The sequence below is a fragment of the Micromonospora humi genome (genome assembly GCF_900090105.1).
GTDB lineage: Bacteria > Actinomycetota > Actinomycetes > Mycobacteriales > Micromonosporaceae > Micromonospora > Micromonospora humi.
In genome coordinates this window covers 53561-280748 of the sequence record NZ_FMDM01000003.1, presented here as the reverse complement: position 1 = coordinate 280748, position 227188 = coordinate 53561, and the positions used below count along the sequence as shown (strand labels likewise).

The following is a 227188-nucleotide window of genomic DNA, read 5'->3' as shown; positions in this document are numbered from 1 at the left end:
CAGGTCACCGGCGCCGGTGGCGAGCCGCTCGGCGAATTCCGGACTCGGGTCACGCAACGCCGCGATACCGCGGCAGAGCGGACAGACGCAGCATTCCGGCGAGCCGGTGGCGAAACCGGTACGGGCGTCGCCCGGGCTGTGACCGAGGACACCCGAGAGGATCCCGTCGAGCGGACCGCGGCCCGCTCCGGACGAGGCGGCGGCGAGCCGCGCGGTGGCCAGCAACGTGACGACGAGGCGCTCGGCCTCTTCCCGGGCCGAACCCGGATCGGTGGTGCCCATGGTTCGGCTCCTCAAGCGTGACGACCGGGACGGCGATCGGGATCAGTCTGCCGCACCGGGTGTCTCTACCCGGCGCTTGAGCTGCTTCAACGCCGCATCCATGATCATTTTCTCGGCCTTGCGACGGAACATGCCGAGCATCGCCACCGACAGCTCCACCTCCAGCGTGTAGGTCACCGTGGTGGTCCCGTCCGGGTTCTCGACCAGGTCGTACGACCCGCGCTGGGACCGCTGCATCCGTGACGGCGCGGTCAGGTGCCACTCGATCCGGGAGATGTCCTCGGCGTACTCGTAGGCCAGCACGTACTCGTCGGCCAGCACGCCCGCGTCCAGCGTGAACCGGACCTGGCTGGCGTAGCCGTCCTCGTACTCCTCGACCACCTCGGCGTGCCGTACCGCCTCGGTCCACTCCGGGTAGCGGGGGAAGTCGCAGATGACCGCCGCCACCCGGTCCGGTGACGCGCCGATGATGATCGACTGGGTGGAGGAGTCCGCCATGGGGGGAGGCTACCCGGCCGCCCGGCCAGGCGGGCGGGTAGGTTTCGACTGAGCCGACCAGGCCGGCCCCCGCCGGTGCGAGCACGAGGGAGTGCAGGTGCGCGAGTTCTCCGTTCCGCCGATCGTCACCGTCGGCGACGCGGCAAACCTGACCGACCCGGTCTGGGACAACGCCGAGGTCGCCCCGGACGCCGTGCAGTTCGTCCGGATCCCCGGCGACGCCGGCCCGGCGGCCCGGGTCGAGGTGACCTGCCGGCAGTTCCGCGACGAGGTGGTCGCGGTGGCCCGGGGCCTGGTCGCGGCCGGCGTCTCCCCCGGTGACCGGGTCGCGCTGATGAGCCGCACCCGCTACGAGTGGACCCTGTTCGACTACGCGATCTGGGCCGCCGGCGCGGTGACCGTGCCGATCTACGAGACCTCCAGCGCCGAGCAGGCCGCCTGGATCCTCGGCGACTCCGGCGCGGTGGCCGTGGTGGTGGAGAGCACCGCCCACGCGACACTGGTCGCCGGCGTCCGGGACCGGCTGCCCGAGCTGCGCGAGGTCTGGCAGATCGAGCTGGACGCGGTGGACGAGCTGGTCGCCGCCGGCACCTCGGTGGACCCGGCCGAGGTCGAGGCGCGCCGCTCGATGCGCACGGCCGACGACGTCGCCACGATCATCTACACCAGCGGCACCACCGGCCGGCCGAAGGGCTGCGTGCTGACCCACCGCAACATCTACGCCGACATCGCCAACGCGGTGCCGGTGCTGCCGAACCTGTTCCGCGAGGGCGCCTCGACCCTGCTGTTCCTGCCGCTGGCGCACGCGTTCGCCCGGCTCATCCAGGTCGGCGTGGTGCAGGCCCGGGCCACCATGGCGCACTGCGCGGACACCAGCAACCTGGTCGGTGAGCTGCAGGACTTCAAGCCGACGTTCGTGCTCTCCGTACCCCGGGTGTTCGAGAAGGTCTACAACGGCGCGCGGCAGAAGGCCGAGGCCGACGGCAAGGGCAAGATCTTCGACCGGGCGGAGAAGGTCGCCATCGCCTGGAGCGAGGCCCAGGAGACCCCCGGCGGTCCGGGCCTGGCGCTGCGCGCCCAGCACGCCCTCTTCGACCGGCTGGTCTACGGCAAGCTGCGCGCGGCGATGGGTGGCCGGTGCCGCGACGCCATCTCCGGCGGTGCGCCGCTCGGCGCCCGGCTCGGGCACTTCTTCCGCGGTGTCGGGGTGACCATCTGCGAGGGGTACGGCCTCACCGAGACCTCGCCGGCCGCCGCCGCGAACCTGCCCACCGGCACCCGGATCGGCACTGTCGGCCGCCCGCTTCCCGGCGTCACCGTCCGGATCGACGACGACGGCGAGGTCCTGATCTCCGGCGACATCGTCTTCCAGGGCTACTGGCACAACGAGGCGGCCACCGCCGAGGCGCTCACCACCGACGGCTGGTTCCGCACCGGCGACCTGGGCCAGCTCGACGAGGACGGCTACCTCAGCATCACCGGCCGGAAGAAGGAGATCATCGTGACCGCCGGCGGCAAGAACGTCGCCCCGGCGGTGCTGGAGGACCAGGTCCGGGCGCACCCCCTGATCAGCCAGTGTGTGGTCGTCGGCGACCGCCAGCCGTTCATCGCGGCGCTGGTCACCGTGGACGAGGAGGCGCTGCCGAAGTGGCTGGCCGGGCACGGGCGCCCGGAGACCACCAGCGTGGCCGAGCTGCGCGACGACGAGGCGCTGCGGGCCGAGGTACAGGCCGCGGTCGACCAGGCCAACCTGTCCGTCTCCAAGGCCGAGGCGATCAAGGTGTTCCGGATCCTGCCGCAGGACTTCACCGAGGCGACCGGCGAGTTGACCCCGTCGCTGAAGGTCAAGCGACAGGTCGTGCACAAGACGTACGCCACGGAGATCGCGGAGATCTACCAGCGCTGACTACCATCCGTCAGGTGCCCGCCTCCACATCCGGACAGCCGCAGACGCAGCTTCTCGCGGTCGGCGCCCGCGCGGTCCTCCTCGCGCTGGTCGCCGCTCTGACCCTGTTCGCCACCCGCGACCCCGCCCAGCTCTGGTGGATCGTCCTGCTCGGCCTCGCCGGGCTGCCCGCCGTGCTCGCCCCGCAACACCGGCTGCTCGCCCCGATCAGCCGCTTCGCCGAGGTGGTGGTGCTCGGGCTGGCGGCCAGCCAGGTCGCCGCCGACACCCAGCTCACCGGCGTCACCGACGGGCTGGGCGCCTCCGCGGTGCTGCCGTACCTCGCGGTGCCGGTCACCGTGACCGCGCTGCGCCGCCGGTTCCGCGAGGGTGCCGCGCTGCTCGCGGTGGCGGCGGCGACGCTGCTGGCCAGCGCCGCGTTCACCGAGATCGGCGGCGAGCCGCAGCTCGGCCAGGTCGGCTACCTGGCGGTCTGTGCCCAGTGGCTGATCCTGGCCGGCCTCGGCCTCTACACCGCCGGCACGCTCCAGCGGGTGATGCGGGTCCGCGGCGAGGGCAAACCCCAGCCGTACGCGGAGGCCACCCGTCTGCTGACCCAGCTGCGGACGGTCGCCCGCCAACTGCCCGGCGCCACCCTGGACCCCGGCGGCATCTCCGAGCACCTGCTGGAGGAGCTTCGGGTGGTCGCGAAGACCGACCGCGGCGCGGTGCTCTCCGCCAGCGGCGGCGGCCGGCTGGTGGTGCTCGCCCAGATCGGCGCGGACCGGGTCGACTGGGAGACCACGCTCGACGCCGACTCGGCCATCGCCGACGCCTGGGCCAGCCAGCAGCCGACCGTCTCGGCCCGCTCGCAGGCCCGGTCCCGGCACTCCGGCGAGGTGTCGGCGCTGATCGTGCCACTGGTCGCGGGCGTGCGCACGGTCGGCCTGGTGGTGATCGAGGCGGACACCGGCGCCGCGTACCCGCCGCCGGTGGTGTCCCGGGTGACCGCGCTCACCGGCCCGGCGGCGCTGCGGCTGGAGGCCGCGCTGCTCTTCGACGAGGTGCGTTCGCTGGCCACCAACGAGGAGCGGCAGCGCCTGGCCCGGGAGATCCACGACGGGGTGGCCCAGGAGCTGGTCATGGTCGGCTACGGCATCGACAACGCGCTGGCCACCGTGCACGACGACACGGAGGAGACCGCCGACTCGCTGCGCACGCTGCGCCAGGAGGTCACCCGGGTGATCCAGGAGCTGCGGCTCAGCCTGTTCGAGCTGCGCAGCGAGGTGGACCGGCACGGCGGCCTAGCCGCCGCCATCGCCGAGTACGCCCGCACCGTCGGCGCCTCCGGCGGCCTGCGGGTGAACCTGTCGCTGGACGAGTCCACCGCCCGGCTCCCCGCCGCCACCGAGGCCGAGTTGCTGCGCATCGCCCAGGAGGCGGTGACCAACGCGCGCAAGCACGCCGGCGCCTCGAACCTCTGGGTCACGTGTGAGGTGGATCCCCCGTACGCCCGGATCGAAGTGTCGGATGACGGTCACGGCATCGGTGACCAGCGCCCCGAGGGGCACTATGGTCTTGCGATCATGGCGGAGAGGGCGGAACGTATCCGAGGCCGGTTGGAGATCAGGCCGCGGCAACCCAGCGGCACAACCGTGGCGGTGGTACTCGGCTCGTCGCCCCGGCGCGATAAGGTGCGCGGCAGCGCCGCAGCAGCAGAAGGGGAGTAACCCGAGGATGACCACCAGCCCGACACCGGCCACCCGGACCAAGGTTCTCCTTGTCGACGACCACGACCTGATCCGCAAGGGTCTGCGACACGCCTTCGAGCGGGACCGGCAGTTCGAGGTCGTGGGTGAGGCCGCCACCGCCGCGGAGGGTGTGCGCCAGGCCGGCGCGCTCCAGCCCGACGTGGTGATCATGGACCTGCGACTGCCCGACGGCAGCGGCCTCGAGGCCACCCGCGCGTTGCGCAAGTCCAGCGCCTCGATGGGCATCGTCGTGCTCACCATGTATGCCGGCGACGACCAGCTCTTCGGCGCCCTGGAGGCGGGGGCGAGCGCGTTCGTGCCGAAGACCGCCCCGGCCGACGAGGTGGTGGCCGCCGCCCGGCACGCCGCCTCCTCCCCCAGCGCGTTCACCGCGGCCGACCTGGCCGAGGCGATGAAGCGCCGGCTGGCCCCGTCCGGCCCGCAGCTCTCCCCGCGTGAGGGCCAGGTGCTGCGGCTGCTCGCCGACGGCATGAGCGTGGCCGGCATCGCCAAGCAGCTCTTCGTCAGCGAGTCGACCGCCAAGACCCACATCTCCAAGCTCTACGAGAAGCTGGGCGCGGCCAACCGGGCCCAGGCGCTGATGACCGCGCTGCGGTTGGGGCTGCTGGAGGCCCCGGACGCGCCGAAGTTCTGACGTCCGCCGCCGGAGAGGCCCGAGTCCGTACGCCGGACGCGGGCCTCTCCGGCATTCCGGGCGGACGTGACCGCGCACGGTGAGCGGCCGGACGCGCAGCGACGGTGGTCTTTGCACCACGGCGGCGGGCGGGCAGAATACCCGGGTGATCCGCGCGGCGGTGGGGCCGCGAGTCGCCGACACCCAAGGGGCAGGGACATGCAGCGGCCGGACTGGGCACCCGAGACGATCGACATCGAGCGCCCGAGCGTCGCCCGCATGTACGACTACTACCTGGGCGGGTCGCACAACTTCGCGGCCGACCGGGCCGCCGCCCGGGCGATGGTGGAGGCGGTGCCGGAGGCCCCGCTGATGGCGCAGGCCAACCGGGCCTTCCTCCGTCGGGCGGTGCACTACCTGGCCGAGGCCGGCGTGCGTCAGTTCCTGGACATCGGCTCCGGCATCCCCACCGTGGGCAACGTGCACGAGATCGCCCAGCGGATCGACCCGGAGTCGCGGGTGGTCTACGTCGACGTGGACCCGGTGGCCGTGGCGCACAGCCAGGAGATCCTGGCCGGCAACGAGCGGGCCGTGGTGGTCCAGGAGGACCTGCGCCGCCCGGAGGCGATCCTGCGCCATCCGGACGTCACCCGGCTGCTCGACTTCTCCGAACCGGTCGCGGTGATGATCGTGGCGGTGCTGCACTTCGTCCCGGACTCCGACCGGCCGGAGGAGATCCTGCGGACGCTGCGCGCGGCGCTGACGCCGGGCAGCCACCTGGTGCTCTCCCAGGCCAGCGACGACGGCCGCGACGACACCGGGGAACGGGCCGAGGCGGAACGCGTCTACCGGCGCACCGACAGCCAGTTGTTCATCCGCGGCCGGGCCGAGCTGACCGCGCTCTTCGACGGCTTCGAGCTGGTCGACCCGGGCGTGGTGTGGGTGCCGCAGTGGCGGCCGGACGCGCCGGACCAGGCGGAGAACGCCGAACGGGCGGTCTTCATGGGTGGGGTCGGGCGGCTCGGTGCCTGACGACGTGGCCACACCGGCGGGGCGCCGTCCCGGCGTCTTCGCCCGGGCCTGGGCCAAGGCGGTCTCCGGGACCAGCTACCTGCCGATGACCCAGGCCCAGCTGGAAGAGGTGCTGCAACGGCTCACCGACCGGTTGGCGCAGGCGCTGCGCGCCGACCCGTTCGACCTGCGCATCGGCCAGCAGGTGGGCGCCGAGCTGGTGCAGTCGCACATCGCCTCGGCCGAGGGGCTGGGCCGCACCGTCGAGGTGATCCAGCTCCGGCTGGTACGCGACCTCGACCTGGTGGTCGACGACGTCGAGGACCGGATGGCCCGGCTGCTCGCCACGGTCGCCACCGGGTACGCGCGGGCGCTGCGCGACCGCACGCTCGACGAGCAGGAGTCCATCCGCCGCGCCGCGATGATGGCCCGGGCACACGCCGAACGGGCGCTGCGCGACAGCGAGGCCCGATTCCGGCACCAGGCGACCCACGACCCGCTGACCGACCTGCCGAACCGCACGCTGTTCACCGAGCGGCTGACCGCCGCGATCACCACGCCGGGCCGGGGTGCCGACCGGGTCGGGGTCTGCTTCCTCGACCTGGACCGGTTCAAGGTGGTCAACGACTCCCTCGGCCACCAGGTCGGCGACTCGCTGCTGGTCGCGGTGGCGCAGCGGCTGCGCCGGGCGCTCGGCGAGCACCTGGTGGCCCGCCTCGGCGGCGACGAGTTCGTGATCCTGGTCGAGCGCACCGCCGGCACCGACGACGCGGTCAAGGTCGCCGAGGCGGCACTGGACGCGGTACGCGAGCCGGCACTGGTCGACGGGCACGAGCTGACGGTGTCGGCCAGCATCGGCATCGTCGAGCGGCCGGTCTCCGGCACCTCGCCGATGGAGCTGATGCGCGCGGCGGACAGCACGCTGCACTGGGCGAAGGCCGCCGGCGGGGCCCGCTGGTCGCTGTTCGACCCCGACCGCAACCGCCGGGAGCTGGCCCGCTACGCGCTCTCCGCGGCCATCCCGGCCGCGCTGGACCGGGGCGAGTTCTACCTCGACTACCAGCCGCTGACGTCGCTGCGCGACGGCCGGGTGCTCGGCATGGAGGCGCTGGTGCGCTGGCGGCACCCGGAGCTGGGCGTGCTCCGGCCGGACAGCTTCATCCCGCTGGCCGAGGAGACCGGCCTGATCGTCCGGCTCGGCAGCTGGGTGCTTGCCGAGGCGTGCCGGGAGGCGGGCACCTGGTCGACGACGGACGCGGACGCCCCGTTCGTCAGCGTCAACCTGGCCGTACGCCAACTGCACCGCCCCGACCTCGTGCCCGAGGTGCGGGGCGTGCTCGGGCGCACCGGGTTGGCCCCGGACCGGCTGCAACTGGAGATCACCGAGAGCACCATGATGAGCACCGTGGTCGAGCCGGTCCGGGCCCTGCGGGTGCTGGGCGACCTCGGCGTCCGGGTGGCCATCGACGACTTCGGCACCGGCTACTGCAACCTGGCCTACCTGCGGGACCTGCCGGTCAACGAGATGAAGGTGGCCGGCGAGTTCGTCACCGGGTTGCGCGCGCCGGCCGGTGACCCGGGCGGCCGCACCGACGAGCGGATCCTCGCCTCGCTGGTCTCGCTGGCGCACGCGCTCGACCTCACCGTCACCGCCGAGGGGGTGGAGACGGCCCACCAGGCGGAGCGGCTGCGCGCCATCGGCTGCGACGCCGGGCAGGGCTGGCACTTCGGCCGCCCCGGCCCGGCCCGGCAGCACCTCACCCACGCGCCTGCGGCGTAAGGCGGGGCCCTTCTCAACGCCTTCGATAGAGGAGGGGCCCCTTGTCAACGCCCGGGGCCGGGCGGGCGAGGGCACGGCGCCGCCGCGCGGAGCACGGGTGGGGTCAGCTCGGGAAGCGGCGGGTGTCCGCCCCGTCCAGATAGGCCAGCACGGCCAGCACCCGCCGGTTGTCGTCGCCGGACGGCGGCATCCGCAGCTTGCTGAAGATGCTGTTGATGTGCTTGTCGACGGCCTTCTCGGTGACGAACAGCCGGGCGGCCACCGCCGCGTTCGACCGGCCCTCGGCCATCAGGCCGAGCACCTCGCGCTCCCGCGCGGTCAGCTCGGCCAGCGGCCCGGCGCCGTCGCGGCGGGCCAGCAACTGGGCCACCACCTCCGGGTCCATCACGGTGCCGCCGGCGGCGACCCGGCGCACCGCGTCGACGAACTGGTCCACGTGGGACACCCGGTCCTTGAGCAGGTAGCCCACCCCGCCCCGCCGGTCGGCCAGGAGCTCACGAGCGTAGAGCTGCTCGACGTGCTGGGACAGCACCAGCACCGGAAGCCCGGGCAGCTCGACGCGGGCCCGCACGGCCGCCTGCAACCCCTCGTCGGTGAACGTCGGCGGCAGCCGTACGTCGATCACCGCGACGTCCGGCCGGTGCGCGGTCAGCGCGGGCAGGACGGACGGTCCGTTGTCGACGGCCGCCACCACCTGGCAGTCGAACGCCTCGAGGATCCGGGTCAGCCCGTCCCGGAGGAGGGCGAGATCCTCGGCGATGACAACGCGCACGGCAGCTCCATGCTGATGACGGTGGGCCCACCGGCCGGACTGGTCACCGCCATCGTCCCATCGAACGCGGCCAGCCGGCGTCCCGTCCCGGCCAACCCGCCGCCCGCCGACGGCGCCGCCCCGCCCCGGCCGTCGTCGCCGACCACGGCGGTCAGCCGCCCGGCGGCGTGCCGCAGCTCCACCCAGGCCCGGGTCGCCCCACTGTGCTTGCCGACGTTGGCCAGCGCCTCGGCGACCGCGAAGTAGACGGCCGACTCGACCGGGGCCGCCGGCCGGCCCGGCAGGTCGACGGTGACCTCCACCGGCAGCGGCACGGCCAGCGCCAGCGCCCGTACCGCGCCGGGCAGGCCGCGCTCGGCGAGCACCGGCGGATGGATGCCGCGGACCAGCCCCCGCAGCTCGGCCAGGGCCTGACCGCTGGTCTCCCGGGCCTCGGCGAGCAGCCGGCGGACCGCCTCCGGGTCGTCGCGGACCAGTTGCTCGGCCAGCCCGATGCTCATGCTCAGCGCGACCAGCCGGGCCTGCGCCCCGTCGTGCAGGTCCCGTTCGATCCGGCGCAGCTCGGCGGCCTGCGCGTCCACCGCCTCGGCGCGGGTGACGGTGAGCTGGCGCACCCGCAACGCCAGCTCGGCGCCGCGGGTCGGGGGCAGGAGGAGACCGGCGAACGTCTCGTGCAGCCGGACCGGCCAGCGTCCGGCGATCAGGCCGCCGGCCGCCAGCAGCGCACCGATCGGGAAGCAGAGCAGGGCCTCGAAGGTGGTGTCGAGCGGCCAGAACGGACCGTAGCCGTAGTCGACGCCGGCGGTGTGCAGTATCAGCGGCAGCCCGATCAGCCCCTCCAGCCCGTACATCGGGAGGGCGAGCGGGGCCAGGCAGAGCGCGCCGGTGATCGCGCCCGGCAGCAACCAGGCCAGGTCCCGCCAGGTCGCCGGGTCGCCCACCACCCAGCGGAACCGCCGCCAGGTGCCGAACCGGGCGCCGGCCGGGGCCGGAAGGTAGGGCGTGGCCATCGCGACGCCGCCCCACCGGGCCAGCCGGCGGTGCAGCCCGACGCAGAACCGGACCGCGACGGTGACCACCGGGAAGAGGGCGAACCCGACGCCGAACGCCGGGATCAGCGCCAGCGCGACCAGCGACAGCACGAACAGGGCCACGTGCGTGGCCAGCGACAGCAGCGCGATCAGCAGCCCCCGGGCGGCGGTCACCGCGGCGGGCCGCAGCAGTACGCCCACCGATGCGTCCACGAGCCCCATTCTCCGGCATCACCGCCGGAGTTCCGGTGGTGCTGGCACCACTCGTGGCGGCATGGTCAGAGGCGCCGGTCAGCCGGCGAGCAGGGTGGCCATCCGCTGGGCCTGGGTCTCCCAGCGCCACTCCCGCTCGACCCAGGCGCGGCCGGCGGCACCGAACTGCCGGGCCAGGTCCCGGTCGGCGAGCAGGGTGGCCACCCGGTCGGCGAGCTGGGCGACGTCCCGGCCACCGACCACGTACCCGGTCTCGCCCTCGCGGACCGCGTCCGGCGCGCCGCCGGAGTCGCCGGCCACCACCGGCAGGCCGGTCGCGCTCGCCTCCAGGTAGACGATGCCGAGACCCTCGACGTCCAGGCCACGGTTGCGGGTGCGACAGGGCATCGCGTAGACGTCGCCGGCCGCGTAGTGCGCCGGCAGCTCGGAAGCGGGCACCGAGCCGGTGAAGACCACCTCCCGCTCCACCCCGGCCTGCCGGGCCACCTTCTCCAGCGTCGCCCGGTAGGGCCCGCCACCGACCACCAGCAGCGCCGCGTCCGGCACCCGGCGGCGGATCTCGGGCAGCGCCCGGATCAGCGTGTCCTGGCCCTTGCGCGGCACCAGCCGCGACACGCACACCACCACCGGCCGGTCGGCGAGCCCGAGACGCTGCCGGACCCGCTCGCCGTCGACGTCCGGGTGGTAGGTGTCCACGTCCACCCCGGGGGCCAGCCGGCGCAACTCGGTCAGCCCGTCCAGCGCCCGGGCCAGCCGGACCCGGGTGTACTCGCCGAGGTAGGTGGTGACGTCCAGGCCCCGGCCGATCCGGCGCAGCGCCGACCGGGCGCCGGGCAGCGCCGCCCAGCCGACCTCGTGTCCGTGGGTCAACGCCACCGCCCGGCGGATCCCGGCCCGCCGACGCAGCCCCGGCGCGAGCAACCCCAGCGGGGCCGCCGCGCCGAACCACACCGTGTCGCAGTCGTACGCCCGGGCCAGCCGGGCCGCCCGGCGGGCCACCAGCGGGGTGGGCAGCAGCACCTTGGTGCGTTCCCGCACCACCTCGTACGGCTGGTCGGCGTCGAACTTCTCCGCCCCCCGCCAGCTCGACGCGTAGACCACCACCGAGCCGGGCGGCTGGCGGACCGCGAGGTTGTGCACGAAGGACTGGATGCCACCGGGACGCGGCGGGAAGTCGTTCGTGATCAGCAAGGTGCGGCTCATCGGCCGGACTCCCTGGCGTAGGCGCGGGCGGCGGCCATCCGCTCCACGGTGGACGGGTGGGACGCCGACCACAGGTATTCCCAGCGCGGCGGATCGGGATCGGCCAGGTTCACCCCGGCCAGCCGGCGCTGCATCGCCTCGAAGGTCGCCGGGTCGCGGGTGAGCGCCAGCGCGTGCGCGTCGGCCCGGGCCTCCACCCGGCGGGAGACCAGCGCCTGCACCGGCGTGGCGACCAGACCGGCCACCGTCACCAGCGCGATCAGCAGCGGGAACGCCCTCGGTTGGGCGATCGAGTCGACGCCGGCCAACCGCAGCAGCGGCGCCCAGGAGCCGACCAGGTAGAGGGCCACCACCGCGGCGGCCGCGCCGAGCGCGCCGATCAGCGTGCCGGTCCACACGTCGCGGTCCTTGGCGTGGCCCAGCTCGTGCGCGACCACGCTTGTCACCTCCGCCGGTTCGGCCTCGCGCAGCAGGGTGTCGTAGACGACCACCCGCCGGGTGGGCCCGAGCCCGGAGACGTAGGCGTTGACCGCGCGGGTGCGCCGGGACGCGTCGGCGACCAGCACGTCGCGGACCGGGACGCCGTCCCGGGCGGCCATGGTGGTCAGCTCGGTGCGCAGCGGACCGGGCTCCATCGGGGTGAACCTGTTGAACACCGGCTCGACCAGCACCGGCAGCACGAACGACAGCACCACCACGAGCACGGCGGCGCCGGCCGCGCCGAACGCCCACCACCAGCGCGGGGCGAGCCGGACCACGGCGTAGAAACCGAGCAGGACCAACGCGCCGATGACCGCGCTGACCGCGTACGACTTGAGCAGGTCGACCGCCCAGCCACCCCAACCCTGGGTGCTCAGCCCGTAGCGCACCAGCACGGTGCGCCGCCAGGCCGAGAAGGGCAGCGTGAGCAGGTCGGCGAGGAACATGACGCCCAGCCCGCCGAGCACGGCCTGGGCGATCCAGTGCCCGCCGAACGGCCGGCCGGCCAGCTCGACCAGGCGCCCGCCCAGCGGGGTGAGGCCGAGCAGCAGCGCCACCACCAGCCCGAGCGCGAGCGCCGACCAGCCGGCCGGGCGCAGCGCGCCGTGGAAGGCCCGCCCGCGGGCCACCTGCTCGGCCGGGAGCGCGCGCAGCGCGGCGAGCTGGTCGACGCGGGGTGCCGGCGGACGGCTCCACGGCACCAGCAGCGCCACGGCCACGACCAGCGCCACCGCCAGCGCGGCCAGGGTCAGCAGCGCCCAGGCGCGCGGGCTCACCGCCCCACCCCGCCCGCGCGACCCGTCCGCGTCATGCCGCTCCCTCCCGCCATGACCGCCCATCCTATTGCCCGTCGGCGGCGGATCCGCTCCGGTGCCCGAGCGGACCCGGACGGACCCGGTGGCGCGGGTGGAATCAGGCGACCCGGCGGCGCGGGTGGAATCAGGCGACCCGGCGGCGGGTGGCTCGGCGGGGTGCGGGGGCGGGGACGGGCGCGGTGGCCGGCGCCAGCACCTCCACGTCGAAGCCGGCCCGGGCGAACACCTCGATCGCCCGGTGCTCGGCCGGGCCCAGGTCGGCCGCCGGCGAGTCGGGGTCGAGCAGCGCGGTCACCAGGCACCCGGAGCAGCCGGCGCCGCGGATGCCGCAGCCGTCGCAGTCGATGAGCATGAACGCCTCCTGACGCGGTCGCCGGTGGCGGTCGGGGAAGGGACCACCACCGTCGGTCACCGGAAGGCTATGCGGCGGGTACGACAGAACCGGACAACGAGGCAGCACCCACCCCGAAAACGATCATCACGGCACAGGCGGGTCAGGAGCGGGCGAGCCGGCGCAGCAGCGAGTCGGCACCCAGCGGGTACGCGCCGTGCCGGCGCACCCCGTCGGCGACCTCGCGGTCGGACGAGACCACCACCACCGGCCGCCCGGCCGGTTCGGCCCGGACCAGCCGCCGGATCAGCTCGTCCGCGGTCTCCCCCTTGCGGGAGAAGAGCACCCGCACCCCGCGCGGCGCGGGCGGCAGGCCGTGGATCCGCTCGGCGCCGTCGAAGACCACGGTGACCTCGTCGCCGGTCTGCGCGGCGATCCCGCCCAACCCGGTGATCAGCCGTTTGCGCTGCTGCTCCAGCGACATCTCGCCGAAGCCGCGCTTGGTGACGTTGTAGCCGTCCACCACCAGGTGCGCCCGCGGCAGGGCGAGGAGCTGGTCGAGCCGGGCCGGGTCGTCGGTGTCGCGGGCGCGCGTCGCCGCGCCGGCCGGCGCGGTGCCCGGCTGGTCGGCGAACGCCTCGGCGACGAAGTCGGCCGGCAGCACGTCCACCGGGTCGAGGGCCAACTCCCGGCGCAGGCCGACGGCGGCCTGGCCGATCGTCTCCAGCAGCAGCCACAGCCGGGCGTCGTCGACCGAACGGGCCTCCTTGGCGCTGGCCCGGGCCACCCCGGCGGCGGCCTCCGCCTCGGCCAGCCGGGCCCGGGCGCGGCGCAGCTCGGCGTCCGCGTCGGCCGCCGCGCGGGCCGCCCGGCCCCGCTCGGTCGCCAGCAGTTCGGTGGCCTTGCGCTCGCGGGCCTGGGTCTCCCGCAGGGTACGGGCCAGCTGGCGGGCCTCCTCGCGGAGCTGCCCCAGCTCCTCCCGGACCCGGGCCAGCTCGTCGCGGAGCTTCTCCGCCTCGACCCGGGCCACCGCCCGGTCGTGCTCGGCGCGGGTGGCCCGCTGTTCGGCCTCGCGGACCAGCTCGGCCACGACCGCGCTGTCCGCCTCGGCGCGGACCGCCTCGCCGCTGGCCTCGATCAGCTCCCGCCAGCCCCGGGGCCGGGCCAGGTAGGCCAGGGCGGCCACCTCGACCGGGTCGGCAGCGGCCGGCGCGGTGCCCTCCACCACCGCCGCGCCGAGGTCGCCGGCGTCGGCCAGCACCCGGGCGGTGACCCGCTGTCGGAACAGCGGGTCGGCGGTGAGCTGCGCGGCGATCACCGGCGCGCCGAGCCGGGCCCGGCGGTTGGGGGCGAACTTGGCGACCCGACGCAGCGGCACCGGCACCTCGTCGCCGGGCAGTCCCGGCAGCACCGCCGCGGTCAGCGCGACGATCCGCTGACGCACCGGCTCGGGGAGCGTGGGCTCGGGCTCGACGACCGCGGGGTCCTCGCCGGCCTCGGGCGCACCGACCACCGGCTCCTCCGCGGAGGGGCGGTCGTCGTGCGGCTCGGCGAGGGGCATGTGCCAAGTCTCCCACCCCGAACGGGCCCACCACCCGGTGAGTGAGCCGATCTCTCATCGTACCCCCGTGGTAACGGCGGGACCGGAGTGACGGGAGTGTCGGACCGTGCCGTTACCGTCCCGCGGGTGACGGGAACGGAGTACGTCCAGGAGGCCCTGGCCGGTCTGGACGGGGCGGCCGGTGGCGGCGTCGACCTCGCCCTGCCGCTCTACGCGACCACCTTCGTCGTGGTCGACCTGGAGACCACCGGCGGCGCGCCGGACGGCGGCGGGATCACCGAGATCGGCGCGGTCAAGGTCCGGGGCGGCGAGGAGCTGGGCGTGCTCGCCACACTGGTCAACCCGGGCGTGCCGATCCCGCCGTTCATCACCGTGCTGACCGGCATCACCCAGGCCATGCTGCTGCCCGCCCCACCGATCGAGCAGGTGCTGCCGAGCTTCCTGGAGTTCCTCACCGACGCCGTGCTGGTCGCCCACAACGCCCCCTACGACGTGGGCTTCCTCAAGGCCGCCTGCGCCCGGCACGGCTACCCCTGGCCCAACCCGCGGGTGCTGGACACCGCCGCGCTGGCCCGGCGGGTGCTCACCCGCGACGAGGTGCCCAACCGGAAGCTGGGCACGCTCGCCGCCTACTTCCGCACCGCCACCCAACCCAACCACCGGGCGCTGGACGACGCCAAGGCCACTGTCGACGTGCTGCACGGGCTGATCGGCCGCCTGGGCGGGCACCGCGTCGACACCGTCGGCGAGGCGATCGAGTTCGCCCGCGCGGTCACCCCGACCCAGCGCCGCAAGCGGCACCTCGCCGACGGGCTGCCGAAGGTCCCGGGCGTCTACATCTTCCGGGCCGCCGACGACCGGCCGCTCTACGTCGGCACCTCCGGCGACATCGCCACCCGGGTGCGCAGCTACTTCACCGCCGCCGAGAAGCGGGCCCGGATCTCCGAGATGCTGGCCGCCGCCGAGCGGGTGGAGGCGGTCGAGTGCGCCCACTCGCTGGAGGCCGAGGTCCGCGAGCTGCGGCTGATCGCCGCGCACGCCCCGCCGTACAATCGCCGGTCGAAATATCCGGAGCGCCAGGTCTGGCTCAAGCTCACCGACGAGGCCTACCCCCGGCTGTCGGTCGTGCGCGGCCTCGGGCCCGCCGACACCGCCTACCTCGGCCCGTTCCGGTCCAAGCAGGCCGCCGAGCTGGCCGCCGCCGGCTTCCACGACGCGGTGCCGTTGCGCCAGTGCACCCACCGGCTCTCCCGGCGCACCACCATGCCGGCGTGCGCGCTGGCCGAGCTGGGTCGCTGCCCGGCGCCCTGCGAACACCGGATCACCCCCGAGGAGTACGAGCTGCACGCCGCCACCCCGTTCCGTACCGCCACCCGCGACGACCCCGCGGTGGTGGTCGACGCCCTGCTCGCCCGGATCGAGGTGCTCTCCGCGGCCCACCGCTACGAGGAGGCCGCGGTGGTCCGGGGGCGGCTGGCCGCGGTGCTGCGCGCGGCGGTCCGGATGCAGCGCCTGACCGCGCTGACCGGCATCGCCGAGCTGGCCGCCGCCCGCCCGGCCGCGCGGGGCGGGTGGGAGCTGGCCCTGGTCCGGCACGGCCGGCTGGCCGGGGCGGGGGTGTCCCCGCCGGGCGTCCACCCTCGACCGACCATCGCGGCGATCCGGGCCACGGCCGAGACGGTGCTGCCCGGGCACGGTCCGGTGCCGGCCGCCACCGCCGAGGAGACCGAGCGGATCCTGTCCTGGTTGGAGCGGGACGAGACCCGGTTGGTCGAGACGACCGCCGGATGGGCGTCCCCGGTGGCCGGCGCGGGGCGCTTCCGTGACCTGCTGGCCAAGGCCGAGAACGGCGGATCCCACCGATTCTCGACCGAACGCTCATGACCAAGTGTCCGATCGGACTACGTCGGCTCCCTTAGGCTGTTGAAGGAGTGCAGTCCTGCCCGATTCGCGGGCCTGCTCCCGGTCGCCGGTCCCCGGCGGCCGAGAGCCGGGGTGAGGAGGTGTCCCAGGTGGACGTCGACGCCGGACACGGCGCCGCCCTGGGCGGCTCCCTTCCGACCCAGGGCGAGTTGCCGCTCACCCGCCGACTGCGCTCCCTGCTCACCTGGCCCGCCGCCGACGGCGACCCGGTCACCGCCCTGGTCCGCGCGCACCGGGGCATCCATCCCAGCGCCGACGCGTCGGTGCTGCGCCGGGCCTACACGATCGCGGAGAACATGCACCGCGGCCAGTTCCGCAAGAGCGGTGAGCCCTACATCACCCACCCGTTCGCGGTCGCACAGATCTGCGCCGACCTCGGCATGGACACCATCACGCTGGTCGCCGCGCTGCTGCACGACACCGTGGAGGACACCCGCTACACGCTCCAGGCCCTCCAGGAGGATTTCGGCCGCGAGGTGGCCCACCTGGTCGACGGCGTGACCAAGTTCGACAAGGCGTTCTACGGCAAGGCCGCCGAGGCGGAGACCGTCCGAAAGATGATCGTGGCGGCCGGCAAGGACGTCCGGGTGCTGGTCATCAAGCTGGCCGACCGGCTGCACAACATGCGCACGCTCGGGGTCCGCTCGGCCGCCTCGCGGGAACGGATCGCCCGCAAGACGCTGGAGGTGCTGGTCCCGCTCTGCGACCGGCTGGGCATCCAGACCCTCAAACGCGAGCTGGACGATGTGGTGCTGCTGCACCTGCAACCCGAGGAGCACGCGCGCATCGCCCGGTTCGTGCACGACCGGCCGGGCTGGGACGCCTACCTGGCCGACGTGGTGGCCCGCACCCGGGCGGCGCTGCGCCGCAGCCGGGTGGACGCCGAGGTCTCCCCCCGGCCGCGGCACCTCTACTCGATCTGGAAGGACACCGTCGCCGGCGACCACGCCGCCCCGTTCGACCTGCCCCGCATCGCCATCGTGGTGGACGGCCCGCCGACCGACTGCTATGCCGCGCTGGGCGCGGTGCACGGGCTCTGGCGGCCGGTGCCGGGCCGTTTCAAGGACTTCATCGCCTCACCGAAGAACAACCTCTACCGGTCGCTGCACACCAGCGTCTGCGGCCCGCAGGACCGCACCGTGGAGGTGCTGATCCGCACCACCGAGATGCACCGCGACGCGGAATACGGCGTGGCCGCCCACTACCGCTTCCCCCGGGCCGCCGGCCGCGCGGAGGAGCTGGCCTGGCTGCGCCGGGTGCTCGACTGGGAGCAGGAGACGGTCGACCCGACCCAGTTCATGGCGTCGCTGCGCTGCGACCTGGCGGAGGCGCAGATCCAGGTGGTCGCCGACGGCCGGCAGGTGGTGCTGCCGGCCGGAGCCACCCCGGTCGACCTCGCCTACGAGCTGGGCACCGAACGCGGCGACCACTGTCTCGCCACCCGGATCAACGGCCGGTTGGCCCCGCTCTCCTCCGAGCTGGAGGAGGGCGACGTGGTGGAGATCTTCACCGAGAGCGACGCGGAGAGCGGCTTCGAGGTCGACGTGGCCCCGCGCGGGCCGCGCCGGGAGTGGCTGGGGTTCGTCAAGTCCCCGCACGCCCAGATGCAGATCAACCGGTGGTTCGCCGAGCACACCGAGCCGGGCATCTCGATCGCCGACAAGGTGCGGCTGGGCCGGGCCTCGATCGGCCTGGCGCTGCGCAAGCACGACCGGGGGCTGGCCAGCGACCTGCCGCTGCTGCGGCTCTCCGAGGAGCTGGGCTATCCCGACCTGGAGACACTGCTGGTGGCGGTCTTCGACCGCTCGGTCGAGCCCGACACGGTGGTGCAGCAGTTGATCGACCTGGTCGACCACCGGCAGTAGGCGAAGGGCGTCCGCCCGCGGCCCCCGGGCGGCCACTAGCCTGGACGCATGATCCCCCGCGCGCGTGCCACCGGACGGGCCCTCGGCTACCGGCTGTTCTACCGGCTCCCGGTCCCGATGCGACGGCGACTGGTCCGGCTCGCCGTGCCGAAGTACATCGTGGGCGCGGTGACGCTGGTGCGGGACGCGGAGGCCGGCGGCGCGGGCCGGATCCTGCTGCTGCGCCAGCCCCCCGGCCACAGCTGGAGCCTCCCGGCCGGCCTGCTGCAACGCGGCGAGGCGCCGGTGGTCGGCGCGGCCCGGGAGCTGTACGAGGAGTCCGGCGTCCGGCTCTCCCCCGACCGGCTCCGCCCGGCCGTGCCGAACGCGGTCGTGCACGCCAAGGGCTGGGTGGACGTGGTCTTCGAGGCGGACGTGCCGGCGTCGCGCACCGAGCTGAAGGTGGACGGGGCCGAGGTGTTCGAGGCCGCCTGGCACCCGCTCGACGACCTGCCCCGACTCAGTCGCGCCACCGCCAACCTGCTGGCCCATTACGGCATCGGCCCCCGCGCCGGCGAGGTCCCGCCGGCGGCGCCGCCGGCCTCGTGACCACCCTCGGTTCGCGCACCCCGCCCGCGGGCGGCCCGACGGCCGGCGGCAGCGCGGTGAACCGCTCCCCCGTCGGCGACCCGGTGGCGGACGGCCCGGTGGCGGGTGACCGGCCCGGGGACGGCCACGCGACGGTTGACCGGCCCGGGGACGGCCACGCGACGGGCGGCGGGTCGCCGACGGGCGTCGAGGTGTGCGCGGTGGTGCTGGCGGCGGGCGAGGGCACCCGGCTGCGGCCGTTGACCGAGCGGGTGCCGAAGGCGCTCTGCCCGGTCGGCAACGTGCCGCTGCTGGACCGGGCGCTGGCCCGGCTGGCCGGGCTCGGGCTGACCGGCCCGGGCCGGGTCGCGGTGAACGCCTGTTACCTGGGCGAGCAGGTGGTGGCCCACGTGGGCGGTCGGGCGCACCTGTCGGTCGAGCCGGGCGATCCGCTGGGCACCGCGGGCGGCGTGGGACGGCTGCGGGACTGGATCGGCGGGCGGGGCGTGCTGGTGGGCAACGCCGACGCGTACCTCGCCGACCCGGCGGCGCCGCCGGGCGCGGACGTGGCCGCGCTCCTCGACGGCTGGGACGGGCGGAGCGTACGCCTGCTCGGCCAGCCGGCGGACGACCTGGCCGCCCCCGGCACCTTCGCCGGCCACCACTTCGTCGGGTTCTCGCTGCTGCCCTGGCGGCTGGTCCGCGACCTGCCGGCCACCTTCGGCGACCTGGTCCGGGCGGTGTGGCGGCCGGCGGAGGCGGCCGGCGCGCTCACCGTGGTCCCCTACCGGGGCACCTTCTTCGACACCGGCACGCCGGCCGACTACCTGGCCGCGAACCTGCACGCCGCCGGCCCGGACGGGCTGGTCGACCCGTCCGCCGAGGTGGCCGGGTCGGTCACCCGCTCGGTGGTCGGCGCGGGCGCCCGGGTGCACGGCACGGTCGACAGGTCGGTGGTCTGGCCGGGGGCGAGCGTCGCCGCCGGGGAGCGCCTCGCCGGCGTGATCCGCGCCGGCGCCGACCTGACCGTCCCGGCGGCGCGGTGACCGCGCCGGGCAATAGCATGGGCCTCGTCGCCGACGAACGGAGAAACGTCCCGTGATCACCGCGATCGTGCTGATCGACTGCGCCACCGACTCCATCCCCGAGGTGGCCGAGACCCTGGCCAACCTGCCCGGCGTCAGCGAGGTCTACTCGGTGGCCGGGCACGTCGACCTGATCGCCATGGTCCGGGTCCGCGAGTTCGAGCAGATCGCCCAGGTCATCGCCGGCAGCATCTCCAAGGTGCCGGGCGTGCTCAACACCGAGTCGCACATCGCGTTCCGCGCCTACTCCCAGCACGACCTGGAGGAGGCGTTCGCGATCGGGCTGGCCAACGCCGACTGAGCAGGCGGGTGGCCGGCCCACCCCGGTCGGGGGCGGGCCGGCCACCGTCGGCCGTACGGGTGCGTCAGCTCTGCGCGGGCGCCGGGGTCTCCGTGGTGCCCGGAGCGGGCTCCTCGGTCCCGTTGCCGCCCGGAGCCGGCGACTCGGTGCCACCCGTCCCCGGCGACGTGGTGCCGCCCGGGCTGGGCGTGCCGCTGGCGCTGGTCTGCGGCACCGGGACGCCCAGGGTCTGCGCCAGGGCCACCAGCGCGTCATAGTGCGCCTGCAGCACCGGCAACGCGTCCTGGGCGAGCTGGACCACCGACTGCTCGGAGCCCTGCGAGATCTCCGTCTGGGTGGCCTGGATGGCCTGGACGTGGCCGGCGAGCTGCGCGGTCACCCACGCCTTGTCGAACTGGGCCCCGTTGAGGCCGTTCAACTTGTCGAGGACCTTCTGCTGGTCGGCGGTCGGGTCGGCCGGCAGCTGCACGTTGAGCTGCTGGGCGGTCGACTGCACCGTCTGGTCCAGCTGGGTGTGGTCCGTCACGAACATCTTGCCCAGGTCCTTGACCTGCTGGTTCTGGCCCTTCTGCTGGGCCAGGTTACCCGCGGTGATCTCGAACAGGTTGACCTGGTGCACCGCCTGCAGATACTGGGTGTCCTGCGTCGACGGCTGCGCCGCGGCCTGCGCCGCGGCGGCGGGCGCCAGCCCCACGACCACCAGCGCGGCCAGCAGGCCCAGGCGTTTGATTCCCCACATGCGTTCCTCCCCCATGAGACGTCGGACCGCACGGATACCCGGCTGACCGGGGTTATTCCTGCGATTCCACCCGTCCGGGGCGCCGGCGGCGGGAGCGGGAGGTGTCGAGCGGGGGCCCCGCCACCTCCGCAAGCGTCAAGCGGGGGCCGCCTTACCGGACGGGCGGGCCGGAAACGCCCGTGGCGCCCGCCGGAGGAGTCCGGCGGGCGCCACGGTCAGTCGTACCGGAGAGGTCAGCGACGGCTCTCGCCGCTGCTGATCTCCTCCCGTTCGGGTCGGGGCTCGACCGGCGGGTGCCCCGGCGAGACCGGCGCCTCGGCCGGCTTCTCGATCGGGTAGAAGAAGCCCCGGATCGCCGGGCCGAGGGCACCGAGCCGGTTCATCTTCTTCGGCACCACCCAGCCGACGTAGTCGAGCGCCGGCGCGTGGCCGTCGTGTCCGTCGGCCGACGTGAGCGGCTGGTGGACCTCGACGAACCGGCCGTCGGGCAGCCGCTTGATGATGCCGGTCTCCACACCGTGGGCCAGCACCTCCCGGTCGTGCTGCTGGAGACCCAGGCAGAGCCGGTAGGTGACGTAGTAGGCCAACGGCGGGATCACCAGCAGGCCGACCCGGCCGGCCCAGGTCATCGCGTTCAGACTGATGTGGAACTTGTCGGCGATCACGTCGTTGCCGCCGGAGAGCGTCAGCACGACGTAGAAGGCGACCGCCATGGCGCCCACCGCGGTCCGGGCCGGAACGTCCCGGGGCCGCTGGAGCAGGTTGTGGTGCTTGTAGTCCTTGAGGCGGCGCGCCTCCAGGAACGGGTACATCGTCGACAGGCCCACCAGGATGCCGGGGAGCACGACAGTCGGCCAGAACAGCGGCGGGATGACGTATCCGTTGCCGATCGGGATGTGGATCTCCCAGGCCGGCATGAGTCGGGTCGAGCCGTCCAGGAACATGACGTACCAGTCGGGCTGGCTGGCCGCCGACACCACCCACGCCTCGTAGGGGCCGAAGTACCAGATCGGGTTGATCTGGAAGAGGCCACCCATCAGCGCGACCACGCCGAAGACGACCATGAAGAAGCCGCCCTGCTTGAGCGCGTAGCGCGGGAACATCCGCTCGCCGACCACGTTGGAGTTGGTCCGGCCGGGGCCGGGCCACTGGGTGTGCTTCTGCTTGAACACCAGGCCCAGGTGCACGCTGATCAGCGCCACCAGCAGACCCGGGATGAGCAGCACGTGGGCGATGAAGAAGCGGCTGATGATGATGGTGCCGGGGAACTCCCCGGCGAAGATCGACGAGCTGACCCAGGAACCGATCACCGGAATCGACAGGATGATGCCGGAGGCGATCCGCAGACCGGTGCCGGACAGGCCGTCGTCCGGCAGCGAGTAGCCGGTGAAGCCGGCCAGGAAGCCGACCCAGAACAGCAGCGAGCCGATGATCCAGTTGGTCTCACGCGGCTTGCGGAACGCGCCGGTGAAGAAGACCCGGAGCATGTGCACCACGATCGCGGCCATGAACAGCAGGGCGGACCAGTGGTGCATCTGCCGCATGATCAGGCCGCCGCGGACGTCGAACGAGATGTCCAGGCTGGAGGCGTACGCGGCCGACATCGGGGTGCCCCGCAGCGGCGCGTAGCTGCCGTCGTAGGTCACCTCGGTCATGGCCGGCTCGTAGAAGAAGGTCAGGAACACACCGGTCAGCAGCAAGATCACGAACGAGAACAGCGCGATCTCGCCGAGCAGGAAGGACCAGTGGTCGGGGAAGACCTTGTTCAGCAGCTTGCGCAGCGGCGTGGCGACCTGGAACCGGTCGTCCACCGCCCCGGCGGTCTTGGCCGGCAGCGCGGCCGCATCGAACTTTCGGCGCTTCATGGCCGCTCCCAGAAGTCGGGACCGATGGTCTCGGTGTAGTCGGACCTCGCCACGAAGAAGCCCTCCTCGTCCACCTCGATCGGCAGCTGCGGCAGCGGCCGGTTCGCCGGGCCGAAGATCGGCTTGGCGTTGTCGGTGATGAGGAACTGGGACTGGTGGCAGGGGCAGAGCAGGCGGTTGGTCTGCTGCTCGTAGAGGCTGGCCGGGCAACCGGCGTGCGTGCAGATCTTGGAGAACGCGACGTAGTTGCCCCACATGTAGTCGCCGTGGCCCTTGCGCTCGTTGGCGGCGCGCGACTTCTGCGCGTCGTCCTCACGCAGGTGGATCAGCAGGGTCGGCGAGTCGGCGTGCTTGTTGCTGACCCCGCCCTCGATGCCCGGGAACACGGTGAGCTGGCCGCCGACGCTGACGTCGGCCGGGCGGATCGGCCGGCCGTCCTCACGGATCAGCCGGATCTTCTCACCGCCCTCGGCCGGCGCGAAGCCGGTGGTGAACATCTGGTTGTTCTTGTGCGGCTGCTCGATCAGGCCACCGATCAGCGGCGCGGCGGCGACCGCGCCGACCGGCGCCAGGCCGGCGAGCAGCGAGATGCCGAGCAGCGGCCGGCGCTTCACACCCAGCTCGTCGGCCAGGTAGAGCATGGTCTCGCCGGTGATCTTGCGATCCTCCGGGTTGTCGACCTGGTCGTGCCGGTCCTGGATCGAGACCTCCTTGGGCAGCAGCTTCTTGCCCCAGGTGAGGATGCCGAAGCCGATGCCGAGGAGAGCCAGCCCGAGGGTCACGCCGAGCAGCGGGGTGTAGAGCTTGTCGCCACCGCGACCGGGCTCCCACTGCCACGGCCACCAGATGTAGATCACCAGGAAGGCGGTGGCGAAAAGGCCGGTCAGCAGGAACATCAGGGCGACCGTACGGGTCAGCCGGCGCTCGGCCTTGCTGCCCGGGACCACCTGCTCCTCGTAGTGGACGATCTCGATGTCGTCCCGCCGGGCGCCCTCCTGGACGACGTCGAACCGGGAGAGCCGGGGGTCGTTCACGTCGACCGGCTCCCGACCCTGCTGGGCCTGGTGCTCGGTGTGGGTGCTCATGCCGTCACCTCGCTACGCGTGGCGCCGGTGGCCGGCACCAGGGCAATGATACAGACGTTCGGCCGGGTCACGACTTGCCCGCGATCCACAGGCTCGCGAAGACCAGCGCGACGATGCCGACCAGGAAGATCGCCAGACCCTCGGTCGACGGGCCGTACCGGCCCAGGTTGAAACCGCCCTGGTCCTGGTCGCTCTTCAGGGTCTCCTGGATGTAGGCGATGATGTCCGCCTTCTCCTGAGGAGTGATCTGGTTGTCGCCGAACACCGGCATGTTCTGCGGGCCGCTCAGCATGGCGGCGTAGATCTGCCGGTCGCTGGCCGGCTTCAGGCTCGGCGCGTACTTGCCGGAGGAGAGCGCACCGCCGCCGCCGCCGAAGGCGTGGCACTGCGAGCAGTTGATCCGGAACAGCTCGCCGCCGGTGGACATGTTGGCGCCGTCGCGCAGGTTGCCCGACGGCACCTGCGGGCCGCCACCGAGCTCCTGGATGTACTGCCCGAGCTGGCGCACCTGCTCGTCGGTGAACTGCGGAGGCTTGCGCATGGCCTGGGCCTCCTGCCGGGCCATCGGCATGCGACCGCTGCTGACCTGGAACTCGACCGACGCCGACCCGACGCCGATCAGGCTCGGGCCCCGACCCTCGACGCCCTGCGCGTTGCGACCGTGACAGGTCACGCAGCTCACGTCGAACAGCGCCTTGCCCTCGTTGGCGGCGGCGGTGAGGGGCGGGTTGTCCTGCGCCTGCACGCCCGGGGCGAAGACGGTGTAGGCGCCGCCGGCCAGCATCAGCGCGGCGGCCAGCCGGACCGCGGCACCCAGCCGGCGGCGGCCCCTGCTGCGCGCTACGGGCCGCCCGCGCAACCGCGCGAGCAGACCGCGTCGGCGGTCGTTGTCAGAAGTCATGACCTGTGTCCTTAACCGGTTGGACCTTGTCTCAGGGGACGGAGCAGCGGCGCGGTTCGTGACGCGCCAAGATCACTGAAGCCAGTAGATCATGGCGTACAGCCCGATCCACACGACGTCGACGAAGTGCCAGTAGTAGGACACGACGATCGCCGAGGTCGCCTGGGCCGGGGTGAACCGGCCCATGGTGGTACGGACCATGAAGATGATGAAGGCGATCAGCCCGCCGGTCACGTGCAGACCGTGGAAGCCGGTGGTCAGGTAGAACATCGACCCGTACCCGTCTTCGTTGATCTTGACGCCCTCGTGCACCAGGGTCCGGTACTCGTTCGCCTGCCCGAGCACGAAGATCAGACCCATCACGAAGGTGATCGTGAACCACCGGCGCAGGGCGTGGACGTCGCCCTTCTCGGCCGCGAAGACACCGAGCTGGCAGGTCACCGAGGAGAGTACGAGGATCACCGTGAAGGTGGTCGCGTACGGGATGTTCAGGACCTCGGTGTGCTTCTCCCACTGCTCCGGCGCCGCCGCGCGGATCGAGAAGTACATCGCGAACAGCGCCGCGAAGAACATGAGTTCGCTGGAGAGCCAGACGATCGTCCCGACGCTGACCATGTTGGGACGCGTCAGAGAGTGGATCCGGCTCTTGTCAATGGCTGGGGCCGCAGTCACGCGGTCATTATTGCCCTTGACCGGGACCGACGATCAGCGGGGTGGCAAACCCGGGCCCGCAGTGGCCCGATCGTGGTCGTCCGCTTCGCCTGACCTACCCTGAAAAGCGTGCTGCACGTCGATCAGATCCGCGCCGTCACCTCGGTCGTCGCCCCGACGACCCTGGCGGCGGGGGGCGAGGCCGCCCCGCCGCCGTTCACCGTGGCCCGGGTGCTCACCGAGACCCGGCTGGACAGCTGGCTCACGCTGGGCCTGCTGCTGGCCGCCGGCCTCTACCTCTACGGGGTGCACCGGCTGCGGCTGCGCGGCGACCGGTGGCCGGTGCTGCGCACGGTGGCGTTCCTCGGCCCCGGCCTCGGCGGCATCGCCCTGGTCACGGTCAGCGGGCTCGGCGCGTACGACACCGCGCTGCTCTCGGTGCACATGGTGCAGCACATGCTGCTGTCGATGGTCGCGCCGATCTTCCTGGCCCTCGGCGCGCCGGTGACGCTGGCGCTGCGCACCCTGCCGGTGCGGCCCCGCAAGCGGCTGCTCGCGGTCGTGCACAGCCGGCTGGCCCGGGTCTACAGCTTCCCGCTGGTGGCGTTCGCCATCTTCGTGGCGAACCCGTTCGTGCTCTACTTCACCAACCTCTACGAGTTCACCCTGCGCCACGAGTGGGCGCACGAGCTGGTGCACGCGCACTTCATCATGACCGGCTGCGTCTTCTTCTGGCCGCTGCTCGGCCTGGACCCGCTGCCCGGCCGCTGGCCCTACCCGGCCCGCGCGCTGCTGATGCTGCTGTCGGTGCCGTTCCACACGGTGCTCGGGCTCACCATCATGCAGAGCACCACGCTGCTCGGCGGCGACTGGTACCCGTCGCTGAACCTGGCCTGGTCCGACCCGCGCAACGACCAGGTGGTCGCCGGCGGCATCCTCTGGGCCGGCGGCGAGTTCGTCAGCGTCACCATGCTCGCGGTGCTCGTCGTGCAGTGGATCAAGCAGTCGGAGCGCGAGGCCCGGCGGCTGGACCGCGAGCTGGACCGCCAGGAGGCCCGCGAGCGGGCCGCCGAGGCGGGCGCCGGGGCCGGGACCGGTCCGACCGGGTGAATGTGACGCCCGCTACGATCAGCGGGCAGCTACGAGGTGGGAGCCACGTCACGATGAGCGATCGTCTTTGCACCGTCCTGCTCTACAGCGACGACCCGAAGGTCCGGGACCGGATGCGGCTCGCCGTGGGCACCCGGCCGGCGCCCGGCATCGAGATCGAGTTCGTCGAGGCCGCCGACTACGCCGGTTGTGTCCGGCTGGTCGACGACTACGAGATCGACCTGCTCCTGCTCGACGGCGAGGCGAGCCCGGGTGGCGGCATCGGCATCGCCCGGCAGATCAAGGACGACCGGGACGACGCACCGCCGACCTGCGTGGTGCTGGCCCGCGCCGCCGACCGCTGGCTCGCCGCGTACGCCGAGGTCGACGCCACGCTCACCCACCCGCTGGACCCGGTGACCGCCGGCAGCACCGTCGCCGAACTGCTGCGCCGCACGCACGCCGCGGCCTGATCCACCCCGCGGCGCCACGGCGACGCGGCCGTGGCGCGCCCCCAACCGCCTGACTCACGCCGCTCGGGAGGCCCGCCATGGGCGAACGGACCTGGCCGCTTCTGCTCAACGCGCTGCTGCGCGGCGAGGAACTCTCCACCGCCGACACCGCCTGGGCGATGGGCGAGATCATGGCCGGCTCGGCCACGCCGGCGCAGATCGCCGGCTTCGCCGTGGCGCTGCGCACCAAGGGCGAGACGCCGGCCGAGCTGGGCGGCCTGGTCGAGGCGATGCTGACCCGCGCCGTGCCGGTGCGACTGCCGGAGGACGTACGCGCCACCGCGCTCGACGTGGTGGGCACCGGCGGTGACCTCGCCCACACGGTCAACATCTCCACCATGGCGGCGCTGGTGGTCGCCGGCGCGGGCGTCCGGGTGGTCAAGCACGGCAACCGGGCCGCGTCCTCCTCCTGCGGCACCGCGGACGTGCTGGAGCAGCTCGGCGTGCCGCTCGACCTGGCGCCGGAGCAGGTGGCCCGCTGCGTCACGGAGGCCGGCATCGGCTTCTGCTTCGCCGCCCGGTTCCACCCCGGCATGCGGCACACCGGCCCGGTCCGCCGCGAGATCGGCGTGCCCACGGCGTTCAACTTCCTCGGCCCGTTGACCAACCCGGCGCGACCCCGCGCGGGTGCGGTCGGCTGCTTCGACAAGCGGATGGCGCCCGTGATGGCGGCCGTGTTCGCCGCCCGCGGCGACTCGGCGATCGTGGTGCGCGGCGAGGACGGGCTGGACGAGTTCAGCACCGGCGCGCCGACCCGGGTCTGGGTGGCCCAGCAGGGCACCGTCAGGGAGGCGCTGCTGGACGCGGCGGAACTCGGGGTACCCCGGGCCACCCTCGCCGACCTGCGGGGCGGAGACGCCGTCTACAACGCCGACGTGGTCCGGCGGCTGCTGGCCGGCGAGACCGGCCCGGTGCGCGACGCCGTGCTGGTGAACGCCGCGGTCGCGCTGGCCACCCAGGGCCCGCTCGACGGCGACCTGCACGAGGCGTTGCGGGCCAACCTGGGCCGGGCCGCCGAGTCGGTCGACTCGGGCTCGGCGGCGGCCACGCTGGACCGCTGGCTGGCGGTCGCCCGCGCCGCCTGACCGGGTGCCTGTCGTACCCGCGTGCCAAACTACAGGGGAGTAATTTTCCGCTTTAGGGCGATGGTTCGGTTGGGGCCGACGGCTCCCCGCCACCGCCGGCACCCGGAGCGAGAGGAGACGCCCGTGTCGGATCGCGACCTCTACTGCGACACCTGCGAGGGCGTCGTGCTGTTCGAGGCGCCGTTCTGCGGCGACGGGCACGGCGTCGACTGCCCCGAGCTGGTCTGCACCGGCTGCGGCGCGGCCGTGCTGGTCGCCGCGATCACCTTCCCCACGTCGGCGCGGTCCCGCCGGCGCGCCACGCGCCCCACCCACCGCCACGCCGCCTGACCCCACCCGCACCGCCGACGGCGAGCCCCCGGGCTCGCGGCCCGGGTCTCCGTCGACGCCGCTCCGGCATCCACTCCGGCCCACCGGGCGTTCGCCGAGCGGGACAGGCTGACCCGGCCCGGCAACGGGGGCGGCACCCCGGGGCGAGCCGGACCAGGCACCGCAGCAGCGTCAGTGCCGCTCGTGCGGCCTCCACCCGCAGGCCACGGTCCACCCACCGACCCCGCACACCAGGCGAGCCCCACGCCCCGCCGACGGCCCACCACGGCAATTCGGACGGTCGACGCCGTCGACTCCATGATCGACGGGGTGGGGTGGGCGGGGAAAGCGGCAGGCCCGCGTCCCCGGAGGGGGCGCGGGCCTGCCGTGAGACGTGCGGGTCAGTGCTCGGCGGTGCGGCGGGTGCCCGAGTAGTACTCGAAGAGCAGCCCGCAGGCGGCGAAGACCACCGCCACCAGGCCCAGGCCCAGGAGCCAGAACTGCCAGAACACGAGCCCCAGGCCGGCGATCGCGGCGGCCAGGGCCAGGCCGAACGGCCAGTAGCTGCCCGGGCTGAAGAAGCCGATCTCACCGGCGCCGTCGGCGATCTCGCCGTCCGCCCGGTCCTCCGGACGCAGGTCGATCCGGCGGGAGACGAACCAGAAGAAGCCGCCGCACATCGTGCAGAGCAGGAACGAGAGCAGCAGTGCCACGGTGCCGATCCACTCGACGTGGCCGCCACTGTCGCCGTACGTCCAGGCGCCGTAGAGGATCGTCGCGCCGAGCAGGAACGCGGCGATGGTCAGGAAGATCTTCCACTCGGTCTTCATGCCGGACCCCTCAGCTTCCCGCGCCGGCCGACGCGTCGGACGGGTTGAAGTTGGCGGTGTTACGCCGCGTGTCGAAGGGCTTGGTGGTGGTGGCGTACTCGTCCACGCCGATCGCCTTGAGCGCGTCCTGGGTCGAGCTGCCGCCCTTCTTGGCGGCCAGGAACTGCTCGTACTTCTCCGGCGAGACGACCCGCAGCTCGAAGTTCATGAAGGCGTGGTAGCTGCCGCACAGCTCGGCGCAGCGGCCGACGAACGCGCCCTCGGTGTCGATGCTGGAGACCTCGAACGTGTTGCGGATGCTGCCCGGCATGACGTCGCGCTTGAACAGCAGCTCGGGCACCCAGAACGAGTGGATGACGTCGCGGCTCTGCTCCTCGAACCGGATCGAGCGGCCGCTCGGCAGCACCAGCACCGGGATGACCTCGCTGGTGCCCAGCACCGAGGCGACGGTGTTGGCGTCGCGGCCCTGCCCGTCGCGGTAGTTGAACTGCCAGTTCCACTTGAACGCGACGACCTCGACGGTGACGTCCGGGTTCTTCGACTCCTTCACCACGTCGGTCTGCACGACCGCGGTGTAGTAGAAGAGCACGGAGACCACGAGGATCGGCGCGATGGTGTAGAGGAACTCCATCGGCAGGTTGTAGCGGGTCTGCACCGGCAGCTCGTTGCCGCGCTTGCGGTAGCGGATCACGCACCAGAAGATCAGGCCCCAGACGAACACGCCGACGGCGAGCGCCGCGATGCAGGAGGCGATCCACAGGTCGTACATCCGGTGCGACTCGGGCGTGATGCCACCCTGCGGCCAGCCGAACCCGCCGAACGTCTTGCCGACGTCACAACCGGTGAGCAGAACCAGCAGCGCCGCTCCGCCGAGACCGAGCCCGGCGAGTCGACCAGCACCACGCCGCCGGCGCCCACCGGCCCCCGGGGAAGCGCTGTGCCGTACGGCCGACGGCCGTACCTCCGAACTCCTTGCGACCACCTGGTCCTGCCTCCCTAGCGCGCCGCGGCGATTGTTTCCCTGACACCGACGGCAAAGGCGTCACCGACGGTCGCAGATTACTCGACCATGGCAGGCCTGACCGTCTTGGGGTCACTGTCCGCCCCCATCGGGGGGATCTTGGGCGTACCCGAGCGATAGCGTGGAACGTCATGAGCGCCTCCCCGGTCTACCTGGACGCGGCCAGCGCCGCGCCACCGCATCCGGTCGCGCGGCAGGCGATGCTGGCCGCCCTGGACGACGGCTGGGCCGACCCGGCCCGGCTCTACGCGCCGGCCCGCCGGGCCCGCCAACTCCTCGACGCCGCCCGGGAGGCCGCCGCGCAGACGCTGGGCGTCCGCGCCGACGAGCTGTCCTTCACCCCCAGCGGTACGGCCGCAGCGCACGCCGCCGTGCTGGGTGGCCTGGTCGGGCGGCGGCGGGCCGGCACGACGCTCGTGCACTCCGCGATCGAGCACTCGGCGGTGCTGCACGCCGCGCAGCGGCACACCGCCGCCGGGGGCGACGCGGTGTCCGTACCCGTGGACCGGCTCGGCCGGCTGGACCTGGACGCCTGGGCGGCGGCGGTGGCCGCCCCCGGCGTGGCGCTGGCCGCGCTGATCGGGGCCAGTCACGAGGTGGGCACGGTGCAGCCGGTGCCGGCCGCGGCGGAGTTGAGCGCCGAGGCGGGCGTGCCGCTGTACGTGGACGCGGCGCAGCTGGTCGGCCGGGCGCCGCTGCCGGCGGGCTGGTCGGTGCTGACCGCCAGCGCGCACAAGTGGGGCGGACCGCCCGGCGTCGGCCTGCTGGTGGTGCGCAAGGGCACCCGGTGGGAGTCGCCCTACCCGGCCGACGAGCGGGAGTCCGGGCGTACCCCGGGGGTGGTGAACCTGCCGGCGGTGGTGGCCGCGGCGGCGAGCCTGCGCGCGGCGGCGGCCGACGCGGCGGCCGAGGCGGCCCGGCTGGCGCCGCTGGTGGACCGGATCCGGGCCCGGGTGGCGGCCGAGGTGCCGGACGTGGAGGTGGTCGGCGACCCGGTGGACCGGCTCCCCCACCTGGTGACGTTCTCCTGCCTGTACGTCGACGGCGAGGCGCTGCTGCACGCGCTGGACCGGCGCGGCTTCGCGGTCTCCTCCGGCTCCTCGTGCACCTCGTCGACGCTGCGCCCGTCGCACGTGCTGGAGGCGATGGGGGTGCTGTCGCACGGCAACGTGCGGGTGTCGCTGCACCGGGAGACCACCGAGGCGGACGTGGAGCGGTTCCTGGCCGAACTGCCCGGGATCGTCGCGGCGCTGCGCGCCGAGGCGGGGGTGACCGACCTGTGAGCGAGCCGGACGAGACGCTCGACTGCCGGGGGCAGCGCTGCCCGCTGCCGGTGATCAATCTCGCGCGCCGGGTGCCCGGGCTGCCGGCCGGCGCGGTGGTGCGGGTGCTCGCCGACGACCCGGCGGCGGCGGTGGACATCCCGGCCTGGTGCCGGATGCGCGGCCACGAGTTCCTCGCGGCCCACCCCGACGCCGGCCCCGCCTACGACGTCCGGGTGTAAGGAGGGGGCCCCTCTTAACGCTTCCGGTAGAGGAGGGGGCCCCTCTTAACACCGGCGCTCACCGGCGCCCACCGGCGGTGGCGCTCAGCTCAGGTAGGCGAGGATGCCGGGGAGCGGGTCGGTCGCCACGGCGGTGTCCACCACCAGGCGCGGGCCGATCAGCGGCTCGTACTCGGCGCGGCGCACCAACGTCTGCTCCCAGGTCACGTGCTCGGCGGGCGGTCGGGCCTCGACCCGGCGCCGGTGTTCCGCCTCGTCGCCGCAGTGCACCTCGATCACCCGCAACGGCACGCCGGCCCGCTCGGCCAGCTCGTGCCAGAGGCCACGGGCGCTGGCGACCGGGTTCACCGCGTCGACCACCACGCTCAGGCCCAGGCCGAGCTGCACCTCGGCGAGCCCGGCGACCGCGCCGTAGGCGGCCATCCCCGGCACGTCGCCGGTCAGGCCGTAGCGGCCCAGGGCCCGCTCGACCGGGTCGACCGGGAGGACCGGGGCGCGCAGCGCGGCGCCGACCCGGACGGCCAGCGTGCTCTTGCCGACCCCGGGCAGCCCGGCGAAGGCGACCAGCACCTGACCGCCGGAGTCGGAGCGGTCCACCCCGCCGGCCGCGCCGCTCACAGCAGGTGCGGCCGGACGTCCTCGGCGGCCGCGTCCCCGTACGACTCGGCGAGCCGCTTCACGAACAGGTCCCGGCGGACCTCGTACTCCTGGCCGCCGAAGTTCTCCAGCACCAGCGTGGCCAGCAGGCAGCCGACCTGGGCCGCGCGTTCCACGCCGACACCCCAGTCGAGCGCGGCGAAGAAGCCGGCCCGGAAGCCGTCGCCCACGCCGGTCGGGTCGACCGCCTGGATCTCCCGCGCGATCGGCACCCGGATGGTGCCGATCTCCCGGCCGGCGATCTCCACGCCCTGCTTGCCCAGCGTGGTTACCCGCACCGTGACCCGGTCCAGCAGCTGCTCGTCGGTGAGGCCGGCCTTGCTCTGCAGCAGCGACTTCTCGTACTCGTTGGTCATCAGGTAGTCGGCGCCGTCGACCAGGCCGAGCACGTCCGCGCCGTCCATCCGGGCGAGCTGCTGCGACGGGTCGGCGACGAAGGAGTAGCCCCGCTCCCGGCACTCGGCGGAGTGCCGGATCATCGCGGCCGGGTCGTTGGCGCTGACCAGCACCAGGTCGAGCCCGCCGAGGCGCTGCGCCACCGGGGCCAGCTCGATGTTGCGGGCCTCGCTCATCGCCCCGGCGTAGAACGAGGCGATCTGGCACATGTCGGTGTCGGTGGTGCAGACGAAGCGCGCCGTGTGCGCGACGTCGCTGACGTGCACCGAGTCGCAGTCGACGCCGTGGCGCTCCAGCCAGGAGCGGTAGTCGGCGAAGTCGGCGCCCACCGCGCCGAGCAGCACCGGCCGCAGCCCGAGCTGGGCCATGCCGAAGGCGATGTTGGCGGCCGTGCCGCCGCGCCGGAGCACCAGCTCGTCGACGAGGAAGGACAGCGAGACCTTGTCGAGCTGGTCGGCGATGAGCTGGTCGGCGAAGCGACCGGGGAAGCTCATCAGGTGGTCGGTCGCGATCGAGCCGGTCACGGCGATCTTCATGTCAACCCTCGTGGTCGGGAGCACGGCGCGGTCAGCCTACCGGTCGGGTCGACCGCTCGGACGGCGGTCGGTCGCCGCGTGCACAACCGGGCGTCACCGGACGGACGCCGGCCGGACACGACAAAAACGGCGGGGCCGCCCCGGATGGGGACGGCCCCGCCGTTCTCCGGCGTCGGAACGCCGACTCAGCTGAACGAGTCGCCGCAGGCGCAGGAGCTGCCGGCGTTCGGGTTGTCGATGGTGAAGCCCTGGGCGTCGATCCGGTCGGCGAAGTCGATCGTCGCGCCGGTCAGGTAGGGGGCGCTCATCCGGTCGACGACGACCTCGACGCCACCGAAGTCGGTGACGACGTCACCGTCGAGCGACCGCTCGTCGAAGAAGAGCTGGTATCGCAGGCCGGAGCAGCCACCCGGCTGCACGGCGACGCGGAGCCGCAGGTCGTCGCGGCCTTCCTGCTCGATCAGGGCCTTGACCTTCTGCGCCGCGACGTCGGTGAGGACGACGGTGCTGGGGGCCTGCGTGGCCTCGGTCGACTCGGTCTGCGCTGGCGTGGTCACGTGGAAGTCTCCCTGCGCGGTATGAGGTCCGGACGTCCTGGCCAACGCCGCACGTCCGCCAGTATTCCCGGTGGTCCGTCTCCGATCGTACGCCGCTGCCGGCGCGCCCACCCGGCGGCGTGACCAGCGGAACGCGGTCAGCGGCTCCACTGGCCGGCCAGGCGGGCGCCGAGCGCCCGCAGCCCGTCGGCGGGTCGCTCCATCGCCGCCGCCACTCCCCCGCGCTCCTCGCCGCCGAAGTGCTCGACCAGGCTGTACGCCTCGGTGACGCCGGCCGCCGCGGCCTCCCGTCGCCCGGTGCTCACCCGTCCGGCCAGCACCACGCAGGGCACACCCCGGTCCCGGGCCGCCCCGGCCACCCCGGCGACCACCTTGCCGCGCAGCGACTGGTGGTCGAAGGAGCCCTCGCCGGTGATCACCAGGTCGGTGGCGTCCAGCGCGGCGTCCAGGCCGACCGCGCGGGTGACCAGCCCGATGCCCGACTCGCACCGCCCGCCCAGGGCCAGCACCGCCGCGCCGAGGCCGCCGGCCGCGCCGCCGCCGGGCAGCGCGCCCAGGCCGGGCGGGCAGCCCGGCAGCCGCTCGACCAGCACGTCCGCCCAGCGCTCCAGCGCGGCGTCCAGCAGCAGCACGTCCGCCCGGTCGGCGCCCTTCTGCGGGCCGAAGACGCTGCTGGCGCCGTGCAGGCCGAGCAGCGGGTTGTCCACGTCGGTGGCGGCGACCAGCGTCACACCGCGCAGCCGGGGGACGCCGTCGAGCGTCGCCACCCCGGCCAGCGCCGCCCCGCCGTACGGCAGGGCCCGGTCGCCGGCGTCGAGCGCGGTGACGCCGAGCGGGACGAGCATGCCGGCGCCGCCGTCGTTGGTGGCCGAGCCGCCCAGCCCGATCACCACGGTCCGGGCGCCCGCCTCGACCGCGGCGGCGACGAGCAGCCCCAGCCCGTACGACGTGGTGGCCTTCGGGTCGCGCTCGGCGGCGGAGAGCAGGTGCAGGCCGCACGCCTGGGCGCTCTCCAGGTAGGCCACGCCGTCGTCGGTGAGCAGGATCTCACCGGCGGCCGGACGGCCGAGCGGGTCGACGGTGGGCACCGGCAGCCGCCGCCCGCCGAGCGCCTCGGCGAGCACCGCGACGAAGCCCGGCCCGCCGTCGGCCAGCGGCCGTAGCAGCAGGTCGTCACCGGGGGTCACGGTCCGCCAGCCCTCGGCCACCGCGGCGGCCACCTCGGGAGCCGACAGCGTGCCGGCGAACTTGTCCGGGCAGATCAGCACGCGCATGCGCAGCAGTGTGGCAGGCCACATCGTGGGCGGCTGCGCGGCGGCCGGGCTGTGGGACCATGGGGGCGTGACTTCGACCTGGGTTGAGCCCTCCAACACCGCCACGGCGCTGCTGCTCCTCGGCCGCGGCAGCGACCCCGCCACCGAGCGTGGCGTGGAGTGTCCGGGTGACCTCCCCGCGCCGAGCGACCCCGATCTGGTGGCCCGCGCGGCCGCGGCGAAGGCCGCGCTCGGCACGAAGGTGTTCGTGCTGGGTCACCACTACCAGCGCGACGAGGTGATCCAGTTCGCCGACGTGACCGGCGACTCGTTCAAGCTGGCCCGGGAGGCGGCGGCCCGCCCGGACGCGGAGTACATCGTCTTCTGCGGCGTGCACTTCATGGCCGAGAGCGCGGACATCCTCACCACGGACGCGCAGAAGGTGATCCTGCCCGACCTGGCGGCCGGCTGCTCGATGGCCGACATGGCGGTGCTGACGCAGGTCGAGGCCGCCTGGGACGCGTTGACCGACCTGGGTGTGGCGGCGGACACCGTGCCGGTGACCTACATGAACTCGTCCGCCGACATCAAGGGTTTCGTCGGCCGGCACGGCGGGGTGGTCTGCACCTCGTCCAACGCCAAGCGCGCCCTGGACTGGGCGTTCGAGCAGGGCCGCAAGGTGTTGTTCCTGCCCGACCAGCACCTGGGCCGTAACACCGCCGTGCTGGAGATGGGCTTCTCGCTGGACGACTGCGTGCTGTGGGACCCGCACAAGCCGAACGGCGGGCTCACCGCCGAGCAGCTCCGCGACGCGAAGATGATCCTGTGGCGCGGGCACTGCTCGGTGCACGGCCGCTTCACGCTGGAGAGCGTGAACGACGTCCGCGCCCGGGTGCCCGGCGTCAACGTGCTGGTGCACCCGGAGTGCCGCCACGAGGTGGTCACCGCGGCCGACCTGGTGGGCTCGACCGAGTTCATCATCAAGGCGATCGAGGCGGCGCCGGCCGGCTCGGCCTGGGCCGTGGGCACCGAGCTGAACCTGGTCCGCCGGCTCGCGCTGGCCCACCCGGACAAGCAGATCATGTTCCTGGACCGGGCGGTCTGCTATTGCTCGACGATGAACCGGATCGACCTGCCGCACCTGGTCTGGGCGCTGGAGGAGCTGGTGGCGGGCCGCGTGGTCAACCAGATCACGGTGGATCCGGAGACCGCCGGACACGCCCGGGCGGCGCTGGACCAGATGCTCGCCCTACCGGGCGCTTGATCACCGTCGGTCACCTGCCTGGCACGGAAACGCACCGGAATCCCCGGTTCGTGCCCTGCCTGGCGATGTGACCGATTCCATTTTCGTCACGGAGGGCTATGCTGCCGGGGCGACGACACACGCGGGCCGGTTTTCCCATGGCCGCGATCCGGGTAGCGATGACACATCGCGAGCCCTCACCTACACGGCAGCACCCAACGCGCTGGAGGTTGCGTTGACCGACGACGTCCTGGTCGTACACGGAGGCACTCCGCTCGAAGGGCGGATCCGCGTGCGCGGCGCGAAGAACCTCGTGTCCAAGGCGATGGTCGCCGCCCTGCTCGGCGACACACCCAGCCGACTGTTCGACGTGCCACGCATCCGTGACGTCGAGGTGGTCCGCGGGCTGCTCGGCCTGCACGGGGTGAAGGTGACCGACGGCACGGAGGACGGCGAACTGGTGTTCGACCCGTCCAACGTCGAGAGCGCCAGCACCGACCAGATCAATGTGCACGCCGGGTCCAGCCGGATCCCGATCCTGTTCTGCGGCCCGCTGCTGCACCGGCTCGGCCACGCGTTCATCCCCGACCTGGGTGGCTGCCACATCGGCCCCCGCCCGATCGACTTCCACCTGCAGGCGCTGCGCGAGTTCGGCGCGACGGTCGACAAGACCCCCGAGGGGCTGCACCTGTCCGCCCCGAACGGGCTGCACGGCACCAAGTTCGCGCTGCCCTACCCGAGCGTCGGCGCCACCGAGCAGGTGCTGCTCACCGCGGTGATGGCCGAGGGCGTCACCGAGCTGCGCAACGCGGCCGTCGAGCCCGAGATCATCGACCTGATCTGCATCCTGCAGAAGATGGGCGCGATCATCAAGGTCCACACCGACCGGGTGATCGAGATCCAGGGCGTCAAGAAGCTGCACGGCTACACGCACCGGCCGATCCCGGACCGGATCGAGGCGGCGAGCTGGGCGGCGGCGGCGCTGGCCACCCGTGGTCACGTCGAGGTGCTCGGCGCGCAGCAGGCCGACATGATGACCTTCCTGAACATCTTCCGGTCCGTCGGCGGCGAGTACGAGGTCACCGACGCCCGCCCGCCGAAGCTCGGCGACCCGGGCCAGGAGGGCGGCATCCGGTTCTGGCACCCGGGCGGCGAGCTGAACGCCGTGGCGCTGGAGACCGACGTGCACCCCGGTTTCATGACCGACTGGCAGCAGCCGTTGGTCGTCGCGCTCACCCAGGCCCGGGGCCTGTCGATCGTCCACGAGACGGTCTACGAGCAGCGGCTCGGCTACACCGAGGCGCTGAACACGATGGGTGCCAACATCCAGGTCTACCGGGACTGCCTCGGCGGCACCCCGTGCCGCTTCGGCCGGCGCAACTTCAAGCACTCCGCGGTGATCGCCGGCCCGAGCAAGCTGCACGCCGCCGACCTGGTCATCCCGGACCTCCGCGCCGGGTTCAGCCACCTCATCGCGGCGCTCGCCGCCGAGGGCACCTCCCGGGTGTACGGCGTGGACCTGATCAACCGCGGCTACGAGGACTTCGAGGCCAAGCTGTCGGACCTCGGCGCGCACGTCGAGCGCCCCTGACCCTGGCGTACCCCGAGCCCGGCGCACCGCGATGTGCGCCGGGCTCGCGCGTTTGGCTACCCTTGCCGACGTGCCGTCGCTGTTTCGCCGCAAGCCCGCCGACCTCGTCGAGGATTCCGTCACCACGGTGACGACCGACGAGGAGTCCGCCGCCGCCCGCCCTCGGGGCTACACGCCGAGCAAGAAGGAGCTCGGGGTGACCACCCCGAAGCGCCCGACCGCCGGTCGCCGCCCGACCGCGCCGGCCCGCGCGCTGACCAAGGAGGAGGCCCGCGAGCAGCGCCGCGCGGCGCGCGCCGAGTCCGCCGCCGAGTTCCGCCGCGAGGGCGGCCCGCGTGACCGGGGCCCGGAGCGGCTGCTGGCCCGCAACGTGGTCGACTCCCGGCGGACCATCGGCACCTGGTTCTTCGGCGGCGCGCTGATCGTGCTGGTCGGGTCCAACCAGGCCATGCCGCCGATCGTGCGGCTGCTGTCGAACGTGCTCTGGGGCGCGCTGGCCCTCGGCGTGCTGGTCGACTCGGTGCTGATCAGCCGGAAGATCAAGAAGCTGGTCCGCGAGCGGTTCCCGAAGAGCACCGAGAAGCTCGGCTCGCTCTACTTCTACGCGATCATGCGATCGATCACGTTCCGCAGGATGCGCGCCCCGGCCCCCCGGGTCGCCATCGGCGAAAAGATCTGAGCGGAGTGTTAAGCGGGACCCCCTCCTATCCGCCAGGCGTTAACAGGGGGCCCCTCCTTTCGCTCAGGTAGAGGCGGGCGACGACCTCCTCGATGTCCGGCTCCACGATCGAGACGTCGCGCAGCGTGGCCAGCCCGGCCAGCCCGGCCACCACCTCGGCGACGCTCGCCGACTCCAGCGCGAAGACCAGCCGCCGCCCGTCCGCCTCCGCCCGGTGCAGCGGCGCGCCGGGCAGCGCCGGCGGTTCGGGCAGCGCCGCGTCCAGTTCGGCGACCACCATCCGACGCGAGCCGTACCGGTGGTGCAGCTCGGCGATCGAGCCGTCGTGCACCACCCGGCCGTGGTCGATGACCACCAGCCGCCGGCAGAGCCGTTCGATGTCGGCCAGGTCGTGCGTGGTGAGCACCAGCGTGGTGTCACCGGAGCGGCCCAGCTCGGCCAGGAAACCGCGGACCGCCTGCTTGCTGACCACGTCCAGCCCGATGGTCGGCTCGTCCAGGAAGAGCACCTCCGGGCCGTGCAGCAGCGCGGCGGTCAGCTCGCCGCGCATCCGCTGGCCGAGGGAGAGCTGCCGGACCGGGGTGTCCAGGAACTCGTCCAGGTCGAGCAGGCCGCGGCAGCGGGTCAGCCGGGCGGCGTGCGCGCCGGCCGGCACCCGGTAGACGTGCCGCAGCAGGTCGAACGAGTCCCGCAGCGGCAGGTCCCACCAGAGCTGGGAGCGCTGCCCGAAGACCACCCCGATGCGCAGCGCCAGCCGGGTCCGGTCGGCCACCGGCCGCAGCCCGCAGACCTCGGCCCGGCCGGCCGACGGCGTCAGCACGCCGGTCAGCATCTTCAGCGTGGTCGACTTCCCGGCACCGTTCGGGCCGATGTAGCCGAGCATCTCGCCGCGCTCCACCCGCAGGTCGACGCCGTCGACAGCGGTCACCGTGCGCTTCTCCCGGCGCAGCCGCCCGGCCTTCACCCGGACCGTGAACTCCTTGCGCAACCCGTCCATCTCGATGACGCTCATGACCCCGTACTCCGGTAGTGACGGATGCCGACCCGCCAGGCCAGCGCGGCGACCGTCGCCGCGACCAGCGCGACGCCCGGCGCGGCCCACCCCACCCAGGGCGGCAGGCCGAGCGGGTCGGCGCGGCCCAGCAGCGCCAGCGCCGGGTGGTAACTGACGAACGCGAAACCCATGCCGTACGCGAACAACGCGCGGAACCAGCCGCCGTAGACGGTGATCGGGTACGCGGTGAAGTCCCGCCCGCCGTAGGTGACCGAGTTGGCCAGCTCCCCCGAGTCGACCCAGTAGAACGACACCGTGGCGGTGGTGACGAAGACCGAGGCGAAGAAGACCACCGCGGCCGGCGGGGCGACGACGGCCAGCGCGACCCGGCCCGGGGTCCAGTCGATCCCGGCCGAGGCGAGCGCGAACCCGAGCACGGCCAGCCCGAACACCGCCCGGGACACCTTGCGCAGCGGCAGGTCCATCAGCAGCAGTTGGGGCAGCGCCGCGAGCGGGCGGACCAGCACGGCGTCGAAGAGGCCGGTGCGGACGTACTGCGGCAGCCGTTCGATGTTGCCGACGAGCAGGTCGGCGGCGGCGAACCCGCCTGTCGACAACCCCACCACGACGAGCGTCTCGCGCAGCGTGAAGCCACCCAGCTGACGGGTCACGCCGAAGATCACCAGGACGGTGACCACGTCGAACACGGTCGCGCCCAGGTTGCCGACCAGGTCCACCACGAACGACGTGCGGTAGGCCGTCTGCGAGCGCGCCTGCGCGCCGAGCAACGACCGGTACGCCCGCAGCGTCCCACCGTGCTCAGCCACCCTGGGCGCACTGCCGTGCTCAGCCACCCTGGACGCACTGCCGTGCTCAGCCACCCTGCACCACCAGCCGGCGCTCGGCGCGGCGCTGGACCAGCCGGCACAGCGCCAGCAGCAGCACCGCCCAGACGAGCTGCAGCCCGACCAGGCCGACGCCGGTCGCCGTCGACTCCCGCTCGACCAGCACGTCCAGCGGGACCTGCAGGATGCTGGGGAACGGGGTGGCGTACCGCAGGGTCGCCTCCAGCGGGCCGGGCAGGAAGCCGAGCGGGAAGTAGAGCCCGGCCAGCACGCCCGAGCCCAGCGTCCAGAGGATCATCGGACCCCGGACGTCCTGCAACCAGTAGGCGGTCGCGTTGACCAGGTAGCGACAGCCGAAGCAGACCACCACCGCGAGCACCACGGAGAGCAGGAACAGGGGAACGGTGGCCGCGTGCCGCGGCACGTGGACCGCGAAGAAGAGCGGACCGACCACCAGCGGGGGCACCAGCCGGGCGAGCGCGGCGAACCCGGCCCGGCCCAGGTCGGCGGCGAGATAGCTGGTCACCGGATGCACCGGCCGCAGCAGGTCGGTGGCCACGTCGCCGGTCCGGATCCGATGGGCCAGCTCCGTCCAACCCCAGATGGCGATGACCGCCAGCAGCCCCTGCCCGGCCCAGACGAACGTGGCGAGCTGGGCCCGGTCGTAGCCGGCGACCCTGCCGGCCGCGTCGGTGGCGGCGAGGAAGATGTAACAGCGCAGGAAGCCGAAGACGGTGTTGGTCACCAGACCGGCGACGGCCACCTGGCGGTAGGTCGCGTGCCGGCGGAAGCCGGCCGCCACTATCGCGCCGAATGTCCGAAACCATGGGGTAACGTGTGCGTCCGTGGGTGGTGCCACAGTGGCGGTGACCGAGCCCACGCCGTTACCCTCCTTCCGCAGGCAAGACGTGCCGGACCGGGCGACTCTACCGGCACGTCCGGCGCTCCGGCGCGACAATTTTCAACGAGGTGACACCGCCGTGAGCGAGCGACGCGAGCCGGTTCCGGGGCCGCGCCGCGCGACCGGCGGGAAGGGCTGTCGATGAGTGGCTGGGGCAGCTGGCGCGAGCCGGCGGAACCGGCCTGGGCCCTCGCGCCCACCCACGAGTGGGAACCGCAGTTTCCGGGCCAGCGCTACCCGGGCGACATCGGCCTGGAACACCTGACACCCCCGCCGCGCCGGCGGCCCGTGGTCGGCCGAGCCGAGGTGCGCCCGGTCAGCCCGGCGCCCGACGACGCCTACCCGGTGAGCCCGGCATACCCGGTCAGCCCGGCGAGCCCGCGCGGGACGTACCCGGTCAGCCCGGCCGGCCCGGAGACGTACCCGATCAGCCCGGCCGCGGAGACGTACCCGATCAGCCCCGCCGGCCCGGACGGCCGGCGGTCCCGCGGCCACCAGGCTCCGCCGGAACGTCTCGACCAGCGTTGGACCCGCCCCGGGGCCGCCTCGTACCGCTCCGCGCCGGTCGAGCCGGGCTGGGCGCCGGAGCCGAACGAGACCCCGCGTCCCGCCCCGGGCTGGTCCGAGCGCCGCCGCTCGGCCGGCGACCGCCCCGCCGCGGCGAACGGGCGCGAGGCCGCCTCCCGCGTCCGGTGGAGCCCGCCGCCGGACGGGCGGAGCGAGCCCACGCCGCCCGACGATCGTCACGGGCTCACCCCCGACGAGCCGCACGGGCCGTACGTCGACAGCTGGCACGATCCCGAGCCCGACGGCTATCCGGAGCGGCGGGACTCCGGTCGACCGATCGACCGGCGCGACCAGGGCAGGGCCCCGACGGAACACGGGCGGCCCACCCACGGTGAGCCGCGCCGCGAGGGCTGGCGTGATCCCGGTCCGCGTCCGCACGCCGACCGCCGCGAGCCGGCCACCGGTCGGTGGGACGACGGCGCGCCGCGCCGGGAGGCGTCCACGCCCACCGACGTCCAGCGTCCGGCTGCCGGGCACGGCCGCGCACCGCAGCACGCCGAAACCGATCGGTACGGCGCCCCGCGCCCTGCCGACCAGCGGTGGGACGGTCAGCGCGACCGGGCCTACCCGCCGCAGGGCGAGTGGCCGGTGATCGAACGGCGGCCCCGCACCGAGCCGGCCGCGTACCGGCCCGACGAGCGCCGCCGTCCGGTCGTGGACGGCCGCCCGGTCCAGTCGACCGACGCCTCGCGCCCCGGCCACCGTCCCGACCAGGAGGGTGCCGGCCAGGGCCGCCCGGACCTGCGGATCGTCCGATCGACCGGTGCCCGTCCCGACCAGGCCGCCGTACGTCCCGACCAGGCCGGCACCCGCCCCGACCAGCCCGTTCCCCGCCCCGAACAGGCCGGCACCCGCCCCGACCACGCCGCCGCACGCCCCGAGTCGCAGGACGGCCGGCCGGCCTCGACCGGCGCTCGCCCGGTACCGGGCCGGCGCCAGCCCGAGTGGGACGGGCGCCGGGCGGACTCCGCCGCGCCCCCCGAGTACCGGCCCCGGCCGGAGCAGTGGTCGGCCCGACCTGACGAGCCACGGCGGGCCACTCCACCAAGGCCGGACCGGTACGACGAGGTCCGCCGCCCGGCGCCGCCCGCCTACCCCGGCCCTGCCCCGGCCCGGGCACCCGAGCGCGACCCGGTCCAGCCCACCCGAACCGGCCCCCCGGAGGCCCGACCGCCGCAGGTCGCACCGCCACCGGCCGCCACCTCGCCGGCCGCCACCCTCCCGCAGGCGTCTCCGGCCCCGTCGACGCCGCCGCCGGTCGGGACCGGCACGCGGTCCGACGAGGACCCCCGTCCGGTGGAGCAGCACCGCCCGACGCCCCGGGCGGCGGATTCCGACACGGAGGCCTGGTTCCGGCCGAACCAACCGGAGACGACCGCCGCACCGGACATCGCTGGTGCGACGCCGGGCGAGGGAGTCCCGACCGGAGCGTCCCCGCCGTCCTCGGGCGGCCCGGACCGCACCGACACGAGCGACCGGCGCGCCGAAGCCGGCCAGCCGGTCGACCGGCCCGCCGGCCACGATGCCCGGTCGGGCGGCGCGGTCGAGCCGTTCACGCCGGCCGGTCAGGTGGCGTCGGCCGACCGCACCCACGAGCCGACGGCCGCTCCGGGCGCACCCGTCGGTTCGGACGTGCCCGTGGGCCCCGCGCGGTCCGTCGACGGCCGCTACGAACGTGATGACGCGAATGAATCGGCCACCGTCCCGGGTGGCCTGAGCGTCGCGCCGGATCCGGTCGACCCCGCCCGGCGCCCCGCGCCCGTGGAGACCCCCGAACCGGCGGCCCGGCGACCGGAGGCGGACGCCGAGGCCGGGCGCGTCGACGGCCAAGGCGCCGCGGTGACCGTCGCCGCCACGCCCGCGGCCACCGGCCGGCACGGGAGCCGCGCGGACATGCCGGCACCCGCCACCGACGCCGCGTCACCGGCACCCGTCACCGGAGCGGCGCCGGCCGGAGCGGGAGCACCGGGGGCACGACCGCCGGCCGGAGCGGGAGCACCGGAGGCACGACCGCCGGCCGAGCCCGTGCCGGCCGTTCCGGCCACCCTTTCGGACGGCCCGCCGCCGCAGGCACCGCTCACCACCGCGACGACTTCCCAGGCGCCCTCCGCCACCGCGCAGGCACCGTCGGCCACCAGCGCGCGGGCGCCGTCTCCCCCCACCGTCCCGACACCGTCGGCCGCTGCGCCACCGGCACCACGGCCGTCGTCCTCGTCCAGCCCGGTGACGGCACCGGTCGACCCGGCAGCCACGGGAGCGCCCACCAAGGATCAGCGGCCGGACGCGGCCGGACGCGACACCGGTCGGGACGTGCCCGTCGCGGTCGACGCCCCGGGCGTGAGCGAGCCCGCCGGCGACGACGCGACGGGCCGCACGGCCCGTCGCGACGCCGTCGGCGCCACGGACCGGACAACGGGCACGGCCGTCGGCGAGGCCCGCACGCTCGCCGACGACACGGTGGCCTCGGTTACGGCGCCGACGACCACGGGACACGTGTCGCCGACCACGGGCGACCCGGCGCCGGCACCTCCGCGCCCGGGTGGGGCCCCCGCACCCACCTCGTTCCCGGCGGCGGCGACGGCCGCCCCCGCCCGGCCCGATCCCGGCGTCCCGAGCGGCACCACGAGCGACCACGTCCCGAGCGGCACGCCCCCGACCGACACCGCACCGCACCGGACCACGACGATCACCACGCCGGGCGAGGCCGGTCCGGAGCCGGCCCGGTCCGGGTCGGACGGCACGGCAGGTACGGCGACCGGACCGGTCGACGCCACGGGGACCGGAGCGGACCCGGGCGGTGTGACAGTCGTCGGCGCGGACGCCGGCGGCACAGCGATCGAAACGACGTCGGTCGAGGCGGTCGGCGTCGAAGATCATTCGATTGATGAACAGCGTGCCGAATCCGGTTCGACCGCCCCGGCGCCCTTCGACCGGAGCAGGACCGGGACGCCCGGTCCGGCGCCGACCGCTCCGACCAGGGTCACGCCGGCAAGCGAGGTAGCGAGCCACGACCCCGGAGGGGCACCGACAGGCGAAGCCGCGAGCCACGACCCCGGAGGCACGCCGACGGGTGAGGCGCCGAGCCACGACCCCGGAGGCACGCCGACGGGTGAGGCGCCGAGCCACGACCCCGGAGAAACGGCGACGGGTGAGGCGCTGAGCTACGACGCCGAAGGGGCACCGACAGGCGGAGCAGCCGACCACGACGCCGGAGAAACGGCGACAGGCGGGGTGCCGAGTCGCGCTGCCGGGGGTGACGGGCCGCCGCGTCCGCGTACCCCGGGACCGGGGCCGACGGCGGACGCCCGGACGGACGTGCCGGACGACGAACCGACCCCGGCGCGCCCGATCGACCCGGAGCAGGCCCTGGCCGCGATCGACTGGCGGCTGCACCCGGAGACGCTGCGCGAGGAGGCGCCCGATCCGGCGCGGCTGCGCGAGATCCGGGACGGTCTCACCGGCAAGCTCGGCAGCGCGCTGGACAATCGCAGCCGGGCCCGGTTGCTGAGCCTGCGCTCGGTGGCGTCGCGGATCCTCGGCGCGCTGGACGACGCGGTCGCCGACGCGCGGCTGGCCCTCACGTACGCGGAGGCCACCGGCGAGTTGCGGCGGACCTCGCTGGCCCGCGCGCGCCTCGCCGAGGTGCTGCGCTGGCGGGGTGAGCACGCGGAGGCCGACCGGCTCTTCGCCGAGGCGAACTCGCCGGAGCTGCCCGACCGGCTGCGCGCGGTGCTGCACGAGCACGCCGGTCGCTCCTGCTACGACCAGGGCCGGCTGACCGAGGCGTGCGCGCACTTCGAGCGGGCGCTGGACCTGCGCCAGGGTGCGGACGCGGCGTTGCACACGCGGACCGAGGTGGCGCTGGACGCGGTCGCGGCGCGGGCGGCGAGCGACGGCTTCGGTCCGCCGCCCCGCGGCCGGGAGGAGGTGCTCGGCACACCGCGGTACCCGGCGGCGACGTTCGACGACACCGAGCAGCTCTGGGGGTACGCGGACGCCGACGGCGAGATGGTCATCGCGCACCGGTACGCCGAGGCGCAGCCGTTCCACGAGGGACTGGCCTGGGTGCGCCGCCCCGAGGCGTCCCGCTGGGCGCTGATCGACACCACCGGGGCGGCGCTGATCGAGGCGAACAACGGCTACCGCGCGGTGGGTGCCTTCGCCGAGGGGCTGTCCTGGGTGTCCATGGACGGCAAGGGCCGGTGGATGGCCGTCGACAAGATGAACATCGTGAAGATCCCGCCCGGGTACGAGGAGGTCCGGCCGTTCCGCAACGGCCTGGCCCCGGTGCGGCAGAACGGCGGCTGGGGCGCGGTGGACCGCACCGGCGCGGTGGTGGTGCCCACCCGCTACCACCGCCTCGGCGCGCCGCTGGCCGACGGCCGGCACCTGGACGGGTTCACCGCCGACGGGCTGGCCGTGGTGGAGCTGGCCGGCCGCCGGGGCGTGGTGGACCGGGGCGGGCGGGCGGTGGTGGCGCCGGCGTACCCGACGCTGGTGATCCACCCGGTGGCGTTCCTGGTCACCACCGAGACGGGCCGCTGGGGCGCGCTGGACCGGCGCGGCGAGCCGCTGATCGACCCGGTGCACCCGAGCCGCGCCGCGGTGGCCGCGGAGATCGACCGGCTGCTCGCCGACACCAGCCCGGTGCTCTGAGGGCGGGGAGTCACGACGGGTGCTCCGCGCCGTGCGGGGCTAGGGTCGAGGGATGGAATTCCGACACCTGGGCCGCTCCGGCCTGATGGTCAGCGAGATCTCGTACGGCAACTGGATCACCCACGGCTCGCAGGTCGAGGAGGAGGCCGCGGTCGCCTGCGTGCGGGCCGCCCTCGACAGCGGCATCACCACCTTCGACACCGCCGACGTCTACGCCGGCACCCGGGCCGAGTCGGTGCTCGGCCGGGCGCTGAAGGGCGAACGCCGCGAAGGGCTGGAGATCTTCACCAAGGTGTACTGGCCGACCGGGCCGGGCCGCAACGACCGTGGCCTGTCCCGCAAGCACATCATGGAGTCGATCGACGGTTCGCTGCGCCGCCTGCAGACCGACCACGTCGACCTCTACCAGGCCCACCGCTACGACGTCAGCACGCCCCTGGAGGAGACGATGGAGGCGTTCGCCGACGTCGTCCACTCCGGCAAGGCGCACTACATCGGCGTGTCCGAGTGGACGGCGGCGCAGCTGCGCGAGGCGCACGCGCTCGCCCGCGAGCTGCGCATCCCGCTGATCTCCAACCAGCCACAATATTCGATGCTGTGGCGGGTCATCGAGACCGAGGTGATCCCGGCCAGCGAGGAGCTGGGCGTCGGCCAGATCGTCTGGTCGCCGATGGCCCAGGGTGTGCTCTCCGGGAAGTACCTGCCCGGCCAGCCGCCGCCGGCCGGCTCCCGGGCCACCGACGAGAAGTCCGGCGCGGACTTCATCGCCCGGTGGCTCACCGACGACGTGCTCACCCGGGTGCAGCAGCTCAAGCCGATCGCCGAGCAGGCCGGGCTGACCATGCCGCAGCTCGCCGTCGCCTGGGTGCTGCAGAACCCCAACGTCGCCTCGGCGATCGTCGGCGCGTCCCGACCGGAGCAGGTGCACGACAACGTGAAGGCGGCCGGCGTGAAGCTCGACGCCGGCCTGCTCAAGGCGATCGACGAGATCGTCGAGCCGGTGACCGAGCGGGACCCGGCGAAGACCGAGAGCCCGGCGCAGCGCCCGTGACGACCGTCGTCCCCGGGCCGGCGTCGCCGGCCCGGGGACGACCGGGTCAGCCCTGCCAGAAGCGGATCAGGTAGAGCCCGAGGCGGTAGAGGTCGGGCGGGAGGCCCAGCGCGTCGCCGACCGCGAAGACCCCGCCGAAGAACACGCCGCCGATCTGCGGGCTCCACAGCAACGCGAACAGCAGGATGAATCCGTACGGGGCGAACAGGTCGTACATCCGCCGGTAGGCGGGGCTGAGCCACGGCTGGATCATGTTGCCGCCGTCCAGCCCGGGCACCGGCAGCAGGTTGAGCACGCTCGCCATGAGCTGGAGGAACGCGAGCAGGCCGACCCCGGCCCAGAACTCCAGCGGGCCGCCCAGCGCCGGCCCCCAGGTCACGGCCGCCACCAGCGCCAGCGTGAACAGCACGTTGGTGGCCGGGCCGGCCAGGCTGACCAGGGTGTGCCGCAGCCGGCCGGGAATGGCGTGCCGGTCCACCCAGACCGCGCCGCCGGGCAGGCCGATGCCGCCGAGCAGCACCACGACCACCGGCAGCACGATCGACAGCAGCGGGCTGGTGTACTTCAGCGGGTTGAGCGTCAGGTAGCCGCGGTGCGCGATGTCCCGGTCGCCGGCCCGGTAGGCGACCACGGCGTGCGCGTACTCGTGCAGGCAGAGCGAGACCAGCCAGCCGGAGACCACGAAGAGGAACACGTCGAACCGGACGTTGCCGAACCCGTTCCAGGTCATCGCGCCGCCGGCCACGAAGAGCGCGACCAGGGCGAGAAAGATCGGGCTCGGCCGGAACGCCGCCCGGGGCACGCCGAGGACCAGCGGGTCGCCCGGGCGGTCGTAGCCGGTCATTCGGCCGGGGGCTGCAGGCTCATCCGGTATTCCACCCGGTCGTCCTCGACCAGCGCGACGGAGGTGACGCCGGACGTCGCGAGCTCGCGCCAGGTCTGGCCGATCCACGACTCGGCGTCCGCCTGACTCGGGAACGACTCGCCCGGCCCGTCGACCGCGTCGCCGTTCGTGCCCTCGTACCGCCAGCTCCACGCCATGCCGCGTCTCCCCTCGCCGCCGTCGCCCCGTGGGGCGCCAAACCTCCGCAAGCCTAGTCGGCCCGCCGCGCGACGGCCCGCCGCCATATCGACGCGGCCGGTACGGTGGCGCGGTGCTGACTTCAGGAGTGGTGCTCAGCGACCGCTACCGGCTGGACGAGCGCATCGCGACCGGCGGCATGGGCGCGGTGTGGAGATCCACGGACACGCTGCTGGGCCGCGAGGTCGCGGTGAAGGTGCTGCTGCCGTCGTTGCTGGCCGACCCGGAGTTCACCACCCGCTTCCACGCCGAGGCCCGGATGCTGGCCGCGCTGCGCCACCCCGGCATCGTGCAGGTGCACGACTTCGGCTCCGCGACGCTCGCCGACGACAGCCGGATCAGCTACCTGGTGATGGAGTACGTGGACGGCAAGCCGCTGACGGGCTGGGTGCGGCACGCCGGTCGGCTCGACCCGGCGTCCACCATGTCGGTGGTGGGGCAGGCCGCGCGGGCGTTGCACGCCGCTCATCTCGCCGGCATCGTGCACCGCGACGTGAAACCGGGAAACCTGCTGGTCAAGCGGGACGGCACGGTGGTGCTCGTCGACTTCGGCCTGGCTCGGGCCCGCACCATGGCCGGCCTCACCGCCGCCCACATGGTGCTCGGCACCGCCTCGTACATGTCCCCGGAGCAGGCCGCCGGCCAGCCGGTCTCGCCGGTCACCGACGTCTACGCGCTCGGCGCGGTGGCGTACTTCTGCCTGACCGGCCGGCCGCCCTTCGACGGCGACAGTCCGGTGCAGGTGGCGATGCGGCACGTGGAGGACGAGCCGCCGCCGCTGCCGCCGGCCACGCCCCCGGCGGTGGTCGAGGTGGTCCGGCGCGCGCTGGCGAAGAGCCCGCGCGACCGCTTCCCCACCGCGGCGGCGCTGGCCGAGGCCGCACAGGACGCCCGGGACGCCACGCTCGCCGGCGTGCCGGTCCCGCCGCGCCCGCCGTGGGCGGTGAGCGGCCCGGCCACGCCCGAGGCGGCCGGCGGCCCGGCGGAGGGTACGGATCCGACGGCACGCCCGCCGGCCCCGCCCGTACCCGTCTCGCCCGCGTTCCGAGGTGCGCAGCCCGTCGGTGCGCCGCCGCCCGCACCGGACGGCGGACCGCCGACGCGGGAGGGGCCGGCGCGACGCGGGCGGCGGACGACGGCGCTGGCCGGGGCGGCCGGTGTGGTGCTGGTGGCGGTGTCGGCCGCGGTGGCGGTGGCGGTGCTCCGCTCCCCCGACGAGCGGCGGCCGGGTGCGGCGCCGACCGCGCTGGCCGGTGAGTCCACGGCCGCCGGTCCGGTGGCGCCGGCGACACCGAGCGGCGCCGGAGCGGCGACACCGAGCGCGAGCCGCACCGGGCGGTCCGGCCGTCCCCCGGCGGCCACGCCGAGCAGTCCCGCGCCGTCCGCCGGTGACCCGACGGCCGGCGGCCCGCCGACGCCGAGCGCCGGCGCGTCCACGCCGACCGGGAGCCCGTCGGTGGCGCCGGCGGCGAACCCGTACGCCCCCGGACAGGTGTGCGGCGACGGCTACCAGGTGATCGACTCGGCCACGCTGACCGCGGGCGGGGCCCGGCAGGGGCGGGTCTACCTGCTCTACAGCACCGCTTCCGGGGCCAACTGCGTGGTGACGCTCAAGGACGCCGACGTCGGGCAGGTCACCACCGTCGCCACCTACCTGCAGGTCAAGGGCAAGGGCCGGCAGACCGAGAGCGGCGGCTACCGCTACTACGCCGGCCCGGTTCGGGCCGCCGCGGCCGGCGTCTGCGTGAGGTGGGGCGGCTCGGCCGGCGGCGCCACCTACGACAGCGCCTTCGAGCACTGCGCCTGATCCCCCACCCCTCCCCCCGGCGAACCGGGCGTGTCCGGCATTGCGGGGGCGACGAGTGCACGATCGGCGCTGGGAGGGGGTGGGGCGGAGCGGTGACGGGAGAACTAAGGTACGGGCATGTCCGTTGACGGGTGGCACACCCTCCTGGTGCTCGGCGGTATCCGCTCCGGCAAGTCCGGGTTCGCCGAGTCACTGGTCGCCGACGCGCCCATGGTCCGCTACGTGGCCACCGCCGCAGCCGGGGACCCGGAGGACACCGAGTGGGCGGCTCGCCTCGCCGCGCACCGGGCCCGGCGGCCGGGGAGCTGGACCACCGAGGAGACCGCGGCGGACCCGGGCCGGCTGGCCGAGGTGATCGTCGCCGCCGGCCCGCACGACACGCTGCTCGTGGACGACCTGGGCGGCTGGGTGACAGTGCTGCTCGACCCCGCCCACCAACCGGCCGACGACACCGCCACCATCGCCGAGCTGGCCGCGGCGGTGCGGGCCAGCGAGGCGCGGCTGGTGCTGGTCAGCCCCGAGGTCGGCCTGTCGCTGGTGCCCACCACGCCGCTGGGCCGGGCGTTCACCGACGCGCTGGGCGCGACCAACCGGGCGGTGGCCGACGCCTGCGACGCGGTCGTGCTGGTGGTCGCCGGCCAGACCGCCTGGCTCAAGCCCGCCTCGACCCCGCACACCCACGCCGCACCGCCTCGGCACGCGCAGGCGGGGAACGCCACGCCGGCGCAGTCCGCGCTCGGCGTGCCGGCACAGCCGGTCGAGGCCGCCGCGCCGGCCGGGGCGGGCACCTCCGCCTGGGCCGGGCTGGACCAACCGACCGCGTCCGCCGGGCGTCGGCCGGGAAGCGTCGCGCCGGACGCGCCGCTGCCGGAGGTGCTCACCCCTACCGCGAGCCCGGCCCCGGCCTCGGCATCCGCCGGCCCGGCCGGCGCCGGGGACTGGGCGGCGCCCACCATGGCGCTGCCCATGATCGCCACCGGTCTGGTCATCCAGCCCGGCATGGAACTGCCGATGCCGGACGACTACACCGGCCCGCAGGCGGTCGACCGGCTCGCCACCCTGGACCTTCCCGGCGCCGGCCTCGGCGTGCTGGAGCAGGTGGTCGGCTTCGCCGCCGCCACCCAGGGCACCTCGACCCCACGCCCGTGGGACACGGTCCGGGTCCTGCTGCTGCAGGGCGACCACGAGGGCGGGGCGTCCGCCGGCGCGACGCCCGGCGAGTCGGCCCGCCGCGCCCGGCAGGCCCGCGCCGGCCGGGGCGCGCTGGCCCGGCTGGCCGCCGAGAACGGCGCCAGCCTCCAGGTCGTCGAGGCGCCCGTCTCGGCGCCGTTCGAGGACGGGCCAGCACTCCCCGGCGACCAGGTCGAGGCGGCGCTGCGCTACGGCTGGCGACTCGCCGAGCAGGCCGCCGACGCCGGCGTACAGCTGCTGGTGCTGGCGGCCTGTGGGGCCGGCGCCGAGGCGGCCGCCGCGGCGGTCCTGGCGGCCACCGCCGGCGCGGAGCCGCCGGCGGTGCTCGGGCGGGTGGTGACCGAGCAGGGCGAGATCGACGACAACGCCTGGATGGCCCGCTGTGCGGCCGTCCGGGACGCGCTGCACCGCACCCGGCGCTCCCCCCGGGAGGCCAAGGACGTCCTGGCCGAGCTGGGCGGTGGTGACATCGCGATGGCCACCGGCGTGCTGCTCGGCGCGACCGCCCGACGGGTCCCGGTGCTGCTCGACGGCCCGGTCGGCACCGCCGCCGGCATGGTCAGCCGCGACCTGGCCGGGCAGGCCCGGCACTGGTGCCTGCTGCCCGACCACGGCGGCCGCCCCGGCGTGCGGCTCGCCGCCGACGTGCTCGGCCTGACCCCGCTGCTGGATCTCCGCCTCGACCTGGGCGAGGGGGCGACCGCGCTGGCCGCCCTGCCGCTGCTGCGCTCGGCGCTCACGCTCGCCGCCACCCTGCCGACGCACCCGTCGCTGGGCGGCGGCGAGGACGAGAGCCACCCCGACGCCGCGCCGGCCTGGCCGGCGGAGGAGCCGGACTTCGCCGAGCCGGAGCCGGCCGGGCCGGGTCCGGCCACCACCGGCTCCGACGAGCCGGTGTCGCCCGGCCGTCGTGCCGACTGAGCCCCGGCTCGCCGACGGCGTCCGGCTGGCGCTGACCACGTTCACCACCGCGCCGGTACGCGCCGGGCGGGTCGACCGGGCCACGGCCGGCACCGCGATGGCGCTGGCCCCGGCGGTCGGCGCGCTGCTCGGGGTGGTGCTCGGCGGGGCGCTGCTGCTGGCCGGGGCACTCGCCCCGCCGCTGGTCGCCGCCGGGGTCACGGTCGGGCTCGGCGCGCTGCTCACCCGGGGCCTGCACCTGGACGGGCTGGCCGACACCGTGGACGCGCTCGGCTCGTACCGGCGTGGGCCGGCCGCGCTGGAGATCATGAAGCAGCCGGACGTCGGCCCGTTCGGGGTGGTCGCGCTCGTGGTCGTACTCCTGCTCCAGACCGCCGTGCTGGCGGAGCTGGCCGGGCGGGACGCGCCGGCCGCGCTCGCCGCGGTGGTCGCGGCCACCGCCGCCGGGCGGCTGGCCGCCGGCCTGGCCTGCCGCCGCGGCGTGCCGGCGGCCCGGCCGGAGGGGCTGGGCGCGCTGGTGGCCGGCACGGTGGGGTGGGGCGCGCCGGCGCTCGGCGCGCTCGCCGTGGCGCTGCTGGCCGCGCCCGCGGTGCCGGGCCGCCCGTGGCAGGGGCCGCTCGCCGTGCTCGCCGCGCTCGCCGTCGCGGCCGGGCTCCTGCGGCACCTGGTACGCCGCTTCGGCGGCATCACCGGTGACGTCCTCGGAGCGCTGGTGGAGGTCGTCACCACGCTGTCCTACCTGGGACTGGTGCTGACCGGCTGATCGTCGCCCGGTCGGGCGGGTAGCGTTCGGGTGAGTGCACGGCGCGGTCGAGGGGGACGGATGCTGATCACGGACGACTTCCTGCCCGTACCGGTGCCGGAGTCGCTCGACGCGACCTACCTGGTGCCGATCGAGGGGCTGCCCCGGGTCAGCCCGAAGACGGCCGTGGAGGGGCTGGCGGGCCGGCTGGCCCCGCCGGTGCACGGGCTGGCCAAGCAGATGCTGGACAGCCCGCTGATGAGCGTGGACACCCGCACCGTCGACGAGTTCCCCGAGCTGCCGCCGGACCTGCTCGCCGCGTTCGGCGCGACCGAGGAGCAACTGGCCCGGCTCGCCGCCGCCACCCACCTGGTGGTGGTGCAGGCCGAATACCGGCCGGGCTGGCCGCCCGCGCACGAGTGGGCGGCCCGGGCGGTCGCCGCGGCGGTCGCCGAGACGGTCGGCGGGGACGTGGTGGACGTGTTCGGGCTCCAGTTCCTCGACCCGGCCGCCGCGCTGCGCTCGCTGCCGGACGAGCACGGCCGGATCCGGCTCGTCGACTGGGTGCTGGTGCCCTACTCCTCGGACGCCGACGGGCTCTGGTTCACCACCAAGGGGCTGCGCCGGTTCGGGCTGCTGGAGTTGCAGGCGCAGGGCGTGCCGGACCATCTCACCCGGGCCTGGGGCGCGGTGATGACCGGGGCGGCCCGACGGCTGCTGCGGGACTGGACCGACGGGCTGTCCGGCGAGGAGGTGCCCGCGTTCGTGCAGCTTCCGGTGCTGGCCACGGTGACCGGGCACGACATCGCGGTCGCGTACGGCAATCCGGAGCAGCACGGCGCGACGGCGCCGGTGCTGCTGCGCCTGGAGCTGGACCCGGCCACCGACCCGGACGCCGACTCGTTCCTCAGCCTGAACCCGCCGACCGGGCATCCCGGTCCGCCCGGCCGCTACTTCGCCGCCGCCTGCGCGACGCTGTTCAACGGCATCCAGCCCGACGTCCGCTACGCCCGCACGGGCGACGCGATGAGCCGGGCGGTGGCGACCGCCCGGGCGGCGCTCGGCGACATCCGGGCCCGGTTCCTGGCCGGCGGGCTGCCGGACGAGAGCCAGCTCGTGGTCAAGTACGGCCTGCCCGGCGATGAGGGCCCGGAGTACGTCTGGGCCGGCGTGACGTCGTGGGACGCCCCGGAACGGATCGTCGGCGCGAGCGCCACCGACGCCAACAGCGACCCGAGCGTGCGGATCGGCTCACCGGTGGTGGTGGAGGCGTCCGACGTGGTCGACTGGGCCGTCCTGGACGGCACCGGCGTGCTGGAGGGCGGCTGGACCCAGGCCGTCCTCGACGCGGGCGAGCGCCTGCGCGAGGACTGACCCGGCGGCTCAGCCCGAGCGCCTGCGCGAGGACTGACCCGGCGGCTCAGCCCGAGCGCCTGCGCGAGGACTGACCGGGCGGCTCAGCGCACCGAGGGCTGGACGAACGGCGGCTTCGTCAGGCGCATCCGGGCGCGGCGCCCGCGGATGTCCACCTCCAGCTCCTCGCCGTCGGGCAGCTTCGGGTCGGTGTCGACCAGCGCGAGCGCGATGCCGTGCTTGAGCGTCGGGCTGAACGTGCCGCTGGTCACCACGCCGACCTGCCGGTCACCGGCGTGCACGGTCATGCCGGGGCGTGGGATGGCCCGGTCGACCGCGGTGAGGCCGCGCAGCGTACGGGCCGGGCCGGCGGCCTTCTCGGCGCGCAGCGCGTCCCGGCCCCAGAAGGCCGGCTTGTCCCAGCCCACCGCCCAGCCGGAGCGGCCCTGCACCGGGGTGATGTCGAGGGAGAGGTCCTGCCCGTGCAGCGGGTACCCCATCTCGGTGCGCAGCGTGTCCCGGGCGGCCAGGCCGCAGGCGCGCGCCTCCGGCCCGCCGGCGACGATCGCGTCCCAGACGGCGACCGCGTGCTCGGCCGGCACGACCAGCTCGTAGCCCAGCTCACCGGTGTAGCCGGTCCGGCAGACGCTCAGCTCGACCCCGCCGAGGTGGGCGGTGGAGAAGCTCATGTAGTCGTGCCCGGTGGGCAGCCCGAGCCCGGCGAGCAGCTCCGCCGAGCCCGGCCCCTGGACCGCGAGCACCGCGTACGCCTCGTGCTCGTCGGCGACGTCCACGCCGTCGGGCGCGGCGGCGCGCAACCGGCGCGCCACCTCGGCGGTGTTCGCCGCGTTGGGCACCAGGAAGACGTGGTCGTCGGCGTGCAGGTAGGCGATGATGTCGTCCACCACGCCGCCGGTCGCGTCGTCGCAGCAGAGCGTGTACTGGGCCTGGCCGGGCGCGATCCGGCCGAGGTCGTTGCTGAGGCAGGCGTTGACGAAGCCCGCCGCGCCGGCGCCGGTGACCCGGATCTTGCCCAGGTGCGAGACGTCGAAGACGCCCACCCCGGTCCGCACGGCAGTGTGCTCCTTCAGCACGCCGCCGCCGGCGTACTCGAGCGGCATCTGCCAGCCGCCGAAGGGGGCGAACTTCGCGCCGAGCGCGGTGTGTCGCTCGTGCAGCGGGGAACGGCGCAGCCGGGTCTCGGCGGCGTCGGAGGTCACCTCGGTCATGGGTGGCAACTTACCGGCCGGGACCACGGTGGTTAGCATCGGCGGGATCCCGTCGACTCGCATCGGCGGGACAGCCACGCTTCCGGCGGGTAGGTTGCCGCCGGAGAGACCTTCATCGCCGGCACGCGACGACGCGGCCGGCCCGGCCCGCCCGGAGTAGCTTTCGTGACATCGCCCCGCACCACCCTCAGCCTGGTCGACACCGACCCCGCCGAACTCGCCGTCGACGCGATCGTGATCGGCGTGCACAGCCAGACCACCGAACCGGGCCACGGCGCACCCGCCGGCGCCCTGCTCCTGGCCAGCGGCGCGGAGAGCATCGCCGCCGCGTTCGACGGAAAGCTGACCGAGACGCTGGCCCTGCTCGGCGCGACAGGTGGCCCCGGCGAGGTGATCAAGCTGGCCACGCTGGGCACGGTGACCGCCCCGCTGGTCGTCGCCGTCGGGCTCGGCGCGGAGCCCTCGGGCGCCGCTCCCGCTCCCGAGTCCCTGCGCCGGGCCGCGGGCGCGGCGGTGCGGGCGTTGGCCGGCGCGCCGCGGGTCGCTCTCGCCCTGCCGCTGCCGGACGACGCCGACGCCCCGGCCGCGCTGCGCGCGGTCGCCGAGGGCGCGCTGCTCGGCGGCTACCGGTTCGCCGGCTACAAGACCAAGCCACAGCCGGCCCGGCGCGAGCCGGTGGCCGAGGTGCTGGTCTCGGTGCCGGACGCGGCCGACGCGACCGCCCAGGCCGAGGTGGCCCGGGCGCAGGCGGTGGCCGGCGCGGTGCGGACCAGCCGGGACTGGGTGAACACCGCCCCGAACGAGCTGCGCCCGCCGGCGTTCGCCGACGCCGTGGCGTCCGCCGCCCGGGAGGCCGGCCTGACGGTCGAGGTGCTCGACGAGGCGGCGCTGGCCGCCGGCGGCTACGGCGGCATCCTCGCCGTCGGCCAGGGTTCGGAGGCCCCGCCGCGGCTGGTGAAGCTCACCTGGACGCCGGCCGGCGGCGGCAACGGCAAGAAGGTGGCGCTGGTCGGCAAGGGCATCACGTTCGACACCGGCGGCATCTCGATCAAGCCGGCGCAGGGCATGTGGGAGATGAAGTCGGACATGGCCGGCGCGGCGGCGGTCGGCGCGGCCATGCTCGCGGTCGCGGCGCTCAAGCCGTCGGTGACCGTGACCGGTTACCTGCCGATGGCGGAGAACATGCCGTCGGGCACCAGCTACCGGCCGGGCGACGTGATCAGCATGTACAACGGCAAGAAGGTCGAGGTGCTCAACACCGACGCCGAGGGCCGGATGATCCTGGCCGACGCCATGGCGCGGGCCTGCGAGGACGGTGCCGACTACCTGTTCGAGACCTCGACGCTGACCGGCGGTCAGGTGATCGCGCTGGGTAAGCGGATCGCCGGCGTGATGGGCACCCCGGAGCTGTGCGAGCGGGTCCGGGTTGCCGGCGACGCGACCGGCGAGCCGGCCTGGCCGATGCCGCTGCCGGACGACGTGCGCAAGGGCATGGAGTCGGACGTCGCCGACATCTCCCAGGTCAACGCCGGCATGGACCGGGCCGGGCACATGCTCCAGGGCGGCGTCTTCCTGCGTGAGTTCGTCACCGAGGACGTGGCGTGGGCGCACATCGACATCGCCGGCCCCGGCTACCACTCGGGCGAGCCGACCGGCTACTGGACCAAGGGCGGCACCGGCGTGCCCGTCCGCACCCTGCTCCAGCTCGTCGACGACGTCGCCGCCAACGGCTGAGGTGCAAGGAGGGGCCCCCGCTTAACGCATTCTGCATAGGCGGGGGCCCCTTTTAACACCTGGCGGCCGGCGGCGCTCAGAACAGCTCGGGGCGGCGCTTGCGGCGCTCGTTGTAGTCGCGCATCCGTTGCGGGTAGCCCATCAGGCGCACGTCGTAGATCGGGATGGCGGTCTTGTGGGCCCAGCGCCGGGCGTCCTCCGGGCTGCCGACCCGTCGCCGGGTCCACTCGCCGTCGTCGGCGATCAGGATGACGGTGGTCTCGGTGACGGTCGTCCGCGGTTCCAGGTAGGCCTCGACGCCCTTGCGGGTGCGGACGAAGTTCTCAAGATGGTCCAGATCGGCGCGGTCGGCGGTGCGGTCGCGGCTCACCGCGGCCACCCGCTTGCGTCGTCGGAACAGCGCCACCGGATCCACTCCTCCCCCGGACGTCATCGAAGACGATGCCAAGGGTACGTGTCGCCGACGTGTCGTTGGGCACCTCGGTACGCGCTCGGCCGCCGGTGGTGACAAGATGACCGAGGTGGGGTGTACCTGTTACCCCGCCGTAACCCCCGATGCAGTGACGCGACCTGGGAGTTGGATGTGAGCGAGCCGAACGACACGACCTTCGACATCGTCATCCTCGGAGGTGGTAGCGGCGGCTACGCGGCGGCGCTGCGTGCCGCCCAGCTGGATCTCTCCGTCGCGCTCATCGAGAAGGGCAAGCTCGGCGGCACCTGCCTGCACAACGGGTGCATCCCCACCAAGGCGCTGCTGCACGCCGCCGAGATCGCCGACCAGACCCGCGAGTCCGAGCAGTTCGGCGTGAAGGCCGAGCTGGTGGGCATCGACATGGCGGCGGTCAACTCGTACAAGGACGGCGTGATCTCCCGCCTCTACAAGGGCCTGCAGGGCCTGGTGGGCAGCTCGAAGAAGATCACCTTCGTGGCCGGCGCCGGCAAGCTGGTCGGCAAGAACGTGGTCGAGGTCGACGGCAAGCGCTACACCGGCCGCAACGTCGTGCTGGCCTCCGGCTCGTACGCGAAGAGCCTGCCCGGCCTGGAGGTCGACGGCGAGCGGATCATCACCAGCGACCACGCGCTCACCATGGACCGGATCCCGGCCTCGGCGATCGTGCTCGGCGGCGGCGTCATCGGCGTCGAGTTCGCCAGCGTCTGGAAGTCCTTCGGCGTCGACGTGACCATCGTCGAGGCGCTGCCCCGCCTGGTCGCCGCCGAGGACGAGGAGTCGTCGAAGGCGCTGGAGCGGGCGTTCCGCAAGCGGAAGATCAACTTCAAGGTCGGCAAGCCGTTCGAGAAGGTCGAGAAGACCGACAAGGGCGTCAAGCTGACCATCCAGGGCGGCGACACGGTCGAGGCCGAGCTGCTGCTGGTCGCCGTCGGTCGCGGCCCCAACACCGCCGGCCTCGGCTACGAGGAGCAGGGCGTCAAGATGGACCGCGGCTACGTGCTGACCGACGAGCGGCTGCGCACCAGCGTGCCGAACGTCTACGCGGTCGGCGACATCGTGCCCGGCCTGCAGCTCGCGCACCGCGGCTTCCAGCAGGGCATCTTCGTCGCCGAGGACATCGCCGGGAAGACCCCGGCCGTGATCGACGAGGTGGGCATCCCGCGCGTCACCTACTGCGACCCCGAGCTGGCGTCGGTCGGCCTGACCGAGGCGAAGGCCAAGGAGCAGTACGGCGCCGACAAGGTCAAGACCTACAACTACCCGCTGGGCGGCAACGGCAAGAGCCAGATCCTCAAGACCACCGGCCACGTGAAGCTGGTCCGGGTGGACGACGGCCCGGTGGTCGGCGTGCACATGGTCGGCGCGCGGGTCGGCGAGCTGATCGGCGAGGCCCAGCTCATCTACAACTGGGAGGCCTACCCGGCCGAGGTGGCGCAGCTCGTGCACGCCCACCCGACCCAGAACGAGGCCCTGGGCGAGGCGCACCTGGCCCTGGCCGGCAAGCCGCTGCACGCGCACAACTGACCACGACAACCGCGGCGTCCGGCGACGGGCGATGATCCCACCAGGGGAACAAAGGAGTCTGGAGAACATGCCGGTATCGGTCACCATGCCCCGGCTCGGCGAGAGCGTCACCGAGGGCACCGTCACGCGCTGGCTCAAGCAGGAGGGTGACACCGTCGAGGTCGACGAGCCCCTGCTGGAGGTGTCGACCGACAAGGTCGACACCGAGATCCCGTCGCCCGCTGCGGGCGTGCTGAGCCGGATCGTGGTCGGCGAGGACGAGACCGCCGAGGTCGGCAGCGAGCTGGCGGTCATCGCCGGTGAGGGCGAGGACGCCGGCAGCGCCCCCAAGGAGGAGGTGGAGCCGGCCACCGAGCCGACCGCCGCCGCCGAGGGCACCGGCCCCGAGCCGGAGCAGGCCGAGCAGGCCGCCGCGGAGCCCGGCGCCGAGGCCGAGCAGTCGGCCGTCGAGGAGCCGGCCCAGCCCGCCGCGTCGTCGGGTGAGGGCACCCCGGTGACCATGCCGGCCCTGGGCGAGAGCGTCACCGAGGGTACGGTCACCCGCTGGCTCAAGCAGGTCGGCGAGACCGTCGAGGTGGACGAGCCGCTGCTGGAGGTCTCCACCGACAAGGTGGACACCGAGATCCCGTCACCGGTCGCCGGCACGGTTCAGGAGATCAAGGTCGCCGAGGACGAGACCGCCGACGTCGGCGCCGTGCTGGCGATCGTCGGTGCGGCCGGCGCCGCACCGGCCGAGACGAAGCCCGAACCGAAGCCCGAGCCGAAGGCGGAGGCGAAGCCCGAGCCGAAGCCCGAGCCCAAGGCGGAGCCGAAGCCGGAGCCCAAGGTCGAGGAGCCGACCCCGGGCATGTCCTACAACGAGCCGTCCGCCGAGGCGGAGCAGGCCGCCGAGCCGGCCAAGGCGGAGCAGGCGGCCCAGCCGTCCGCGCCGACCCCCACGCCGCAGCGCCCGACGGCCCCGGCCCAGGGTGGCGGCGAGGAGGCCGCCGGTTACGTGACGCCGCTGGTCCGCAAGCTCGCCGCCGAGCACGGTGTCGAGCTGGGCTCGGTCAACGGCACCGGTGTGGGTGGCCGGATCCGCAAGCAGGACGTGCTGGAGGCGGCCGAGAAGGCGAAGGCGGCCAAGGCCGCGCCGGCTCAGCCGGCCGCCGCCGAGCCCGCCGCCGCCAAGGCGCCGGCCCAGCCGGCCGCCAAGCCGGAGCCGAGCGCCAAGCGGGGCACCACGGAGAAGCTGCCGCGGATCCGGGCGACCATCGCCAAGCGGATGCAGCAGTCGCTGCACGAGACGGCGCAGCTGACCACTGTCGTCGAGGTCGACGTCACCAAGGTCGCCAAGCTGCGGGCCCGGGCCAAGGACTCGTTCCAGGCCAAGCACGGCGTGAAGCTGTCCTTCCTGCCGTTCTTCGCCCTGGCCGCGATCGAGGCGCTGCAGACCCACCCGATCATCCAGGCGAGCATGGACCTCGACGGCGGGACGATCACCTATCCGGCCGCCGAGCACCTCGGCATCGCCGTGGACACCGAGCGCGGGCTGCTCGTGCCGGTCATCCACAACGCCGGTGACCTCAACATGGGCGGCATCGCCAAGCGGATCGCCGACCTGGCCGAGCGCACCCGGGCCAACAAGATCACGCCGGACGAGATGGCCGGGGCGACGTTCACGCTGACCAACACCGGCAGCCGGGGCGCGCTCTTCGACACCCCGATCGTGCCGTCGCCGCAGTCGGCGATGCTCGGCACGGGCGCCGTGGTGAAGCGCCCGGTCGTGGTCAACGACCCGGAGCTGGGCGAGGTCATCGCGGTCCGGTCGATGGTCTACCTGGCCATGTCGTACGACCACCGCCTCATCGACGGCGCCGACGCCGCCCGCTTCCTGACCTCGGTCAAGGAGCGGCTGGAGGCCGGCAACTTCGAGGCCGAGCTCGGTCTCTGACGTTCGACACGCCAGGGGCGCACGGCGACTGCCGTGCGCCCCTGGCGTCGTTTCCGGGTCAGCCGCGCAGGTGCTCTTCGGAGACCGTCCACAGCCGCTCGGCCGCCTCCGGGTCCCGGGCGTACGGGGCGTAGCCGGTGCGGGTGCCCGGCTGGTTCACGCCGGCCTCCTGGCAGTCCTCGAAGTACCGGCCGCCGGCGCCGGCCACCAGCGGCGAGGCCGCGACCAGCACCGAGGTGGACGCCCCCTGCTCGGGGGTCTTCCAGTAGGCCGCGCCGCCGCCGCTCTGCGCGCGCATCCGGTCCAGCTCCTCGTCGCTGATGTAGCGCTGGAGGTTGGTGCGGATCGCGCCCGGCATCAGCGCGTCGACGGTGATGCCGTCGTCGGCCCAGCGCCGGGTGGCCTCGACCGCGAAGAGCACGTTCGCGGTCTTGGACTGCCCGTACGCCTGCCACGGGTCGTACGGCCGCTGCCGGAAGTGGATGTCGTCGAAGACCACCGGCGAGCGCAGGTGGGCGGCCGAACTGACCGAGACGATCCGCGCGGTCCCGGCCGCGGCGAGCGCCGGGCGCAGCCCGGTGGCCAGCGCGAAGTGGCCGAGGTGGTTGGTCGCGAACTGCATCTCCCAGCCCTGCTCGGTGCGCATCTCCGGCGACGCCATGATGCCGGCGTTGTTCACCAGCATGTGCAGCGGCCCGTCCCAGGTGCGGACGAAGGCCGCGACCGAGCCGAGGTCGGCGAGGTCGAGCGGGGCGACCAGGATGCGGTCGTTGCCGGTGGTGCCGGTGATGTCCTCGGCGGCGCGCTGCCCGGCGTCGGGGTTGCGGACGGCGAGGGTGACGTCCGCCCCGACGGCCGCGAGCGCGCGGGCGGTCTCCACGCCGATGCCGGAGGCGCCGCCGGTGACGACGGCCCGCCGCCCGGTCAGGTCGAGACCGCGGACCACCTCCAGGGCTGTGGTGTCGCGGGAGAACGGCGTGGTGACGGGGTTGCTGGTGGTCATGATCCATCCTTGTCGGCGGCGGGGCGGACCGGTGTCCGCCCGCTACGATGAAAAGCGGAGGATCCTCCGTTACGTCGAGCTTAACCGGAGGACCCTCCGGTTGCTAGTCCGCCGGGCCCGGTGCCCGGTCGAACCGAGGAGGAGCCGTGCCCGACCGGCCACTGCGCGCCGACGCCCAGCGCAACCGGCAACGCCTGGTGGACGCCGCGGTCCAGGCGTTTTCCCAGGCGGGCGCCGAGGTAACGCTGGACCGCGTGGCCCGGGACGCGGGGGTCGGCATCGGCACTCTCTATCGCCACTTCCCGACCCGGGAGGCGTTGGTCGAGGCGGCGTACCGCAACGAGTTGGCCAAGCTCTGCGACGCCGTGCCGGACCTGCTCGCCACCCGACCCGCCGAGGTCGCGGTGCGGGACTGGATGGATCGGTTCGTCGACTACCTCGCCACCAAACGTGGCATGGCCGACGCGCTGCGGCTGGTCATCGCCTCCGGCGCCAACCCGTACGCGCACAGCCGCGACCGGCTGCTCGCCGCGCTGAACGACCTGCTCGCCGCCGGCGTCGCCGCGGGCACCGTACGCTCCGACGTGGCCGCCGCCGACGTGCTCGCCGGGCTGAGCGGCGTGGCGCTGGTGGCCGGCGAGCCCGAGCAGCGGGAACAGGCCGGTCGCCTGCTCGACCTGCTGATGGACGGACTGCGTCACCGACCGGGCTGACCCTCGACGCCGGCCCGGCCCGTTCCGGCCCGCGACCGCCGGCACGCTGACAGACTCGGCCGGTGGGCGGGTACGGGTGGCGAGGGCGCCTCGGGCCGGCGGTGCCGGTGGCCCCGGGAGCCCGGGTGGACCGGTTCGAGATCTTCTTCGACCTGGTCTTCGTCTTCTCGTTCTTCATCATCACCCGGGCCACCGCGCTCCAGGTGACCGGCGGCGCCCTGCTGCACGCCCTGCTGGTCCTCGCCGTGCTCTGGTGGTCGTGGGTGGTGCACAGCGTGGTGGCCACCCGGGTCCGGCTCGGCGAGGGCTTCGTCCCGGTGCTCATGACCGTCGGCATGGCCGCGCTGTTCACGTTCGCGCTGTCCCTGCCGAACGCGTTCCGCGATCCGCGCGGCAACGCCGCCGGCCCGATCGTCGCGGCGCTCAGCTACACCGTGCTGCGCCTGGTGCACCTGCTGCTCTACCGGCACGTGGTGCGGGACAGCCCGAACGAGCGCCGGCAGCTCATCCGGTTCACCCCGGAGGTGATCGGCAGCACCGCGCTGCTGCTGGTCGCCGCGCTGGTGCCGCCGAAGATCGACGGCCTGTTCACGGCGTCGGTGGTCCGGGACGGCCTGTGGGCCACCGTCGTGCTGCTCCAGTACGGCACCGGCATCATCGCCGGGACCTGGGGCTGGGGCGTCGCCTCGGCCGAACACTGGACCGAGCGGTACGACCTCATCCTGATCATCGCGCTGGGCGAGTCGGTGATCTCCGTCGGTGTCGGCAGCAACCTGCTCGGGCAGCCGCCCACCTGGCCGGCCGTGACCGCCGCGGCGCTCGGGATCTTCTTCACCGCCGCGCTCTGGTGGGCGCACTACGACCTGGTCGGTCCGGCCGCCCGGATCGCCCTGCACGCCGCCCGGGACGGGCCGCGGGTGGCGATGGCCCGGGACGCGTACGCGTACCTGTTCCTGCCGATGATCGCGGGGATCATCCTGTTCGCGCTCGGCGCCGAGATGATCGTGCACGACATCGCCAATCCGGACGTGTCCCCGGCCGAGTCGGCGCACGGGCCGGCCGTACCGCTGCTCTTCGGCGGTGTGGCCTGCTATCTCTGCGGCAACATGCTGTTCCAGGCGCGGACGCTGCGCACGGTGAGCTGGACCCGGGTTGTCGCGGTGCTGCTGCTGGGCGCCGCGATCCCGCTCGCCGAGCGGGTGCCGGGCCTGGTCGCGATGGCCATCCTGACCGTGATCGCGGTCGGTATGGTGACGGCCGAGGTGATCGTCTTCGACGAGGGCCGGCGGGCGTTGCGGAAGCTGGTCTTCGAGGAACGGGCCAGTCACGAGGCGCACGAGGCGGCCTGGCGGGCCCGGTGGCACGAGCGGCCCGACGAGGGCGAGTGACGCGGGGTTGAACCGGTCGGCGGTCGGCCCCGTGGAACTGCTCGGCCCCATCACGGGGCTCCGAGAGGAACGGGGACACCATGACCATCGACACCGTCCACGCCGGCGCGGCCGGCACCTGGCAGCTCGGCGACCGGACCGTCAACCGGATCGGCCTCGGCGCGATGCGGTTGACCGCGAACGCCGACGGCGGACCGAGCGACCGGGACCGGGCCGTCGCCGTGCTGCGCCGCGCGGTCGAGCTGGGCGTCAACCACATCGACACGGCGGCGTTCTACTTCTCGCCGCTGCGCTCGGCCAACGAGCTGATCAACCGGGCGCTCTCGCCGTACCCGGATGAGCTGGTGATCGTCACCAAGGTCGGGCCCGGCAAGGACCCGTCCGGCGGGTGGCTGCCGATGGCCCGGCCGGAGCAGTTGCGCGGCCAGGTCGAGGAGAACCTGCGCCAGCTCGGCCGGGACCACCTCGACGTGGTCAACCTCCGGGTGTACGGGCCGGAGCCGCTGGGCGAGCACTTCGGCGCGCTCGCCGAACTGGTCGACGCCGGGCTGATCCGGCACCTCGGCGTCTCCGCGGTCCGCCCGCACCAGGTCGCCGAGGCGCGGGCGATCGCCCCGGTGGTCTGCGTGCAGAACTCGTACGGCCTCGGCTACCGCCGTAGCAACGACGAGCTGATCCGGGACTGCGCCGCGCACGGCACCGCGTTCGTGCCGTTCTTCTCGATCGTGACCAGCGGCCGGGAGGCCGGGGCGACCGGCGAGGAGCACCCGGAGGTGCTCGCGGTGGCACGCGAGCACGGCGTCACCCCGGCGCAGGTCCGGCTGGCCTGGACGCTGAGCCGGGGCCCGAACGTGCTCGCCATCCCCGGCACCGGCGACCCGGCGCACCTGGAGCAGAACGTCGCGGCCGGCGCGCTGCGCCTCTCCCCCGCCGCCCTGGCGCGCCTCGACGTGGTCTGAGGGGTGGTTAGGAGGGGCCCCTTGTTATGCACCAGGCGTTGAGCGGGGGCCCCGCCTTACCCTTCGGCCCACGGCAGAAGGGGTGGGTGGAGAGGGCGTCGGGGCCGGAGACTGGGCCGATGGCGATCTTCTCCGTACAGGCCCGGGCGACCGACGCGGCGGGCTGGGCCGAGCTGGCCCGCACCGTCGAGGCAGCCGGCTTCGACGCGCTCTCCGCGGCCGACCACCCGGGCTTCGGCCCGTCCCCGTTCGTGGCGCTCGCCGCGGCGGCGGCGGTGACCGGCACGCTGGGCCTCGGCTCGTACGTGTCCAACGCCGGGGTCCGTGAGCCGCTCCTGCTCGCCGCCGACGTGGCCACGCTGGACGTGGTCTCCGGCGGGCGGGCGCGGCTCGGCCTGGGCGCCGGCCACACGCCGGGCGAGTGGCGGGCCGTCGGGCGTGAGCGCCCGGACGTCGCCGGCCGGGTCCGCCGCTGCGTCGCGGTCGCCGAGGCGGTATGCGCGCTGCTGGCCGGCGACGAGGTCACCGTGGACACGCCGGACCTGGCCGCGTTCGCCGCCCGCCTCGACGGGCCGCGACCGGTCCAGGAGCGGATCCCGCTGACCGTGGGCACCGCCAACTCGACGCTGCTGCGCTGGGCCGGCGCGCACGCCGACGTGGTCGGGCTGACCGGCTTCGGGCGCACCCTCGCCGACGGTCACCGGCACGAGGTCCGGTGGCGGTCCGACCAGCTCGACGCGCAGCTCGCCCACGTGGCCGCCGGCGCGGCCGGCCGCGCCGAGCCGCCCGTCCTGGAGGCACTGGTCCAGCGGGTCGCCGTGACCGACGACGCCGAGGCGGTCGCCGCCGAGACGGCCGCGGAGACCGGTCTCACCCCGGCCGAGGTGCTGGCCACCCCGTTCGTGCTGATCGGCACGGCGGACGAGATCGCGTCGGCAGTCGCCACGCATGAGCGCCGCTGGGGCGTCACCCGCTTCGTGGTACGCGCCGACGCGGTCGCCGCGCTCGCACCGCTCCTGCCCGGGCTGGCGTGAAACGGGTCGACTTCGAGCGCACTCGAGATAGGACACTGGGGTCATGACGACGACACGACGGTTGGGCCGCAGCGGCATCGAGGTCAGCGCCATCGGCATGGGGTGCTGGGCGATCGGTGGTCCGCTCTGGGACGGGGCGCAGCCGCTCGGTTGGGGCGAGGTGGACGACGACGAGTCGGTCCGCACCGTGCACCGGGCGCTGGATCTGGGCGCGACCCTCTTCGACACCTCCAGCAACTACGGCGCGGGGCACAGCGAGCGGGTGCTGGGCCGCGCGCTCGCCGGCCGGCGGGACCGGGCGGTGATCGCCACCAAGTTCGGCTATCCCACCGACGAGGCGACCCGGCAGGCCGCCGGCGAGGACGCCAGCCCGGAGTACGCGCGGCGCAGCCTGGAGGGCTCGCTGCGCCGGCTCGGCACCGACCACGTCGACCTCTACCAGCTGCACCTGGGCGGGTTGCCGGTGCCGCGGGCGCTGGACCTGGTCGAGACGCTGGAGGACCTGGTCGGCGCGGGCACGATCCGGGCGTACGGCTGGAGCACCGACGACCCGGCCTCGGCGCGCGCGTTCGCCGAGGCGGGCCCGCACTGCACGGCGATCCAGCACGACCAGTCGGTGCTGCGGGACAACGCCGCGATGCTCGCGGTCTGCGACGAGTTCGACCTGGCCAGCCTCAACCGGGGGCCGCTGGCGATGGGCCTGCTCACCGCGAAGTACCAGGGCGCGCCGGCGGCCCGGGGCGGCGACGACGTGCGCGGGTCGGCCCCGGAGTGGCTGGACTGGTTCAGCGACGGCGTCCCGCGTGCCGAGTGGGCCGACCGGGTGGCCCGGGTCCGCGAGGCGCTCACCGCCGACGGCCGCACGCTCGCCCAGGGCGCGTTGGGCTGGCTGCTCGCCCGCAGCCCGCACACGCTGCCGATCCCCGGCTGCCGGACGGTCGGCCAGGCCGAGGAGAACGTGGGCGCGTTGGCGTACGGGCCGTTGCCGGAGGCCGCGTTCGCCGAGGTGGAGCGCCTCCTCGCCGACCTGCGCTCCACCCCGGCGACCGCGTGAGCGCCGCCGAGCCCGGTGACTCCGACGTCGACCGACGCTTCGCGCTGCCGGCCACCGCCGACGAACGCACGCTCCTCGACACCTTCCTCGACTTCCAGCGGGACGCCCTGGTCCGCAAGTGCGCGGGCCTGTCCGACGAGCAGCTGCGGTCGAGACCGGTGCCGTCGTCCAGCCTGTCGCTGCTCGGCCTGGTCCGGCACCTCGCGACGGTCGAACGCTGGTACTTCCAGGGCGTGATCGCGGAGGCGTTCCCTGGTGACCTGTTCGACCTGACCGACGACTTCGACGCGCCGTTCCACGATGTCGCCGACGCCGGCGGGCCGGAAACCTTCGCGCTCTGGCGGGCGGAGGTGGCGGCGTCCCGCCGGATCGCCGCCGCGCGCTCCCTCGACGCGATCGGACGCACCCCGGGCACCGGGGCCGAGCGGTCGCTGCGGTGGGTGCTCACCCACATGACCGACGAGTACGCCCGGCATCTGGGTCAGGCCGACATCCTGCGCGAGGCGATCGACGGTCGCACCGGGGAATGACCGCACCGTCGATTTCTCAGGCGTGTCGCGGACGGCGCGCACCTGTGCTCAAGAGCGGTATGCCTCTCGGTCATAATTATGACCGAGAGGCATACCGCTGCGAAGACATACCTGCTGCGACCCGCGACGCGCCCACGCGCCGCCGGGCGCGGCGCGCCGCGCCCGGCTACTGGCCGAAGGTGAAGCGCAGGTCGGCGTTGATCAGACGGTTGAGCCGTTTGCGCAGGTGACCCACGAGGGACGCGTCGGGCAACGGCTCGGTGACCAGCAGTCGCCAGCGCAGGAGGCAGCCGCACCCGCCGTCGGAGGCAAGCTCGAACCGCACGCGGGCGTCCGTTCTGCGGGGCCAGAGCGACGACCAGACGACCAGGTCCGGGTGCTCGGCCTCCAGCACCCGGGGCGGCTGCTCGTCGTCGAGCAGCCGCAGCCACGGACGCGCCGGGTCCCGGTCGGGCCGGGTGAGCGCCTCGAAGACGACCGAGGGCGGCGGCGGTTGGGTACGCGCCCGGCTGCCGACCTCGTGCAGTGTCGAAGCGTCCACGCGCCCCAGTCTGCACCTCCACGCATCCGAATCCCGCTGCGTGCTCGAAGATGGGAACATGCGGATCCTCACGGCCGGCGCCTCCGGCTTCCTCGGCACCCGACTGGTCGACCGGCTCACCGCCGACGGGCACCAGGTCACCCGCCTGGTCCGCCGCCCACCGCGTACCCCGGACGAGCGGCAGTGGAATCCGGCCGCCGCACAGCTCGATCCGCAGGCGGTCGCGGACGCCGACGCGGTGGTGAACCTGGCCGGCGCCGGGGTGGGCGACAAGCGCTGGGACGACGACTACCGGAAGCTGATCCGGACCAGCCGGGTGGACAGCACGACCACGCTCGCCATCACGATCGCCGGTCTGCCCGCCGCGGACCGGCCGGCGGTGCTGCTGAACTCGTCAGCGGTCGGCTGGTACGGCAACACCGGGGACCGGACCGTGGAGGAGGACGCGCCGGCCGGTGAGGGGTTCCTCGCCGACGTCTGCCGGGTCTGGGAGGCGGCGACCCGACCGGCCGAGGACGCCGGCGTCCGCGTGGCGCGGCTGCGCACCGGGTTGCCGCTGCACCGCGACGGCGGCCTGCTCAAGCCGCAGTTGCTGCCGTTCCGGCTGGGGGTCGGCGGCAAGCTGGGCAACGGCCGGCAGTGGCTGCCGTGGATCTCGATGCGGGACTGGCTGGACGCGGTGGCGTTCCTGCTGGCCCGCGAGGACGTGGCCGGCCCGGTCAACGTGGTCGGCCCGGCGCCGGTCACGAACGCCGAGTTCACCCGCGAGCTGGCCCGCCAACTGCACCGGCCGGCGATCATGCCGATCCCGGCGCTGGCGTTGAAGGTGGCCCTCGGCGGGTTCGCCCAGGAGGCGCTCACCAGCACCCGGGTGCTGCCCGGGGTGCTCGGCAAGGCCGGTTTCACCTGGACCCACCCGGACCTGCCGGGCGCGCTGCACGCCGCCCTCACCGGCTGAGGGCGACGCGAGCGCTGGTAGGTGTTGAGCCGGGCCCCTCCTTACCTCGGGTCAGCAGCCGATGACCCAGTAAGCGGGGCCGGTCTGCTTCAGCGCTGTGGTGTAGAAGGTGTTGTAGAGGCCCATCCGCTGGCCGCTGCCGAGCGCGTAGGCGTACCCGCCGGACTGGTAGGCCCGGCCGGCCGCGACGTGCGCGTAGTTGCTGGCGGTGACGCAGACCGGCGCGGCGGTGGGCGACGCGGTCGGGGTGGGCGAGGCGGTCGGGGACGCGGTCGCCGTCGGGGTCGGGCTGGGCGTGGCGCCGCCGCTCAGACCGAAGAAGAGCGCGTCGCGGTACGTCGAGCAGATGGTGTCCAGGAAGTACGCCCCGGCGGTGCCGCACTGGTCGGCGGCCGAGCCCGGGTCGACCGGGGTGCCGTGGCCCATCCCGGAGACCCGGTAGACGCGGACCTGGTCGTTGCCGTAGATCTCCAGGCTGGTGCCGCCCGGCAGCGACGAGGTGCTGGTCGGGCTCTGCGACACGCCGAGCACGTTGGTCCACTGGTCCCGCGACTCGGTCGCGTTCGCCACGTTCACCGTGTAGTCGCTGGTGCCGTGCCAGACGGCCACCCGGGGACGCGGGCCGGAATAGCCGGCGTACGCGTTGCGGACCAGGTCGCCCCACTGCGCCGGGGTCTTGTCCACGCCCGGGTTCATGCAGCTGTACGCCGTGGTGGTGCTGGTGGCGCAGCGGTACGGGATGCCGGCGATGATCGAGCCGGCGGCGAACACGTCGGGGTAGGTGGCGAGCATGACGGAGCTCATCGCGCCGCCGGCGGAGAGGCCGCTGACGTAGACGCGGCCGGCGGCGGTGCCGTAGGTGGTCTTCGCGTAGTCGACCATCTGCTTGATCGACAACGCCTCGCCCTGGCCGCGTGCGGTGTCGCCGGTCTCGAACCAGTTGAAGCAGGAGTTGGCGTTGTTGCCGGACGGCTGCTGCGGCACGATCAGCGCGAACTTCCACTGGTCGGCGTACTTCTGCCAGCCGGAGTTGGTGAAGTAGGTGGAGGCGTTCTGGGTGCAGCCGTGCAGCAGCACCACGGCGGGCGCGTTGCCGGGCAGGCCGTCCGGGCGGTAGGCGTACATGGTCAGGTTGCCGGGGTTGGAGCCGAATCCGGTGACCTGGGTCAGCGAGGCGGCCTGCGCGGGCAGGGCGGCGACCAGGACGCCGGCCGCGGCCAGCACGACCCCGGCCGCCGCCCCGGCGAGGCGGGTGATGAGGGATGAGGAGCGGGACACGGGGACCTCCCGATCATGGAATGTGAACTGGGTCACTCTCCGAGTTGCCGGAACGTTACGTCCGTGTTTCATCGACAGGAATAGCTGTCGGTCACACATTCACCGTCCGGGCGGTGTGCCCAGGTCCGGTTGGTAACGTCCGCTGCGTGCCGTCCTCCCCGTCCCCGGTCACCCGCGACCGGCGCGCCGACCTGCTGGTGACACTCGCGGCGGTGGCGCTGGCGCTCTGGGTCACCAGCGGCATGTGGCGGGACCCGAACACCCGGACGATCACCGTCAACTCCAGCGACCAGGCGCTCTTCGAGTGGCTGCTGGCCTTCGGCGGGCACGCGCTCAGCCACGGCGAGAACCCGCTCTTCACCCACCTGATCAACGTCCCGGACGGGGTGAACCTCGCGGTCAACACCTCGATCACCGTGTACGCGGCGGTCTTCGCACCGCTGACGTACCTGATCGGGCCGCCCGCGACCTTCCTGGTGATCCTCACGCTCAACCTGGCCGCCACCGCGGTGGCCTGGTACTGGCTGCTCAGCCGGCACCTGGTCGCCAGCCGGCTGGCCGCCGGGGTGGGCGCGCTGTTCATCGCCTTCTGCCCGGCCATGGTGTCGCACGCCAACGCGCACCTGAACTGGACCGCGGGCTGGCTGGTGCCGCTGCTGGTCTGGGGCGTGTTCCGGCTGCGCCGGCCCGGCCGCGCGGTCACCGGCGGGATCGTGCTCGGCCTGCTGGTGGCGGTGGCGTTCTCGATCGCCGCCGAGGGTCTCTTCTTCACCGCCCTGGCACTCGCGGCGTTCCTGCTGGTCTGGGCGCTGCACCCGGCCCGGCGAGCGGAGGTGCGGGCGGCGCTGCCGCGCGTGCTGGCCGGGCTCGGGGTGACCGCGCTGGTGGCCGGCGTGCTGCTGGCGTACCCGCTGTGGCTGCACTTCGCCGGCCCGCAACGGTTCCACGGCACCGGCTTCGACCCGCTGATCCACTCCGAGGACATCGCCGCGTACGGGTCGTACCCGCGCCGGTCGCTCGCCGGCTGGGCCGGTTTCGGCACCTCGCTGGCGCCCAACCCGACCGAGGAGAACTCGTTCTTCGGCGTCCCGCTGCTGCTGCTCGCGGTCGCCTGCTTCGCCCTGCTCTGGCGACGCGCCGACCGGGCGTTCCGGGCCACCCTGCTCGCGCTCGGCGTGACCGCGGTGGTCTTCGCGGTGCTCTCCTGGGGGCCGACGGCCAAGTGGAACGGCCGGCGCACCGACCAACTGCTGCCGTTCGGGGTGCTGGACAACCTGCCGGTGGTCAACGCGGCGCTGCCGTCCCGGCTGGCCCTGGTCGTCGCGCCGGTCGTCGGGCTGCTGCTGGCGTACGCGATCGACGCGCTGCGCGCCCGGCCGCCCCGGCGGGCGGTCGGCGCGGTCTGGCTGGTCGGCTTCGTCGTCGCGCTGCTGCCGCTGTTGCCGACCCCGCTGCTCACCAGCGTCCGCGAGCCGATCCCGGTGTTCATCACCGGCGGGGCCTGGAAGCGCTACGTCCCGCCCGACGGGGTGCTCACCCCGCTGCCGCTGACCGTCGACGTCTACCCGGACGGGCAGCGCTGGCAGGCGTACGCCCTCGCCCACCGGCAGGGTGAGTTCCGCATCCCGGCCGGCTTCTTCCTCGGCCCGGGCGGGCCGGACGGCCGGGGCCGGATCGGCCCGGTGCCGCGCACCTTCGACACGTTGATGGACCAGGCCGGCAGCACCGGGCTGGTGCCGATCGTCACCGAGGGCAGCATCCAGGAGTCGCGGGCCGACCTGCGCTACTGGGGGGTGCGGGCGGTGGTGCTGGCCGACCGGGTGCACGGCGCCAAGTACGACGTCGACGAGGAGGCGCTGCGGCGCACCGCCACCGCCCTGCTCGGCCCGCCGGAGCGGGTCGAGGACGTCTGGCTGTGGCGGGTGCCCGCGGCGTGACGCGACGAGCGTCACGAGCCGGCGGCCCGGCCGGCGGGACTACGCTGGCCGGGTGAGCGTGACGACTTCCGGACCGACCGCCGTCCGCGCCGGCCGGCTCGACTACCAGGCCGCCTGGGCCGAGCAGCGCCGGCTGCACGAGGCCGTGGTGGCCGGCGAGCGGGGCGACACGGTGCTGCTGCTGGAGCACCCGAGCGTCTACACCGCCGGCAAGCGCACCGAGCCGTGGGACCGGCCGACCGACGGCACGCCGGTGGTGGACGTGGACCGCGGCGGCAAGATCACCTGGCACGGCCCGGGGCAGCTGGTCGGCTACCCCATCGTCCGCCTGCCCGACCCGGTCGACGTGGTGGCGTACGTCCGGCGCACCGAGCAGTTGCTGATCGACGTCTGCGCCGAGTTCGGACTGACCGCCGGCCGGGTCGAGGGCCGCAGCGGCGTCTGGGTGCCGGAGGACGACCGGGGGCCGGCGCGCAAGGTGGCCGCCATCGGCATCCGGGTGGCCCGCGGCGTCACGCTGCACGGCTTCTCCGTCAACTGCGACTGCGACCTGGGCTTCTTCGACCGGATCGTGCCCTGCGGCATCCGCGACGCCGGGGTCACCTCGCTCACCGCCGAGCTGGGCCGGCCGGTCACGGTCGCCGACGTGCTGCCGGTGGTCGAGCGGCACCTGCCCACCCTGACCCGGATCTGACGCCCTCCACCTGCGCGGATCCACTCGGTCCAGGCAGAGATATAGACGATCATTGATATTTACTGTATTAAATGCGACGCTGGGGGTGGAAGCGCTCCCACTCCCATCCTCAGCGCCGAAGGAGGACGTAACCGTGCGTTCCCACCACCAATCCGACCGACCGGGATCAGCCGTCCGCCAACCCGTCCGAGCGCTCGTCCTGGCTCTCGCCCTGCTCGCCGGCATCCTGGCCGTGCCCGGCGCGGCCCAGGCCCACGGCACGATCGTCAGCCCGGGCACCCGTGCCTACAAGTGCTGGCAGACCTGGGGCAGCCAGCACACCAACCCGGCCATGCAGCAGCAGGACCCGATGTGTTGGCAGGCGTTCCAGGCCAACGCCGACACCATGTGGAACTGGATGAGCGCGCTGCGCGACGGCCTCGGCGGGCAGTTCCAGGCCCGCACCCCGGACGGGCAGCTCTGCAGCAACGCCCTGTCCCGCAACGACAGCCTGAACCGGCCCGGAGCGTGGAAGACCACGAACATCGGTCGCAACTTCACGGTCCAGCTCTACGACCAGGCCAGCCACGGCGCCGACTACTTCAAGGTCTACGTGAGCAAGCAGGGGTTCAACCCGACCACCCAGAAGCTCGGCTGGGGAAACCTCGACTACATCACCCAGACCGGCCGGTACGCGCCGGCGCAGAACATCAGCTTCAACGTCTCGACCTCCGGCTACACCGGACACCACATCCTGTTCGTCATCTGGCAGGCCTCCCACCTCGACCAGGCGTACATGTGGTGCAGTGACGTGAACTTCACCTGATCCGACGCACCGCTCCGGCCCGGGACACCCGCGTCCCGGGCCGGAGTCGTGCCACCGTCAGGGCGTGAGGCGGTGCAGGTCGCGCGGGAAGGCGGTCACCTCCCGGACGTTCGCCGCGCCGGTCAACCGGGCGACGAACCGCTCCAGGCCGATCGCGAAGCCGCCGTGCGGCGGCATGCCGTGCCGGAACGCGTCCACGTACCCGGCGTACGGCTCCACCGGTTCGCCCCGCGCCGCGAGCGCGGCCAGGTAGTCGGCGTGCCGGTGCAGCCGCTGCCCGCCGGTGACCAGCTCCATCCCTCGGAACAGCAGGTCGAAGCCGTTCGAGTGGGTCGGCCGGGTCGGGTCCGGGTGGGTGTAGAAGGGCCGCTTCGCCATCGGGTACCCGGTGACGAACAGGAAGTCGCTGCCGTGCTCGGCCCGGGCCCACTCCCCCAGCGCCCGCTCGTGCGCGGGCGCCAGGTCGGGCTCGTCGGCCGGCGCCCCGGCGATCTTCAGCGCGTCGGTGAAGTGCACCGCCGGGATCTCCGCGGGCACCTCCGGCACCGTCACCCCGAGCGTGTCGAGCGCGCCACCCGCCCGCTCGACGACGCCGGCGAGCATCCCGGCCAGGGTGTCCCGCAGCACGGCCATCACGTCCCGGTGGTCGGTCACGAAGCCCAACTCCACGTCGAGCGAGGTGTACTGGGCCAGGTGGCGCACCGTGTCGTGCGGCTCGGCGCGGAACACCGGGCCCACCTCGTACACCCGCTCGAAGACGCCCACCATGAGCTGCTTGTAGAACTGCGGCGACTGGGCCAGGTAGGCGGGCCGCCCGAACCAGTCGAGCGCGAACACGTTCGCGCCGCTCTCGGTGGACGAGCCGACCACCTTCGGCGTGTGCACCTCGACGAAGCGCTGCCGGTCGAGCGTGGCCCGGAAGCCGGCCACCGCCGCCGCCGAGATCCGCAGCGCGGCCGAGCGGGTCGGGTGCCGCAGCGCGGTCGACGCGTGGTCGAGCTGGGTGGGCAGGCTCGCGGTGAGCGCCGGCCGGTACAGGTCGAACGGGGGCGGCACGGCGAGCGGGCCGAGCGGTCGTACCGTCGGCTCGACGACCTCGACCCCGGCGGGCGCGGTGGGGTTCGCGACCACGGTGCCGACCACCTCGACGACGGTCTCCTCGGTGAGCGCCTCGACCTGCGCGCGCACGTCGGGCGCGGCGACCACCACCTGGGCGAGCCCGGCGGCGTCCCGGACGATCAGGAACGCCACCGACTTGAGCAGCCGGCGGCGGTGGACCCAGCCGGCGAGCCGGACGGTCGCGCCGACGTGGGTGGGGAGTTGGGTGGACAGGATGCGTTGCACGGTGGCTACCTCCTTGATCAATCGCAACGCGATCCCCAGGGAGGTGTGGGCGAGCGGGATCCTCGCGGTGCCACCACACCTTCGCCCTCCGCCTCGGCGGAGAGCCTCGTTCGTCGCCTTTTCACCGAGGCCAGCCGGGCGGGTTCTACTGGGCGCGGGTGTTAATAGGGGCCCCCGCCTCTACCGGAGGCGTTAACAGGGGGCCCTTCCTTACAACGCGGCCGTTCTTCCCGCAGCTCGGGAGGGTCTTCACGGGGCCGGCGCCAGACCGCCTCACAGCACGTCGGCGGCTCTCTGGGCTGGCGGTCGGTCCGCTACTCGGCTCCGTCGCAGCTCTGCCGGCACGCTAGCACCCCCACCACCGGAATGTGACGAGGTTTTTTGACCGCTCGTGTCCGGTGTCACAACGTTTCAGGGGTGACGGCCGTCGCCCGACGTTCATCGACCGCCGCCGACCGGCGTAGGCTCGATTTCGTGACGATCGAGCAAACCGCGCCGACGACTGAGCAGCCCGCGCGCACCGCGACCGTCGCCCCGGAGGGGCGGCGGATGCTGCGGATCGAAGCGCGCAACGCCGAGACGCCGATCGAGCGCAAACCCCCGTGGATCAAGGTCAAGGCCAAGATGGGCCCGGAGTACACCCAGCTGCGCGGGCTCGTCTCGCGCGAGGGTCTGCACACCGTGTGCCAGGAGGCCGGCTGCCCCAACATCTACGAATGCTGGGAGGACCGCGAGGCCACCTTCCTCATCGGCGGTGACCAGTGCACCCGCCGCTGCGACTTCTGCCAGATCGACACCGGTAAGCCGGCCGAGTTCGACGCCGACGAGCCGCGCCGGGTCGCCGAGTCGGTGGCCGCGATGGGCCTGCGCTACGCCACCATCACCGGCGTGGCCCGCGACGACCTGCCCGACGGCGGCGCCTGGCTCTACGCCGAGACGGTCCGGCAGATCCACGCCCTGCGGTCCGGCTGCGGAGTCGAGCTGCTGATCCCCGACTTCAACGCGGTGCCCGAGCAGCTCGCCGAGGTCTTCGGCTCCCGCCCCGAGGTGCTGGCGCACAACGTGGAGACCGTGCCGCGCATCTTCAAGCGCATCCGCCCGGCGTTCCGCTACGAGCGCTCACTCGACGTGATCCGCCAGGCCCGCGCCGACGGCCTGGTCACCAAGAGCAACCTGATCCTCGGCATGGGCGAGGAGCGCGCCGAGGTCTCGCAGGCGCTGCGCGACCTGCACGAGGCCGGTTGCGAGCTGATCACCATCACGCAGTACCTGCGCCCCTCCCCCCGGCACCACCCGGTCACCCGCTGGGTCAAGCCGGAGGAGTTCGTCGAGCTGCGCGAGGAAGCCGAGGAGATCGGCTTCGCCGGCGTGATGAGCGGCCCACTGGTCCGCTCGTCCTACCGCGCCGGCCGCCTCTACCAGCAGGCACTCGCCGCCCGCGAACAGGTCACCGTCGCCGGCTGAGGCCGGCGTCGCACCGCGTCGCCCGCCGCCGGCCCCCGGCCGGATGCCATGATCCAGGCATGACCGCCGGGGTACGCCAGGAGCTACGCGAGGCCGACCGCCCGCGTACGCCCCGGCGTCCCCGGCTGCCGGCGCTGCTCACCCTGGTGGTCGGGTTCGCCGGCATCGGCTACCGGTTGGCGCTGCTGCTCGCCGACGCCCCGCCCGGCAACAGCGACGAGGCGACCATGGGGCTGGCCGCCCTGCACATCGCCCGGGGCGACGACTTCCCGGTCTGGTTCTACGGCCAGGCGTACATGGGCACGCTGGAGGCGTATCTGGCCGCGCCCCTGGTCGCGGTCGCCGGGCCGTCCGTGCTCGTACTGCGGCTGCCCACCCTGGCCCTGTACGCGCTGTTCCTGCTGCTGTCCTGGCGGTTCACCCGCCGGCTCGGCGGCGACCCCTGGTACGCCCTGCTGGTCGTCGCCGTGCTGGCGCTCGGCGCGGACCGGGTGGTGAAGGACCAGCTCATCGCCGGCGGCGGCTATCCCGAGCTGAATCCGGCCGGCGCGGCACTGGCGCTGCTCACCGTCGCGCTGTGCGACAACGGGCCGGGCGCGCGGCTGCCCCGCTGGGCGGCCTGGGGGCTGGTCGCCGGCGTGCTGCTCTGGGTCGACCCGCTGATCCTGCCGTACGTGCTGGCCCTCGGCGCGCTGCTGGTGGCGTGGCGGCGGCGGGAGCTGGCCGGCCGCGCCGGGGCGGTGCTCGGCGGCGCGCTGCTGCTGGGTGCCGCCCCGATGGTGCTGGACAACCTCCGGCACGGGCGTAACCCGCTCACCGCGGTGCTGGCCGCCAGTGGCTCCGGCACGGCGGCGGGCTGGGCCGAGCGGTGGCACGGCGGACTGGTCGTCGGTCCGCCGCTGGCCATGGGCTTCTGCTCGCCCGGCCGCTGCGCCCCCTGGCAGCTCTGGTGGGCCCCGGTCTTCCTCGTCCTGCTGCTGCTCGCGGCGTACACCGCGTGGCGTACCCTGCGCCGACCCGTCCCGCCGTCGTCGGCGGAGCGGCGGGTGTCGGCGGGGGTGCGGCTGGCGCTGCTCGCCGGCGCGGCGGCGGTGCTGGCCGCGTACGCGTCGAGCAGCGCGGCCGGGCGGACGCCGCTGGAGAGCAGCCGCTACCTGTCCTGCCTGGCGGTCGCCGTCCCGGCCCTGCTCTGGCCGCTGTGGCAGGTCGCCCGCCGGGTGGCCGACGTGCGGTCGCGCAGGAGCCGGGTGGCCGGCGTCGGGGCGGTGGTGGTGCTCGCCGGGATCCTCGGCACGGGGGTGAGCGCCACAGTGGACGCGATCCGGGCGGTGCCGGCCGTGCACGCCGAGGCCGACCGGCACCGGCTGCTCGTCGACGCCCTCGGCGACCTGGGCGTCCAGCACGCCCGCGGCGGCTACTGGACGTGCAACCGGATCTCGTTCGCCAGCGGCGAGGACACCGTGTGCGCGGTGGTCGACGACGAGCTGCGCCCCGGCTTCGACCGGCTGCCGGGATATCGGCGGGCGGTGGCCGCGGACCCGGACGCGGCGTGGGTGGCGCCGGACGGCTCACCGCTGGCCGCCCGGCTGGACCGGCAGCTCGGCGCGGAACCGGGCGCCCTGCGGGTGATCACGCTCCCCGGTTGGCGGATCTACCTGCCCCGCCGCTGAGCCGGGGCGGGCGGCGGGTCGAGCAGGCCCAGGCGGTGCGCCAGCGCGGCGGCCTCGACCCGGTTGGTCACGTCCAGCTTGGCGATGATCCGGGACACGTGCACGCTCGCCGTCTTCGGGGAGATGAAGAGCCGCTCGGCGATCCGGCTGTTGCTGTGCCCCTCGGCGACCAGCCGCAGCACCTCCTGCTCCCGGCTGGTCAGCAGGTCCGGCCCGGGTCGCCCGGTGCCGCGCAGACCGACCCGGCGGGCCAGCGTGGTGGCCTGCTCGCCCAGCGGGGTGGCGCCCAGCCGGGCGGCCAGCTCGACCGTCTCCCGGACGGCGGCGGCCACCTCGTCCCGCTCGCCGGCGGCCGCGGCCGCCTCGGCCAGCCCGAGCAGCGCCCGCCCCAGAGGATGCGGCGGCCCGGCCGCCCGCCACGCCGCCACCGCGGCCCGCCACGCCTGCACCGCCTCGCCGGTCGACAGCCGCGCCGCGCCCGCCGACGGCCACGTCTCGCCGGTCGACGGCCGCGTCTCGCCCGTGGGGTCGGTGCCGCCCGCACCCGGCTCGGCGGGGGCGGCAGCGCCCGCCCCGGAGACGGCCGACACCGGCGGGAACTCGTCGCGGTCGCGGCCGGCCGGGTCGAGGCCGAACAGGAGCGCGGCGACCTGGGCGGCGTGCGCCCGCTCGGCCGGATGGCGGGTCGGCAGCACGGCCGCCACCGCGGACACCTCGGCGGCCAGCGCCGGGTCACCGGCGAGCACCGCTGCCCGGGCCGACGCGCTGAGCACCGGCCAGCCCTCGCGGGGCAGGTCGGCCAGGTGCGGATCGCCCAGGGCGGCGCGGGCCGCGCGGGCCGCCTCCAGTTTGTCGTCGGCGGACAGGGCGGCCTCGACGCGCAGCTCGTGCAGCGGCAGCCGGTGGTTCGGCCAGAGGTAGGGCCGGGCCAGGAACGCCAGCGCCCGCCCGACGAGTTCGCCGGAGCCGGGATGCGCCCGGGCCAGTCGCAGCCCGGCGCGCAGTTGCAGCCAGTGCAGCCCGGAGACGCCCGGCGGGTCGATCCGGGCCGCCTCGGCGCATGTCGCGTCCGCCTCGTCCCACCGGCCCAGCGCGATCAGCGCCTCGGCCCGGTTGGAGAGCAGGTAGGCGCCGATCGAACGGCTGATCCCGGCCCGGCGCGCCTCGCTCACGCCGGCCGCGGCGGCCTGCTCCGACTCGGCGTACCGGCCCAGCTCGTAGAGCACGTCGGAGAGGAACACCAACGCGCTGACCAGGGCCCACGAGTCGCCGGCGGCCCGGGCCCGCTCCTGCACCCGGCGCAGCTCGGCCAGCCCCAGATCCGGGGTGTCGTCGATGCGGTGCAGCAGGGCGATCCGGGTGGGCAGCAGCACCAGGTCGGTGCCGGTCTCGGACGCGCCGGCCATCGCCTCGGCGGCGACCGAGGCGGCCTCCCGGGGGTCGACCTTCATCAGGTGCGCCGCGATGTCGGCGAGCACCCCGAACCGCTCCGCGCCGCCCGGCGCGCCGGCCGCCAGCCGGTACGCCTCGCGCAGCTCCACCGCGCCGTCGCTCTTGCCGAGCAGGGCGAGCAGCCGGCCCCGGTGGTCGAGCAGGGCGGCGGCGCGCAGCGGCTCGGCCCCCGGGTCGACCTCGGCCAGCGCGGCCCGGGTGAGGGTGAGCGCCCGGCCCAGGTCGCCGGCGGTGACCGCCGCGGTCAGCGTCTCCTCCAGCACCCGCAGGTGGTCCATGCCGAGGCGGTCGGCGGCGTCGGGCACCAGCTCCCACAGCTCCAGGACGCGCTCCAGCAGCCGGCTCTGCTCGGCGTACGCGGATCGCTCCGCCGCCGCCGCGGCGGCGGCCCGGGCGGTGGTGAGGGCGCGGGGATGGTCGTGCGCCGCGTACCAGTGGTGGGCGACCTCGGCCGGGGCGCGGCCGGCGGCCACCAGATGCGGCTGCGCCTCGATCGCCGCGGCGTAGCGGGCGTGCAGCCGGGCGTGCTCGCCGGGGAGCAGGTCGTCGTGCACCGCCTCGCGCACCAGCGCGTGCCGGAACTCGTAGTCGCCGTCGGGATCGGCGACCACGAGCTGCCCGGCGACGGCGGCGCGCAGCGCGTCCTCCAGCTCGGCCTCGGGCAGCCCGGCCACCTCGGCGACGAGCTGGTGGGAGAAGCGGGTGCCGCCGGCCGCGGCGATCCGCAGCACCCGCTGGGCCGGCTCGGGCAGCCGGTCCACCCGGGCGAGCAGCAGGTCGCGCAGCGTCTCCGGGAGCACCGCGCAGCCGACCGGGTCGCCGGCCGCGGCGAGCTCCTCGATGAAGAACGGGTTGCCCTGGGTGCGGTCGTGCACGTCGTCGACGGCGCGGGCGGACGGCTCGACGCCGAGCAGGTCGGCGAGGACGGCGGCGGTGCCGTCGCGGTCGAGCCGGGCCAGCTCGATGCGGTCGACGCCGCGGACCCGGTCCAGCTCGGCGAGGAAGGGCCGCAGTGGATGGCCGCGGTGCAGCTCGTCGGTGCGGTAGGTGCAGACGACGAGCAGGCGGGTGGCGCGGGCGGCCCGCACCAGGAAGCCGATCAGATCCCGGGTGGACCGGTCGGCCCAGTGCAGGTCCTCGATCACCAGCACCAACGGGCGCTCCTCGGCGATCCGCCGGAACAGCTCGGCGACCAGGTCGAACAGGTAGCCACGTGGGCTGTCGGGGAGGGCCGGGCCGGCGGGGGCGGCGGCGGGCATCCGGGCCAGCTCGGGCAGCAGCCGGGCGAACTCGGCCTCGTAGCCGGCGAAGGCCGCCGGGCCGTCGTGCCGCAGCACGTCGCGCAGCGCGGCCGCGAACGGGGCGAACGGCAGGCCGGCCTCGCCCAGCTCGAGGCACTGGCCGACCAGCACCCGCGCCCCGGTGGTGGCGACGTGACCGCCGAACTCCTCCAGCAGGCGGGTCTTGCCGACCCCGGCCTCGCCGCCGACCAGCACGGTGGTCGGGTCGCCGCCCCGGGCCCGGGCCAGCGCCCCGCCCAGCGCGGCCAGCTCGGGCTGCCGGCCGACGAGAACGGTGCTGGCGGCGCGTGCGGTCACGCCGTCGAGCATGCCACGGCGGTCCGACGACCCGACCGGCCCGGACGGCCCGTCGGCGACCGCCCGTCCGGCCGGTCCGGCCCGGTCGCCGGTGACCACCGGCCCGACCGGACTGCCGGTGACCGCCGGCCCGACCGGACTGCCGGTGACCGCCGGCCCGACCGGACTGCCGGTGACCACCGGCCCGGCCGCCCCCGTGACGGCCGGGCCGGTGTCGAGCGCACCGGCGGGGTCCGGGCCGGTGATCGCCGGGCCGGTGAGCGGTGGGGCGGTCACCGGCGGGCGTCGGTGGTACGGGCGGTGTGCTTGCGGCGGCTCAGCCAGCCGTGCGGGTGCCGGCGGGACAGCGACCGGGCGAGCCGGTCGTTGGCCGCGTCGGCCTGCAGCTCGGAGGCGTGGCTGCGGTGGATGCTGAGCAGGAACTCTGCGTCGTTGCCGAACATGTCGGATCTCCCTGTGGTGCGGTGTCGTGTCTCGCTGTCGAGGTCGACTTTCCGCGCGCAGGTGCCCCCGGCGCATGGGCACGCCGCCTGATCTTCTGCCCGCGCCGCCTCCTTACCCGGCGGCCGGGTGGGCCGGCGCGGCCGTAAGGTACTCAGCCCGCGGCGGAACGGGTGGCCACGGATCAACGGGCCGAGCGCCGACCACTAGACTCTGCGGCATGGCAAAGCCCCAGGAGAAGGTCTCGTTCGGCCAGCGGCTGAAGCAGATCGGGATGGTGTTCAAGTTCACCGCCAAGCAGGACAAGTGGTTCGCGCCGCTGGCCGCGGCGGCGGTGCTGATCCCGCTCGCGCTCACCGTGGTCGCGGTGCTCGCCTGGGGCTGGATCTGGCTGCCGATCGGCATCCTGCTCGCGCTGCTCGCCCTGCTGATCGTGCTCAACCTGCGGTCCAACAAGGCGATGATGAACGCCGCCGAGGGGCAGCCCGGCGCGGCGGCGCAGATCATGGAGAGCATGCGCGGCGACTGGCGGGTCACCCCGGCGGTCAGCTCGACCACCCAGATGGACATGGTCCACCTGGTGCTGGGTCGCGCCGGCGTGATCCTGCTGGCCGAGGGGAACCCGCAGCGCGTGCGCGGCCTGCTTGGCCAGGAGAAGCGCCGGCTGGCCAAGGTGATCGGCTCGGCCCCGCTGCACGACTACGTGATCGGTCAGGGCGAGGGCGAGCTGCCGGTCCGCAAGCTGCGGATGACCGTGATGCGGCTGCCGCGCACCCTCTCCCCGAAGGACGTCAACGCCCTCGACAAGCGGCTCAAGGCGCTGACCGCGCGGCCGCAGATGCCCAAGGGCGCGGTGCCGAAGAACATGCGGCCGCCGCGGGGCGCGTTCCGGCAGACCCGGGGTCGCTGACTCCCGACGTACCCGAGAAAGGAGCCGGTCCCCCGCGGGGCCGGCTCCTTTCTCATCGGGTGGGTCAGCGGCGCGGCGCGTCGGCGACGACCGCGCCGGTGAGCCGGTCGTGCAGGCCGCGACGGTGCTGATCCATGATCAGGGCCGGGACGACGAGGGCCAGCAGGAGCCCTCGCAGCAGCCCTCGGGCCAGCCCGATCCGGCCGCCGTCGGCCCAGGCGACGCAGCGCAGCCGGGTCAGGTACATGCCGGGGGTCTGGGCGAAGAGGCCGAGGAAGAACCCGTACTCGAGGATCAGCACCAGGACCGGCGGCCAGCCGTCGCGGACCGGGTCGGCGAACGACCGGGCGACCATCAGACAGAGCACCCAGTCGATGACCAGCGCGCCGAAGCGGCGGCCGAGGCCGGGGGGCGTGAAGGCGGGGTCGGTGGCGGGTGGCACCGGCGCGGCGGCGGTATCGGTCACAGCGGCCAGGGTAGCGCCGCCTCGACGCCCACCGAAAAATCCGACAACAATCGCAATACCGAACACTTGGTACGGGTGATGACGCTCCGCGAGCGACGTAACACGGCGGAAACAGAGGAGACACGGCCGGGCAACCGCCCGGCCATAGCGTCGCCACCAGCCAGCGACCGGAGTGGACCTGCCAGGAGGACGTGTGTTCGCCAATCCCGAGGAACTCCTGCGATACCTCAAGAACGAGGACGTGAAGTTCGTCGACGTACGTTTCTGTGACCTGCCCGGCGTGATGCAGCACTTCAACCTGCCGGTCGAGTCCTTCGACGACAGCGTCTTCACCGACGGCCTCGCGTTCGACGGCTCGTCGATCCGCGGCTTCCAGGCCATCCACGAGTCGGACATGCTCCTGCTCCCGGACGTGGCCACCGCGTTCGTCGACCCGTTCCGGGCGCAGAAGACCGTCGCGATCAACTTCTTCATCCACGACCCGTTCACCCGCGAGGCCTACTCCCGCGACCCGCGCAACGTGGCCAAGAAGGCCGAGGCGTACCTCGCCGCCAGCGGCATCGCCGACACCGCCTACTTCGGCGCCGAGGCCGAGTTCTACATCTTCGACTCGATCCGCCACGAGACCTCGGCGCACCAGTCGTTCTACTACATCGACTCGATCGAGGGCGCCTGGAACACCGGCCGGGTCGAGGAGGGCGGCAACCGCGGCTACAAGACCGCCTACAAGGGCGGCTACTTCCCGGTGCCGCCCGTGGACCACTACGCCGACCTGCGGGACTGGATGGTGCGTCGGCTGGTCGACGCCGGGTTCACGGTGGAGCGTTCGCACCACGAGGTGGGCACCGGCGGGCAGTCGGAGATCAACTACAAGTTCTCCACCCTGCTGCACGCCGGTGACCAGCTCCAGCTCTTCAAGTACCTGGTGAAGAACGAGGCGTGGGCGCACGGGAAGACGGCGACGTTCATGCCCAAGCCGCTGTTCGGTGACAACGGCTCCGGGATGCACACCCACCAGAGCCTGTGGCTGGGTGGGGAGCCGCTGTTCTACGACGAGACCGGCTACGCCGGCCTGTCCGACACCGCCCGCTGGTACATCGGCGGCCTGCTGCACCACGCGCCGTCGCTGCTCGCCTTCACCAACCCGACCGTCAACTCCTACCGGCGCCTGGTGCCCGGTTTCGAGGCCCCGGTCAACCTGGTCTACTCGCAGCGCAACCGCTCCGCGTGCACCCGCATCCCGGTCACCGGCAGCAACCCCAAGGCCAAGCGCGTCGAGTTCCGCGTCCCCGACCCGTCGGCCAACGTCTACCTCGCCTTCTCCGCGATGATGATGGCCGGCCTGGACGGCATCAAGAGCAAGATCGAGCCGCCGGCCCCGATCGACAAGGACCTCTACGACCTCCCGCCGGAGGAGTGGGGCGACGTCAAGCAGGTCCCCGGCTCGCTGCCGGCCGTGCTCGACTCGCTCGAGGCCGACCACGACTACCTGCTCGACGGCGGCGTGTTCACGCCGGACCTCATCTCCACCTGGGTCGACTGGAAGCGGTCCAACGAGGTCGACCCGGTGCGCCTGCGCCCGACCCCGCACGAGTTCGCCATGTACTTCGACTGCTGAGCACGCTCGTCAGCACCGGCCGGGCCGGCTCCGCCACCGCGGGGCCGGCCCGGCCGTTTCGCTGCCGGGCAGATCAGCGCGGCGCGCGTCGATAGCGCCGCCCGGCCCGGACGCCGGCCGCCACGACGACCACCACCAGCACCGTCATCAGCACGGCGCCGGGCGCCTTGGTGAACCGGGCCAGGTTCGTGCCGTCCGGCAGCGTGAGCACCGAGGCCACCGCGCTGGGCGCCACGAACCAGACCGTCCGGGCCGGCGAGACCACCACCACCGCCAGCAGGGCCAGTGGCCAGATCGCGTACCAGGGATGGAAGACCGGGGCGAGCAGCACGGTGGCGGCCAGCGCCAGGCCGGCACCGAGCAGCGCCACCCGGGGCCGGGCCACGGTGAGCCGGGCCACCCGCTGCCGGGCGTCGTTCAGCGCGCGCAACGCCGTCCACGCCCACCACCAGAGCGCCACCAGCAGCCCGGCCAGCAGCACCAGCCCGATCGCCCGGGTCACCGGCACGGCGTGCGGGTGCCGGCCGGCCAGCTCACCGGCGTAGTCGACGACGAACCCGACAGCGGTCGGCGGCGAGGTCCACTGCTGCGAGTCGCCGCTGCGACCCAGCCCGTCCACCCAGCCCCACCCGAGGCCGGTGGCGAGCGAGAGCACCAGCAGCGTGCCGAGCACCACGGCGGCCAGCCGACCCCCGTCGCGCAGCAGCGTCCGCCAGGTGTAGCGACCGAGCACGGCGGCGAGCGCCGCGAACGGCAGCACCACCACGGCGGTCGCCTTCACCGCGACCGCCAGGCCCAGCAGCACCCCGGCCACCACCAGCGCGCGTGCCTTGCCCGGGCGGCGGATCAGCACCAGCAGCCCGAACAGGACCAGCCCGAGCGCGAGCGCGTCGTTGTGCGCGCCGGCGACCAGGTGCACCCCGACCAGCGGGCACGCCAGCACCAGCCAGGCCGCCCGGCGGGTGGGCACCCCGGCGGCGCGGGCCAGGCCCGGCAGGCAGAGCGCGGCCAGCAGCACCCCGGCCAGCGCGACCAGCCGGAGCAGCACGATCGCCCCGACCAGGCCGCCGCCGGCGAGCACCGCCAGCCCGGCCAGCAGCACGAAGAACGGCCCGTACGGCGCCGGGGTGTCCCGCCAGATCGGGGACACCGACCCGGTCCACGGGCAGCCGGCCGCCTCGACCCCCACCCGGTACGGACTGACCCCCCGCGTCCAGGTCCAGCCCTGACAGACGTACGAGTAGACGTCCCGGCTGCCCAGCGGCGGCGCGGCCAGCAGCGGCAGCGACCAGAGCCCGGCGGTCAGGTAGGCCCACCGGCCCGACGGGGCACCCCAGCGCAGCGACCACCAGGCGCCCACCAGCAGCACGGTCCCCACCGACCAGCAGCCGAGCGTCACCGGCCCGTGCGGGGCGTGCCAGAGAGCGGCGAGCGTGGCGCGCGGCGGCGCGTCGGGCAGGGCCCCGCCCAGCCAGCCGGCGACGGTGAGCAGGACCGCCCCGGCGAGACCGGCGTACCGGGCGAGCGCGGCGGCGACCGGCCGGACCGGCGCGTCGGGCTCGCTCACCGGCACCCTCCTCACTCCACCAGGACCGGCTGCCGCCCCTTCCGAGCCGACCGTACCAACCGGACGACCAGCACGATCACGAACAACGTCATCAACGGCGCGCCGGGCATCTTGGTGTAGCGGGGCAGACCGGTCCCGTCGGCCAGCACCAGGAACGACGACACCAGGGTGACGATCGCGAACCAGCCGGTCCGCCGCGCGGTGGCGGCCAGCACGGCCAGCGGCCAGAGCCAGTACCAGGGGTGGAACAGCGGCGCGAGCGCGACGGTGGCGACCAACGCCAGCGCCGCGTGCCAGAACGGCTCGCCCCGACGCCACGCCCGGAACCAGAGCCACACCAGCAGCGCGACCAGCACGACCATGCCGATCGCCCGGGTCGCCGGCAACGCGTCGACGTGCACCCCGAACGGCGCCAGCAGGTAGCCGACGGTCTGCCCGACCGCGGTCGGCGGCGACGTCCAGGCCACCACCAGCCCGCCCTGTTCCAGCCCGCTGATGAAACCGAGGCCGAGGCCGGCGACCATCGTCGCGGCGGCGAGCGCGGCCAACGCGCCGCCGACCACCCACCCGCCGTCGCGGACCAGCGTCCGGATCCGGTACGGCCCGACGACCGCGGCGAGCGCCGCGAACGGCACCACCACCAGCGCGGTGACCTTGATGCCGGCGGCCAGGCCGAGCAGCAACCCGCCGGCGAGCAGCGGTCCCGGCCGGCCCGGCCGGGACGCCACCACGGCCAGCCCGGCGACGAGCAGGCCGACCATCATTGCGTCGTTGTGCGCCCCGGAGGCCAGGTGCACCGGCACCAGCGGACTGGCCAGCGCCAGCCAGAGCGCCCGCTTCGGGGGCACCCCGCAGCGGCGGGCCAGCACCGGCAACGCCCAGGCGGTCAGCGCCACCCCGACCAGGGCGAGCACCCGGAACAGCACGACGGCGCCGAGCAGCGAGCCGGTGGCCTTCACCACCGCGCCGGCGAGCAGCACGAACAACGGCCCGTACGGGGCCGGGGTGTCCCGCCAGATGTACGAGATCGTGTCCAGCCACGGACACGGCAGCGCCGACACGCCCTGTTCGTACGGGTTGATCCCGGCCGAGAAGCTGGCACCCTGACACGCGTAGGCGTACACGTCCCGGCTGCCCAGCGGCGGAGCGACGAGCATCGGCAACAGCCAGAGCCCGACCGTGACGAGCACCCACCGGCTCGACGGCACCCGGTCGCGCAGCGACCACCACGCCCAGGCCAGCAACGCCGTGCCGGCGAGCCACAATCCGATGATCAGCGGTCCGTTCCGGCCCTGCCAGATACTGACCGGGGTGGGGCGCAGTTCACCGTCGGGCAGCGCACCGCCGAGGTACGCGGCCACGGCGAGCAGCGCCGAGCCGGCCAGACCGGTCCAGCGCGAGAGGTGGTGAGACACGTTCACCATGCTGCCAGTACGGTGGTTCGCGATCAGGAGGTGGGCATGCGCGGTGCTCGGGTGGTCGCGGTGTCCGCCGCGTCGGCGCTCGTCCTCGCCGTGCTCTACCTGACCCTGCCGGCCACCGGCTCGGACCTGTCCGCCCAGGTCGCCCGCGCCGGCTTCTTCGCCGCGCACGGGCCCGCCCTGGTCGACCTGCGCTGGTACGGCGGGGTGCACCCGTGGGGCTACAGCCTCGTCTCGCCGCCGCTGATGGCGCTGCTCGGGGTGCGCCCCACCGGCGCGCTCGCGCTGCTCGCGTCCGCGACCGCGTTCGCGGCGCTGTTGGTCCGGGTCCGGGTGCCCCGCCCGCTGCTCGGCAGCCTGGTCGGGGTGGTGACGATCGCCGGCAATCTGGTCTCCGGCCGGGTCACCTACGCCCTCGGCGTCGCGTTCGGCCTGGCCGCGCTGCTCGCCCTCACCCTGCCCACCGCGGCGACGCGGGCGCGGGACGCCCGCCCGACCGGTCCGTCGCCCGGCTCGCTGCCCGCCGAAGCGTCCGACTCGACCGGTCCGACATCCGCCGGAGCGGCCGGATGGGTCGGCCTGCCGCGCGCCGGGGCGGTCGTCGTGGCCGCGCTGCTCGCCTCGGCGGCCAGTCCGGTGGCCGGGCTGTTCGTCGGGCTGGCCGGCGTCGCGCTGCTGCTCGGCCGGCGGTGGGCCGACGGACTGCTGCTCGCCGTGCCGGCCGCCGCTCCGCTCGCGGTGACCGGGCTGCTCTTCGGCGAGGGCGGCTGGATGAACATCAGCCGGGCCGACACGGTGCACGCCGTGGTGACCAGCCTGCTGGTGGCGGCGCTGGTGGCGTACCGGCCGGTGCGGGTGGGCGCGCTGCTCTCCGCGGCCGGGGTGCTGGCGGCGGCGCTGCTCCCCACCCCGGTCGGGTTGAACGCCACCCGGCTGGTGGTGATGTTCGCGCTGCCGGTGCTGGCCGCCGCCGCGACGGTCCCGCGCGCGCTCACCGGGCGTCTGCTTCCCGCTCGCGCGACACGACGCGACGGCGCCGGGCGCGGCGTACCCCGGGCCGCCGGTGCGGTCGGGCTGGCCGCGTTGCTGGCGGTGGTGTGCTGGTGGCAGCCGCCGGTGGTCAGCGCCGACCTGGGCAGCGCCGACGACCCGACGGCCGACCCGGCGTACTTCGCGCCGCTGCGGGCGGAGCTGGCCCGACGCGGGCTCACCGGGCGGGTGGAGGTGCCGCCGACCCGCAACTACTGGGAGGCCGCCCGCCTCGGCGAGGTGCCGCTGGCCCGGGGCTGGCTGCGGCAGGCCGACATCGACCGCAATCCGCTGTTCTTCACCACCGTGCCCGGCGCGGCCGGCACCGGCGTCCCGCTGACCGCCGACAGCTACCGGGCCTGGTTGGCCGACAACGCGGTGCAGTACGTCGCCGTGCCCGACGCCGAGCTGTCCTGGGTGGGCCGGCCGGAGGCGGAGCTGGTGACCGCCGGCCAGCCCTACCTGACCGAGGTCTGGTCCGACCGGCACTGGCGGCTGTACGCGGTCGCCGACCCCACCCCGCTGGTCGGGGCGCCCGGCGAGTTGGTCCGGCAGGACGGCGCCACGGTCACGTTCCGCGCCTCGGCGGCCGGCCCGGTCCCGGTCCGGGTCCGCCACGACCGCTGGCTCACCGTCACCGGCGGCGCCACGCTCTCCCCCGCCGGCGACTGGCTCACCGTCACGGTCCCCCGCCCCGGCACCTACACCCTCACCAGCTGACCGGTCGTTCGCCACAGCGGTGTTAAAAAGGGGCCCCGCCTATGCAGAATGCGTTAAGCGGGGGCCCCTCCTTACAGGGGGGCTTCGAGGATGCGCTGGACGACGGTGCGGGAGTGCCGGCCCACGCGCAGGTACTCGTCGAGGAACTCGCCCGGGTCGTCGCGGCCGAGCAGGCGCACCACCCCGGCCAGCTCCACCCCGTGCCGGGGCAGCTGGTCGCCGGCCCGACCCCGGACCAGCATCAACGCGTCGCGGACCTGGGCGGCGAGCGTCCAGCCGGCGGCCAGCTCGGCCGCCTCCTCGCCGTCGAGCAGGCCGGCGTCGCGGGCCGCCGCCAGGGCGTCGAGGGTACGGGTGCCGCGCAGCGCGGGCAGCGCGCCGGCGTGCCGGAGCTGCAGCAGCTGCACCGCCCACTCGACGTCGGCCAGACCGCCCCGGCCCAGCTTGGTGTGGGTGGCCGGGTCGGCGCCGCGGGGCAGCCGCTCGGTCTCCACCCGCGCCTTGATCCGGCGGATCTCCACCACCTGCTCGCGGGTCAGCCCGTCGGCCGGGTAGCGCACCGGCTCGATCATCGCCTCGAACTCGGCGCCCAGCTCGGCGTCGCCGCAGACGAACCGGGCCCGCAGCAGCGCCTGCGCCTCCCACACCTTCGACCAGCGCGCGTAGTACTGGGCGTACGCGGCCAGGCTGCGGACCAGCGGGCCCTGCCGGCCCTCGGGGCGCAGGTCGGCGTCGACGCCGAGCGGTGGGTCGGGGGCGGGCGCGGAGAGCAGCCGGCGCAACTCCTCGGCGATCGCGTGCGCGGCGGCGCTGGCGGTGCTCTCCTCCACCCCGGGCGGCGGGTCGTAGACGAAGAGCACGTCGGCGTCGGACAGGTAGTTCGACTCGTACCCGCCGAGCCGGCCCATGCCGATCACCGCGAAGCGCAGGCCCGGCGGCCCGGGCTGGGCGGCCCGGGCGGCGCGCAGCGCGGCGGCCAGGGTGGCGTCGGTGACGTGGGACAGCGCGGTGCCGACGGCGGTCACGTCGACCACAGTGGGCCGCCGTTCCCCGCCGCCGACCGGGCGCGGGGTGAGCGGGGCGAGCGACCCGGCCCGGCTGAGCACGTCGGCGGCGGCGATCCGGACCAGCTCGCGGCGGCGCAGCGCGCGGACCGCCCGGGTGGCCTCGACCGGGTCGTCGTGCCGGGCGGCGGCGGCGACGAAGCCCTCGACGAGCGTCTCCCGGGGGCGCGGGGTCAGTTCGCTGTCCTCGGCCAGCAGCCGCAGCGCCTCGGGCTCGCGGGCCAGCAGGTCGGCGGCGTACCGGGAGGAGGAGAGCACCCGGGCCAGCCGGCGGGCCACCGGGCCGGAGTCGCGCAGCAGGCGCAGATACCACGGGGTGCTGCCGAGCTTGTCGGACACCTGCCGGTAGTTGAGCAGCCCCCGGTCCGGCTCCGGGGCGTCGGCGAACTCGTCGAGCAGGACCGGCAGCAGCGTGCGCTGGATCGCGGCGGTGCGGCTGACGCCGCCGGTGAGTGCCTGCAGGTGTCGCAGCGCGCCGGCCGGGTCGGCGAAGCCGAGCACCTCCAGCCGGTGCCGGGCGGCCTGTGGGGTCAGCCGCAGCCCCTCGGCCGGCACCCGGGCCACCGACTCCAGCAGCGGCCGGTAGAGCAGTTTGGCGTGCAGCCGGCGTACCTCGCTGGCGTGGGTGACCCACTCGGCGCGGAACTCCTCGACGGCGCTGCGGCCCGGGGTGGCCGTGTAGCCGAGCGCGGCGGCGAGCCAGCGCAGCGCGGCCGGCTCGGTCGGCACGGTGTGGGTGCGGCGCAGGCCCTGGAGCTGGAGCCGGTGCTCGACGGCGCGCAGGAAGCGGTAGCCGCGCAGCAGCGCCTCGCCGTCGGCGCGGCCGACGTAGCCGCCGGCGACCAGGGCGCGCAGCGCCGGCACGGTGCCCGGCACGCGCAGCGACTCGTCCCCGCGGCCGTGCACGAGCTGGAGCAGTTGCACGGCGAACTCGATGTCGCGCAGCCCGCCCGGGCCGCGCTTGATCTCGCGTTCCAGCTCCTTCGGCGGGACGTTGTCGAGGATCTTGCGGCGCATGGACCGGACGTCGGAGACCGCCTCCGGGCGCTCGGCGGCGGTCCAGACCAGCGGGGCGAGCGCCGCGATCCACTCCCGGGCCAGCTCCAGGTCGCCGGCCGCCGGGCGGGCCTTGAGCAGCGCCTGGAACTCCCAGGTGCGGGCCCAGCGGCGGTAGTAGGCCAGGTGGCTGGCGAGCGTGCGGACCAGCGGGCCCCGGTTGCCCTCCGGGCGCAGCGCGGCGTCCACCGGCCAGGCGACCAGCCCACAGACGTGGATCAGGCGGGTGGCGACCTGGGTGGCGGCGGTCAGGTCGTCGTCCCCGGCGGCGACGAAGATGACGTCGACGTCGGAGACGTAGTTCAGCTCGTCGCCGCCGCACTTGCCCATCGCCACGACCGCGAGCCGGGGCGGTGCGGTGCCCTCGGGCAGCTCGTCGACGGCGATGTCGTAGGCGGCGGCGAGCGTCGCGTCGGCCAGCCCGGAGAGCGCCGCCATGGTCTGCTCCAGGCCGCGCCCGCCGGTCAGGTCCGCCGCCGCGATCCGCAGCAGCGCCAACCGGTACGCCTGCCGCAGCAGCGGCACCGCGCCGGTGAGCGTGGTCAGCTTGGCGGCGGCGGTCAGGTCGAGCCGGCCGTCGGCGGTCGGGGCGAGCCCGTCCGGCTCGGTGGCCAGCACCGCCCACTGCCCGGGGTTGGCGACCAGGTGGTCGCCGAGCGCCGAGGAGGCGCCGAGCACCGCGACCAGCCGGCGGCGCAGCCCGGGGTCGGCGGCGAGCGCGTCGCGGATCGCCACGTCGTCCCCGGTGCGCCGCTCCGACTCGACCAGCCGGTGCAGTTGGCGCAGCGCCAGGTCCGGGTCGGCGGCCCGGGACAGCGCGGTGAGCAGTTCGGCGGCCCGGTCGTCGGCCGGTTCCTGGGTGTCCGGGCGCCACAGGCCGAGCCCGTCCGGGCCGAGCAGGTCGGCGGCGCGGGTGGCGCCGTCGCCCTCGGCGAAGCCGTAGCGGGCCAGGCGCCCGCGGGCCGGCCGGGTCACCTCACGCCCCGAGCAGCGGGAGGCTGCGACGCGGGCTGTCGTCGCCCAGCTCGCCGAGCGCGAGCGCGGCGAACCGGATCGCGAACGGCTGCCAGGCCTCCTCGACGTCGGCCATCGCCCGGTCGCAGGCGGCCACCACCAGCTCCGGGTCGTAGCCCAGCTCGGCCAGCGTGGCCGAGTCGTGGGACCACTCGGCGATCATCGCGGTGTCGCACTCGATGTGGAACTGCAGCCCCCAGGCCCGGTCGCCGAGGCGGAACGCCTGGTGCGGGTAGCGGGTGGACGCGGCGAGCAGCGTCGCGCCGTGCGGCAGCTCGGTGATCTCGTCGGCGTGCCACTGGAGCACGTCGGGCATCAGCGGCACGTAGCGGAACAGCGGGTCGGTCTCGGCGGCGTCGCGCCGGCCGACCACGGTGGGGCCGATCTCCGGCCCGGACGGGCTGCGCTCGACCCGGCCGGCGTGCGCGGTGGCGAGCAACTGCGCGCCCAGGCAGATCGCCAGCGTGGGCACCCGGTGCCGGACCGCCTTGCGCAGCAGCCCCTCCAGCGCCGGGAACCAGGGCGCGCCCGGGCTGTCGTCGGCCAGCGGATAGGCCTGCTGGTCGCCGCCGAGCACCACCAGCGCGGCGTACCCGTCGAGGTCGGCGGGGAGCGCGTCGCCCGCGTGCGGGCGCAGGACGCGCAGCTCCAGCCCCCCTTCGGTGAGCCACTCCCCCAGGCGGCGGAGGTCGTCGGTCGGGTCGTTCTCGATCACCAGCGCGGTCGCCACGACGTCGAGGCTAGCCGGTACGCCCGAGCGCGGTCGGTCCGGCTCGGCGGCACTAGGCTCGCGATCGTGCCCACCGACGACTGCCTGCGCCCACCGGCCCTGCGTCCCGGCGACGCGGTGATGCTGGTGTCGCCGTCCGGCCCGACCCGTCCGGAACGGGTGGCCCGCGGCATCGAGCTGCTCACCGGCTGGGGCCTGCGGCCGGTGCCCGCGCCGAACGCGTACGCCCGGCGGGGTTACCTGGCCGGCGACGACGCGCTGCGGGCCGACGACCTGAACGCCGCGTTCGCCGACCCGGAGATCCGGGGCGTGATCTGCACCCGGGGCGGCTACGGCGCGCAGCGGGTGGTCGACCTGATCGACATGGCGGCGGTGCGCCGGGACCCGAAGGTGGTGGCCGGCTTCTCCGACATCACCGCGTTGCAGTTCGCGCTCTGGCGCGGCGCCCGGCTGGCCGGGGTGCACGGTCCGGGTGCCGCCTGGCGGGACGAGCGCACGCCGCTGCGCTCGGCGGAGTCGCTGCACGCCGCGCTGATGACCACCGAACCGGTGACCGTGGCGGCGGTGGAGGCGGAGGAGACGTATCCGGTGCGGGTGCCCGGGCGGGCCGAGGGCCGGCTGATCGGCGGCAACCTCTGCCTGATCACCGCGTCGGTCGGCACCCCGGACATGCCGGACCTGACCGGCGCGATCCTGCTGGTGGAGGAGGTGCAGGAGCCGCCGTACAAGATCGACCGAATGCTGACCCACCTGCGCCGGTGCGGCGCCCTGGACGGGCTCGCCGGGGTGGCGGTGGGTCAGTTCACCGAGTGCGCCGACGGCTGGGACACCACTGTCGTCGACGTGCTCACCGACCGCCTGGGCGACCTGGGCGTCCCGGTCCTCGGCGGCCTGCCGATCGGCCACGGCCCCGACCAGCTCACCGTCCCGGTGAACACCCCAGCGGTCCTGGACACCACCACCGCCACCCTCACGGTCACCCCCGCCGTCCGCTGACCCCTCCCCCTTCCCCACCCCCTCCCGGCCCGCTCACTCGGTCGATCATGAAGTTAGCGGCAGTTGTGGATCTTTGCACTGCCGCCAACTTCATGGTCAACGGGGTTGATCAACGCGGGGTGGGGGGTAGAGGGCGGGGAGGTGGGCTACGGCGCCGGTTTCCAGGGCGGCCCAGACCGCTCCGTCGGGGGTGACCGTGAGGCCGTGCGGCTCGGCGGACGGGGTCGGGATGTCGTGGGCGGTGACATGGCCGTCGGGGGCGACGTGGCCGATGCGGTTGGCGGCCCACTCGGTGAACCAGCAACCGCCGGCCGGGTCGGCGACGATCGCGTGCGGGCGGGCCGCCCGGTCGGGCAGCGGGAACTCGTCGATCCGCCCGTCCGGGGTGATCCGGCCGAGCTGCCCGGCGGCGATCTCGACGAACCACAGCGCCCCGTCGCCGCCGTCGGTGATACCGACCGGTCCGGCGGCCTCGGTGGGCAGCGGGTGCAGCGTCGTCGACCCGTCCAGGTCGACCCGGGCGATCGCGTCGGCCTGGTTGAGCGTCAGCCAGAGCGCGCCGTCCGGGCCGGCGGCCAGCATCGACGGGAAACCCTTGGCGACCGGCAGCGGGAACGTGCTGACCTCCCCGTCCACGCTCACCCGGCCGACCGTGTCGTCGCCCATGCCGGCGTACCAGAGCGCGCCGTCCGGGCCGGTCGCCAGACCGCACGGGGCGCAGCCGGGCGGCAGCGCGACCGAGCTGCTCTCGCCGTCGACGGTGATCCGGCCGAGCCGGTGGTCGCCGGAGCGGGTGTACCAGAGCGCGCCGTCCGGCCCGGTGGTGATGATCAGGGGGCGGCTCTCCGGCGGGTCGGCGCGGTAGGTCCGCACGTCACCGTCGGCTCCCAGCCGGGCGACGCCGCCGGAACCGGCGAGCGTCAGCCAGAGCGCGCCGTCGGGCCCGACCGTGATCGCGTACGGGCCCGAGCCCGCGCCGGTGAGCGCGACCTCGCGGATGACGGGCTGTGTCATGAGGGGTGGCCTTTCGTCGGGTTCTCGCCCAGCCTTCCCACCGTCGCGGCGACGTCGCAACCGCATTTGTCCGGATCCTCGGGCCGGATTGCCAGCTCGCTGACAGGTTCGCCATGGGTTGCCCCCAGCTCCAGCGGTCACTGTCGGTGACGTCATCGCACCACCACCGAAAAGGAGATCCGCATGATCCGCACGACGAGGAAGCGCCTGCTGGTCGGCCTGGCCGCCGCCGGGGTACTCGGCGTCGGGATCGCCGCCCCGACGGTGGCGCTCGCGGACGACAAGGGCCCGGGCGCCAGCGCGAGCACCGACCAGGGCGGCGACCGCCAGCAGCGGCACGCCGACCGGCAGGCCGAGTTCGCCGACGCGCTCGCCAAGGAGCTGGGCGTGCCGGCCGACAAGGTCACCGCCGCGCTGGAGAAGCTGCGTGAGCAGCGCCAGGGCGACCGGCCGGAGCGACCCACCCCGCCGTCGGCGCAGGACCGGCAGGCCGCCTTGAAGGAGCGGCTCGACCAGGCCGTCAAGGACGGCAAGCTGACCCAGGAGCAGGCCGACGCGGTGCTCAAGGCCGCCGAGTCCGGCGTGTTCCCCGGCCCCGGCGGCATGGGCCACCGCAGCTGGCACAAGTGAAAGGCGGGGCCCCCTCTTAACGCTTTCGGCATAGGAGGGGGCCCCGCTTAACACCCGCCGGCGGTCAGCGCAGGTACGGGCCGTCCGCGCCGATCTTCCCCGGCGCGGGGTTGCCGGGCAGGTCGAACACGTAGACGCGCAGGTTGCCCTTGCCGCTGACCGAGGCGGTCAACGTGCCGTCGGTGACCGCGCGCACGTCGCCGGTGACGGCGTCGACGTACCGGCCGTTCGGCACGCCCCGGAACGTGGCCCCGCCGGAGACGGTGACCAGCGCGAAGCTGTCCACCTCGCCCTCGGTGAAGCGCCGCTTGTACGCCATCGCGCCGCTCACGCCGTCGGTCGAGTACTGCCCCTTCTGCAGCGCCGGCACGGCCCGGCGGATCAGGTTGAGCCGCTGCACGTGCTTGACCAGCGGCTGGGCCAGCGTGGTGGCCACCGCCCCGCCGGCGGAGCCGACCACCCCGAAGTCGGCGGCGGTGACGGTGCCGGCCAGGTGGTCGCCGTAGTAGGCGCGGCCGGTGGTGGCGAGCGGGCAGGTGGGCCCGCAGTCGATCCGGGCACCTTTCTGGAACTCGATCTCGGAGCCGTAGTAGAGCGTCGGGATGCCGCGGAACGTCCACATCAGGCTCATGTTCTCCGCCCACGCGTCGGTGCCACCGGTGTAGCGGGTCGAGGACTTGTTCGGCCCGTAGTCGTGGCTGTCGACGTAGACCACGTTGTAGGTGGCGTCGTTGTAGCTGTCGTCGGAGTCCTTCCCGTTGCCGAAGGCGTTGCCGGCGTCGGAGAAGTTCATGTGCATCCGCATGTCGATCACGTTCATGCCGGAGGACATCGAGTGGTCCGGCGCGTGGTACGCGTTGCCGCGCAGAAACGCGTTGTCGGTGGTGGGCTGACCGGCGGGGCCGAGCAGTTGCTCGTAGTCGTACTGCTCGATCGCGGCCCGCACGTCGTCGGGGCTGTACTCCTTGCGTTCCTTCCAGGTGAAGAACTGGGCGGAGTGGTTGACCGAGCCGCGGTTCCACTTGTCGTTGACGAACGCGGCGACCTCGCCGAAGACGTAGAAGTCCTTGCCCTTCGCGCCGAACCGGGACACGGCGTGCTGCTGGATGGCGGGCAGGAAGCGCCGGTTCCAGGTGACCCGGGGGATGTGCACGGCGGTGTCGATCCGGAAGCCGTCCACCCCCATGTCGATGAACCGGTTGTACGCGTTGATCAGGTACTCCTGCACGGCAGCGTTCTCGGTGTTGAAGTCCGCCAGGTCCTCGTGCAGCCAGCAACTGCGCGCGTCCTCGCCCTCCCAGTTGCCGATCCAGCACTGGTGGTACCTGTCGGCGGGGAAGAGTTTGCTGGTCGGGGTGGGCCACTGACAGTTGTAGAGCGAATATCCCTCGGCGCTGCGCCCGCCGGTCGGCGTACCCCAGTTCAGGCACGTGTTGCCGGTGGGCGCGGCGGACGACCACACGTCGCCGTTGTACGGCCGGCCCTTGGCCTTGGCGTTCTGCGCCGGGGTGAGCGCCGGGTCGGTGCCGGTGGCCTCGACCATCGGGTCGTACTCCCGGCCGGCCTGCGGCTGGTCGTAGTACCACTTCCACTGCTCGTCGCGGGTCCCGTAGACGGTGGGGGTGAAGAGGCCCTTGGCGCCCCAGCGGGAGCTGTGGTTGTAGACCACGTCCTGGAAGATCTTGATGCCCTTGGCGTGCGCCGCGTTGATCAGGTCCTGGTAGGACGCACCGGCGCTCTCCAGCCGCGGATCGACGCGGTAGAAGTCCCACCCGTGGTAACCGTGGTAGTCGTAGTCGGAGCGGTTCAGCACCACCGGCGTGATCCAGATGGCCGAGAACCCGAGCGCCTTGACGTAGTCGAGCTTGTCGACGAGCCCCTTGAAGTCGCCCCGGAACATCGGGTCGCCGTTGGCGGCGTTGCCGGAGCTCACATGCTGGCTGCCGCCCCGGTCGTTGGCCGGGTCACCGTCGGCGAACCGGGCGGTCATCACGAAGTAGATGCTGTCCTCGCGCGGGTCACCGCCGAGTGGAGCGCCGCCGGCCGGCGCGGCGCCGGTGGTCGCGGACGCCGGCGCGCTCGCCGCCGACCGGTTGCCGGCCGCGTCGAGCGCCCGCACGCTCCAGGTGTACGCCGTGGCGGGCCGCAGGTCGTACGCCACGTACCGGGTGGTGGTGCTGGTGACCGTGGTGCTCCCGGCACCGCCGGTGCGGGTCAGCTCGTACCCGGTCACGCCCCGGTCGTCGGTGGCGGCGGTCCAGCTCAGGGTGACCGCCAGCCCGTCGGCGACGGCGGTGAGACCGCCCGGCGTGGAGGGCGGCGTGGTGTCCGGGACGGTCGGCGCGCACGGGTCGGCGGCGGCGGCGGTGACCCGGCCGTTGTCGACGACGCTGCGCCCGACGCCCAGGGTGTAGTCGGCGCCGCCGTTGTTGTCCCAGGTGCCGGCGGTGTTGTTGAACGCCGCGGTGAGCCCGGTGGCCGCGCCGAGGTCGACGATCCGGCGGGCCCAGCCGGCGCAGCGCGTCTCCATGGCGACGCCCGGCGCGGTGGTCCAGGCGCCACCGGTGGGCCGGTAGTGCAGGTTCGCGGCGCTCCAACCGCGCGGCGTGAGGTGGTACCAGACCTCGGCGGTGTTCCCGGCGGTGCCGGACGGCGACGGCGAGGGGCTGGTGGTGGCGGACGGGGTCGGCGACGGGGTGGCGGTCGCGCACGGGTCGCCGGTGCCGATCCGGCCGGCGGCGACGGTGACCGTGCCGGCGCCGAGGCGGTAGTTGGCGCCGTTGTTGTTGTCCCAGACGCCGCTGCCGTTGGTGAAGACGACCTGGAGGCCGGTGGCGGCGCCGAGGTCGATGGTCCGGCGGCGCCAGCCGGCGCAGGCGGTGTCCATCGGCACGCCGGGCACGGCGGTCCAGGCCTGCCCGTCCACGCCGTAGTGGATGTTCACCGAGGCACCCCAGGCGGCCGGGGGCTGGTAGAAGACGGTGACGGTGTTGGCCGCCGCGGCGGCGGTGAACGGCAGCAGCGCGGCGAGCACGCCGGTGGCGAGCGCGAGCGCGCCCCACCGGCGACGGGTGGTGGTGGTCCTGCCCCTCATGGCGGCTCTCCTGACACCCTGGCCCGCTCCGGCGGACGCAAGGGGATGAAGGCGTTGCAAGAACTTGCGACGCATGGTGCCAGGAAGTTACCAGCTTCAATCCCCGGAAACCAGAGGTTCACAATCGACGATATGCGCAACCCCTTGCATCCCCCGCAACACCTTGCTCCCGGCTCCGCCACCGAGCCGGGAGCAAGGAGCGCTCAGCCGCCGGCCGGCGGGGTGAAGACGCCGAGCAGGTTGCCGGACGGGTCGCGCAGCCGCGCGTGCACCAGGCCGCTCGGCGCGGTCACCGGCTTCGCCACCACCGTGCCGCCGACCGCCTCGGCCCGCCGGCAGGTCTCCGCCACGTCCGGCACCTGCGCGTAGAAGATCGCGTAGTTGTCGGCGGCCGAGTCGGTGCCCCGGATCGCGCCGCCGATCCCCGACTCGCCACCGGCCGCGGTCTGCCGGTACGAGTTACCGGGGCCGCCCTGCTCCTCGAAGCTCCAGCCGAACAGCTCGGCGTAGAACCGCTGCGCCTCGTCGGGACGGTCGGAGCCGATCTCGAACCAGGTCACGGGCGTGCTGGACATGCTGCCTCCTCGCCGCGCCGGCCGGTCGGCCGACGTCGTCAGGATCCAGCCTCGGGGGTGCCGCCGACAGCGTCCTGTCGGTGTTTCCACCCGGATCAGACCAGGCTGAGCGGGCGCAGCCGGTGCTGCGGGATGTCGAAGTCCTCCGGACGCAGCTCCCGGGTCACCGGCTCGGCCAGCGAACGCACCGATCGGATCCGGTCGGTGCGGAAGCAGCGCACCCCGTCGCGCAGCCGGCACCAGGCGACCAGGTACCAGTGCGTCGCATTGCCCAGGTAGGCCAGCGGCTCCACGTCGCGTGCCGAATCGGCGCCGCCGCGGTCGGCGTACCGCAGGCGCAGCACCCGCCCGGCGGCGACCGCGTCGGCGACGGCGGCCGGGACGGGCGTGCCCGGCCCGTCGCCCACCAGGTGCACCCGGCCGGCGAGCCGGTGCGCCTCGGCCACCGCGGGCGGCGGCATCACCGCGACCAGCTTGCGCAGCGCGGCGCCGGCCGCCGGGGCGAACGGTGAGCCACCGAGGCGGTGCAGCGCCACCGCCATCGCCACCGCCTCGGCGGGGGGTGAGGTTGACCGGCGGCAGCGTGCGGGCCCGGTCGACGACGTAGCCGCCGGTGCGGCCCGGCTCGGCCCAGATCGGCACGCCGGCGCCCTGGAGCGCGGTGATGTCGCGCTCGACGGTGCGGGTGCTGACCTCGAAGCGCCGGGCCAGCCAGCTCGCGCTGCGCGGGCGCGGCGACACCGCCCGCAGCTCCTCGACCAGGGCGTAGAGACGATCGGTGCGGTTCACCCCACGCACCCTAGGCCGGGGGTACGACGCCTCAGGCGATGCAGGCGCAGACGATCAGCGCGGCGCCGAAGTGGGTGGCGGCGCTGACCCGGGCCGCCGGGTGCGGCTCGTCGGCGGCGATGACGTCGCCCAGCCGGCCCGGGGTGAGCAGGTCCAGCACGAAGAAGGCCAGCGCCATCACCAGCAGGCCGACCAGCCCGAAGATCACCGTGGAGGCCAGCCCCTTGGTGAACGAGCTGTAGCTGGTCAGCACCGCGGTGAAGACGATGCCGGCGATGCCGAGCTGGTTGGCGGCGAGCAGCAGCGCGGCGTTGCCGTTGCGGCGCGTCCAGATCAGCTCCCGCAGCTTGCCGGGGGTGAGCAGGTCGACGAGCAGGAAGCCGGCGGCCATCAGCGCCACCCCGACCACCCCGAACACGATGCTCTGCCACGCCCCGTTGAGCAGGTCTCCCAGCACGAACGCCCTCCCGGCTCCGCTCGCCCGGGCGCGGGTGCGCGGGCGGTGCCGCAGACGATAGCGGCACCGCGCCAGCGTGATCTAGAGCGAGAGGTAGTGCTGCCGCTCGTAGGGGGTGACCTCGCGGCGGTACTGCTCCCACTCGGCCCGCTTGTTGCGCAGGAAGAAGTCGAAGACGTGCTCGCCGAGCACGTCGGCGACCAGCTCCGAGCCGGCCATCACGTCGATCGCCTCGGAGAGGTTCTCCGGCAGCGCCTCGTAGCCCATGGCGCGGCGCTCGGCGCTGCTCAGCGACCAGACGTCGTCCTCGGCGCCCGGGGGCAGCTCGTAGCCCTCCTCGATGCCCTTCAGGCCGGCGCCGAGCATGACCGCGAACGCCAGGTAGGGGTTGGTCGCCGAGTCCAGCGACCGGACCTCGACCCGGGCCGAGTTCGGCTTGCCGTAGGCGGGCACGCGGACCAGCGCGGACCGGTTCAGGTGACCCCAGCAGACGTACGCCGGGCTCTCGGTGATCCGGTCCGGCAGCGCCTGCGGGAAGAGCCGCTTGTAGGAGTTGACCCACTGGTTGGTCACCGCGGTGTATTCCCGGGCGTGGGTGAGCAGCCCGGCGATGAACGACTTGGCGACCTTGGACAGCTTCATCGGGTCGCCGGCGTCGTGGAACGCGTTGCGCTCCCCCTCGAACAGCGACAGGTGGGTGTGCATGCCGCTGCCCGGCTGGTCGGTGAACGGCTTCGGCATGAAGCTGGCCTGCACCCCGGTGGAGAGCGCCACCTCCTTCACCACGTGCCGGAACGTCATGATGTTGTCGGCGGTGGTGAGCGCGTCGGCGTAGCGCAGGTCGATCTCCTGCTGACCGGGGGCGACCTCGTGGTGGCTGAACTCCACCGAGATGCCGATCCGCTCCAGCGCCAGCACCGCCTGGCGGCGGAAGTCGCGCGCCACCGCGTGCGTGGTGTGCTCGAAGTAGCCGCCGGTGTCCACCGGCACCGGCACCGAGCCGTCCTGCGGACCGTTCTCAAGCAGGAAGAACTCGATCTCCGGGTGGGTGTAGAAGGTGAAGCCCTTGTCGGCGGCGCGGGACAGCATCCGGCGCAGCACGTGCCGCGGGTCGGCCCAGGAGGGGCTGCCGTCGGGCAGCAGGATGTCGCAGAACATCCGGGCGCTCTCGCCGCTCACCCCTCCCTCGAACGGGAACACCTGGAACGTGGTCGGGTCGGGCATGGCCACCATGTCCGACTCGAAGACCCGGGCGAAGCCCTCGATCGCCGAGCCGTCGAAGCCGATGCCCTCCTCGAAGGCCGCCTCCAGTTCCGCCGGGGCCACCGAGACGCTCTTCAGCGTGCCGAGCACGTCGGTGAACCACAGCCGGACGAAACGGATGTCCCGCTCCTCCAGCGTACGGAGGACGAACTCCTGCTGACGGTCCACATCCACCCCTCGTGACACGTACGTCCTGCACCGGTCGGGCCGGACCGGCTGACCGCTCAGTCTCCACCGGCCTCGTTACGCCGACGTTACGCCCTTCCCCGGCGGGTCGTCCTGCCGTGTCCCGCCCCGGGGGACGCCGCCGGCGGGTGGCGGGCGTCTCCCGCGACCGGCCGGATTCGGGCGCGACGGCTGGGGGAAGATGGGGACATGCCCACCCTGCGTCTCGCCCTGTGCCAGGTCAACCCGACGGTCGGCGACCTCACCGGCAACGCCGAGCGGGTCCGCGCGTGGACCCGCAAGGCCGCCGACTCCGGCGCCCAGCTCGCCCTCTTCCCCGAGCTGATGGTGACCGGCTACCCGGTCGAGGACCTGGTCTTCCGCCGGTCGTTCGTCGCCGCGTCCCGGGCCGCGCTGCACCGGCTCGCCGCCGACCTGGCCGGCGACGGCCTCGGCGACCTGCCGGTCCTGGTGGGCTACCTGGACGCGGACGGGCCGCCGCAGGTCAGCGCCGACGCCGAACCGGGCCGGGGGGCCCGCAACGCGGCCGCGCTGCTGCACCGCGGCGAGGTGGTGGCCACCTACTTCAAGCACCACCTGCCCAACTACGGGGTGTTCGACGAGGACCGCTACTTCGTCCCGGGGGACACGCTGACCGTGGTGCGCGTCGGCGGGGTCGACGTGGCGCTGACCATCTGCGAGGACCTGTGGCAGGCCGGCGGCCCGTTCGCGGTGGCCCGGCAGGCCGGCGTGGGGCTGGTGCTCAGCATCAACGGCTCGCCGTACGAGCTGAACAAGGACGACGCCCGGCTGCCGCTGGTGCGCCGGCGCGCCGCCGAGGCGGGCGCCGCGATCGCGTACGTGAACATGGTCGGCGGCCAGGACGAGCTGGTCTACGACGGCGACTCGCTGATCGTCGCCGCCGACGGCACGTTGCTGGCCCGGGCCCCGCAGTTCGTCGAGCACCTGCTGGTGCACGACGTGGAGCTGCCGGCGGCGCCGGAGACGACCGGCGGCGCCACCGACCTGGCCGACGGGATGCGGCTGGTCCGCCACGAGGTGCCGGCGGTCCCGCCGGCGCCCACCGGCCCGGCCGCGACCGGCGGGATCATCGAGCCGGTCGCCGACGAGGCCGAGGTGTGGCAGGCGCTGGTGCTGGGCCTGCGCGACTACGCCGACAAGAACCGCTTCCCGTCGGTGGTGCTCGGGCTCTCCGGCGGCATCGACTCGGCGGTGGCGGCGGCCCTCGCGGTGGACGCGCTCGGCCCGCAGCGGGTGGTCGGCGTCTCGATGCCCAGCCAGCACTCCTCCGAGCACTCCCGCACCGACGCCGAGGACCTGGCCAAGCGCACCGGGCTGGACTACCGGATCGAGCCGATCCAGCCGATGGTCGACACGTTCCTGGCCAACATGTCGCTCTCCGGCGTGGCGGTGGAGAACCTCCAGGCCCGGGTCCGCGGCGTGATCCTGATGGCGCTGTCGAACCAGGAGGGCCACCTGGTGCTGACCACCGGCAACAAGAGCGAGCTGGCGGTGGGCTACTCGACGCTCTACGGCGACTCGGTGGGCGGCTACAACCCGGTCAAGGACGTCTGGAAGACGCTGGTGTGGCGGCTGGCGAAGTGGCGCAACGCGGACGCGGCCCGGCGCGGCGAGACGCCGCCGATCCCGGAGAACTCGATCGGCAAGCCGCCGTCGGCCGAGCTGAGCCCCGGCCAGCTCGACAGCGACACCCTCCCCGACTACGACGTGCTCGACCCGATCCTGATCGGCTACGTCGACGGCGACCTGGGCCGCGACGGCCTGGTCGAGTCCGGCCACGACCCGGCGGTCGTCGACAAGGTGCTGCGGATGGTGGATACCGCCGAGTACAAGCGGCGGCAGTCCGCACCCGGCACCAAGATCTCCATGAAGGCGTTCGGCCGGGACCGGCGGCTGCCGATCACCAACCGCTGGCGCGAGGACGGCTGAGCGAGCCTCGACCGGGAGTGAATTCCTCCACTCCGACCTGCCGGCGGCCGGCCCCCCGGTGCGACGATCGCGGGGAACCCGGGGACCGCGTGCGCGGCCTCGAGGAAGGGAGATTGTCATGGTGGAGTCCACCCCGACCGAGGTGACCGCCCTGTACGGCGGGCCGGCCACCCGGCGGATCCGCACCCGCGACCTGATCGCCGCCAAGGAGCGCGGCGAGCGGTGGGCCATGCTCACCTCGTACGACCAGTACACCGCCTCGATCTTCGACCAGGCGGGCATCCCGGTGCTGCTGGTCGGCGACTCGGCCGCGAACAACGTCTTCGGCTACGAGACCACGCTGCCGGTGACCGCCGAGGAGCTGCTGCCGCTGGTCCGCGCCGTAGTGCGGGCCACGAAGCACGCACTCGTCGTCGGCGACCTGCCGTTCGGCTCGTACGAGGAGGGGCCGGCGCAGGCGCTGCGAACCGCGGTGCGGTTCATGAAGGAGGGCGGCTGCCACGCCGTCAAGCTGGAGGGCGGCCGGCGCTGCGCCGCCCAGATCGAGGCGATCGTCGGCGCCGGCATCCCGGTGATGGCGCACATCGGCTTCACCCCGCAGAGCGAGCACACGCTCGGCGGCTACCGGGTGCAGGGCCGCGGCGACACCGCCGAGGAGGTGCTCGCCGACGCCCGGGCGGTGGCCGAGGCGGGCGCGTTCGCGGTGGTGCTGGAGATGGTGCCCGGCGAGGTGGCCAAGCGGGTCACCGGCGAGCTGGCCATCCCCACCGTCGGCATCGGCGCCGGGCCGGACACCGACGGGCAGGTGCTGGTCTGGCAGGACATGGCCGGGCTGCGCACCGGCCGGGCGCCGCGTTTCGTCAAGCGCTACGCCGACCTGGCCGGCGCGCTGACCGACGCCACCCGCCGGTTCGCCGACGAGGTGCGCGGTGGCGAGTTCCCCGCCGCCGAGCACACCTTCTGAGAGGTAAGGCGGGGGCCCCGCTTAACGCATTCGGTAGAGGCGGGGCCCCCGCTTAACACCCGACTGTTAAGCGGGGCCCCCGCCTAACCGCGGGGCGGGGCGCTCAGAGATCGGTGACCCGGATGCCGGCGTGCGCCTTGTAGCGCTTGTTGATCGCGATCAGGTTCGCGGTGAACGCCTCGATCTGGTGGGCGTTACGCAGCCGGCCGGCGTAGATGCCGCGCATTCCGGGGATCCGGGCGGCCAGCGCGGCGACGACGCCGACGAGTTCCCGGTCCTCGGTGCAGATCAGCACGTCGAGGTCGATCCGGTCGACCTCCGGGTCGGCCAGCAGTGGCGCGCTGACGTGGTTGAAGGCGGCGCAGACCCGGGAGTCGGGCAGCAGCGCGGCAGCCTGCTGCACGGCGCTGCCCTCGGCCACCGTCAACGCGTACGGGCCCTGCTTGTCGAAGCCCAGCGGGTTCACGCAGTCCACGACGATCTTGCCGGCCAGCGGCCCGGCGAGCGCGGCGACCGTGGCCTCGTGCCCGTCCCACGGCACCGCGACGATCACCACGTCGCTGCGGCGGGCGACCTCGTCGTTGCCGGCGCCGGAGACCGGGGCGTCGGCCGGTACGCCCGGCAGCGCGGCGATCTCGGCGGCGGCCTCGGCGGCCCGGTCGGCGGCGCGGGAGCCGATCAGCACGGTCTGCCCGGCCCGGGCGAACCGGTAGGCGAGACCCCGCCCCTGGTCGCCCGTGCCACCGATGATGCCGACGGTCAGCCCGGAGATGTCGGGCAGCGTGGTCGCGTCGTAAGCCATGCCGTCATCCTCGCAAAACCCGCCCTGGCACGGCGCGTCGAGGCGCTGTGACAATCCCCGCGCCCGGTCAGGCGCGCTCGAAAGCGACCTTGCGTTCGGACGGGTCGGCGACCGTCAGCCGGACCCGGACGCGCTCGCCGAGCGGCAGCTCACCGGTGCAGCGGGCCCGTACCGGCGGCTCGTCGAGCGCGACCGTGCCGCCGGGTGGCCGACCGGCCCGGCCGTTGCCGGCCGGTCGGGGCTCGTCCACGTCCAGCACCGCCGCCTCGAAGGTCTCCCCCACCCGGTGCGCCAGCAGCACCGCCTCGGCCAGCTCGATCGCGCCTCGGGTGGCCGCCCCCGCGGTCCGGTCGGTCGTCGCCATCACCTCCGGCAGCTTCGGCAACGCCTCCCGGACGTGCGCGGGCACCTCCCGCCCCTCGTGCAGGGCCAGGCAGGCCTCGGTGGCGTAGCGGTCGGCGAGCCGGCGCAGCGGCGCGGTGACGTGCGCGTACGCGGCGGCCACCCCGCCGTGCTCGGGCTGCTCGGGCACCGCGCCGTCGAAGGCGGTGTACGCGGCCCCGCGCATCAGCTCGGCGGCCTGGTCGACGAAGGCGGCGGCGCGGGGCTGCGACGCGTCCAGCCCGGCGAGCACCTGACCGACCGAGGTGCCCTCCGGCCACGGCACGCCGAGCGGGCCGGCGGCCAGCCGCAGCTTCTCGACCGCCTCCGGGCGGGGGCGGGGCATGGTGCGCAGCAGGCCGATCCGGCCGGCGAGCATGATGTCGGCGGCGGCCATGCCGGTGAGCAGCGAGATCTGGGCGTTGTGCTCCTCCATCGGGCCGGGACCACGCAGCACCAGCCGCCACCCGTCGCCGTCGGGCTCGACGTCCTGCTCGGGCAGCGGCAGGTTGATCGCGCCCCGGCTCAGCCCACGGGTGGTGAGCAGCGCGCCGATCTCGGGCAGCAGGGCGATCGGCTCGGGCAGGCGGCCGGCGTCGGCGTCGCGTTGCACCCCGCCGTAGTCGAGCTTGGCGCGGCTGCGTACCCGGGCCCGTTCCAGGGCGACCGCGACGGTGCCGCCGTCGGCGTCCAGGTCGATGGTCCAGAGCACGGCGGCCCGGTCGACGTCGGGCAACAGGCTGGCCGCGCCCTCGCTGAGCGTGTGCGGGTGCAGCGGCACGTTGCCGTCGGGCAGGTAGACCGTCTGGCCGCGCCGCCACGTCTCGGCCTCCAGCTCACCCCCCGGGGGTACGTGGGTGAGCACGTCCGCGATCGCGTACCGGACGCGGTAGCCGCCGCCGGGCCGGCGGGTGAGGTGCATCGCCTGGTCGAGGTCGCGGGAGGTCGCCGGGTCGACGGTGACGAACGGGATGTCGGTCCGGTCGGGGACGGCCGGCAGCGGCGCGGCGGCCGCGGTGTCGGCCTCGCGCTGCGCCGCGGCCGGGAAGCTCTCGGGCAGTCCCAGCTCGCGGCGCAGCGCGCCGAAGTCGATGCGGGGCGCCAGTACGCGTCGGATCACCACGCGGTCAATCCTGACAGTGCTCCGCACGTTCCGCTCACCGGCGCGGCGGTGTCAGAAAGGGGCCCCTGCTCGACCGGATGCGTCGAGCGGGGCCCCTCCTTACCGCTCAGGCGCGGCGGGCCGCCGCCTTGCGCGCGGTGGTCTTGCGGGCGGTGGTGGTCTTGCGGGCCGGTGCCTTCTTGGCCGCCGTGGTCTTCTTCGCGGCGGTGGTCTTACGCGCGGTGGTGGCCTTGCGCGCGGGCGCCTTCTTGGCCGCCGCCTTCCGGGCCGCGGGACGCGTCGAGCCGGTCGCCTTCTTCGCCGGCGCCTTCTTCGCGGCCGTGGTCTTCCTGGCGGTGGTCTTCTTCGCCGCCGAGGTGACCTTGCGGGCCCCGGTGGTCTTCTTCGCCGGTGCCTTCTTGGCCGCCGTCGTCTTCTTCGCCGCCGTGGTCTTCTTCGCCGCCGTGGTCTTCTTCGCCGCCGCGGTGGTCGCGCGGGCGGTCGTGGTCTTACGGGCGGCCGTGGTCTTCCTCGCGGCGGTGGTCTTCTTGGCCGCGGTGGTCCTCTTCGCCGCCGCCGCCGTCTTCTTCGCCGCAGTGGTCTTCTTCGCCGCCGTCGCCTTCTTGGCCGGGGCCTTCTTCGCCGCCGTCTTCTTCGCGGTGGCCTTCTTGGCGGGCGCGCTCTTGGCGGTGGTCCTGGAGGCCGGCGCCTTGCGCGCCGCCGACACGACCTTCTTGGCGGCCGCCTTCTTCGCGACCGCCTTCCTGGCCGGCGTCCGTCCGGCGCCGGCGCCCGAGGCGTTCGGCGACGCCTTGGTGACCGTCGTCGTCCTGCCCGCGGTGGTCCTCTTCGCGGTCGTCCGTTTCGCGGCCGGGCGGGTGGCCTGCTGTGCTACGGCCATCTCGGTTCCCTTTCTGGGGACGTGCTGCCGCCCTCGCGGAGCACGGATCACCTCGACGCGGTCCGTCCCGCGTCGTTCTATCGGCCCTCCCCGGCCCAACGGGCGTCCTCGGCATCCCACGCTTCGTTCCGCTCCTGCACCTTCTGCAGGGCGTTCTCCGCGTCGGCGGCCGAGGAATACGGTCCGAGAACGTGCTTCGCGGGACACACGTCGGCATCGGTCTCGACCCGGTGGTGTCGCGTGCACCAGTAGTAGTGCCCACCACTTCCGTCGTCGCTCATGCGATCACTGTGCACCGGGAATCGCCCGGCCGCCACCGGAACGCCACAAATAGTCGCCGCCCTCTCCACATTAGACCTGTTCGGGGCGGTTCCGACGGGGAATGGAGGAAGAGCCGCGAGGGGGCCGGGCGGCCGTCCAGCCGGTCGGTCGGGCCGACGACGGGTGCCTCAGGCGGACACCGGCGCGGGATCCGCAGCCGGCGCGGCGGCCCGCGCCGGACGGGCCACCGCGATGGCGTACGCCACCGCGTAGGGCGTGCAGGCCACGTAGAACATCGGCTCGACCAGCACCTGGTCGGTGATCAGGAACCGTTCCCACTCCGTCGGGCGGGGCAGCCCGAACGACCAGTCGGTCAGGCAGGTGAACAGCCACAGCGGCGCGGAGATCCGGTCCACCGAGTCCGGCGGCAGCTCGGTGGACGACGCGGTCGCCGGGATGGTGGAGACCACCGTGAGCACCACCGCCGCATCGGCGGCGACCAGCGCGCCCAGCAGCCCGACCAGCCAGGCCGCCCGCGTCCGCCCTCGGCGGGCCAGCGCCCCGGCCCCCCAGAGGGCCGGCACCAGCAACGCCAGCCAGAGCAGGAGCCCGGGCACCATCTCCGCCACACCGCTCTCCGCTCGGCCGGCGAACCAGCCGAGCACCACGGCGAGCGTCGCGGCGATCGGCAGGACCACGCCGAGCGCGGTGGGCAACGCCCCGACGCGTACGGTCCGGCGTGCGGCCCGGGTGACGACGAGCGCGAGCAGCACCCCGAGCCCGGCCGCGACCAGGGACCAGATCGGCAGTTGCGCCGCCGTGGCCCACAGCACGCCGAAGGACAGCCACCCGTAGGCCAGGTTCATCACCACGGCGGCGACCACGATGACCGCGACGCAGGCCGGCGGCGCGAGCAGCAACACCCCGGCGGTACGCCACAGCCGGCCGGGCACCGGAGCGCGGTCCGCCGCCGTGGCCGCCCGGCTGGTCGCCAGGCTGGCGGCGAAGCGGAGCATCGTCCACCGCCGCCCGGTCCGGGTCAGCTCGTGCAGCTCGGCGGCCCACTCCCGGGCCAGTTCGGCCCGCAGCTCGGCCGGCCAGCGGCGCACCGCCACGCGCAGCAGGAACGCGGCCACTCGTCCGGTCACCACGCCGCCGCCCCGGTCGCGCCGGCGCCACCCTGGTGGGGCCGTTCCGCGGGTGCGAGGGCGCGCAGTTCGGCCAGGGCCAGCCGGCCGGCGCGGATCCCCTCGCCGGTGAGGCGGTAGTAGCGACGGGCCGGCCGGCCGGCGGCGACCGGGTCGACGTCCTCCCAGTCGGCGGCGAGCCAGGCCGCGGCCTGGAGGCGGTGCAGCACCGGATAGAGCGTCCCGCTGGGCAGGCCGGTGAGTCGCATCAGGTCGAGGCCGTAGCGCGGCGCGTCGGGCTCGGCGAGCAACGCCGAGAGCACCTTCACCACCGGAATGGTCAGTCGCACCGCCTCACTATATCGTATCTCTACATAGGGTGGCGGCTAACCTTCCCCACATGACCCCGCACCGCCTCGACCGTGTCGTCGCCCGCCGCGTCGCCGTACGCGCCCAGTTGCTGGACGCGCACCGGCCGACCGACCTTCGGGCGGTGGTGGACCGGCTGACCTTCCTCCAGATCGATCCGACCGCGGCGGTCGCACCCAACGCCGACCTGGTCGCCTGGACCCGCCTCGGCGCCGGCTACCGGCCCGACGACCTGGTCCGGGCCCTGGAACGGGAGCGCAGCCTCTTCGAGCACCGGGCCATGATCCGGCCCATGGCGGACCTGGGCCTGCACCGCCCGGAGATGTCCGCCTGGCCGACGGATGCCCGGCGACGCGACTGGCTGGCCGCCAACGCCGGCTTCCACCGTTACGTGCTGGACGCGCTGCGCGATGCCGGGCCCCGGCTCAGCCGGGACATCGAGGACCGCAGCGTGGTGCCGTGGCCGTCCACCGGCTGGACGAACAACCGCAACGTCACCCAGATGCTGGAGTTCCTCGCCGCCCGCGGCGAGATCGCGGTCGCCGGGCGAGTGGGCCGCCAACGGGTCTGGGACCTCGCCGAACGGGTCTACCCGGCCACCGCGGCGGTCCCGGCGGACGAGGCACGCCGGCTGCGGGCCGAGCGGCTGCTGCGCTCGCTCGGCGTCGCCCGACCGACAGTGGTGGGCGACGCCGGCGAGCCGGCGGAGATCGAGGGTACGACCGGACGCTGGCGCGTCGATCCCGCCGCGCTCGACGGCACGCCGTTCGCCGGCCGCACCGCGTTGCTCTCCCCGTTCGACCGGCTGGTGCACGACCGCGTCCGAGCCCGGGAGCTGTTCGACTTCGACTACCGGCTGGAGATGTACGTGCCGAAGGCACGGCGGCGGTGGGGTTACTTCGCCCTGCCCGTGCTGCACCACGACCGGCTGGTCGGCAAGGTCGACGCGACCGTCGACCGCAGGGCGTCGGTGCTGCGGGTCGACGCCATCCACCCGGACGTGCCGCTCACCCCGGAGCTGACCGCCGCCGTGCACGGGGAACTGGCCGCGCTCGCGTCGTGGTCGGGCCTGCGCGACATCCGCCTCCCGGCCGGACCCGCCTAGCAGGCTGCTCCACGATCGACCATCGACCGACGAGTCCCACTTACGGGACCGACGGACGGGCGGGCGAGCCACCCAGGTGGATCACCGGCCGCCAACGTGCAGGCTGCACATTGCTGTGCAAGCCTCGACGGAGCATATTCGCGGGAGGCGCCGGCTGTCAGCCCGCACGACACCCCGAGCGGCGACCGGCCCACCCGGACGACCCCTGGGGAGAACACCGTGGGCAACCTCGACGTCGCGTTGAAGAGCGCGATGAGCATCGACGGCGCGATCGGCGCCGCGCTCGTCGACTACACCAGTGGCATGACGCTCGGTGTGGCCGGCGGCACCGGCGAGATCGACCTGACCGTCGCCGCCGCCGGCAACACCGACGTGGTCCGGGCCAAGCTGCGCACCATCGAGATGCTGAAGCTCGACGACGAGATCGAGGACATCCTCATCACGCTGGGCAGCCAGTACCACCTGATCCGGCCGCTGAGCAACCGCACCGGCAAGGGCCTGTTCCTCTACCTGATGGTGAGCAAGAGCCGGGCCAACCTGGCGATGGCCCGGCACCAACTGCGCGCGATCGAGGAGAGCCTGGAGCTGTGAGCCGGGTGGACAAGCTCCCCCGCCGTACGCCGGCCGGGGCCGGCACCCTGCCCCCGCCGCGCAAGCTGCCGCCCTCGTTGGCCGGCAACCCGGCGCTGCCCTACCCGGCCATCGGGCAGGAACTGTCCGCGTTGCGGCTGCAGATCCCCGGGGTGCACGGCTGCGTGCTCGGCGGCGTCGACGGCCTGCTCATCACACACAACCTGCAGAACGACGCCAGCCCGGACGACCTGGCGGCACTGGCGGCGACCATGTTCGGGCTGGGCCGCCAGGTCGGGTTCCGGCTGGGCCAGGGCGACTTCCAGCAGTCCACGGTCCGCAACGCGAACGGCTACCTCAGCGTCTACGCGGTGAGCCGGCAGGCGCTGCTCGCCGTGGTCGGCACGGACAGCATCAACGTGGCTCGCCTGCACCTGCACGCCCCGGACACCGCCGCCCGCCTCGCCGACCTGCTCGACGGCGTCACCCCGACCACGTCTTGACCCGGGCCGGTCGCGGTGGCCTGGAGAGGCCGCCGCGACCGGTCGTGGATCAGGAACCGACCTGGCTCAGTGGGCCGGCCAGGCTCGGATAGTTGCGGGTGCTCATCGCCTGGATGCCCGCGGTGTGGTCACCGTTGAACGGGGTGGGGTTCGCCGGGCAGCCGGCCGCCACCGCCTCCTGCGGCGAGTTGAACCAGAAGCCCAGGTGGTAGGTGTGGATCGGGGCGAACGCCGGGTTGACCGTCGCGTCGACGCCACTGTGGGTGTTCGGCGCGGGCTGGCTGCCCGGCGCGACGGCGAACGTCTCGACGTTGAAGCGTCCGACCACCGTCGCCCGGGCGAGGCCGTGCTGGTTGGACCGCATGTCGCTCTGGTACCACGACACCCCGAACGGCGCGTCGGGCACCTGCAGGACGAACAGGTCGAAGTTGGTCCGCGGCGGCAGGCCGACGGCCCGGATGGTCAGGATCTCGTTGGGCCCCTGCGGGTGGACCCGCACCACGGCGCGGGCGTTCGGCAGACAGTCGGCCGCCTCGGCGCCCTGCGAACGGACCATCGTGAACGAGAAGCTGCGGCCATCCGCGCCGGCGGGATTCCTCACCACACCCGAAGCGACGAGCGTGCTGGCCGCGACCACGGCGAGCCCCGCCCCGACAGTCCTGATCCGGAATCTCATGATGCCCTCCCTTCGCCGGGTCGATCACCTCCGACCGCCAGCGCTCGCCGGCTCGGGCCGGCGTGGCGGGGCGGATGCCCGGCCACGGACACGTTATGACCACCAATCGCCATCGGTATCCATAAAGACCGAGATCCGTCAATATGATCGGTTTTCGGGATCCGGGTCCCGCAGACCGACGCAGTCGTGCCGCCAGAACGTGTCCGAGTAGACGAACGTCCCGGTCATCCACGGCTCGTACGCCGACAGCCTGACCACCTGGAAGGCGACGTCGGGGATGCGCAGGGACGGCTTGCGGAAGCCCTGAGCGACCGCCGGGACGAAGCCGAGCCGGGAGTAGTACCGGGGATCGCCCTCGAGGAAGACCAGCGGCACCCCTCGTACGTCAAGCTCCTGGAGGCCACGCCGGACGAGCGCCGAACCGACGCCGCGGCGTTGCCAACGCGGGGCGACGCCGAGCGGGCTCAGCGACACCACGTCGACGAGCCGCCGGGGCGCGTCCAGCCGGCACCGGCTCACCATGACATGCCCGACGATCTGGTCCGGCTCCTCGGCCACCAGCGACAGGACACCGGGATCGTCGCGACGCAGGTCGTCCACCAGGCGTGCCACGACCTCGCCGTGCTCGCGCCCGAACGCCTCACGGTGCAGCGCGCCGACACGGTCCCGGTCGCGGGTCTGTTCCTCCCGAAGAATCATGGCGGGACGGTAGGAGGCACGTCGCCGGGCCGACAAGTGAAATAACCCGCACCGGTTCGCCAGGAGCAGGGCGGAACCCTCCACCGCACGGCTCCGCCTCGCTGCCGGCGAGGTCACCGTCCGAGCGCGCGCGTGACGGCCGACTTGATCTCCTCGTCGTCCGCGCCGAGCAGACGTGCGTCCCGGACGAAGATGGCAGCACGTTCGTGGAGAACCTCCTCGGACGCGCGGCGGGGGTTGACAGCGACACGGGTTCCCCCGCCGCGTCGGGAGATGATCAGCCCGGCGACCTCCAGTTCCCGGTATGCCCGGGCCACCGTTCCGACCGCCAATCCCAGATCGGAGGCGAGTTGGCGCAGCGGCGGCAGTCGCTCCCCGGGCCCGAGCACCCCGTACTCGATCAGATCCGAGAGCTGCCGGCGCAGTTGTTCGTACGGGGGCGTCGGGTCGTCGGTCGAAACGGTCAGGGTCGGCCGCCCGGTCATGCCGCGGCCTCGTGCGCGGCGGGCTTCTCGGGGACGAGGACGGCGGTGGTGCACCAGGCGGTGAAGGCGATCACCGCGGGCAGCACGGCGAGCAGGAACCAGCCCACCGGCTTGCCCCAGGCCGGGCCGCACGCCGTCGCCAGCAGTGTCCACGCGGCAGTCGCGCAGACCCCGGCGAGCGGGAGGCCCACCAGGATTCCGCCGGCGCCGGCGACTGCCCGCGCGGCGCGACGGCGCAACAGGTCGTCCACCCGGATCAGATCGGCGGTACTGCCCAGCCGCGGCCGGCGAACGATGCTGCGAAGCACGACATACGCGGTGACCAGGCCGAGTAGCACGAGGACGGCAAGCGGAATCGAGTAGAACGACCCCGGCCACGGGCCGTGCCCCTCGGAGGTCGTGGGAGGACAGTGCAGCTTCAACGCCCGTCCAGGATTCCCGAAGTCGTCCGGGCCGCCGCTGGCGGTCGTGACGGCCAGCAGCGCCGCCAGCCCAGCAGCCGCGACGGCTACCGCCCCGCTGAGGCGGCGCGGAAGGTAGTCCCCGACGGTGCGGACCTCCACGGCCGCGCTTCGCGTCGCACCCCTCGGCGGAGCCACCCTAGACTCGCTGACCAGCACACTCACCAGGACGGACAGCCCGAAAACCGGCGCAGCCAGCAGCGCTCCCAGCTCGAGCGGGTCCGATGCCGCCGTTCCGGCACCCAACGCCATGCCGACGATCACTCCCGTCCACCGCCACCTCGTGGTGCGACGGACCGCCTCCTGGTGCACCCCGTCCAGCGCGTGGCGGGCCGACCGGGCCCGCCACCACGACACGGTCACGGCGACCGCACTGACCACGAGATACAACACGGTCACGATGATCGGGAAGCCGCCCATGAGACCCCTCCGCTTGTGTCAGTCGCTCGACACAACAATGGTCGCGGGAGGTCGGCCTTTGTGTCAATTACTTGAGACAACTTGCGGTGGAGCCCGCGCCGTCACGACGCACGATCTAGGCGGTCGCACCGCACGAGATCGCACGTCATCGGGTTGTCACACGGAAGGGTCCCAGGCTGCGAGCCGATCGAAGATGCGACGGTCGCCCTCGAACTCCAGCGCATCCAGCGGTATGCGGCCGTAGAAGAACAGGACCAGGTCACTGGCCGTACCCCGGGCGGAGACGTCGGCCGCGTCGAGGTCCGCGCCGGCAGCGGACGTGAGGTGGGCGACCTGTGCGCCGTCGCCGGAAAGCCGGAGGCGCCAGGAGCGACCCTCGACGGCGTGGTAGTCGACGACGGCGGGGGCGTGTGGCCAGGCGACCGTCGTCGCGCAGAGGGTGAACTGGCAGTCGTCGAAACCGTCGAGGGCGACCTCCTCCGACAGCGGCTGCGGGGCACCCACCGTGAGCTGGACGTCGTAGGTGTGCACCGCGATCTCGGGAACCTGGCGTCGCGCCCAGGCGCCCGACGTCTGCGGTGACGGCGAGTCGTCCCACCACGTACAACAGCCGCGATCCGGGCCGGCCGCACGCAGCGCGCTCGTCAACTGCTCGACGGACTCGGCCCACCAGGCCAGCAGAGCGTCGCGATCCCGAGGCGCACCCGCACCGTCCTCCCACGCCGACGTCTCCGGGGGCGCGTCCGCGGGCCCGGCGGCGACGATGGCGGCCGTCTTACGACGGCCCAGGCCCACGTGTCGTACGAGATCGAACAGCGTCCGCTCGGGATGGGTCGGCACCTGAAGGTCGAGGCTGGGCGCCGCGGCGACCGCAGCACGGAAGGCGGTCGACCGTTCCTCGATCAACCGCAGATGATCCAGGAACGTGAGAGTCTTGGGCACCCGGCTTTCTAGCACGGGGCTCCGACGACCGGACAACGGATTTCGCAGCCGAGGTGGCGTCCCCGCTCACGCTGCCGCCTCCCCATTGAAGTGGTCACCGGACCGGGACGATGGTGGCGGCCAACACCTGCCATCTGCCGTCCTCACGCACCCACAGCCGGGTGTAGCGCAACCGCGCGGACACCACAGTGCCGCCCTGAACCGCGTCCACCGCGGCGACCATCCGCGTCATCCCGGTCTCACCGTCTTCCTGGACGTCGAGCGACTCCTCCACCAGGTTCGTGATCCGCAGGGCCCCCGAGCGATGGCTCTCCAGGTCGTCTTCCTTCGAGAAGATCGCGCCATCGGGTCCGGCGCCCACGACCCGGGGGTGGAGAAGCGCGTCGAGGGCCTCGACATCGCCGCCGCGCTGAGCGGCCTGGAGTTGCCGTTCCGCAGTATGGAGATCCATCCACCGATCCTCGCCAGCGCCCCCGCCACCGGACAAGCGGCTTCGCTCGCGGCAGAACGGCAACGGCACTCGGCGCGGCGGACGACCGGCCGGCTCTGCGCTGGTGGGCGACGGACGAGTCGACCTGTATGCCGGATTGTGAAGGGTGCACGTGCTCTGAGCAGGCGTTTCACCCTCCTAACAGCCTCTCAGGGCGTCGTCAGGGCGTCTGACTTTCCGACTGAACACTGGCACCTCTCGACGGGAGGGCAGGCCAGGACGGATCGCCAATCAGGTGCCGGACTCGCATCACAGCACTCTCATCGCCGTTGGTGGCAGCCCCGACCAGCCTTTCAACCTCGACGAACCGAACGTAGGCGTCACGTAACAGCTTCGCCTTGAAGGGCGGGTTGGGAAAGCCTGCGCTTGCTCCGAACGTTCCATCTGTGTACAGCTGCCACCAGCAGTTCTTACGAACACCCTCGGCGACGTAGGAGATCGCAGCCTGCCTGCAAGAGAACTCGGGCATGATGTCGTGGCATTGCCGGCAGAGGGGAACCAGGTTCTCAGGTTCGTTCGAGCCGCCGAGCGCCCAGTCATGCAGATGCGCTCTCTCCAACCACCCACCTGCCGATCTCCACACCGCAGCAAGACTTCCCTGCGTGTCGTCAACTGGTGCCAGCCAACTGCACCTGAAGCAGAACGGCTCGCCCCAGCCGATGTAATGGGCATAGAGATTGGGGAAAATTGCCTCATAACGAGGCATCCAATACTCCGCTACCCGGTACAGGCTGGGCATCGCTCCGCGACTTTGAGCCATCCGATCCTCCCGTGTGAATTCATCACCTTGCGGGACGTTAACTCGGACGTACGACAGAGGTAGCAGTGGAGAACCATATGAGGCCATCAGAAACCCAATGCTTACGTCGCTGCCCGGTACAGGTTGTCGATGGCCTGCCTGGTGTGTTCCTCGCTGGCCGGCATCAGGTGCGTGTAGACCCGGAGCGTGAAGCAGGGTCGGCGTGGCCGAGGTACGACGCCAGGGCCTTGATGTTCTTCCCCGCATCCAGCAGCGACGAGGCGTAGAAGTGGCGCAGCGCGTGCATGCCGGTGGCCCGGGTCGGCGTGATGCCGGCCGCCCGTACGGCAGGGCGCCAACTCTTGTCGTCGAAGGTGTGCCGGTTGATCGCACCCCGCCGGGTGGTGGTGAACAGCAGCGGCACCGTCACCCGCTCCTCGTCGGCCGGGTTCTCCCACGGCAGGGTGAGCGACACCGGCGGGAAGTCGTCGATGTGCTGACGCAGCACCAGAGCGACGGAGTCGGGCAGCGGTATCCGGCGGTCCCGGTCGTTCTTGGGCAGGCCGAAGACGAGCCGGGAGCGGACGAGCTTGACCTGACGCGAGACGTGCACCCACCCGGCGTCAAGGTCGATGTCGTCGACGCCGAGCCCCAGGATTTCGCCCTGCCGCAGACCGCAGCCGGCGCCCAGATCGACCATCGCCCGGTACCGCTGGGCGAGGCCACCGCGGATTGCCGAAACCTGGTCGTAGCGCAGCGGCACCACCCGACGCTGCACCGGTCGCGGCGCGGTGACCGACTTCGCCGAACACGGGTTCTTCGCGATCCGTTCGTCGTCGACGGCCGCGCCGCTTAACGGCCTAGACAACCTCCGCGGCTGCCGATGCCATCCGACTCCGCCTAGCATCGCCTGATGAGTGGAGTGCCACCGGTCCCCGTCACGATCCAGCAGGACTGCACCGGGCCTGGCGATGCCTGGCTACTTCCCCGGTTGCAGATGCGGCTGCTACCAGCAGAGGCGCCCATTCACGTGCCGCGAGCGAAGCTAGGCGGCCAACCCGTTTGGCTCGGACCGCCCACCTGGCCGCTGTCTCGTAGCCTGGGGACACCCATGATGTTCGTCGGCCAGATCCCCATTCCCGGTGAACCCATGAGTCTCGCCTACCTGTTCGTCACCGACGATCCTCAAGGCACGGCCGAGACCTTCGACGGTTAGGCCGGCGAGAACGCACTCCTGGTTCAACCCTGTGGCCGCATCCCACCCTTCATCGCTACGACCGACACGGCCACCGGTCCGTCCCTGTGGCGACGGGGCACGACATGGGACGAGCATGTAGGCGTCGAACTCGCCGTGGACCTGGTTCCACCGGACCCAGCCGCCGAGGCAACCCTGGACGCGGAGATCGCACGCCAAGAGGCCGAACGGGCAGGCGTACTGCTGGACCTCACCGACGCTGTCGATGCGCACGGCAGCGAGCTTCCGCCCTACAGCTACGTCGGGGGCAAGGCCCACCTATGGCAGACCGATCTTCAGGGAATACCGGCCGACTGGCGGTTCCACTTCCAACTTGACGGCGGCGAGGGCCACGGACCCGATGACGCCTACGCCCTCAACTTCGGCGGAGGGACCGGATACGCCTTCCTCTCTCCGGACCTCCGCGAAGGCCGCTTCTTCTGGGATTGCGTCTGACGCGTACGTCAATCCGACAACCGGTGCCCTGGCGCGATCTTGTCAAGTATCTGCTGGGACGCAACTGTCAAGCATGTCCCGGGGCACGACACTGTGGGCCGATCGCTGTCCTCCGTCGACGGATGTGCGACATGCGTCGGCCAGGTGATCTGCGACGCCTCGGCGGGGCATCCGCGGGCGGTCGCCCCGGGTAGGCTCTCGACACTTCGGCCCCATGATCCGTTCGGAGGTTTCAGTTGTGGCCGACGACCACCTGCCAGCAGATATGACCGGCAATGGGATCGTCGTTTTCTCAGGCCCTCCGTGCTCGGGTAAAAGCACGGTCGTCAAGGCGATGGCGTCTCAGCCCGGACGGAGGCACCTGGAGGTCGACGCTCTGTTCGACCTCCTCTTTCCTGCGTCCGACAGGAACCGCGACGACCGCATGGGGGCCTACGACGGCGCGCATCTCCTGGCTCGGATGCTCGTCGATCGGGGACAGACTGTGTTCCTTGAATGCACCTATGCGCGTCGTGATCAGCGTGGCAGCCTGCTGAAAGCGTTAGCCGGCTCCCCTGCGCCGCTATGGATCGTTGAGTTCTTCGTGGCTTCTGACGAGGCAGTGACCAGGTTCCGGGCGCGGCGTCAAGCCACGGATCTCGACGAGGATCTCGTCCGCGAACGCGCCGACGCCTTCCCCTACTCCGACCAAGCTCTCCGCGTGGAGTCGTCCTTCGGGACACCGCAGGAACAGGCCGGGCGCATCCTCACTTGGCTGCAGCAGGGCCCTCAGCCAGTAGACCGGAACGCGTGGGCGCAAGCCGGGCGAGATTGGACCTAACAGAACCCCGGCGTCTACGGGGCTGCGTGCCTCCAAGTGCACTCATGTACCTCTAGGTTCAACGCGCCGTCGCGGATCACCTGGCGGATCTGTGTCGCACATCAGTTGTCGGACCACACTGTGAGCCGATCGCTGTGAGCCGATCGCACCTTGCCGAATTGCTCTGTTTTGGATCAAGGCACCGCCCCACGGTCGCGATCTCAGCTCAGCGCGAGTTCATTCGGAAAGCGCTCATGAAGCGTGGCGACCAGACGGCGTAGGCAGTCCTCAAGGCTATGGCCATCGACCCTGATCGCCTGACCAGGGAGCCGCTGACCCGAGACCACCACCGTCCAGGGCTTGCGCTCCCGCTCCCCGTCGATCTTGACCATCGCGACCAGGCCCATCTCCCCCAGGTGCTCCAGCAGCTCCGGCACGCACTCGTCCCACGTCATCCACGAATGGGATCACCGAGGCCGCTACGGAAGCCAGCGGGCCGGCCTGGTCGTGCGTCAGGGCTTCCGTCTGCCGCGCCAGTCCAACCCCGGGACTGGCTTGCCACCGGATCACCGGGTCGCGGCACCAGCTCCACCACCAGGACGTGTCCGACCCTCCCCCGCAGCCGCCGGCCCCGCTCCGGAACCATCGAGCGGCGGCCCCTCAGACGGCCCACAGCGGCGCAGCCAACCCGACCCGAGGAGAGGTCAGTCTGAGCCGGCGCTCAGGGCGTCTCCAGGGCGTCTAGGGCGTCGTCAGGGCGTCAAACGCCGGGCCAAAGTTGACCATGAACGACCATCGACGCCCGGACATAGAACCAGCTCAGAGCCATGATCGAGGCTCTGAGCTGGTGGGCGACGGACGAGTCGACCTGTACGCCGGATTCTGTGCCCGGCACGCCCGAAGGCGCACCGGCGGCGGCCATCCATCTAGGCCTGCCGTCGCCGGCAGGCTCCAGCGGCCTACCCGCAGACATCGGGCGGGCAGCCCTCAAGCGTCTGCGCGGGTCGTCATCTTGCGGTGACGGCCCTTTCTTGGCCTTGCTCCGGGTGGGGTTTACCGAGCCACCCCGGTCACCCGGGGTGCTGGTGGGCTCTTACCCCACCGTTTCACCCTTACCGTCCCGTGACGGGCCGGCGGTCTGTTTTCTGTGGCACTGTCCCGCGGGTCACCCCGGGTTGCCGTTAGCAACCACCCTGCCCTGTGGAGTCCGGACGTTCCTCGGCGGCGGGCCGGAGCCCGCCGACGCGACCGCCCGGTCGACTCGTCCGTCGCGCCCCCATCCTAACGACGCTCCCCCGGACATCGTCTTGCGGATCATGCGCCGCCTAGCGGCGGACGTTCCGACCGTTGGTAGGCCGGCGGCCCGTTGGCTGATGTGCGCTACCGGGGTAGGCCAACTCCGCGTGGCGGGAGAAGCCCCTCGCGGACCTGAAAGGCCGCGCGGGAGGGCATCCAGCGTGGCTGACGAGAACGGCAGGCTCGGTCTGCCACTCACCAATCCGCACCCGGCGCCCTCGGATGGGGGGACCTCAGGGTGCAGTGCTGCGCGGCCGAAGCTGGTGAGAAGCTCTCTGCCCATGGCCGGGGGAAGCAAAACAGGTTATCCACGCTCGAACGAGTGTGCGCAATATCCTTAAAAGGAACTAAGTCTGACACTATGTGCCGTGATCGACTCAAAACATAAACATCGTAGCCGAGCCTGCACAGATCGTCAATAAGATGAGTGTCGCGTTCGGAAAAATCATATTCAAGGATCAAATCGGGGCGATGACGAGCAATCGTTTCATTCGCTCCCGCAAGAACATCACGCTCATGTCCTTCAACATCAATCTTTATTAGATCCACTCGGGATAGTTCGGTTCTTGCGATGATCTCGTCGAGCGTCACCATCGGCACAAGCGCACTGGAGGTCGGGCCCTCAACCACTCTCGTAGCTCCACTATTATTTGGGTCGCGCAGCAAGGAAGTCACCCCTCGCTTTGAACCCACGGCCACCTGGAAGCAGTGGCTGGTGGCGAACTCGACATCATGTCGCTTCATATTAGAAGCGAGGACTTCATACATTTCTTCGGCCGGCTCCATCGCAACAACAGTCCGTGCGCCGGCCCGATGGGCCGCGAACAGTGACATCAATCCGCAATGAGCTCCCACGTCTACGAAGCAACTCCCTCCCGAGCGCCGCGAAAGCATCTGCCCAATTTCGTGCAACGTGCCAGCTTCATAGGTACCCAAGTAATAGATGTTCCGTTCCACCGAGCCCTGGAGCGGCCCTCCCAGCGGATCTACTCTGAGCAGAATGTCGAATCCGTATTGCGTGGGAACGTCAATACAACCTCGAATTGACGGGAGGAGCCGCCGAGCCAGGGCATACTGGAGGCCAATCGAATTTCCGGGCCAACCTCTACACAGAAGTTTATTCAGCTGTCGCATTCGACGAAATCGCCACAAGCTGACTGAGTTTAACGAAAAATCTACCTGCATTTCAATTACGCTTCAGCAATGCAAGGAGGCCCGCGCGTTGGGCCGTGTGGTCCGGAATCATGTCGCGACTGCCATCGGCCAATCGATAGCGGGTACTGTAGTGCCGCGATTCGTGCGCTTGGATGAGCAATGTCAGCGTGTTCTTCTCTACCGCATCAACTCTATGAACGTCATCTGAGCTCAAGCTCATTGTCGACCCAACACCTAAGACCGACGTTTCCGCAGGTACCGCAACATCATCGTCTTTTATCGTAAACCTCGTGACAGTTAATGCACCCGACAGCACTAGCGAACAAAAAGCATATCGGTGATTGTGTACGCTAGCCGCAAATCTGCCGGCCTGCGCAAAAATGGCCGGCGACTGATATTGGTGGAGCCATACGTAATAGGATCGCCGACGGTGGCCCAAGTACCACTTATTGTGGGTGGTCTTTTCAACCGATCGATGATCGACCTCATAGAACTCGTCGCTCGAGAGCTGGGCGAACCATGCCGAAAAAGCTCCAAACGGCCCCGTTTCAGCTTGGAGCAAGGCAACAGCCTGCTCGCGAGCCGCATATGGATTTTGCTGCCAGGGCAGGGGATCAAGCACGGGAAAGCCGTGTAGCGGTGACGCGTGGCCAAAAAAGGAGGACATCTATTCTTCCGTTGCTGCGAGCGAGGATCTGAGGCAAGTCATCCTACACCCCAGCGACGATCACCAACTCCGCATTCACCGCGTGCGCCTAGATGCGTCGAAGGTGCTCTGCGAAAGAACCCATGTAGATGGCGTATTTTTCTCGCCAGCCCGCTACGTCTTCGGTAGACACTTCACGGCGCGCCACCGAACCGAGGGTGCTGAGTAACTCTCCCTCCGGCGTGCCTGAATCGAAACTGATTTTTTCTTCAGCTATCTCCAATCTCCGGAATAACTCCAGACGCTGGTACTCGTAGAAAAAGGAACCTGCCCTGAAGCAGAAGGTCTCCGGAAAGTTGAACTCTTCGGCCTCTGGATGCCGATACCACGAGCCATACACGAAGTCATCGAATATCTCTATCCTTGTTGTGCCGGTCGCCGCACTCAGGGCGATATCGATTGGACAGATGTGACGACAATCGAAGAGTGCGACGATTGACATTAGGACCTCGTCCTCAATCCGGTGAAACAACTCCTCATCCACTGGGTTCGGCGCTTCGCGTCTTTGTCTATCGGATGCCGCTCGCCAGACGGCCTTCGTCGCCCGCGGGTCGAGCATTGCAATTTTCACCTGTTGCGGAGTGTGAGGAGAACGGCGAAGACGAGCCGCGACGTACTTCGCGCTCACTCCTCGAAAAGCATATAGATTGGTTGACGCGAGACTGTTGCTTATAGCCTCGTTGAATCTTGGATTGAATTCGTCACTCGGAGGATAGACCGCCACGGGAAGAAACCTGTCGTAGTGGCCGCCCATGGTCCTGACCAATTCGCCACGCAACTCGCTATTGTGCTCACGGACTACATCGAGAAGTATCTGCTCCTGAACTCTCGTACTGAGCAGGAAGAACGTCACGGCAAATATCACCGAAGCGATCAAGTTGAGACCGATCGCGGAGAGTAGTTCGTCGAGGGTTAACGTGCCGTCGCGACCAGCCAGCACCGCCCCGCCGACTATCGTCACCAAGCCCGCTAGCCCGACAGCATACCGGCTTAGCGTTTGCCTAAGTTTATTCTGCTGATCCGTCACCTCAACCTGCCCTCGTTCGCAAAATTTTCGACAATTCGAGGGAAAGGCTGAATCGCCTAAACTGCGACTGTTCGCCAAGACGAAACAGTGACCAGATTGAGGACCTTTGGGAGGCAATGAAAGAACGTGACAAAAACCCATGAATCGCTAATTCATTAACGGAACTGATCAAGTGCGTAGGAATTCCCGATCGCAAGGCGCAATCTTGGACCCTGGACGTGTGACTTCGTGGCAATCCACCCTCCCCAGGATAGGCCTGTTCATCGAGTTGCGGACCCGCCCCGCCACGTGCCACGGGCACTGCCACCATCGCTGCCCTCGCACGACTCGTCTCCAAGTAGTCGGATAACCGACAGCTATTTTCCCGGAGCTTGAGTACGCGCGGCTGGTGGCGTAGCAGCGGTCACCAGGAGGCCGTTCCGTCTCCTTCGGCCGGAGGGCACTACATTGCGATGACCAGAGGCCCGGCCCTAGCAGCCGGGCGGGGCTCGGACGGGCAACGCCACAAAGCCGATCTGCGGAGGGCTTCTCCCCGGGGACGCCGTCACCACGCAGAGATGAGCTGCTCGTCGAAGATCTACTCGCCGGAGCCGGGCTCGTTCACCTTCTGCACGGCAGCGCCGACCGTCATGGGTGAAGACCACGATGCCACTCGTCACAGGCGCTGTCACCGGACGGCTCTCGAACCCGAACGTCGCCCTCACCCGCACCGCATCGTCGGAGGCCGGCACGACTAGGAGGGGTGTCGCTGAGGATCGCGTATCCGCCGAATCAGGTCGGCGCCCGCGTATCTGTCAGGAAGGGGGACTGCTAACGCCGCAGGGTAGCGAAAGGTTGAGTTCCGGCCGGGCGTACTAGCCTCGGGAATCATGAATCTCTCCGACGTCGCGCTGCTGGTCGTCGCCGGTCTGGCCGCGGGCACGGTGAACGCGGTCGCCGGCGGCGGCTCGCTGATCACGTTCCCGGCGCTGATCGCGACCGGGCTGCCGCCGGTGGCGGCCAACGTGTCGAACTCGGTGGCGGTCTTCCCCGGCTACGTGGCGAGCGTGGCGGGCAGCCGGGCGGACCTGCCGCGCGGTCGGGCGCTGTGGTCGCTGCTGCCCACCGCCGCGGTGGGCACGGTGGTTGGTTGCGTGCTGCTGCTGGCCACCCCGGCCCGGGCGTTCGAGGTGGTGGTGCCGTTCCTGGTGCTCGGCGCGACCGCGATCCTCGCGTTCCAGGATCCGCTGCGCCGGCTGGTCGGCCATCCGGCGCGGCTGAGCCCGCGCCGCCGTACCGTCACCGTGCAGACCATGGTCCTGGTCGGCACGGTGTACGGCGGCTATTTCGGCGCGGCGCTCGGGGTGATGCTGGTGGCCGGGCTGGCGCTGGTGCTGGATGCGACGCTGGCCCGGGTCACGGCGGTGAAGAACCTGCTCTCGGCCATGGTGGGGCTGACCACGCTGGTGGTGTTCGCGTTGTTCGGCCCGGTGCAGTGGGTGGCCGTCGCGGTGGTCGCGCCGGCCACCCTGGTCGGGGGGTACGCGGGCGCCCGGCTGGCCCGCCGGCTCCCGGCGGTGGTGTTGAAGACGGTCATCGTGCTGTTCGGCACGGTGATCGGCCTCTACCTGCTGTGGCGGGCGCTGACCTGACCGGCCGTCAGTAGGCCTCCCCCACCGGCTCCTCCGGGGCGTGCTCGGCGGTGCGGGCGGCCCGGTTCCACACCACCCGTTCGCCGTAGCCGGCGGCCATCAGGTGGCCGAAGGCGAGGTAGACCAGCACGCCGACGGCGAGGACCCCGAAGCCGACCCAGAACGGCAGCGCCAGGCCGTGTTCGGCGAGCTTGCCGGAGATGATCGGGGCGGGTGCGGCGGCGCCCCAGCGGACCAGGTTGAACGCGCCGGTGGCGACGCGCCGGTCGGCGGAGCCGAGGCCGAGTGCCAGGTCGGTCAGGTTGGCGTTGGCCAGGCCCATGAACAGGCCGGCGATCACGAGCACGACCAGCGACATGGCGGTGCCGGTGGAGGTGGCGAAGAGGACCATGCAGAGCAGCAGGCCTCCGACGGCCACGCCGACGGTCTGCACCGCGCCGATCCGGTGGGCGAGCCGGTGCCCGATCAGCAGGATGCCGGCGGCCAGGCCGAGGCCCCAGCCGGTGAACGCCAGGCCCAGCGGGATGACGTCGAGGCGCAGGAACAGCGGCGTGTAGCCGAGCACCACGAAGAAGACGAAGTTGTAGGCGGCGGTGACCACGCAGAGGGTGATGAACGCCGGCTTGCGGTAGGTGGCGAAGATCTGGCCGACGCGTACCGGTGCCTGCTTGTTCGTGGGTTCGCGGAGCTTGCGGGCGGCGACGCCGAGCGCGAGCACCATGAAGATGCCGCAGACGAAGAACGGCAGCCGCCAGCTCACCTCGCCGAGCAGGCCGCCGATCAGCGGGCCGACGGCGAAGCCGAGGCCGAGCGCGGTCTCGAAGAGGCCGACCACCCATTCCCGGTCGTTGGCGAGGTTGACCAGCACCACCATGGCGGTGGCGAAGAACATCGCGTTGCCCAGCCCCCAGACGCCGCGCAGCACGGAGAGCTGGACGATGTCGTTGCTGAACGAGGCGAGGATGGCGGCCAGGCCGACCACCGAGACGCCGGTGACGAGCACCGGTTTGAAGCCGAACCGCCCGCTGGCCAGGGTGGCCGGGATCATGCCGACGGCCATCACCGCGATGTACGCGGTGAAGAGCAGTTCGACCTGCCAGGCGGTCACGCCGATGGCCTCGCCGATGGCGGGCAGGATGGGGTCGACCACCGCGATGCCGGCGATGGCGAGGAACGCCACGAGCGTGGTGGCGTAGATGGCACTGCGGTTGGGCTCGGATCGCCGATCCACTCCGCAACCTCCCAGATAGCTGTATCGTACAGGTAATTTCCTTGTATCATACAGCTATGAGCGACGACGACCACGCGAAGGAAGTCACACTCGGTCGGATCGAGACCGAGGTCGCCCTGCTGATGCGGCTGGGCGAGGCCACCCGGCGCGGCACCGGCACCATGGAGCACCGGCTGCTCGACCGCGCCGCATACGTGATCCTGCGGCACCTCGACGTGGCCGGGCCGCAGAACGTCTCGGCGCTCGCCGCCCGGCTCAACCTGGACGGGTCCACGGTCACCCGGCAGGTCTCCGCGCTGCAGCGCGACGGGCTGATCGCGCGTACCCCCGACCCGGCCGACGGACGCGGCACGGTGATCTCCGCGACGCCGGCCGGGCTCCAGCGGATGGCGGCCGTGCAGGCCGCCCGCACCCGGCTCTACGGCGAGATGCTGGCCGGCTGGTCCGAGACGGACCGCGACACCCTCGCCGAACTGCTGCACCGCCTCAACGAGGCGCTCGACGCGCGCAACCGCCGCCGCTGAGGTGTTAAAAGGGGCCCCCGCCTATGCAGAATGCGTTAAGCGGGGGCCCCTCCTTCTACGCCACCGGTTCGGGGGCGGAGGCGGCGCGGTCGGCGCTGGTCGCGCGCGGCGTCCCCTCGTCGGCGAAGTAGTCGTCGGGCGTGGTGCCGTCCGGCCCGTCGGCCACCTTCGCCGCCCGCAGCACCAGCGTGCCCAGCGCGGCCACCACCAGGTTCACCAGCACCGCCACGATCCCCACGTAGATCGTCTTCTTGGTGTCGAAGCCGAACTCGGAGAGCGGGAACGCCGAGCCGGCGAAGTGCTTCTTGCCGGTCGCCGGGTTGCCGATCTGGTAGAGCATCCACATGCCCAGGCCCATGCCGGCCACCCAGCCGGCGATCAGCGCGCCCCGGTGGAACCAGCGGGTGTAGAGGCCCAACGCCACCGCCGGCAGCGTCTGCAGGATGATCACGCCGCCGATGAGCTGGAGGTCGATGGAGAACTGCGGGTCCAGGAAGACGATGCAGGCCACCGCCCCGACCTTCACCACCAGCGAGGTGATCTTCGAGACGTTCGCCTCCTGCGCCGGGGTGGCGTCCCGCTTCAGGTACTCCTTGTAGATGTTGCGGGTGAACAGGTTCGCCGCCGCGATCGACATGATCGCCGCCGGCACCAGCGCGCCGATGCCGATCGCCGCGTACGCGACGCCGGCGAACCAGTCCGGGAACTGCTGGTCGAAGAGCAGCGGCACCACCGTGTTGCCGTCCACGCTGCCGGCCTTCGCGCCGGGCAGCGGCTTCACGTTCGCCGCGATCGCCATGTAGCCGAGCAACGCGATCAGCCCGAGCAGCAGGCTGTACGCCGGCAGCGCGGACATGTTCCGCTTGATCACGTCCCGGTTCCGGCTGGCCAGCACGCCGGTGATGCTGTGCGGGTAGAGGAACAGCGCCAGCGCCGAGCCGAACGCCAGCGTCACGTACTGCAGCTGGTTGTTGGCGTTGAGCAGGATGCCGTCGCCGGGTGCCGGGGTCGCCTGGAACTTCGCGTCGGCGGCGTCGAAGATGCTGCCCCAACCGCCCAGCTTGTAGGGCAGGTAGATCACCGCCACCAGGATCACCACGTAGATCAGCGAGTCCTTGACGAACGCGATCAGCGCCGGCGCGCGCAGCCCCGACTGGTAGGTGTAGGCGGCCAGGATCGCGAACGCGATGATGATCGGCAGGTGCCGGGCCAGCGCGCTGTCCCCGGTCACCCCCATCGTCTTCAGCACCGCCTCGATGCCGACCAGCTGCAACGCGATGTACGGCATGGTGGCGACGATGCCGGTGATCGCCACCAGCAGCGCCAGGACCGGCGAGCCGAACCGGTTGCGGACGAAGTCGGCCGGGGTGACGAAGCCGTGCCGGTGCGACACCGACCAGAGCCGGCACAGCACCAGGAACACCAGCGGGTAGATGACGATCGTGTACGGCACGGCGAAGAAGCCCGCCGCGCCGGCCCCGAAGATCAGCGCCGGCACCGCCACGAACGTGTACGCGGTGTAGAGGTCACCGCCGACCAGGAACCAGGTGATCCAGCCGCCGAAGCTGCGCCCGCCCAGCCCCCACTCGTCGAGGTGGGCCATGTCCTGCGGCCGGCGCCACCGGGCCGCCACGAAACCCATGGCGCTGACCAGCAGGAACAGCACGGAGAAGACGATGATCTCGGTGAGGTGGTCGCGCCACATCAGTGCTCACCCCGCTTCCTGGTCATCCGGTAGACCAGCGTGGTGGTGCCGACGCCCAGCAGGATCCAGGCCAGTTGCAGCCAGTAGAAGCGCGGGAAACCGAACAGCCGCGGCGAGTCGGCGTTGAAGAACGCCGGGATCAGCGGCACCACGATCGGGATGAGGAGCAGCCAGTTCCAGGGACTCTTGTCCTTCGCCCGGGATCGCGCCGTGTCCGGCGCCTCCGGTTCCGGTGCGTCCATGTGACACCCTCCGGGAGGTCGTAGCGGGCCATGTGACGGCCGGAGGCTACGACCATGTGAGCGCGGTCACGTTCGACTGGCGGACGTCGATGCGCCGAGCGGCCGCCCGGCTGCGCCGAACGGCCGCCCCGGGTCAGAGGTTCCGGAGGTGCGCGGTGTCGTTGACGAGGCGGACCGCGACGCCGCCGTCCGGGTACAGGTCGAGCACCGAGACGCCCGCGGTGTCCAGGTAGAGCCGGTGCAGGAACGCGTCGCCGGCGGCGAGCGCGTCGCGCAGCACCAGCTTGATCGGCGAGACGTGCGAGACGACCACCACGGTCTCCCCCGGGTACGCCGACCGCAGCCGGTCCACCGCCCGGCCGGTGCGCGCGGCGACCGCCGTGAACGACTCCCCCTCCGGCGGGGCGACCCGGGTGGAGGCGAGCCAGGCGTCCAGCTCACCCGGCCAGCCCTCGCGCACCTCGGCGAAGGTGCGCCCCTCCCAGATGCCGAAGTCGCACTCGATCAGGTCGTCGTCGGGGCGTACCGGCGGGTTGCCGACCAGCGCGGAGACCGCCTCGGCGGTGGCCGTACACCTCGACAGCGGCGAGCTGACCACGGCCGCGACGGACGGCGCCAGCTCGGCCACCCGGGCGGCGGTGGCCCGGGCCTGGGCCCGGCCCCGCGCGGTCAGCGGCACGTCGCCGCGACCGGAGTAGCGCTTCTGAACGGTGCGCTCGGTCTCCCCGTGGCGCACCAGGATCAGCCGGGTGCCCTCCTCGGTCGGGCGGGGCTCCCAGGACGCCGGGGTGGTGGCCGGGTCGGTGCCGGTGGCCTTCGCGGTGGCGGCGCGGGCCGCGACCTCGCGAGCCGCGGCACGGGCGGGCGAGTCCGGGCCGGCGACCTCGCGCGGCGGCTCCGCGACCCGCGCCGCCGTCGGGGGCTTGCCGGCGGCGGCGTCCATGGCGGCGTTGGCCAGGGCGTCGGCGTGCCTGTTGCGCTCGCGGGGGATCCAGGTGAACCGGACCGCGTCGAACCGGCCGACCAGCGCGGCGGCCTGGGCGGCGAGCGGGCGCAGCCCCGGGTGCTTGATCTGCCAGCGGCCGCACATCTGCTCGACCACCAGCTTGGAGTCCATCCGCGCCTCGACCTCGGCGGCGCCCAGCTCGGCGGCGGCCTCCAGCCCGGCGATCAGGCCCCGGTACTCCGCCACGTTGTTGGTCGCCGTGCCGATCGACTCCGACCGCTCGGCCAGCACCTCACCGGTCTCCGGGTCCCGGACCACCGCGCCGTAGCCGGCCGGCCCCGGATTGCCCCGCGAGCCGCCGTCGGCCTCGATCACCACCGCGCGCACCGCCACGACGGCTACAGCCCCGACTCGTTGGTGCGGACCATGATCCGGCGGCAGTCCTCGCAGCGGACCACGTCGTCCGGGTCCGCCTTGCGGATCCGGGCCACGTCGGCGCCGGAGAGCTCCAGCCGGCAGCCCCCGCAGCGACCGCCGGTGAGCAGCGCGGCGCCCAGGCCGGTGTCCTCGCGGATCTTGTCGTAGAGGGTGACCAGGTCGGTCGGCAGGTCGTCGGCGAGTGGCCGGCGGGAGGTGCGCTTGAACTCCTCCTCCTTGGCGATCTCGGCGAGCGCGTCGTCGCGGCGCTGCTCGGCCGCGCCCCGGCGCTCCCGGGCCTCGGCGAGGCGGCTCTCGATGCCGTCCAGCACGCCCTGCGCGGTCTCCCGCTGCTCCATCAGCTCCAGCTCGGCGTCCTCCAGGTCGCTCTGCCGGCGGTTCAGCGAGACCAGTTCGTGCTGGAGCGCCTCCAGCTCCCGGGCCGGGCCGCTGCCCGAGGCCAGCCGCGCCTCGTCCTTGCTCTTGCGCGCCCGCACCTGGTCGACGTCCTTCTCCAGCCGGGCGATGTCCCGGTCCAGGTCGTCGACGGCCACCTGGGCACGGACCCGCTCGTCCTCCAGCGCCGACAGCTCGCGCGCGAGCGCCTCCAGCTCGGCCCGTTCCGGCAGGCTCCGGCGGCGGTGCGCCAGCTGCGCGAGCGTGGTGTCGATCGCCTGCAGGTCGAGCAGGCGACGCTGCACCTTCGGGTCAGCCTTCACGGTCGGGGCTCCTTGTCGTCGTCCGGTCGGGGCGCGGCGGCGTGCACGGTCCAGGGGTCGGTGTCCAGGTCGGACACCACGGTCTCGACGCCCAGCTCGGCGGCCAGGTGGGCGGCCAGGTCGTCCAGCCACGGTCGTTCGGTCGCCCAGTGGGCGGCGTCCAGCAGGGCCGGGCCGCCGGCGGCGAGGTGCTCCCCGGCCGGGTGGTGGCGCAGGTCCGCGGTGAGGAACGCGTCCACCCCGGCCGCGGCCGCGTCGGCGAGGAAGCCGTCCCCCGAGCCGCCGCTGACGGCGAGGGTACGAACCATACGCCCGGGATCCCCGGCGGCGCGAACGCCCCAGGCGGTGACGGGGAGCACGGCGGCGGCCAGCCGGGTCAGCTCGGCCAGCGTCATCGGGGTGGGCAGCTCGCCCACCCGGCCGATGCCCCGGCCCGGCCCGTCGGCCGGCGACCCGGGGCGGGGCGGGTGCAGCGGGCGCAGCCCGGTCAGCCCGAACCGGGCGGCGAGCGCGTCGGACACCCCGGGGGCGGCCACGTCGGCGTTGGTGTGGGCCACGTACAGGGCCACGTCGGCCTTGATCAGCCGGTGCACGATCCGGCCCTTGTACGTGGTGGCGGCCACCGAGTAGACGCCGCGCAGCAGCAGCGGGTGGTGGGCGACGATCATGTCGGCGCCGGCGGCGAGCGCCTCCTGGACCGTCTCCGGGACCACGTCGACCACGCAGGCGACCCGGCGCACCGGGTGGTCGGGCTCGCCCAGCACCAGACCGACCCGGTCCCACTCCTCGGCCCAGGCGGGCGGGTAGCGGCGGTCCAGGGCGGCCACCACGTCGGCGACCGTGGGCGGGGATCCGGTTGTGCTCACGGCCGGCCAGCTTACCGGCGTCCGGCGGGCGACACGTCCACGGCGGGCGGGCAGGGCCCCCGGACCTCGCCGGGAGGCCCCGTGCTCACACCGCGCGGGCGACCGGCACGACGGGTCGCGCCGCGCCGCGCAGGGCGGCCAGGCCGGCGTCCCAGGGGAAGGCGTCCAGGTGCCGCTCGCCGGTGCCGGGGGCGTGCAGGCGGACCACGTGGTCGCCGAAGACCACCCGGACGCCCCACTCGGCGAGCCGGGCCAGGCTGGACCGGAACGCCGGGTGCCCGGCCATCGCCACGTTGGTGTACGGGACGGCGGCGATCGGCACCCCGAGCCCCTGCGCCTCGACCAGCAGGCCGAGCGCGAGCGTGTCGGTGATGCCCACCGCCCACTTGTTGACCGTGTTCACCGTGGCCGGGCAGACCAGCATGGCGTCCGCCGCGGGCAGCACGTCCGGGTCGCCCGGGTTCTTGTAGTGCGTCCGGACCGGGTGGCCGGTCTGGCGGGCCAGCGCCGCCCGGTCGACGAACTTCGCGCCGTCCGGCGTGGTGACCACGCAGACCGCCCAGCCGTCGGACTGGGCGAGGTCGACCAGCCGGCCGACGTGACGGGCCAGCGGCGAACCGCAGGCGATGACGTAGAGCACCCCGCGGTGCCCGGTGCTGGTGTGCGGACCGCTCATCCGGTCGGGCCCGCGCTCATACTCCGACTCCCATGTGCTCAGCCAACTCCGCAATCGGCGGCGGCGGCGCACCCCGTGTGCGACGGAGGACCTCGGACATGAGTTCGTGGGCGATCGGCCGGCACCGGATCTCCGACGGCGCGAGCCGGTCGCCCTGCAGGAGCATGTCGCCGGCGTTGCCGACGTCGCCGATCTGGGAGTAGGCCCGGGCCAGGTCGAGCAGGTGATGCGCGCGCCGTTCGGGCAGCAGCGCGTTGAACGCGTGCCCGTTCATCCGCTGGTGGGTCTCCACCGCCCGACCGCCGTCACCCAGCTCGACCGCTGCCGCGGCGCGGTGCAGCTCCAGGTTGGTCGGGCCGAACGAGGTCCAGTAGTGGTTGTGGTCGCCGCCGAGCAGGACGGCCGCCTCCCCGGCCCCGCTGAGAAGGTCGTCCACGGTCGCCGAGTCACCGATGCGGGCGGCGGCCATCGCGCCCTGGAGCAGCAGCATGCCGTAGACGGAGAGCCGCCTCGGGTCGGCGTCGTTGTCGCCGCCGGGGGCGAGCCGGTCGGCGATCCGGACGTTGAGTTCGAGCGCGGGGCGGGGCCGACCCATCGCGACGAGGGCGTTGCAGACCCGGGTGGTGGCGATGCCGGCGAGCAGCGGGTCGTCGGCGCGCTGGGCCACCGCCATCGAGCGGTCGGCGGCCAGCCAGGCCAGGTTGCACTCGCCCAGCTTGCGCAGCACCGAGGAGGCGATCTGGTAGACCTGCCCGAGCAGGTGGGCGGCCTCGCGGCGCTGGTCGTCGCCGCCGTAGACGGCGTCCGCCGCCTGGGCGTCGCGCAGCAGCTTGGGCAGCGCGCGGGTGAGCATGCCGTAGCGGCCGTACTGGTAGGTGAGCCAGGCGTGGTTGACGGCCTTGCGCATGTCGTCCAGCGGCGGCGGGTAGGGCGCGGCGTCGAAGTAGGCGCTCATCGAGTCGTAGCGCTCCAGGGCGGTGCGGATCTCCTCCACCTCGACCTGGTCGATGCAGTTGAGCGCGTCGGTGCGCCGTTCCGGGTCCTTGCCGTGCAGCAGTTGCACGTCGATCTGGAGGATGTCGGCGATCTCGTAGAGCACGGAGAACTTGTCCAGCCGGCGGACGCCGCGTTCCACCTTGTCCACCCAGCTCTTCGACTTGCCGAGCCGGTCGGCGAAGACCTGCTGGGACATCTTGCGGCGGCTCCGCCAGTAGGCCACCCGCCGACCTATGGGTAGTTCGTCCATCCCTGCCCCCTCCCCCGGTCAGCGCCGGCGACCACCCCCACGTGCACCAGGTTTGCCCTGGTCGCACAGGTTGTGCGTCAGCCGTCCAGCCAGTTCTCGTAGTTTTCGTGCAAGTTGCACCGGCCGTTCGTCAACTCAACGATCGCGGGTTACGGCAGTGACGGTTCTCGACGTGTGGCGGTGGACGGATTCGGTGGGGCGAGAGGGGATGGCACACATGTGGGGGAACGTCCGACCGCGCGTCGCTCACCTGTCGCCGCTGGAGCGGGTGCGGCTGCGCCGGGTCGCCGTCCGGTACGCGCTGCACGGCTGGCCGGTCACGCCCGGCGCCTGCCTGGCCAACCGGCGCTTCGTCTGCGGCCGGGCCGGCTGCCCCACCGTGGGCTGTCACCCGGCGCTGGAGAACTGGGAGCACGCGGCCAGCGCCGACCCGGCCCGGGTGGCCACCTGGTGGCGCAGCCGGCCGCACGGCGTGCTGCTGCCCACCGGGCACGCGTTCGACGTGCTGGAGGTCGCCGCGCACCTGGGCCGACGGGTGCTGGACGCGGTCGCCACCCACCCGGCCGGCTTCGGCGTACGCGGGCCGGTGCTGGTCACCCCGACCGGCCGCTGGATGTTCCTGGTCCGCCCCGGCGACCCGCTGCGGCCGGAACTGGAGCACTGCTTCCACGTGGTGCGGCACGGACCCGGCTCGTGGATCCCCGCCCCGCCGACCCGGCTCCCCGAGGGGACGGTGCGCTGGGCGGTCGCCCCGGAACAGGCCCGGTGGCGGATGCCCGACTCCTACCTGGTGCAGAACGCGCTGATCGCGGCGTTACGGGCGGCCGGGATCACGCTCACCCCGGACCTGTTCCCCGGTCACCTCCCGCTGCCCCGGCGCGGGCGCTGACCGACGGCTGCCCGACAGCGACCTCCCCGCCACCGCACTCGTTGTGTCTGGCGAGGGCGCATCCGCGCCAGAGCGGGGGTTGAGGATGTCCCAGGACGACGCGGCCCGCCACACCGGCGGCACCGAACCACCGCGGCACCACCGCCGCCGCCCACACCCGTGGACCTTCACCCGCCCCCGGGGCGCCCGCCCCGGCCGCCCCCGCCCCCCGGGCTCCCGCCCGGCCATCCTCCACCGCCCCCTCCGCTGACCGTCCCCCGTCCCACCCGGGGCGGGGACGGGGCCGTCCGGTGATCAGGGGGTTGGTGTCCGAACGGGCTGTCGGGGGTGACACGAACTTCTGGGTCGACGCGGGCGGGGGGCGGGGTCAGGGGGTTGTCGGGAGGGTGCGGGAGTGCAGGAGGCGGGCGTCGTCGGTGACCACGGCGTGCTGCCAGGGGGCCGGGAGGCGGTCCAGCCAGGTGATGCCGGGCTCGCCCATGGCGACGGCGGCCGTGGCGTAGGCGTCCGCCTCGCCCAGATCCGGGCCGACCACGGTGACCGAGCGCAGGCCGGTCGCCGGCGCGCCCCGACGCGGGTCGACGACGTGATGCCCGCGCTCGTAGACCCCCGAGGTGGCGACCGCCAGGTCGGTGCCGGTCAGCACCAGGCAGGTGGCCGACGGGTCCCACGGATGCCGCACGCCGATCCGCCACGGCTCACCGGCGGCGGTGCGACCGCGTACCCGCACGTCGCCGCCGGCGTTCACGCAGTGGTTCGGCGCGCCGGCCGCCGCCAGCCGGTCCGAGGCGACCTGCGCCGCCCAGCCCTTCACGTAGCCGGACGGGTCCAGCCGGCCGGTCGCGTACGCGTCGAAGAAGCCGTCCGTGGACGTCCACAGATCCGCGCAACGCTCCAGCACCGCCCGCAGGTCGCCGGAGGCCTCGGCCAACGGCAGCTCACCCCGGCCCAGCCGGCACACCTCGCTGTCGTCCCGGTAGGTGCTGAACCGCGCGTCCACCTCGCGCATCCAGTCGAACGTCCGCTCCGCCAACTCGTGCAGCGTGGCGGCGGGCAGGTCGTCGGCCAGGTCGAGGCTGATCGCCGTACCCATGATCTGCTCGACCCGGCGCAGCCCGGGCCGACCGGCGGCGGCCAAGCGGTCAGGCCTTGTCGAGCGCGCTCTGCAGCGACTGCTTGTAGGCGGTGCTGGTGTAGGTGGCGCCGGAGACCGTGCTCAGGTTGGCGCTCTGCTTGGCCACCACCTCGCCCGAGCTGCCGCTGTAGCGGGCCTGCACGTCGTCGCTGCGCTGCCCGGACTGGCCGCCCAGCGGCATGCCGGTCGCGGTGGCGTCGACGATCCGGCTGCCGCTGAGCGTGATCCGGACCTGGAGCGAGCCGTACTTGTAGCTGACCGACGAGCCGGTGACCGTGCGGGTCGTCGGCTTCGGCGCCTTCGTGGTGGTCCGCGGCGCGGCCGGTGTGCTGGTGCTGGTGCGGGTGCTGCTCCGGCTGGCCGGCTTCCGGTCGGCGGACGGCTTGGCGCTCGGCTTCGCCGACGCGCCGGGCGTCGCCGAGACGCTCGGCGCGGCGGCCGAGGGAGTGGCGGCGGCGCCGCCGGGCGCGGGTGAGCCGCCCGGTACGACCGGGGCCTGCGCGGCCGGCAGCTCCTGGGCGGTGGCCGGCCCGGCGCCCGGGCCGCCCTTGAGCACCACCAGGGCGGTGGTGCCGGCGGCCAGTCCGGTGATCGCCAGGAACGCGCGACGCATGATGGGTGCCTCTCTACAACTCGAACGCGGTGAGGTGGATCTGGCGGCGGGGCACGCCGGCCGCCCGCAACACCTTGACGGACTCGTCGACCAGGCCGCCCGGCCCGCACAGGTAGACGTCGCGGCGGGTCAGGTCCGGCACCAGCCGGCGCAGCCCCTCCGGGTTCATCACCTGGCGCGGCCCCGGGTCGTCGCGGCGGCCGATGACGTACCAGACCGAGGTCTGCCGGGCCTGGGCGAGCCAGTCCAGCTCCCGGTGCAGCAGCACGTCGGCGGGCTGCCGCGCCCGGTAGATCAGCGCCGCACCCGGCGGCAGTTCCTCCAGCATCGCCCGCAGCGGCGCGATGCCGCTGCCGCCGGCGATGAGCAGGGCGCGCTCCCGGGTGCGGTGCGCCGCGGTGAACGTGCCGAACGGGCCCTCGGCCCAGGCCCGGGTGCCCGGCGTGAGGTCCCGCAGCTCGGCGGTGTGCTTGCCGACCACCTTCACGGTGAGCCGCAACCAGCGGTCGTTGGCCGCCGCGGAGACCGAGAACGGGTGCGACTCCCACCAGCAGCCGGGGTTGAGGAAACGCCAGCGGAAGTACTGCCCGCCGAGCATGTCGATCTGGTTGAGCCGGTGTCCGGTCAGGTAGATCGAGATGGTGTCCGGGCTCTCCGCCACCACGTCGGCCACCCGCAGCCGGTGCCGCAGGTTGAACGCCAGCGGCGCGATCACCCGGCCCCACAGCAGCGCGGCCACCACCAGCAGGTACGCGGCGATCCAGCCGGTGCGCACCGGCCCCGGCTCGTAGAGCTGGGCGCCGTTGCTGAACTGGTGCGCGTAACCGAGCAGCAGGGTGAGGTAGCTGGTCAGGTGCAGGACGTACCAGAGTTCGTAGGGCAACCGGCGGCGCACGCCGCGCACCGCGGTGACCCCGACCAGCACCATGACGCCGGCGGCCACGAACGCGGAGACCATGTCCTCGTAGTCGGACAGCAGCGTGCCGACCTCGCCGAACACCGAGTTGCGCTCCTGCCGGGCGTAGCCGACCACCAGCAGCGACATGTGGGTCAGCACCGCGACCAGCAGCGTCGCGCCGAGGTCCCGGTGCAGCCGGGAGATCCGTTCGCCGCCCAGCGAGCGTTCCAGCACGCCGAGCCGGCTCATCGCCAGCACCTGCACCAGCAGCAGGTAGCCGGCGATCAGGCCGGTGATCCGGCCGCCGGCGGTGAGCAGGTCGGCGGTGTCGGTCAGCGAACCGGCCGGGGTGGCCAACCACCACGGCAGCACGGCGGCGACCAGGCCGAGCCAGAAGAGCGCCGTCAACGCCCGCCGGCCGCCGGGTCCGCGACGCGGCCGGCCGGGTGGTACGGGAGCAGCCGGACGGCCGCCGTACGGGGCGGAGTGCCCGGTACGACGGCCGGCGGCGTGGGTGTCCTGATACGTCACGCGTACATCTTGATCGGGGTGAACTTCTGCCGGGGGAAGACCTTGTCCACCTGGGCGGCGGTCAGGCCGAAGCGACCCTGGGCCACCGACCCGTAGACGTTGAACATGTTGTTGTACTCCGGCACGTCACCGCTGTCCAGCTTGCTCAGCCCGTTCCAGGTGCCGAGCAGCGAGCCGGCGAGCTTGCGTCCGGACAGCACGGTGACCACGCCGCCGTGCCCGTGGTCGGTGCCGCCGCTGTTCGAGGCGACCCGCCGGCCGAACTCGCTGGACACCATGACGGTCACGTCCGACGCCTTGTCGCCCAGGTCGGTGAAGAACGCCGCCATGGCGTTGGCCAGCTCGTTGAGCCGACGCCAGAGCTGCCCGCCCTCGCTGGTGCCCTGGTTCTCGTGGGTGTCGTAGCCGCCCATGCCGACGGTCGCCACCCGCACGTTCGCCCCGCCCTTGATGAGCTGGGCGAGCTGCTGGAACGCGTAGCCGACGCCCTCGTACTTGACGCCGGCCGCGGCCGCGTACGGCTTGGCGGCGAGCTTCTGCGCGGTGGCCAGCGCGCCCATGCCCTCGATGACCGCGTCCTCCACCGGGTGGTTGATCCCGGTGAACAGGCCGCGGATCGCCTTCTCGGTGGCCGCGCGGTACTTGTCGTCGCCGTTGAGCCGCAGCTCGCCGACGCTGTTGAGGGCGAGCGCGCCGTTCACGCCGACCAGCGAGCGGGGCAGCGTGCTGCCGATGCCGACGCTGCGGAACGCGGTGCCCTTGCCGAGCGCGTCGACCAGGCTGTCCAGCCAGCCCCGGCCGCCGGTCTCACCGGGCAGGCCGCCCAGGTTGCAGGCGTCCGCGGCCTGGAAGTGGCTGCGGGACAGCCGCGGGTCGGACACCGCCGGCACGAAGCCGAGCTGCCCGGCCTTCAGCCACTTCTCCAGCGGAGAGAACGCGCTGGTCAGCTTGAAGCCACGGTCCAGGGCCAGCGAGTCGTTGCCGAGCAGCAGGTCCGGGCGGGCCTTGCTGAGCACCGCGTCGTTGGACGGCGCGACCAGGCTCAGCCCGTCCAGCCCGCCGTAGAGGAAGACGTGGATCAGGGTGCCGGTCTTGGTCGCGGCGAACGACGCCGAGGTGGTGACGAACTGCGCGGTGGCCAGGGCGGTCGCGGTGGCGGCGGCGCCGGCCACGAAGGTACGCCGGGTGACGCCCCGGCCGTCCTGCTGGGCCTCCTCGACCTCCTCCAGCCGGCGGTACCGGTCCGCCTCGGCCGCGCTCTCGGCCGCGACGATGTCGGCCTCCGCGCGCAGCAGCGCCTCGGCCGGGTTGTCGGCCAGCCGCCGCACGTCGGGGCATTCGGGGTGCAGGGGGTACGGGTTCACGGTCATCTCCATCGAATGCCTCACCGGAGGTGGTGCTGGGGGGACGCGAGGATCGTCCGCGCGACCGCGGCGATGGCCCCGTTGAAGGTGGCGTCGACCTTGGCGCCCTCGGACACCCCGGCCACGGCGAGCACGAGCTTCTTCTCCTTGGCGCTGAGCTTCTGGTGCACCAGCTTCACCGCCAGCGCGTCCACGTACGCCCCGGCGGTCGCCGGCGGCTTCGCCACCAGCTTCTCCGGCTTGACGTAGGTGAACTGCTTGCGCCAGCCACCGAGCAGCTCGCCGGCCTCGTTCCAGCCGTCGACCATGGTGCCGGCCGAGGTCCACGCCAGGTAGACGTCGGCGTAGCCGTCCGGGGTCGGCTTGCCCATCGGGTACTGGCCCAGCTCGCGCATCTTGTCCTGGACCTGCCGCAGGCCCTGGGCGAACGGCGTGCGCCGCTTGTCGCCGTCGAACCCGGGCATCGCGTCCGGCCCGACACCGAGCGACCGGTACGTGGCCACCAGGTACTCCATCGGGCGGCGTACCTTCTGGCCGACCGACGCCCAGAACTCCGAGGAGCTGAACAGCGTGGCGAGCACCGGGCGGATGTTGCCCTTGTTGGTGGTGTACGCCTTCGCCAGCCGGTCCACGATTGACTTCGGCGGGGTGTCGGAGACGAACCGGGTGGCCAGGTTCTGGGCCACGTACTTCGCGGTGGACGGGTGCAGCGCGATGTACCGGATGTAGGAGTCGATCACCTTGTCGGCGACCTTCGGGTCGTTCGAGTTGTTGGCGTGGCTGAACCCGAGGATCTTCACCTTGCCGACGTAGTGCCGGTCGGCGAAGAACATGTACTTGCCGTCCGCGACGCCCCGACCGGTCTGCAGCATGGCGGCCTGCCGCACGTCCTTCTCGGTGTAGCCGCCGTCGACGCCGACCGAGTAGAGCTCCAGGTTCTCCCGGGCCAGGTTCTCGTTGATCGCGTCCTTGCGCGAGTCGACCTGGTTCAGGTAGAGCAGCAGCGCCGGGTGCTTGTTCGCGGCGACCAGCATGTCCGGGTAGCTACCGAGCGCGTGCTTGCGGATGACGTCCTTGTCGAACGCGTTGCGGTAGGTCTCGCCGCCGTCGAAGTCGGCCGCCACGTGCAGGAAGTCGTTCCAGAAGTCGACCATCACCTCGAAGAGCTGGCGGTCGGACCAGATCTGCCGGGCGATGGTGGCGTCCACCGTTTCCCGGGCCGGGTCGACACCGCGCTCGTTGAGCTGCTCCCGCTGGTCGCGGAGCTGGGTCGGGCTGAGCTTGAGCGAGGGCAGGTCGGCCAGCTTCAGCTCGCCCTTGGTCGGGGCGATCTTCTCCGGCTCGAGCTGCTGGCGCAGCCAGTTGTCGATGCCGAGCCGCTTGATGTCGGCGATCACCTTGGGCGTCGGGCCGAACGTGGCGCGGCGGGCCAGGTGGGTGATCGGGTCCTTGGAGAGCACCGTCTTCACGGTCACCTGGGTCGCCTCGGCGGCGGCCGCCGGGCTGCCGAAGATGCGGCCGCCGGCCGGGGCGTTGCGCTTGAGCGCCGCACCGGCCCGCGAGCCCATGTAGCTCTCGTTCTGCTCGGTGTAGGTCCGCACCGTGCTGGGCTGCTGGCCGCTCGGCCGGGCCTGGGTGCCGTCGGTGGTCACCGTGCCGGTGGCGTCACCGGCCGTCGGGCCGTCGGAGAACAGGCCGCGGAGCTGCGGGGAGAGCGCGAACGCGGCACCACCCGCGACCACCGCCGCACCGCCGAGGGTGGCGAGGGCCCGGCGCCGGCCGCGGCTCGGAGCGTCGTCGGAGTCGTCGTCCAGAGTGGGCAGGCCCGGTCCGGCCGGCGGCGGGTACCCGCCGGCGGGCTGGCCGTAGCCGCCGGTCTGCTGACCGTAGGCCGGCTGACCGTAGCCCTGCTGGGCGTAGCCACCCTGGGGCGCGGGGCCGGCCGGGGCGAAGCCGTTCGGGCCGACCCACTGCGGGCCCGGGGCGGGCGGGGGCACCGGGGCGGGGTAGCCGCCGGCGTACGGTGCGGCGGAGTCCAGGTCGCGGTGCCCGTCCGGGTGGGGGTGCTGGTATCCGTCCCAACCGCGGTCGTCCCTGGGTCGACGCGGTGGCACGTTCAGGTCGGCCATGTACCTATCCCGTTTTCTTCGAGCGCCGGCACGCCTGCCACCCGGGGGTTGGGTGGGAGGGGCGGCGACGGTTGCCGGAGAGTTGCTACGGGAAAGTAGCCAGGCCTCCGCCGCAGCTCAAGGCGGGCCGGAAGCGCGCCCACGCGCACTTAAGACGGTGCTCATGCCCACGGCAAGGCGCCGACCGGCGCCGGCCGGGCCCACCCCCGTCCGGAGCAGGGCCGACCCGGGCGCGAACCGACCGGACGCGAGGTTTCGACCCGCCGAGCCGTCGCCGGGCCCGTTCACGACAACAGGGAAACTTAAGGTACGGATAAGCCTGCGCTGAGGTGTCCGCGCGGTGCGTGCACGACTGCCCGAGCCGGCGAAACAAGCAGCAGCGGCGGCGCGTGACCCACCGGAGATCCGGGTATGCCGCCGAACCGCTGAAGCCGTGAGGGGAAGGCACACCGCCATGCTCAGCCAAGAGGATCAGCGCAGGTTCGAACAGATCACCCGCCAGCTGCGGGAGAGCGATCCGCGGTTCTTCGCCCGGTTGGACAGCCGGCTCAAGGGCCGCCGGGGCCGGTACATGATGCTGATGACGATCGTGCTGTGGGCGTCGCTGCCGGCGATGACCGTGCTGGCCGGGCGGTTGGCCGGGGCGATCTGCGCCATGGTGCTGGTCGCCAACGCCGCAGTGATGTGGCGCTTCCGCCGCCGCCTCCTGTGAGGCGTAAGGAAGGGCCCCTTCTTAACGCCTCCGGTAGAGGCGGGGCCCCCTCTTAACCGTTCGGCGTCTCGCCGAAGGCCCGGTACGCGCGGCGGAGCCGCTCGGCCAGGCCCGGACCGCCGAGCTCCGGGTCGGGCGGACCGAGCTGCCGCAGCAGCAGCTCCGGGCCGGTGTCCAGGGTGGGCGGTCGGTCCGGCAGCGCCACCGGCGAGAGCCAGAACCGGTCCAGTTCCTCGGCCGGATCGACCGCGGGCATCCCGGCCAGCGCCCGCGCGGCGCCGAGCACCGGCACCGGCGTGCCGACCGGCGGGCCCGCCGGCCCCGCCGCGTCCGTCTGCCCCGCCGACGTGGTCCCGTGGGCCCCGGCGGCGCTCGGCGCCGCCGCGCCGCCGGATCGGGTGCCGCGCAGCGCACGAAGCCGGGCGAGCAGGTCGCCCCGGGCCCGGCCACGCCAGTGCAACAACTGGAACGGGTCGGCGTCGAACGCCTCGGCGAGCAGGTAGAACGTGGCCGCCAGATGCTTGCACGGCACCGCGAAGTCGGGGCAGCCGCACCGCTGCGCCAACTCCCCGACCTCGGTCGGGAACAGCGGCGCGCCCGCCGCGGCGAACAACTCCTCCAGCTCCGCCGGCAGGTCACCGGCGAGCAGCCGGGCGCTGAAGAACGCCTGCCCGGCCAGCTCCGCCTCGATCCGCCGCCACACCCCTTCCGGGTACGCGGCCAGCCCGATCCGCACCGGGTACGGCTGGGGCCGGGAGCCCTGCACCTCGGCGGTGACCAGACCGGGTGAGACGTCCAGCCGGAGCACCTGCCCCCGCCGCGCGTACGCCCGGCCGCGGGTGAGCCGGGAGCCGAGCGCGAACGACTCCAGCACCTCCAGGAAGCGTCGGGACCACCAGGACCGCCCGATCGCGCCCCGGGTGCTGCGGGCCCGCAGCCCGCCCTCGACCCGACGCGGCGGCCCGTAGTCGTCGAAGCTCGGGCTCACTCGACCACCGCCCCGGCCTCCAGCGTGAACAGTTCGCGCAGCGTGTCGGTGGACAGCTCGGTCACCCACTGCTCCCCGCTGCCCACCACCGACCGGGCCAGGCTCCGCTTGTCGGCGATCATCGCGGCCACCTTCTCCTCCACGGTGCCGGCGCAGACGAACTTGCGTACCTGCACCCGCCGGCGCTGCCCGATGCGGAACGCCCGGTCGGTGGCCTGGTCCTCGACGGCCGGGTTCCACCAGCGGTCCACGTGCACCACGTGGTTGGCCGCGGTGAGGGTGAGCCCGGTACCACCGGCCTTGAGCGAGAGCACGAACAGCGGCGGCCCGTCCGGGGTCTGGAACCGGGCCACCATGGCGTCCCGGTCGGCCTTGCCGACGCCGCCGTGCAACAGCAGCACCTCCCGGCCGGTACGCGCCGACAGGTGCCCGCGCAGCATCCCGCCGAACTCGGCGTACTGGGTGAACAGCAGCGCCTTCTCCCCCGCCGCGAGCACCTCGTCGACGATCTCGTCGAGGCGTTCCAGCTTGCCCGAGCGGCCGGCCAGCGCGGAGCCGTCGTGCAGCAGCTGGGCCGGGTGGTTGCAGACCTGCTTGAGCCGGGTCATGGTGGCCAGCACCAGCCCCCGGCGTTCGATCCCGTCGCTGGACTCGATCTTCGCCATCATGTCGTCGACCACGGCCCGGTAGAGGGCGGCCTGCTCGGCGGTGAGGTTGCAGAGCACCTCCATCTCCAGCTTCTCCGGCAGGTCGGTGATGATCGACGGGTCGGTCTTGAGCCGGCGCAGCACGAACGGGCCGGTGATCCGGCGCAACCGCTCGGCCACCTCGGCGTCGCCGTGCCGCTCGATCGGCTCGGCGAACCGCTTGCGGAACACCGCGGCCGGTCCGAGCAGCCCCGGATTGGCGAACTGCATGATCGACCAGAGGTCGGCGAGGCGGTTCTCCACCGGCGTACCGGTGACCGCGACCCGGTGCCGCGCGGGCAGCGACCGGACCGCCTCGGCCTGCCTGGTCGCGGCGTTCTTGATCGCCTGCGCCTCGTCCACCACCACCCGGTGCCAGTCGACGCCGGCCAGCTCGAACGCGTCGCGCGCGGCCACCGAGTAGGTGGTCACCACCAGGTCCGCCGCGCGCACGGCCGCGGCGAACCCCTCGCCCCGCGCGCGCTCGGCGCCGTGGTGCACGTGTACGCGCAGGTCGGGCGCGAACGTGGCGGCCTCCCGCTGCCAGTTGCCGACCAGCGACATCGGACAGACCAGCAGGGTGGGCCCGGCCTCCGGCGGGTCGCCGGCGAGCAGCGCGAGCAGCTGCACGGTCTTGCCCAGCCCCATGTCGTCGGCGAGGATCCCGCCCAGCCCGAGCGACTGGAGGAAGGCCAGCCAGGCCAGCCCGCGCCGCTGGTACGGCCGCAGCGTCCCGACGAAGCCCGGCGGCGGGTCGGCCGGGGTGAGCCGCCGCTCCGCCTCGCCGGCCAGCAGCTCACCCAACGCGCCGTCGGCGACCACGTCCAGCACCGGCAGCTCGCCGCCGCGTTCCTCCCCGGAGAGCCCCATCCGCAGCAGGTCGGCCACGGTCAGCTCGCCCGAGGACCGGAGCAGCCGCAGCCCGGCCTCCAGGCGTTGCGGGTCCAGCTCGACCCACCGCCCGCGCAGTCGCACCAGCGGCGACTTCAGGTCGGCGAGCGAGGCCAACTCCTCGGCGGTCAGCGGCTGGTCGCCGAGGGCCACCTCCCAGCGGTAGTCGACGAGCGCGTCCAGCCCCAACCCGCCCGCCGCGGTGGCGACCGCCCCCGGCGCGGTGCGGCTGCGGGCCCGCAACCTGGCGCCCAGGCGCGACGAGGAACGCCGCCACCAGGACGGCAGCAGCACGCCGAAGCCGGCCGCGTGCAGCACCGGCGCCCCCTCGCGCAGGAACCGGTGCGCGCCCTCGGCGTCCAGCTCCATCCCCTCGGGCGCGGCGGTACGCAGGGCCGCCTCCACCTCGGGCCAGAGCCGGCTGGCCCGGCCCAGCTCGGCCAGCAGCGTCTCCTGCGGGTCGACGCCGCGCGCGGCGAGCGCCGGCGCGGGCCGCTGCCAGATGTGCCCGGCGTCGACCACCAGCCCCGGCTCGTCGGCCGGGTGCAGCCCGAACTCCACCTGCCAGGTGCCGCCGTCGACCAGCTCGGCGACCGGGTCGGTGGGCGGTTCGACCAGGCGGAACGTGGCCCGTACCGCCCCGCCGGCGGCGTCGCGCTGCCAGGCGTCCAGCGCGGCGCGCAGCGTCGCCAGCGCGGCCGGCTCGGCGGGGAACTCGCGCTCCGGGCCGGTGAGCGCGGCCAGCCAGCGCGGCACCGGGCCGCCGGGGCGCATCCCCCGGTGCAGCCGGGTGTCCGCCAGCGCCACCCGGGCGGCGGCGTCGACCAGCGCGTCGAGCGCGTCCGCCAGGAGATCCCCCGGCCCGACGTCCCCGGCCCGCCCGCTGCGTCCGAACGCCCCGGCGGGCCGGCCGCTCGGGTCGGTCCCGCCGGTCACCGGGAGCCCTCCGGCCGTCCCGGCCGGCGGCGCGGTAGCCGCCGATCGGCCGTCCACCGCAACAGGTGCGTCTGTGGTCGTCCGGGCGTCCACAGACGCACCCGAAGGCGCCGGTTGCCACGCCCGCGCGGCGCGGGCCGCCGGGGGCAGCGCCGACGCCAGGTCCCGGGCCCAGGCCGCGTCGGTGCCGGTGAGCAGCGGCAGCCAGAGCGCCCGCGCGGTCGTCACGTCGGAGTCGTCCACCGCCCGCACCCCGCGCCCCGTTCGGGCGACGCGGTGAGAAGGGGCCCCTTCTCTACCGGAGGCGTTAACCGGGGGCCCCTCCTCAACACTCGGGAGGAGGCGGCCACGCGCGACCAGGTCGGCGGCGAAGCCGGCGAGCTCGGCCAGGTGCCGCAGGCTCGCCCCGACCGGGTCCGGCAGGGCGGCGCGCAGCAGCGCGCACGCGTCGTCCGGGGCGTACGCCAGGGCGGGGACCCGCCAGCCGGCGCGGGTGACCGGACCACGGACCGGCTCCTCGACGGTGGCCCGGACCAGTTCCGGGGACTCCACCGGCGAGCCGGCCCGGGTGGGCAGGCCGAGCAGGACGGAGATCGGCTCGCCCGGTGTCCCGTCGAGCGCGGCGGCCAGCGTGGCGTGGTCGGCGGCGAACGGGTGCGGCCGTTCCCGCGGGGCGCGGCCGGGCCGGCGCGGGGCGCGGGCCGGTAGCGTGCCGTCCTCGGCCCACAGCGCGAGCCCGGCGCCGGGCAGCCACAGCCCGTGGATGACCAGCACGCAGTTCCCCCTCGACGACGCCCGGGGCCAGGATAGGCGGCCGGGCGCGGTTATCGTCGGCGCCATGGTCGACCTTCTCGTGATCGGCGGGCTGGGCGTGGACGTCCGCGCCCGGGTGCCCGCGCTGCCGTTGCCCGCCGCCGACTCGCTGACCGTGCCCCCGGTCGAGCTGCGGATCGGCAACACCGGCGCCGGGGTGGCGCTGGCCGCGCACGCGCTCGGCCTGCGGGTGACGCTCGTCGACGTGCTCGGCGCCGACCCGGCCGGCGACGTGGTGCGGGCGGCGCTGGCGCGTACCTCGGTGCGGACCGTGCTGGTCGACGCGCCGGCCGGCACCCGGCGCTCGGTGAACCTGGTCGACCCGGCCGGTCGCCGGATGTCGCTCTACGATCCCCGGCCCTGGTCCGGCCCGGCGCCGTTCGCCGACGCCGAGCTGGCCGCGCTGGTCGCCGAGGCCTCCCACGTGCACGTCTCGATCATGGACTGGGCCCGGGACGCGCTGTCGGTGCTGCGGGGCGCGGCGTCGCTCTCCACGGACCTGCACGACTGGGACGGCGAGAACGACTACCACCGCCCGTTCGCCGAGGCCGCCGACCTGGTGTTCGTCAGCGATGTGCTGCTGGGCGAGCGGGCCGGCGAGGCGGCTGCCGCGCTGGCGCCGCGCACGGTGCTGGTCACCGGCGGGGCGGCCGGCGCGACGCTGCACACCCCGGACGCGCCGCCGGCGCACGTGCCCGCGGCCACCCCGCCGGCACCGGTGGTGGACACCAACGGCGCCGGGGACGCGTTCGCCGCCGGCCTGGTCGCCGCCCGGCTGCGCGGCGCCGCCCCGCCGGACGCGGCCCGGTACGCCGCCCGGGTGGCCGCCACCGCGTGCACCCACGACGGGATGGAGTATCCGGACGGGCTGCTCCCCCGGGTCTGACCACCGGCGGGCCCGCCGCCCCGCTATCCGCTGCGCGCGCCGGCCGGCCGGTGCAGGATGGGCGCATGGCTTCCACGGTGCAGATCCCCCTGGTCGGGGGCGCGGCCGACGGTGACAGCGTCACGGTCGAGCTGGACAGCAACGGCCGCCCGCCGCTGACCCACCACCACCTCGGGCCGGGCGGTCTGGCGGAGGCGGAGATCTACGAGCTGGAGTCGGGTGACCGGCCGGACCACGAGTGGGTCTACACCTGGCGCGGGCCGGCGGTCTGACCGCGCCGGCTCACGCCGCCGGGGTCAACGCCCGGGCCCGGATGCTGTCCAACACGCTGCGGGTCACCTGCGAGGTGCCGCGCGCCTGGTCGCAGACCTCGGCCACCCGGCGGGCGGTCTCGTCGGCCCGGGCCGCCCGTTCGTCCCACAGCCGGTCCACCTCGGCCAGCAGCGGGCCCTCCACCTCCCGCTCCATGCCGCGCAGCGCCGGCACGCCGAGCCGCTGGGCCAGGTCGAAGACCTTGCCGGCGTACGGCAGCGGCAGGAACGGCGTGTTCATCATGGCGGCGAAGATCAGGAAGTGCAGTCGCATGCCGACCGCGAGGTCGAAGTGGCGCATCAGGCCGAGGATCTGCGCCGGGCGGTAGTCGCCGTGCAGGATCCGGCCCCGGTCGGCGGCGATCATGTGGGACAGCACGCCGTGCGAGTGCCGGATGTCGTCGCGCTCCATCGGCACGAAGAGCACGTGCGCGTCGATGCGGTGCACCAGGAAGTCACCGATCTGGGCGAGCAGCCGGTGGTAGCCGTCGACGTCGAGGCGTTCCGCGGCCCGGCCCGGCTCGCGCACGCTCAGCCCGACCAGCCGGGAGCCGGCCGGTACGCCCTCCTCGCGCAGCCACTGCGCGGGGAACTCCTCCGGCTCCAGCAGGAACGCCGGATCTCCGGTGACGGTGATCGGGTTGACCAGGCCGGCCTCCTCCAGCACCATCCGGGACTCCTGGTCGCGGACGGTCACCTCGACGGCCTGCGCGAGCGTCTCGCGGACCATGCCGGTGTCCACCCCGTCGGTGAGCGGGCCCACCCCGACCGCGTAGGTCAGCAGCGGCAGGCCCCGCTCCTGGGCGACCCGGACCACCCGGAGGTAGCGCCGGGCCTCCTTGTCGTAGAGGATCCCGCCGCCGCCGAGGACGAGCAGGTCGAGCTGGTTGAGCACCTGGGACGAGTCGACCCGGCTGACGCCCTCCCACGGCACCGCCTCGACGTCGGGGTGGGCCAGCGCGGTGTGTGCCGGGTTGCGGGAGAACACGATGATCCGGGCGTTCGGCTCGTGCTGGCGCAGGTCGGCCAGGAGACCCGTGAGGATCGCCTCGTCGCCGAGGTTGCGACCGCCGTACGACCCGAGCACGCCGATGGTCAGTCCGGTGCCTTCGGTCATCCGATGCTCCTTCCCAGGGGCGTCCGGGCCAGCGTTCCCGCAGTTGGCGGTCGGGTAACCCGGGCGGAGAACCGCTCAGGGGGCGAGGTCCGCGCCACCGACCAGGCGGGAGACCAGGGTGGAGACCACCCGATCGGGGTCGAACCCGGCGTCGATCGAGGTGGTCAGCAGGTCGAGCAGGAACCCGTCGACGGCGTAGTGCAGCAGCGCCACCTCGTACGCGCCGCCGGGCAGGCCGGCGGCGACGTGGAAGGCGACGTCGTCGGCGTACCCCCGGCGCAGCACGTCGCCGAGCGCGGCGCGCAGCTCGGGCCGGCGGGCGGCCTCCAGCCGCAGCTCCAGCAGCGCCCGGGTGAGGTCGGGCTCGCGGGTGGTGCGGGTGACGATGTCGCGCAGGTAGTCGGTGACCAGGGCGATCGACGGTTCCCGGCGGCCGAGGTCGGCCAGCACCGTCGGGTCGGGGGCCATCCGGTCGAAGATCCGCTCGGCCAGGCCGGCGAGCAGCGCGGCCCGGGACGGGAAGTAGTTGGAGGCGGTGCCGGTGGGCACGCCCGCCTCGGCGTCGACGGCCCGGTGGGTCAGCCCGCGCGCGCCGCCGACGGCGAGGACCCGCAGGCCGGCGTCGGCGAGCAGGGTACGGCGTTCGGTGTTGCGGGCCACGCGGCACAGCCTAGCAACAACCACGACAGGTGTTGTACATTCGGCACCGAACCACGACAGCCGTCGTGGTTGCCCTCGGACATCGGAGTCGGTTTGCGCACGCTCGTGTACGTCGTCGCCAGCACCCTCGACGGCTTCATCGCCGCCCCCGACGGGTCCTTCGACTTCCTCCCGCCGGAGCCGGACGTGGCGTCCTACCTGGTCGCCGAGTGGCCGCAGACGCTGCCCACGTTCGCCCACGCCCAGCTCGGCGTGCCGGCTGAGCCCGCCGGCCGCTTCGACACCGTGCTGATGGGTCGCGGCGCCTACGAGCCGGGCCTGAAGATCGGCGTCACCAGCCCGTACGCCCACCTGAAGCAGTACGTCTTCAGCCGCTCCCTCGCCCCGGCCGACCACCCGGACGTGGAGGTGGTGGCCGGCGACCCGGTGGCGTTCGTCCGCGACCTGAAGGCCCAGCCCGGCGGCGACATCTGGCTCTGCGGTGGCGGCCAGCTCGCCGGCCAACTCCTCGACGAGGTCGACGAGCTGGTGGTCAAGCTCAACCCGGTCGTCGTCGGCAGCGGCATCCCGCTGGTCGAGCGCGGGTTCGCGCCCAGCCGATTCACGCTCACCGCCGCGCGTCCCCTCGACAGCGGCGTGGTGGTGCTGCGCTACGCGCGGTAAGGCGGGGCCCCTTGTTAACGCATTCGGTAGAGGAGGGGCCCCCTCTTGACAGCTCGCCTTCCTAACTCGGTTGCCACCGAGGGCGGGCGCACGCACGGTGGGACGGTGAGCAGCCCGACGAAGACCCGCATCACATGGCGCGACCTGCCCGCCCACGTCCGTACCGCGGTGGAGGCCATCCTCGACGACCGGGTGGTGGCGGCCGAGTCGCAGCCGGGCGGCTTCTCCCCCGGCACCGCCGACCGGGTCCGCACCGCCCGGGGCGGGCGGGCGTTCGTCAAGGCGGTCAGCCCGGCGCAGAACGACCGCAGCCCCGCCATGCACCGGGCCGAGGCCCGGATCGCCGCCGCCCTACCGGCGACCACCCCGGCCCCCCGGCTGCTCGGCAGCCACGACGACGGCGAGTGGATCACCCTGGTCTACGCCGACGTCGAGGGTCGGCACCCGGCCACCCCGTGGCAGGCGACCGAGCTGACCGCCGTGCTGTCCACGCTGGAGACGATGGCCGCGGCGCTCACCCCGGCCCCCGCCGTCGCGACCACCGCCGCGGCCGAGGCGCTCGCGCACGACTTCGGCGGCTGGCGGCGGATCGCCGAGGAGCCGCCGGCCGACCTCGGCCCGTGGGCCCGGGCCCACCTGGACGACCTGTGCGCCGCCGCCGACCGGGGCCTCGCCGCCCTGGCCGGCGACACGCTCTGCCACCTCGACGTCCGCGCCGACAACCTGCTGCTCGGCCCGGACGGTACGGTCACCGTGGTCGACTGGCCCTGGGCCTGCCGCGGGCCGGCCTGGCTGGACACCCTGCTCACCGTCGTCAACGTGCAGGTGTACGGCGGCCACGACCCGGACGCGCTGCTCGCCACCGGTCCGCTCACCGCGCACGTCGACCCGGCCGACCTGACCGGGGCACTGGCCGGCTTCACCGGCTTCTTCCTCGACGGCGCCCGGCAGCCGCCGCCGCCCGGCATCCCCACCGTGCGGGCGTTCCAGCGGTTGCAGGGCGACGCGCTGCTGCCCTGGCTGGCCCGCCGGCTGGGCGAATAAGGTCAAACCCGCTTCGGGTACGTGACGAAGGCGCGCCAGGAGGCGGACGCGAAGGCCAGGGTGGGGCCCGACAGGTCCTTGCTGTCGCGCACGCCGACGACCCCGGCAGATCGTCCGCCACCTCGACGCAGGCGCCACCGTTGGAGCCCGAACGGGTCGACCGCCGCCAGGGCAGCGAACGCCCTGGCCGGCCGGCGTCGTCGATCATGGAGTTGTGGCGCCAGGAATGCCGGGTTCAACCGTTCGGTCCACAACCACCACTCCATGATCGACGAGGGGGCGGGAGGGAGGGAGGGAGGGAGGGGGCGGCAGGGCTAGCGGGGGGTTGGGGTTCGGGTGGGCGCGCGCAGGGGGTCGGCGAGGAGTGGGGAGAAGGCCAGGTCGGCGGCGCCGATCAGGGTGGCGTCGTAGCCCAGGGCGGAGACGGTCAAGCGGGCCTCGTCCCGGGAGACGGGCAGCACGTTGGCGGTGATCCGGCGGCGGACCTGGGGCGCCGCCGCCGGGAACACCTCGCGGAGCGTCCCGCCGAAGATCACCACGCCGGGGTTGAACAGGTTGACCAGGTTCGCCACCCCGATGCCCAGCCAGTCGCCGATGCGCCCGAGCGCCTCGCGGGCGGCCGCGTCGCCCCGGCCGGCGGCGGTGACCACGGCCCGCACTGCGTCACGTCCCCGGTGGTCGGCCGGGCGGCCGGCCTCGTCGAGCAGCGCCCGCTCACCCACCTCGGCCTCCAGGCAGCCACGGGAGCCACAGCCGCAGGGCCGCCCCCGGTCGGGGTTGACCACCATGTGACCGACCTCGGAGCCGTACCCGCCGTCGCCGTCGAGCAGGTCCCCACCGACGATGATCCCGCCGCCGACGCCGACGTCGCCGTGCAGGTAGATCAGGTTCTGCGCGCCGACGCCGGCGCCGCGCTGGTGTTCCGCCATCGCGCCCAGGTGCGCCTCGTTGCCGACCAGGACCGGGAGGCCAAGGTCCAACCGGCGGGCCAGCTCGGCGCCGAACGCCTGGTCGACCCAGCCCATGTCGGGTCCGAACCGCACCATCCCGTCCCCGGGCCGGATCATCCCGCAGTAGGACGCCCCGACGCCCACGCACACCGACCCCGGTGGCGCGTCGCGGTGCAGCTCCCGCCCGAAGCCGGCCAGCACGGACACCACCGAGTCCAGGTCGGCCCCGGCCCGGGGCCGCTCCGCCTCCAGCCGGGCCGACACCGCCCCGCCCAGCCCGACGCGGGCGGCCACGAGCCGGTCCACCGCGATGTCGAAGGCGAGGACGTGGACGGCCTCGGATTCCGGCCGGACCACGAAGGACGGTCGCCCGGCGCGTCCGCTCGCCGAGGCGGGCATCTCGCGGACCAGGCCGGCCGCCGCCAGCTCCGCGGTGAGCGCCATGACCGTGCTGCGGTTGACGCCCAGCCAATCGGCGAGCCCGACACGCGAGACCGGGCCGCCCAGGTGGACCCGCCGGAGCAGCGCACCGAGGTTGCGCCGCCGGCTGTCGCCCGGCACGTGCCGGTCCGCGGCCGGATCCCTCAGCATCGACCACCCCGTCAGCTGACCCATGGCTTGTCATCCGAGGATAGGTGGCTCACATCGACGGCAGCCACCAGCCGGGACGCCTCAACCTTCCGGCGGCCGACAGGCGTTCATTGCAGCGAGGGGGTGGGCATGTCGGAGACGTTCCACGAGTTCGTGGTGCAGCGGTCGCCCGCGTTGTCGCGGACCGCGTACCTGCTGACCGGGGACCACCACCTCGCCGAGGACCTGTTGCAGAGCGCGCTGGCCCGGACCTACCGGCACTGGCGGCGGATCCGCGACGGCGACCCCGAGGCGTACGTGCGCCGGGTGATGTACCACCAGCAGGTGTCGTGGTGGCGCCGACGGCGGGTGGCGGAACGGCTGGACGCGTCGCCGGCCGAGCGGGGCGGCGGCGACCACACCGAGGACACCGCGCTGCGGTTGAGCGTGGTGGCGGCGCTGCGGCTGCTCACCGCGCGGCAGCGGGCCGTGGTGGTGCTGCGCTACTACGAGGACCTGACCGAGGCGCAGGTCGCCGACGTGCTCGGCTGCTCGGTGGGCACGGTGAAACGGCACGGACACGACGCCGTACGCCGGCTCCGGGACCTCGTCCCCGGCCTGTGGGAGCGGACACCGGAGAGGAGCGGGCGGTGAGCGTACGGCTGCGGGAGGCGTTGCGGGAGGCGGCGGCCGAGGTGCCCGCGTACCCGGTGCACGACCGGGCGGTGCGAACCGCGCGGCGCACGCGGTTGCGGACCGTCGCGGTGGTCGCGGTGGTGCTGGCGCTGGCGGCGGCCGTGCCGCCGGCGGTACGCGGCGGCGGGCGGGCCGCGCCCGCGCCGGCCGACCCGGGTGCGGCGGCGCTGCCGGACCGGCTCGGGTTGCCGCCGCTCGGCGCGTTGCGGGCCACCGACCGGCCGCGCCTCGGCCCGGCGTCGGTGGCGTTCAGCGGCCAGGCGCGCGGGCTGACCGGGCTGACCGACGAGGACGGCACGGTCGGCATCGTCGCCGCCGACGCGGACCGCTACCGCACCTGGACGGTGGGGGCCGAGGTGCCGGCCGGCGAGGGGGTGCTGCTCTCCCCCGACGGGCGCCGGCTGGCCGTGCCGGACCGGTCCGGCTTCCGGCCCGGGATCAACCTGGTCGACCTGGTCACCGGCGTGACCCGGCACCTGCCCAGCCCACGCGCGGGCAGCTCGATGACCGATCCGGCCGGCTGGGCGCCGGACGGGTCGGCGCTGGTGGTCCGCGACACCACGCCGGCGAACCCGGAGGTCAGCGCCCACCTCAACACGCTCAGCCTGCTGCGGATCGACACCGGCCGGGCGGTCCGCCTGCTGGAGACCACGCAGGTGCCGGTCTTCGGCACCCCGGTGGCGTTCACCGCCGACGGGTCCCGGCTGGCCTACCAGGTCGGCGACAAGGTGCTGGTGTCGAGCGCGGACGGACGGCAACTGACCTCGTTCGCGCTGCCGGCGGAGAGCGCCCTGGCCGGCAAGGGCGCCTGGCTGCCGGACGGCTCGCTGGCCCTGGTCGAACGCGAGCCGGCGACCGACCGGTGGCGGCTGGGCCGGGTGGACGTCGAGGGGCGGGCGCTGCCCGCGCCGGCGTTGCCGACCGTCTCGGGGGTGCGGGCGATCCGGCTGCTCGGCTGGCAGGCGGACGGGGGCGCGTGGGTGGTCGCGTACCGGCCGGAGCCGAACGCGCCGGCCCCGCCCACCGGCAGGCCGTTGGACATGGGCGAGCGGACCTGGTACCAGGCCGTGCGGTCGATCCGGGTGCTGGGGCTGACGCCGGGCGCCGCCGCGCCGACCACGCTGCTCACCGCGCCGGACCAGGTGCTCGCCATCGACGTGGCGGACGCGGTGGTGCACGCCGGCCGGGTCCGCGAGGCGCACCCGCCGTCCGGGTTGGGCGGCCGGGTGTGGTGGGGCCTGGGCGTCGCGGTGCTGGCGTTGGGTGGGCTGGCCGTCTACCGGATCCTGCGTCGTCGCCGGACCCGACCGTGGCGGTTCCGTGCCGGATGATCCGGCACGGAACCGTGGGTACGCTGGCGACATGACCGCCCTGGGCCCGTCGCGCGCCACCCCGGACCTGTCGTTCCTGCTCGACCACACCAGTCACGTGCTTCGCACCCGGATGGCCGCGGCCCTGGCGGAGATCGGGCTGACCGCGCGGATGCACTGCGTGCTGGTGCACGCGCTGCCGGAGGAGCGGACCCAGATCCAGTTGGCCGAGATCGGCGACATGGACAAGACCACCATGGTCGTCACGGTGGACGCGCTGGAGCGGGCCGGGCTGGCCGAGCGCCGCCCGTCGAGCACCGACCGGCGGGCGCGGATCGTCGCGGTGACCGAGGAAGGGGCGCGGGTGGCCGCGCGGAGTCAGGAGATTGTCGACCGGGTGCACGCGGAGGCGCTGGCCAGCCTGCCCGACGACGAGCGGGACGCCCTCCTGCGCGCGTTGGCGCACCTGACCGCCGGCCACCTGGCCGATCCGGTGCCGAGCCCGCGTCCGGCCCGCCGGGCCCGCCAGTAGGACTCAAAGAGATTGTCTGTAACGGAACTATCCGTTACGGTCCTCCTGTCGTACCTCTCGACAGGAGGACTCCATGTCCGCTCCGCGCTCCCGTCCGCTCGCGCTGCTCGTGCTCGCCACCGGCGCCCTGATGACCATCCTCGACGGCAGCATCGTCACCGTGGCGATGCCCGCCATCCAGCGCGACCTGCGCTTCAGCCCGACCGGGCTGAGCTGGGTGGTGAACGCCTACCTGATCGCCTTCGGCAGTCTGCTGCTGCTCGCCGGCCGGCTCGGCGACCTCGTCGGCCGCCGCGCCCTGTTCCTCGCCGGCACCGGGCTGTTCACCGCCGCCTCGGTGCTCGCCGGCGTGGCCGGCTCCCCCGCCGTCCTGGTCGCCGCCCGTTTCCTCCAGGGGGTCGGCAGCGCGGCGGCGACCGCGGTCAGCCTCGGCATCCTGGTCACCCTCTTCCCCGACGCCGGCGCACGGGGACGCGCGATCGCGGTGTTCAGCTTCACCGGAGCCGCCGGCGCGGCCATCGGCCAGGTGGCCGGCGGCCTGCTCACCGACGCGTTCGGCTGGCACTGGATCTTCCTGATCAACCTGCCGATCGGCGTGGCCACTGTCGCCCTCGGGGTCCGGGCACTGCCGACCGACCGGGGTCTCGGCCTCGCGGCCGGCGCCGACGTGCTCGGCGCGCTGCTGGTCACCGCCGGCCTGGTGCTCGGCATCTACGCCGTGGTCACCGTCGAACGGTACGGCGCGACGTCCGCGCACACGCTCGGCCTCGGTGGCCTGGCCGTCGCCCTGCTCGCCGGCTTCGTGCTGCGGCAGGCCACCGCACGACGCCCGCTCATGCCGTTGCGGATCCTGCGCTCGCGCGGCGTCGCCGTGGCGAACCTCGTCCAGGTGCTCACCGTCGCCGCGACGTTCGCGTTCCAGGTGCTGGTCACCCTCTACCTCCAGCAGGTGCTCGGCTACGACGCCACCCGCACCGGGCTGGCCCTGCTGCCGGCGGCCGTGACCATCGGCGCGGTGTCACTCGGGGCCTCCGCCCGGCTCAACGCCCGGTTCGGCGAGCGGGCCGTGCTGCTGGCCGGGCTCGTCCTGCTCGTCGCGCTCTTCGCGCTGCTGGTCCGCGTCCCGGTCGACGGCGACTACCGCACCGACGTGCTGCCGGTGATGCTGCTCGCCGCCGGGTTCGGTCTGGTGCTGCCGGCGTTGACCACGCTGGGCATGTCCGCCGCCCGCGCCGAGGACGCCGGCCTCGCCTCCGGGCTGTTCAACACCACCCAGCAGATCGGCATGGCGCTCGGCGTCGCGGTGCTGTCCACCCTGGCCGCCGCCCGCACGGCCGACCGGATCGCGGCCGGCGACGCAGCGGCCCCGGCGCTGACCAGCGGCTTCCACCTCGCGTTCGCGGTCGGCGCCGGGCTCGTCGCGGTCGCCGCCGTCATCGCGTACGCGATGCTGCGCCCGCGCCCGACGGCGGACCCGGCACGACCGGAGAACACCGAGGTCCTGGCCGCCTGACGGAAGCTCCCGGGTCAGCCGGGGGCGCGTGCGGTGTGGGTGAGGAACGGCAGCACCGCCGCCGGCAGGGCGGGTGACGCGACCACGTCGTCGTGGGTCAGCCCGGGCAGCACCGCGAGCCGGGACGCGGGCCGATCCGCGCCCGCGTCCCGGCGCGCGCCGCCGAGCAGGTCGAAGAAGTCGGCCATGTGACGCACCGGGATCGCGTCGGCGTCGGCGAAGACCAGCAGCACCGGCATCGGCAGCGCGGCCACCCCCGCCGACCAGTCGTAGTCACGGCGCAGCAGCTCACCGCTCCGGGCCCAGAGCGCCGGCCAGTCCTGCGGCCGGGACGCCACCCGCGCGTACCGCTCGTGGGCCGGGGTGCCGCGCATCCGCTCGCCGGCGCGCTCGTCGTGGGCGGACATCGCGGCCAGCACGTCGGGGTGCCAGCCCCGCCGCCGGAACGGGGTGGAGACCAGGACCAGGCGGCGGACCAGCGCCGGATGCTGGATCGCGGTACGCAGCGCCACCCCGCCGCCGAGCGAGTAGCCGAGCAGGTCGACCTGGGGCAGGTCGAGGTGGCGCAGCAGCGCGGCCACGTCGTCGGCCATCGACTCGTAGCGCAGCGGCCGGTCCAGCCCGGCGGTGCGACCGTGCCCCCGCAGGTCGACCGCGATCAGCCGGCGGCGGGCGGCCAACGCGGGCCGGACCGCGGCGAACGTCTCCGTCGAGCCGTAGGAGCCGTGCAGCAGCACCAGCGGCTTACCGGTGCCGTGCTCCTCGTACCAGACCCGCAGGCCTCGGACGTCCGCGTAGCTCACCCGCCGATCATCGCGGGCTCAGCTGACGCCGGTGATCGCCTTGACCAGGTTGATGCCGAAGTAGACCACGAAGGCCACCGCGACCGCCCAGAGCAGCGGGTGGATCTGACGGGCCTTGCCCTGCGCCACCCGGATCGCCACCCAGCTCACGAAGCCGGCGCCGATGCCGTTGGTGATCGAGTAGGTGAACGGCATCAGCGTCATGGTCAGGAACGCCGGCACGGCCACCCCGAGGTCGGTGAAGTCGATGTCCTTCACCTGGCGGATCATCAGCGCGCCGACCACCACCAGCGCCGGGCCGGCGGCCTCGCTGGGCACCAGCGACACCAGCGGGGTGAGCAGCAGCGCGCCGAGGAAGAGCACGCCGGTGACCACGCTGGTCAGGCCGGTCCGCCCGCCGTCCGCGATGCCCGAGGAGGACTCCACGTACGTGGTGGCGGACGAGGCGCTGCCCGCGCCGCCGGCGACCGCGGCGACGCCGTCGACGAAGAGCACCTTGCCGAGGCGGGGCATGTCGGTGCCGTCCTCGGTCGCCAGGTTCGCCTGCTTGGCCAGGCCGACCGTGGTGCCCATGACGTCGAAGAAGTCCGCCAGCACCAGCGTGAAGACCAGCAGCAGGGCGGTCATCAGGCCGACGTGGGCGAACGCGCCGAACGACACGTTGCCGACCAGGTGCAGGTCGGGCTTCTGGATCAGCGGGTCGGGCAGCGTCGGCACGTTGAGCCGCCATCCCTGCGGGTTGGGCTTGCCGTCGACGAACGCCGGGCCCGGCTTGGCGAGCGCGTTCACGATCACCGCGACCACGGTGGTGAGCACGATGCCGATCAGCACGCCGGCCTTGACCTTGCGGGCCACCAGGATGCCGGTGACCAGCAGGCCGACCAGGAACACGACGGTGGTCCAGCCGCGCAGCGTGCCGTCGCCGCCGAGCTGCACCGGGACCGTGGTGCCGGCCGCGTCCGGCACCCGCCGGACCAGGCCGCCGTCGACGAACCCGATCATGGCGATGAACAGGCCGATGCCGGCCGCGATGGCGGCCTTCAGCTCGGCCGGGATGGCCCGGAAGACGGCCCTGCGGAAGCCGGTCAGCACCAGCACGGTGATGATCAGCCCCTCGACGACCACCAGGCCCATGGCCTCGGCCCAGGTCATCTGCGAGGCCACCGCGTACGCGACGAACGCGTTCAGCCCGAGGCCGGTGGCGACGGCGAACGGCACCCGGCCGACGACGCCCATCATGATCGTCATGACGGCCGCGACCAGGGCGGTGACGCCGGCGACCGGCGCGATGCCGAGCAGGTTGCCGTCGACGTCCGGCGCGGTGCCGATGATCAGGGGGTTCAGTACCACGATGTAGGCCATCGTGGCGAACGTGGCGAGCCCGGCGAGCACCTCGCGCCGCACGGTCGAGCCGCGTCGGGTGATCTCGAAGTACCTGTCGAGGCGGCCGCGCGGGGCGGGTTCCGTCGGCTCGACCGGGGCAGCGGGGTCCTGCGTGGACACGCTCATGGCGTGGGCGTACTCCGTTCCGGGTTGGCCCGCCGGTCGTCGCCGGACGGGCGGTGGGGGTGCAGCCGTCCCGGTGCGGTTGGCCCGGAGAACGTCGGGACGGCTGGGCTCCACGGACACCGTGAAGCACTACGAAGCCGCATCCCGGTGGCCGGGAGACGACTTCGCGAGGCCCACCCTAACCAGCCGGTAACCCGAGCTGAGCAGGCGCTGTGTGCCAGGCGTGTGCAGGATCACTCCCGGTCGCGGGGCCGGGCCCGCAGGTGCGCCCGCTCGCCCTGGCTGCCGAACAGGCTGAGGAACTCCACCCCCTGGTCGTCGGCGCGCCCGAACCAGTGCGGCACCCGGGTGTCGAACTCGGCCGCCTCGCCGGGGGCGAGCACCAGGTCGTGCTCGCCGAGCACCAGGCGCAGCCGGCCGTTGAGCACGTAGACCCATTCGTACCCCTCGTGGGTCTTCGGTTCGGGCTCGGCCCGACCGCCGGCCGGGATGATCAGCTTGTAGGCCTGGATGCCGCCGGGGCGGCGGGTGAGCGGCAGCATGGTCATCCCGAACGCGGCGACCGGCCGCAGGTGGATGCGGGGGTCGCCGGTGGGCGGCGCCCCGACCAGCTCGTCCAGCGTGACGCCGTGCGCCTTGGCCAGCGGGAGCAGCAGTTCCAGGGTGGGCCGCCGGCCGCCCGACTCCAGCCGGGACAGTGTGCTCACCGAGATGCCGGTGGCGGCGGAGAGGTCGGCGAGCGTGGTCTCCCGCTCTCGGCGCAGCGCGCGCAGGCGGGGGCCGACCGCGTCGAGGGCCTGGTCGAGGTCGTCGTCCATCGCACCAGTTTGCCACAACGGCAAGAAGGTTTGCGGTTTCACCACTGACTGTCGGAGGCTGGTCGCGGAGGTGGTCACGATGACCGAGCTACGGACGGACGGCTACGAGGTGGTGGTGATCGGCGGCGGCGCGGCCGGCCTGAGCGGGGCGCTCATGCTGGCCCGGTCGCGCCGGTCGGTGCTGGTGATCGACGGAGGCAGCCCGCGCAACGCGCCGGCCGAGGGGGTGCACGCGCTGCTCGCCCTCGACGGTGTGCCGCCGGCCGAGGTGCTGGCACGCGGGCGCGACGAGGTCCGCCGGTACGGCGGTCAACTGCTCGCCGGCGAGGTCGAGGCCGTCACCCGCGACGGCGCGAGCTTCGACCTGGCACTGGCCGGGGGTCGCCGGGTGCGGGCCGGCCAGGTGCTGGTGGCCACCGGCCTGGTGGACGAGTTGCCGGACGTGCCGGGGCTGCGGGAGCGCTGGGGTCGGGACGTGGTGCACTGCCCGTACTGCCACGGCTGGGAGGTGCGCGACCGGCCGATCGGGGTCGTCGGCAGCGGACCGCTGTCGGTGCACCAGACGCTGCTGTTCCGGCAGTGGAGCGACGACGTGGTCTATCTCCGCCACACCGCCCCGCCGCTCACCGACGAGCAGGCGGAGCAGCTCGCCGCGCGTGGCGTGCCGGTGGTCGAGGGCGAGGTCGCGGCCGTCGAGGTCGCCGGGGACCGGCTGACCGGGGTACGCCTGCGCGACGGCCGCACGGTCGCCCGCGAGGTGCTGACCGTCGCGCCCCGGATGGTGGCGCGGACCGGTTTCCTGGCGGCACTGGGCCTGCGCGCGACGCCGCACGAGAGCGGGTCGGGTGAGTACGTGCCGGCCGACCCGGCGGGGCGTACCGATGTTCCCGGGGTGTGGGTGGCGGGCAACGTGACCGACCTGTCCGCCCAGGTCGGTGCCGCGGCGGCGGCCGGCGCCCGGACGGCGGCGATGATCAACGCGGACCTGGTGGCCGAGGAGACCCGCCGGGCGGTCGAGGCGCGCCGCGAGACGGCCGACTACACGAAACGGCCCTAACCTGACAATTCTTCCCCTAGGTTGGAATGCGCAGGAGCAGCCGAGCGCGGGGGGCGACGTGGACAGCTATCCGGCGATCGAGGACCACGGGCTCATCGGCGATCTCCAGACCGCCGCGCTGGTGACCTGCGACGGGACGATCGACTGGTTCTGCGCGCCCCGCTTCGACTCGCCGAGCGTCTTCGCCGCGCTGCTGGACAAGGACAAGGGCGGCTACTTCCGCATCGCCCCGGACGACGTCCGGTACGTCACCAAGCAGCTCTACCTGCCCGGCACGCCGATCCTGATCACCCGCTTCATCAGCGCCGACGGCGTCGCCGAGGTGATGGACTTCATGCCGGTCACCGGCGAACGGGCCACCGACGCGCACCGCCTGGTCCGCATGGTCAACATGGTCCGGGGCAGCATGCGCTTCCGGGTCGAGTGCCGGCCCCGCTTCGACTACGCCCGACAGAAGCACCAGCTCGAACGCCACCAGAACGGGTACGTCTTCCGCAGCCCGTCGGCGTCGCTCACGTTCAACCCGGTCGACCCGGTGCGGCAGCTCATCGCCCAGGGCGGCGACGTCCGCCTCGACGACGGCGACCTCGTCGCGTACGGCACGTTGCACGAGGGCGACACCGGCGGGGTGGTGCTGGAGACGGCCGGCACCGAACCGCGGATCATCTCCCCGGAAGAGGTCCAGGGGATGTTCGAGTGGACCCGGGACTACTGGCGGCGCTGGGTCGAACGCTCCCGCTACACCGGCCGCTGGCGCGAGATGGTGGAACGCTCGGCGATCACGTTGAAGCTCATGACGTACGCGCCGACCGGCGCGATGATCGCCGCGCCCACCGCCGCGCTGCCCGAACTGGTCGGCGGCACCCGCAACTGGGACTACCGCTACACCTGGGTCCGCGACACCTCGTTCTCCGTGCACGCGCTGCTCGGCCTCGGCTTCACCGAGGAGGTCAGCAGCTACATGGACTGGCTGGACGAGCGGATCCGCGAGGCCGGCGACCACCAGGACCCGCTGAAGATCATGTACCGCGTGGACGGCTCCTCGGACCTGCACGAGGAGGTGCTGGAACACCTGGAGGGCTACCGCGGCTCCCGCCCGGTGCGGATCGGCAACGGCGCCGCCGACCAGCTCCAGCTCGACATCCACGGCGAGGCGCTCTACGCCATGCACCTCGCCGACGAGCAGGGCATCCGGGTGTCGCACCAGGTGTGGAAGAGCACCGTCCGGCTGGTCGACTGGCTCTGCCACAACTGGGACCAACGCGACGCCGGCATCTGGGAGAGCCGCCACCACCCCCGCAACTACACGTTCGGCCGGGTGATGTCCTGGGTCGCGCTGGACCGGGCCATCCGCCTGGCCACCCGCACCGGCCGCCCCGGCGACATGTCCTGCTGGATGGAGCAGCGCAACCGGATCTACAACCAGGTCATGGCCCGCGGCTACCACCGGGAACGCGGCAGCTTCGTGCAGGCGTACGACGAGAACGTGCTGGACGCCGCGTTGCTGGCGATGCCGGCGGTGGGCTTCGTGACGCCCAGCGACCCGCTGTGGAAGTCCACGCTGGCCGCGATCGAGCGGGACCTGGTCTCCGACAGCCTGGTCCACCGCTACGACCCGGTGCACTCCCCCGACGGCCTGCCCGGCCACGAGGGCACGTTCAACATGTGCACGTTCTGGTACGTCGAGGCACTGGCCCGCACCGGTCGACTCGACGACGCCCGGCTCACCTTCGAGAAGATGTTCACCTTCAGCAACCACCTCGGCCTGTACGCCGAGGAGATCGCCGCGACCGGCGAGCAGATCGGCAACTACCCGCAGGCGTTCAGCCACCTCTCGCTGATCAACTCGGCGTTGGCGCTGAACGACCTGCTCGACGCCGAGGCCGACGCCCGCCGCCGCCAGTAGGGGTTCAGCCCGGCACCGTGCCGACCCGGATCCGGTTGCCGTCCGGGTCGGTCACCTCGAAGTCCCGCCCCCACTCCTGGCTGCGCACCTCGACCCCGCCACACGCCGCCGCCAGCGCGTCGACGTCGTCCACGTAGAGATAGAGCAACGTGCCGGGGGTGGCGTCGCCGGCGTGCTCGGACAGGTGGATCTCCATACCCGGCCGGCCGATGCCGGTGTAGCGCGGCAGGTCGGGTGCGAATCGGTGCTCCCACAGCCGGGCGAAGCCCAGCCGGGCGTACCAGGTGACGGCGGCGTCCGCGTCGCGGACCCGCAGGATCGGCGCCAGTCGTTCGGCCATCCGAGCATTGTGCGCGCCGGGTGTGTCGATCGACGCCGATCCGGGCACCAACGCTCACGTGGCGGAGGAACGGGGGCCCGGCGCGGAGCCGGTGGTGTTGTTCGCATCCCGGTGGTGGCCGGCGGTGCTCGTGCCGCTCGGGTTGCTCACCCTAATCGTCGTTCTCTCCCTCCGGGGCGGCTTCGCCTCGCTCATCGCGCCCCTCGGGATGACCGCCGCCACAGTCGTCTCGGCCTGGCGGCACCGCGACGGCGCGCTGCTCGCCGACGACATCGGGCTGCTGGTCCGGCACCGGGGCACGGTCACCCGCAGCTACCGGTGGTCCGAGATCCACCAGGCCGGGATCGCCCGCCCCGGCTTCGGCCGGCTCGCGCTCGCCGTGTACCCGAACGGCGGCCGGTGGGACGTGCCCGGGCCGAACAACGCGGTCCTGGTCGGGCAGGTCTGGCTCTGGCGGCAACCGGAGTCGGCCGGCCGGAAGCGGGTCGAGGCGGTGCTGCGCGCCCATGGCGTCCAGATCGTCGAGCCGCTCCCCTGACGGCCGGGCAATTCGCTTGTCCGGCGCGTCACGACCTGCGACGCTCCGGCGGTGATCGACAAGCCGGGCGTGGACGAGCGGCTCCTGGCGGCCGAGGTGGCCGCCGCCTGGGCCCTGGACATCGCCGACCTCGTGTTCCTGCCGGTCGGTCTGGACGGGCAGGCGTGGGCCTACCGGGTGGACACGTCCGACGGCGGGCGCTGGTTCCTCAAGCTGCGCCGCGGCGAGTTCACCCCGGCGGCCGTCGCGCTGCCCGGATTCCTCCGCGCGCACGGCGTCCGGCAGGTCGTCGCGCCGGTGGACCTGGCCGGCGGCGGGGCCGCGCACCGGTTCGGCGACGACGAACTGCTGCTCTACCCGTACCGCGACGGCGGCAGCCTCTGGGGTCGGGGACTGACCGACCGCCAGTGGATCGAGTACGGCGAGTTCCTCGCCCACCTGCACGCGGTCCGGCCGAGCCCGGAGATCGCCGCCGTGCTGCCGGTCGAGACCTACCGGTCGGAGGCCGGGCAGCGGCTGTGCACCCTGGGCGAGCAGGCCGCCACGAGCGAGTCCCTCGGGGCGTTCTGGCACCGGTACGGCGACGCGCTGCTCCGGCTGGCGGAGACGGTCGACGAGTTGGCCGCCCGCGTCCCACAAGCCCCGCACGTCATCTGCCACGCCGACATCCACCCCGGCAACCTGATCGCCGACGGCGACGGCCCGCTGCACGTGGTGGACTGGGACGCGCCGATCCTCGCGCCGCGCGAGCGGGACCTGATGTTCGTGCACAGCAAGGACTTCGGCGACCACCCGATCGACGCGCGCCGCGCCGCGCTGTTCCGCGAGGGGTACGGGCCGGTGGAGCCGGAGCCGACGTTGCTGAGCTGGTACCGCGAAGAGCGGCGCCTCGACGACGTCGCCGCGTTCCTCGCCGGCGTCCTCGACCCGCAGGCGAGTGCCGAGTCCCGGGCCAACGACCTGTACTGGCTCACCCGCATCGCGGAGACCGTCGCCGACCCCGGCTACGCGCCCTGAACTGCGGTGGTGGGTGGTGGGCGCCCGGGAAGGTGGAACGGTTCCACCAGAGCCTGCGGGACGAATGTGGCCGGCGGGGTGAACGATCGATTCACTGGCGCACCGGCGAGCCGGGTCGGCTCGCCGGTGCGTTCCACTACCGCAGCGGACCGGCTGGCAAGACGGTGACGATCCCGGTCCGCGTCGCGCTGTCGGCGATGAACCGGCCGTTGAACGGATCGTTCGGCGAGAACACGACGTGGAAGTACCCGGTCTGGGAGGGCACGATGTCTACCACGAACCGCCCCTTGGCGTCGGTGTCCGTAGGCCCGTAGGTGGCGTAGCAGCCGTTGTCGTCGCAGAGGTTGAAGTAGATGACGCTGGCCTGGTTGGCGTACGGGGCCCAGCCGGCCGAGGTCAGCCACGACAACTGGCCCCTGACCTGCACGCTGCGGCCGGCGACAACTCTGGTGCGGTCGACCTTCGCGGTGACTCGTGTCTGCCGGGGATCGATCGTGATCGGGAAGCGGACCGGCTCGGATTGCTCGAAGTAAGGTCGGTCGAGCGAGGCGTAGTACGTTGCCGTCACTTCCGGAGCGGGGCCGAATATGGTGACAGTGCTGCTGAAGGACCCGTCGGGTGCGGTGCTGACCGGGGGCGAGCCGTCCGATCCGTTGACGTCGATGGGGAATTCGGCAAGCGGGCGGACTTCGCCGGTGCCGGGCCAGCGGCCCTTGAGCGTTCCGCGAACGGTCACTTGGCGGCGGTCGTAGTCGACCGTGCTGGGGGCGGCGGTGACTCCGTCCAGGAAGGTGACGACCCGGTAGAGAAGCGAACCGGCCCGTTCCTGTCGGACGTGGTTGCCCGCCACATCGGTCACCTCGACGTGCACGACATAGTCGCCGAGCGCGTCGAGGATCAGAGGCGCTGATGTGGCCCACAAGGCGGCATCCGACGTCTGTGACTGGAGCGCGAAGCTCGAGGTCTGGGCGACCGGGGCACCGGTGTCCTCGGTGACGACCTCCGCCAGGATGTTGGCGATCGGCTGCGTAGAGGTGACCGAGACAACCAGGGTGCCCGGATTTGGCGAGTCGCTGTAGGCGCCGTTGACCTGCAGGACGTCAGCGGCCTGGGCCGGGCCTGGCGAACTGACGATGACCAGGACTGCGGCCAGAACGCCGGCAGCGAAAACCGATCTTCTCCTCATGATCTCCCCCGTCAGACCCCCCGGAGGTCGGTGGGGCCGACAGTAGTTATAGAGACACCGGTCGTTGTCGCGCAACCGGCTGGACGGCCGCACCGGAGACCGCGGTCAGTCAGCCCGCTCGGACGGGAAGTCCTCGGCGAAGGCGGCGTGGCGGTTTTCGCTGCTGGTGTGTGGTGGGCGCGGCAGGTTTCGAACCTGCGACCCCTCGCTTGTAAGGCGAGTGCTCTCCCACTGAGCTACGCGCCCGGAACGCCCGTACGGCCGGCCGGAGCGGCAAGCTTACCTGCCGGCCTCCGGCCCGGTCGACCGACGTGTCAGGGGTGGGATCAGCCGGTGACCGCCTCGGCCAGCGCCTTGCGCCAGCCCTGCTGGTCGCGCGCCTCGCCGGGCATGTTCATCTCCGCGAAGCGGACCACGCCGGCCCGGTCGATGACGAAGGTGCCCCGGTTGGCGATGCCGGCGACCTCGTTGAAGACGCCGTATGCCTGGGCCACCGCGCCGTGCGGCCAGAAGTCGGCCAGCAGCGGGAACTGGTAGCCCTCCCGGTCGGCCCAGATCTTGTGGGCGTAGACCGAGTCGACGCTGACGGTCAGCACCTGGACGTCGTCGTTGACGTACTCGTTGAGGTTGTCCCGCACCTCGCACAGCTCACCCTGGCAGATGCCGGTGAAGGCGAGCGGGTAGAAGACCAGCAGCACGGTCTTGCGACCGCGGAGGTCGGAGAGCCGGACCTCCTGGTTGTTCTGGTCCTTGAGCAGGAAGTCGGGCGCCTCGGCGCCCACCTCGATCGGCATGCGCGCTCCTACTTCTTGCTCTTGGAACCGCGCCGCAGCACCAGGCGGGCGCCGCTCCAGTCGCGGCCGGCGTTGATGGTGGAGGTCTGCTGGAGCCCGGCGGTCTGCGCGCTCTCGGCGACCTCGCTCGGCTCGACGTGGCCGTCCCGGCCGGCCTTCGGCGTCAGGAGCCAGACCACGCCGTTGTCCGCCAGCGGCCCGAGGGCGTCGACGAGGAGCTCGAAGAGGTCACCGTCGCCGTCGCGGTGCCAGACCAGGACCGCGTCGACCACCTCGTCGGTGTCCTCGTCGACAAGTTCTCCACAGCGGTCGGTCAGGGCGTCTCGAAGATCGGTGTCGACGTCCTCGTCGTAGCCCATCTCCATGACGACCATGCCCGGTTCGATCCCGAACCGGTCCGCCAGGCTGCGTACCCCGTCGGCGGCCTGACCAGCGGTCGCGCTCACTGTCGCGTGCCTCCTCATCTCATGCCTGCTCCGGCGTCGTGCGACGCCGTGGTGCCCAGTCCACACAGTTGCGGCTCGCTGCGCAAGTGGCGCACCGGGTGGAACGGAATTTACCGTGCCAGCAGCGTACGGGCACCCTGGGTAATGGCTTCCTCGGACACCAGAACATGATGGGCAGCCGGACCCAATGGTACAAAAGTGTCGAGAGCGGCCACCCGGCGCGCCGCTCCGACGTAGCCGGTGTCGACGAGCGCGGCGAGCACCCCCTCGCCCACCCCGCCGGAGCGGCGCGTCTCGTCCACCACCAGCACCCGACCGGTCGCCGAGGCCTCCCGGATGAGGTCCGCCACCGGCAGCGGGGCGAGCCAGCGCAGGTCCACCACGCGGCTGCCGACGCCCTCCTCGGCCAGCGTGGCGGCCGCCCGCAGCGACATCCGCACCCCGTTACCGAAGGTGATGATGGTGAGGTCCTCGGCGGAACCGATCCCGTACACCCGGGCCCGGCCGATCGGCACGTGCCGGTCCGCCCACGCGCCCGGCTCGGCGTACTCGGCGAGCCACTCGCCGTCGCCCTCGGCGTAGAGGTCACGCGAGTGGTAGAGCGCGATCGGCTCCAGGAAGACCGACACCGTGCCGTCGACCCGGGCCGCCGCCAGGCAGGTACGCAGCATCGGCGCGGCGTCGTCCGGCCGGGCCGGCACCGCGATCACCAGCCCCGGCACGTCGCGCAGCACCGCCACCGAGTTGTCGTTGTGGAAGTGCCCACCGAAGCCCTCCTGGTAGGCCAGACCGGCCACCCGCACCACCATCGGGTTGCGGAACGCGCCCCGGGAGAAGAACCGCATGGTGGCCGCCTCGCCCCGGAGCTGGTCCTCGGCGTTGTGCAGGTAGGCCAGGTACTGGATCTCCGGCACCGGCAGCATGCCGGCCAACCCGGCGCCGAGCCCGAGACCGAGGATCGACGTCTCGTCGAGCAGCGTGTCGAACACCCGGGCCGCCCCGAACCGGTCCCGCAGGCCCTTCGTGACCCCGTACACGCCGCCCTTCGCGGCCACGTCCTCGCCGAACACGGCCATCCGCGGGTGGTCGAGCATGCCGTCGGCGAGCGCCGCGTTGATGCTCTGCGCCAGCGTCAACGGCCCGGTCAGCTCCGGCGGCTTGCCGCCGAACGCCTCCGCCCGGGCACCGGCGCCCGGCCCGGCCGCGTGCGCCGCCGACTCGGCGACCGCCCGGGACACCCGCACCGGCCGGCGCGGCGCCAGCTCCGCCACCACCTCGACCGGGGACGCCAGCTTCGGCTCGTCCAGCACCTCCTCGGCGATCCGGCGCAGCTGCCAGCCCCGCTCGTCGTACCGGGCGAGCAGGTCCTCCCCGGCGGCGTAGCCGGCCTCGACCAGCCGGCGGGCGGTGACCAGCAGCGGGTCCCGCGCCACGTCCGCGGCGATCTCCGCCGGGCTCCGGTACGCGGTCTCCGCGTCCGCCCCGGCGTGCCCCATCAGCCGGACCGTGCTCAGGTGCAGCACGGCGGGCCGGCGGTGCCGGCGCACCCAGGCCGCCGCCTCCGCCGCCACCCGGTGGGTCTCCACCACATCCGTGCCGTCGGCGGCGAAGTAGCGGATGCCGGGTCGGGACCGCAGCGCGGTGGCCACCCACCCCTCCGGTGAGCGCACGCTGATGCCGAACCCGTTGTCCTCGCAGACGAACAGGACCGGGATCCGCAGGCCGGTGTGGTCGTACCAGCCGGCGGTGTTGAGCGCGGCGGCGGCCGTGGCGTGGTTGACCGAGGCGTCGCCGAACGAGCAGACCACCACGGCGTCCGGCGGCCAGGCCGCCACCTCCGGGTCGGCGTCGGCGCGCGGGCCGCCCCGGCGCAGCCGCTCCAGGGCCAGCCCCAGCCCGACCGCCCGCGGCAGGTGCGAGGCGATGGTGGAGGTGGTCGGCACGACCGCGAGGTCGGCCCGGCCGAAGACCTTGTGCCGGCCGCCGGCGATCGGTTCCGCGGCGGAGGCGACCATGCCCCGCAGCACGTCGCGCGCCGCCGCCGCGTAGGCGTCGTCGAGCGACGGCGACGGCAGATCGGGTACGCCGACGGTCGCGTCGCCGTCCGCGTCCACGGTCACGAGCGCCCCCGCCGGCAGCCGCTCCGCCCCGCTGGGCACCTCGCCCAACGGCCCACCCCCGTCGACGCCCCCGCGCCCACCGTCACCCGACAGCCCACCGTCACCCGACAGCTCGCCGTCACCCGACAGGTCCGCGCCGCCGCGCCGGTCCGCGCCGCCCGGAACGAGCGACTCCCCGTCGACGAGCGCAAGATCGGTCGCCGGATCGAGATCTTGGTACGGAACGGCCCCCATGGGGGCACTTTCGTACCAAGATCTTGACGCGTCCCGGCCTTCGGAACGCTCATCCCGAGAAGCGGAAGAGACGGCGTCGTCCGGGCCGGCGGGTCCGTTGTCAGCGGCGTCCGGCGGGCCCGGCGCCTCGGACCGGGGCGGGGCCGGTGAGTCGACCGGTGGGGCGGCGGAGGTCGGAGCCGGTGGGGCGGCGGAGGTCGGAGCCGGTGGGGCGGCGGAGGTCGGAGCCGGCGGGGCGGACGGGAAGGCGCCGGCAGCCTGGGCGGCGCGCAGGCAGTAGAACGCCCCGGACCGGTAGTGCAGCAGCGCCGGGTCGGTCGGGCGCAGCGCGGCGGCAACCGCCGCGTTGCCCTCGTGGCCGGCCGAACCGATCGTGTAGTACCCCTCGCCGAAGCCGCGCAGCCAGCGCCCGGCCAGGTCGAGCAGCCGGCTGGTGAGCTGCGCGTCGAACAGGGCCAGCGCCTGCGCCCCGGTCAACGACCCGCCGTCGGGCAGCGGTTCGCCGAGGTCGCGCCGCCGCTCCGGCGCGCCGAGCGCGGCCAGGTCGGCGCGGAGCCGGTCGTCGAGATCGTGCGGGGTGGTCACGTCGGACAGCATTACCGACTCGGGCCCGCCTCGCCCAGTCGGACACGTTCCGCCCGGCGTGGCTCAGATCTCCCCGCACGCCTCGGGGCACCCGCCGTCGGACACCTTCCAGACCAGCTCGTGCAGCGTGGTCAGCTCGGTGGCGCCCAGGCCGGCGAGCAGTCGGGAGTCCGACATCACCTCCCGCACCCGCTCGCGCACCTGCCGGCCGCGCGCGGTGACCACCAGCGTCTTCTGCCGCCGGTCGGTCGGGTCGGTCCGCCGTTCCACCAGGCCGGCCTGCTCCAGCTTGTCGGCCAGGCCGGTCACGTTGGACCGGTCACAGCCGAGCTGCTCGGCCAGGTCGCGGGCGGGAAGCGGGTGGTCCGGGTCCAGCTCGTGCAGCGCCCGGGCGGCGGCCGGGGTGAGCCCCAGCTCGGCGATCGCCTCGTCCTGGTGGTGGCGCAGCGCGGCGGCGACGTGCAGGAGCCGGCGCACGGTGTCCCCGGCCAGCGCGGCCCGGTCGTCCGTCCCATCGGTGGATGACGCCATGCCCACGATCATACGTGACACAGCAACAATTGATGTGGTCCATCATGCCGCCCGGGCACCGGCGGGAGTCTCCGGCGCGCCCAACGGGCGGACCGCGCGACGGGCGGCGAACGCACCGGTGCCCAGCAGCGCGGCGACGGCGAGCGCCGGGGGCAGGGCGAGCACGAGCCCGTCCTCGCCGGCGGCGGCCAGGCTCAGGTGCAGGCCACCGACCACTGTCACGCCCAGCACGGCGGCGAGCAGGGTGCCGGTGGAGACGACCGCGGAGAGGGCGGTCGCCGCGCTCGCCGGGACGACGGCGGTGAGCCGGGTGACCAGCGGGCTGAACGCGGCCGCGTGCGCCGCGCCGCCGAGCAGCAACAGCATGCCGCCGGCCATCCAGGGCCAACTCCCGGCGGACAGCACGGCGAGGCCCACGACCACCACGGCCAGCACCAGCGGACCGGCCACCGGCAGGACCGTCCGGGCCGCTCCCGGCAGTCGGGCCACCGCCAGGCCGCACAGGGCGAAACCCGTGGCGTACGGGAGGAAGGCCAGCCCTGCGGCGAGCGCGTCGAGACCGAGCGTGTCCTGCGCCCGCACGGTGAACACGAACAGGAACCCGGCGTAGCAGCCCATGACCACGCAGCAGGCGAACAACCCGGTCGCCACACCCGGATGCCGCAGCACGGCCACGTCCAGCAGCGGGGCCTCGTGCCGCCGGGCCCGACGGGACTCGTACCCGAGGAAGAGCCGCAGCCCGACGGCGCCGGCGGCGACCGCGGTGACGCGGACCCACCCGACGGTCCCGAGGACCAGGGGCAGCACAAGGGTGAGCATCGCCGCCGCCAGCAGCGCCGCGCCGGGCAGGTCGAGCGGCTCCCGCCGACCCGGCGGGACCGGCGATCCGGCCAGCACCCGCCGGCCGACGACCTGGAGGATCACCCCGACCGGCACGTTCACCAGGAACGCCAGCCGCCAGGTGAGACCGCCGAGGTCGAGCGTCACCAACAGCCCGCCGAGGACCTGCCCGGCGGCCACGCCGAGCGCGAGCACCATCGAGTACGCGCCGACCGCCCGGGCCCGGGCGGCGTCCGGCAGCGCGGTCCGGATCAGCGCGAGCACCTGCGGCACCATGAGCGCGCCGGCCGCGCCCTGGGTCACCCGGGCGAGCACCAGGGTGACCGACGTCGGGGCCGCCCCGCAGGCCAGCGAGGCGAGCGTGAAGCCGGCCAGGCCGACCAGGAACACCCGGGAGCCGCCGTGGCGGGCGCCGAGCCGGGCGCCGACCACCACCAGCACGGCGAAGGTGAGCGTGTAGCCGGCGAGCACGAGCTGCTGGACCGCGGCGGGGCCGCCCAGGTCGGCGCGGATCGCGGGCGCGGCCACCGCCGTGATCGAGGTGTCCATGGAGGCCATCGCCTGCCCGGTGAGCAGGACGACGAGCAGGGCGGCGGGACGCCGGTGCGATGCGGTCACCCGGGCACCCTGCCGCCCGCGCGGACGACCGGTCTTGTCGATCCTTGCGGGCCGTGCCGGGTCACCGTGGCGGCCTACGCTGGCCCGGTGCGCACCACCACGCGGCTGCTGGCCCACCCGGACTTCCAGGTCGGCGTGGTGCGCTGCCGGGACGACCACACCGGCTGGTCCGCGCCGGAGCCGGCCACCGCGTACGGCCTGGTGCTGGCCCGGCGCGGCGCCTTCCGGCGGGTCGGGCGCGACGGCGACGCCTGGGTCGGGTCGACGGTCGCCTACCTGACCGTGCCCGGCGAGGAGGAACGGTTCGCCCACCCGGCGGGCGGCGACGACTGCACCTCGGTGCACGTGTCGGAGCGGCTGTGGCGGGAGCTGTTCGACGACCGGCCGGTCCCCGGGACACTGCACGTGGACGGCCGGCTCGACCTCGCCCACCGGCTGCTGCTGCGCGACGTCGACGATCCCGACCACGCCGCGGCCGAGCGGTTGGTGCGGCTGCTCGGCCGGGCCACCGCACCGGCGGCGGTCGGAGCCGGTCCGGGTCGGCTGCTGGTCGAGCGGGCGCGGGCGGCGCTGCACGACGACGCACCGGAGGCCGCCGGGCTGCTTCCGCTGGCCCGGGCGTTACGGGTGTCGCCCTACCGGCTCAGCCGGGAGTTCCAGGCCCGGGTCGGGGTGCCGCTGACCCGCTACCGCAACCACCTGCGCGTGGTCCGGGTGCTGGACCGGATCGAGCAGGGCGGCGTCCGCCTGGCCGACCTCGCCGGCGAGCTGGGCTTCGCCGACCAGGCGCACCTGACCCGCACCGTCCGCGCGCACCTCGGCCACACCCCGGGCGAACTCCGCCGGCTGCTCGGCTGACGTCGCGCCGGAAAGTGCCGGGCCGGCTCAGCCGGCGAGGAACGAGAAGCGGACCTGGCGCTCCGGGTTGTCGCCGTTCGGGTCGACCAGGCAGATCGACTGCCACGTGCCGAGCTGGAGCCGCCCGCCGAGCACCGGCAGCGTGGCGTACGGCGGCACGAAGGCCGGCAGCACGTGGTCGCGGCCGTGCCCGGGCGAGCCGTGCCGGTGCCGCCACCTGTCGTCGGTGGGGAGCAGGTCGTCGAGCGCCCGGAGCAGGTCGTCGTCCGAGCCGGCGCCGGTCTCGATGATCGCCAGCCCGGCGGTGGCGTGCGGGACGAACACGTGCAGCAGCCCGTCGCCGGCCCCGGCGACGAACCGCTCGGCCTCGGCCGTGATGTCCCGGACGGTGGGCCGGGAACCGGTCCGGACGTTGATCACCTCACTGCGCATACGGCGCATTCTGCCGCAGCGGCTCAGCTCCCGCTCCCGCCGCCGCAGTCCCCGCCACCACCACCGCCGTGCCCCGAGCCGTAGTCGGGCATCTCGCCGCCGCCGGTCTCCGGACCCGGCGTGTGCGGGAGGACGCCGGCCCCACCGGCCGCCTCCCGGTAGCCGGCGCCGAACCGGCGCCGGTGGCGGATCTCGTCCACGCCGCCGAGGACCAGCATCACGCCGACGCCGAGGCCGAACACCCAGCCGGCGCCCCACTCCGGGGTGCGCGCGATCTCCCGGGCCAGCCCGGCCGCCGAGCCCGCCGCGACCAGCGCGCCCACCCCCACCAGCGCACCGCCCACCCGAACCATGCCGGCAGGGTAGACCGGGGCCGCCACCCACCGGCTCGGACCGCGCGGCCGGCGGTCGCACAAAGTTACCGGCGGGTACCTGTGTTCAGCATCGCGTCTGGGGGAGCCAGACGTGACGACGAGCGCCACCAGGGGGCAGGATGGCGCTAGAGACCTATCCCACACAGAACCGAGGGAACGCCTGTGGCTACGGAACGCAAGCGCCCGGTGATCACCGCTGGTCTGCCGAGCCAGCTTCCGGACATCGACCCTGAAGAGACCAGCGAATGGGTCGAGTCGCTCGACGGTGTCATCGACGAGCGCGGAACCAAGCGCGCCCGGTACGTCATGCTTCGCCTGCTGGAGCGGGCCCGCGAGCGCCAGGTCGGGGTGCCGTCCCTGACCACCACCGACTACATCAACACCATTCCGCCGGAGCGGGAGCCGTGGTTCCCCGGTGACGAGCACATCGAGCGGCGACTGCGGGCGTACATCCGGTGGAACGCCGCCATGCTGGTGCACCGGGCGCAACGCCCGGAGATCGGCGTGGGCGGCCACATCTCCACGTTCGCCAGCTCCGCGTCGCTCTACGAGGTGGGCTTCAACCACTTCTTCCGGGGCAAGGAGCACCCGGGCGGCGGGGACCAGATCTACTACCAGGGCCACGCCTCCCCCGGCATGTACGCGCGGGCCTTCCTGGAGGGCCGGCTCAGCGCCGACCAGCTCGACGGGTTCCGGCAGGAGCTGTCGCACCGCGCCGGCTCGCTGCCCTCCTACCCGCACCCGCGGCTGATGCCCGACTTCTGGGAGTTCCCCACCGTCTCCATGGGCCTCGGCCCATTGAACGCCATCTACCAGGCGCGGTTCAACCGCTACCTGCACCACCGTGGCATCAAGGACACCTCCCAGCAGCACGTCTGGGCGTTCCTCGGCGACGGTGAGATGGACGAGGTCGAGTCGCTCGGCGCGATCGGCGTGGCCGCGCGCGAGGAGCTGGACAACCTCACCTTCGTGATCAACTGCAACCTGCAGCGGCTGGACGGGCCGGTCCGCGGCAACGGCAAGGTCATGCAGGAGCTGGAGGCGTTCTTCCGGGGCGCCGGCTGGAACGTCATCAAGGTGGTCTGGGGCCGCGAGTGGGACCCGCTGCTCGCGGCGGACACCGACGGCGCGCTGGTCAACCTGATGAACACCACGCCCGACGGTGACTACCAGACCTACAAGGCGGAGTCCGGGGCGTACGTCCGGGAGCACTTCTTCGGCCGCGACCCGCGGACCCGCAGGATGGTCGAGCACCTCTCCGACGACGAGATCTGGAACCTCAAGCGGGGCGGCCACGACTACCGCAAGCTCTACGCGGCCTACAAGGCGGCCACGGAGCACACCGGTCAGCCGACGGTCATCCTCGCCAAGACCATCAAGGGCTGGACGCTGGGCTCGCACTTCGAGGGCCGCAACGCCACGCACCAGATGAAGAAGCTGACGCTGGACGACCTGAAGCTGTTCCGCGACCGGCTCTACCTCGACATCCCGGACAAGCAGCTGGAGGAGAACCCCTACCTCCCGCCGTACTACACCCCGGACGAGAAGTCGGACGAGATGGAGTACCTGCGCGAGCGGCGTCGCCAGCTCGGCGGCTTCCTCCCGTCGCGCACCACCGCGCCCAAGACGCTGGCCATCCCGGGCAGCGAGCGGTTCGCCGACGTCAAGCGCGGGTCCGGCAAGCAGAAGGTGGCCACCACGATGGCCTTCGTCCGCCTGCTCAAGGACGTGATGAAGGACAAGGAGTTCGGCAAGCGCTGGGTGCCGATCATCCCGGACGAGGCCCGCACCTTCGGCATGGACTCGCTCTTCCCGACCCAGAAGATCTACTCGCCGCACGGCCAGCGCTACACCTCGGTCGACCGCGAGCTGTTCCTGTCGTACAAGGAGTCGACGACCGGGCAGATCCTGCACGAGGGGATCAACGAGGCCGGCTCGGTCGCCTCGTTCACCGCCGCCGGCACCTCGTACGCCACGCACGGCGAGCCGATGATCCCGATGTACATCTTCTACTCGATGTTCGGGTTCCAGCGCACCGGCGACGGGTTCTGGGCGGCGGCCGACCAGATGGCGCGCGGCTTCGTGCTCGGCGCCACCGCCGGCCGGACCACGCTCAACGGCGAGGGACTCCAGCACGAGGACGGGCACTCGCTGCTGCTCGCCGCCACCAACCCGGCGGTGGTCGCGTACGACGCCGCGTTCGCGTTCGAGCTGGCGCACATCCTGGAGAACGGCCTGCACCGGATGTACGGCGAGGCGCAGGAGAACGTCTTCTACTACCTCACCGTCTACAACGAGCCGATCTTCCAGCCGGCCGAGCCGGACGGCGTGGACGCCGAGGGCATCGTCAAGGGCATCTACCGCTACTCCCCGGCCCCGCAGGTCGAGGGCGAGGCGCCGAAGGCGAACATCCTCGCCTCCGGCACCGGCATGCAGTGGGCGCTCAAGGCGCAGCAGCTGCTCGCCGAGGACTGGGGCGTGGCCGCCGACGTGTGGTCGGTGACGTCCTGGACCGAGCTGCGCCGCGACGCGGTGGAGTGCGAGGAGCACAACCTGCTCAACCCGGGCGAGGAGCAGCGGGTGCCGTACGTCCAGCGGAAGCTGGCCGACGCCGAGGGTCCGAAGGTCGCGGTCAGCGACTGGATGCGCGCGGTGCCGGACCTGATCTCCCGCTGGGTGCCGGGTGACTACACCTCGCTGGGCACCGACGGTTTCGGCATGTCGGACACCCGGCACGCGCTGCGCCGCCACTTCCACGTGGACGCCGAGTCGGTGGCGGTCGCCACGCTGCGGCAGCTCGCCCTGCGCGGCACCGTGCCGGCCCACGTGCCGGCGGACGCCGCCCGCAAGTACGCGCTGGACGACGTCAACGCGGCCCCGGTAGGCGAGACCGGCGGCGACAGCTGAGAGTGAAAGGAAGGGCCCCTTCTTAACGCCTCCGGTAGAGAAGGGGCCCTTTCTCACATCCCACCGAAGCGACGATGGTCCGGCATCCCTGGCGGGGACGCCGGACCATCACCATCGCGGGCGACGCCGGGACCGGGCTCGGTCAGCCGACGGCGGCCAGGTCGGTCAGCCGGGCCAGCGAGTCCTCCAGGTCGGCGCCGACCCGGCGCAGGCCGAGCCGCAGCATGGCGGCCTTGACCGGCCCGGCGGGCCACCGCACCACGATCAGCCGGACGACGGTGCCGCCGGCCTCCTCGTCCGCGGTCAGCTGGACGTAGATCTCGGTGCGCGCCTCGGCCCGGGCGCCGGCGCCCTTGGCCCGTTCGCGCCAGCCGATCAGGGTCGGTTCCTGATAGGCGATCACCTCGGCCTCGTGGGCGGCGCCGCGCCCGGCCTGCACCAGCTGCCGCCGGCCGAACCCTTCCCCGGAGAGGACCTCGGCCGCGCGGACCCCCGCCAGCCAGGCCGGCAGCTGCTCGGCCCGCTGCACGACGTCCCAGACCACTTCTACCGGCGCCACCACGTGTGCGCTACGTTCCACGAGGATCATGAGCGTCTTTCCCCCACTTAAATCACATCCGCGATATTTGGCACTCTATGTGTAAATCGGACTTAAGCGGACGGGATCGGAAAAGACACGCCGAAAACCCTTGTGCCGCCCGCCGTCCCGGCCTATGGCGCGGCGGCCAGCCGGGCCCTAGAGTCGCGAACTAGCTTCACGTCTTGGGAGGGCGAATTGACGACCGTGCCGATCCCCGACTTCCCCGCCGGCTTCCGGTGGGGGGTGTCCACCTCCGCGTACCAGATCGAGGGAGCGACAGGCGCGGACGGCCGCGGTCCGTCCATCTGGGACACGTTCGCCCACGAGCCGGGCCGGATCGTCGACGGCAGCACCGGTGACGAGGCGTGCGACCACCACCACCGGTACGCCGAGGACACCGCGCTGCTGGCCGGGCTGGGCGTGTCCGCGTACCGGTTCTCGATCGCCTGGCCGCGCGTGCAGCCCACCGGCGCCGGCCCGGCCAACGCCGCCGGGCTGGACTTCTACGACCGGTTGGTGGACGGCCTGCTCGACGCCGGCGTCGACCCGGTCGCCACGCTCTTCCACTGGGACCTGCCGCAGTCGCTGGAGGACGCCGGCGGCTGGCTGAACCGGGACACCGCCGCCCGCTTCGCCGAGTACGCCGACCTGACCGCGGCCCGCCTCGGCGACCGGGTGAAGCTCTGGATCACGCTCAACGAGCCGTTCATCCACATGACCCTCGGCTACGGCCTCGGCACCCACGCGCCCGGCCGGATGCTGCTCTTCGACTCCTTCCCGGTCGCCCACCACCAGCTCCTCGGGCACGGCCTCGCGGTCGCCGCGCTGCGCGCCCGCACCACGAGCCCGGTGGCGATCGCCAACAACTACTCACCGGTGCGGCGGATCGGGGACACCGACGCCGACCGGGCCGCCGCGCGGGCGTACGACGCGCTGCACAACCAACTCTTCACCGACCCGCTGCTCGGCCGCGGCTACCCCGACGCGCCCGGCTTCGACCCGACCGTCGTCCGCGACGGGGACCTCGACGTCGTCGCCGCGCCGATCGACGTGCTCGGCGTGAACTACTACAACCCGACCGGCATCCGGGCGCCGGAGGAGGGCTCCCCGCTGCCGTTCGAGATGGTGCCGCTGGACGGCTACCCGCGCACCGCCTTCGACTGGCCGGTGGCCCCGGACGGGCTGCGTGAGCTGCTCGGCCAGCTCCACGAGCGCTACGGCGACGCGCTGCCGCCGATCCAGGTCACCGAGAGCGGCTGCGCCTACGACGACGCGCCGGACGCCGACGGCCGGGTGCACGACCCGGAGCGGATCGCCTACCTGGACGGGCACGTGCGCGCCGTGCACGAGGCGATGGCCGAGGGCGTGCCGGTGACCGGGTACTTCGTCTGGTCGCTGCTGGACAACTGGGAGTGGGCGGAGGGGTTCACCAAGCGGTTCGGCCTGGTGCACGTCGACTACCCGACCCAGCGGCGCACCCCGAAGTCCTCGTACGCCTGGTTCCGGGACCTGATCCGGCGATGACCACGGTGAACCCGACGCCGGCCTCGCTGCCGGCGGCGCTCGCCGAACCGACAGTGCCGGTGCGGCGGAGCTGGATCGCGCTGATCTTCGCGGCCAACCTGGGCGTCTGGATGGCCTTCTTCACCCCGATCCAGGTGCTGCTGCCGCAGCAGATCGAACGCATCGCGCCCGGTGACAAGGAGGCCATGCTGGCGGTGGTGACCGGCCTCGGCGCGCTCGCCGCGGTGCTGGCCAACCCGCTCGCCGGCGCGCTGTCGGACCGTACCTCGCTGCGGTTGGCCAACCGGCACCTCGGCCGCCGGCACGTCTGGACCGCGACCGGCGCGGTGGTCGGCGCGGTGTCCCTGGTGCTGCTGGCCCGGCAGGACAGCATCGCCGGGGTGGCGGTGGCCTGGGTGGCCGCCCAGGTCTGCTTCAACGCGATGCTGGCCAGCCTCACCGCCGCGATCCCGGACCGGGTGCCGGTGGCCCAGCGTGGCGGCGTCTCCGGCTGGGTGGGCATCCCGCAGGCGCTCGGCCTGGTGCTCGGCGCGGTGCTGGTCACCGCCGTGGTCACCGGCAACGCCGCCGGATACGCGGCGATCGCGCTCGCCGTGCTGCTGCTGTCGCTGCCGTTCGCGCTGCTCACCCAGGACGACCCGCTGCCCCGGGAGCACCGGTCGCCGCTGCGGACGCGCGCGCTGCTCGCCTCGATGTGGATCAGCCCGCGCCGCCACCCCGACTTCGCCTGGGCCTGGTTCACCCGGTTCCTGGTGCAGCTCGGCAACGCGCTCGGCACGCTCTACCTGCTCTACTTCCTCACCGACGGGGTGCGGGTGGCCGACCCCGAGGGTTCGCTGCTGGTGCTGATCCTGCTCTACACGCTGGGCATGATGCTGACCGCCGTGGTCGCCGGGCGGATCTCCGACCGCTCCGGCCGGCGCAAGGTGTTCGTGATCGTGTCCGGGCTGATCATGGCGGTGGCGGCGACGCTGCTCGCGGTCGCGCCGGTCTGGCCGATGGCGGTCGTCGCCGCGCTGCTGCTCGGCGCCGGTTACGGGGTCTACCTGGCGGTGGACGCCGCGCTGATCACCCAGGTGCTGCCCGCCGCCACCGACCGGGCCAAGGACCTCGGCGTGATCAACATCGCCAACTCGGCGCCGCAGGTGCTCGGGCCGGCGCTCTCCGCCCCGATCGTGGTCCACCTGGGCGGCTACCCGACGCTCTACGCGGTCACCGCGGCCGTCACCCTGGTCGGCAGCGCCCTGGTCGTGAAGATCAAGGCGGTGCCCTGACCGGCCCCCTGCCGGAATGCAGTCGCGGCCCGCCGTAGGCTGGGGGACGTGACGGTACGTGTACGCTTCGCCCCCTCCCCGACCGGAATGTTCCACGTCGGCGGTGCCCGCTCGGCGCTGCAGAACTGGATCTTCGCCAAGCAGCAGGGCGGGGTGTTCGTGCTGCGCGTCGAGGACACCGACGCGGCCCGCAACCGGCCGGAGTGGACCGAGGGCATCCTCTCCGCGCTCGACTGGATCGGCATCGCGCGCGGCAGCTACGAGGGCCCCTACTTCCAGTCCGCCTACGCGGGCGAGCACCGCGCCGCCGCGCAGCGGCTCCACGAGGGCGGGCGGGCCTACTACTGCGACTGCACCCGCGAGGACGTGCAGGCGCGTACCGGCTCGCAGCACCGCGGCTACGACGGCTTCTGCCGCGACCGGGGCCTGCCGGCCGGCGAGGGCCGGGCGCTGCGCTTCCGCACCCCGGACGAGGGCGAGACCGTGGTGGTCGACCTGATCCGCGGCGAGCCGACGTTCGAGAACAAGCTGATCGAGGACTTCGTCATCGCCCGCGGCGACGGCTCGCCGGTCTTCCTGCTGGCCAACGTGGTCGACGACATGACCATGGGGATCACCCACGTGATCCGGGCCGAGGAGCACCTGCCCAACACCCCGAAGCAGCAGCTGCTCTGGGACGCGCTCGGGGTCAAGCCGCCGATCTGGGCGCACGTGCCGGTGGTGGTCAACGAGAAGCGGCAGAAGCTGTCCAAGCGGCGGGACAAGGTCGCCCTGGAGGCGTACCGGGACGAGGGCTACCTCGCCGACGCGATGCGCAACTACCTGATGCTGCTCGGCTGGGCGCCGTCGGGCGACCGGGAGATCGTGCCCTGGTCGGTGATCGAGGACGAGTTCCGGCTCGACGAGGTCAACCCCTCCCCCGCCTTCTTCGACGAGAAGAAGCTGCGCGCCTTCAACGGCGAGTACATCCGGGCCCTGCCGGTCGAGGACTTCGTCGCCGCGTGCCAGCCGTGGCTCACCGGCACCGACACCATCGCCCCGCCGCCCTGGCAGCCGGCCGAGTTCGACCCGGCCGCGTTCGCCGCGGTCGCGCCGCTGGCGCAGACCCGGCTCGCGGTGCTCAGCGAGATCGTGCCGAACGTCGACTTCCTCTTCCTGGCCGACCCGCTGATCGACGAGGCGGCCTGGGCGAAGGCGATGAAGGAGGGCGCGGCCGACCTGCTGGACGCGGCGATCACCGCGTTCGAGTCGCTGGAGTCGTGGGACGCCGAGTCCCTGAAGGCCACCCTGGAGGCGGTCGGCGCGGAGCGCGGGCTCAAGCTGGGCAAGGCGCAGGCGCCGGTCCGGGTCGCGGTCACCGGCCGCACCGTCGGGCTGCCGCTGTTCGAGTCGCTCGAGGTGCTCGGCCGCGACCGCACGCTGACCCGGCTACGCGCCGCCCGGGTACGCCTGGTCTGAGCCCGTTCCGCGCCGGCCCGCCGCCGCGCCCGCCACGTCCCTGTCGGCGACGTGGCGGCCGGCCGCTGTGGCGCTGGCGACGGCTGATCGGTGCGGCCGGGTTCCTCGGCGTGTCGTCGCCGGAGCTGGCAGAACATCTCAGCGGTATGCCTCTGAGTCATATTTATGCCCCAGAGGCATATCGCTCTCCAGGCACTGTTTCCGTCCACCGCTACGGCGAGTGCTTGGCCGGCGGATTTGGGCGAAAGGCGTCATCACGGCTCGGCGTCTCAGGCCGGCGCAGCCACCCACTGGGGCACGTTGGTCGCCCTGGATGGTCCAAGCCTTGTCAGGCCCGACCGTATCGGGCGCGCACCGTGCGGGGTCGGTCGCGTTCGGCCCACTTCGCCGCGTGGACCCGCAGGCGCTGGCCCGCACCCATGGTGCTCCAGTGGCGCTCCGACGCGTTCAGGGGTGGAACGCCATCCGCCGGGCGGGCATCAGGTCAGCGTCGACGGGCGCGGCGGCGCAGCACCAGGCCGCCGGCCAGCGCGGCCAGCACCAGGACCACCACCGGCGCCCACCACCATCCCGTACCCCCGTCGTCGGCGGCGGCGACCGGGGTCGCACTCGCCGATGTCGGCGCGGCGGCGGTCGGCGACGCGGTCGGGGTGGGCGCGACGGTGGGTGTCGCGGTCGGCGACGGGGACTCCGCCGGGGTGCCGGTCGTCAGCGTGAAGCGGACCTCGCCCTTGATCGCATGGCCGTCGTCGGACGCGAGCTGATAGGTCACGATGTAGAGCCCGGCCGCGCCCGGCGTGAACGGCACGCTCACCCGCTTGCCGGCGAACGTCGGCGCGCCGCCCGTGGCCGCCACGTTGTCCGGCCCGGTGACCGTCACCTTCGTGGTGGCCTCCTTCGGCGTGGCGAGGAAGCGCAGCTCGATCCGTTTCGGCGCGGTGGCCACCCGGGCACCGTTCTTCGGATCGCTGCCGGTCAACGAGTTGTGCGCGGCAGCCGGCGCGGCCGGCGACAGCAGCGACACACCGGCCGCCAGCCCGAGCACCACCAGCCAGGTACGTGCCGTACGGGCAACCCTGCCCCCCATGAACCCCTCCGTCCGGGTAAGATCCGGCCGCTGATCTTCGGCCGCTCATGTTGGTCGGTCTCAGCTCGCAGATAGTTCCAAATACTCTTCCACCTGCTGCAACCACGCGACGTTCTGCGGAGTCTTTCAGGTGGGTGGGTCCAGTGTGACCGGCAGCGGAAGCCAGCCATCGAACGGGGCGAGGAGGCGGCGATGGTCCGGAAGGTGAGACGGCTGCTGACCGTCGTGGCCGGGGCGGCGGTGGCACTCGCGTGCTCGCTGGCACTCACCGGCACGACGGCCGCACTGGCCGCGCCGAAACCGAAGCTCGCCCCACCCGGGGTGGACATCACCGGCGACCGGCTCGACCAGCCGCTGCAACTGCGGGGCGACACCCGGCCGGCCGAGGTCAACATGGTCATCGACCAGGTGAAGTGGCTGGGAACGGCCGGCCAGCTACGCGGTCCGGCCGCCAAGGACCTCGGTCCGAAGTACACGGTGGTCGTCCTCGTGGCCGGCACCGCGAAGAACACCTACGACCTGTTCCCGCTGGCCAAGGGTGGTCCCCGGGTCTACCGGCCGGCCAAGCAGCCGGACCTGAGCCACCCCCGGGCCGGCTGGTTCCTCGGCCGCCTCAACATGTCCGAGACGCTGCGCGCCGTCGGGGTGCCGCTGGCGCCCCAGTTCGACACGCTCCCCGGCGGCATCGGCGGCGGCGAACGGGTCCTGCCGGAGGACGCGCTCGACCCGAAGGGCAACCTGGACACCGCGCTCGCCGAGCTCCAGCGGCTGCTGCTGCTCAACATCGGCGTGGTGCTGGTCATCACCGTCGGTCTGGCCGGCATCTCGCTGCTGGTGCGCCGCCGCACCCGCTGAGTGCCCGCTCAGAGCGTCAGCACGACCTTGCCCCGGACGTGCCCCGCCTCGACCAGCCGCTGGGCCTCGGCCGCCTCGACCAGCGGGAACGTCCGGGCCAGGTGCACGGTGAGCCGGCCGGCGTCGACCAGGCCGGCCAGCACGCTCAGGTCGGCCGTCGACGGCTTGACGAAGACATAGGTGCCGCCGAGCCGGGTCACGTGCTCGGGGTCGGCCGTGGAGATCAGCCGCGCCGGCCGGGTGATCAGCTCGGCGGAGACGTCCAACGCGTCGCCGCCGAACAGGTCCAGCACCACGTCCACCCCGTCGGGCACGATCGCGCGGACCCGGTCGGCCAGACCGTCGCCGTAGGCGACCGGCTCCGCGCCCAGCGACCGGACGAAGTCGTGGTTCGCCTCGCTCGCCGTGCCGATCACCCGGTCCGCGCCGAGCGCCCGGGCCACCTGCACCGCCAGGTGACCCACCCCGCCGGACGCGCCGTGCACCAGCACGGCGTCGCCGGCGCCGGTGCGGGCCAGTTGCAACGCCTGGTAGGCGGTCAGGCCGGCCAGGGGCAGCCCGGCCGCCTCCGGCCAGGACGCCCGCACCGGCTTGTCGGCCAGGCACCGCTCCGGAGCCGGGACCAGTTCCGCGTACGTCCCGTGCTGCACGTCGTCGCGGCGGACGTAGCCGATCACCTCGTCGCCGACGGCGAACCCGGCCACCGCCGGGCCGACCGCCTCCACCACCCCGGCCGCGTCCCACCCCGGGACCAGCGGGAAGCGGCTCGGGAACGCGCCGTCGAGGTGGCCCGCGCGGATCTTCCAGTCGACCGGGTTGACCCCGGCGGCGCGCACCCGCACCAGGACCGTGTCCGGCCCGACGGGCGGGGTGGGCAACTCGTGCGGGGTGAGCAGGTCGGCCGGGCCGTACGCGTCGATCGCCATCGCCTTCACCCACCCACGCTAACCGCCGGACGGGGTTCGCGTGGTCAGCACCAGCGGCGCGGCGGCCGCTCCCGGCGGATCGTGCGGTTGCCGGGGCGCACCGCCCCGTGCCGGTGACCGCCGGCCCAGCCGGCCTGGTCGCTGCGGCAGGTCCGAGCCGGCTCCGGCTCGACCGCGGGGTACGCCGGCTCGACGACCCGCTGCCGCGGCACCGCCGGCTCGTCGTCGGCACGCTCGGGCGTCCGCCCGGCGGGCTCGCCCGCGTGGGTCAGACCCGTCCGGCGCGACTGGTCGTGGCCCGGCCGGCAGGGCTCGTCCTGGGCGCAGCCGTGCTCGGCCTCCCCGTGCGCCATCCCGGTCTCCTCACCTTCGCCGTCGCCCGCCGGGCGGAACACCCCGACGCGCTCTGACACCGTACTGGCCCGGCCCGACGAGATCGTCAGCGCGTACCGGTGGAGATCGTCCGGCGGGGCCGGTGTCGCGGGCGCGGGGTGGATCCGCTGGTCAGCGCGTGTCAGGCTGGTGCGGTGAGCGAACCGGGCGGGACGGAGACGTCGGCGACGCTGCGCCGCATCGAGCGGGCCGCGGGCAGCCTGGCCACCGCCAGCGTCGCCCGGATGGACGAGAGCCTGCTCTGGTTCCGGGAGCTGCCGGCCGACCAGCGTTCGTGGGTGATGGTGGTCGCCCAGGCCGGCGTGCGCTCGCTGGTGCAGTGGCTGCGGCAGGGCGGCGGCGCGACCGACCGCACCCAGGAGGTGTCGGACGAGGTCTTTGCCACCGCGCCGCAGGCGCTCGCCCGCTCGATCAGCCTCCAGCAGACCGTGGCGCTGATCAAGGTGACCATCGAGGTCGTCGAGGAGCAGGTGTCGGAACTGGCCGTGCCGGGTGAGGAGCAGTCGCTGCGGGAGGCGGTGCTGCGCTTCTCCCGGGAGATCGCCTTCGCCGCCGCGCGGGTCTACGCCCGGGCCGCTGAGACCCGCGGCTCCTGGGACGCCCGGCTGCAGGCGCTGCTCGTCGACGCGTTGCTGCGCGGTGACTCGCCGGACGTGCTGGCCAGCCGTGCCGCGGCGCTGGGCTGGTCCGACGCGCCGCCGGTCGCGGTGGCGGTGGGCCGCTCCCCCGGCGGCGAGGTGGCGGCCGTGCTGCACACGGTCTACCGGCAGGCCCGGCGGATCGGCGTCGAGGTGATCGGCGGGGTGCACGGCGACCGCCTGGTCATCGTGCTGGGCGGGGCGGCCGACCCACTGGCGGCCACCGAGAAGCTGCGCAGCGCGTTCGGCGACGGCCCGGTGGTGGTCGGTCCGGCGGTACCCAGCCTGGACGAGGCGACCGAGTCCGCCCGGGCGGCGCTCGCCGGCTTCCGGGCCGCGCCGGCCTGGCCGACCGCGCCGTGCCCGGTCGCCGCCGGCGAGCTGCTGCCCGAGCGGGCCCTGGCCGGCGACGCCGAGGCGCGCCGCCGGTTGCGCCACGACGTGTACGCGGCGCTGGCCCGCGCCGGCGGCGAACTGCTGGAGACGCTCGACGCGTTCTTCGCCGCCGGCGGCACGCTGGAGAGCGCCGCGCGGGCGCTGTTCGTGCACCCGAACACGGTGCGCTACCGGCTCAAGCGGATCTCCGAGGTGACCGGTTTCTCGCCGCTCTCGCCGCGGGACGCCTTCGCGCTCCAGATCGCGCTGACGGTCGGTCGGCTCGACCCGGTGGCACCAGCCGTCGCACCGGTCCCGAACCAGACAGCGAGCCCAGCCAGCCGGAAAGCCACCCAGAGCGGCGACGACCGTCGCCGATCTTTGTAGGAAACCTCTAAAGCTTCTAGTGCGGTTTGGTGCCGTGCGTTACAGCGCGGTCCGCGAGAATCCGTCAGAGTCGTAGGCGTGCTCGCCGTACTCTCGCCCGGACAGGGTTCACAGAAGCCCGGTTTCCTGAACCCCTGGCTCGACGTCGCCGGCGTCGAGGCGCGCCTGCGTTGGTGGTCGGCGCTGGCCGGAGTCGACCTGGTCCACCTCGGCACCCGGGCGGACGCGGACGAGATCAAGGACACCGCCCGCACCCAGCCGCTGCTGGTCGCCGCCGCACTGCTCGCCGCCGAGCACCTGCCGATGCACGACGTCGCGCTGGTCGCCGGGCACAGCGTGGGCGAGCTGGGCGCCGCCGCCCTGGCCGGGGTGCTGCCCGCCGAGGCGGCCGTGACGCTCGCCGGCGTACGCGGCCGGGAGATGGCCGCCGCCTGCGCGCTGGAGCCGACCGGGATGGCCGCCGTGCTCGGCGGCGACCCGGACGAGGTGCTGGCCGCGCTCGAGACGCACGGGTTGCACGCGGCCAACCGCAACGGCGCCGGCCAGATCGTCGCCGCGGGCGCCGTCGCCGGGTTGGAGAAGCTCGCCGCCGAACCGCCGGCCCGGGCCCGGATCATCCGGCTCCAGGTGGCCGGCGCGTTCCACACCCCCTACATGGCGCCGGCCGAAGCCGCCCTGGCCGATGTGGCCGCCGGTGTCACCGTGGCCGACCCGGCCCGCATCCTCCTGTCCAACCTCGACGGGAACCCGGTCGGGCACGGCCGGGAGACCCTCCGGCGGCTGGTCCGGCAGGTGACCGCCCCGGTCCGCTGGGATCTGTGCATGCGCGCCCTGGCCGACCTCGGCGTCACCGGCGTGATCGAGCTGCCGCCGGCCGGTACCCTGGCCGGCCTGGTCAAGCGGGAGCTGAAGGGCGGGGGCGCACCGGAGATCGTCACCCTGAACACCCCGGACGACCTGCCCGCCGCCCGGCGGCTCATCGCCCGGCACGGCGGCCCTGCCGCGCACCGCCCGGCGGCCCACTTCCGGGTGGTCGTCTCCCCCGCCGCCGGTGTCTTCACGCCGGTGGCCGAGCTGGCCGAGGGCGCCGAGGTGCGCGCCGGCCAGGTCCTCGGCCACGTCGCCGGCCGGCAGGGGCCGGTCGAGGTGACCGCGCACCACACCGGGTCGCTCACCGAGTGGCTCGCGCACCACGCCGACCCGGTCGCCCCGGGCCAGCCCCTCGTCCGCATCGGAGGATCGCACTAAATGGTCGGCAGCCGGATCGCCGCGATGGGGCACTACCAGCCCTCCCGCGTGGTCACCAACGACGAGCTCGCGCAGATGGTCGACACCAACGACGAGTGGATCCGGGACCGGGTCGGCATCGTCACCCGCCGGATCGCCGGCGACGAGACGGTGGCCGACATGGCCATCGCCGCGGCCGGCAAGGCCCTGGCCAACTCGGGCCTCACCGCCGCCGACATCGACCTCGTCGTGGTGGCGACCTGCACCTCCGTGGACCGCAGCCCGAACGTCGCCTGCCGGGTCGCGGCCAAGCTGGGCATCAACGCGCCCGGGGCGTACGACATCAACACCGCCTGCTCCGGCTTCGCGTACGCGCTGGGCACGGTGGACCACGCGGTACGGGCCGGCGCGGCGCGCAACGCGATCGTCATCGGCGCGGAGAAGCTCTCCGACTTCACCGACTGGACCGACCGGTCGACCTGCATCATCTTCGGCGACGGCGCCGGCGCGGCGGTGGTCACCGCGACCGCCGACGACGAGCCGGCCGGGATCGGGCCGGTGGTGTGGGGCTCCGCGCCGGAGAAGAGCGACGCGGTCCGGATCGAGGGCTGGCAGCCCTACATCGCGCAGGAGGGTCAGTCGGTGTTCCGCTGGGCCACCACCTCGCTGGCCCCGCTGGCCCTGCAGGCCTGCGAGCGGGCCGGGGTGGACCCGTCGGAGCTGGCCGCGTTCGTGCCGCACCAGGCCAACGGACGGATCATCGACGGCATCGCCAAGCGGCTGAACATCCCGGACGCGATCATCGCCAAGGACATCGTCGAGTCCGGCAACACCTCGGCGGCGAGCATTCCGCTGGCCCTGTCGAAGCTGGTCGAGCGGCGCGAGGTGCCCTCGGGCGCCCCGGTGCTGCTGTTCGGCTTCGGTGGCGGCCTGACCTACGCCGGTCAGGTCGTCCGCTGCCCCTGATGACCCCCTCGGGCGCAGACGCGCTCCAGGTGCGGTGGCCGGCGTCGCCGACCACCGAGAAACCCCCGATGAGAGGAACCAACCGCAATGACCCGTGACGAGATCACCGCCGGCCTCGCCGAGATCCTCGAAGAGGTTGCCGGCGTGAACCCGGACGACGTGGCCGAGGGGAAGTCCTTCACCGACGACCTCGACGTCGACTCGCTCTCCATGGTGGAGGTCGTGGTGGCGGCCGAGGAGAAGTTCGGCGTCAAGATCCCGGACAACGAGGTGCAGAACCTGAAGACCGTCGGGGACGCGGTCAGCTACATCGAGGCGCAGTCCTGATCATGAGTCGCCCCGACGTCGTCGTCACCGGGCTCGGCGCGACGACCCCGCTCGGCGGGGACGTCGCGTCGACCTGGGACGCCATGCTCGCCGGCCGCTCCGGGGTGAGTGCGCTCACCCAGGAGTGGGCCGCGCAACTGCCCGTCCGGATCGCCGCCCAGCTGGCGGTGGACCCGTCCGAGGTGCTCGACCGGGTGAAGCTGCGCCGGCTGGACCGGTCGCAGGCGATCGCCCTCATCGCCGCGCGGGAGGCCTGGGCGGACGCCGGTCTGGCCGACGGCGGCGCCGACCCGGAACGGCTGGCGGTCAGCGTCGGCTCGGGCATCGGCGGCGCCACCACCCTGCTCGCCCAGGACGACATCCTGGAGGCGTCCGGCCCGCGGCGGGTGTCCCCGCACACGGTGCCGATGCTGATGCCGAACGGCCCGGCCGCCTGGGTCGGGCTGGAGCTGGGCGCGAAGGCCGGTGTGCACTCGGTGGCCAGCGCCTGCGCGACCGGCGCGGAGGCGATCGCGCTGGGCCTGGACATCATCCGTTCCGGCCGGGCCGACGTGGTGGTGGCCGGCGGCACCGAGGCGGTCATCCACCCGCTGCCGATCGCCGGCTTCGCCTCGATGCGGGCCATGTCGACCCGCAACGACGAGCCGGAGAAGGCCTCCCGGCCGTGGGACAAGGCCCGCGACGGCTTCGTGCTCGGTGAGGGCGCGGGCGTGCTGGTCCTGGAGCGTGCCGAGCACGCCGCCGCCCGCGGCGCGCGGGTCTACGCACGCCTGGCCGGCGCCGGGATCACCTCCGACGCGTACGACATGGTGCAGCCGCACGCCGAGGGTGAGGGCGCCATCCGGGCCATCGCCCGGGCGGTCGCCGACTCGGACGTGGCCCGTACCGACATCGTGCACGTCAACGCGCACGCCACCTCCACGCCGGTGGGCGACATGCTGGAGATCGGCGCGCTGCACCAGGCGATCGGCGACCACGTGTTGCTGACCGCCACCAAGTCGATGACCGGGCACCTGCTCGGCGCGGCCGGGGCGCTGGAGTCGATCGCCACCATCCTGGCCATCCGTGACGGCGTAGTGCCGCCGACGATCAACCTGGAAGACCCGGACGACGGCCTGAACCTGGACGTGGCCGCGCACAAGGCCCGGCACCTGGAGATCCCGGCCGCGCTGAACAACGCGTTCGGTTTCGGCGGCCACAACGTGGCGCTGGTCTTCACCCGCCCCTGAGCGTGTAAGGAGGGGCCCCCTTTTAACAGACGTCTGTTAAAAGGGGGCCCCTCCTCACATCCGGTTACGGGGGTGCTGGCGGGCGGTCCGCTCGTTGCCCCGCCGGTAGTTGCCGGTCCAGCGGGCCATCACCAGCTGCGGGTCGTCGTCCACCTCGGCCAGGAACTGCGCGGCCCGGCCGCCGCGCAACGTGCCCGCCACCCGCCCGTGATGCGTGATCACCACGGTGCCGTCGGCGCGTGCCACGTAACGGAACCCCTGCGCTGCCTCTCCCATGGGCCCCGACCCTGCCACCCGGGCACCCCGTGCCGCACCTGGTTTCGCCGGGCGGGGTGTTAAGCGGGGCCCCCTCCTCTACCGAATGCGTTAAGCGGGGGCCCCTCCTTACACCTTGCAGGTGGTGGCGGGGAGGCCGGGCACCGGCACCGGGGAGCGGCCGGTGGGGCGGGCCTTGCCGGCGAGCACCGCGGCCAGCGCGGTCATCGAGGCCGGGGTGGACGAGTAGGTCGCCAGCACCGTCGGCGACGTCGCCCCGGACAGCACGTACGGCGTGTCCATGGCCACCGTCACCGCCGCGTCGGCGCGCAGGTCCTTCGCGCCGTCGCCGTACCCGACGAGGTGCACCACGGTGCCGCCGGAGGACACCACCTTGACCCCGGCGGCGGTCAGCGCCTCGGTCAGCGCGGCCCGGGTGCGGTCCCGGCCGCCGGAGGAGGTGACCCGGACCGGACCCTTCACCGCGCCACCGCACGCGCCGCGCAGCACGGTCACCGCGGCGGCGGCGAGGTCGACGGCGGCCTTGCGGTGCTCGGCGCCCGCCAGCGTGGACAGCGCCGGCTGCGGGTGCCCGGCCAGTCGGAACTTCATGGTGAGCACCCGGGTGACCGCCTCGACCAGGCGAGCCCGGGGCAGCGAGCCGTCCTTCAGCGCGGCGCGCAGCCCGTCGTACGCCCGGCCCACGTTCGGGGTCATCAGGATGAGGTCGTTGCCGGCGTTGAGCGCGCGGACCGCCGCCTCGCCCGGCGACCACTTCTTCGCCGGGGCCATGTTCATCCCGTCGGTGATCACCACGCCCTGGAAGCCGAGCTGGCCGCGGAGCACGTCGGTGAGCAGCTTGCGGGAGAACGTGGCCGGGGTGCCCGGGTCGACCGCCTTGACGTTCAGGTGGGCGGACATCACCGCCATCGCGCCGGCGTCGATCCCGGCGCGGAAGGGCGGGAACGCGGTGCGGTCCAGCACGGCCCGGGACTGCCCGACCACCGGCAGGTCGGTGTGCGAGTCGGCGGCGGTCAGGCCGTGCCCGGGGAAGTGCTTGACCGCGGCACCCACACCCTCGGCCTGCAGGCCGCGTACCGCGCCGGCCACCTGGGGGGACGCGGTCGCCGGGGTGGCGCCGAAGGACCGGGAGCCGATCACCGTGCTGCGGGTGGCCAGCACGTCGGCGACCGGCGCGAAGTCCAGGTTGACGCCCATCGCGGCCAGTTCGGCCCCGGCGGCCCGCCACGCGGCCTCGGTCAGCGCCGGGTTGCCGGCCGCGCCGGCGGCGAGCGGGCTGGGCAGCTGGGTCACCCCGTCGGTGATCCGGGTGACCACGCCGTACTCCTGGTCGGTGCCGACCAGGAACGGCGCGGCGCCGGCGGGCAGCTTGCCGGCGGCGGCCCGCAGCCCGTCGGTCAGCGCCCGGACCTGCTTCGGGCTGTCGACGTTGGTGGTCTCCTGGTTGCCCGAGGTCGGGTCGTCGGCGCTGAAGCCGACCAGGATCACGCCGCCGAGGCGGTACTTCGCCACCATCTCGGCGGGTGTGTCGACGCCGGCCAGGGCCCGGTTGCCGGCGGCCGAGCCGGCGGAGACCTCGGTGGCCGAGCTGCCGTACGCGTACGGCATCAGCACCTGCCCGACGAGATCTTCGTCGGAGAGCGTGGCGACCAGCGCGGCGGCCCGGGCGGCGGGGTCGGCGGCGGTGGGCGCCGGCGCGGCCGACGAGGGCGCGGGGGGCGCCGGGGCCGACGGAGCCGGGCGGGGCCGGTCCGGCCCGTCCGAGCACCCGGCGGCGAGCAGCGCGGTCAGTGCGGCGAGCGCGACGGCGGAGCGCCGCGAGGGAATCGACACGGGTCCCACCGTATCGGGGCAACTCGCCCCGCCGTCACCCCACCCGGGTGAGCAGCGTCACCGGGGCGCCGTCACCCGCGTACCGGTAGGGCTCCAGCTCGGCGTCCCAGGCGGTGCCGAGCGCCTTGTCGAGCGCGTGCGCCAGCGCCTCGGGGGCGCGGGCGGCGGCCATCAGGCTGCGCAGCCGGTCCTCGCCGAGCTGGATGTCGCCGGCCGCGCCGACCGTGGCCCGGAACAGACCCCGGCCCGGGACGTACATGAAGCGCTCGCCGTCGACGCCGGGGCTGGGTTCCTCGGTCACCTCGAAACGGATCATGGGCCACTGCCGGAGGGCAGCAGCCAGCTCGGCACCCGTCCCCGGGCTGCCGGTCCAGCCGCACTCGGCGCGGCGAGCGCCGTGGTCGACGGGCTGCGCCGTCCAGTGCAGGTTGACCGGCGCGGCGAGGACGCGCGCGATCGCCCACTCGACGTGCGAGCACACGGCGAGCGGGGTCGAGTGGACGTATACGACGCCACGCGTTGGCACGGTGACCTCCCGGTGAGCCGAGGTGCGTCTTCCCCTACGACCTCGTCACCCGAGTGGCCTCTGGCACACATGATGACGGCTGTGACTGGTGGTGCGCCAGCGAATCGGAAAATTCGCCGGGGTCGGGCGGCCGGAAATACCCGGGTGGCCGACCCGGTTGTGTCCCGTGACGGCAGCGACGACCAGCCAGGCGTCGTGGTCGTGTACAGTTCTCTGGGCGGTTCTGTGCCGCCGCACGTCTTCGCGGGCCGGCGCTCACGGGCGTCACTCGCACCAGCCCCCGGACGTTTCCCGTCCCCACCGTACGTCTGCAAGGAGTACCTCCGTGGCGAGCAACACCTCTAAGACCGCGCGCGCGTCAGTCCGGGCCGGCCAGGCTGGCCAGGGTGGCGCCCTCAGCGTGCTGGGCGAGTTCAAGTACCTGATCCCGCTCAACGGCGGCAAGCACGCCTACGTGCGCAACCTGACCAACGGCAAGACCGCGCACCTGCGCACCGACTCCGACGCCTTCGTCGAGGAGATCCGGACGCTGGCCGCCGCCGGCCACGCCGCCAAGATCCGCGCCGAGATCAACGGCCTTGCCGCGTCCCACCCGGACCACGGCTGGGACGCGACCGAGAAGCGTCTCGTCGAGGCCGGCGTCTTCGAGGGCTGAGCGCCCTCACCCGCACCACCACGACCGCCCGTCGGGGGATCACCCCGGCGGGCGGTCGCGTGTCTCCTCCTCCGCCAGCACGGTGACCTCGCCGGTGGCCAACTCGTAGAGCGCGCCCACCACGGCCAGCTCACCGGCCACGACCGGAGCGGCGAGCAGGTCGTCGGCGCGCAGCGCGGCCACCGTCCGCCGCACGTGCCGGCGGATCGCCAGCGGGTGGGCGGCCGGATCGTCGACGCCCACCTCGACCACCGCCGGCGCGATCCGGTCCACCACGTAGGCCAGCGCCCCGCCGGGCCGCCGGCCGGTGCGCAGCGCGTCGACCGCCGACCCCACCGCGCCGCAGCGCTCGTGGCCCAGCACCATCACCAGCCGTACGCCGAGCTGCCCCACCACGTACTCGATCGAGCCGCAGACCGCCCGGTCCAGCACGTGCGCGCCGGTACGGATCACGCAGATCGACCCGAACGTCTGGTCGAAGATCGCCTCCAGCGGCACCCGGGAGTCGATGCAGCCCAGCACCACCGCGTACGGCTGCTGGTCGCCGGAGGCCACCGCGGCGGCGGCGCTGACGTCGTGCCCGTGCAGCGGCTGCCCGCTGACGAAGCGGCGGTTGCCGGTGAGCAGCTCGGCCAGGGCGGCCCGGGGGCTGCGGGCGGCGGGCGTGGTCGGCATGCCCCCAGCCTGGTCACCGATCCGACCCGGCGCGGACGGACGGCGAATCTTCTCACCGCCGCGGTTGCCGTGGTGTCATGGCGGGTAACGCCGGTGTCACCGCCGGGTCACTCCGGTGACGCACCCGACGGCCCGGGAGGTGGACCATGGAACTACGGCTTCCCGATGACGTACGCCTGCACGTCACGGTGACCGGGCCGGTCGACGCCGAGGTCACCGTGGTCCTGCTGCACGGCTGGACGCTGGACGGGCGTAGCTGGCACCGACAGCTCGCCGACCTGCGGGAGCGCTTCGGCGACCGGGTGCGGGTGGTCACCTACGACGCGCGCGGGCACGGCCGGTCGAGCTGCCTGACCCGGCGCGACGCCACCCTGGCCCAGCTCGGCGACGACCTGGCCGCGGTGGTCGACGAGTTCGCCCCGTCCGGCCCGGTCGTGCTGGTCGGGCACTCGATGGGCGGGATGACCGTGATGGAGTACGCCCACCGCCACCCCGACCGGTTCGCCGCCCGCACCGCGGGCCTGGTCTTCGTCTCGACCACCGCGGAGGGGCACACGCACACCGTCTACGGGCTCTCGCCCCGGATCGCCCGGCTGATCCGCCTCGCCGAGACCACCGGGGCCGGGGTGCTGGCCCGCTGCGGCGGCTGGCGGCCGCCGTACGCGCTGCTGCGCGCGTTGCGCCCCAGCATCCGCTGGATGCTCTTCGGCGACCGGTGCGACCCGGCCGACATCCGGCTGGTCACCTCCGCGGTGGCGCACGCCACGCTCCGCTCGATCGGCGGGTTCCGCGCCTCGATCGGCGCCCAGCACCGGCTGGAGACGCTGGCCGCCCTCGGCGGGCTGCCGGCCGCCGCGCTGGTCGGCGACCGGGACCGGCTGACCCCGCCGCCCTGCGCCGAGTCGATCGCGGCGGCACTGCCCACCGCCGAGCTGACGGTCTGCCCCGGCGCCGGCCACATGCTGATGATGGAGCGCCCCGACGTGGTGAACGCCGCCGTCGCCGGAGTGGTGGGCCGGGTGCTCGCCGGCCCGGCAACGTCGGGCGCCCGGTCGGCCGCGCCGGCCACCCGGTCGGTCGCCCGTCGGCGACGCCGGTCGGCCGCTCGCCGGGTGACGGCCGCCTGACCCACGGCCGGGTGACCGGGAAACGGGTGGGAACAGCCGGATAACGGGCAGGCGGCACCGGCGTGCGCCGGTCAGCGGCATGGCCCCGACGTCCGGCTTGCCGGCGGCCCGTACCCTCATTCAGCCCGTCGTGCCGTCCGACCACAGGAGCACCGCGTTGACCGACCAGACCACGCTGGACCGGGAGATCGCCGCCGAGCAGCGGCACCTCGACCGGGTGTACGCCCGGCTGGCCGAGCTGCGCCGGTCCGCGGCCGACGCCGAGCGGGAGGGGTACCAGCTGGCCCGGGTCGGCACGTTCGGCGCGCTGGTCGAGCGGGACGCGATGGTCTTCCACGCCGCCCAGCGCCGGCACGTGCTGGACGCCGAGCACGAGGGACTGGTCTTCGGCCGGCTGGACCTGCGGACCGGGCAGGTGCTGCACGTGGGTCGGCTCGGCGTGCGCGCCGACGACGCCGAGACGCTGGTGGTGGACTGGCGGGCGCCCGCCGCCGCCGCGTTCTACCAGGCCACGCCGGCCGAGCCGCGCGGCGTGGTGCGCCGGCGCACGATCCAGTCCGCCGCCGAGAAGGTCACCCGGATCGAGGACGACCTGCTGGACCCGGAGGCCGCCCCGCCGGACATGGCGGTGGTCGGCGACGGCGCGTTGCTGGCCACCTTGTCCCGGGCCACCGGCCGGGGCATGCGCGACATCGTGGCCACCATCCAGCGGGAGCAGGACGAGGCGATCCGCTCCCCCGGCAACGGCGTCACGATCGTCTCCGGCGGCCCGGGCACCGGCAAGACGGCGGTGGCCCTGCACCGGGCCGCGTACCTGCTCTATTCCGACCGGGCCCGGTACGCCGGCGGCGGCATCCTGGTGGTCGGGCCGTCGGGCGTGTTCGTCGAGTACATCGCGTCGGTGCTGCCGTCGCTCGGCGAGGAGACCGCGACGCTGCACTCGCTCGGCTCGCTCTTCCCGGGCCTGTCCGCGACCCGGACCGACCCGCCGGAGGTGGCCGCGGTGAAGGGTTCGCTGCGGATGCGCCGAGTGCTGGAGCGTGCGGCCCGGGACGCGGTGCCGGACTCCCCGGCGGAGCTGCGCCTGCTCTACCGCGGTGAGCTGCTGCGGCTGGACCGGCCGGCGCTGGACGCGGTGCGGGACCGGACGCTGACCCGGGGCGCGCGTCGCAACGAGGTGCGCCGGGCGGCGTTCGACGCGGTGCTCGCCGCGCTCTACGCGCAGGCCCGGACGCTGCGGGTGGGCCGGCTGCCGGAACAGCCCGCGTTCGAGGACGAGATCATCGAGCGGCCGGAGTTCCGCGAGTTCCTCAAGGCCTGGTGGCCCCGGCTGCACCCGCGGCACGTGCTGGGCTGGCTGGCCCGGCCGGAGGGGTTGCGCCGGTACGCCGGCGGGGTCCTCTCCTCGGCCGAGATCCGGCTGCTCACCGACGCCTACCGGACGCTCGACACCGACGGGCTGACGGTCGCCGACATCGCGCTGCTGGACGAGCTGGACGCGTTGCTCGGCACGCCGGTGCGGCGGGCCCGACCGAAGCGCGACCCGTACCAGTTGGCCGGCGGCGTGCGCGAGCTGAGCACGTACGCCGATCGGCAGCGGGCCGCGCGGGCCGCCGCCCGGGAGCGCCCGGCGGACTACCGCGACTACGCCCACGTGGTGGTGGACGAGTCGCAGGACGTCTCGCCGATGCAGTGGCGGATGGTGGGGCGGCGCGGTCGGCTGGCGTCCTGGACGGTGGTCGGCGACCCGGCGCAGACCGCCTGGACCGGTGACCCGCAGGAGCTGGACCGGGCCCGGGACCAGGCGTTGGGGCGGCGTCGCCGGCACCGCTACGAGCTGACCACCAACTACCGCAACTCGGCGGAGATCTTCGCCGTGGCGGCGGCGGAGATCCGCCGGCTCTACCCGGACCTGGCGCTGCCCGACGCGGTGCGGTCGACGGGCGTGCCGCCGGTCCAGCGCACCGTGGCCGCCGCCGAGCTGCCCGCGGCCACCGTCGAGGCGGCCCGGGCGCTGCTGGCCGAGGTGGAGGGGACGGTCGGCGTGATCACGCCGGTGCCGCGCCGGGACGAGGTCGCCGGCTGGCTGGGCGCGCTGGGCGCCGGCCGGCTCCAGGTGGTGAACAGCCTGCAGGCCAAGGGCATGGAGTACGACGGTGTGGTGCTGGTCGCGCCGGGTGAGATCCGGGCGGATCCGGGTTCCGGGGTCCGCACGCTCTACGTGGCGCTCTCCCGGGCCACCCAGCGCCTGACCACCCTCGACCCGGTGGCGTGACCGCACCCTCACTTGCACACATAGCGATGTGAGCATAGATTGGTTCCGGCCGGGGCACGGGGCGGAGGGTGTGTGCGTGGGCGCAGGTCATGACCACAGCGGTGCGGTGGCCAACGCGGCGCACCGCCACCGGGGGCGACTGTGGGCCGCCTTCGCGCTGCTCACCGTGCTGATGCTGGTCGAGGCGGTGGCCGCCGTGACGACCGGCTCGCTGGCCCTGCTCTCCGACGCCGGGCACATGTTCACCGACGTGCTCGGCATCGGCATGGCGCTCGCCGCGATCAGCGCCACCCGGCGCGCCCGCACCGACCCGCAGCGCACGTTCGGGCTCTACCGGCTCGAGGTGCTCGCGGCGCTGGCGAACGCGGTGCTGCTCGGCGCCGTCGCGATCTACGTGCTGATCGAGGCGGTCCGCCGGTTCGGCGAACCGCCGGAGGTGCTCGCCGGGCCGATGCTCGTGGTCGCCGTGCTCGGCCTGCTCGCCAACGTCGCCGCGTTCGCGCTGCTGCGCTCCGGCGCCCAGGAGAGCATCAACCTGCGCGGGGCCTACCTGGAGGTGCTCGGCGACCTGCTCGGCTCGCTCGGCGTGATCGGCGCCGCGCTGGTCATCGCGCTCACCGACTGGTGGTGGGCCGACCCGCTCGTCGCGGTGGCGATCGGCCTGTTCATCCTGCCGCGCACCTGGCGGCTCGGCCGCGCCGCGGTGCGCATCCTGGTGCAGGCCGCGCCGGAGCACCTCCAGGTGACCGCGGTGCACGACCGGCTGGCCGCCGTGCCCGGCGTGGCGGAGGTGCACGACCTGCACGTCTGGACGCTCACCTCGGGCATGGACGTCGCCTCGGCGCACCTGACCGTCGACGCCGGCACCGAGGTCGCCGGCGTGCTGGCCGCCGCCCGGGCCGCGCTGCACGAGGACTTCTCGATCGACCACGCCACGTTGCAGATCGAACCCGGAGCGTCAGCCGGGGCCTGCGGTCCGACCGAGTGGTAATTAGGACAGACTTAAATCACTGTGGTTATTGTTGGCTTATGCCGGTTTTGCCCGGTATCTGGCTCCGGTCGGCGGAGCCGGCTCCGGGCAGCGCCGGTAGGCTCGGTCGCGGCCACACCTCGGGCGTCACTCCGGCACCCGAGGGCGCGGCCGGCGCCTAATCGCCCGCAGGGCGAGCCGGGGAACCACGTACGTGGGGTGCATCCGCGTCAGCGGTAGGGATCTTCCGTCCCGAACCCGTCAGCTAACCCGGTCGGCGGTTGACGGAAGGACACACGAATGCCCACAGTGGCACCTGCACGACGGACGGCCGCCCGGCTGGCGGCCCTGCTCGTCGCGACGCTGGCCCTCGGCGTCGGGACCGTCCCGATCTCCCCCGCCTCGGCGGCACGGTCGACTTCCCCGACCGGCCTGCTCGCCGCCGCGCCCGGTGACGACGACGAGGGCGGCACCCCGGCGCTGCGCGACCAGCTCGACGCGGCCAGCAAGGGCTGGCTGGAGGCCAAGGCCGCGCTGGGCCGCTCGACGACCCGGCAGAAGCAGCTCAACGACCGGCTCAAGACGATCGACGTGGAGCTGACCGAGCGCGACGCCAAGGTCGGCGAGATCGCCGAGGTGGCGTACCGCACCGGCCGGATGGGCACCGCCGCGGCGCTGCTCGGCAGCCGCAGCCCGGAGGGCTTCATGGACCGGGCCGCGGCCCTGGAGACGGTCGCCGCGCACGAGGACCGGACGCTGCGCGACCTGATCGCCACCCGGGACGAGGCCATCCGCACCCGCGGCGCGCTCGACGGCGAGATCCGGGAGCAGCGCAAGCAGGTCACGCTGATGGCCAAGCGCAAGGACCAGGCCGAGCGGGCGCTGGAGGTCGCCAACCGGCGGCCGGCCGCCGGCAGCGGCAACAGCGGCAGCAGTGGCGGCGGCAGCGTCCGGGGCACGTCCACGGCGAACGCGAAGCCGGCCAAACGCAACTCCGACGGCTCGTGGCCGGCGGAGTCGTGCAGCGTCAACGACCCGACGCCGGCCAGCGGCTGCATCACCCCGCGCACGCTGCACGCGTTGCAGCAGGCCAAGGCGGCCGGCTTCACCCGGTACGTCTCGTGCCACCGGCCCAGCGGCTCGGGCGAGCACCCGAAGGGACGGGCCTGCGACTTCGCGGCGCAGAAGGACGGCTTCGGCGGCGTCGCCAGCGGCGGCGACAAGACGTACGGCAACAACCTGTCCGCCTACTTCATCCGCAACGCCGACCGGCTCGCCGTGCTCTACGTGATCTGGTTCCGGCAGATCTGGCTGCCCAGCAGCGGCTGGAAGTCGTACAGCGGCGGCAACGGCGACCCGTCCAGCGACCACACCAACCACGTGCACCTGTCGGTCTACTGAGCACTACGCCACACGACGTACGCCCGGTGTCGTCGCGCGGCCCACGACGTGGGCCGCGCGACGGGGCGACGATCGGGGCATGAGACGACTCTCCCCCGCCGGCCGCAAGGCGCTGCTCACCGCGCACCTGGCCACCTCGCTGGGCTGGCTCGGCAGCGACCTGACGCTGCTCGCGCTCGGCATCGCCGGGCTGCGCGGCGCCGACCCCGACGTGGTCTACCCGGCGGCGGCGCTGCTGGTCACCTGGCTGTTCGCGCCGCTGAGCGTGGCGGTGTGGCTGATCGGGACCGCCAGCGCGCTGCTCACCCCGTGGGGCCTGCTGCGCTGGCGCTGGGTGCTGGTGAAGTTCGCGCTCACCACCGTCATGCTCGGCCTGGTGCTGCTCCTGCTGACCCCCCGGATCCGGCACCTCGGCGCGCTCGCCGACACCGCCGACGCGCACCTGCGGGTCGACCTGGTGGTCCCGCCGGCCATCTCCACGACGCTGCTGCTGGTCGCCACCGTGCTGTCCACCCACAAGCCGTGGGGGCGGATCAGGCGGGCCGGCCTTCCAGGGTCGCGCCGAGGCGGGCGGCCAGGCCCAGGTGCGCCGCCCGGGCCTGGCGGAACGCGTAGCCGAGCAGCGGCGCGGGCGCGGTGAGGGTGATCTCCACGTCGATCCGCACCACGCCGTCGGGCTCGTCGCGCAGCCGGGTGTGGTTGCGTACCGTCGTCGCCGGCTGCTGGCGGGCGACGGTGACCACCTCGTCGTCGGTGGCGATCAGCACGTCGGCCTGGTAGGTGATCGGGAAGTGCAGCGGACCGAGCTCCAGCCGGTCGGTGATCGCGTAGCTGGCCAGCGCGCCCGGCCGGGGCGGCAACTGCCGCACCCGGACGATCAGGGGATGCAGCTCACCCTGCCGGCTCAGGTCACCGAGCAGGGCCACCGCGTCCGCCCGGCGGCACCGGGCCTGCACGGTGTAGCTGAAGCTGTCGCTGCTCTGCAACCGGTCCCCCTCGCCGTCGTGGGTCCGGACGATCGTCCCGTACCGGGGCCGGGCTGGCAACGGGTCGAAGGTCCCCCGTCGGCGAGGGCAGGACGGGTATCCGCGCCCGGGCGGCGCGGGGTGCCCTCAGGCGCCGGGCAGCACCTCGGGGATGTCGTCGGCGAACCAGGGCTCGGGTGCGCCGAAGAGACCGAGTAGGCCGGTCACCCAGAGCTGGCGGTGCACGAACCGGCTCGGCTCGGTGACCACGAGCTTGACGCCGCTGACCTCGCAGGTCTGGAAGCCGGCCACCATGGCGCTGATGCCGACGGAGTCGATGAACGTCACGAGCCGCATGTTGAGCTCGATCCGGGCGGGGCGCCCCTTGGCGAGCACCTCGGCGATCGCCTCCCGGACCTCGTACGCGGTGTCGACGTCGATCTCCCCGCGGGGCGCGATCTGGACGACACCACCCGGACGCATCGACTTCACGATCGACAGGCTCACGCGAGCACCTCCACTCGCCCCAACGGGCGCCTCATCAGTACGCGGGCCGCGACCGAGAGTATTCCTCCAACGGCCCCGGTCGCCACCCCCCGGGATGAGCAATTCGCGGACTGGGCACACCTGGGCGAGCCCAATCCGGACCTCCGGGTTCCGATTTCCCCTTCGACGCGGACCACGACCAGCCGAACGACCGAGCCGGGTCGACCGATCCGCCGACCCAGGGTAGCGGGCCCGCGCACGGACCGGGGAACACCCACCCGTCGGCGCGTTCGGGTGATTCGTCCCGTTCGGATCCCGCTCCTCTCCGGCGCGGGCGGGGTTTGGGAGAAGGGTGGGTGGGGCACTGCCCACCGGGAGTGAACCGTGACGCGCCGGATGAGGGGTAGAACGATGTTCGGATCCAGCCTGATGGACCGCCGCAGCAAGCCCGAGCGAGTCGCGGACCAGGCGTGGCAGCACCTGATCTCCGCGGTCGGCTCCGCCGGGGACAGCGTGCGCGACGTCACCCGCACCGCCCGCCGAAGCTCGTCCGGCCTGGCCGACGACGCCACCGACCTGGTCGGCTCCGCCGCCGACGAGGCACGCCGCCGGGCCGGCCTCGCCTTCGACGCGCTCGCCGGTCGCCGGCCCGCGCTGCCCTGGACGCTGCTGATCGCGGCAGCCCTGGCCGGCGCCGCCATCGGCTGGGCCGCCGGCACCGCCGCCCGTGCCGCCGGCAGCCGGGAGCGCAGCGCCGACGAGATCGAGTTCGTGGACGTCGACCGGCCGAACTCCCCGGCCGGCCTGGACGGCTGACCGAACGGCTCGCCCGGACGACGGTGGCCGCCCCGGCACTCGGGGCGGCCACCGTCGTCCGGTCAGCGTGCGGCGCAGGAGACGGTCGGCGCCCGGTTGCCGCCGGGCGCCGTCGCGGTGAAGCCGACAGTGGTCGACCCGCCGACGCCGAGGTTGCCGTTCCAGCCCGCGTCGGTGACCGTCACGGCCGCGCCGGTCTGCGTGTACGACCCGCTCCACAGCTGGGAGATCCGCTGACCGTCCGGGAAGGTCCAGGTCAGCGTCCACCCGGCGATCGACGCGGTGCCGGAGTTGCGCACCGCCACCTCGCCCTGGAAACCACCCGGCCAGGTGTTCGTCACCGCGTAGGTGGCCGCGCACCCGCGCCCGGTCGACGACGGGGTCGGCGTGGGACTCGGCGCGGTGGGGGTGGGCGTGGGCGTGCGGGTCGGGCTCGGCGAGGGCGACGGCGAGGTCGGGGACGGCGTCGGGCTCGCCGAGGTGGGGGTCGGCGTGGGCGTGCCGCCGAGCCGGTCCGCCACCAGGATGCCCCGGCCGTTGGTGCCCAGGTAGACCCGGCCGTAGACGCGCGGGTCGCCGGTGAGCGCCTCGCCCGCGTTGCCGTACTGGTGCTTGTCGTCGTTGATCCGCACCCAGGTCGTGCCCGCGTCGTCGGAGCGGTACACGCCGGCCGTGCCGTCGACCGTGCCGACGGTGAACAACGCCGGGTACGTCCGCCCGGGCGCCGCCTTGCCGAAGCCGACGTTCACCGTCGAGGACACGCCGGTCACCTTCGTGAAGCTCGCACCCGAGTTGGTGGAGTGCCAGAGCCCGCCCTCGCCGGCCAGCCAGAGGTCGCCCTCGACGCCCGGCAGCGCCTTGACCTTGACCCCGGTGGTGGGCAGGCCGGTCGCCGCGGTGGCGGTGAAGCTCGCCCCGCCGTTGCTGCTGACGTAGAACCTGCCGGCGCTGACGCCGTAGAACTTGTTCGGGTTGACCCGGTCGGACTCGACAGTGGCGTTGGCCGGGATCCCGGTGGCGGCGGTCCACGAGTTGCCGAAGCCGACCGAGCGGACGACCTGCTGCCCGGCGTCACCGGGCGACCAGACGAACTGACTGCCGTCGGCGGACGCGGCCACCGTGCCGCCGCTGTTGATCCCGCCGGGTTCGGTGCCCTGGAACCAGTTCGCGCCGCCGTCGGTGGAGAAGGCAACGTGACTGTCGTTGGGCCGGTCGGAATCGGTAAAGTTGCCGGCCCGGACCATCACCGCCGGCTTGGACTCCGCGTAGTCGAGGCTGGTGGTGCTGGTGAAGACCGGCTGGGTGAACATCATCGGCGGCACCGCGCCGAGGTCGGTGTGCCGGAAGCCGCCGATGTCGCCGAGCCCGCTGACCAGGGGCGCGCCGGACGGCGGGCTGATCAGGTCGAGCACGGCGGTCTCCTCCAGCCCCTTCACCATCGGGGTGATGGTGAACGTGCCGCCGGTGTCCCACTTCGTCAGGCCGGTGGTGCCGTAGATCGTCGCGCCGGTGCCGTACATCATCCGGTCACTGTCGAACGGGTCGATCTCCAGCGACTCGTTCATCCAGCCCAGCTTCGGGCTCTCCTCCGGCGGGGACGGGTTGGCGCCGAACGTCAGCCACGGCACCGCGCTGACGTCCATGGTGTACTTCTTGCTCCGGTTCGGATAGCTGGTGAAGTCCCAGATCCGGGTCCAGGTCGCGCCCCCGTCGGTGCTGCGCCAGAAGATCGCGTCCGGCCACCAGGAGACCTGGGTGGCGACCATCAGGGTGTTCGGGTGCTGGCGGTCGACGGTCAGCCCGGAGTAGCCGAAGTAGTCGTCCGCACTGGACGACGGGACCGGGCTGATCCGCGTCCACGCGCCGGTGGACCGGTCGAACTTCCACACGTCGCCCTTGGCGCCGTCGTACGGGCCGCCGGTGTCGCTGGTGGCGATGTAGAGGAAGCCGCCCACCGGGTCCACCACACCCTTGTGCGCCAGGTAGCCGGTCGGCTGGCCGGGGATCCGCTCCCAGGTCACGCCGGCGTCGGTGCTGCGGTAGACCGGGTTCTGCTTGTCCGCCACGCCGACGTAGATGGTCTTCGTGGCGGCGCCGGCCGTACCGGTGCTCTTGTCGAAGCTCACCCAGGTGAGGCCCTGGTTCTGGCTCTGGTAGCCGCTGCTGTCGTTCGGGTCGGCCCGGTAGTTGCCCACGTTCGGGAAGGCGGTGACCTTGGCCCAGGTGACCCCGTAGTCGGTGCTGCGCCACAGGCCGTTGCCGCCCTCGGCGCCGTAGTAGAGGACGCTGTTCCGGTTCGGGTCGACCGCCAGCCGCTCCCCCATGCCCCGGCCGGGCATGTTGCCGCCGTTCTTGAACGGCAGCGCGGTGGCCTGCCAGGTGGCGCCCTTGTCGGTCGAGCGCAGGATCGCCCCGTTGTTCGGGTCCCAGTCGTTGGTGTACATGCCGACCGCCGCGTACACCCGGTTGGTCTGCACCGGGTCGGTGGCCAGGCTGACCACCCCGTTCCAGCCCCACCGGTCCGCGCCGACCCAGTCCAGCAGCGGCGTCCACGAACCGGTGGCCTGCTCCCAGCGGTACGCCCCGCCGATGTCGGTCCGCGCGTAGATCAGGTTCTTCTCGGTGGGGTTGAAGACGATGCCCGGCACGAAGCCGCCGCCGTCGATCCGGACGTTCTTCCAGGTGTACGGCTCGGCGGCCGCGGCGGCGGCCGGGGGCGCGCCGGTGGTGACGAGCGGCACGACGACGGCCGCCGCCGTGGCGGACAGCGCGACGGCGGCCAGCCCGGCGAGACTTCTGCGCATGGAGCGGTCCTCTCGGATGCCCTGTGGTGGGGAACGGGAGCAGGGGGTGACGCGGCGTCGGGGAGCGGCCCGGGCTCCCCGTCGGCATGCTGGCTCCCGCAGCCGAGGGACCCTCAGCGTACGCCGGTCGACCGCTTCATGGAAGCGCTCCCACGCCATCAGGTCCGGGTGAGGCCGACTCACCCCCTCGGCGCGCAGGATCGGGCTTGCGCGACCACACCGCCGACCGATCGGGAGGAGAGCGGGATGGCCACCGGAACGACCACGCGCACCGACCGGGAGATCCGGGCCGCCGTGCGCGACGAGCTGACCCGGGCGGGCCTCGTCCACGTCGGGGCGACCGTCACCGGCGGCGTGGTGACGCTCACCGGCCGGGTGGACGGTTACCCGGCAAAGTGGGCCGCCGAGCAGGCGGCGCACCGGGTCGCCGGGGTGCGCGCGGTCGCCGACGACCTCGCCGTCCGGATCGCCGCCGCGCCCGGCCGGGACGACCCGGAGATCGCCGTCGCGGCCGTACGGGCCCTGGAGTGGGAGGCCTTCGCGCCGGTCGGGGCGCTGCACGTGACGGTCACCGACGGCTGGGTCACGCTGCACGGCGAGGTCGATTGGGAGTACCAGCGGCGCGCCGCCGAACGCGCGATCGCCCGCCTCGACGGCGTGTGCGGGCTGCGCAACGGCATCGCGGTACGGGCCGGGTGAGCGCCGAACCACCCGGCCGGGGTGAGCCGGGCTCACCCCGGCGCGGGCCAGGGTGGGAGGCATGAGTGATCCGAACGGGCTGATCACAGCCGGGCAGGTCGCGCCCGGGTTCACCCTGCCGGCGGCGCCGGACGGCCGGGAGGTGGGCCCCGGGCAGTTCCGCGGCCGACCTGTCGTGCTGGCCTTCTACCCCGCCGACTGGACCCCGGTCTGCAGCGACCAGATGGCCCTCTACCAGGCCGCCCTGCCCGAGCTGGAGCGGTACGGCGCGGAACTGCTGGGCATCTCGGTGGACAGCGTCGACTCGCACCGGGCGTTCGCCCGGAGTCGGGGCATCCGGTTCCCGCTGCTCGCCGACTTCGAGCCGAAGGGTGAGGTGTCCCGCCGCTACGGCGCGTACGCGCCGCGTGGGCAGTCGGACCGGGCGCTCGTGGTGCTCGACCCGGACGGCCGGGTGGCCTGGAGCCACCTCTCCCCGCCCGAGGTCAACCCGGGCGTGGACGGCATCCTGGACACGCTGGACCGGCTGGGCACGGATCGGCGGGTGGACGCCCGATGACGACGCCGTTGCAGGTCACCACCGCCCGGCTGCGGATCCCGGTCACCGAGCGGGACCACGTGCGCGGGCCCGTCGACGCCCCGGTCACCGTCGTCGAGTACGGCGACTTCCAGTGCCGGTTCTGCGGGGCCGCCTACCCGAACCTGGCCGAGGTGCTGCGCCAGCGGGCCGACGTGGTGCGGCTGGCGTACCGCCACTTCCCGATCACCAACGTCCACCCGTACGCGGAGCACGCGGCGGAGACCGCCGAGGCGGCCGGCGCGCGCGGCCGGTTCTGGGAGATGCACGACTGGCTCTACGAGCACCAGGACCAACTCGACCCGGTGCACCTGTCGCTCGGCGTGGAGCAGGTCGGGCTACCGCCCGACGAGGTGGGCGCCGAGGTGGGGCGGCAGGCCCACGCCGACCGGGTCCGGCAGGACTTCGTGGGTGGGATCCGCAGCGGGGTCAACGGCACTCCCACGCTGTTCGTCAACGACATCCGCCACGACGGCGGCTACGACCTGGCCGAGCTGCTGGCCGTGGTGGACGCCGCCGCCGGCGCCTGACCCGCGTCCGGTCAGATCAACCGCAGCTCGCGCGCCCGCCGGACCGCCTCCCGCCGGCGGGTGGCGTCGAGCTTGCGATAGATGTTGCGCACGTGCGTCTTGACCGTGTTGACCGACAGCGACAGCTCGGCCGCGATCTCCACGTTGGACAGGATGCTCTGCAGGTAGCGCAGGATGGTCAACTCCCGCTCGGTGAGCGGCTCGTCCAGTGCCCGCGCCGGCGCGGACGTCGACGCGGCCCGGGCCGCGTCGCCGTCGCGGAGCAGGTCGTCCACGGTGGCCCAGTAGGCGGTGCCGGAGTCCAGGTGGCTGGCGAGCAGGTCACGCAGCCCCGGCTCGGCCCGGGTGAAGACCCGCCGGCAGCCCTCCGGCTCGGCCAGCGCCAGCACCTCCTCCAGCAGCCGCCCGGCCCGCCGGCCGTCCCCGGCCGCCCCGGCCAGCGCCGCGTCCAGCAGTCCGGCGCCCAGGCGTACCGGCAGCGGCCAGCGCGTCGCGTCGGGCCCGGTCCAGTCGGGTAGCTCCCGCTCCGCCGCACGGGCGTCGCCGTCGGCCAGCCGCAGCCGGGCGGACGCCAGCGCGAGCGCCGGGTCGGGCGGTTCGCCGCCCACCGCGTCCAGCAGCGCACGCGCACCGGCCGGGTCGCCGACCGCGGCGCGGAGCTGCGCCTCGCCGGCGGTGAGCCAGGCCCCCAGCTCCGGGCCGGGCGCCGCCGCCCGGGCCGCGGTGAGCGTGCGCAACGCGGCCGCCGGGTCGCCGCCGTCCACCAGCAGGCCGGCCCGGCAGAGCGCGACGAGCGCCGCGCCACCCGGCTCCGCGGTGGCCGGCCCGGCGAGCGCGAGGTGGGCGGCGGCCTCCGCCGGCCGGTCCCGCTGCCAGTGCGCCAGCGCCAACGCGAGGTACGCGTAGCCGCAGTCCAGCCGGGACGACCAGCCCCGGCAGGGCGGCATGGACAGGGCCTCCCGGGCGTGCTCCTCGGCGGCCCGCAACGCACCCCGGGCCGCCTCCAGCACCGCCGACCGGCTGGCGCAGAGCAGTTCGGTACGCGGCCGGCCGGCCCGGCGCGCCGCCGCGAGCGCCGCGGCGAACCGCTCACCCGCCACCGGCAGCTCCCCCTCGGCGAACGCGACGAGTCCCCGCGCGGCACCGGCCACCGCCCGCACGTCGTCGGAGTCGCCGCCCGGCACCTCGGCGAGCAGGCGGTCGGCGGCCCGGCGTACCTCCTCGTGGTCGGCGGTGAGCCGGGCCAGGCTCAGCTCGACCGCGGCGGCCAGCCGGCGCAACCGCTCGCGACGCGGCGCCGGCAGGTCCGCCGCGTGCGCGAGCGCCCGCCGGAGCTGCCCGTCGGCGGCGGCCGGGTCCCCGGCGTACGCCCGCTCGGCGGCCGCGGCCAGCGCCAGCTCGGGGTCCCGGCGTACGGCCTCGGCCGGTGGCTCGGGCGGGGCGGGCGCGGCGGCCCGGGCCGGCTCGTCCGGGGCCAGCTCCGGCCACCTGGTGACCAGCAGTTCGGTGGCGTCGGCCCACGCGCCGGCGGTCAACGTGTGCCGCAGCGCCTCGGCCGGCCGGTCGTGCGCGGCGAACCAGGTGGCCGCCCGCCGGTGCAGCTCGCGCAGCTCGTCGGCGGGGAGCCGGCCCAGTTCGGCACGGAACAGGTCGGCCAGGAGCGGGTGCGGCCGGTACCAGGGCGGGCTGCCCCCGTCCTGCTGCACGAAGCCGCCCTCCCGGGCCGCCTCGGCCAGCAGGCGCCCGGCGTCGACCCGGCCGGTCAACGCGGCGGCCAGGTCGGCGCAGACCGCGACCGCCACCGCGCCCCGGCACAGCACCTCGTGGGCCGCCGGGTCCAGGGTCGCGAGCACCTCGTCCCGCAGGTACGCGGCGACGTCCGGCTGGTCGCCGGTGACCTGGTCCACGGCACGCGCCGGATCGGTGCCGGCGGCCAGCGCCAGCGCGGCGAAGCGTAGCCCGGCCGGCCAGCCCGCGGTCCGCTCGACGAGCCGGCGCACCGCCTCGGCCGGCACCGGTACGCCGTGCGCGACCAGCAGGTCGGCCACCTCGTCGGCGGTGAACGCCAGCTCGTCCGGGCCGAGCACGGTCAGCTCGCCGGCCAACCGCCACCGGTGCAGGGCCAGCGGCGGTTCCCGCCGCGCGCCGGCCACCAGCCGCAACCGCCCGTCGCCGTGCCGGAGCAGGAACTCCAGCCCGGCCAGCGCCTTCGGGTCGGTGACCCGGTGCAGGTCGTCCAGGACCAGCAGCACCGGGTGTTCCCGGGTGGCGAGCGCGGCGGCGAGCGCCTCGAGTTGTTCCGGCCGGGGCGGGCCGTCCGGCGCCGGCGGTGGCGACCCCTCGTCCGGGTCCCCCGCGACGGCGGTGCGCAGCGCCGCCGCCAGGTACGCCCAGAGCCGGCCGGTGGTGTCGCCGTCCGCCACGGTCACCCAGACCGGCGCCGGGCCGGGCCGCTCCGAGCGCGCCCAACCGGACAGCACTGCCGTCTTGCCCCAGCCGGCCGGGGCGAGGAGCAGGGTGACCGGCCCGGCCGCGCCGCGTTCCAGCCGGTCCAGCAGCCGGGGCCGGAGCACCGCCGGCCCGGGCGACGCGGGCGGCGTCAACCGGGACGCGAGCAGCGGCGTGCCACCCCGACCGTGCGACGCGTCGGCCGGCACGGCGGCGTCGGCCGGCACGGCGGCCTCGGTCGGCACGGCGGCCTCGGTCGGCACGGCGGCGTCGGTCGGCACGGCGGCCAGCCGGACCGGGTCGGCCTCCTGTGGCATGCGCCCCTCCCCCCGTCGGTGCGGGGGGCGGTTACCCGGACCGCGCCGGTTCACCCCTTCGGGGCGAGCCGGCGTCACCCGGGCCGGCGGCACGGTGGTACCACCCGGGCGGCCGGCCGCGCACCGCCGGCCGCCCGCCGGACCCGCGATCCGCAGGAGGGCACGGTGGCTCGGACCGGACGGCTGGTCGGCGCGCTCACCCGGACGGCCCGGGACGCGGTCGCCGCGGCCCGCCGACGGAGGGCACGGGCCGGGACCGACCCGAGGCCGGCGCGCTGGCAGGTGGTGACCGTGACCGGCCGGCCCGAGCAGGTGCTCCCGGCCGGGCGGTGGCCCGAGCCGCTGCGCCGGCTCGACGGCGCGGTGGAGGTCTGGGCGCGCCCGGCCCCCGGCGGGCGCGGCACCGAACTGGCGGTACGCCCGCTGGGCGGGAGGACGGCGCTGCCCGGGTTCGCCGCGCACCTGGTCGGTGACGACCCCGGCCGGTTCCTGCGGCAGGTGCTCCGGGAGACCCGCCAGCTCCTGGAGACCGGGGAGGTGCTGCGGGCGGACCGCTCGCCGCCGGACCGACCGGGGGCGGCGAGGTGAGGGCGCTGTGCTGGGAGGGCGCCGGTGCGCTGGCGGTGCGTCAGGTCCCCGACCCGGAGCTGCGCAACGCCCACGACATGATCGTCCGGGTGCGGCGCAGCGTGACCTGCGGCGGCGACCTGCCGCTGCTGGCCGGGCGGGTGCCCGAGGCGGCCGCCGGCGAGGTGCTCGGGCACGAGTTCCTCGGCGAGGTGGTCGAGGTCGGGCCGGAGGTACGCCGGCACCGGGTCACCGACCGGGTGGTGGTCGGTGCGGCGGTCGCGTGCGGCGCGTGCTGGTTCTGCCGGCAGGGCCTGCTGGCCTGCTGCGACAACGGCACCAGCGGGACGGCGGCCGAGCCGGAGTGGGGACAGCCCGCCGCCGGCTGCTACGGCCGGCCGGCCCGCCTGGGCGGATTCGCCGGCGGCCACGCCGAGTTCGTCCGCGTCCCGTACGCCGACGTGGGCGCGTTCGCGGTGCCCGAGGAGGTCGACGACGACCGGGCGGTCTTCGCCGCGGACGCCGCCCCGGCCGGCTGGCACGGGGCCGAGCTGGGCGGCGTCGCCCCCGGTGACGTGGTGGCGGTCTGGGGTGCGGGCGCGGTCGGCCAGCTCACCGCCGCGGCGGCGGTGGCCCACGGCGCGGCCCGGGTCATCGTGGTGGACGAGCACGACGACCGGCTGCGGATGGCCGCCCGGCACACCGGCGCCGAGCCGCTCGACCACCGGTCCGTGGACGTCCTCGCCGAGCTGCGGGAGCGCAGCGGCGGCCGGGGACCGGACGTGTGCGTGGACGCGGCCGGCCCGCCGCCCGGGCCGGCGCGGTGGCCGGGCGGCGGGCCGGACGGCGGGGCGGCGCTGCGCGAGGCGGTGCACGCCTGCCGCAAGGGCGGCACGGTGGTGGTGCTCGGCGGCGGGTCGGCGTTCGTCGACCGGTTCCCGCTCGGCGCGGTGACGGACAAGGGCCTGGCGGTACGCGGCGGCAGCCGCGCCGGTCCGCGCGCCATCCCCGCGCTGCTGGACCGGATGGCCCGGGGCGAACTGGTCACCGAGCACCTCGCCACGCACCGGCTGCCGCTGGACCGGGGCGCCGACGGGTACGCGTTGTTCCGGGACCGGGCGGACGGCTGCGTCCGGGCGGTGTTCACCCCGTGATCGGAACCGGCGCGGATGGCACACTCGGCGGATGCCCACAGACCGCCCGTACGACCTCGTCCTGTTCGGCGCCACCGGCTTCACCGGCGGCCTGACCGCCGAGTACCTGGCCCGGCACGCGCCGGACCGGCTGCGCTGGGCGCTCGCCGGCCGCAACCCGGCCAAGCTCGCCGCGGTCCGCGAGCGGCTGGCCGCGATCGATCCCGGCCTGGCCGAGCTGCCGCTGCTCACCGCCGACGTGACCGACCCGGCGTCGCTGCGGGCGGTGGCGGAGAGCGCCCGGGTGGTCGCCACCACCGTCGGCCCGTACGTGCACCACGGCGAGCCGCTGGTCGCCGCGTGCGCCGCCGCCGGCACCGACTACGTCGACATCACCGGGGAGTCGGAGTTCGTCGACCTGATGTACGTGCGGCACCACGCCGAGGCGGTGCGCACCGGCGCCCGGCTGGTGCACGCCTGCGGCTTCGACTCGATCCCGCACGACCTCGGCGCCTGGTACACGGTCAAGCAGCTCCCGGCGGACGGGCCGGTCACGGTGGACGGCTACGTGCGGGCCGGCGGCCGGTTCTCCGCCGGCACCTACCACTCGGCGCTGACCGCGTTCGCCCGCACCGGCGAGATGAGCCGGGCCGCGCGGGCCCGCCGGGCGGTCGAGCCGCGTCCGGACGGCCGGCGGGTGCGCGCGGTGCCCGGCCGGGTCGGTCGGGTCCGCGAGTTCGGCCAGTGGGCGGCGCCGCTGCCCACCATCGACCCGCAGATCGTCCGCCGGTCGGCGGCGGCCCGCCCGGAGTACGGCCCGGACTTCCGCTACCGGCACTTCGCCGCGATGAAGCGGCTGCCCACCGTGCTGGTCTCCGGCGTCGGCCTGGCCGCCGTGGTGGGCCTGGTGAAGGTGCCGCCGACCCGGCGCTGGCTGCTCGGCCGGCTCGCCTCCGGGCAGGGGCCGAGCGCCGAGCAGCGGGCGAAGTCCTGGTTCCGGGTGCGGTTCGTGGGCGCCGGCGGTGGCCGGCGGGTGGTGACCGAGGTGGCCGGCGGCGACCCCGGCTACGACGAGACCGCCAAGATGCTCGCCGAGTCGGCGCTCTGCCTGGCCTTCGACGACCTGCCGGAGACCGCCGGCCAGCTCACCCCGGTGGCCGCGATGGGCGACGCGCTGCTGGAGCGCCTGGTCCGCGCCGGCATCACCTTCCGCACCCTGACGGCGTAAGGAGGGGCCCCCGCTTAACGCATTCGGTAGAGGCGGGGCCCCCTTTTAACACCCCCGGGGCGTTGACCCTCGACCTGGTGGAGGGCACAGGATGACGGCCGTGGAGAGCGAGCTTCGCAGCATCGGTGAGCTGGCCCGGGCCAGCGGGTTGACGGTCAGCGCCCTGCGGTTCTACGACCGCTCCGGGGTGCTGACGCCGGCCCGGGTCGACCCGGTGACCGGCTACCGCTGGTACACCGGCGACCAGGTCGACCCGGCCCGGCTGGTCGCCGGCCTGCGCCGGGTGGGCATGCCGCTGGCCGGCATCGCCGAGGCGCTGCGGCACCGGCACCGGCCGGCGGAGGTGCACCGGCTGCTGGACGCGCACCTGCGCCGGCTGGAGGACGGCCTCGTCGACGCGCGTCGCGAACTCTCCCGGATCCGTCGCCTGATCGACCCGGAGGAGACCACCGTGACCACCCGCCTCGTGCTGTCCCGCACCGACCTGGCCGACGCCGTGGCCGCCGTACGTTTCGCCGTCGGCGCCGACCCGGCGCTGCCGGCGCTGTCCGGCGTGCTGCTGTCGATCGAGCCGGACGGCGTACACCTGTTCGCCACCGACCGGCACCGGCTGGCGGTGGCCCGGGTCGACGCCAGCGTCGACGGCCCGCCGGTGGGCGCGCTGCTGCCGGTGGACGCGGTGGACGAGCTGCCCGCGCTGCTGGACACCGACGCGGTCATCGTGGACGTCGTGGTCGCGGACCGGGTGACGTTCTCCGTCGCCGATCGCACGCTGACCGTCACCGCGCTGCCGTACGACTTCCCGGACTACCGCCGGCTGCTGCGGGCGCAGGTCGGCGACGCGCCCGCGTACCGGATCCCGGTGGACGGCACGGCGCTGCGGGCGGCGCTCACCGCCGACGGGGTCCGGGTGTGCCACCGGGCGCACGACGGCGTCGCGCACGAGGTGGTGGCGCTCGGTCTGGACGGCCGGGGTGAGCTGCGGCTGGTCGACCCGGCCGCCGACGGCGCGGACGACGGGCTGCGGGTGGGGGTGAACCGGGAGTACCTGCTCGACGCGCTGGACGCCGGCGGCGACCAGCTCGTGCTGGAGCTGGACGGGCCGATCACGCCGCTGGCCGTCCGCCGGGCCGACGACGCGCACGCGTTCTCCATCCTCATGCCGGTGCGCCTGTAGACGGCCCGGCCCGGGCCGGCGGGGCCGCGACGGTAGCATCTGTGGGTCCCACCTGACTGCCTGGACGGAGGCGTACGAGCAGCATGCTCGACATGGAGTTGATCCGGAAGGATCGCGAGGCGGTGGCGACCGCGCTGGCGAAGCGTCTGGATCCCGCCGAGGTCACCCGGGCGCTGGACGACATCCAGCGGCTCGACCAGGAGCGACGCGCCCTGATCACGGAGATCGACGCCGAGCGGCAGCGCCGCAAGGCCGAGGCGCGCGCGTACGCGGAGGCGAAGCGGTCCGGCGCCACGCCGCAGCCGTCCGCGCCGGAGGCCGAGCGCAAGCAGCTCGCGGAGCTGGAGTCCCAGCTCGACGAGGTGCAGTCCCGGCTCCGCTCGGCGATGAGCGAGCTGCCCAACCTGCCCGCCGACGACGTGGTCGCCGGGGGCAAGGAGGCCAACCGGGTGGTCCGGACGTTCGGCGAGGCGCCGGCCATCGAGAAGGTCCGCGACCACGTGGAGCTGAGCCGCGCGCTCGGGCTGGTCGACCACGAGCGGGGCGTGAAGCTCGGCGGCTCCGGCTTCTGGATGTACACCGGCATGGGCGCCCGGCTGGAGTGGGCGCTGGTCAACTGGCTGATCGAGCGGAACATCCAGGCCGGCTACGAGTTCCTGCTCCCGCCGCACCTGCTGCTGGACACCGCCGGCTTCGCCGCCGGGCAGTTCCCCAAGTTCTACGACGACGTCTACCACCTGGACAAGCAGTCCGCCCCGCGCGGCCAGTTCCTGCTGCCCACGTCGGAGACGGCGATCCTCGGCGCCTACCAGGACGAGATCCTGGAGACGCCGAAGCTGCCGCTGAAGGCGTTCGCCTACACGCCGTGCTACCGGCGCGAGGCGGCCGGCTCGCACTCCGACGAGCGGGGCACGGTCCGCGGCCACCAGTTCAACAAGGTGGAGATCTTCCAGTTCACGCTGCCCGAGCAGGCCGACGCCGCGCTCGAGGCGATGGTGGGTCACGTGGAGGGCCTGGTCGACCAGTTGGGCCTGCACTTCCAGACCAGCCTGCTCGCGGCCGGCGACGCCAGCGCCTCGATGAAGAAGACGCTGGACATCGAGGTGTGGATGCCGAGCACCGGCAAGTACAAGGAGGTGTCGTCGGTCTCCTGGGCCGGCGACTACCAGGCCCGCCGGGCGGCGATCCGCTACCGCGAGCCGGGCGGCAAGCAGACCCGGTTCGTGCACACGCTCAACGGTTCGGCGCTGGCCACCAGCCGCCTGTTCCCGGCGATCCTGGAGCAGTGCCAGCAGCCCGACGGCTCGGTGGTGGTCCCCGAGGTGCTGCGCGACAAGCTCGGCACCGACCGCCTCACCGCCGCTCGCTGACCACCTGACGCACGGGGGCCGGTTCCGCCGGCCCCCGTCGCGCGTCTTGCGCCGTGTTAACCGGGGGCCCCTCCTCTACCGGAGGCGTTAACAAGGGGCCCCTCCTTACACACACCGCGAGCAACGCGAGCGCGAGCGCGGCGAGCAGCGCCGGGCCGGCGCCGTCCAGCGTGCGCACCAGCGCCTGCTGCACGGCGGCGGCGGCCCGGACCACCGGGTCGCCGAACGCGTCGTGGCGGCCCAGGGCGAGGCGCACCTCGTACCAGCCGTACCAGGCGACGTAGCCGCCGGCGACCAGCAGCACCAGGCCGCTCAGGCGCGGCACCCACGCGCCGGCGCCGCGCAGCCGGGCCACCACCCGGCCGCGCAGCAGCGCCACGGCGAGCGCGGCCACGCCCACCACCAACGCCATCCCGAGGGCGTACGCGCCGAACAGCGCCAGCCCGCGCAGCGGGGAGCCGGCCCGCAGGCTGGTCACCACGATCGCCAGGAACGGCGCGATCGCGCAGGTCAAAGACGTGAGCGCATATGCCGCGCCGAACACCACCATGGACGGCCAGGTGCGGGTCAGCCGGGGCGCGGTGGCGAACGGGCGCGGCGTGGGCAGCCGCCGGCCGGCGAGCAGCCAGACACCGGCCAGCGCCAGCAGCACGCCGAGGGTGACGGTCAGCCAGGGCAGCCGGGGGCGCAGCCAGTCGGCGGCCGGCGCCACGGCCAGCCCGAACGCGCCGAAGACCAGCGCGTACCCCAGCGTCAGCCCGGCCGTCGCGGTGAGCGCCCGGCCGACCGCGCCGCGCCCGTCGCCGGGGCCGGCCACCAGCAACGACAGGTACGCGGGCAGCATCGCGAAGCCGCACGGGTTGACCGCGCCGAGCATGCCGGCGGTCAGCGCGAGCAGCAGCGCGCCGGTCATCGGAGGGCCAGCGTCTCGACCTGCCGGGTGAGCGACTCGCCGTCCAGGAAGCCCTGGTGGACCACCTTCCCGTTCCGGTCGAGGATCACGAACGTGCTCTGCTCGGCCACCTTGAACCGGCGCCACACCGCGCCGGCGCGGTCGTCGAGCTGCGGCGTGCCGGCCAGCTCGAACTCGGTGACGAACTCCTTCATCGCCTGCCGCTCGCCCAGCCCGGCGACGCCGACGATCGGCACGGTGTCCCGGTACTTCGGGGCGATCTCGGCGACGGTCCACGCCTGGCTGGCGCAGGTGGCGCACCAGGGCGCCCAGAACCAGAGCACCACCGGCCGCCCGGCCAGGGCGGCGGCGGAGAACGTCGTACCGTCGAGGGTCTTCCCGGCGAACGACAGCGTCTTCGGCACCGTGGCCGGCGGAGTCGGGGTCGGCCCGGCCGGGGACGCCGTGGCGGTCGCGGAGGGCGCGGCGGCCACCGCCGCGTCCACGGGCGCGGCCCGCTCCGGGCCGACCGCGCAGGCCGCGGTGGCGGCGAACGCGGCAGCGAGCACGGCGGCGGCGCCGAGGTGACGGACGGTACGGGACGACATCGGCGCCTCCTGGTGTGTCGGCCGGCTACTCGGACTTGACCAGCCGCAGCGCGAGTTCGGGGCAGACCTTGACCGCCTTGAGCGCGCCCTCGCGCAGCCAGGTCGGCACCGGGGTGGGCGGGAAGGCCGGGTAGCCGTTGCCGTCGAGCCGGATGAAGTCCGGCACCACGTGCGCGCAGAGCCCGTGCCCGTCGCAGCGGGACCAGTCCAGGGTAAGTTTCTGCGGGTTGCCGTCGGGCGCTCCGGGCAGGCCCATCACGCCCTTGACCCGTTTGCCGCAGCCCTCCCCGGTGGCGTGCAGCCGCAGGTCGTCGGCGAACACCTCCATGGCGGACAGCGCGAACCGGGCGGTGCCGTCGGGGTGGCTGCACGCGCCGCGCCCCTTCACGTCACCGGCCGCGGCCCGGACCAGTTCGATCGGCGCGCTGCCGGAGACCGCGAGGTCGACGGAGCGGGCCAGGTCGGGCAGGCCCATCTTGCACGGCCCGCACTGCCCGGCGGACTCGCCGGCCAGGTAGCGGACCACCTGGGCGGCCTCGCCGAGCGGGCAGGTGTCGACGCCGAGCGGCACGATGATGCCGGCGCCGAGCGTGCCGCCGACGGCGGTGAGCCCCCGGCGGGAGACCTCGGCCCGCGCCGCCGCCTCGGCGGTGATCCACTTGCCGTGGTAGCCGCCCATCAGGATGCCCGGACCCGGGGGCACCTCGCACAGGTCGAGGATCTCCCGCAGCGGGGTGCCGGCGGCGCACTCCACCACGGCCGGCCGCTTCGCCGACCCGGTGACGGTGAGCAGCACCGTGCCCGGCTCGTCGTCGGTGCCGAGCGCCGCGTACTCGTACGGGCCGATCCGGGCGGCGATGGCGAGCTGGGCGTACGTCTCGGCGTTGGAGAGCAGGGTGGGCAGCCCGTTGACGCCGGAGTCGCTGGAGCGCTTCTTGGTGCCGGGCGGGATGTGCGGCAGGCCGTTGATGCCGTTGACCAGCGCGCCGCCCTCACCGGAGATGAACCGGTGCGGCACGGTGACGATGGTGGTCGGCACCGGCATCCGCCGTTCCTGCAACGCCTCGGTGAGCGAGGGCCGGCCCACGTCGTCGTCGGCCACCCCGATCACGATCTCCTCGGCGTCCAACGCGAACGCGGCCAGCGCGGCGCCGTCCAGGATGAGGTGCGGGGCCCGGGTGAGCAGCACCTTGTCCTTCCAGCTGGCCGGCTCCCCCTCGGTGGCGTTGACGACCACCACGGCGGCGAGGTCCTGCCGCTCGCAGGACTCCAGCACCGCGCGCAGCTTGCGGGCGAACGGGAAGCCGGCGCCGCCCTTGCCCTTGAGGTCGATCGCCTCGGCGAGCCGCAGCAGCGCGGCCGGCTCCATCGGACCGATCGGGCCGTGCACCTCCTCGTGGGCGAGCAGGTCGAGCCGGCCGAACTCGGAGAAGCCGGCGGTCAGGCGGGGCTCCCCGACGCAGGCGACCGGCGGGACGGTCGTCCGCATCACCGGGCCTCACCCCGCAGCCCGGCCCAGTACGCGCCGTCGACCGCGTCCGCGTCGGCCTTCTTGCGCCGGCCGGAGCGGGTCTCCTTGGTGGCGCGCATGGCCCGGCGGGAGGCGAGGTCGACGAGCGTCGGGGTGTCGTCGACGAACGCGTCGTCGTCGGCGGCGTAGCGGGCCGGCGGGCGCCAGTAGTCCGGCTCCTCCGGCACGTCCTCGTCGTCGCGGTAACGCCGGCCGGTCCCGCTGAGCGGCTCGGCCGAGATCGGACCGGCGGAGATCGGGCCCGCGGAGATCGGCTCGCCGGCCCAGCGGCGCGGGCTGTCCCACGGCTCCTCCGCATCGTCCGTCGGACGCGGCGGGGCCGAGTAGCGGGCCACCTCGGCCGGGGTGGCGTAGCGACCGCTGTCCGGCGGGGCGGAGTGGCGGCCACCGGTGTCCGGCGGGGCGGAGTGCCGGCCACCGCTCTCCGGCGGCGCGGAGTACTGCGCGGCGACCTCCTCCTCGACCCGGGACCGGCGGCTGACCCGCTCCTCGGTGTCGCGGCGACGACGGCGGGGCCGCTCCTCGACCTGCTCCATCTCCTCGGTGTTGCGCCGGACGGCGGGCACCCGCTCGGAGTCCCGGCTGCGGCGCACCGGCTCGCGCTCCTCGTCGCGGCGGCGTGCGGTGCGCCGCGCGGCCGGGACCTCCTGGGTCCGGGCGCGGCGTTCCGGCTCGGCCGGCTCCTCGGTGCGCCGCCGGGCGGCGGCCGCACGGACCGGCTCGCGCAGCGACCCGGGCTCCGGCACCACCGGTACGGCGAACCGCTCGGGGTCGCGCCGCCGGGCGGTGCCGGCCGGCGCGGTCCAGGTGGCGGTGGCCTCGGCCCAGCGGCCCTTGCCGGCGCCGCTCTCCTCCTTGCCGGCGGTCTTCTTGCTCTTCAGGGCAGCGAACACGCCGGTGCGCTCCTCGCCCTTGCCGGCCATCGCCTTGTTCAGCGCGACGGCCTGGTGCTGCTCGCGGCTGCGCTTGCCGAGGTGGACGGAGACGCGCACCAGCAGCGCCACCACCACGAGCAGCACGCAGGCGAGGTAGCTGAGCACCACCCAGCCCGCCGCCGCCCGACCGGCGTTGAGGCCGTGGAAGAGCGCGAACGGCCAGGAGACGTAGGCCATCGAGTGCAGCGAGCGCCAGAACCATTTGGGGCCGACGCCGGCGAACCGGACCCGGACCAGGCCGGTCCAGAGCACGCCGACCATGAGCAGCGCCGCGACGGTGCCCAGCCCGACGTAGAGGCCGTTGCCGCCGACGAACGGCACCACCACGTCGGTCGGTCCGGCCCGGCCGATCGCGATCTTGGTGATGACGTGGAAGACCAGCCCGACCACGCCGAGCACGCCGGTGGCCCGGTGCGCCGACTGGAGCAGCACCCGGTGCCGGATGAGCAGCACCAGCCGATCCGTGGCGAGCAGCCCCAGCATCACGGTGAGGCTGAGCGAGACCAGGGTGACCACCCCGGCGAAGAACTCGGTGAAGAAGAAGCCGTACGAGTACATGGCGCCGCCGGCGCCGGCCAGTTCCGCACCCGCCCACGCGAGGCCGAGCACGGAGGTGGCGAGTGCCACCATCGCGGACTTCGACATGGTCCGGACACCACGGCTGCTGGTGGTGGTCCGGACGGTCGTCGCCTTCTCGTTCTGCTGTGCCCGGGCCATCTGCTCCTCGATCGTCTCGCGGCGGCGCCCCCACCGGCCGACCCTGCTCCCACCTCAGGTACGGAGCGACGGCCCGGACGGATCACCTCCGGTGGCGAATTTCTCGACCGGATCCTCGAACCGTCCCGACCGGACGCGCGTGTAGCGCCGTACGCAACGACGGATGCCCATGCGTTGACATTTCTTGCAACATGCTCGTAACCTTGCGGAAAATTTCAATGCCGGCTGCAAGAAGCCGGCACCGACGCCCTCCCCAGGCTCCACTCCCACTCCCCCGCACCCCCGTAGGAGTCCTGATGCATCGACGCCGATGCCGCGCGACCGGGCTCGCCGTGGCCCTCGCCGCGAGCCTGCTCGTCCCGACCACCGTGGCGGCACCCCCGGCCGCCGCCGCCCCCGCCGGCGGCAAGAAGGTCATCGTCCAGCTCTTCGAGTGGAACTGGACCTCGGTGGCCAGCGAGTGCACCAGCACGCTCGGCCCCAAGGGCTACGGCTACGTCCAGGTGTCCCCGCCGCAGGAGCACGTCAACAGCAGCCCGTGGTGGGTGTCCTACCAGCCGGTCAGCTACCGGATCGAGTCCCGCAAGGGCACCCGCGCCCAGTTCCAGTCCATGGTGAACACCTGCCACAACGCCGGCGTCAAGGTGATCGTCGACGCCGTGGTCAACCACATGTCCGGCCAGGAGAACGGCGGCACCGGGTGGGCCGGCACGTCGTACGGGCACTACAACTACCCGGGCACCTACTCGGCGCAGGACTTCCACTACTGCGGGCGCAACGGCAACAACGACATCGCCAACTACAACGACCGGTACGAGGTGCAGAACTGCGAGCTGGTCAACCTCGCCGACCTGAAGACCGAGTCGGACTACGTCCGCACCAAGCTGGCCGGGTACCTCAACGACCTGCTCTCGCTCGGCGTGGACGGGTTCCGGCTGGACGGCAGCAAGCACATGCCGGCCGCCGACATCGCGGCGATCAAGGCCAAGCTGTCCCGCCCGGCCTACCTGGTGCAGGAGGTCATCTACGGCGCGGGTGAGCCGGTCCAGCCGACCGAGTACACCGGCAACGGCGACGTGCACGAGTTCCGGTACGGCAAGGACCTGGCCCGGATGTTCAACAGCGAGCGGCTCGCGTACCTGAAGAACTTCGGCGAGTCCTGGGGCTACCTGCCGAGCGGTTCGGCGGTGGTCTTCACCGACAACCACGACACCCAGCGCGACGGCGGCGTGCTCACCTACCGCGACCGCGGCGAGTACGCCCTGGCCAACGCGTTCATGCTGGCCTGGCCCTACGGCACCCCGGCGGTGATGTCGAGCTTCACGTTCGGCAACAAGGACCAGGGCCCGCCGTCGGACGGCAGCAACCGGATCACCAACACCACCTGCTACTCCGGCTGGGAGTGCGAGCACCGCTGGCCGGTGATCGCCAACATGGTCGGCTTCCGCAACGCCACCGAGGGCGCGGCGGTCGCCAACTGGTACGACAACGGCTACCAGCACATCGCGTTCAGCCGGGCCGGCAAGGGCTACCTGACGGTCAACGACGAGGACTCCGCGGTGAGCGGCCGGTCCTACTACACCGGACTGCCGGCCGGGCGCTACTGCGACGTCATGCACGGCACGTTCAGCAACGGCTCGTGCAGCGGCCCGGTGGTCACGGTGGACTCCTCGGGTTGGTTCGCCGCGACCGTCAACGCGCACGACGGGATCGCCATCCACGTCGGAGCGAAGGTGAGCTGACCTCGCCGTGGTCGGAAGCCCCCGTGCCGCAGTTCGCGGCGCGGGGGCTTTTTCGTGGGATAGAGTCCCTTTCGTGCCTTTCGACCAGATCACCGGGCGGCGGATACCCGGCTGGCTGTTCGCCGCGCTCGGCGTGCCGCTGCTGCTGGCCACCGCGCTGCTGGTCGGCCGCGCGCTGACCGGTGCCCCGGCACCCGCGCCGGTCGTCGCCGCGCCCGCCACCGCCACGTCGTCGCCCCGGGGCCCGTCCGTGACGGAGTCCGTCCCGCCCGCCGCGCCCGCGCCGGCCACCCTGCCGGTGATCACCTACGACCCGGCGCCCACCGGCTTCCCCGCCGACCCGGCCCCGGCCGACACCCGACCGCTGGGCGAGGGCGCACGCCCGAACGGGAGGGTCGCCGCGTACGACGCGCCCGGTGGCCGCCCGCTGGCGTTCCTCGCCCCGACCATCAGCGACGTCCGGCTCACCATGCCGATCGTGGAACGCCGGGCCGGCTGGACCGCCGTGCTGCTCCCGTCAGCCAACCGCACCATCGCCTGGCTGCCGGCCGGCGGCTGGACCACCGTGGTGCTGCGCGACCAGATCGTGGTGGAACGCCGCACCCACCGGCTCACCTGGCTCCGCGACGGGCGCGCGGTCCACACCTGGCCGGTCAGTCTCGGCATGGCCGGCCAGCTCACCCCGCTCGGCCGCACGTTCGTCCTCGGCCGGACACCGCCCCCGCAGGACGTCTACGGCGGTGTCGACATCTTCGCGCTCGGCGCGATCCCCGACGACCCGGACGCGGTGCCGACCGGCCTGCGCGGCGCCCACATCGGACTGCACACCTGGTACAACGACGACACGCTCGGCGAGAACGTCACCAACGGCTGCATCCGGCTGACCCGTTCCGCCCAGCGCCAACTCCTCGCCGCCCTGGCCCCCGGCACCAGTCTCGTCGTCGTCGACCGCCGCCCCTGACAGCCCGCTCGCCCGCCCGCCCGTGTTAGGCGGGGGCCCCGTTTAACGCTCGCGTGTTAAGCGGGGCCCCCGCCTCTACCGAATGCGTTAAGCGGGGCCCCCTCCTTCTACCCCAGCAGCCAGCCGTTGGTCTCGGCCAGGCGGACCGCGTCGGCGCGGTTGCGGGCGCCGGTCTTGCCGATCGCCGACGAGAGGTGGTTGCGGACCGTGCCCTCGGAGAGGTGCAGCGTCGCGGCCAGCTCCGCCACCGTGCCGCCGCCCCGGGCCGTCCGCAGCACCTCGGTCTCCCGCTCGGTCAACGGGCTCGACCCGGTGGCGAGCGTCTCGGCGGCCAACGTCGGGTCGACCACCCGCAGGCCGGCGTGCACCCGGCGGACCGCGTCGGCGAGCTGGCGGGCCGGGGTGTCCTTGACCACGAAGCCGTTCGCGCCCGCCTCCATCGCCCGACGCAGATAGCCGGGCCGGCCGAACGTGGTCACCACCAGCACCCGGCAGCCGGGCAGCGCGGACCGGAGCGCGGCCGCCGCGGCCACCCCGTCCATCCCCGGCATCTCCACGTCGAGCAGCGCCACGTCGGGCCGGGTGCGCAGCGCCGCCGGCACCACCTCGTCACCGCGACTCACCTCCGCCACCACGGTCAGGTCCGGCTCCAGCGACAGCAGCGCGGCCAGCGCGCCCCGGACCAGCGCCTGGTCGTCGGCGAGCAGCAACCTGATCGGCTCGGTCACCCGTGGGCCCTCCCGTTCGTCTCCGGCACCGTGACCCGGAGCAGGAAACCGCGTCCCCCGGGCGCCCGGGCCACCGTCACCGTCGCGTCCAACCGGTCGGCGCGCTCGCGCAGCCCGACCAGCCCGTGCCCGGCGCCCGCCGGTTCGCCGGCCGGCCCCCGGCCGTCGTCGCCCACCTCGACCGCCGCCGGGTCGACCCGGATCACGCAGCGCCGCGCGCCGCTGTGCCGCACCACGTTGGTCACCCCCTCGCGGACCGCCCAGCCGAACAGCTCGTCCCGGTCCGTCGGCAGCTCCGGCACCGTCTCCGGCAGCTCCGCGACGATGCCCGCCGCGGCCAGCGCCGACCGGGCGCCGGCCAGTTCGGAGGCCAGATCCACCCCGCGGTACGCCCCGACGGTGCCTCGCACGTCGGCCAACGCCTCCCGGGCCAGCCGCTCCACGTCGGCGATCTCCACGGCCGCGCGGGCCGGGTCCAGCTCCAGCAGCCGGCCGGCCAGCTCGGCCTTGACCGCCACCACGGTGAGCGAGTGCCCGAGGATGTCGTGCAGGTCCCGGGCGGTGCGGGCACGTTCCTCGGCCACCGCGAGCCGGTGGATCTCCTGCTGCGCGGCCTGGAGTTCGCCGTTGCGCTGGGCCAGCCGGCTCACCCCGAACATGGCGAACGAGGCGAGCAGCACCGCGAACACGACGGTGCTCTCCGACTCCCAGCCGGGGACGAGGCGCGACGTCACCGGCGGGGTCACCGCGGCCAGCACCACCACGACCAGGGACTCGACCGACGGCAGCAGGAACACCGCGGCGGCGGCCACGAAGACCAGTGTGGCCAGCCAGTCGCCGTCGGTGCCCGGGATGCCGGCCAGGCCGAGCGCGAGCAGCAGCGCGATCAGCAGTCGGGCCCGGCCGGCCGGGATCGGGAGGTGTCGTTGCCGGCGACTCCGACCCCATTCGAAGATCAGCACGTACGCCACGGCGAACGCGAGCACCGCGCCGAGGCCGAGCAGGCGTCGCCACAGCTCCGGCTGGTGCAGCGCGGTGACGAACGGGATGTTGAGGAAGAAGAGCCAGACCGCCGCCAGCAGCCAGCCGGTGAACCGCCAGTGGCGGCGGTTCACCGGCCGGGCCGGGGCGGTCGGCGACGTCACGCCCACCACGCTAGTGCCCGCCGCCCCGGTCAGACCCGGGTGGTGTCGCGGCGGAACAGGCGGGCCGCGCCCAGACCGAAGAAGGCGGTCCAGGCGGCGACGTTGGCGACCGCCGCCCAGTCCACCCCGGTGCCGGTCAGCGGCGCGCGAGCGAGCTGACCGACCCCGTACACCGGGGTGAACTTGGCGATCTGCTGCATCACGTCGGGCAGCAGATCGAGAGGAACGAACAGACCGCCCAGCATGGCCAGGATGGCCAGCGCCGGGCCCATGAACTGCATGACGTTCTCGGCCGGGGCCAGGTAGCCGACGAACAGGCCGAACGCGGCGAAGACCAGCGAGCCGATCCAGGCGGTCAGGCCGGACTCCAGCCAGACGTGGGCCGGCAGCCGGACCCCGGAGGCGGCGCCGACGGCGAACTCGACGAGCACGCCGAGCAGGCCCAGCACCATGGCGGTGGCCACCTTCGTCGCCACGTACGCGGCGGGCCGCAACGGGGTGAGCCGCAACTGCCGGCTCCAGCCCAACGCGCGTTCGGTGGCCACCGCCGCGCCGGCGCTGGTGGTGGCGACCATCGCGGCGTACACGGCCAGGCTGATCATGATCCAGCCGGTGACCGGCAGGCCGTTGTCCAGCCTCTCGCCGCGCGACGGCAGTCCGAAGAGGAGGAAGAACACCGCCGGCATGACCAGGATGAACATCAGCGTGCGGCGGTTGCGCAGCACGCGGCGGATCTCGATGGCGAGCACGCCTGCGGAGAAGCCGCCGAGGGCCGGCGGCCGGCGGTCGGCCCGGCGCGGGTCGGTGGTGGTGTCGGGCGAGGTGGTTGCGGTCATGGCGAGGCTCCCGGGCAGGTCAGGCGGCGGTCAGGGCGAGGAACGCGTCCTCGAGGTTGCGCGAGGTGATCTCCAGATCCCGGGCGTCGGTCCGGGTCAGCAGGTGCCGGGCGACGACGTCGGAGTCCTCGCTGTGCACGAGGATCGCGTCGCCGCGTACCTCGACCGAGCGGACCCCGGGCAGCGCGGCGAGCGCGGCCTGGTCGGCGCCGGGCAGGGTGGCCCGCACGACCCGGCCGGCGGCCAGGTTCTTGATCTCCGCGGTGGTCCCGTCGGCGACCACCCGGCCCTGCCGGACCAGCACGATCCGGTCCGCGTACGCGTCGGCCTCGTCCAGGTAGTGGGTGGCGAACAGGACGGTCCGGCCGGATCGGGCGTCGGCGCGGATGGCCTGCCAGAAGTCGCGCCGGCCCTCGACGTCCATGCCGGTGGTCGGCTCGTCGAGCACCATCAGGTCCGGGTCGGGCAGCAGCGCGAGGGCGAACCGCAGCCGCTGCTGCTGGCCGCCGGAGCACTTGCCCACCGGCCGGTCGGCGATCTCGGCGATGCCGGCGCGCTCCAGCACCTCGGCCACCGGCCGAGTGTGGCCGTAGAAGTGCGCGGTCATCCGTACCGTCTCGGCGACCGTGAGGTCCTTGAGCAGGCCGCCGGTCTGCATCACGGCGGCGACCCGGCCGTGCCGGACGGCGTCGGTCGGGGTGCCGCCGAAGAGCCGGACCGTGCCGGCGTCCGGCCGGGCCAGGCCGAGCAGCATGTCCACCGTGGTGGTCTTGCCGGCGCCGTTGGGGCCGAGGAAGGCGACCACCTCACCGGGGGTGATCCGCAGGCTGAGCCCGTCGACGGCGGTCACCGGGCCGTAGGTCTTGGTGAGTCCGGCCAGTTCGACGGCCGGTGCGGTGTCGGTCATGCCAACGATGCTCCGCCGGACGGCGTCCTGGGCCTTGGCGCGGCCGTCACCTTCCGCCCGTGACATTTGTCAGTGCTGTATATCTCTGGCGGGCGAAGTTGATATCATCATCTCGGTCGCAAGTCGGACGAGGAGGCCCCGGTGTCCCGCACGATCCTTGACGTGGACGATGAGCTCCTGGCAGAGGCTGCCGAAATCCTCGGCACCGGCACCAAGAAGGCCACCGTCAACGCAGCTTTGCAAGCCGTGGTCAGTCGGGAAAAGCGTCGGGAGTTCGCCGACTGGCTCAAGAGCGGCGGTCTGCCGGATCTCACCGACCCGCAGCCGGCGTCCAAGCCCGAAGCGGCATGACCCGCGAGCGCTATCTCCTCGACAAGTCGGCGTTGGCGAGGTGGCCGAAGGCTGCCGTGGCACCTGTCCTCGACGAGTTGTCCGACCGAGGATTGTTGGCGGTGTGCGGCGCGGTCGAGATCGAGGTCGTGCACAGCGCGCGCTCGGCCCGGGACGCACAGCGGGTCCGGTGGCTGCTTCGCGGCTTCGACTGGCTGTCCATGCCGGACGAGGTCTGGGATCGAGCAA

The 227188-nt window shown here is 73.7% G+C and carries 208 protein-coding genes, 1 tRNA gene, 1 other RNA gene, 4 pseudogenes and 1 riboswitch (2 of these 215 cut by a window edge); of the genes and pseudogenes, 98 read left to right on the top strand and 116 right to left on the bottom strand.

Going from position 1 to position 227188, the window contains the following annotated elements; genetic code table 11:
• On the bottom strand, positions 1–282 hold the beginning of the coding sequence (locus GA0070213_RS07235) for a hypothetical protein (protein ID WP_091059363.1). The gene continues 372 nt to the left of window position 1, outside the view; only the first 282 of its 654 coding nucleotides appear in the window; the start codon lies at positions 280–282; its stop codon lies off the left edge, out of view.
• 42 nt (positions 283–324) lie between these two features.
• A complete protein-coding gene (locus tag GA0070213_RS07230; RefSeq protein WP_091059360.1) occupies positions 325–780 on the bottom strand; it encodes an SRPBCC family protein in 456 nt (151 codons plus the stop codon).
• A gap of 97 nt (positions 781–877) precedes the next feature.
• Between GA0070213_RS07230 and GA0070213_RS07225 the strand changes: the two genes are divergently transcribed.
• From GA0070213_RS07225 to GA0070213_RS07205, 5 genes are all read left to right on the top strand, one after another.
• Positions 878–2686, top strand: coding sequence for an AMP-dependent synthetase/ligase (locus GA0070213_RS07225; protein ID WP_091060133.1), 1809 nt, complete (start codon positions 878–880; stop codon positions 2684–2686).
• 14 nt (positions 2687–2700) lie between these two features.
• Positions 2701–4395 (top strand): sensor histidine kinase, encoded by a 1695-nt coding sequence (locus GA0070213_RS07220; RefSeq protein WP_091059356.1) that lies wholly within the window; start codon positions 2701–2703, stop codon positions 4393–4395.
• Positions 4396–4402: 7 nt separating this feature from the next.
• The gene (locus GA0070213_RS07215; RefSeq protein ID WP_007072219.1) at positions 4403–5071 is read left to right on the top strand and encodes a response regulator transcription factor; all 669 of its coding nucleotides are present in this window, start codon (positions 4403–4405) and stop codon (positions 5069–5071) included.
• A gap of 198 nt (positions 5072–5269) precedes the next feature.
• Complete coding sequence (locus tag GA0070213_RS07210) at positions 5270–6082, top strand: SAM-dependent methyltransferase (RefSeq protein WP_091059353.1); 813 nt, start codon at positions 5270–5272, stop codon at positions 6080–6082.
• 85 nt (positions 6083–6167) lie between these two features.
• Entirely contained in the window at positions 6168–7841 is a 1674-nt protein-coding gene (locus GA0070213_RS07205; RefSeq protein WP_245716309.1) for a putative bifunctional diguanylate cyclase/phosphodiesterase, read from the top strand.
• 103 nt (positions 7842–7944) lie between these two features.
• Here the strand turns inward: GA0070213_RS07205 and GA0070213_RS07200 are convergent, their stop codons facing one another.
• The 6 genes from GA0070213_RS07200 to GA0070213_RS07175 form a co-directional block, all read right to left on the bottom strand.
• Positions 7945–8613 (bottom strand): response regulator transcription factor, encoded by a 669-nt coding sequence (locus tag GA0070213_RS07200; RefSeq protein ID WP_091059350.1) that lies wholly within the window; start codon positions 8611–8613, stop codon positions 7945–7947.
• Positions 8565–9857: a sensor histidine kinase gene (locus GA0070213_RS32500; protein WP_281182264.1), complete on the bottom strand. Its 1293-nt coding sequence runs from the start codon at positions 9855–9857 to the stop codon at positions 8565–8567. Before GA0070213_RS32500 ends, GA0070213_RS07200 begins: the two co-directional genes overlap by 49 nt.
• 78 nt (positions 9858–9935) lie before the next feature.
• Positions 9936–11060 carry a glycosyltransferase family 4 protein gene (locus tag GA0070213_RS07190; protein WP_091059345.1) on the bottom strand — a complete coding sequence of 375 codons (1125 nt, stop codon included), beginning with the start codon at positions 11058–11060 and terminating at the stop codon, positions 9936–9938.
• The gene (locus GA0070213_RS07185; RefSeq protein ID WP_091059341.1) at positions 11057–12316 is read right to left on the bottom strand and encodes a M48 family metallopeptidase; all 1260 of its coding nucleotides are present in this window, start codon (positions 12314–12316) and stop codon (positions 11057–11059) included. Before GA0070213_RS07185 ends, GA0070213_RS07190 begins: the two co-directional genes overlap by 4 nt.
• Before the next feature lie 163 nt (positions 12317–12479).
• The gene (locus GA0070213_RS07180; RefSeq protein ID WP_091060126.1) at positions 12480–12707 is read right to left on the bottom strand and encodes a hypothetical protein; all 228 of its coding nucleotides are present in this window, start codon (positions 12705–12707) and stop codon (positions 12480–12482) included.
• A 142-nt stretch (positions 12708–12849) separates the two neighbouring features.
• On the bottom strand, positions 12850–14247 hold the full coding sequence (locus GA0070213_RS07175; protein ID WP_091059339.1) for an NYN domain-containing protein: 1398 nt from the start codon (positions 14245–14247) through the stop codon (positions 12850–12852).
• A gap of 126 nt (positions 14248–14373) precedes the next feature.
• On the opposite strand from GA0070213_RS07175, the gene GA0070213_RS07170 reads away from it, so the two are divergent.
• From GA0070213_RS07170 to GA0070213_RS07150, 5 genes are all read left to right on the top strand, one after another.
• Positions 14374–16131 (top strand): DEDD exonuclease domain-containing protein, encoded by a 1758-nt coding sequence (locus GA0070213_RS07170; protein WP_091059335.1) that lies wholly within the window; start codon positions 14374–14376, stop codon positions 16129–16131.
• Between the two features lie 128 nt (positions 16132–16259).
• Positions 16260–18035 (top strand): RelA/SpoT family protein, encoded by a 1776-nt coding sequence (locus GA0070213_RS07165; RefSeq protein WP_091060123.1) that lies wholly within the window; start codon positions 16260–16262, stop codon positions 18033–18035.
• A gap of 48 nt (positions 18036–18083) precedes the next feature.
• On the top strand, positions 18084–18623 hold the full coding sequence (locus tag GA0070213_RS07160; RefSeq protein ID WP_091059332.1) for an NUDIX hydrolase: 540 nt from the start codon (positions 18084–18086) through the stop codon (positions 18621–18623).
• Positions 18624–18823: 200 nt separating this feature from the next.
• Positions 18824–19648: a sugar phosphate nucleotidyltransferase gene (locus GA0070213_RS07155; RefSeq protein ID WP_091060120.1), complete on the top strand. Its 825-nt coding sequence runs from the start codon at positions 18824–18826 to the stop codon at positions 19646–19648.
• A 52-nt stretch (positions 19649–19700) separates the two neighbouring features.
• Positions 19701–19988 carry an Lrp/AsnC family transcriptional regulator gene (locus GA0070213_RS07150; RefSeq protein WP_013287689.1) on the top strand — a complete coding sequence of 96 codons (288 nt, stop codon included), beginning with the start codon at positions 19701–19703 and terminating at the stop codon, positions 19986–19988.
• A 64-nt stretch (positions 19989–20052) separates the two neighbouring features.
• Here the strand turns inward: GA0070213_RS07150 and GA0070213_RS07145 are convergent, their stop codons facing one another.
• The 5 genes from GA0070213_RS07145 to ctaE all read right to left on the bottom strand — a co-directional run bounded on the left by GA0070213_RS07145 (position 20053) and on the right by ctaE (position 25250).
• Entirely contained in the window at positions 20053–20727 is a 675-nt protein-coding gene (locus tag GA0070213_RS07145; protein WP_091059330.1) for a DUF4142 domain-containing protein, read from the bottom strand.
• Between the two features lie 233 nt (positions 20728–20960).
• Positions 20961–22592, bottom strand: a complete 1632-nt coding sequence (gene qcrB / locus GA0070213_RS07140) for a cytochrome bc1 complex cytochrome b subunit (RefSeq protein WP_091059326.1) — start codon at positions 22590–22592, stop codon at positions 20961–20963.
• Positions 22589–23677 (bottom strand): cytochrome bc1 complex Rieske iron-sulfur subunit, encoded by a 1089-nt coding sequence (qcrA, locus tag GA0070213_RS07135; RefSeq protein ID WP_091059323.1) that lies wholly within the window; start codon positions 23675–23677, stop codon positions 22589–22591. Before qcrA ends, qcrB begins: the two co-directional genes overlap by 4 nt.
• A 67-nt stretch (positions 23678–23744) precedes the next feature.
• Positions 23745–24578, bottom strand: a complete 834-nt coding sequence (qcrC, locus tag GA0070213_RS07130; protein ID WP_091059319.1) for a cytochrome bc1 complex diheme cytochrome c subunit — start codon at positions 24576–24578, stop codon at positions 23745–23747.
• Between the two features lie 72 nt (positions 24579–24650).
• Positions 24651–25250 carry an aa3-type cytochrome oxidase subunit III gene (ctaE, locus tag GA0070213_RS07125; RefSeq protein WP_091059316.1) on the bottom strand — a complete coding sequence of 200 codons (600 nt, stop codon included), beginning with the start codon at positions 25248–25250 and terminating at the stop codon, positions 24651–24653.
• A gap of 108 nt (positions 25251–25358) precedes the next feature.
• Here ctaE and GA0070213_RS07120 point away from each other — a divergent pair, with 108 nt between their 5' ends.
• From GA0070213_RS07120 to GA0070213_RS07105, 4 genes are all read left to right on the top strand, one after another.
• Positions 25359–26339, top strand: coding sequence for a cytochrome c oxidase assembly protein (locus GA0070213_RS07120; RefSeq protein WP_091059313.1), 981 nt, complete (start codon positions 25359–25361; stop codon positions 26337–26339).
• 53 nt (positions 26340–26392) lie between these two features.
• Positions 26393–26791, top strand: a complete 399-nt coding sequence (locus tag GA0070213_RS07115) for a hypothetical protein (protein WP_091059310.1) — start codon at positions 26393–26395, stop codon at positions 26789–26791.
• Positions 26792–26868: 77 nt separating this feature from the next.
• Positions 26869–27915, top strand: coding sequence for an anthranilate phosphoribosyltransferase (trpD, locus tag GA0070213_RS07110; protein WP_091059307.1), 1047 nt, complete (start codon positions 26869–26871; stop codon positions 27913–27915).
• Positions 27916–28038: 123 nt separating this feature from the next.
• Positions 28039–28245 carry a hypothetical protein gene (locus GA0070213_RS07105; RefSeq protein WP_091059303.1) on the top strand — a complete coding sequence of 69 codons (207 nt, stop codon included), beginning with the start codon at positions 28039–28041 and terminating at the stop codon, positions 28243–28245.
• A 380-nt stretch (positions 28246–28625) separates the two neighbouring features.
• Here GA0070213_RS07105 and GA0070213_RS07100 read toward each other — a convergent pair whose 3' ends face one another.
• Complete coding sequence (locus GA0070213_RS07100; RefSeq protein WP_091059299.1) at positions 28626–29054, bottom strand: cytochrome c oxidase subunit 4; 429 nt, start codon at positions 29052–29054, stop codon at positions 28626–28628.
• Between the two features lie 10 nt (positions 29055–29064).
• Positions 29065–30036 carry an aa3-type cytochrome oxidase subunit II gene (gene ctaC, locus GA0070213_RS07095; RefSeq protein ID WP_091059295.1) on the bottom strand — a complete coding sequence of 324 codons (972 nt, stop codon included), beginning with the start codon at positions 30034–30036 and terminating at the stop codon, positions 29065–29067.
• Between the two features lie 170 nt (positions 30037–30206).
• On the opposite strand from ctaC, the gene GA0070213_RS07090 reads away from it, so the two are divergent.
• Positions 30207–31358, top strand: coding sequence for a cysteine desulfurase family protein (locus GA0070213_RS07090; RefSeq protein ID WP_091059293.1), 1152 nt, complete (start codon positions 30207–30209; stop codon positions 31356–31358).
• The gene (locus GA0070213_RS07085) at positions 31355–31579 is read left to right on the top strand and encodes a sulfurtransferase TusA family protein (protein ID WP_091059290.1); all 225 of its coding nucleotides are present in this window, start codon (positions 31355–31357) and stop codon (positions 31577–31579) included. Before GA0070213_RS07090 ends, GA0070213_RS07085 begins: the two co-directional genes overlap by 4 nt.
• 84 nt (positions 31580–31663) lie before the next feature.
• Here the strand turns inward: GA0070213_RS07085 and GA0070213_RS07080 are convergent, their stop codons facing one another.
• The 4 genes from GA0070213_RS07080 to GA0070213_RS07065 form a co-directional block, all read right to left on the bottom strand.
• The gene (locus GA0070213_RS07080) at positions 31664–32197 is read right to left on the bottom strand and encodes a P-loop nucleotide/nucleoside kinase family protein (protein ID WP_091059286.1); all 534 of its coding nucleotides are present in this window, start codon (positions 32195–32197) and stop codon (positions 31664–31666) included.
• Entirely contained in the window at positions 32194–33168 is a 975-nt protein-coding gene (locus tag GA0070213_RS07075; RefSeq protein WP_091059281.1) for a carbohydrate kinase family protein, read from the bottom strand. The genes GA0070213_RS07080 and GA0070213_RS07075 overlap by 4 nt, the downstream gene beginning before the upstream one ends.
• A 185-nt stretch (positions 33169–33353) precedes the next feature.
• Positions 33354–33725: an iron-sulfur cluster insertion protein ErpA gene (erpA, locus tag GA0070213_RS07070; protein WP_091059278.1), complete on the bottom strand. Its 372-nt coding sequence runs from the start codon at positions 33723–33725 to the stop codon at positions 33354–33356.
• Positions 33726–33862: 137 nt separating this feature from the next.
• The gene (locus GA0070213_RS07065; RefSeq protein ID WP_175441242.1) at positions 33863–35023 is read right to left on the bottom strand and encodes a glycerate kinase family protein; all 1161 of its coding nucleotides are present in this window, start codon (positions 35021–35023) and stop codon (positions 33863–33865) included.
• Positions 35024–35066: 43 nt separating this feature from the next.
• Between GA0070213_RS07065 and nadA the strand changes: the two genes are divergently transcribed.
• The 3 genes from nadA (at position 35067) to GA0070213_RS07050 (ending at position 38491) form a co-directional block, all read left to right on the top strand.
• Entirely contained in the window at positions 35067–36242 is a 1176-nt protein-coding gene (gene nadA, locus GA0070213_RS07060; protein WP_091059272.1) for a quinolinate synthase NadA, read from the top strand.
• A gap of 214 nt (positions 36243–36456) precedes the next feature.
• Complete coding sequence (murA, locus tag GA0070213_RS07055; RefSeq protein ID WP_091059269.1) at positions 36457–37812, top strand: UDP-N-acetylglucosamine 1-carboxyvinyltransferase; 1356 nt, start codon at positions 36457–36459, stop codon at positions 37810–37812.
• 70 nt (positions 37813–37882) lie between these two features.
• Positions 37883–38491 carry a DUF3043 domain-containing protein gene (locus GA0070213_RS07050; protein ID WP_091059265.1) on the top strand — a complete coding sequence of 203 codons (609 nt, stop codon included), beginning with the start codon at positions 37883–37885 and terminating at the stop codon, positions 38489–38491.
• Between the two features lie 25 nt (positions 38492–38516).
• Here the strand turns inward: GA0070213_RS07050 and GA0070213_RS07045 are convergent, their stop codons facing one another.
• The 4 genes from GA0070213_RS07045 to GA0070213_RS31435 all read right to left on the bottom strand — a co-directional run bounded on the left by GA0070213_RS07045 (position 38517) and on the right by GA0070213_RS31435 (position 41959).
• The gene (locus GA0070213_RS07045; protein ID WP_091059262.1) at positions 38517–39503 is read right to left on the bottom strand and encodes an ABC transporter ATP-binding protein; all 987 of its coding nucleotides are present in this window, start codon (positions 39501–39503) and stop codon (positions 38517–38519) included.
• Positions 39500–40312, bottom strand: coding sequence for an ABC transporter permease (locus GA0070213_RS07040; protein WP_091059258.1), 813 nt, complete (start codon positions 40310–40312; stop codon positions 39500–39502). Before GA0070213_RS07040 ends, GA0070213_RS07045 begins: the two co-directional genes overlap by 4 nt.
• Before the next feature lie 46 nt (positions 40313–40358).
• Positions 40359–41210: an ABC transporter permease gene (locus GA0070213_RS07035; RefSeq protein ID WP_091059255.1), complete on the bottom strand. Its 852-nt coding sequence runs from the start codon at positions 41208–41210 to the stop codon at positions 40359–40361.
• A gap of 359 nt (positions 41211–41569) precedes the next feature.
• Positions 41570–41959, bottom strand: coding sequence for a hypothetical protein (locus tag GA0070213_RS31435; protein WP_175441226.1), 390 nt, complete (start codon positions 41957–41959; stop codon positions 41570–41572).
• Positions 41960–44633: 2674 nt separating this feature from the next.
• Here GA0070213_RS31435 and GA0070213_RS32075 point away from each other — a divergent pair.
• Both GA0070213_RS32075 and GA0070213_RS07025 read left to right on the top strand, forming a co-directional pair.
• On the top strand, positions 44634–46454 hold the full coding sequence (locus GA0070213_RS32075) for a WG repeat-containing protein (protein ID WP_425412807.1): 1821 nt from the start codon (positions 44634–44636) through the stop codon (positions 46452–46454).
• A gap of 52 nt (positions 46455–46506) precedes the next feature.
• Positions 46507–47505: an aldo/keto reductase family protein gene (locus GA0070213_RS07025; protein ID WP_091059253.1), complete on the top strand. Its 999-nt coding sequence runs from the start codon at positions 46507–46509 to the stop codon at positions 47503–47505.
• Positions 47506–47551: 46 nt separating this feature from the next.
• On the opposite strand, the gene GA0070213_RS07020 is transcribed toward GA0070213_RS07025, so the two are convergent.
• The gene (locus GA0070213_RS07020) at positions 47552–48349 is read right to left on the bottom strand and encodes a site-2 protease family protein (protein WP_091059249.1); all 798 of its coding nucleotides are present in this window, start codon (positions 48347–48349) and stop codon (positions 47552–47554) included.
• Positions 48346–48546, bottom strand: coding sequence for a hypothetical protein (locus GA0070213_RS07015; protein ID WP_091059246.1), 201 nt, complete (start codon positions 48544–48546; stop codon positions 48346–48348). The genes GA0070213_RS07020 and GA0070213_RS07015 overlap by 4 nt, the downstream gene beginning before the upstream one ends.
• 113 nt (positions 48547–48659) lie before the next feature.
• Here GA0070213_RS07015 and GA0070213_RS07010 point away from each other — a divergent pair.
• The 4 genes and pseudogenes from GA0070213_RS07010 to GA0070213_RS06995 form a co-directional block, all read left to right on the top strand.
• Positions 48660–50063: pseudogene (locus GA0070213_RS07010) on the top strand (serine/threonine-protein kinase); the annotation flags it as partial.
• Between the two features lie 447 nt (positions 50064–50510).
• A complete protein-coding gene (locus GA0070213_RS07005) occupies positions 50511–52505 on the top strand; it encodes a bifunctional adenosylcobinamide kinase/adenosylcobinamide-phosphate guanylyltransferase (protein ID WP_091059241.1) in 1995 nt (664 codons plus the stop codon).
• Positions 52495–53268 (top strand): adenosylcobinamide-GDP ribazoletransferase, encoded by a 774-nt coding sequence (locus GA0070213_RS07000; RefSeq protein WP_091059238.1) that lies wholly within the window; start codon positions 52495–52497, stop codon positions 53266–53268. Before GA0070213_RS07005 ends, GA0070213_RS07000 begins: the two co-directional genes overlap by 11 nt.
• Positions 53269–53328: 60 nt before the next feature.
• Entirely contained in the window at positions 53329–54621 is a 1293-nt protein-coding gene (locus tag GA0070213_RS06995) for a DUF2314 domain-containing protein (RefSeq protein ID WP_091059234.1), read from the top strand.
• A gap of 83 nt (positions 54622–54704) precedes the next feature.
• Here the strand turns inward: GA0070213_RS06995 and gcvT are convergent, their stop codons facing one another.
• Complete coding sequence (gene gcvT / locus GA0070213_RS06990) at positions 54705–55829, bottom strand: glycine cleavage system aminomethyltransferase GcvT (RefSeq protein WP_175441240.1); 1125 nt, start codon at positions 55827–55829, stop codon at positions 54705–54707.
• A gap of 165 nt (positions 55830–55994) precedes the next feature.
• Here gcvT and GA0070213_RS06985 point away from each other — a divergent pair, with 165 nt between their 5' ends.
• On the top strand, positions 55995–57563 hold the full coding sequence (locus GA0070213_RS06985; RefSeq protein WP_091059226.1) for a leucyl aminopeptidase: 1569 nt from the start codon (positions 55995–55997) through the stop codon (positions 57561–57563).
• Positions 57564–57639: 76 nt separating this feature from the next.
• On the opposite strand, the gene GA0070213_RS06980 is transcribed toward GA0070213_RS06985, so the two are convergent.
• Positions 57640–57969 carry a hypothetical protein gene (locus GA0070213_RS06980; protein WP_091060113.1) on the bottom strand — a complete coding sequence of 110 codons (330 nt, stop codon included), beginning with the start codon at positions 57967–57969 and terminating at the stop codon, positions 57640–57642.
• Between the two features lie 177 nt (positions 57970–58146).
• Here GA0070213_RS06980 and lpdA point away from each other — a divergent pair, with 177 nt between their 5' ends.
• Entirely contained in the window at positions 58147–59538 is a 1392-nt protein-coding gene (lpdA, locus tag GA0070213_RS06975; RefSeq protein ID WP_091059222.1) for a dihydrolipoyl dehydrogenase, read from the top strand.
• A 67-nt stretch (positions 59539–59605) separates the two neighbouring features.
• Entirely contained in the window at positions 59606–61471 is a 1866-nt protein-coding gene (sucB, locus tag GA0070213_RS06970) for a 2-oxoglutarate dehydrogenase, E2 component, dihydrolipoamide succinyltransferase (protein WP_091059218.1), read from the top strand.
• A gap of 58 nt (positions 61472–61529) precedes the next feature.
• On the opposite strand, the gene GA0070213_RS06965 is transcribed toward sucB, so the two are convergent.
• Positions 61530–62474, bottom strand: a complete 945-nt coding sequence (locus GA0070213_RS06965) for an SDR family NAD(P)-dependent oxidoreductase (protein WP_091059214.1) — start codon at positions 62472–62474, stop codon at positions 61530–61532.
• 146 nt (positions 62475–62620) lie between these two features.
• Here GA0070213_RS06965 and GA0070213_RS06960 point away from each other — a divergent pair, with 146 nt between their 5' ends.
• From GA0070213_RS06960 to GA0070213_RS06935, 6 genes are all read left to right on the top strand, one after another.
• Positions 62621–63187 (top strand): TetR/AcrR family transcriptional regulator, encoded by a 567-nt coding sequence (locus tag GA0070213_RS06960; RefSeq protein WP_091059211.1) that lies wholly within the window; start codon positions 62621–62623, stop codon positions 63185–63187.
• Positions 63188–63249: 62 nt separating this feature from the next.
• On the top strand, positions 63250–64575 hold the full coding sequence (locus GA0070213_RS06955) for a low temperature requirement protein A (RefSeq protein WP_091059208.1): 1326 nt from the start codon (positions 63250–63252) through the stop codon (positions 64573–64575).
• An 80-nt stretch (positions 64576–64655) separates the two neighbouring features.
• Entirely contained in the window at positions 64656–65534 is an 879-nt protein-coding gene (locus tag GA0070213_RS06950) for an oxidoreductase (RefSeq protein WP_091059205.1), read from the top strand.
• 119 nt (positions 65535–65653) lie between these two features.
• On the top strand, positions 65654–66568 hold the full coding sequence (locus tag GA0070213_RS06945; RefSeq protein ID WP_175441239.1) for an LLM class flavin-dependent oxidoreductase: 915 nt from the start codon (positions 65654–65656) through the stop codon (positions 66566–66568).
• Between the two features lie 43 nt (positions 66569–66611).
• Entirely contained in the window at positions 66612–67622 is a 1011-nt protein-coding gene (locus tag GA0070213_RS06940) for an aldo/keto reductase (protein ID WP_091059203.1), read from the top strand.
• Positions 67619–68152, top strand: a complete 534-nt coding sequence (locus tag GA0070213_RS06935; protein ID WP_425412806.1) for a DinB family protein — start codon at positions 67619–67621, stop codon at positions 68150–68152. Before GA0070213_RS06940 ends, GA0070213_RS06935 begins: the two co-directional genes overlap by 4 nt.
• A 166-nt stretch (positions 68153–68318) precedes the next feature.
• Here GA0070213_RS06935 and GA0070213_RS06930 read toward each other — a convergent pair whose 3' ends face one another.
• Positions 68319–68693 carry a hypothetical protein gene (locus tag GA0070213_RS06930; RefSeq protein WP_245716291.1) on the bottom strand — a complete coding sequence of 125 codons (375 nt, stop codon included), beginning with the start codon at positions 68691–68693 and terminating at the stop codon, positions 68319–68321.
• A gap of 58 nt (positions 68694–68751) precedes the next feature.
• Between GA0070213_RS06930 and GA0070213_RS06925 the strand changes: the two genes are divergently transcribed.
• Complete coding sequence (locus GA0070213_RS06925) at positions 68752–69651, top strand: TIGR01777 family oxidoreductase (RefSeq protein ID WP_091059200.1); 900 nt, start codon at positions 68752–68754, stop codon at positions 69649–69651.
• 51 nt (positions 69652–69702) lie between these two features.
• Here GA0070213_RS06925 and GA0070213_RS06920 read toward each other — a convergent pair whose 3' ends face one another.
• Positions 69703–70929, bottom strand: a complete 1227-nt coding sequence (locus tag GA0070213_RS06920; RefSeq protein WP_091059197.1) for an extracellular catalytic domain type 1 short-chain-length polyhydroxyalkanoate depolymerase — start codon at positions 70927–70929, stop codon at positions 69703–69705.
• Positions 70930–71042: 113 nt separating this feature from the next.
• Between GA0070213_RS06920 and GA0070213_RS06915 the strand changes: the two genes are divergently transcribed.
• The 3 genes from GA0070213_RS06915 to GA0070213_RS06905 all read left to right on the top strand — a co-directional run bounded on the left by GA0070213_RS06915 (position 71043) and on the right by GA0070213_RS06905 (position 74365).
• Positions 71043–72866, top strand: coding sequence for a DUF6311 domain-containing protein (locus tag GA0070213_RS06915; protein ID WP_091059194.1), 1824 nt, complete (start codon positions 71043–71045; stop codon positions 72864–72866).
• A 52-nt stretch (positions 72867–72918) separates the two neighbouring features.
• Positions 72919–73560 (top strand): lipoyl(octanoyl) transferase LipB, encoded by a 642-nt coding sequence (gene lipB / locus GA0070213_RS06910; RefSeq protein WP_091059192.1) that lies wholly within the window; start codon positions 72919–72921, stop codon positions 73558–73560.
• Positions 73561–73693: 133 nt separating this feature from the next.
• Positions 73694–74365, top strand: coding sequence for a lytic polysaccharide monooxygenase auxiliary activity family 9 protein (locus GA0070213_RS06905; RefSeq protein ID WP_217628594.1), 672 nt, complete (start codon positions 73694–73696; stop codon positions 74363–74365).
• A 57-nt stretch (positions 74366–74422) separates the two neighbouring features.
• Here the strand turns inward: GA0070213_RS06905 and aspS are convergent, their stop codons facing one another.
• Complete coding sequence (gene aspS, locus GA0070213_RS06900; RefSeq protein ID WP_091059188.1) at positions 74423–75709, bottom strand: aspartate--tRNA(Asn) ligase; 1287 nt, start codon at positions 75707–75709, stop codon at positions 74423–74425.
• 417 nt (positions 75710–76126) lie between these two features.
• Here aspS and lipA point away from each other — a divergent pair, with 417 nt between their 5' ends.
• A complete protein-coding gene (lipA, locus tag GA0070213_RS06895) occupies positions 76127–77173 on the top strand; it encodes a lipoyl synthase (RefSeq protein ID WP_175441238.1) in 1047 nt (348 codons plus the stop codon).
• 59 nt (positions 77174–77232) lie between these two features.
• Positions 77233–78843 carry a hypothetical protein gene (locus GA0070213_RS06890; RefSeq protein WP_091059182.1) on the top strand — a complete coding sequence of 537 codons (1611 nt, stop codon included), beginning with the start codon at positions 77233–77235 and terminating at the stop codon, positions 78841–78843.
• On the opposite strand, the gene GA0070213_RS06885 is transcribed toward GA0070213_RS06890, so the two are convergent.
• Positions 78825–81905 (bottom strand): helix-turn-helix transcriptional regulator, encoded by a 3081-nt coding sequence (locus GA0070213_RS06885; protein ID WP_091060101.1) that lies wholly within the window; start codon positions 81903–81905, stop codon positions 78825–78827. The two genes, GA0070213_RS06890 and GA0070213_RS06885, sit on opposite strands and share 19 nt — an antisense overlap.
• Positions 81906–82165: 260 nt before the next feature.
• Positions 82166–82336, bottom strand: a complete 171-nt coding sequence (locus GA0070213_RS31430; RefSeq protein WP_175441237.1) for a hypothetical protein — start codon at positions 82334–82336, stop codon at positions 82166–82168.
• A gap of 218 nt (positions 82337–82554) precedes the next feature.
• Here GA0070213_RS31430 and GA0070213_RS06880 point away from each other — a divergent pair, with 218 nt between their 5' ends.
• On the top strand, positions 82555–83244 hold the full coding sequence (locus GA0070213_RS06880) for a DUF4191 domain-containing protein (RefSeq protein ID WP_091059179.1): 690 nt from the start codon (positions 82555–82557) through the stop codon (positions 83242–83244).
• A gap of 64 nt (positions 83245–83308) precedes the next feature.
• Here GA0070213_RS06880 and GA0070213_RS06875 read toward each other — a convergent pair whose 3' ends face one another.
• Positions 83309–83710 (bottom strand): RDD family protein, encoded by a 402-nt coding sequence (locus tag GA0070213_RS06875; protein WP_425412805.1) that lies wholly within the window; start codon positions 83708–83710, stop codon positions 83309–83311.
• 193 nt (positions 83711–83903) lie between these two features.
• Here GA0070213_RS06875 and glnA (GA0070213_RS06870) point away from each other — a divergent pair, with 193 nt between their 5' ends.
• Positions 83904–85328: a type I glutamate--ammonia ligase gene (gene glnA / locus GA0070213_RS06870; protein WP_091059176.1), complete on the top strand. Its 1425-nt coding sequence runs from the start codon at positions 83904–83906 to the stop codon at positions 85326–85328.
• Between the two features lie 73 nt (positions 85329–85401).
• Here the strand turns inward: glnA (GA0070213_RS06870) and mptB (GA0070213_RS06865) are convergent, their stop codons facing one another.
• Both mptB (GA0070213_RS06865) and mptB (GA0070213_RS06860) read right to left on the bottom strand, forming a co-directional pair.
• A complete protein-coding gene (gene mptB, locus GA0070213_RS06865) occupies positions 85402–86895 on the bottom strand; it encodes a polyprenol phosphomannose-dependent alpha 1,6 mannosyltransferase MptB (protein ID WP_091059173.1) in 1494 nt (497 codons plus the stop codon).
• Between the two features lie 11 nt (positions 86896–86906).
• A complete protein-coding gene (gene mptB / locus GA0070213_RS06860; RefSeq protein ID WP_091060095.1) occupies positions 86907–88319 on the bottom strand; it encodes a polyprenol phosphomannose-dependent alpha 1,6 mannosyltransferase MptB in 1413 nt (470 codons plus the stop codon).
• A gap of 36 nt (positions 88320–88355) precedes the next feature.
• On the opposite strand from mptB (GA0070213_RS06860), the gene GA0070213_RS06855 reads away from it, so the two are divergent.
• Positions 88356–90065 (top strand): hypothetical protein, encoded by a 1710-nt coding sequence (locus GA0070213_RS06855; protein ID WP_091059169.1) that lies wholly within the window; start codon positions 88356–88358, stop codon positions 90063–90065.
• 71 nt (positions 90066–90136) lie between these two features.
• Here GA0070213_RS06855 and GA0070213_RS06850 read toward each other — a convergent pair whose 3' ends face one another.
• Together GA0070213_RS06850 and GA0070213_RS06845 are read right to left on the bottom strand one after the other, a co-directional pair.
• A complete protein-coding gene (locus GA0070213_RS06850; protein ID WP_091059166.1) occupies positions 90137–93160 on the bottom strand; it encodes a bifunctional [glutamine synthetase] adenylyltransferase/[glutamine synthetase]-adenylyl-L-tyrosine phosphorylase in 3024 nt (1007 codons plus the stop codon).
• A gap of 1 nt (position 93161) precedes the next feature.
• On the bottom strand, positions 93162–93929 hold the full coding sequence (locus tag GA0070213_RS06845) for a type 1 glutamine amidotransferase (protein WP_091059162.1): 768 nt from the start codon (positions 93927–93929) through the stop codon (positions 93162–93164).
• A 66-nt stretch (positions 93930–93995) separates the two neighbouring features.
• Between GA0070213_RS06845 and GA0070213_RS06840 the strand changes: the two genes are divergently transcribed.
• Complete coding sequence (locus tag GA0070213_RS06840) at positions 93996–94925, top strand: S66 peptidase family protein (protein ID WP_091059158.1); 930 nt, start codon at positions 93996–93998, stop codon at positions 94923–94925.
• Positions 94926–95021: 96 nt separating this feature from the next.
• Here GA0070213_RS06840 and GA0070213_RS06835 read toward each other — a convergent pair whose 3' ends face one another.
• Positions 95022–95939 (bottom strand): Vgb family protein, encoded by a 918-nt coding sequence (locus tag GA0070213_RS06835; protein ID WP_091059154.1) that lies wholly within the window; start codon positions 95937–95939, stop codon positions 95022–95024.
• Positions 95940–96122: 183 nt separating this feature from the next.
• Between GA0070213_RS06835 and GA0070213_RS06830 the strand changes: the two genes are divergently transcribed.
• Positions 96123–96569: a hypothetical protein gene (locus GA0070213_RS06830; protein ID WP_091059151.1), complete on the top strand. Its 447-nt coding sequence runs from the start codon at positions 96123–96125 to the stop codon at positions 96567–96569.
• Between the two features lie 64 nt (positions 96570–96633).
• Here GA0070213_RS06830 and GA0070213_RS06825 read toward each other — a convergent pair whose 3' ends face one another.
• The 6 genes and pseudogenes from GA0070213_RS06825 to glnA (GA0070213_RS06805) form a co-directional block, all read right to left on the bottom strand.
• A complete protein-coding gene (locus GA0070213_RS06825) occupies positions 96634–99663 on the bottom strand; it encodes a carbohydrate binding domain-containing protein (RefSeq protein ID WP_091059147.1) in 3030 nt (1009 codons plus the stop codon).
• A 203-nt stretch (positions 99664–99866) separates the two neighbouring features.
• Entirely contained in the window at positions 99867–100238 is a 372-nt protein-coding gene (locus GA0070213_RS06820; protein ID WP_091059144.1) for a VOC family protein, read from the bottom strand.
• Positions 100239–100333: 95 nt separating this feature from the next.
• The gene (locus GA0070213_RS32070; RefSeq protein WP_245716287.1) at positions 100334–100780 is read right to left on the bottom strand and encodes a helix-turn-helix transcriptional regulator; all 447 of its coding nucleotides are present in this window, start codon (positions 100778–100780) and stop codon (positions 100334–100336) included.
• A gap of 121 nt (positions 100781–100901) precedes the next feature.
• Positions 100902–100979 (bottom strand): annotated as a pseudogene (locus GA0070213_RS32065) (transcriptional regulator); the annotation flags it as partial.
• Between the two features lie 79 nt (positions 100980–101058).
• On the bottom strand, positions 101059–101484 hold the full coding sequence (locus GA0070213_RS06810) for a DUF350 domain-containing protein (protein WP_091059141.1): 426 nt from the start codon (positions 101482–101484) through the stop codon (positions 101059–101061).
• 81 nt (positions 101485–101565) lie between these two features.
• A complete protein-coding gene (glnA, locus tag GA0070213_RS06805) occupies positions 101566–102915 on the bottom strand; it encodes a type I glutamate--ammonia ligase (protein ID WP_091059137.1) in 1350 nt (449 codons plus the stop codon).
• 207 nt (positions 102916–103122) lie between these two features.
• Between glnA (GA0070213_RS06805) and GA0070213_RS06800 the strand changes: the two genes are divergently transcribed.
• On the top strand, positions 103123–104883 hold the full coding sequence (locus GA0070213_RS06800; RefSeq protein WP_091059134.1) for an NAD+ synthase: 1761 nt from the start codon (positions 103123–103125) through the stop codon (positions 104881–104883).
• A gap of 118 nt (positions 104884–105001) precedes the next feature.
• Positions 105002–105847: a 3-methyl-2-oxobutanoate hydroxymethyltransferase gene (panB, locus tag GA0070213_RS06795; RefSeq protein ID WP_091059130.1), complete on the top strand. Its 846-nt coding sequence runs from the start codon at positions 105002–105004 to the stop codon at positions 105845–105847.
• A gap of 103 nt (positions 105848–105950) precedes the next feature.
• Here panB and npdG read toward each other — a convergent pair whose 3' ends face one another.
• The 6 genes from npdG to GA0070213_RS06765 all read right to left on the bottom strand — a co-directional run bounded on the left by npdG (position 105951) and on the right by GA0070213_RS06765 (position 110771).
• Positions 105951–106649 (bottom strand): NADPH-dependent F420 reductase, encoded by a 699-nt coding sequence (gene npdG, locus GA0070213_RS06790; RefSeq protein ID WP_091059126.1) that lies wholly within the window; start codon positions 106647–106649, stop codon positions 105951–105953.
• Positions 106650–106716: 67 nt separating this feature from the next.
• On the bottom strand, positions 106717–108153 hold the full coding sequence (locus GA0070213_RS06785) for an RNB domain-containing ribonuclease (RefSeq protein ID WP_091059124.1): 1437 nt from the start codon (positions 108151–108153) through the stop codon (positions 106717–106719).
• A gap of 106 nt (positions 108154–108259) precedes the next feature.
• Positions 108260–109033, bottom strand: a complete 774-nt coding sequence (locus GA0070213_RS06780; RefSeq protein WP_091059121.1) for a histone — start codon at positions 109031–109033, stop codon at positions 108260–108262.
• A gap of 77 nt (positions 109034–109110) precedes the next feature.
• Entirely contained in the window at positions 109111–109314 is a 204-nt protein-coding gene (locus tag GA0070213_RS06775) for a hypothetical protein (protein WP_091060091.1), read from the bottom strand.
• Between the two features lie 168 nt (positions 109315–109482).
• Positions 109483–110445, bottom strand: coding sequence for a hypothetical protein (locus GA0070213_RS06770; RefSeq protein ID WP_245716286.1), 963 nt, complete (start codon positions 110443–110445; stop codon positions 109483–109485).
• Positions 110439–110771, bottom strand: coding sequence for a PadR family transcriptional regulator (locus GA0070213_RS06765; protein ID WP_091059118.1), 333 nt, complete (start codon positions 110769–110771; stop codon positions 110439–110441). Before GA0070213_RS06765 ends, GA0070213_RS06770 begins: the two co-directional genes overlap by 7 nt.
• Positions 110772–110821: 50 nt before the next feature.
• Here GA0070213_RS06765 and GA0070213_RS06760 point away from each other — a divergent pair, with 50 nt between their 5' ends.
• From GA0070213_RS06760 to GA0070213_RS06750, 3 genes are all read left to right on the top strand, one after another.
• Positions 110822–111895: a DNA glycosylase AlkZ-like family protein gene (locus GA0070213_RS06760; protein ID WP_091059114.1), complete on the top strand. Its 1074-nt coding sequence runs from the start codon at positions 110822–110824 to the stop codon at positions 111893–111895.
• 219 nt (positions 111896–112114) lie between these two features.
• On the top strand, positions 112115–112486 hold the full coding sequence (locus GA0070213_RS06755) for a hypothetical protein (protein WP_091059111.1): 372 nt from the start codon (positions 112115–112117) through the stop codon (positions 112484–112486).
• Positions 112483–112968 (top strand): roadblock/LC7 domain-containing protein, encoded by a 486-nt coding sequence (locus GA0070213_RS06750; protein ID WP_091059108.1) that lies wholly within the window; start codon positions 112483–112485, stop codon positions 112966–112968. Before GA0070213_RS06755 ends, GA0070213_RS06750 begins: the two co-directional genes overlap by 4 nt.
• 49 nt (positions 112969–113017) lie before the next feature.
• On the opposite strand, the gene GA0070213_RS06745 is transcribed toward GA0070213_RS06750, so the two are convergent.
• The 8 genes from GA0070213_RS06745 to GA0070213_RS06715 form a co-directional block, all read right to left on the bottom strand.
• Entirely contained in the window at positions 113018–113644 is a 627-nt protein-coding gene (locus tag GA0070213_RS06745) for a hypothetical protein (RefSeq protein ID WP_217628593.1), read from the bottom strand.
• A 138-nt stretch (positions 113645–113782) separates the two neighbouring features.
• Entirely contained in the window at positions 113783–114343 is a 561-nt protein-coding gene (locus tag GA0070213_RS06740) for a GNAT family N-acetyltransferase (RefSeq protein ID WP_091059104.1), read from the bottom strand.
• A gap of 113 nt (positions 114344–114456) precedes the next feature.
• Positions 114457–114828 carry a GntR family transcriptional regulator gene (locus tag GA0070213_RS06735; RefSeq protein WP_091059101.1) on the bottom strand — a complete coding sequence of 124 codons (372 nt, stop codon included), beginning with the start codon at positions 114826–114828 and terminating at the stop codon, positions 114457–114459.
• Entirely contained in the window at positions 114825–115709 is an 885-nt protein-coding gene (locus tag GA0070213_RS06730) for a hypothetical protein (protein ID WP_091059097.1), read from the bottom strand. The genes GA0070213_RS06735 and GA0070213_RS06730 overlap by 4 nt, the downstream gene beginning before the upstream one ends.
• 156 nt (positions 115710–115865) lie before the next feature.
• Positions 115866–116651, bottom strand: a complete 786-nt coding sequence (locus GA0070213_RS06725) for a maleylpyruvate isomerase family mycothiol-dependent enzyme (RefSeq protein ID WP_091059094.1) — start codon at positions 116649–116651, stop codon at positions 115866–115868.
• A 94-nt stretch (positions 116652–116745) separates the two neighbouring features.
• Entirely contained in the window at positions 116746–117102 is a 357-nt protein-coding gene (locus GA0070213_RS06720) for a nuclear transport factor 2 family protein (protein WP_091059091.1), read from the bottom strand.
• 199 nt (positions 117103–117301) lie between these two features.
• Positions 117302–117880 carry an HNH endonuclease signature motif containing protein gene (locus GA0070213_RS31030; RefSeq protein ID WP_175441235.1) on the bottom strand — a complete coding sequence of 193 codons (579 nt, stop codon included), beginning with the start codon at positions 117878–117880 and terminating at the stop codon, positions 117302–117304.
• Positions 117881–118064: 184 nt separating this feature from the next.
• Positions 118065–118748 carry a tyrosine-type recombinase/integrase gene (locus GA0070213_RS06715; RefSeq protein ID WP_245716285.1) on the bottom strand — a complete coding sequence of 228 codons (684 nt, stop codon included), beginning with the start codon at positions 118746–118748 and terminating at the stop codon, positions 118065–118067.
• Between the two features lie 483 nt (positions 118749–119231).
• Here GA0070213_RS06715 and GA0070213_RS06710 point away from each other — a divergent pair, with 483 nt between their 5' ends.
• Both GA0070213_RS06710 and GA0070213_RS06705 read left to right on the top strand, forming a co-directional pair.
• Positions 119232–119570 carry a hypothetical protein gene (locus GA0070213_RS06710; protein ID WP_091059088.1) on the top strand — a complete coding sequence of 113 codons (339 nt, stop codon included), beginning with the start codon at positions 119232–119234 and terminating at the stop codon, positions 119568–119570.
• Between the two features lie 214 nt (positions 119571–119784).
• Positions 119785–120390, top strand: coding sequence for a P-loop nucleotide/nucleoside kinase family protein (locus GA0070213_RS06705; RefSeq protein WP_091059084.1), 606 nt, complete (start codon positions 119785–119787; stop codon positions 120388–120390).
• A 200-nt stretch (positions 120391–120590) separates the two neighbouring features.
• On the opposite strand, the gene GA0070213_RS06700 is transcribed toward GA0070213_RS06705, so the two are convergent.
• From GA0070213_RS06700 to GA0070213_RS31020, 5 genes are all read right to left on the bottom strand, one after another.
• Positions 120591–120824 (bottom strand): hypothetical protein, encoded by a 234-nt coding sequence (locus GA0070213_RS06700; RefSeq protein ID WP_091059080.1) that lies wholly within the window; start codon positions 120822–120824, stop codon positions 120591–120593.
• Between the two features lie 400 nt (positions 120825–121224).
• Positions 121225–121633, bottom strand: an RNA gene (rnpB, locus tag GA0070213_RS06695) — RNase P RNA component class A.
• Between the two features lie 227 nt (positions 121634–121860).
• Positions 121861–122559, bottom strand: coding sequence for an FkbM family methyltransferase (locus tag GA0070213_RS31425; protein WP_281182266.1), 699 nt, complete (start codon positions 122557–122559; stop codon positions 121861–121863).
• 292 nt (positions 122560–122851) lie between these two features.
• Positions 122852–123442, bottom strand: a complete 591-nt coding sequence (locus GA0070213_RS31025; protein WP_139128635.1) for a cupin domain-containing protein — start codon at positions 123440–123442, stop codon at positions 122852–122854.
• A gap of 133 nt (positions 123443–123575) precedes the next feature.
• Positions 123576–124553, bottom strand: coding sequence for a hypothetical protein (locus GA0070213_RS31020; protein ID WP_139128634.1), 978 nt, complete (start codon positions 124551–124553; stop codon positions 123576–123578).
• 869 nt (positions 124554–125422) lie between these two features.
• Between GA0070213_RS31020 and GA0070213_RS06680 the strand changes: the two genes are divergently transcribed.
• Positions 125423–126184 (top strand): sulfite exporter TauE/SafE family protein, encoded by a 762-nt coding sequence (locus GA0070213_RS06680; protein ID WP_091059071.1) that lies wholly within the window; start codon positions 125423–125425, stop codon positions 126182–126184.
• A gap of 7 nt (positions 126185–126191) precedes the next feature.
• Here the strand turns inward: GA0070213_RS06680 and GA0070213_RS06675 are convergent, their stop codons facing one another.
• Positions 126192–127415 carry an MFS transporter gene (locus GA0070213_RS06675; RefSeq protein ID WP_091059068.1) on the bottom strand — a complete coding sequence of 408 codons (1224 nt, stop codon included), beginning with the start codon at positions 127413–127415 and terminating at the stop codon, positions 126192–126194.
• Positions 127416–127471: 56 nt separating this feature from the next.
• On the opposite strand from GA0070213_RS06675, the gene GA0070213_RS06670 reads away from it, so the two are divergent.
• Positions 127472–127939 carry a MarR family winged helix-turn-helix transcriptional regulator gene (locus tag GA0070213_RS06670; RefSeq protein WP_091059066.1) on the top strand — a complete coding sequence of 156 codons (468 nt, stop codon included), beginning with the start codon at positions 127472–127474 and terminating at the stop codon, positions 127937–127939.
• Positions 127940–127994: 55 nt separating this feature from the next.
• On the opposite strand, the gene mctP is transcribed toward GA0070213_RS06670, so the two are convergent.
• The 7 genes from mctP to GA0070213_RS06635 all read right to left on the bottom strand — a co-directional run bounded on the left by mctP (position 127995) and on the right by GA0070213_RS06635 (position 134756).
• Positions 127995–129644 carry a monocarboxylate uptake permease MctP gene (gene mctP, locus GA0070213_RS06665; protein WP_091059063.1) on the bottom strand — a complete coding sequence of 550 codons (1650 nt, stop codon included), beginning with the start codon at positions 129642–129644 and terminating at the stop codon, positions 127995–127997.
• Positions 129644–129886, bottom strand: a complete 243-nt coding sequence (locus tag GA0070213_RS06660) for a DUF3311 domain-containing protein (protein WP_091059060.1) — start codon at positions 129884–129886, stop codon at positions 129644–129646. The genes mctP and GA0070213_RS06660 overlap by 1 nt, the downstream gene beginning before the upstream one ends.
• A gap of 133 nt (positions 129887–130019) precedes the next feature.
• Positions 130020–131225: a bifunctional RNase H/acid phosphatase gene (locus tag GA0070213_RS06655; RefSeq protein WP_091059057.1), complete on the bottom strand. Its 1206-nt coding sequence runs from the start codon at positions 131223–131225 to the stop codon at positions 130020–130022.
• Positions 131226–131230: 5 nt separating this feature from the next.
• Entirely contained in the window at positions 131231–131968 is a 738-nt protein-coding gene (locus GA0070213_RS06650; protein WP_091059055.1) for a zinc ribbon domain-containing protein, read from the bottom strand.
• A complete protein-coding gene (locus tag GA0070213_RS06645; RefSeq protein ID WP_091059052.1) occupies positions 131965–132834 on the bottom strand; it encodes a Nif3-like dinuclear metal center hexameric protein in 870 nt (289 codons plus the stop codon). The genes GA0070213_RS06650 and GA0070213_RS06645 overlap by 4 nt, the downstream gene beginning before the upstream one ends.
• Before the next feature lie 85 nt (positions 132835–132919).
• Positions 132920–133510: a flavoprotein gene (locus GA0070213_RS06640; RefSeq protein ID WP_091059049.1), complete on the bottom strand. Its 591-nt coding sequence runs from the start codon at positions 133508–133510 to the stop codon at positions 132920–132922.
• Positions 133511–133526: 16 nt separating this feature from the next.
• On the bottom strand, positions 133527–134756 hold the full coding sequence (locus tag GA0070213_RS06635; RefSeq protein ID WP_091059045.1) for a helix-turn-helix domain-containing protein: 1230 nt from the start codon (positions 134754–134756) through the stop codon (positions 133527–133529).
• Between the two features lie 208 nt (positions 134757–134964).
• On the opposite strand from GA0070213_RS06635, the gene GA0070213_RS06630 reads away from it, so the two are divergent.
• Positions 134965–135645: a bifunctional DNA primase/polymerase gene (locus GA0070213_RS06630; protein ID WP_175441233.1), complete on the top strand. Its 681-nt coding sequence runs from the start codon at positions 134965–134967 to the stop codon at positions 135643–135645.
• A 367-nt stretch (positions 135646–136012) separates the two neighbouring features.
• On the opposite strand, the gene GA0070213_RS06625 is transcribed toward GA0070213_RS06630, so the two are convergent.
• The 5 genes from GA0070213_RS06625 to GA0070213_RS06605 are packed head-to-tail and all read right to left on the bottom strand — an operon-like array spanning position 136013 to position 142315.
• Positions 136013–136738 (bottom strand): FAD:protein FMN transferase, encoded by a 726-nt coding sequence (locus GA0070213_RS06625; protein ID WP_091060082.1) that lies wholly within the window; start codon positions 136736–136738, stop codon positions 136013–136015.
• A gap of 49 nt (positions 136739–136787) precedes the next feature.
• A complete protein-coding gene (locus tag GA0070213_RS06620) occupies positions 136788–137393 on the bottom strand; it encodes an FMN-binding protein (protein ID WP_091059039.1) in 606 nt (201 codons plus the stop codon).
• Positions 137394–137406: 13 nt separating this feature from the next.
• Complete coding sequence (locus GA0070213_RS06615; RefSeq protein WP_091059036.1) at positions 137407–138822, bottom strand: ferredoxin reductase family protein; 1416 nt, start codon at positions 138820–138822, stop codon at positions 137407–137409.
• Positions 138819–140192, bottom strand: a complete 1374-nt coding sequence (locus tag GA0070213_RS06610) for a DUF1501 domain-containing protein (RefSeq protein WP_245716307.1) — start codon at positions 140190–140192, stop codon at positions 138819–138821. Before GA0070213_RS06610 ends, GA0070213_RS06615 begins: the two co-directional genes overlap by 4 nt.
• Positions 140193–140206: 14 nt before the next feature.
• Positions 140207–142315, bottom strand: coding sequence for a DUF1800 domain-containing protein (locus GA0070213_RS06605; RefSeq protein WP_091059030.1), 2109 nt, complete (start codon positions 142313–142315; stop codon positions 140207–140209).
• Positions 142316–142769: 454 nt separating this feature from the next.
• Between GA0070213_RS06605 and GA0070213_RS06600 the strand changes: the two genes are divergently transcribed.
• A complete protein-coding gene (locus GA0070213_RS06600) occupies positions 142770–143027 on the top strand; it encodes a DUF3040 domain-containing protein (RefSeq protein WP_091059027.1) in 258 nt (85 codons plus the stop codon).
• A 52-nt stretch (positions 143028–143079) separates the two neighbouring features.
• Here the strand turns inward: GA0070213_RS06600 and GA0070213_RS06595 are convergent, their stop codons facing one another.
• Entirely contained in the window at positions 143080–144015 is a 936-nt protein-coding gene (locus GA0070213_RS06595; RefSeq protein ID WP_091059024.1) for an SWIM zinc finger family protein, read from the bottom strand.
• A complete protein-coding gene (locus tag GA0070213_RS06590) occupies positions 144012–147302 on the bottom strand; it encodes a DEAD/DEAH box helicase (protein ID WP_091059020.1) in 3291 nt (1096 codons plus the stop codon). The genes GA0070213_RS06595 and GA0070213_RS06590 overlap by 4 nt, the downstream gene beginning before the upstream one ends.
• Positions 147303–147366: 64 nt before the next feature.
• Here GA0070213_RS06590 and GA0070213_RS06585 point away from each other — a divergent pair, with 64 nt between their 5' ends.
• Together GA0070213_RS06585 and GA0070213_RS06580 are read left to right on the top strand one after the other, a co-directional pair.
• Entirely contained in the window at positions 147367–148227 is an 861-nt protein-coding gene (locus GA0070213_RS06585) for a carbohydrate kinase family protein (protein WP_091059016.1), read from the top strand.
• A gap of 65 nt (positions 148228–148292) precedes the next feature.
• A complete protein-coding gene (locus GA0070213_RS06580; RefSeq protein WP_091059014.1) occupies positions 148293–148499 on the top strand; it encodes a hypothetical protein in 207 nt (68 codons plus the stop codon).
• Positions 148500–148509: 10 nt separating this feature from the next.
• Here the strand turns inward: GA0070213_RS06580 and GA0070213_RS06575 are convergent, their stop codons facing one another.
• Positions 148510–149655 carry a polysaccharide pyruvyl transferase family protein gene (locus GA0070213_RS06575; protein ID WP_091059010.1) on the bottom strand — a complete coding sequence of 382 codons (1146 nt, stop codon included), beginning with the start codon at positions 149653–149655 and terminating at the stop codon, positions 148510–148512.
• A gap of 75 nt (positions 149656–149730) precedes the next feature.
• A complete protein-coding gene (locus tag GA0070213_RS06570; RefSeq protein ID WP_091059006.1) occupies positions 149731–150315 on the bottom strand; it encodes a TetR/AcrR family transcriptional regulator in 585 nt (194 codons plus the stop codon).
• Between the two features lie 93 nt (positions 150316–150408).
• Here GA0070213_RS06570 and GA0070213_RS06565 point away from each other — a divergent pair, with 93 nt between their 5' ends.
• Both GA0070213_RS06565 and GA0070213_RS06560 read left to right on the top strand, forming a co-directional pair.
• Positions 150409–150978, top strand: coding sequence for a dihydrofolate reductase family protein (locus GA0070213_RS06565; RefSeq protein WP_091059003.1), 570 nt, complete (start codon positions 150409–150411; stop codon positions 150976–150978).
• Between the two features lie 105 nt (positions 150979–151083).
• A complete protein-coding gene (locus tag GA0070213_RS06560) occupies positions 151084–152022 on the top strand; it encodes a phosphotransferase (RefSeq protein ID WP_091059000.1) in 939 nt (312 codons plus the stop codon).
• A 2-nt stretch (positions 152023–152024) separates the two neighbouring features.
• On the opposite strand, the pseudogene GA0070213_RS06555 reads toward GA0070213_RS06560, so the two are convergent.
• Together GA0070213_RS06555 and GA0070213_RS06550 are read right to left on the bottom strand one after the other, a co-directional pair.
• A pseudogene (locus tag GA0070213_RS06555) lies at positions 152025–152230 on the bottom strand (DUF397 domain-containing protein).
• Between the two features lie 106 nt (positions 152231–152336).
• A complete protein-coding gene (locus GA0070213_RS06550; protein WP_091060079.1) occupies positions 152337–153563 on the bottom strand; it encodes an ROK family protein in 1227 nt (408 codons plus the stop codon).
• Between the two features lie 129 nt (positions 153564–153692).
• On the opposite strand from GA0070213_RS06550, the gene GA0070213_RS06545 reads away from it, so the two are divergent.
• The 4 genes from GA0070213_RS06545 to GA0070213_RS06530 all read left to right on the top strand — a co-directional run bounded on the left by GA0070213_RS06545 (position 153693) and on the right by GA0070213_RS06530 (position 157593).
• Positions 153693–154196 carry a SigE family RNA polymerase sigma factor gene (locus GA0070213_RS06545; protein ID WP_091058996.1) on the top strand — a complete coding sequence of 168 codons (504 nt, stop codon included), beginning with the start codon at positions 153693–153695 and terminating at the stop codon, positions 154194–154196.
• Positions 154193–155569, top strand: coding sequence for a hypothetical protein (locus tag GA0070213_RS06540; RefSeq protein WP_139128633.1), 1377 nt, complete (start codon positions 154193–154195; stop codon positions 155567–155569). The genes GA0070213_RS06545 and GA0070213_RS06540 overlap by 4 nt, the downstream gene beginning before the upstream one ends.
• Positions 155570–155600: 31 nt before the next feature.
• Positions 155601–156080, top strand: a complete 480-nt coding sequence (locus GA0070213_RS06535) for a MarR family winged helix-turn-helix transcriptional regulator (protein ID WP_091058989.1) — start codon at positions 155601–155603, stop codon at positions 156078–156080.
• Between the two features lie 73 nt (positions 156081–156153).
• Positions 156154–157593 carry an MFS transporter gene (locus GA0070213_RS06530; RefSeq protein ID WP_091058987.1) on the top strand — a complete coding sequence of 480 codons (1440 nt, stop codon included), beginning with the start codon at positions 156154–156156 and terminating at the stop codon, positions 157591–157593.
• Between the two features lie 14 nt (positions 157594–157607).
• On the opposite strand, the gene GA0070213_RS06525 is transcribed toward GA0070213_RS06530, so the two are convergent.
• The 3 genes from GA0070213_RS06525 to GA0070213_RS06515 form a co-directional block, all read right to left on the bottom strand.
• Positions 157608–158396, bottom strand: a complete 789-nt coding sequence (locus GA0070213_RS06525) for an alpha/beta fold hydrolase (RefSeq protein WP_091058984.1) — start codon at positions 158394–158396, stop codon at positions 157608–157610.
• An 18-nt stretch (positions 158397–158414) separates the two neighbouring features.
• Entirely contained in the window at positions 158415–159905 is a 1491-nt protein-coding gene (locus GA0070213_RS06520) for an NCS2 family permease (RefSeq protein ID WP_091058980.1), read from the bottom strand.
• A 233-nt stretch (positions 159906–160138) separates the two neighbouring features.
• Positions 160139–160723, bottom strand: coding sequence for a helix-turn-helix domain-containing protein (locus GA0070213_RS06515; protein WP_091058976.1), 585 nt, complete (start codon positions 160721–160723; stop codon positions 160139–160141).
• Positions 160724–160802: 79 nt separating this feature from the next.
• On the opposite strand from GA0070213_RS06515, the gene GA0070213_RS06510 reads away from it, so the two are divergent.
• Together GA0070213_RS06510 and GA0070213_RS06505 are read left to right on the top strand one after the other, a co-directional pair.
• Positions 160803–161780 (top strand): NAD(P)/FAD-dependent oxidoreductase, encoded by a 978-nt coding sequence (locus tag GA0070213_RS06510; RefSeq protein ID WP_091060076.1) that lies wholly within the window; start codon positions 160803–160805, stop codon positions 161778–161780.
• 58 nt (positions 161781–161838) lie between these two features.
• Entirely contained in the window at positions 161839–163686 is a 1848-nt protein-coding gene (locus GA0070213_RS06505) for a glycoside hydrolase family 15 protein (RefSeq protein ID WP_091058973.1), read from the top strand.
• A gap of 4 nt (positions 163687–163690) precedes the next feature.
• Here the strand turns inward: GA0070213_RS06505 and GA0070213_RS06500 are convergent, their stop codons facing one another.
• Positions 163691–164026: a glyoxalase superfamily protein gene (locus tag GA0070213_RS06500; RefSeq protein ID WP_091058970.1), complete on the bottom strand. Its 336-nt coding sequence runs from the start codon at positions 164024–164026 to the stop codon at positions 163691–163693.
• A gap of 58 nt (positions 164027–164084) precedes the next feature.
• Here GA0070213_RS06500 and GA0070213_RS06495 point away from each other — a divergent pair, with 58 nt between their 5' ends.
• Complete coding sequence (locus GA0070213_RS06495; RefSeq protein WP_139128632.1) at positions 164085–164564, top strand: hypothetical protein; 480 nt, start codon at positions 164085–164087, stop codon at positions 164562–164564.
• A gap of 51 nt (positions 164565–164615) precedes the next feature.
• Positions 164616–165581, top strand: a complete 966-nt coding sequence (locus GA0070213_RS06490; protein WP_091058963.1) for a phosphotransferase enzyme family protein — start codon at positions 164616–164618, stop codon at positions 165579–165581.
• Positions 165582–165717: 136 nt separating this feature from the next.
• Here the strand turns inward: GA0070213_RS06490 and GA0070213_RS06485 are convergent, their stop codons facing one another.
• The 7 genes from GA0070213_RS06485 to GA0070213_RS06455 all read right to left on the bottom strand — a co-directional run bounded on the left by GA0070213_RS06485 (position 165718) and on the right by GA0070213_RS06455 (position 172935).
• Positions 165718–166767, bottom strand: coding sequence for a hypothetical protein (locus GA0070213_RS06485; protein WP_091058960.1), 1050 nt, complete (start codon positions 166765–166767; stop codon positions 165718–165720).
• Between the two features lie 171 nt (positions 166768–166938).
• Positions 166939–167013: transfer RNA gene (locus GA0070213_RS06480), tRNA-Val, on the bottom strand.
• A gap of 80 nt (positions 167014–167093) precedes the next feature.
• Positions 167094–167561: a peroxiredoxin gene (locus GA0070213_RS06475; RefSeq protein ID WP_091058957.1), complete on the bottom strand. Its 468-nt coding sequence runs from the start codon at positions 167559–167561 to the stop codon at positions 167094–167096.
• Between the two features lie 8 nt (positions 167562–167569).
• Complete coding sequence (locus GA0070213_RS06470) at positions 167570–168007, bottom strand: DUF3052 domain-containing protein (protein WP_091058954.1); 438 nt, start codon at positions 168005–168007, stop codon at positions 167570–167572.
• A gap of 110 nt (positions 168008–168117) precedes the next feature.
• The gene (locus tag GA0070213_RS06465) at positions 168118–170958 is read right to left on the bottom strand and encodes a thiamine pyrophosphate-dependent enzyme (RefSeq protein ID WP_091058950.1); all 2841 of its coding nucleotides are present in this window, start codon (positions 170956–170958) and stop codon (positions 168118–168120) included.
• 51 nt (positions 170959–171009) lie between these two features.
• Positions 171010–171477 (bottom strand): MarR family winged helix-turn-helix transcriptional regulator, encoded by a 468-nt coding sequence (locus GA0070213_RS06460; protein ID WP_091060073.1) that lies wholly within the window; start codon positions 171475–171477, stop codon positions 171010–171012.
• A 42-nt stretch (positions 171478–171519) separates the two neighbouring features.
• Complete coding sequence (locus tag GA0070213_RS06455; RefSeq protein ID WP_217628592.1) at positions 171520–172935, bottom strand: MFS transporter; 1416 nt, start codon at positions 172933–172935, stop codon at positions 171520–171522.
• 87 nt (positions 172936–173022) lie between these two features.
• Here GA0070213_RS06455 and GA0070213_RS06450 point away from each other — a divergent pair, with 87 nt between their 5' ends.
• Positions 173023–173793 carry an AraC family transcriptional regulator gene (locus tag GA0070213_RS06450; RefSeq protein WP_091060065.1) on the top strand — a complete coding sequence of 257 codons (771 nt, stop codon included), beginning with the start codon at positions 173023–173025 and terminating at the stop codon, positions 173791–173793.
• A 27-nt stretch (positions 173794–173820) separates the two neighbouring features.
• On the opposite strand, the gene GA0070213_RS06445 is transcribed toward GA0070213_RS06450, so the two are convergent.
• Positions 173821–174225: a YjbQ family protein gene (locus tag GA0070213_RS06445; RefSeq protein WP_175441231.1), complete on the bottom strand. Its 405-nt coding sequence runs from the start codon at positions 174223–174225 to the stop codon at positions 173821–173823.
• 23 nt (positions 174226–174248) lie between these two features.
• The gene (locus GA0070213_RS06440) at positions 174249–174578 is read right to left on the bottom strand and encodes a hypothetical protein (protein ID WP_139128631.1); all 330 of its coding nucleotides are present in this window, start codon (positions 174576–174578) and stop codon (positions 174249–174251) included.
• Between the two features lie 183 nt (positions 174579–174761).
• On the opposite strand from GA0070213_RS06440, the gene aceE reads away from it, so the two are divergent.
• Positions 174762–177506 carry a pyruvate dehydrogenase (acetyl-transferring), homodimeric type gene (gene aceE / locus GA0070213_RS06435; RefSeq protein WP_091058939.1) on the top strand — a complete coding sequence of 915 codons (2745 nt, stop codon included), beginning with the start codon at positions 174762–174764 and terminating at the stop codon, positions 177504–177506.
• A gap of 142 nt (positions 177507–177648) precedes the next feature.
• On the opposite strand, the gene GA0070213_RS06430 is transcribed toward aceE, so the two are convergent.
• On the bottom strand, positions 177649–178095 hold the full coding sequence (locus GA0070213_RS06430) for an SRPBCC family protein (RefSeq protein WP_091058936.1): 447 nt from the start codon (positions 178093–178095) through the stop codon (positions 177649–177651).
• Positions 178096–178281: 186 nt separating this feature from the next.
• On the opposite strand from GA0070213_RS06430, the gene GA0070213_RS06425 reads away from it, so the two are divergent.
• Genes GA0070213_RS06425 through gltX form a run of 3 tightly spaced genes read left to right on the top strand, consistent with a single transcriptional unit; the run spans position 178282 to position 182342 of the window.
• Positions 178282–179610 (top strand): GH1 family beta-glucosidase, encoded by a 1329-nt coding sequence (locus GA0070213_RS06425; protein ID WP_091058932.1) that lies wholly within the window; start codon positions 178282–178284, stop codon positions 179608–179610.
• Complete coding sequence (locus tag GA0070213_RS06420; RefSeq protein ID WP_091058928.1) at positions 179607–180884, top strand: MFS transporter; 1278 nt, start codon at positions 179607–179609, stop codon at positions 180882–180884. The genes GA0070213_RS06425 and GA0070213_RS06420 overlap by 4 nt, the downstream gene beginning before the upstream one ends.
• 48 nt (positions 180885–180932) lie before the next feature.
• Positions 180933–182342, top strand: coding sequence for a glutamate--tRNA ligase (gltX, locus tag GA0070213_RS06415; RefSeq protein ID WP_091058924.1), 1410 nt, complete (start codon positions 180933–180935; stop codon positions 182340–182342).
• A gap of 484 nt (positions 182343–182826) precedes the next feature.
• Here the strand turns inward: gltX and GA0070213_RS06410 are convergent, their stop codons facing one another.
• Positions 182827–183429, bottom strand: coding sequence for a copper resistance CopC family protein (locus GA0070213_RS06410; protein ID WP_091058921.1), 603 nt, complete (start codon positions 183427–183429; stop codon positions 182827–182829).
• A 192-nt stretch (positions 183430–183621) separates the two neighbouring features.
• Between GA0070213_RS06410 and GA0070213_RS06405 the strand changes: the two genes are divergently transcribed.
• Positions 183622–184284, top strand: coding sequence for a hypothetical protein (locus tag GA0070213_RS06405; protein WP_091058917.1), 663 nt, complete (start codon positions 183622–183624; stop codon positions 184282–184284).
• A gap of 8 nt (positions 184285–184292) precedes the next feature.
• Here the strand turns inward: GA0070213_RS06405 and GA0070213_RS06400 are convergent, their stop codons facing one another.
• Positions 184293–185210, bottom strand: coding sequence for an NADP-dependent oxidoreductase (locus GA0070213_RS06400; RefSeq protein WP_245716304.1), 918 nt, complete (start codon positions 185208–185210; stop codon positions 184293–184295).
• A gap of 44 nt (positions 185211–185254) precedes the next feature.
• Positions 185255–185563 carry a hypothetical protein gene (locus GA0070213_RS06395; protein WP_091060061.1) on the bottom strand — a complete coding sequence of 103 codons (309 nt, stop codon included), beginning with the start codon at positions 185561–185563 and terminating at the stop codon, positions 185255–185257.
• Positions 185564–185701: 138 nt separating this feature from the next.
• On the opposite strand from GA0070213_RS06395, the gene GA0070213_RS06390 reads away from it, so the two are divergent.
• The 5 genes from GA0070213_RS06390 to fabF all read left to right on the top strand — a co-directional run bounded on the left by GA0070213_RS06390 (position 185702) and on the right by fabF (position 190752).
• Positions 185702–187003: a PucR family transcriptional regulator gene (locus GA0070213_RS06390; protein ID WP_245716303.1), complete on the top strand. Its 1302-nt coding sequence runs from the start codon at positions 185702–185704 to the stop codon at positions 187001–187003.
• Between the two features lie 78 nt (positions 187004–187081).
• The gene (locus tag GA0070213_RS06385) at positions 187082–188251 is read left to right on the top strand and encodes an acyltransferase domain-containing protein (protein WP_091058906.1); all 1170 of its coding nucleotides are present in this window, start codon (positions 187082–187084) and stop codon (positions 188249–188251) included.
• Positions 188252–189196, top strand: coding sequence for a beta-ketoacyl-ACP synthase III (locus GA0070213_RS06380; RefSeq protein WP_091058902.1), 945 nt, complete (start codon positions 188252–188254; stop codon positions 189194–189196). It begins immediately after the preceding gene.
• Positions 189197–189283: 87 nt separating this feature from the next.
• Positions 189284–189523, top strand: a complete 240-nt coding sequence (locus tag GA0070213_RS06375; protein WP_007072348.1) for an acyl carrier protein — start codon at positions 189284–189286, stop codon at positions 189521–189523.
• Between the two features lie 2 nt (positions 189524–189525).
• Complete coding sequence (gene fabF, locus GA0070213_RS06370) at positions 189526–190752, top strand: beta-ketoacyl-ACP synthase II (RefSeq protein WP_091058898.1); 1227 nt, start codon at positions 189526–189528, stop codon at positions 190750–190752.
• 54 nt (positions 190753–190806) lie between these two features.
• On the opposite strand, the gene GA0070213_RS06365 is transcribed toward fabF, so the two are convergent.
• From GA0070213_RS06365 to GA0070213_RS06355, 3 genes are all read right to left on the bottom strand, one after another.
• Positions 190807–191028, bottom strand: coding sequence for a hypothetical protein (locus tag GA0070213_RS06365; RefSeq protein WP_091058895.1), 222 nt, complete (start codon positions 191026–191028; stop codon positions 190807–190809).
• A gap of 108 nt (positions 191029–191136) precedes the next feature.
• A complete protein-coding gene (locus GA0070213_RS06360) occupies positions 191137–192861 on the bottom strand; it encodes a glycoside hydrolase family 3 protein (RefSeq protein ID WP_091058891.1) in 1725 nt (574 codons plus the stop codon).
• 34 nt (positions 192862–192895) lie between these two features.
• Entirely contained in the window at positions 192896–193387 is a 492-nt protein-coding gene (locus GA0070213_RS06355) for a DUF3145 domain-containing protein (protein ID WP_091058888.1), read from the bottom strand.
• Positions 193388–193712: 325 nt separating this feature from the next.
• Between GA0070213_RS06355 and GA0070213_RS06350 the strand changes: the two genes are divergently transcribed.
• Complete coding sequence (locus tag GA0070213_RS06350; RefSeq protein ID WP_091058885.1) at positions 193713–194042, top strand: hypothetical protein; 330 nt, start codon at positions 193713–193715, stop codon at positions 194040–194042.
• Between the two features lie 39 nt (positions 194043–194081).
• On the opposite strand, the gene GA0070213_RS06345 is transcribed toward GA0070213_RS06350, so the two are convergent.
• Positions 194082–194717, bottom strand: coding sequence for a carbonic anhydrase (locus tag GA0070213_RS06345; RefSeq protein WP_091058881.1), 636 nt, complete (start codon positions 194715–194717; stop codon positions 194082–194084).
• A 146-nt stretch (positions 194718–194863) separates the two neighbouring features.
• Between GA0070213_RS06345 and GA0070213_RS06340 the strand changes: the two genes are divergently transcribed.
• From GA0070213_RS06340 to GA0070213_RS06320, 5 genes are all read left to right on the top strand, one after another.
• Positions 194864–195844, top strand: a complete 981-nt coding sequence (locus tag GA0070213_RS06340) for an alpha/beta fold hydrolase (RefSeq protein WP_245716283.1) — start codon at positions 194864–194866, stop codon at positions 195842–195844.
• Between the two features lie 157 nt (positions 195845–196001).
• Positions 196002–198119: a HelD family protein gene (locus tag GA0070213_RS06335; RefSeq protein ID WP_091060055.1), complete on the top strand. Its 2118-nt coding sequence runs from the start codon at positions 196002–196004 to the stop codon at positions 198117–198119.
• Between the two features lie 76 nt (positions 198120–198195).
• Complete coding sequence (locus GA0070213_RS06330) at positions 198196–199110, top strand: cation diffusion facilitator family transporter (protein ID WP_091058878.1); 915 nt, start codon at positions 198196–198198, stop codon at positions 199108–199110.
• A 144-nt stretch (positions 199111–199254) separates the two neighbouring features.
• A riboswitch (cyclic di-AMP (ydaO/yuaA leader) is annotated at positions 199255–199384 on the top strand.
• Positions 199385–199389: 5 nt separating this feature from the next.
• Positions 199390–200490 carry a coiled-coil domain-containing protein gene (locus tag GA0070213_RS06325; protein WP_091058875.1) on the top strand — a complete coding sequence of 367 codons (1101 nt, stop codon included), beginning with the start codon at positions 199390–199392 and terminating at the stop codon, positions 200488–200490.
• A gap of 79 nt (positions 200491–200569) precedes the next feature.
• Positions 200570–201130 (top strand): hypothetical protein, encoded by a 561-nt coding sequence (locus tag GA0070213_RS06320; protein ID WP_091058872.1) that lies wholly within the window; start codon positions 200570–200572, stop codon positions 201128–201130.
• Here the strand turns inward: GA0070213_RS06320 and GA0070213_RS06315 are convergent.
• Together GA0070213_RS06315 and GA0070213_RS06310 are read right to left on the bottom strand one after the other, a co-directional pair.
• Entirely contained in the window at positions 201024–201536 is a 513-nt protein-coding gene (locus GA0070213_RS06315; protein WP_245716282.1) for an SRPBCC family protein, read from the bottom strand. The two genes, GA0070213_RS06320 and GA0070213_RS06315, sit on opposite strands and share 107 nt — an antisense overlap.
• 66 nt (positions 201537–201602) lie before the next feature.
• A complete protein-coding gene (locus GA0070213_RS06310) occupies positions 201603–201962 on the bottom strand; it encodes an STAS domain-containing protein (protein ID WP_091058869.1) in 360 nt (119 codons plus the stop codon).
• Positions 201963–202352: 390 nt separating this feature from the next.
• On the opposite strand from GA0070213_RS06310, the gene GA0070213_RS06305 reads away from it, so the two are divergent.
• Entirely contained in the window at positions 202353–202757 is a 405-nt protein-coding gene (locus GA0070213_RS06305; protein ID WP_091058865.1) for a hypothetical protein, read from the top strand.
• A 62-nt stretch (positions 202758–202819) separates the two neighbouring features.
• Here GA0070213_RS06305 and GA0070213_RS06300 read toward each other — a convergent pair whose 3' ends face one another.
• Complete coding sequence (locus GA0070213_RS06300; protein WP_091058862.1) at positions 202820–205561, bottom strand: cellulose binding domain-containing protein; 2742 nt, start codon at positions 205559–205561, stop codon at positions 202820–202822.
• A gap of 246 nt (positions 205562–205807) precedes the next feature.
• Between GA0070213_RS06300 and GA0070213_RS06295 the strand changes: the two are divergent.
• From GA0070213_RS06295 to GA0070213_RS06285, 3 genes and pseudogenes are all read left to right on the top strand, one after another.
• Positions 205808–206251: pseudogene (locus tag GA0070213_RS06295) on the top strand (BON domain-containing protein); the annotation flags it as partial.
• A 70-nt stretch (positions 206252–206321) separates the two neighbouring features.
• Complete coding sequence (locus GA0070213_RS06290) at positions 206322–206819, top strand: redoxin domain-containing protein (RefSeq protein ID WP_091058856.1); 498 nt, start codon at positions 206322–206324, stop codon at positions 206817–206819.
• On the top strand, positions 206816–207367 hold the full coding sequence (locus tag GA0070213_RS06285; RefSeq protein ID WP_091058853.1) for a DsbA family protein: 552 nt from the start codon (positions 206816–206818) through the stop codon (positions 207365–207367). The genes GA0070213_RS06290 and GA0070213_RS06285 overlap by 4 nt, the downstream gene beginning before the upstream one ends.
• 11 nt (positions 207368–207378) lie before the next feature.
• On the opposite strand, the gene GA0070213_RS06280 is transcribed toward GA0070213_RS06285, so the two are convergent.
• A complete protein-coding gene (locus GA0070213_RS06280; RefSeq protein WP_091058849.1) occupies positions 207379–210132 on the bottom strand; it encodes a winged helix-turn-helix domain-containing protein in 2754 nt (917 codons plus the stop codon).
• 165 nt (positions 210133–210297) lie between these two features.
• Between GA0070213_RS06280 and GA0070213_RS06275 the strand changes: the two genes are divergently transcribed.
• The 5 genes from GA0070213_RS06275 (at position 210298) to serS (ending at position 215607) form a co-directional block, all read left to right on the top strand.
• Positions 210298–210720, top strand: a complete 423-nt coding sequence (locus GA0070213_RS06275; RefSeq protein WP_425412804.1) for a hypothetical protein — start codon at positions 210298–210300, stop codon at positions 210718–210720.
• On the top strand, positions 210717–211853 hold the full coding sequence (locus GA0070213_RS06270) for a zinc-binding dehydrogenase (protein WP_091058846.1): 1137 nt from the start codon (positions 210717–210719) through the stop codon (positions 211851–211853). The genes GA0070213_RS06275 and GA0070213_RS06270 overlap by 4 nt, the downstream gene beginning before the upstream one ends.
• Before the next feature lie 31 nt (positions 211854–211884).
• On the top strand, positions 211885–213060 hold the full coding sequence (locus tag GA0070213_RS06265; protein ID WP_091058843.1) for a saccharopine dehydrogenase family protein: 1176 nt from the start codon (positions 211885–211887) through the stop codon (positions 213058–213060).
• 91 nt (positions 213061–213151) lie between these two features.
• Positions 213152–214237: a DNA polymerase III subunit beta family protein gene (locus GA0070213_RS06260; protein WP_091058840.1), complete on the top strand. Its 1086-nt coding sequence runs from the start codon at positions 213152–213154 to the stop codon at positions 214235–214237.
• An 83-nt stretch (positions 214238–214320) separates the two neighbouring features.
• Positions 214321–215607, top strand: a complete 1287-nt coding sequence (serS, locus tag GA0070213_RS06255; RefSeq protein WP_091058835.1) for a serine--tRNA ligase — start codon at positions 214321–214323, stop codon at positions 215605–215607.
• Here the strand turns inward: serS and GA0070213_RS06250 are convergent.
• From GA0070213_RS06250 to GA0070213_RS06235, 4 genes are read right to left on the bottom strand one after another with little or no spacing between them, the layout of a single operon-like run.
• Entirely contained in the window at positions 215591–216520 is a 930-nt protein-coding gene (locus tag GA0070213_RS06250; protein WP_245716281.1) for a cytochrome c biogenesis CcdA family protein, read from the bottom strand. The two genes, serS and GA0070213_RS06250, sit on opposite strands and share 17 nt — an antisense overlap.
• On the bottom strand, positions 216517–217107 hold the full coding sequence (locus GA0070213_RS06245) for a TlpA family protein disulfide reductase (protein WP_091058832.1): 591 nt from the start codon (positions 217105–217107) through the stop codon (positions 216517–216519). The genes GA0070213_RS06250 and GA0070213_RS06245 overlap by 4 nt, the downstream gene beginning before the upstream one ends.
• Before the next feature lie 25 nt (positions 217108–217132).
• A complete protein-coding gene (locus GA0070213_RS06240) occupies positions 217133–218599 on the bottom strand; it encodes an NADH-quinone oxidoreductase subunit NuoF family protein (protein WP_091058830.1) in 1467 nt (488 codons plus the stop codon).
• Complete coding sequence (locus tag GA0070213_RS06235) at positions 218596–220290, bottom strand: ferric reductase-like transmembrane domain-containing protein (RefSeq protein WP_091058827.1); 1695 nt, start codon at positions 220288–220290, stop codon at positions 218596–218598. The genes GA0070213_RS06240 and GA0070213_RS06235 overlap by 4 nt, the downstream gene beginning before the upstream one ends.
• Positions 220291–220586: 296 nt before the next feature.
• On the opposite strand from GA0070213_RS06235, the gene GA0070213_RS06230 reads away from it, so the two are divergent.
• A complete protein-coding gene (locus GA0070213_RS06230) occupies positions 220587–222032 on the top strand; it encodes an alpha-amylase (protein WP_091058824.1) in 1446 nt (481 codons plus the stop codon).
• 73 nt (positions 222033–222105) lie between these two features.
• Positions 222106–222993 (top strand): L,D-transpeptidase, encoded by an 888-nt coding sequence (locus GA0070213_RS06225; RefSeq protein ID WP_091058821.1) that lies wholly within the window; start codon positions 222106–222108, stop codon positions 222991–222993.
• 107 nt (positions 222994–223100) lie between these two features.
• Here the strand turns inward: GA0070213_RS06225 and GA0070213_RS06220 are convergent, their stop codons facing one another.
• Genes GA0070213_RS06220 through GA0070213_RS06205 form a run of 4 tightly spaced genes read right to left on the bottom strand, consistent with a single transcriptional unit; the run spans position 223101 to position 226609 of the window.
• Entirely contained in the window at positions 223101–223721 is a 621-nt protein-coding gene (locus tag GA0070213_RS06220; protein ID WP_091058819.1) for a response regulator transcription factor, read from the bottom strand.
• Entirely contained in the window at positions 223718–224866 is a 1149-nt protein-coding gene (locus tag GA0070213_RS06215) for a sensor histidine kinase (RefSeq protein ID WP_139128630.1), read from the bottom strand. Before GA0070213_RS06215 ends, GA0070213_RS06220 begins: the two co-directional genes overlap by 4 nt.
• A 29-nt stretch (positions 224867–224895) precedes the next feature.
• Positions 224896–225702 (bottom strand): ABC transporter permease, encoded by an 807-nt coding sequence (locus tag GA0070213_RS06210; protein WP_091058813.1) that lies wholly within the window; start codon positions 225700–225702, stop codon positions 224896–224898.
• A gap of 19 nt (positions 225703–225721) precedes the next feature.
• Positions 225722–226609, bottom strand: coding sequence for an ABC transporter ATP-binding protein (locus tag GA0070213_RS06205; RefSeq protein ID WP_091058810.1), 888 nt, complete (start codon positions 226607–226609; stop codon positions 225722–225724).
• A 141-nt stretch (positions 226610–226750) separates the two neighbouring features.
• On the opposite strand from GA0070213_RS06205, the gene GA0070213_RS06200 reads away from it, so the two are divergent.
• Both GA0070213_RS06200 and GA0070213_RS06195 read left to right on the top strand, forming a co-directional pair.
• A complete protein-coding gene (locus GA0070213_RS06200; RefSeq protein ID WP_091058807.1) occupies positions 226751–226960 on the top strand; it encodes a type II toxin-antitoxin system VapB family antitoxin in 210 nt (69 codons plus the stop codon).
• Positions 226957–227188 carry the 5' portion of a PIN domain nuclease gene (locus tag GA0070213_RS06195; RefSeq protein ID WP_091058803.1) on the top strand. Its footprint extends 188 nt past the window's final position, so only the first 232 of its 420 coding nucleotides appear in the window; its start codon is at positions 226957–226959; the stop codon falls past the right edge of the window. The genes GA0070213_RS06200 and GA0070213_RS06195 overlap by 4 nt, the downstream gene beginning before the upstream one ends.

Bases quoted from the DNA above. Each gene is read 5' to 3' on its own strand.
- GA0070213_RS06780 (WP_091059121.1), bottom strand. From the start codon at position 109,033: ATGGCCGTAGCACAGCAGGCCACCCGCCCGGCCGCGAAACGGACGACC.
- GA0070213_RS06575 (WP_091059010.1), bottom strand. From the start codon at position 149,655: ATGACCGAAGGCACCGGACTGACCATCGGCGTGCTCGGGTCGTACGGC.
- GA0070213_RS06965 (WP_091059214.1), bottom strand. From the start codon at position 62,474: ATGACCACCAGCAACCCCGTCACCACGCCGTTCTCCCGCGACACCACA.
- GA0070213_RS06245 (WP_091058832.1), bottom strand. From the start codon at position 217,107: ATGTCGTCCCGTACCGTCCGTCACCTCGGCGCCGCCGCCGTGCTCGCT.
- GA0070213_RS06365 (WP_091058895.1), bottom strand. From the start codon at position 191,028: ATGGGAGAGGCAGCGCAGGGGTTCCGTTACGTGGCACGCGCCGACGGC.
- GA0070213_RS06830 (WP_091059151.1), top strand. From the start codon at position 96,123: ATGATCCGCACGACGAGGAAGCGCCTGCTGGTCGGCCTGGCCGCCGCC.
- GA0070213_RS06395 (WP_091060061.1), bottom strand. From the start codon at position 185,563: ATGGCGCACGGGGAGGCCGAGCACGGCTGCGCCCAGGACGAGCCCTGC.
- GA0070213_RS06735 (WP_091059101.1), bottom strand. From the start codon at position 114,828: ATGACCGGGCGGCCGACCCTGACCGTTTCGACCGACGACCCGACGCCC.
- GA0070213_RS06945 (WP_175441239.1), top strand. From the start codon at position 65,654: ATGGCGATCTTCTCCGTACAGGCCCGGGCGACCGACGCGGCGGGCTGG.
- GA0070213_RS06405 (WP_091058917.1), top strand. From the start codon at position 183,622: ATGGTCCGGAAGGTGAGACGGCTGCTGACCGTCGTGGCCGGGGCGGCG.
- GA0070213_RS06635 (WP_091059045.1), bottom strand. From the start codon at position 134,756: ATGGACGAACTACCCATAGGTCGGCGGGTGGCCTACTGGCGGAGCCGC.
- GA0070213_RS06800 (WP_091059134.1), top strand. From the start codon at position 103,123: ATGCCCACCCTGCGTCTCGCCCTGTGCCAGGTCAACCCGACGGTCGGC.
- GA0070213_RS06515 (WP_091058976.1), bottom strand. From the start codon at position 160,723: ATGGACGACGACCTCGACCAGGCCCTCGACGCGGTCGGCCCCCGCCTG.
- GA0070213_RS07175 (WP_091059339.1), bottom strand. From the start codon at position 14,247: ATGCCCCTCGCCGAGCCGCACGACGACCGCCCCTCCGCGGAGGAGCCG.
- GA0070213_RS06835 (WP_091059154.1), bottom strand. From the start codon at position 95,939: ATGACACAGCCCGTCATCCGCGAGGTCGCGCTCACCGGCGCGGGCTCG.
- GA0070213_RS06550 (WP_091060079.1), bottom strand. From the start codon at position 153,563: ATGCTGAGGGATCCGGCCGCGGACCGGCACGTGCCGGGCGACAGCCGG.
- npdG (WP_091059126.1), bottom strand. From the start codon at position 106,649: ATGGCTTACGACGCGACCACGCTGCCCGACATCTCCGGGCTGACCGTC.
- GA0070213_RS06660 (WP_091059060.1), bottom strand. From the start codon at position 129,886: ATGGACGCACCGGAACCGGAGGCGCCGGACACGGCGCGATCCCGGGCG.
- GA0070213_RS07100 (WP_091059299.1), bottom strand. From the start codon at position 29,054: ATGAAGACCGAGTGGAAGATCTTCCTGACCATCGCCGCGTTCCTGCTC.
- GA0070213_RS06285 (WP_091058853.1), top strand. From the start codon at position 206,816: ATGACGACGCCGTTGCAGGTCACCACCGCCCGGCTGCGGATCCCGGTC.
- GA0070213_RS06730 (WP_091059097.1), bottom strand. From the start codon at position 115,709: ATGGGCGGCTTCCCGATCATCGTGACCGTGTTGTATCTCGTGGTCAGT.
- GA0070213_RS06210 (WP_091058813.1), bottom strand. From the start codon at position 225,702: ATGACCGCAACCACCTCGCCCGACACCACCACCGACCCGCGCCGGGCC.
- GA0070213_RS06705 (WP_091059084.1), top strand. From the start codon at position 119,785: ATGATCCGTTCGGAGGTTTCAGTTGTGGCCGACGACCACCTGCCAGCA.
- GA0070213_RS06720 (WP_091059091.1), bottom strand. From the start codon at position 117,102: ATGGATCTCCATACTGCGGAACGGCAACTCCAGGCCGCTCAGCGCGGC.
- GA0070213_RS07160 (WP_091059332.1), top strand. From the start codon at position 18,084: ATGATCCCCCGCGCGCGTGCCACCGGACGGGCCCTCGGCTACCGGCTG.
- GA0070213_RS31030 (WP_175441235.1), bottom strand. From the start codon at position 117,880: ATGCCCAGCCTGTACCGGGTAGCGGAGTATTGGATGCCTCGTTATGAG.
- mptB (WP_091060095.1), bottom strand. From the start codon at position 88,319: ATGGTGAACGTGTCTCACCACCTCTCGCGCTGGACCGGTCTGGCCGGC.
- GA0070213_RS31430 (WP_175441237.1), bottom strand. From the start codon at position 82,336: ATGTTCGGCAACGACGCAGAGTTCCTGCTCAGCATCCACCGCAGCCAC.
- GA0070213_RS07015 (WP_091059246.1), bottom strand. From the start codon at position 48,546: ATGGCGTGGAGCTGGCGGTACGAGGGCACGAACGGCGACGCGGTCGAC.
- GA0070213_RS06260 (WP_091058840.1), top strand. From the start codon at position 213,152: ATGACGGCCGTGGAGAGCGAGCTTCGCAGCATCGGTGAGCTGGCCCGG.
- GA0070213_RS06460 (WP_091060073.1), bottom strand. From the start codon at position 171,477: ATGGCGTCATCCACCGATGGGACGGACGACCGGGCCGCGCTGGCCGGG.
- trpD (WP_091059307.1), top strand. From the start codon at position 26,869: ATGGGCGAACGGACCTGGCCGCTTCTGCTCAACGCGCTGCTGCGCGGC.
- GA0070213_RS06500 (WP_091058970.1), bottom strand. From the start codon at position 164,026: ATGGCCGAACGACTGGCGCCGATCCTGCGGGTCCGCGACGCGGACGCC.
- GA0070213_RS07205 (WP_245716309.1), top strand. From the start codon at position 6,168: ATGACCCAGGCCCAGCTGGAAGAGGTGCTGCAACGGCTCACCGACCGG.
- GA0070213_RS06670 (WP_091059066.1), top strand. From the start codon at position 127,472: ATGAGCGACGACGACCACGCGAAGGAAGTCACACTCGGTCGGATCGAG.
- GA0070213_RS06345 (WP_091058881.1), bottom strand. From the start codon at position 194,717: ATGCCGACCACGCCCGCCGCCCGCAGCCCCCGGGCCGCCCTGGCCGAG.
- GA0070213_RS06625 (WP_091060082.1), bottom strand. From the start codon at position 136,738: ATGGGTACGGCGATCAGCCTCGACCTGGCCGACGACCTGCCCGCCGCC.
- GA0070213_RS07145 (WP_091059330.1), bottom strand. From the start codon at position 20,727: ATGTGGGGAATCAAACGCCTGGGCCTGCTGGCCGCGCTGGTGGTCGTG.
- GA0070213_RS06600 (WP_091059027.1), top strand. From the start codon at position 142,770: ATGCTCAGCCAAGAGGATCAGCGCAGGTTCGAACAGATCACCCGCCAG.
- GA0070213_RS06925 (WP_091059200.1), top strand. From the start codon at position 68,752: ATGCGGATCCTCACGGCCGGCGCCTCCGGCTTCCTCGGCACCCGACTG.
- GA0070213_RS06420 (WP_091058928.1), top strand. From the start codon at position 179,607: ATGACCACGGTGAACCCGACGCCGGCCTCGCTGCCGGCGGCGCTCGCC.
- GA0070213_RS06410 (WP_091058921.1), bottom strand. From the start codon at position 183,429: ATGGGGGGCAGGGTTGCCCGTACGGCACGTACCTGGCTGGTGGTGCTC.
- sucB (WP_091059218.1), top strand. From the start codon at position 59,606: ATGCCGGTATCGGTCACCATGCCCCGGCTCGGCGAGAGCGTCACCGAG.
- qcrB (WP_091059326.1), bottom strand. From the start codon at position 22,592: ATGAAGCGCCGAAAGTTCGATGCGGCCGCGCTGCCGGCCAAGACCGCC.
- GA0070213_RS06265 (WP_091058843.1), top strand. From the start codon at position 211,885: ATGCCCACAGACCGCCCGTACGACCTCGTCCTGTTCGGCGCCACCGGC.
- GA0070213_RS07230 (WP_091059360.1), bottom strand. From the start codon at position 780: ATGGCGGACTCCTCCACCCAGTCGATCATCATCGGCGCGTCACCGGAC.
- GA0070213_RS06380 (WP_091058902.1), top strand. From the start codon at position 188,252: ATGGTCGGCAGCCGGATCGCCGCGATGGGGCACTACCAGCCCTCCCGC.
- mctP (WP_091059063.1), bottom strand. From the start codon at position 129,644: ATGTGGCGCGACCACCTCACCGAGATCATCGTCTTCTCCGTGCTGTTC.
- GA0070213_RS06825 (WP_091059147.1), bottom strand. From the start codon at position 99,663: ATGAGGGGCAGGACCACCACCACCCGTCGCCGGTGGGGCGCGCTCGCG.
- GA0070213_RS06880 (WP_091059179.1), top strand. From the start codon at position 82,555: ATGGCAAAGCCCCAGGAGAAGGTCTCGTTCGGCCAGCGGCTGAAGCAG.
- GA0070213_RS06205 (WP_091058810.1), bottom strand. From the start codon at position 226,609: ATGACCGACACCGCACCGGCCGTCGAACTGGCCGGACTCACCAAGACC.
- gcvT (WP_175441240.1), bottom strand. From the start codon at position 55,829: ATGACCGAGGTGACCTCCGACGCCGCCGAGACCCGGCTGCGCCGTTCC.
- GA0070213_RS06775 (WP_091060091.1), bottom strand. From the start codon at position 109,314: ATGAGCGACGACGGAAGTGGTGGGCACTACTACTGGTGCACGCGACAC.
- GA0070213_RS06700 (WP_091059080.1), bottom strand. From the start codon at position 120,824: ATGACGTGGGACGAGTGCGTGCCGGAGCTGCTGGAGCACCTGGGGGAG.
- GA0070213_RS06320 (WP_091058872.1), top strand. From the start codon at position 200,570: ATGAGACGACTCTCCCCCGCCGGCCGCAAGGCGCTGCTCACCGCGCAC.
- serS (WP_091058835.1), top strand. From the start codon at position 214,321: ATGCTCGACATGGAGTTGATCCGGAAGGATCGCGAGGCGGTGGCGACC.
- GA0070213_RS07025 (WP_091059253.1), top strand. From the start codon at position 46,507: ATGGAATTCCGACACCTGGGCCGCTCCGGCCTGATGGTCAGCGAGATC.
- GA0070213_RS07190 (WP_091059345.1), bottom strand. From the start codon at position 11,060: ATGAGCCGCACCTTGCTGATCACGAACGACTTCCCGCCGCGTCCCGGT.
- GA0070213_RS06680 (WP_091059071.1), top strand. From the start codon at position 125,423: ATGAATCTCTCCGACGTCGCGCTGCTGGTCGTCGCCGGTCTGGCCGCG.
- GA0070213_RS06340 (WP_245716283.1), top strand. From the start codon at position 194,864: ATGGAACTACGGCTTCCCGATGACGTACGCCTGCACGTCACGGTGACC.
- GA0070213_RS06440 (WP_139128631.1), bottom strand. From the start codon at position 174,578: ATGGTTCGGGTGGGCGGTGCGCTGGTGGGGGTGGGCGCGCTGGTCGCG.
- GA0070213_RS07075 (WP_091059281.1), bottom strand. From the start codon at position 33,168: ATGAAGATCGCCGTGACCGGCTCGATCGCGACCGACCACCTGATGAGC.
- panB (WP_091059130.1), top strand. From the start codon at position 105,002: ATGGTGGAGTCCACCCCGACCGAGGTGACCGCCCTGTACGGCGGGCCG.
- GA0070213_RS06885 (WP_091060101.1), bottom strand. From the start codon at position 81,905: ATGCTCGACGGCGTGACCGCACGCGCCGCCAGCACCGTTCTCGTCGGC.
- GA0070213_RS06400 (WP_245716304.1), bottom strand. From the start codon at position 185,210: ATGGCGATCGACGCGTACGGCCCGGCCGACCTGCTCACCCCGCACGAG.
- GA0070213_RS06585 (WP_091059016.1), top strand. From the start codon at position 147,367: ATGGTCGACCTTCTCGTGATCGGCGGGCTGGGCGTGGACGTCCGCGCC.
- GA0070213_RS06520 (WP_091058980.1), bottom strand. From the start codon at position 159,905: ATGAGCGTGTCCACGCAGGACCCCGCTGCCCCGGTCGAGCCGACGGAA.
- GA0070213_RS06530 (WP_091058987.1), top strand. From the start codon at position 156,154: ATGTCCGCTCCGCGCTCCCGTCCGCTCGCGCTGCTCGTGCTCGCCACC.
- qcrC (WP_091059319.1), bottom strand. From the start codon at position 24,578: ATGACTTCTGACAACGACCGCCGACGCGGTCTGCTCGCGCGGTTGCGC.
- GA0070213_RS06820 (WP_091059144.1), bottom strand. From the start codon at position 100,238: ATGTCCAGCACGCCCGTGACCTGGTTCGAGATCGGCTCCGACCGTCCC.
- GA0070213_RS06610 (WP_245716307.1), bottom strand. From the start codon at position 140,192: ATGACCGTGAACCCGTACCCCCTGCACCCCGAATGCCCCGACGTGCGG.
- GA0070213_RS06745 (WP_217628593.1), bottom strand. From the start codon at position 113,644: ATGAGATTCCGGATCAGGACTGTCGGGGCGGGGCTCGCCGTGGTCGCG.
- GA0070213_RS06250 (WP_245716281.1), bottom strand. From the start codon at position 216,520: ATGACCGGCGCGCTGCTGCTCGCGCTGACCGCCGGCATGCTCGGCGCG.
- GA0070213_RS06290 (WP_091058856.1), top strand. From the start codon at position 206,322: ATGAGTGATCCGAACGGGCTGATCACAGCCGGGCAGGTCGCGCCCGGG.
- GA0070213_RS07020 (WP_091059249.1), bottom strand. From the start codon at position 48,349: ATGACCGGCTACGACCGCCCGGGCGACCCGCTGGTCCTCGGCGTGCCC.
- GA0070213_RS07005 (WP_091059241.1), top strand. From the start codon at position 50,511: ATGTCCGTTGACGGGTGGCACACCCTCCTGGTGCTCGGCGGTATCCGC.
- GA0070213_RS31425 (WP_281182266.1), bottom strand. From the start codon at position 122,559: ATGCTTTCGCGGCGCTCGGGAGGGAGTTGCTTCGTAGACGTGGGAGCT.
- GA0070213_RS06940 (WP_091059203.1), top strand. From the start codon at position 66,612: ATGACGACGACACGACGGTTGGGCCGCAGCGGCATCGAGGTCAGCGCC.
- GA0070213_RS06950 (WP_091059205.1), top strand. From the start codon at position 64,656: ATGACCATCGACACCGTCCACGCCGGCGCGGCCGGCACCTGGCAGCTC.
- GA0070213_RS06640 (WP_091059049.1), bottom strand. From the start codon at position 133,510: ATGAGCGGTCCGCACACCAGCACCGGGCACCGCGGGGTGCTCTACGTC.
- GA0070213_RS06375 (WP_007072348.1), top strand. From the start codon at position 189,284: ATGACCCGTGACGAGATCACCGCCGGCCTCGCCGAGATCCTCGAAGAG.
- GA0070213_RS06305 (WP_091058865.1), top strand. From the start codon at position 202,353: ATGTTCGGATCCAGCCTGATGGACCGCCGCAGCAAGCCCGAGCGAGTC.
- GA0070213_RS06475 (WP_091058957.1), bottom strand. From the start codon at position 167,561: ATGCCGATCGAGGTGGGCGCCGAGGCGCCCGACTTCCTGCTCAAGGAC.
- GA0070213_RS07210 (WP_091059353.1), top strand. From the start codon at position 5,270: ATGCAGCGGCCGGACTGGGCACCCGAGACGATCGACATCGAGCGCCCG.
- GA0070213_RS06855 (WP_091059169.1), top strand. From the start codon at position 88,356: ATGCGCGGTGCTCGGGTGGTCGCGGTGTCCGCCGCGTCGGCGCTCGTC.
- GA0070213_RS32070 (WP_245716287.1), bottom strand. From the start codon at position 100,780: ATGGCGGTGGCGCTGCACCGCCTCGGTGGCTCACCGTTCGCCCCGGCG.
- GA0070213_RS06280 (WP_091058849.1), bottom strand. From the start codon at position 210,132: ATGCCACAGGAGGCCGACCCGGTCCGGCTGGCCGCCGTGCCGACCGAC.
- GA0070213_RS06740 (WP_091059104.1), bottom strand. From the start codon at position 114,343: ATGATTCTTCGGGAGGAACAGACCCGCGACCGGGACCGTGTCGGCGCG.
- GA0070213_RS06995 (WP_091059234.1), top strand. From the start codon at position 53,329: ATGCTGATCACGGACGACTTCCTGCCCGTACCGGTGCCGGAGTCGCTC.
- GA0070213_RS06445 (WP_175441231.1), bottom strand. From the start codon at position 174,225: ATGCGCAGTGAGGTGATCAACGTCCGGACCGGTTCCCGGCCCACCGTC.
- GA0070213_RS07045 (WP_091059262.1), bottom strand. From the start codon at position 39,503: ATGAGCGTCATCGAGATGGACGGGTTGCGCAAGGAGTTCACGGTCCGG.
- GA0070213_RS06760 (WP_091059114.1), top strand. From the start codon at position 110,822: ATGACCCCGCACCGCCTCGACCGTGTCGTCGCCCGCCGCGTCGCCGTA.
- GA0070213_RS06465 (WP_091058950.1), bottom strand. From the start codon at position 170,958: ATGCTGTCCGACGTGACCACCCCGCACGATCTCGACGACCGGCTCCGC.
- GA0070213_RS06620 (WP_091059039.1), bottom strand. From the start codon at position 137,393: ATGCGTCGCGCGTTCCTGGCGATCACCGGACTGGCCGCCGGCACCACC.
- GA0070213_RS07090 (WP_091059293.1), top strand. From the start codon at position 30,207: ATGAGCGCCTCCCCGGTCTACCTGGACGCGGCCAGCGCCGCGCCACCG.
- GA0070213_RS06890 (WP_091059182.1), top strand. From the start codon at position 77,233: ATGACCGCCGGGGTACGCCAGGAGCTACGCGAGGCCGACCGCCCGCGT.
- GA0070213_RS06230 (WP_091058824.1), top strand. From the start codon at position 220,587: ATGCATCGACGCCGATGCCGCGCGACCGGGCTCGCCGTGGCCCTCGCC.
- GA0070213_RS07215 (WP_007072219.1), top strand. From the start codon at position 4,403: ATGACCACCAGCCCGACACCGGCCACCCGGACCAAGGTTCTCCTTGTC.
- GA0070213_RS06325 (WP_091058875.1), top strand. From the start codon at position 199,390: ATGCCCACAGTGGCACCTGCACGACGGACGGCCGCCCGGCTGGCGGCC.
- GA0070213_RS06510 (WP_091060076.1), top strand. From the start codon at position 160,803: ATGACCGAGCTACGGACGGACGGCTACGAGGTGGTGGTGATCGGCGGC.
- GA0070213_RS06300 (WP_091058862.1), bottom strand. From the start codon at position 205,561: ATGCGCAGAAGTCTCGCCGGGCTGGCCGCCGTCGCGCTGTCCGCCACG.
- fabF (WP_091058898.1), top strand. From the start codon at position 189,526: ATGAGTCGCCCCGACGTCGTCGTCACCGGGCTCGGCGCGACGACCCCG.
- GA0070213_RS06430 (WP_091058936.1), bottom strand. From the start codon at position 178,095: ATGATCCTCGTGGAACGTAGCGCACACGTGGTGGCGCCGGTAGAAGTG.
- GA0070213_RS06545 (WP_091058996.1), top strand. From the start codon at position 153,693: ATGTCGGAGACGTTCCACGAGTTCGTGGTGCAGCGGTCGCCCGCGTTG.
- GA0070213_RS06235 (WP_091058827.1), bottom strand. From the start codon at position 220,290: ATGGCCCGGGCACAGCAGAACGAGAAGGCGACGACCGTCCGGACCACC.
- GA0070213_RS06630 (WP_175441233.1), top strand. From the start codon at position 134,965: ATGGCACACATGTGGGGGAACGTCCGACCGCGCGTCGCTCACCTGTCG.
- GA0070213_RS06485 (WP_091058960.1), bottom strand. From the start codon at position 166,767: ATGAGGAGAAGATCGGTTTTCGCTGCCGGCGTTCTGGCCGCAGTCCTG.
- GA0070213_RS07180 (WP_091060126.1), bottom strand. From the start codon at position 12,707: ATGCTCATCGACTGCGACGGCTGCGGCATCCGCGGCGCCGGCTGCTCC.
- GA0070213_RS06580 (WP_091059014.1), top strand. From the start codon at position 148,293: ATGGCTTCCACGGTGCAGATCCCCCTGGTCGGGGGCGCGGCCGACGGT.
- GA0070213_RS06605 (WP_091059030.1), bottom strand. From the start codon at position 142,315: ATGGCCGACCTGAACGTGCCACCGCGTCGACCCAGGGACGACCGCGGT.
- GA0070213_RS07065 (WP_175441242.1), bottom strand. From the start codon at position 35,023: ATGTGGCCTGCCACACTGCTGCGCATGCGCGTGCTGATCTGCCCGGAC.
- GA0070213_RS06535 (WP_091058989.1), top strand. From the start codon at position 155,601: ATGACCGCCCTGGGCCCGTCGCGCGCCACCCCGGACCTGTCGTTCCTG.
- GA0070213_RS07115 (WP_091059310.1), top strand. From the start codon at position 26,393: ATGAGCGATCGTCTTTGCACCGTCCTGCTCTACAGCGACGACCCGAAG.
- qcrA (WP_091059323.1), bottom strand. From the start codon at position 23,677: ATGAGCACCCACACCGAGCACCAGGCCCAGCAGGGTCGGGAGCCGGTC.